This is a genomic window from Rhizobium sp. RAF36, assembly GCF_052114105.1.
In the GTDB taxonomy this organism is placed as follows: Bacteria; Pseudomonadota; Alphaproteobacteria; order Rhizobiales; family Rhizobiaceae; genus Rhizobium.
On the sequence record NZ_JBFREC010000002.1, the window covers coordinates 611,921 to 837,001 of the forward strand.

Sequence of the window (225,081 nt, forward strand, 5' to 3'; positions counted from 1 at the left end):
CCAGCGCCACCTGGCTGTTGACGCCAAGCTTGGAGAAGATGTTCTTCAGGTGCGAGCGCGCCGTCTCGTAGCTGATGTCGTTGAGCTTGGCGGTATCGCGCAGCGACAGGCCGCTGGCGATGGAGGAGGCAATGCGCAGTTCGGCGGCGGTCAGGTGCTCGTTGCCGTTCAGCCTGTCGTTCAAATGGGCGCAGGTACCGCCGGAGCGTTCGATGATCAGCGCCGATGTCGGCTCCTGCAGGAACTCGCTCATGAAATCGGATTGCAGCCGAACCAGCGTATACTTCACATTGCCGATGCGCCCGCTGCAAACCGGCTGCAGCGGCTCGCTGGAATGGCCGGTCGCGCGCAGCTGCTCGTTGATACCTGCGTCGTTGACATTGAGCCGCCCGGTTGGCGTGACACTGATGCCGCAGCCTTCGGTGAGCAGTCTTTGTGCGGCAGCATTCATCGAGCGCACCTTGCGCTCCTCGCCGAGATAGATCAGCCCGACGCCGATCGCATCGAGCAGCGGCTTGCCGCCTGCCTCGTTGCTTCGCTCGCGGCGCAGGTAGTCGAAGGCCCGCCGAAGATGCGGGGCAAGTTCGGTCAGTACCTGCGCATTGGTACGGTTATAGCCGGTGTCGGTGCTGGAGGTCAGCGTCGAGAGATTGAAGGACCGGCCCTTCTCCCGCATGATCGTCACGCCGATGCTGCTGCGGCAATCGATGCTGCGCAGGTAGTCGTGATAGAATTCGGTTTTCAGCAGCTCTTCATGCGGCAGCATCTGATCGGCGATCACGCCGAGCCCGACGGGCCGTACGGCCGCCTTCGCCATCCATGGGTTCACGGTACTGAAATGGGTGTTGTAGGCTTCGGCTGCCGAGCCATCGAGCCCCGACGAAAGCGACAGCCCGCCGGAGCCGAGAACGGCATCGTGAAAAAACAGCGTCGATTTTCCATCCGGCATGCGCGTGTTCAGCGTATCCAGAAAATCCTGCCAGCTGGTTTCCCCGAGCAGTGCCCCATAGACCAAGTCGGTCAGGGACTGCACGTCCGCGCGTATCATTGCAGGCATATGATGTCCCATAAGAGCTTGAAGACATTATGCTCGCCTTTGCCGGGACTGACAATTGCGTCAAATGACGCAGAAGGCGCCGGTTTTTCCGGCGCCTTCTCCTCCTTTAGGCGCGGTTGGCAACGACAACCGGGATCATCAGATCGCCCCAGTTGCCGTCGCCCCCGTGATGGCGGGCAGACCGGACAAGCTCTACGGAAACTCCGGACTCGACCGCCTTCATGACCGACGCGTTGAGCCGGTGCAGATCGTTGGCGAGCATGCGGATCATGCTCTGCTGGTCCGGCGTCATCGTCGATGACTGTTCTTCCGCGCGTTCGCGGACACGTGAGATGGAAGCCATTGTCTTCTCCTCCTGTTGCGCGGTCATTCCGCAGCGGGTTTGAACTGTGCGTGTTCGGTCGATTCTCTCATCGCGGTCGTCGAGGACAGGCCGCCGGTGATGGCGAGCGATACGGCATCGAAGTAACCGGTGCCGACCTCCCGCTGATGCTTCGTCGCCGTATAGCCATTGGCCTCGGCGGCGAATTCCGCCTGCTGCAGCTCGGAATAGGCCGCCATCTGCCGGTCCTTGTAGCCGCGCGCCAGCTCGTACATGCCGAAATTCAGCTGGTGGAAGCCGGCAAGGGTGATGAACTGGAACTTGTAGCCCATGGCGCCGAGCTCGCGCTGGAACCGGGCGATCGTCGCTTCGTCGAGGTTCTTGCGCCAGTTGAACGATGGCGAGCAGTTATAGGCGAGCATCTTGCCAGGATGAACCTTGTGCACGCCCTCGGCAAAGCGCCGCGCCTGATCGAGATCCGGCTTCGAGGTCTCGCACCAGATGAGATCGCAATAGGGCGCATAGGCGACGGCGCGGGCGATGCAGGGTTCCAGGCCGTTGCGCACCTGATAGAAGCCCTCGACCGTGCGTCCGGCATCGTAGTCGACGAAAGGCTGGTCGCGCTCGTCGATATCCGAGGTCAAAAGCTTCGCCGCCTCGGCGTCAGTGCGGGCGATCACCAGTGTCGGGACGCCCATGACATCGGCTGCCAGACGCGCGGCATTGAGGTTGCGGATATGGGCCGCTGTCGGGATGAGAACCTTGCCGCCCAGATGGCCGCATTTCTTTTCCGATGCCAGCTGATCCTCGAAATGGACGCCGGCCGCGCCCGCCTCGATATAGGCCTTCATGATCTCGAAGGCGTTCAGCGGCCCGCCGAAGCCGGCCTCGGCATCGGCAACGATCGGCGCGAACCAGCTCTCGACCGATAATCCCTTGTTTTCCGAGGTCTCGATCTGGTCGGCGCGCTGAAGCGTGCGGTTTATGCGCTTGGCAAGCTCGGGGCCTGCATTGGCAGGATAGAGCGACTGGTCCGGATACATCGCGGACGCCGTATTGGCGTCGGCCGCCACCTGCCAGCCGGAAAGATAGATCGCCTTCAGCCCGGCGCGCACCATCTGCATCGCCTGATTGCCCGAGAGGGCGCCGAGCGCATTGACGAAATCATCCCGGCGCAAGAGCTCCCAGAGCCTGTTGGCGCCGATCTCCGCCAGCGAATGGCTGATCGCCACGGAACCGCGCAGACGCCGGACGTCCTCTGCGGAATAGGGGCGCTCGATACCGTCGAAACGGCCAGCCGGTACGTTGCGGATCAGCTTGTCAAACTCAGTCACAGTATCCTCCTTTGGCGTCGTTTGCCTGTGTGACAGAATTTACAAATTACGCGAAAATAGCCAGAAAATACTTGATTATTAGGCATGGAAAGAGGTTATATTGCCTCGGGTTTTACAAGGTCGCTCTGTCAAATTGTAAAGATTTGTAAAAGGTTGGCATATGGAACGGAAGATCTTCGCGGGGCCGAAAGTCAGGCGTATCCGCAACGGCCTGGGCGTCACGCAAACGGCGATGGCCGAGGCGCTCGGCATCTCGCCCTCCTATCTGAACCTCATCGAGCGCAATCAGCGGCCGCTGACGGTCCAACTGCTGCTGAAGCTCGCCTCGGTCTACAAGGTCGATCTCGACGAGCTCCAAAGCGAACCCGGCAACAATCTCGCCGGATTGCGCGAGGTCTTTGCCGATGCGCTGTTATCGGGTGAGCTGCCGGGTGATCAGGAGCTCGTCGAAATCGCCGAGGCGGCACCGAACGCGGCAAGCGGCATGGTGAAGCTCTACCGCGCCTACCGCGAACAGGCGGCGCGGCTGTCGGATCTGAGCGCCCTCATGGCCGGCGACGCCCATGTCCCGGCCGCCGGCGCCAGGCTTCCGGCGGACGAAGTCCGCGATGTGCTGGAGCGGCGCCCGGCCTATTTCGCCATGATCGAGGATGCCGCCGAGCAATTCTTCATGTCGCTGCCATCTGGCGATCTCCAGCAGGTGCTGAAGGACTGGCTGCAGAAGGAGCGCGGCATCACCGTGCGCATCATGCCGGTTCATGTCATGCCGGATCTGCGCCGCCGTTTCGACCGGCATTCGATGCGCCTTTTCATCTCCGAGCGGTTGTCGACATCCGATCAGCTGCAGGAAATCGCCATCGAGGTGGCAACGCTGGCCCTGCGTGCCGCGATCGGCAAGGAACTCGATAGTCTCGGCCTTTCCACACCGGAGGCCCAGCGCATTGCCCGCTTCGAGCTGGCGCGCTCCGCGGCGCTGGCGATCATGATGCCCTATGAAGCCTTTCTCGGCGCCGCAAAGACGGTGCGCTACGATCTCGATCTGCTGCGCAGCCGCTACGGCTGTTCGTTCGGTCAGGCCGCCGCCCGGCTGATCATGCTGCAGCGTCCCGGCAATGCCGCCGTTCCGTTTTTCCTGATGGAGGTCGATGCCGCGGGAAACCGACTGCGCCGGGCAGGGGCTGCCGGTTTCCCGCATGCCCGCTTCGGCGGCGGCTGTCCGAAGCTCGGCATACACGCCGCTCTGCTTCAGCCTGGGCAGATCATCGCGGAAACGGCCGAAACGCCCGATGGCTCCGGTTTTCTCACGGTGTCGAGAACACTTGAGGGCCCGGCAGCGCCCTTCGGCGAAAGGATCAGGCGCACCGCCGTGCTCGTCGGCTGCGACGCGCAGTTCCGGGATGCGACCGTCTACAGCCAGGCCACGTCATCTTCGCCACATGCAGTTGCAATCGGCCCAGCCTGCCGCCTTTGTGAGCGAAAAGGCTGTCTTGCCCGCGCCGAGCCGCCGGTCACTCGCCCGCTTGGGCTAGACGAGATGGTGACCGGCCTCAGCGCCTTCGATTTCCAGTGACCGGTGAAATCATTGCGAGCACCCGGATTTAGCGCTTGTCGCCTCCCAAATTCCTTTCTAGTCTAGCCAAAAATCCAGAGGGAATGGGTGTCCGGGGGCGTGATACCTAATAATTATAAAGGCACAGGAGAGATTATGAGGTCAGTCATCGCAAAGCTCGCGGTATCAGCCGCCGTGGCTATTTTTGCAGCAGCGCCATCCTACGCCCAGGAGCGCGTCGTCAATGTCTACAACTGGTCCGATTATATCGACAGCTCGATCCTAGAGGACTTCACCAAGGAAACCGGCATCAAGGTCGTCTACGACACCTTCGATTCCAACGAGACGCTGGAAACCAAGCTCCTGGCCGGTGGCACCGGTTATGACGTGGTCGTTCCGACGGTTTCCTTCATGCAGCGCCAGATCGCTGCGGGCGTCTATCAGAAGCTCGACAAGTCGAAGCTCCCGAACCTGTCGAATATGTGGGACGTCGTCATGAAGGGCGTTGCCACCTTCGATCCGGGCAACGAATACAGCGTCGACTACATGTGGGGCACCACCGGCATCGGCTATAATGTCGACAAGGTGAAGGCCGCCCTCGGAACGGACGAGAAGCCGAACTGGGATTCGCTCTTCGATCCGGCAAAGGCTGCCAAGCTCAAGGATTGCGGCATCTACATGCTGGATTCGCCGACCGACGTCATTCCGTCTGTGCTTGCCTATCTCGGCCTCGATCCGAACAGCAAGAAGCAGGCCGATCTCGACAAGGCGCAGGAAGTTCTGCTCGCGGTCCGCCCGTTCGTGCGCAAGTTCCACTCGTCCGAGTATATCAGCGCGCTCGCCAACGGCGATATCTGCATCGCGCTCGGCTATTCCGGCGATATGTTCCAAGCGCGTGACCGCGCGGCGGAAGCCAAGGCTGGCGTCACCATTGACTATTCGGTTCCGAACCAGGGTGCGCAGATCTTCTTCGACGTCTTCGGTATCCCGAAGGACGCACCGCATGTCGAAGAGGCGCATGCTTTCATCAACTACATGATGAAGCCTGAAGTCGCCGCCAAGGCATCGAACTTCGTTTATTATGCCAATGGCAATAAGGCGTCGCAGCAGTTCCTCGACAAGGCGGTGATCGACGACACGGCGATCTACCCGACGCCTGAAGTCATGGCCAAGCTGTTCACGGTGCCGCCGCTCGATCCGAAGACGCAGCGCATCGTCACACGAATCTGGACAAAGGTCGTTACCGGCCAGTAATCGAGACTTCGGCCCGGACGGCAACGTCCGGGCCTTTTATTGACGTGCCGGCCGTCGGGGGAGCGCCGGTTTTCAAATCATAATTTCGGGGAAAACCATGAAGTCTCTTGGCAATATTCGCCGCTCCTTCGCGCCGTGGACCGATCCGGCAGCAAAACCCTTTATCTCCTTCAAGAACGTCACCAAGCGCTTCGGCGATTTCACCGCCGTCGATGATCTCAGTCTGAATATCTATCACCGCGAATTCTTCGCTCTCCTTGGCGCTTCCGGCTGTGGCAAGTCCACCCTGCTGCGCATGCTGGCCGGCTTCGAACAGCCGACTGCAGGTGAAATCATTCTGGATGGCACGGACATGGCCGGCACGCCGCCCTACAAGCGCCCGGTCAACATGATGTTCCAGAGCTACGCGCTCTTCCCGCACATGACGGTCGAAAAGAACATCGCCTTCGGTCTGCGCCAGGACGGCATGTCGAAGGATGCGATCGGCGAGCGCGTGTCGCAGATGCTGAAAATGGTGAAGCTCGAGCAGTTCGCTTCCCGCAAGCCCAACCAGCTTTCCGGCGGCCAGCGCCAGCGCGTCGCTCTCGCCCGCTCTCTCGCCAAGCGCCCGAAGGTGCTGCTGCTCGATGAGCCGCTTGGCGCGCTCGACAAGAAGCTGCGCGAGGAAACCCAGTTCGAGCTGATGGACCTGCAGCAGAATCTCGGCCTCACCTTCGTCGTCGTCACCCACGACCAGGAAGAGGCGATGACCATGGCAGACCGCATCGCGGTCATGAGCCATGGCAAGGTCGTTCAGGTCGCGACGCCTGCCGAAATCTACGAAGCGCCCAACTGCCGCTTCGTGGCCGACTTCATCGGCGATGTGAATATCTTCGACGGCAAGGTGGTCTCCGCCGATGGCACGAGCGTTGAGCTCGCCGTCGATGCAGGTCTGACGATCAAGGTGGCAACATCGGATATGCCCGCGAAGGGCAGCAGCGCCGGTTTCGCGATCCGTCCCGAAAAGCTCAGGGTCACCCGCCAGCCGCCCGCAAACCCCACGGTCAACGCCTCCTCGGGTGAGCTTTGGGACATTGCCTATCTCGGCGACATGACCGTCTTCCACGTCAAGCTGAAGAACGGCCAGGTGGTAAAGGCGTCGTCGCTGAACGCGCAGCGCGCCGTCGATGATCCCTTCACCTACGATCAGGACGTCTGGGTCACCTTCGCCGAAGATGCCGGCGTGCTGTTGAAGGATTGATCATGGGCAAGCTCGGTTCAGCCGTCTACAATCGCCTGGTGATGATCATCCCCTATGCGTGGCTTCTGATCTTCTTCCTGGCGCCGTTCTTCATTGTCTTCCGCATATCGCTGTCTGCAACGGCGATTGCCATGCCGCCCTACGAGCCGTCCTTCTCGTTTGCCGACGGCTGGAGTGGCATCCTCGACAAGATGTCGACCTTCTCCTTCGACAATTACAGCTACCTGATCGACGATCCGCTCTACTTCAACGCCTATATCTCGAGCCTTGTCATCGCCGGGATCTCGACCTTCCTGACGCTGCTGATCGCCTATCCGATCGCCTATGGCATGGCGCAGGCGCCGCGCAGTATCCGCCCGACGCTGTTGATGCTGGTCATCCTGCCGTTCTGGACGAGCTTCCTGATCCGCGTCTACGCCTGGATCGCCATTCTCAAGCCGGAAGGGCTGCTGAACCAGGTGCTGATCGGAACGGGGATCATCGATACGCCGCTGATCATCCTGAACACCAACGTCGCCGTCTATATCGGCATCGTCTATTCCTACCTGCCGTTTATGGTGCTGCCGCTCTATTCCTCGCTGGAAAAGATGGATGGCACGCTGATAGAGGCGGCGCAGGATCTCGGTTGCACGCCGATCCGCGCCTTCTGGCGCGTCACCTTCCCGCTGTCGCTGCCCGGCGTCGTTGCCGGCTGCATGCTGGTCTTCATCCCCGCTGTCGGCGAGTTCGTCATCCCCGATCTGCTCGGCGGATCGCAGACGCTGATGATCGGCAAGACGCTGTGGAACGAGTTCAATTCGAACCGCGACTGGCCGGTTTCCTCGGCGGTGGCGACCATCCTTCTCTTGATCCTCGTGGTGCCGATCGTGTTCTTCCAGAATGCCCAGGCCAAAGCCGACGAGCAGGGGAGATAAGAGATGCTACGCTGGACACGCTTCAACATCATCTCCGTCACGCTCGGCTTCGCCTTCCTCTATCTGCCGATCGTGCTCCTCGTCATCTTCTCCTTCAACGAGTCCAAACTCGTTACCGTCTGGGGCGGATTCTCGACCAAATGGTATGTGTCGCTGATGCACAACGACGCGCTGCTGGATGCCGCCTGGGTGACGGTCCGCGTCGGCGTCCTGTCGGCGACGGCGGCGACCATTCTCGGCACGCTGGCGGCCATCACGCTGGTGCGGCACACGCGCTTTCGCGGCCGTATGCTGTTTTCGGGCATGGTCTACGCGCCGCTGGTCATGCCTGAAGTCATCACCGGCCTGTCGCTGCTGCTGCTCTTCGTGGCAATCGGTCTCGACCGCGGCTTCTGGACGATCACGCTGGCGCACACGACGCTGACCATGTGCTTCGTGGCTGTTGTCGTTCAGTCCCGCCTGATGACCTTCGATCAGTCGATCGAGGAAGCGGCACAGGATCTCGGCGCCCCGCCGGTCCGCACCTTCTTCGAGGTCACGCTGCCGATCATCGCACCCGCCGTCTTTTCCGGCTGGATACTGGCCTTCACCCTGTCGCTCGACGATCTCGTCATCGCCAGCTTCACCTCCGGTCCGGGGGCGACGACGCTGCCGATGCGGATTTACAGCCAGGTGCGATTGGGCGTGACGCCTGAGATCAACGCGGTCTGCACCCTGCTGATCGCCGTCGTTGCCGTCGGGGTCATCGCAGCTTCGGTGATCACCAAACGTCGCGAAGTCCAGCGGGAGCGCGATGAGCGCGCTGCCGCCAATGCGCCCTGATTACTGCGCGTTCGGTGCCGGCTGAGCAACCACCGGCACCGGCGAAATCACCGGATTGGGCCAGGAGCCGCCGATGAAGAAGGGTAGCAGCGGAAGCTCCGCTGCCCGCGTATCGTCGGTCGCCTGCAGCGAGCCGGAAAGCGCGAGCCCGCTGGATTGCAGAGGAATGAGACCCGACAGGCTGAGCGTTTCGACCGTGCCCTGAACCCGCACGTTCTCAAGATCGGCGGATCCGGCGGAGAGGTTTGCCGTCAGCTCGGCCCGCGTGAATGGGAAGGAGTGGTCACCGGCAGCATTGAGCGGAAAGAACCTCTGCTGCGCCGCCTGATTGCGGATCGCCTCCACATCGAAGTTGGCGATCGACCCGGCCCCGGCCTGAAACACGACCTGTCCGTTGACATCCTCAAGCCCGGCCGTCCAGAGCGGCTTTGCGGTTTTCAGCGAAACGTCAAGCGAACCCGTGGTCAGCGGCAGCGGACCTTTCAGCTGCAGCCGCTCGACCAGCGCTCCGAAATCCGCGCCGCGGATCGACATCTGCAGCTTGCCGCCACCGTCGAAGTCGCCACGCGTTGCTTCCAGATGCGCCGACATCTCGCCGCCCTCGAACTGGCTGTCGCCGATATCGAACTTCGCCTCGTTGCTGGATACGATGATGCTGGCGCCGACATTCGACAGGGCGAAAGGCTCAAGCTGCATTTCGCGGGCCGAGAACCGCAGATCGAGATCCAGCCTCTGTAGCGGCCCGCCATCAGGCGTCGCTCCTTCTTCGCCAGCCGCAAGCCGCAGTGCGAAAGCGTCGAAGAAGGGCTTGAGGTTCATCGTGTCGAAGGCAAGCGTGCCGCCGAGCTTTGCACGGTTGTTGCGGACGTTGGAGACGTCCATCACGCCGGTTGCGGTAGAGCCGTTGAGGCCGAGCGTGACGTTGTTGAAACGAAGCCCATTGGCTGCCGAGATCACGTCGCTGCCGATCGAAAAAGATTTGAGGCTCTCGGTACCGGGGATCGACTTGCCCGACCATGCCAATAGGGCAGGGACATCGGCAATATTGGCCGTGACATTCCCTGACAGGCCGTCGAGTTTGGATATGCTTCCGAGTCCGGAGAATGCCGCCGTCATCAGGCCTGATGTCAGCGACGCTTTGATCTCGGCGGTTTTGCCATCGAACACCAGCAGTGGCGTGCGCGACGAGAAGTCGATCTTCAGGTCCTGGCCGCTGGTACGCGCGATCAGCACGGCCGACATTCCGCTCGACAGTCTTGGCCAGTTGATATCGGCAGTCACCCCATCGAAATGATAGGTCTTGGCAGTCGAGAGATCGGCGATGTTGAATGTGCCGTCCTCGACGGTAATTGCGCCGACCTCCGCATCAAGCTTCGGATCGAGAAGCTCGGCATTGCCATCCTGGTGGGCGCCATCGATCGCTTTGGCAAGCTGGCCGGCATAGGTCCAGTCGATCAGGCCCTGCTGGTCGCGGGTCAGCGACAGGTTGGGACGCAGCAGATGGAATTCGTGGAAGCTTGCCCTGCCGCGCAGGGCATCGATCAGGCTGAAATCAGCCGAAAGGCTCTCGATCGTGCCGAGCAGTTTGTTGCCCGCGTTTGGCGGCTGCCGGATGGTGATCTGGTTCAGCGTGATGCGCGGCGTCGGCCAGAATTCCAGCCCCGGGCTGCCCTTGATCTCGGCCTTGTAGCCGGTCCAGCGCGACAGCGCATCTTCGATGCCGGAGCGCACCATGCCGGTCGAGACGAGGAAAGGTGCGGCGACGCGCAGGGAGACAAAGATGACGGCGGAAACAAGCAAGAGCATCGTCGCCAGACGTGCGATACCCGGTAGCCAGCGCGAAACGGGGGCCATCTTTCTACGCCACTTCGGTTGTCTTGACGTACTCATCAGCTCCGCCAGTCTTTTCAGTCGCTTACCGGTTATGCGCTGAGTTTGCCGGATATATGAAATACGCGCCATATGCAATTCGGCTGGCCGTGCAGTTGGCGCAATGCACGCTTTATAATGCAGTGCAGCATGTTATATAGCGAATAAACGGGAGGAAAATGCGATGAACGACATTGGGCCGCTCTGGACGCCGTCACGGGAATTCATTGAAGCTAGCCCGATGTATGCCTTCATGCAGCATTGCAACGCTGGCTTCGGATTGGCGCTTGACGACTACGCCGGCCTGCACGCCTGGTCGATTGCCGAGCGCGAGAAATTCTGGGCAGCTCTCTGGGATTTCTGCGGCGTTCGCGGCGACCGGGGCGATCGTGTGCTTGCCGATGGCGATCTCATGCTGAAGGCCCGCTTCTTTCCCGATGCCAGGCTGAACTTCGCGGAAAACCTGCTGTCGACCGAGGGCGAAGGCGATGCGCTGATCTTTCGCGGCGAGGATAGGGTCGGGGATCGCTGGTCGTGGAACCGTCTCCATGAGACGGTCTCGAAGCTGCAGCAGGCTTATCGTGCACTCGGCATCGGCGAAGGCGATCGCATTGCCGCAATGATGCCCAACATGCCGGAGACCATCGCCTGCATGCTGGCGGCTGCCTCGATCGGGGCCATCTGGTCCTCTTGCTCCCCCGATTTCGGCGAACAGGGCGTGCTCGATCGCTTCGGCCAGATTGGCCCGAAGCTGTTCATTGCCTGCGACGCCTATTGGTATTCAGGCAAGCTGCAGGATGTCTCCGCCAAGATCTCTGCCGTCGCTGCCAAGCTGCAGGCGCCGTCGATGATCGTTCACTATGCCGGTGATGCTGAGGCCGTGGCGAGAGCGACACCCGGCGCCAAGACCTTCGCCGAAATCCTTTCGCCCTATCAGGCAAAGCCGGTCGAGTTCACGCCGCTGCCATTCTCCCATCCGCTCTATATCCTCTTCTCGTCGGGCACCACGGGGGTGCCGAAATGCATCGTCCATTCGGCGGGCGGCACGCTGTTGCAGCACCTGAAGGAGCACCGCCTGCATTGCGGCATCAAGCCCGGCAACCGGCTGTTTTATTTCACCACCTGCGGCTGGATGATGTGGAACTGGCTGGCAAGCGGCCTGGCCGCGGGCGCCACGCTCTGCCTCTTCGACGGCTCGCCTTTCGCGCCTGACGGCAACGTGCTCTTCGATTACGCCCAGGCAGAGAAATTCGCGGTCTTCGGCACCTCGGCGAAATATATCGACGCGGTTCGCAAGAGCGGCCTGACGCCACGCACCAGCCACGACCTTTCGAGCCTCCGGCTGATGACCTCGACCGGCTCACCGTTGTCGCCCGAAGGCTTCACCTTCGTTTACGAAGGTATCAAGGAAGACATCCAGCTCGCTTCTATCTCGGGCGGCACGGATATCGTCTCCTGCTTCGTCCTCGGCAATCCGCTGCAGCCGGTCTGGCGCGGCGAGATCCAGGGCGCAGGCCTCGGCCTCGCCGTCGATGTCTGGGACGACGAAGGCAAGCCGGTGCGCCAGGAAAAGGGCGAACTCGTTTGCTCCAAGGCCTTTCCGTCCATGCCTGCCGGCTTCTGGAACGACCCTGACGGTGCCAAGTATCGCGCTGCCTATTTCGAACGCTTCGACAATGTCTGGTGTCACGGCGACTTCGCCGAATGGACGCAGCATGGCGGTCTGGTCATCCATGGCCGCTCCGATGCGACGCTCAATCCGGGTGGCGTGCGCATCGGCACCGCCGAGATTTACAATCAGGTCGAACAGATGGAAGAAGTCGCGGAAGCGCTGTGTATCGGCCAGGATTGGGATGACGACGTCCGCGTCGTGCTGTTTGTCCGTCTCGCACCGGGCGTGTCGCTGAGCGAAGATCTGGTGAAGACGATCAAGACCCGCATCCGCACGGGTGCATCGCCGCGCCACGTGCCAGCCAAAATCATCGCCGTCACAGATATTCCCCGCACAAAGTCTGGCAAGATCGTCGAACTCGCCGTGCGTGAGGTCGTCCACGGCCGGCCGGTCAAGAACAAAGAGGCGCTTGCAAACCCGGAAGCGCTGGAGCTTTTCGCCGGATTGGCTGAACTAAACGGCTAATTTCAATAAAAGGCGCCCGAAACTACAAGCTTTCACCTTTGATAGCTTCCCAGCCGCGGCAACCCTTCGTTAAGAAAGGTTGGTCAAAGGTGAAGCAACTTGGAGCTGTGGATGATAGGCAGCTAGGAGCCCTTGGCTCCCGTGACATGACGTTGAGCGACTAAGCCCTTGTTGAACAGCACCAAACTCCAGGCAGCCTAGACCTCGGGCTGCCTTTTTTCGTTTCGAGCGGTTCAATTCGGCGGGGATACGCCTCAGCCGGCAAGCACCCGCTGGGACGGGAAGGTGATCTCCACCAGCGTGCCTTCGTTCGGCGCCGAGTTGATCGCAAAGATCGCCCGGTTGGCATCAATCATCGCCTTGGTCAGCGGCAGGCCGAGGCCGGTGCCGTCGCCACGGTGGCGCGACTGCGCCGAAACCTGACGGAACGGCTTCATCGCCTGATCGAGCTCGCTGCGGGTCATGCCGATACCGGTATCGCGAACGCGCAGGACGACGCTTCCATTGCTTTCATACGAGGTCGAAACGACGATCTGCCCGCCTGAAGGCGTGAAGCGGATGGCGTTCGAAAGGATGTTCAGGGCGATCTGCTTCACCGAGCGCAGATCGGCAACGACATTGGGCACCGAATGCGACAGCGCCGTGCGGATGATCACCCGCTGGCCGTTGGCCTGCGGCTGCACCAGCGCCACGGCCTCCGAAATCGCATCGTTGAGTCCGACGGAGGCGAAGTCGAGATCCATCTCGCCGGCTTCGATCTTCGAGATGTCGAGCAGATCGTTGACGATATCGAGCACGTGGCGGCCGGAGCGGCCGATATCGTTGGCATATTCGATATAGCGCGGGTGGCCGATCGGTCCGAAGCGCTCGCCGGCCATCATGTCGGAGAAGCCGATGATGGCGTTGAGCGGCGTGCGGATCTCGTGGCTGATGCGCGCCAGAAAGTCGGTCTTGTGGGCATTGGCCGTTTCGGCGGCGCCCTTGGCGTTTCGCAGCTCGTCTTCGGTGCGCTTCCATTGGGTAATGTCGCGGATGACGGCGCAGTAACCGCTGGAGGACGTCAGCCGTCCCATCGTCATGAACAGCGGCACGAAACCGCCGGCGGCTTCGCGGGCGATCACTTCGCGTCCATCGTTCAGCACGCTGGCAACGCCGTGGCCCGAAAGGCCGTTCAGATAGTCCAGAACAGCCTTCTGGCTCTCATGCGCAAACAGCATGACGAAGGGTTTGCCGCGCGTTTCCTCTTCGTCATAGTTGAACAGCGCGCTTGCCGAACGGTTCATCGAGCGAATGTCGCCCTCGGCACCGATGACGACCACACCGTCGGTCGCGGTTTCCAGGATCGAGCGGAGTTCTTCGACTTCGACCTGCAGCTTGGCAACCTTCTCGACCATCCGTTCGGAGCGGTTGTCGTGGCGCGCATCTTCGGCCTTTCCGGTCGGAGCTTCCTTGTTCTCGACCGGCATCAGCGCCAGCATCAGCGCACTGGCGTCTTCCCAGCGAACCGACTGCAGGCGGGCGGTGACAGGCACCACGCGGTCATCGGCGGTGACAAGCATCATCGCGCCAGGGCGGCCGGCATTCTCGTCCAGCTCGTGCCGCTGCAGCAATGCATCCAGGCCACCGACCTCGTTCAGCTCGCCGAGCGACGTGTAGCCGGTCAGGCGCATGAATTCGGGATTGGCATGGATCAGCGCGTCGCCGGCATGGATCAGCACCGCGACGGGCAGCTGATCGACGGTCGCCGAGGAAAGCCCATCGACCATCTTCACGCGGGGCGGGATGACGGTGCTCAGCATTTCCATCGGGCTGAAGGATGTTTCCGGCAGTCCTTCGGTGGCGTCGTCATCGCTGTCGGCGTCAGGTGCCGCCGCGGTAGGATGTTCGCCGTCGCTGGCAGCTTCGGCGGTCTCCGCTTCCGCAGGCTCGGCGGGTTCTTCGGCCACCACGGCGATCTCTTCGTCCGGCGGTACGGAATCATTCGCCGCAACCGGGATATCTTCGACCGGTGTCATGGCTTCGACCGCGTCAGCACCTGCGGGCTCGTCTTCGGCGGAGCCGTCTTCACGCACGCCGAAGGCCTCGAGCCGCTTGGCGATTTCGCGGAAGTTGGCCTGTTCGGACGCGCTCAGTCCCGGTCCGGCATTGTGCAGTTGCACGATCTTGTCGGTCAGGCGGCGGCTTGGTGTTTCGGCAAGGCGCAGCGCCGGAGGCTCTTCCCGCGGCGCGGGCAATTCAGTTGGGGCGGGCGCTTCTTCAACGGCCGCCGCCACCGGTGCGTCCTCGGCGGGCGAGGGCGCCTCGGCATGAACGTCTTCCAATGGCTGGTCGAGACTTGCGGCATCGCGTCCGATACCATCCGGCCCGAGCGTCAGCCCAAGGGCCAGTGGATCTTCCGCAGCATCTGAAAGCCGCACGACACCAAATCCGCGGAAACCGTCGAACTCGCGGTGGCGCGTATAGGTCGGCAGCGCGGCGAGATCGACCGGCACGACGAGGCTTGTGCCTTCGATCGGCCAGTTGATCGTTTTGCCGGACCAGGTATCGCGGCGTTCCAGCGCCTCGGCGATCTTGCCTTCCGGATCGAGATTGAAGAGCGCGGAGATATCGCTGAAGGCGACGCCGATGATATTGGCGGCGTTCGGGCCGACGGCCTCGGCAAACTCGTTCGATACCTCGCTGAAGCAACCCTGCGCATCGATCTTCCAGACGAAACGCGTTGCCCGGCTGTTCGGCTGGAACCTGAAGGCGGCGGCAGGTGTCTGTTCGCCGGCGACGGCTTCCTTTGCAGCCGGAGCATCGGCTACCCGTTCGTCTGCAATCTCTGCAGCGGCGGCGTCGATCAGCGGCGTTTCCACGGTCTCTGCCGGCGCGTCATCTGCAACGGCCTCGTCGGCCTCGTTATGAAGCACGACATTCGGCTGCGGTTCGATCGTAACGGGCTCTGCTTCGACGGACGGCTCCGGCAGCTCATCGGGCGTCTCGTCAGTCACATCCTCGGCGGCGGCCTGCTGTTCTGGCTCGTCCGCTGCTGTTTCGCTCTGCGGTTCGCTACCGACGAATTCCTCAGCGCGCGGTTCTTCGGCGGGCGCCTCTTCAGGGTCGCCAACGCTTTCCAGCGTCTCCTCGACCTCTTCGATCCCGGCGACAGCGCTCAGCGCCTCGTCGAATTTCGCGGGAGGGATATGGTTAACGGCGGCTGTGGATAAGACTTCTTCCGGGGCCGCGGGGTCGATCGGATCGAGATGCCCGAGCACGGTCTCGACGGCAAAAAGCAGATTGAGCACCGGTTCGTCGCTCAGCTTTCCGACGGCGGCCGGGAGATATCCCTTGCCGGTGGCGACCGGCCGCTTGACGAGGCGATCGGGATGGCTGGATGCGAGTGCCGTCAGGGTCTTTGCCGTCTGCTGGGTGATGCCGAGCGAGGCGTATCCGGGCGACGAGGCGATGACCTCGCCGTCGGCGCCGATGACGGCCATGTGCGTGTCCGGATCGTCGAGACCTTGTAGCATCTGCGCAGCCGAGGCGGCCGGGCTCAGCGCCTTGCCGGCGACGGGGACCGAAAACAAGATAGCGCGCTCGCCGCTCGAAAGCCCGATCAACTCGGCATTTGCCTGAACCGGAACACGCTGGAAGCCTTTGACGATGCGGATCATCAGGCTGCGGCTGTCGCCGGTCGCGCTCAGTTGACGCGCCGTCGTCTCCAGCTGCCGGAAGGTGATGTCGCCGTGGCCGACGCCCTGGTCGAGCAGGTCATAGACTGCCGAATGGCCAAAAAGCTCGGCACCCGCGCCATTTGCCCAGAGCAGGCGGCCGAGGTCGGCGGAAAAAAGCACCAGGGCTTCGCCACGCGAAAAACGCTCCCGCACCCGCTGATGCACGGCAATGTCGATGAACGGATACTGGACAGCGGGCATGGGGAACCTTGTTGCCTTAGGTCTCTTTTAATTAACGGTCTATTAATAACGATGCGCCGGAAAAGGGTCCAGCTTCAGGCCGCCTTTTCGGGCGGAAAGGTTAACGCCTTGTGCGTCGCACAATTATGTTGCAATGCACAATAAGTTGGTCTATATAAGCTCTATCCAAACTAAAGGGCGTCAAACGCCCGGACTCAAGGAGCTCGCATCCAATGGCTACCATAAAGACCGACGACGTTTTTTCAATGGCCGCATTCGACCCGTCCAAGTTCGCAGAATCGTTCCGCGATTTTGCTGAAAAGGGCGCTCAGCAGTCGCGCGAAGCCTATAGCAAGATCAAGTCCGCTGGCGAAGACGCCGGCAAGACGCTTGAAGCCACCGTTCAGACGGCACAGGCCGGCAGCGTTGAGATCGGCCTCAAGGCTATCGATGCGCTCCGCACCAATGCCGAAAACTCTCTCTCGCACATGGAAGCGCTTCTTGGCGTCAAGTCGGTTGCCGAGTTCTTCGAACTCCAGACCACCTTCTTCCGCAAGCAGGCAGAGCTGACCGTCGAGCAGGCGAAGTCGATGCAGGAAACCTCCAAGCAGGTTGCCGAAAAGCTCGCAAAGCCTTCCAAGGAAGCCGCCGAAAAGGTCATGGCGTCCTTCAAGGCTGCCTGATCGATTTCGGGCACATAGAACAAAAGGCTGGACGCTTCGTCCGGCCTTTTTGTACATTGAGGGGAGATAGGGCTTGAATTAATTTTCAAGTCCTCGTATGTGACCCCCGTCGCGCCGAGCGCGGCATTGTGCGGTTGTAGCTCAGTTGGTTAGAGCGCAGGTTTGTGGCACCTGAGGTCGGAGGTTCGAGACCCCCCAACCGTACCATTCTTCCTTCTATATATGATCCCGAAGCGGACCCTGAAGCACAGCAGGGACCATCACATTCTACCGGTCTTGCCGTCCGGGCCCGTCCGCCTATCTACCCGTACCGGCACAGGTAAACTTTCTCTTATATTGCGTTGCAAAATGTGAGCGGCAGTGCCATTTTGTGCCGGGGGTTACTTCAGAGCTGCTTATCGAAGGAGACTTCATGTCCATTTCTCTCAACAATCTGGATGAATCCAAGGCGACTGTGGTGTCTGCGATCAACGTCGCGGCCGAGGTCAAGACTGCGCGCGAAGCCGTCGGCTACAGCATCGACGATCTGGCGGTGACCTGTGGTCTCGTGCCGAGTGAAATTACGGAAATTGAAAATGGGGAAAACGCCGACCCCGCAAAGCTCAAGCGCATTGCAGCTGCCTTGCAGGTCCCGTTGTCTGCCTTCGTTCCGATGTAACTGACGCAGGAACGAACTAAAAAGCCGGTCGATCTGACCGGCTTTTTTCATTTCAGGGGCATTGTTCTATTGCCCTATGGAACTGTCCGATCCTCCCAGCCGTTCTATCAGCGGACGGGAGAACGAGAATGTCGAAGACGCTTTTATATGGCGCGACCAAGGTCGACGAGACGAACGCCGCCTATGCGGCAATCGAAAGCCTCTCGCAATTTCAGTGGAAGAATCGCGTTCTGGTGATTTTCTCAGACAGCGACAACAGCCGCGCCGCTCGCCAGGAAAACCAGCTGCTTGCCGATCGTCTGGCGCTTGAGGAGCGCGACATGATCGTCCTCAAGGTGTCGGGCAATGCGTTGAGGGCCGTCTTCGGCGCGGCGGAACCGGTCGATGCCGGCGCATTGCGCGAAGCGCTCGACGTTTCTGATGCCGGTACCTTTCATGCGGCGCTGATCGGCAAGGACGGCACGGTGAAGCTCAAGGTCAGCGAGCCTGTGAGCAATGGCGAGCTATTCGCCATTATAGACAGCATGCCGATGCGCGCTGCCGAGTCTACGAAACCGGAAAATTGAAACCAACAGAGACGGAAGGAGCAGGATATGTCCGTACCCAACGAACCTATCCCCGATCAGCCGCCGATGCCGGGACCCGGCTGGATGCCGGAGCCGCCGATCGAGGAGCCGGAACCGGACAGGCTTCCCGACGAGGTTCCGAACCCCAATCCGGATGAGAACGAAGAGCCGGCGAAGCGTCTATAGAAAGATGTGCCGCTCGGCACTGACCAGTTCCTGCAGGAAATCCGAGACGGTGCGCACGCGAACGAGTTCGCGGGCGCTTTCGTGGAATGTCGTCCAATAGGCACGGCGGATGGACGTGCCGGGCAGGATGCGGACGAGTTCAGCATGCTGCCGGGCGATATAGTCGTGCAGGATACCGATCCCCGCGCCAGAAAGCACCGCCTCCGTCTGACCCGTCGCCGAGGAGATCTCGAAGGCGGCATCCCAGTTGCGCATCACTTCGCCGGTGAAGTTCAGCGACTGCGAAAACAGCAGATCTTCGACATAGCCGATCCGCCTGTGCTGCTTCAAAGCCTCGGCATCTGCGGGCAGGCCGTTTTGCGCCGCGTAGCTTTTCGACGCGTAAAGCCCAAGTGTGTAGTCGGTGAGTTTCGCGGAAATCAGCCGGCCCTGTTCCGGCCGCTCGAGCGTGATGGCGATGTCCGCCTCGCGCTGCGACAGCGAGAAGGAGCGGGGCACCGGCACCAGCTGGATCTTCAGTTCCGGATGCCGTTCGATCAGCCGCCCCATGCGCGGCGCCAGGAACGAGACGCCGAAACCATCGGGCGCCCCGACGCGCACCGTTCCGGCGATCGCCGTATCCGTCCGGCCGAGATTGGCCTGCGCTGCCAGCATCTCGGTTTCCATCCGCTCCGCCGACGACAGGAAGATTTCGCCCTCCGCAGTCAGTTCGCAGCCATTGGTGCGGCGAATGAAGAGGCGCGTCTTCAAAGCTTCCTCCAGCGAGGTCAGCCGCCTGGACAGCGTTGCGTGGTTCAGCCCCAGCCGCTTCGACGCGGCAAGGATCTGCCCGGTGCGGGCGACGGCGAGGAAGATGCGGACGTCGTCCCAGTTCATGGCTTGCTGCACATCATGATCGGATCGGCCTCCAGCAGTGTCAGCGATGTCACCATTCCTGCCGTCCCGGTCTTGTATTCTAGGAAATGCGGCGCCCGAAGATGGGCTTCATAGGCTTCCTGGTTGGCATAGACCTCGAGTATGCGGATCTTGGTCGGGCTGCCTTTGATCGCCACGGCATTCAGCGACAAGACACCCTCTTCTACGGCAACCGATGCCGCAATCTCCTCGGCGAGCAATGCGCGGTAGGTTTCGAGATGCTCGGGATCAACCTCGATCTCCGCCATTCTGACGATACGATTTTCTCCCATCGCTCATTCGCCTCCTCTGGGATGCCGGTTGCCAACGCGGCAGCGGACCTATCTATCGTTCATAAGGCGGCTTTCCAGTCTTGTAACTTCAATTTACGCACAACGGTTGCTTATCCCAGCTCATTGATTTGTGCAAATTGAAGTGCGATTGTTTGCCATCGAGAAAATACAGGAGGAGCACTTCATGCGTCAGATCGGACATTTCATCGGCGGCAAGCAGGTCGCGGGTACCAGCGGCCGCACCAGCAACGTCTACAACCCGGCAACCGGCGAAGTGCAGGCGGCCGTCGCGCTCGCCAGCGATGCCGAACTGGACGCAGCGGTTCAGAACGCCAAGGCTGCCCAGCCGAAGTGGGCTGCCACCAACCCGCAGCGCCGCGCCCGCGTGTTCATGAAGTTCGTGCAGCTTCTCAATGAGAACATGAACGAGCTCGCCGAACTGCTCTCCAAGGAACATGGCAAGACGATCGAAGACTCCAAGGGCGATCTCATTCGCGGCCTCGAAGTCTGCGAGTTCGTTATCGGCATTCCGCACCTTGCCAAGAGCGAGTTCACCGAAGGCGCCGGCCCGAATATCGACATGTATTCGATCCGCCAGGCTGTCGGCATCGGCGCCGGCATCACCCCGTTCAACTTCCCGGCCATGATCCCGATGTGGATGTTTGCCCCGGCGATCGCCTGCGGCAACGCCTTCATCTTGAAGCCGTCGGAGCGTGATCCGTCCGTGCCGATCCGTCTTGCCGAACTGATGATCGAAGCAGGCCTGCCTGCCGGCATCCTCAACGTCGTCAACGGTGACAAGGGCGCGGTCGACGCCATCCTGACGCACCCGGATATCTCGGCCGTTTCCTTCGTCGGCTCCACGCCGATCGCCCGCTACGTCTATGGCACGGCTGCCCAGAACGGCAAGCGCGCCCAGTGCTTCGGCGGCGCCAAGAACCACATGATCATCATGCCAGATGCCGATCTCGATCAGGCTGCGAATGCACTGATGGGCGCAGGCTACGGCTCCGCCGGCGAGCGCTGCATGGCGATCTCGGTCGCTGTTCCGGTTGGCGAGGAAACCGCCAACCGTCTTATCGCCAAGCTGACCCCGATGGTCGAATCCCTGCGCATCGGCCCCTATACCGATGACAAGGCCGATCTTGGCCCGGTCGTTACCAAGGAAGCCCAGGCGCGCATCATGGGCCTGATCAACAAGGGTGTCGATGAAGGCGCAAAGCTCGTCGTGGATGGCCGTGACTTCAAGCTCCAGGGCTACGAAGACGGCTATTTCGTCGGCGGCTGCCTGTTCGACAACGTCACGCCCGACATGGATATCTACAAGACCGAAATCTTCGGACCGGTTCTGTCGGTTGTCCGCGCCAAGAACTACGAGGAAGCCCTCGACCTGCCGATGAAGCATGAATACGGCAACGGCGTTGCGATCTACACTCGTGACGGCGATGCTGCCCGCGACTTCGCTTCGCGCATCAACATCGGCATGGTCGGCGTCAACGTTCCGATCCCGGTTCCGCTCGCCTACCATTCCTTCGGTGGCTGGAAGTCGTCCTCCTTCGGCGATCTCAACCAGCATGGCACCGACTCGATCAAGTTCTGGACCCGCACCAAGACGGTCACTAGCCGCTGGCCGTCGGGCATCAAGGACGGCGCCGAGTTCGTCATGCCGACGATGAAGTAAGCGCATCATCCTGAAAGACTTGGAAAACGGGCTCCTCGGCGGGCCCGTTTTTCGTTTGAGACGATGCGGCGAGGGGCCGCATAAACGTGACTCCGATTTTCATATTTTGGAATTGTTCAAAACTATCTTACCCACTATATAGGCTTCAGCCCCATTCGAGTCAGGAGACCGGCATGCGATTGACGAAGCAGACCAACTATGCGGTTCGCATGTTGATGTATTGCGCTGCCAATGACGGACACTTGAGCCGGATTCCGGAAATCGCCAGAGCCTATGGTGTGTCCGAGCTCTTCCTTTTCAAGATTCTGCAGCCGCTCAACAAGGCTGGCCTTGTCGAAACCGTTCGTGGCCGTAATGGCGGCGTGCGTCTCGGCAAGCCGGCAGCTGACATCAGCCTGTTCGACGTGGTCCGCGTCACTGAAGACAGCTTCGCCATGGCCGAATGCTTTGAGGACGGCGCCGTCGAGTGCCCGCTGGTCGATAGCTGCGGTCTCAATTCCGCGCTTCGCAAGGCGCTGAATGCCTTCTTCGACGTGTTGACCGAATACTCGATCGACGACCTCGTCAAAGCGCGTCCGCAGATCAATTTCCTGCTCGGCATCACCGGCGAGCAGCCTTATCGCAAGGCGGCGATACCCGCTCCGGCTGCTTAATATTTGAATAGTCGAAAGTCATCATGAAGCCACGGCTACCCTCGGTAGCCGTGGCTTTTTAGTTCCGGCTCACGCAGTGTTGATATATCACAGCGCATTGAAACCGCTTCCAATGCCGTCCGCAGACGCGAATTTATACCAAATGCGACAGAATCGCGGTCGAATGTGCCTCAATCTTGCAAATTCAGGCCTATTTTTGACCTAAAATTTCTAAAGTTGGTTTTCTGGAAAAATTTTCTGCCTACGCCGTTGCTTTCAGCAAATAAATATCGTTCCATCGGCCCGCTGATCGGGATAACTAGCGCCGATCTCCAAAGATCAAAAAGAACAAACCTGGGAAACAACATCATGAAAAAGTTCTCTGTCCTGCTGGCAGCGACTGCCCTGGCTTCCGTCATGGCCACCGCCGCCTACTCCAAGACGCTTGTCTATTGCTCTGAGGGATCGCCGGAAGGCTTCGATCCGAGCCTCTACACCGCAGGCACGACCTTTGACGCTTCCTCGCGTACGGTTTACAGCCGTCTCGTCGAGTTCAAGCATGGCGGTACGGAGATCGAGCCGGGCGTCGCCGACAGCTGGACCGTCTCTGACGACGGCAAGGAATACACCTTCAAGCTGCATCCGGGCGTCAAGTTCCAGACCACCGACTTCTTCACCCCGACCCGCGACCTGAACGCCGACGACGTCGTCTTCTCGTTCGAGCGCCAGCTGCGCGCTGACAATCCGTGGAACAAGTATGTCGAAGGCGGTTCTTATGAATACGCTGCCGGCATGGGCTTCCCGGATCTCGTCAAGTCGATCGAAAAGGTTGACGACCTGACCGTCAAGTTCACCCTGAACCGTCCGGAAGCGCCGTTCCTTGCCGACCTGGCCATGGACTTCGCATCGATCGTTTCCAAGGAATATGCCGACAAGCTCGCTGCTGATGGCAAGATGGCTCAGCTGAACCAGCAGCCGCTCGGCACCGGTCCGTTCACCTTCGTTGCCTACCAGCCGGATGCCGTCATCCGCTACAAGGCCAACGAAACCTACTTCAAGGGCAAGGAAAAGATCGACGATCTCGTGTTCGCGATCACCACGGACGCTTCGGTTCGCGCTCAGAAGCTGAAGGCCGGCGAATGCCACATCCTTCCTTACCCGAACGCAGCTGACGTTTCCGAGCTTAAGAAGGACGAGAACCTGACCGTTCTCGAACAGCCGGGCCTGAACATCGGCTTCCTCGCCTACAACACGCAGATGGCCCCGTTCGACAAGCCGGAAGTTCGCCGCGCTCTGAACATGGCGATCAACAAGCAGGCCATCGTTGACGCCGTCTTCCAGGGCGCCGCAACCGTTGCCAAGAACCCGATCCCGCCGACGATGTGGTCGTACAATGATGCCGTCGTTGACGACAAGTACGATCCGGAAGGCTCGAAGAAGGCTCTCGAAGCTGCAGGCGTCAAGGATCTTTCGATGAAGATCTGGGCAATGCCGGTTTCGCGTCCTTACATGCTGAACGCACGCCGCGCAGCTGAACTGATGCAGGCCGACTTCGCCAAGGCTGGCGTCAAGGTCGAAATCGTCACCCATGAATGGGCCGAATACCTGAAGCTCTCCTCCGACGTGAAGCGCGATGGCGCCGTCATCCTCGGCTGGACCGGCGACAACGGTGACCCGGACAACTTCATGGACACGCTGCTCGGCTGCACCGCTGTTGGCGGCAACAACCGTGCTCAGTGGTGCAACAAGGACTACGACGATCTGATGAAGAAGGCCAAGCAGACGGCCGACGTCGCAGAGCGTACGAAGCTCTATGAGCAGGCTCAGCTGATCTTCAAGAAGGAAGCTCCTTGGGCAACGATCGACCACTCTGTCGTCTTCGTTCCGATGAGCAAGAAGGTCACGGGCTTCCACATGGACCCGCTCGGCATCCACCGCTTCGACGGCGTGGACATTTCCGAATAATAGAAAATCTGTAAACTGTCCGGTGAAAGCCGGGCTTGGCCGGCGGTCGGGATCATCCTGACCGCCGGAAACTATTGGACACCTGCCATGTTACGTTTCTTCATCGGCCGCCTTGCGGTGCTGATCCCAACGTTCCTCGGCGTTTCGCTCATCGCCTTTTCGTTTATCCGCCTGCTGCCGGGCGACCCCGTCATGCTGTTGTCGGGCGAACGAGTCATGGCGCCTGAACGTCACGCCCAGATCATGCATGATCTCGGCTTCGACAGGCCGATGTATGTGCAGTATTTCGATTACCTCGGTAAGGTCTTGCACGGCGATCTCGGAACCTCGATCGTCACCAAGCGCCCGGTTCTCGGCGAATTCTTCACACTGTTCCCCGCTACGCTCGAGCTATCGCTTTGCGCCATCATTCTGGCGGCCGCGCTCGGCATTCCCGCTGGTGTCTTCGCCGCGGTCAAGCGAGGGACGTGGTTCGACCAGAGCGTGATGGGCGTCGCCCTCATCGGCTATTCGATGCCGATCTTCTGGTGGGGCCTGCTGCTCGTCATCTTCTTCTCCGGCTATCTCGGCTGGACCCCCGTTTCGGGCCGCATCTCGCTGATGTATTTTTTCAAGCCGGTCACCGGCTTCATGCTGATCGACAGTCTGCTGTCCGGCCAGGCCGGCGCCTTCAAGTCCGCCGTCAGCTATCTCATCCTGCCGACCATCGTTCTCGCCACGATCCCGCTTGCGGTCATCGCGCGCCAGACGCGTTCGGCAATGCTCGAAGTGCTCGGCGAAGACTATGTGCGCACGGCACGCTCCAAGGGCCTCAAGCCTTTGCGCGTCGTCGGCGTTCATGCGCTGCGCAACGCCATGATCCCCGTCATCACCACGATCGGCCTGCAGGTCGGCGTGCTCCTGGCAGGTGCGATCCTCACCGAGACGATCTTCTCCTGGCCGGGTATTGGCAAGTGGATGGTCGATGCGGTGTTCAAGCGTGATTATGCGGTCGTCCAGGGTGGTCTCTTGCTGATCGCCGGCATCATCATGCTGGTCAATCTGCTTGTCGATGTCACCTATGGCTTTATCAACCCGCGTATTCGTCATTAGGAGCGGCTCATGAGCACGGTAAGCACAAAAACCGGCCAGCCATCCGTCCTTGCGGAGTTCTGGTACTATTTCTCGCGAAACAAGGGCGCCGTCATTGGCCTCTTCATCTTCCTCTTCATCCTGGTCATCGCCATCGGCGCGCCAATCGTCGCGCCGCATGCCCCTGATGAGCAGAACCGCCAGCTGCTGCTGTCGGTGCCGTTCTGGATGGACGGCGGCAGCTTCACCTATCCGCTCGGCACCGATGCCGTCGGCCGTGATATCCTGTCCCGTCTGATCTACGGCGCACGCTTCTCGCTGTTCATCGGCGTCGTCGTCGTCACTCTGTCGGTTGTCGCCGGCGTGCTGATCGGCCTTGTTGCTGGCTATTTCCGCGGCCGCGTCGATATCGTCATCATGCGCCTGATGGACATCATCCTGGCTTTCCCGTCGCTGCTGCTCGCCCTCGTGCTGGTCGCAGTCCTCGGCCCGGGCCTGACCAATGCGATGATCGCCATCTCGATCGTCAACCAGCCGCATTTCGTCCGCCTGACGCGCGCTGCCGTCATGAGCGAGCGCGAGAAGGAATATGTCGTGGCTTCCCGCGTTGCCGGTGCCGGCACGCTGCGCCTGATGTTCAAGACCATCCTGCCGAACTGCCTGGCTTCGCTGATCGTTCAGGCAACGCTCGCCTTCTCGGCGGCGATCCTTGACGCCGCCGCCCTCGGCTTCCTCGGCATGGGCGCTCAGCCGCCGACACCCGAATGGGGCACGATGCTTGCCGAAGCGCGCGAATTCATCCAGCGCGCCTGGTGGGTGGTCACTTTCCCGGGTCTGGCGATCCTCATCACCGTCGTTGCCATCAACCTGATGGGTGACGGCCTGCGTGATGCGCTCGATCCCAAGCTGAAGAGGTCCTGATATGGCACTTCTCGAAATCGAAAATCTCGTCGTCGAGTTTCAGACGTCGACTGGTGCTTTCCGCGCTGTGGACGGCGTCTCGCTGAAGGTCGATCCGGGCGAAGTTCTCGCCATCGTCGGCGAATCCGGTTCCGGCAAGTCGGTCTCGATGCTGGCTGCCATGGGCCTTCTGCCCTGGACCGCCAAGGTCACAGCCGACAAGATGGTCTTCGACGGCCAGAACCTGCTCGGCATGTCCGGCGCCCAGCGCCGCCAGATCATCGGCAAGGATATGTCGATGATCTTCCAGGAACCGATCGCCAGCCTCAATCCGTGCTTCACGGTCGGCTTCCAGATCGAGGAAGTTCTGAAGATCCACCTCGGCCTCGACAAGGCCGCGCGCCGCAAGCGTGCGATCGAACTGTTCGAAGCTGTCGGTATTCCGAACCCGGCGGAGCGGCTCAACCATTTCCCGCACCAGATGTCGGGTGGCCAGTGCCAGCGCGTCATGATCGCCATCGCGATCGCCTGCAATCCGAAGCTCCTGATCGCCGACGAGCCGACCACCGCGCTCGACGTGACGATCCAGAAGCAGATCCTCGATCTCTTGATGCGCCTGCAGCGTGAGCACGGCATGGGCCTGATCATGATCACCCACAATATGGGTGTGGTTGCTGAAACCGCCGATCGTGTCATCGTCCAATACAAGGGCCGCAAAATGGAAGAGGCAGACGTCCTGTCGCTCTTCGAAGCGCCGAAGAGCGATTATACCCGCGCTCTGCTCGCCGCTCTTCCAGACAACGCCACCGGTGATCGCCTGCCGACCATCGGCGAGCTTTTCAATCAGGGAGCGGCACAATGACGCCAGTCCTCGAAGCCAAGAACATCGTCCGCGACTACTATCTCCCGGGCGGCCTCTTCAAGCAGGCAAAGACCGTTCATGCCGTCAAGGGCGTGAGCTTCAAGGTCGAACAGGGCAAGACGCTGGCAATCGTCGGCGAAAGCGGCTGCGGCAAATCCACGCTTGCCCGTATCGTCACGATGATCGACCCTGCCACGGCAGGCGAACTGATGATCGACGGCAAGAAGGTCGATATCGCCGCCGGCGATCTGACGCCGGAAATCCGCCGCAAGGTGCAGATCGTCTTCCAGAACCCCTATGGTTCGCTGAACCCGCGTAAGAAGATCGGCGACATCCTGATGGAGCCGCTGATCATCAACACCAAGACGCCCGCTGCCGAACGGCAGGAACTGGCGATGGCGATGTTGAAGAAGGTCGGTCTCCAGGAGATCCACTTCAACCGCTATCCGCACATGTTCTCCGGCGGCCAGCGTCAGCGTATCGCTATTGCCCGCGCCTTGATGCTGAACCCGCGGCTTCTGGTTCTCGACGAGCCGGTCTCCGCCCTCGACCTCTCGGTGCAGGCACAGGTGCTGAACCTGCTCGCCGACCTGCAGGACGAGCTGAACCTCACCTACGTCTTCATCAGCCACGACCTCTCGGTCGTTCGCTACATGGCAGACGACGTGATGGTGATGTATTTCGGTGAAGCCGTCGAATACGGTAGCCGCGATCAGGTCTTCAGCGATCCGCAGCACAGCTACACCAAGACGCTGTTTGCGGCGACGCCGCGGGCCGATGTCGAAACCATCCGGGCGCGTCTGGCCCGCAAGGCTGCTGCTGCCTCCTGAGGCATGGAAATAGCCGGAACACAGAGGATCAGAGATGCCGGAGAATGACCGCAAGCCCCATGCTATCATCGTCATGGGCGTCAGCGGCTCCGGCAAATCCTCGATCGGCGAGAAACTGGCGGAGGCGTTGAGCCTCCGTTTCGTTGAAGGCGATGCACTTCATCCGCGCTCCAATGTCGAGAAGATGTCGAAGGGCATTCCGCTCACAGACGAGGACCGCATGCCCTGGCTGGACGTGATCGGCCAGACGATCAGGTCCGCGCTCTCCGAAGGCGAGGGTGTCATCGTCTCCTGCTCGGCGCTGAAGCGTATCTATCGCGAACGGCTGCGCGAAGCCGCCGGCGGCAATCTCTTCTTCGTTTATCTTGAAGGTTCGAAAGAACTGCTGATGGACCGCATGGGCCATCGCACCGGCCATTTCATGCCGGCATCGCTGCTGGAAAGCCAGCTTGCAACGCTTGAGGTTCCAACCGGCGAGCCCGGCGTGGTCACGGTCGATATCGACGGCACCATCGACGCGATTGCGGAAGCGGCGCGAATGAAGCTCGCGCCGCTCGGTATTTCCTAGCCGTCGATGCGGCGCAGGTTCTTCTTCTCCAGGAAGAAGAACGGACGGAACTTCACGCCGACAATATTCCCAGCAAAGGCTGACAGCGCCCAGAGATAGCCATGCAGGCTGCCCGAAGCGATGCCGGAGAAATAGGCGCCGATATTGCAGCCATAGGCGATGCGCGCGCCGTAGCCCAGCAGCAGACCGCCGACGACGGCGGCAACGACCGAGCGCAGCGGAATATCCCAGCTCGGAGAGAAACGGCCGGCGAGCGAGGAGGCCAGCATGGCGCCGGCTATGATCCCGAAATCCATGACCGAGGTGATGTCGGCAAAGACGCTGTCGGAGAGCGCCTTGGCATTGGCAGGCGTCTGCCAATAGGCCCAGGCGGTCGGATCGATGCCGAGCAGCACGGCGCCCTTGGCACCCCAGAGCGCAAAGGCTGACGTGATACCCCACGGACGGCCAGCGATGGCCAGCGTCACGAAGTTCAGAAGCGCCAGTGCCACCGCACCGAGGACGAGCGGCCAGGGACCACGCAGGAAGCGCGAAAGGCCCTGGCGCGGCGAGGGGGCCGGTTGCTCGAGCGAGCCATGCCAGCGCTTCTCGACGATAACGCTGATCCAGGCGACGGCTGCGAAGATCGCCAGCGATACGGCGATACCGCCCACAGCGCCGAAGCTCTGCACCAGCGAGGCCGGCGGCAGCGACGGCAGGCTCACCCACCAGTCGAAATTGACCGTGCCGAGCACCGAGCCGATGATGAAGAACAGCAGCGTGATCAGCATGCGCGCATTGCCGCCACCGGCGGTGAACAGCGTACCCGACGCGCATCCGCCGCCGAGCTGCATGCCCATGCCGAACATGAAGGAGCCGACGATAACGCCGAGACCGGCCGGCGAGACGGAGCCCTTCACCTCATGGCCGAACAGCGTGCCGCTTGCCAGGAACGGGAAGAACAGCACGACGGCGATCGCAAGCAGGATCATCTGCACCCGCAAGCCCCGGCCGCGCCCATCGAGGATCAGCACGCGCCAGGCGGAGGTGAAGCCGAAGGCGGCATGGTAGAGCGCGATACCGAGAGCGCCGCCAACGAGGAAGAGGGCGCCTTGCGCCGGGCCGTAGAAATAACCGAGCAGCAGGGTGCCAAGAACGAGCACGATGATCGAGCCGAGCCCCGGCGTGCCGAGCGACGGCTCCTTGATGCCGGGGATGCTGGGTGAAGCGATAGACATGGGATTCTCCTGAAATTCTAGCGCAATACTAGAACTTCAGGTGCCGGTTTTGGAGGAATCCTGTTTCCTGAAAAGCCCCTGATGCGGATTCATCTGGCGGAAAAAGGCCAGTCTGCGCAAGTGCTTAAGGATTGAAACGCTGCGGCGAGTAGGCTGAGATATCGATAAACGGCTTTTCGCCGGTCATCAGCTCCGCCAGCACTCTGCCGGTGACCGGTCCGAGTGTCAGCCCGTGATGCGCATGGCCGAACGCAAACCACAATCCATTATGCCGTGGCGCCTTGCCGATGATGGGCATCATGTCAGGCGTGCAGGGGCGCGCGCCCATCCAGGGTTCGGGGTCCAGCCGCTCGCCGAGCGGGAAGATCGTGCGCGCCACCCTCTCGGCGCGGTCGAGCTGCACCGGCGTTTTCGGGGCGTCGAGCGTTGCGAATTCCGCGCCCGTCGTCAGGCGGATGCCCTTGTTCATCGGCGCCAGGAAGTAGCCGCGCTCGGCATCCAGTGTCCAGTTGTTGAGAACGGCATTTCCCTGCGCGGCGTAATGCATGTGGTAGCCGCGTTTGACGCCGAGCGGGAAGGAATAGCCGAGCCGCTTGGTCGCGACCTCAGCCCAGGGGCCGAGCGCCAGAACCGCATCATCGGCATCGAGCGGGCCTTCCGCCGTGGAGATGCGCCAACCCGAGCCGGCCTGTCCGAGCGAGTTTGCATCGCCGCTGACGAAACGGCCGCCGATGCTTTCGAAATAGGTGCAGTAAGCCGCCGTCAGCGCATGCGGATCGAGAACCGACCACGGATCGCGCCAGCGCAGGCCGCCGGTGAAATTCTGGATCAGGCCCGGCTCGATGCGCGCGACATCGGCTGAACCCAACTTGTCGTACTCGACGCCGAATTCCCGTTCCCAGAGTGCGGCTTCGGCAATCGCCTGGTCGTATTTCTCGGCGGTGCGAAACACCCGCATCCAGCCATCCTTGCGGATCAGCGCTTCGGCATGCGACGCCTCGATCAGGTCCTTGTGTTCAAGCACCGAATTCTCGATCAGCGGCGCATAGGCGCGGGTGATGGCGTCGTGCCGGCGGGCATTGGAATTCCACCAGTAACGGGCGAGGAAGGCGACCTGCTTCGGCAGCGTCTTCAGGTGATAATGCGCGTCGATGCGGTTGTTCAGCGCGTAGCGCAGCAACAGCCCGACCTGCTGCGGAAAACCGTAGGGAACGACGCCCTCGCGCTGGATGAGGCCGGCATTGCCGAAGGACGTTTCGTTACCCGGTGCCTTGCGATCAACCAGCACCGCCTGCCAGCCGCGGCGTTGCAGGTGGATGGCTGTCGAAACGCCGATGATGCCGGCACCAAGCACGATTGCAGTCTTTGTCATTTTTCCTTGCAACCCAATGAGTTCCCAAGCCCGAAAATGCCCTTAGGCTGGCGATGGTGCAAATGAAAAATCGCGTTTCATTTCAATTTCATTGCCCTCTCAATGCTGCATTTTCAACGCGGATGCGAACGGCAAGCATCATGGCGTTCAAAACCGAGAACAGGATCGCGTAGGCGGGCATGCCGAAGGCAAGCGGCAGGGCGGCAATCTCGCCGGTCACGATCACATAGTTCGGATGGTTGAGGAGCTTGTAAGGGCCGGCTCTGACCAGCGTCTCGCCGGGCAGAATGATGATCCGCGTCGTCCAGCGTCCCTTAAGCGTGAAGAGCACCCAGATCCGCAAGGCCTGCAGCACCAGGAAGAGTGCAAGCCAACCCGCTTGAACCGGCTTGCCGGGCGCAAGCAGCCAAAGGCCGCCAAGCCATGCCGCATGCAGGGCGACCATGTAGGCATAATGATCCGCCCCGGCCTCCCGTGCGCCGCGGGCAAAGAGGGCAAGCGTGTTCCGCTTCGCAATCAGCAGTTCCGCCAGCCGCTGCAGCGTGACGAAAGCAAGAAGCAGCAAAGAAACGCCCATCAGCCGATCCTCCGCAAGGTCACGCAGCTTGCCGAAAAGCCCGGCCCCATGGCGATCATCGCCGCGCGCTCCGGCAGACCGGTGGCAATCGCGCGGTCCAGCACGAAAAGTACTGTCGGCGAGGACATGTTGCCGTATTCCGAAAGCACGGCGCGCTCATGGTCAAGAGAGCCCTGTTCGAGCCCCAGCGTCGTTTCCATCGCACCCAGAACCTTCGTGCCGCCCGGGTGGCAGATGAAGCGGCCGATATCGGCGCGTGCCAGCCCGTTGCGATCGAGAATGCCGTTGATCGCAGGCCCCAGTTCGCGCTCGGCGAATGGTGGCAGCGATTGCGCCAGGATGATGCCGAAGCCGGTGTCGTCGATCTTCCAGCCCATGATGTCGAGCGTATCGGAAAACAGGTGCTCGCCTGACGACTCCACCTCGGCAATCCCGCGCTCGCCGTTCTGCAGCACGCAGGCCGCAGCGCCATCGGCAAAAAGCGCGGTCGCTATAATGTTCGGCCGTGTCAGCTCGTCCAGCCGGAAGGCCAGTGTGCAGAGTTCGATGGCGACGAAAAGCACCGTCTTGCCGGGCCGCACCGCCGCCAGCCGCGCCGCGATACCAAGCCCGGAAACACCGGCGGCACAGCCAAGACCGAAGACCGGAACACGTTCGATATCGGCGCGAAATCCAAGCTGCCGTGCCAGCCGAGCATCGAGGCTCGGGGTGACGATCCCCGTCGAGGAGACGGTGACGACGCAATCAATGTCGCCTGCCTTCAGCCCGGCGCCGGCGAGAGCCTTTGCTGCCGCTTCTGCAAAGAGCTGACCGGCAACCTCCGCATAGGCGGCCATCCTGTCCGGCCAGCCGTGATTGTCCTCGAACCAGGAAAGCGGCCGGGCCGCATGGCGCTTATTGATCCCGGCATTCTCGAAAACCCCGGCGAGATGCCTGAAATCCTTGAACCGGTGCGCAAAAAGGCGCGCCGACGTCGCCGCCGCCTCGCTTTGCGTGATGATGGCTTCAGGCACGGCAGTCGCAACGCTAAGCAATGTCACCCGTTCGTTCACGGAGTTCTCCTTTATGCACCCGGCGCTGGAGAACACTACTTAGAGCCGCTTTATTCAGGCTCCCGCCGTCACGAAAAGGTGATGCGAAAAAATGAATGACCCCGCCGAATAAAATCCCGATGACCGGTGTTCTCGGTGTGCAACGTCATTTTCCTGGAGATGTTCCCATGACGACCACAACTGTCCGTATCGCTTCTCTCATCCTCGGTGGCTTCATTGCCGCGGCAACACTTTCCGTCCCGGTCTTCGCCGCAGGCGATGACAGCGAGACTATGCCGGTCTGCAAGAAGGGCGAGGTCTACGACAAGAAGGTCAAGAAGTGCGTGAAGCAGAGCAGCGCCAACATCACCGACGAAAACCGCACCGACTATGCCTATTCGCTGGCAAAGAGCGGCCGTTTCGATGAGGCGCTCGCCATGCTCGACACTGTCAAGGATCAGAACAACGCCGAAGTCCTGAACTACCGCGGCTATGCCACCCGCAAGCTCGGCCGCACCGATGAAGGCATTTCCTATTACCTGCAGTCGGTGAAGCTTGATCCGCAATATGCGAAGGTCCGCGAATATCTCGGCGAAGCCTACGTCATCAAGGGCCAGCTCGACATGGCCAAGGACCAGCTGGCAACGATCAAGACGATCTGCGGCACGGATTGCGAAGAGTACCAGGATCTGAACGCCGCGATCATCGACCCCTCGAAAATCTGAGGATCGGCAAATGGGCGAAGCCGGCTGCAAAGGATTGCTCTGATGGCGGTCGCACACGCCCCGTTTCTTGCCTATAGTCGCGAAAAATCGGAGTCGCCGGTCATCCCGGCGGCGCCGCCGAAAACAGCAGGCGCGGAGGCGGCCATCGCGAGCGAAGCGGATATCAGGACGGGCCTGACGGAGCACCTCTCCCGGCTCTGGCGTTACGGTCTCGTGCTGTCGCGCAAGCGGGATGTCGCCGAGGATCTGGTGCAGCAGACCTGCGTGCGGGCGCTTGAGCGCGCCGCCCAGTTCGAACCGGGCACACGCTTGGACCGCTGGCTGTTTTCCATCCTCCATTCCATCTGGCTGAACGAGATCAGGGCCAGCAAGGTTCGGCAGGGCCAAGGCTTTGCCGATGCCGAGGAAACCCTGGTTTTCGATGGGGCAGGGGCGACCGAAACGCATGTCGCCGCCGCCCAGTTGCTGCGCAAGGTCGATGCCTTGCCGGAGGCCCAGCGCAGCGCCGTCTTCCTGGCCTATGTCGAAGGGCTCGCCTATCGTGAGGTCGCGGAAATCTTGAACATACCGATCGGAACCGTGATGAGCCGCCTTGCCGCCGCCCGCGCCAAGCTCTCCGCCGAAACAGCCGAAGGAGGGCGCCCATGACCAGCAATATCCGCATGCCTTCCGACGAAGAGCTGACCGCCTTTCTTGACGGCGAACTGCCGCAGCCGGAGATGGCGCGCATCGAAGCCTTGGCCAATGAAGACGAGGAAGTGGCTGCCCGCATCGAGTTTCTGGCCAATGGCAGCATGCCGTTCAGCGAAGCTTTCGCACCGCTGCTCGACGAGGCGCCGAAGCAGAGGCTCGAGGCGATGCTTGCCGCGATCCCGGCTCCCGCCGCTGCGGCTGCGAGCGCGGAGCGCTCCACCATCACCCGCCGCGGCCTCTTCGGCGCGCTCGCCGCTTCGCTTGCCATCGGCATCATCGCCGACCGCGCCTATCTCGGCATCGGCCGCAGCATCGGCAGGGACGAGGGCAGCGAGTGGCGCAGCGTCGTTGCCGAATATATCGCCCTTTATACCCCGGATACGCTGGCCGGCCCGGTGCCGCCGGCCGATGTCCAGACCGCGCAGCTCGCCCGCGTCGATGGCAAGCTTGGGCTGAACCTCTCGCCTGAAACGGTGGCCCTGCCGGGCGTCGATTTCAAGCGCGCCCAGCTGCTCGAATACGACGATCATCCCCTGGCGCAGATCGCCTATCTCGATCCCGAGAGCGGGCCGTTGGCGCTCTGCATCATCCGTTCCGACAAAGGGGCGAAGCAGCCCGATATCGAGGGGCGCAAGGGCATGAACGTCATCTACTGGTCGACGGCGACCCATGCCTTCATGCTGATCGGCCACGCGCCGGTCGATCGGATGCGCGAAATTGCCGATGCGGTGAGGCCAAAACTGACGGCCTGAAGCTGTCTCGCCATCTTCATGCCGATTTTGCGTGGTTTTGCGTGAGCCTCTCCGAATGAAGGGGCGCATCAGCGTGAACTGGATCAATCGTTATATCGACGAGCCGTTGCTGGAAGGCGCGGCGAGCGTGCTCAGGGCATGGCATATCCGCACCGGCCAGGCGCCGGAACGGCTGGAGCCGGTCTGGAATCTCATCGTCATTTCGCTTCTGACGGCAGGCTGCTGGTATGGGCTCGCGGGCATGCCGCTGGCGCTCAGCCTCGCCGCCCTCCTGGCGCTCGCTCTACCATCGCTGCGCAAGCTTCTGCGGCTGAAGAAATCCAACCCCTATGACGCCCGCCAATACAAGTCGGCTCGCGCCCGCGCCGTTTCCAAGCGCGAGGCCGAATGGTCGCTGCGCATGACGGTGCTTTCGGTATCGGGCGGCCTGCCGTTTCTCGCCGGCAGCGACGATCCTGTTGGACACGCCTTCATGGCCGGCGCCTGCGTCTGGTTCGTGCTGACGGCGCCGGTCAAGTTCTATCTGGATGCCGCCGAGCCGCCCGCGCCCGATCAGGGCGACCGCGCCGAACGCGCGCTCTTCAATTTCGGCTGACAGCTCACGCGAAATCTCATTCTGAAATGGCCGCCCATGGAACTAAGTCCTTGGGCGGCCGTTATTATGTCAGTCCAACGCATAGGAGATCGCCATGCTGTATTACGCTCTGGTATTCCTCGTCGTGGCACTGATTGCCGGCGTGCTCGGCTTCGGCGGCATTGCAGGCGCTTCGGCGTCCATCGCGCAGGTTCTTTTCTTCATATTCCTGGTTCTCTTCGTCGTCTCGCTCGTCATGCGCTTGATGCGCCGCTGACGGCAGCGAACGAACAGGATCGCATCCCGGCCCGGCGGTGAAACGCCGGGTTTTCTGTATCTTTAACAAGTGCTTGCGTGCGAAAATGACACGCCCGCCCGGAAAATTCCGGCGTAAAGATTGGATTCAACATTTCCCGGTAAACTGCCGTTAGCCATTCTTCCGGCCCCGTTCGGGCCTGATGAAGCCAATGTCGTTTTCTGTGTTGTGTACGGGTTCCATGCGTTTTTTGGCTGTTCCTGCGATCTTTCTTGCCTGCCTGACTGTGTCGGGCTGCGCATCCAGCACGACCCCCGAGGGTCTGGTTTCCGGCGTAGTGTCGAAGGAAACGACGAGCTCGGTGTCCCCGCCACCGGCGCCCGTTTCGGCCGCGCCCGTCTATGCGCAGGCCGCGCCCTCAGCTCCCATGCCGCATCAGGAAGAGCTGGCCTGGGCAGGCCAGGTGCCGCAGCCGCAGGCCTTCGAGCCCGTCAATCGCGTCGTCGGCGCGCCGGTTCCCGCCGAGCGCCCGGAAGCGCTGATGGCGGCACCGGTGCCGATGGCCGAACCCGCCTTTGCCCCGCGCACTCGCTCGCGGATCTATGCCCATCAGTTCCGCGATGCCAAGCCGATCAATTTCGGCCGCGCCTCACCGCGCAAGCTCGCCGTCCACGGCGTCGATGTCTCGCGCTGGCAGGGCAATATCGATTGGGCGACGCTCAGAACCCAGGGCGCCAACTTCGCCTATATCAAGGCCACCGACGGCGGCGACCATCTCGACCCGATGTTCCGCACCAACTGGCAGCGCGCCAAGGCCGCAGGCATGAAGCGCGGCGCCTATCACTTCTTCTACTGGTGCCGCACCGCCGGCGAACAGGCCGACTGGTTCATGCGCAACGTGCCGCGCGATCCTGACGCCCTGCCGCCTGTTATCGACGTCGAGTGGAACGGCGAATCCAGCTGCAAGCGCCGCCCGTCACCGGAGCGCGTCGTCGAAAAGATGCAGGTCTTCATGGACAAGCTGGAGCGCTACTACGGCAAGCGCCCGATCATCTACACGGCGCCCGATTTCTACCGCGACAACCTGCGCGGCCAGTTCCCGAGCCACCCCTTCTGGCTCCGCTCCGTCGCCGCCCACCCGGCCCAAGTCTATCCCGGCCGCCGGTGGATGCTCTGGCAGTATTCGGGTTCAGGGCTCTCCCAGGGCGTTCAGGGCAAGATCGATTTGAACGTGTTCCATGGGTCGGAAGCGGAGTGGCATGAGTTCGCGGCGCCTCGGGAGGGGTGAGGGGGGACGGCCAGTTTTCTATGAGGACTGTTCCTCCCCAATCACCCAGCAAAATCGATGTCGAAGTATCGGTTGCGCCGGCCGTCGGTTTATCCTGCTGCTGCCTACGGCCGAATTCGTGAAGAGACTGACAATGCCATGGACGTCGTCGCGCTCGAGGCCGGATAAGTGGGAGCGCATCATCCTTCTCGCTATTTCAACCAGTAATAGTTTTCCATATCCTCTGATTCGACAGTTCGACGCGTGGCAACGTCGATTGAGGGCTGACTTTGAGCGATCCGGATTACGAATTTGTGGCATACATCGACGAAGCGGGAGACCCTGGCCTCAAGCGGGTACGGCCGCTCGATCAGGTTGGCAGCACCGAATGGATGACCATTTCGGCTGTGCTAGTGCGTCGGCGCTATGACGACGACCTAAAAGCCTGGGTATCTGAGGTACTGCAAACGATCGGCAGTGCTAATAGCCAGATCATTCATTTCAAAGATTTGACTGATTCTCAGAAACTAGCCGTGTGCGCGGATCTCAGTCAGCGACCGGTTCGCCTGTTTGTGGTTGCATCAAACAAGAAGAACATGCGCGGATACCGCAATGAGCGGGCAGAAAAAGCCGGATCAAGGCAATGGTTTTATAATTGGCTTGTGCGACTGCTGATCGAACGCGTTACCGATTACTGTTTTCGATATGCCGTCCGGAATGGATTGGTTCGCCGTCATGTCAAGTTTGTCTTTTCGCAGACGGGAGGACATTCTTATAGCCAGACCGCCGCTTATCATGAACTCCTGAAATACCAGTCGCGCGGTGGCAGCATGATGTTGAATAAAAGAGTGCCGCGATGGGAGGTGATGAGTTTTAAATTAGTTGAACATTTCCCGCATTACAAACGGGCAGGCCTCCAGCTCGCGGATGTAGTGGCGAGCGCGTTTTACCAAGCCGTAGATAACTTAGATACGGGCCGTGCGAGCCCAAATATGCGATTGCTCTAGAAGATCGATTGGCGTTCGACGCACACGGAGAAAGACGAGATTATAGCGTAATCTTACAGCCGACGCCCGATTGGAGCGCAGGCATTTCCGAAGATCAGAAGAAAATATTCCGTTACTACGGCTATCATTTCGTAAAAAGGTGGTAGGCCCCGATTCCCGTTTCGTTCGGCGCTTGCAGGCTACCTCAGTGCAGCCATACCCCGAATAAGATACCTAGGCATCAGGATACTTCGGCGAACCTACCGCCTATTATTCTAGGAATTTTATCCGAGTTCTCAAAATGACGTTTTGTTAACGACAAGTCAGTTTCGAATATCTAGCCTAGCAAGTTCCTCTGTCACCTCTGCGGCATCGCGCTCAGTCTATGGGTCGTCCGAACCGGATATTCCTTACATCCGTCCTACGCGCATAAACTCCCAAGACGTGTCGCTCGGGAAGCTCGAAGTTAGAATAAACTTCCAAATTGGAAATACTCTTCGAACACGAATTGCCAACGACTAGAAGAAAATTTGGCTGGGGAACCTGGACTCGAACCAAGATTAACGGAGTCAGAGTCCGTCGTTCTACCATTGAACTATTCCCCAGCAGGAGCGGCGCGTCGGCCGCTTCGCTGTCGTGCGGGGCTTATAACCAAATCGCGGCGGAATGCAAATAGCTGTTTTGAAAAAATTTCAGGGCATGTGGATGATGCGTTTCAGGGGCTTCTAAAACTGTTTTCAAAAAGAATTTGGTGATTTTGGCATGCGCTGGTATTCTTGCGGCAACGCAAAAATCTAATGAGCGCCAGCAGCATACCGTTCAGGCCTTGCGCGGCGCGTGGAAAAACAACGTGGAAGACCCCGAAGGCGGCGCCAAGCCGCAATTTGACGGGGCGCCAGCGGCACAGCGCAAGGACGGTAAAAAGTCCAGGCGCCGCAAGGGAAAACGTGGCGGCCAGAACCGCAACGCGCCCCAGGCCGCTTCGCAGACCGCCTCCGGACCCTCTGGAGACGCTGCGCGCCCAACGGAAAACACCGCAGGGAATCCGTCCCGCAAGCGCAAGCGCCGCCGCCGTGGCAATACTGTGCCGCAGACCGGCGCGGCGCCGCAGGCCTCCGTTCAGCATCAGAAGGTTGCCGATGGTGCGGCCAACCCGGCTGGCGATTCGGAGCATGCCTCGCGCCGCAACCGGCGCAAGCACCGTGGCAAGCGCGGCCTTCAGGGCCGTCCGCTGACGCCGGAGAAGACCGCTTCCCAGCCATCGTCTGCTGCAAATCAGCCCTCCGCCCGGGCGAACAGCCACGCCGATGCACGAAGCGGCGACCAGCCGCGCCCGCATCGCGCCGGCGAACGCGAGCATCACGGCTTCGAACATGCCTGGCCGGACGAGCTCTATGCAGCGCTCGACCTCGGCACCAACAATTGCCGCCTGCTGATTGCCCAGCCGACACGCCCCGGCCAGTTCCGCGTCGTCGATGCCTTCTCGCGTATCGTCCGCCTCGGCGAGGGGCTGGCGGCCAGCGGCCGTCTCTCCGACGAAGCGATGGATCGCGCCGTCGATGCGCTTCGCGTCTGCGCCGGCAAATTGAAGAACCGCGAAATCCGCCGTATGCGGCTGATCGCCACCGAAGCCTGCCGCCAGGCATCGAACGGCGAAGCGTTCCTGGAGCGCGTCGTTGCCGAAACCGGTCTGGATCTCGAAATCATCGACCGCGAAACCGAAGCCCGGCTTGCGGTCTCCGGATGCTCGTCGCTTGTCGGGCGTGAAACCCGCTCAGTCGTGCTGTTCGATATCGGCGGCGGCTCGTCCGAGATCGCCGTCATCCGCATCGGCGAAAACCGATTCAGCCGTCTCGCGAATCACATCACCCACTGGACCTCGCTGCCGGTCGGCGTCGTCACGCTGTCCGAGCGCCATGGCGGCAGGGACGTGACGCCTGATGTCTTCGAAGGCATGGTCAGCGAAGTCGCGGGCATGCTCTCCGGTTTCGATTGCCCCGATATCGAGGTTGCCCAGTCGACCGATTTCCATCTGATCGGCACATCGGGCACGGTGACGACGCTTGCCGGCGTCCATCTCGATCTGCCGCGCTATGACCGCCGCAAGGTGGATGGTATCTGGTTGTCGGATGACGAAGTTTCGGCCATGCAGGCGAAGCTCCTGTCGTGGGATTTTGCAAGCCGCGCCGCCAATCCGTGCATCGGCCCCGACCGGGCCGATCTGGTTCTGGCCGGTTGCGCCATTTTGGAAGCCATCCGCCGCCGCTGGCCGAGCCCGCGCATGCGCGTTGCCGATCGCGGCTTGAGGGAAGGCCTGTTGACCGACATGATGGCGGATGATGGCGTCTGGCGCCGTCACCGCAATCGCCGCGGCCAGCGTGGAAGGTAAGAGAACAATGACCAAGGCACCCATTGCGGGCAACCGCACCGGCCGCAAGCTCGGCCAGCGCGTCAAGAACAAGAAGATGAAGGCGTCGTCGCGCCAGTGGCTGCAGCGCCATATCAACGATCCCTATGTGCAGCGCGCGCAGCTCGAGGGCTATCGCGCCCGCGCGGCCTTCAAGCTGCTGGAGATCGACGAGAAGTACAACATCCTCAAGGGCGCCCGCCGCATCATCGATCTGGGCGCCGCTCCGGGCAGCTGGTCGCAGATCGCCGCCAAGGTCACCGGTTCGACCGACGAGGATATCCGCGTCGCGGCCATCGACTTCCTGGAAATGACGCAGCTTCCGGGCGTCAAGGTTCTGCAGCTCGACTTCCTGGATCCATCGGCGCCTGAAGCGCTGATGGAAGCCGTCGGCGGCACGCCCGATCTCGTCATCTCCGACATGGCGGCGCCGACCACCGGCCATCACCGCACCGATCACCTGCGCACCATGCATCTCTGCGAGGTCGCAGCGCATTTCGCCATCGAGGTGCTGGGTGAAGGCGGTCACTTTCTGACCAAGACCTTCCAGGGCGGCACCGAGCGCGAGCTCTTGACCATGCTGAAGCAGCATTTCAAGCAGGTCGTCCACGTCAAGCCGGCATCGTCGCGCGCCGAATCGGTCGAGATGTTCCTGCTCGCCAAGGGCTTCAAAGGCCGTCAAAAACAGGTTGACGTTACGGAAGCTTGATCTTTCAGGTGAACTGGGGCGATTATGACAGTCCCAAGACTTGGAATATCACAGACCCATGCTTCTCTATCTGACCCTCGGAACCAATGACATCGAGCGGGCACGGCATTTCTATGATGCCATCATGCCGCCGCTCGGCTATCGCTGCCAGCGCTATTCGGAAGAAGAAATCGGCTATTCGGCCGATGGCGATACCCGCTGCCGGCTCTGGGTGGTCACACCGTTCAACCGGCGCCGCGCGTCGAATGGCAATGGCACGATGGCCGCACTGTCTGCGGCGAACCGGGCCGATGTCGATGCCTTCTACGCGGCGGCGATCGCCGCTGGCGGCAAGGACGAAGGCGAACCGGGCCTTCGCCCGTTCCACGACAATTTCTACGCCGCCTATGTCAGGGATCCTGACGGCAACAAGCTCAGCGCCGTCTGCGAGTTGCCGGAATAGGCTATTTCACCGCCTGCTGCTCGGCCTCGATGGCGGCAGGCGTGATCGGCTTGCCACGATGGCCGGAGACCACGGCCCCGGCATTCCTGTCCATGCGGATGAACGGGATCATCGCGATGAGCGTCAGCGCGGCGATGACGTAGAAGGCGACGTGGAAATCGGCCACCTGCAGCGCTTCGCCGCGGAAATAGATGCAGGTTTCCAGGATCATGGCGGCAACGGAAACGCCGAGCGCCAGGCTGATCTGCTGCATCACCGAACTCATCGACGTCGCCTGACTGGCCTCCGAATCCTTGATGTCGGCAAAGGCCAGCGCATTGATGCCGGTGAAGATGAACGATCGCGAGAAGCCGCCGATCAGCAGAATGATGACGATCGCCAGATGCGGGGTCTCCGGCGTGAAGAAGCCCGTTGCGGCGGTGACAACGGTCGTCACGCACGCCGCAGTCAGCAGCGTCGAGCGGAAACCGGCGGCGGCAAAGACGCGGCGCGCCATGAACTTGGTGGTGATCGCCCCGATCGCCCCCGAGAAGGTGATGAGGCCGGATTGAAACGGCGTCAGGCCGAAGCCGAGCTGCAGCATCAGCGGTGTCAGGAATGGCATGGCGCCGACGCAGATGCGAAACAGCGTGCCGCCCGTGGTCGAGGCGCGGAAGGTGGCGTTCTTGAAGAGGTCGAGGTTCAGGATCGGCGCCGGGTGGCTTCGGGCGTGGCGGACGTAAAGCCAGCCGCAGATGAGACCGACGATTGTCGCCGTGATGCCAATGACCGGCGGCAGCGCAGGCAGGCTGACGACCGAAAGGCCGAAGACGACGCCAGCCGCGGAAACGGATGTCAGGATAAACCCGATGACATCGAGTTTCGGTGGCCGCGTTGCCTCGACATGCGGCAGGAAGATGGTCGCCAGCCACACGCCGATGACGCCGACCGGAACATTGATGAGGAAGATCCAGTGCCAGCTGAAATAGGTGGTGATGAAACCGCCGAGCGGCGGTCCGGCCAGCGGGCCCACCAGCGCCGGAATGGTGAGCAGCGCCATGGCAGAGACAAGATCGCTGCGCTGCGTCGTTCGCACCAGCACGAGGCGGCCGACCGGGGTCATCATCGAGCCGCCGATACCCTGCAGGAAGCGGGCGAAGACGAATTCGACGAGATTGGACGAACTGGCGCAGAAGATCGAGCCGACGACGAAAACGCAGATGGCCAGCCGGAAGATATTCTTGGCGCCGAACCTGTCGGCCATCCAGCCGCTGATCGGAATGAAGACGGCAAGCGATACCATGTAGGAGGTCAGCGCCAGCTTCAGGGTGATCGGGTTGACATGCAGGTCATTGGCGATCGCCGGGAGTGCGGTTGCGATAACGGTCGAATCCATCTGCTCCATGAAGAGCGCGACGGCAAGGATCAGCGGAACGATGCGGTTCATAGGCGAAAGCCTTGAATGGTCTTGGGGGCGGCTGCTGTTTAGTCCCGGGCTCGGTCTCTGCCAATCCCGGAAATGCTGAAGTCTACACATCCGCTTCACGTCTGCGTGAGACGGCTTGTTCGACAACTTCTCCTTTCAACATTGACATATGCTTACGCCGCCGCGGCCAGAAATGCCCGGCAAGCACGTGGGGATGAGTGCGAATAGAGATCGCACGTTGCCGGAGGATGGATATATGGCAGTTTCATTGGGGATGAAGCGGCGCACGCTTTTTGCCGCAGGTCTTGGCCTGCTGGCGGCGCCGGCCATTTTGAGAATACCGGCCCAGGCGGCCGAGACCGGAGATAAAGCAAAGATGACGACAGCATTGCCAGAGATCAATCAATTCAAGCTGGGTTCCTTCAAGATCACCGCCGTCCGCGACGGCAGCAACGTACTGGAGAAGCCGTTCGAAACCTTCGGCACCAATCAGGACCCGGAAGCAGTGAAGGCGCTGCTCACCGAAAACTTCCTGCCTGCCGACAAGTTCGTGAACAGCTATTCGCCCGCAATCATCGACACCGGTTCCGATGTGATCCTCGTCGATACCGGCTTCGGTGCCGGCGGCCGGGAGCGTGGCATGGGCAAGCTGCAGGATGGCCTGAAGGCTGCGGGCTACAGCGTTGATGACGTCACCGTCGTGGCGCTGACCCACATGCACGGCGACCATATCGGCGGCATGATGGAGAACGGCGCGCCAGCCTTCAAGAATGCTCGCTATGTCGCCGGTCAGGCGGAATACGATTTCTGGACCGACAAGGCCCGCGAGGGCACGCCTGCCGAAGGTGGGCACAAGGCGGTTCTCGCCAATGTCGTGCCCTTTGCCGAAAAGACCACCTTCATCAAGGAAGGCGATTCCGTCGTCAGCGGCATCACCGCGATGCTGGCGCCCGGCCATACGCCCGGCCACATGGTCTTCCATGCGCAGTCCGACAACAAGCAGCTGGTCTTCACAGGCGATACGGCAAACCATTACATCCTGTCGCTGCTGCATCCGGAATGGGAAGTGCGCTTCGACATGAACAAGGCCGAGGCCGCCGCCTCGCGCAAGAAGGTGTTCGACCTGATCGCCACCGACAAGATCGCTTTCCTCGGCTATCACATGCCGTTCCCGGCGGTCGGTTTCGTCGAGAAGCAGGGGGCTGGCTACCGCTTCGTCCCGAAGAGCTATCAGTTCGATATCTGACGAAGAGAAGAGGGGGAGCGGTGCTTGCCGCTCCCCGTTGATATCAAAGAGCGCTGCGCTGCCAGAAGGCCAGCGGATTGCGCCGGGAAATGCGGTAGACCGCTGCCGGCGGAAAATTCTGGATCGTTCGTCCCACGAACACCGCCTTCAAACCCAGCCGGTCGAGGATCGGCCTCGGCACCGGGCAGCGCGGCCCATAGGTGAACTGGTAAAAATTGCCCTGATTGCCGAGATGCCTGAAGGCACCGGCCAGGATCGCCATCACCTGGCGCGGTGGCATGGAGAGCAACGGCAACCCGCTGACGACGGCGCCCGCAGGGCCGCCAAGCTCAAGCTGGCCGATCTTCGCCGCATCGCTTTCCACGATCGCCGCCTGCGGAAATCGCTCTGCCAGCATGCCGGTAAATTCCCGGCCTTTCTCGATCAGCACCAGATCGCTCTCGGAAACGCCGCGGCCGAGCAGGGCGCGCGTGAAGACGCCGGTGCCCGGCCCGAGCTCGATGACGCGCCCGGCCGCCGGATCGATCTCCTGGGTAATCAGCTGGGCCAGTGAGTGGCCCGACGGAATGGCGGAGGCGACGCGCAGCGGATTTCGCAACCAGGCGCGCAGAAACAGGAAAGTATCGGAGGATGTGCAGGTGCAGGAGGTGTTCACGGCGTGCAGGCTCCAGGGTCCGTTGAAAGGTGGAAGTGTGACGTCTTGAAAAGAATGCGGTCCAGCCCGTGGAGACATGGGAGCCGCGAAAGCGGCAAACAAGGCCGCCAGCCCTAAGAATGCGCCACATCGTCCTATTCCCTGGACGCGCATCAGGCATTCGCGTTTTGCTATTCCCAACCTGTCATAGACGTGTTACCAGCCCTCGCCAACTTCCAAAGCAACCCTTGCACACCGCCGGTGCGGACGATTCGTTCCGGGTGGGGTCGCATTTTTCTTATTTGAAGGAAATTGGCCATGGCTCGCATCATTGAAACGCCGACCGGTTTGGACGCACTCACGTTTGACGACGTGCTGTTGCAGCCCGGTCATTCCGAAGTTCTGCCGGGCCAGACCAGCGTCGCGACACGTATCGCAACCGACTTCGAACTGAATATCCCGATCATTTCGTCTGCCATGGACACCGTCACGGAAAGCCGTCTGGCGATCGCCATGGCCCAGGCCGGCGGCCTCGGCGTCATCCACAAGAACCTGACGCCTGTCGAGCAGGCCGAGCAGGTCCGCCAGGTCAAGAAGTTCGAAAGCGGCATGGTCGTCAACCCCGTCACCATCGGCCCCGATGCGACGCTCGCCGATGCGCTGGGCCTGATGAAGATGTACTCGATCTCCGGCATCCCGGTCGTTGAGAAGTCCGGCCGCCTCGTCGGCATTCTCACAAACCGCGACGTTCGCTTCGCCTCCGATCCTTCGCAGAAGATCTACGAGCTGATGACCCGCGAAGGCCTCATCACCGTCAAGGAAAATGTCGATCAGCAGGAGGCCAAGCGCCTTCTGCACGCGCACCGCATCGAAAAGCTGCTGGTCGTCGATGGCGAAGGCCGCTGCGTCGGTCTGATCACCGTCAAGGATATCGAGAAGTCTCAGTTGAACCCGAACGCTTCGAAGGATGCGCAGGGCCGTCTTCGCGCTGCCGCTGCCGTCGGCGTCGGTGATGACGGTTTCGAGCGTGCCGAGCGCCTGATCGAAGCCGGCGTCGACCTTCTGGTCGTCGATACCGCCCACGGTCATTCGCAGGGCGTTCTCAATGCCGTGGCGCGCGTCAAGAAGCTGTCCAACTCGGTTCGCGTCATGGCCGGCAACGTCGCCACCTCTGATGGCACCAAGGCGCTGATCGATGCCGGTGCGGATGCGGTCAAGGTCGGTATCGGCCCGGGTTCGATCTGCACGACGCGTATCGTCGCCGGTGTCGGCGTTCCGCAGCTCGCAGCCATCATGTCGGCTGTCGAAGCAGCGCAGGCGCAGGACGTCCCTGTGATCGCCGATGGCGGCATCAAGTTCTCCGGCGACGTTGCCAAGGCGATCGCCTCGGGCGCATCGGCCGTCATGATCGGCTCGTTGCTCGCCGGCACCGACGAAAGCCCGGGTGAAGTCTACCTCTACCAGGGCCGTTCCTTCAAAGCCTATCGTGGCATGGGCTCCGTCGGCGCCATGGCCCGCGGCTCGGCTGACCGCTACTTCCAGGCCGAAGTCCGCGACACGCTGAAGCTCGTGCCTGAGGGTATCGAGGGCCAGGTTCCCTACAAGGGTCCGGTATCGGGTGTGCTCCACCAGCTCGCAGGCGGCCTGAAGGCTGCCATGGGTTATGTCGGCGGCAAGGACCTCAAGGAGTTCCAGGAACGCGCCACCTTCGTGCGCATTTCCGGTGCCGGTCTGCGCGAAAGCCATCCGCATGACGTGACGATCACCCGCGAAAGCCCGAACTATCCGGGCTCCGGCGTCTGATAATGACAGCGGGCAGCCGGATACCGCTCCGCATCATCGGGCTGCTCGCCGTTCTCTGCATTGCCGCTTTTGGCTGGGCGCTCTTCGGTTTCGTCCTGCCCTTTCAGCACGAAACCGGCCGCGCCATGCTCGATACCTATGTCGCAGGCTATGACGAGGCGACTGTCGCGGCCATGCAGTCCTTGCTGAAGGACAATGCTGCCGCCTATGGAATTCTCCGTTCCATGTATCTCGGCCCCGAGCTGGTGTTTCCCGCCTTGCTGGCGATGCTACTCCTGAGCCTCATCCTCAAGCTCGAGACGACAGGGCGATATTTCGGCAAGCCGGTTCACCCGGCCCTTGTAAAAGCCGTCCTGGCATTGCCGCTCATCTATGCGTTTTCCGATTATGCCGAAAACATATCCAGCCTGATTGCCTTCGGCGGCAGCCCGTCTTCGACCACCGCGGTCACCATCCTGCCCTGGCTGACCAAGCTGAAATTCGCCTCGCTCGCCGTCACCGTGATCGCCATCATCCGCTTCGCGCTGATCCGTTTCGGGCCGAAGGACGAAGCCTAGCGCGGCCAGCGCCAGGGCGGGTTAGAAAGCCGCGCAATCATGAATTCCGACAGTGCCTCGATCTTCGCCGGGCGTGCCCGCGCCGATGGCGTGACGAAATAGAGCGCCCCGCTCGGCAGCGTCCAGTCCTGCAGGATCGCCTTCAGCCGCCCGTCCGCCAGATATTCGCTGGCCAGGAATTCCGGAAGTTCGCAGATCCCGAGACCGCGCAGCGCAAGCGGCACCAGAGCTTCGGAATTGGTCGCCCTCAACGGCCCGCTAGGCGTCACATATTCCTCATCGCCCTGCCGGTTCTTCAGGCGCCAGACATCCTGCTTCGGCCGGTAGGAGTAGCCGAGCAGATGATGGGCGGCGAGATCGCGTGGATGGTCGGGGCAGCCGTATTTCTCAAGGTAGGCGGGTGCGGCCAGAATGAACGGCGCAACCGGCGCCAGCCGCCGCGCGACCAGCGATGAGTCGGGCAGCACGGCGATCCTGAGCGCCGCATCGAAGCCGTCGCCGACGAGATCGACGCTGGCATCGCTCATATGCAGGTCGATGCTGATGTCAGGATATTGCTCGAAGAAATCGGGCAGGATCGGCGCCACCCAGCGCAGGCCGAAGGACATCGGCACAGCCAGCCGGATCAGCCCGCGCGGACGGCTGGAGAGTTCGCGGGCGGCATTCTCCATCTCTTCTGCTTCGCAATAGATGCGCGTTGCCCGGTCGGCGAGCCGTGCTCCGAACTCGGTCAGCGAGAGCTGCCTGGAGGTGCGGTTGAAGAGCCGCGCGCCGAGCCGTTCTTCCAGCCTTGCGACACCGCGCGAGACGGTGGCAACCGAGACGCCGAGCGTCTTTGCCGCGCGGGCAAAAGAGCGCTCTTCCGCCACCTTGGCAAACATCGCGAGGCCTTCGAAATCGGGCAATTTCATCGTTTCAAATCTGCAAGGATGACTTTCATTTCTTTCTATTCCGAAATGATCTGGTCGTCCATATCTCATCATCAGTCGAACACAAGGAGACGACTGATATGACCCAGAGACTGAATGGAAAGATTGCCGTCATCACCGGCGCCACCTCGGGCATCGGCCTTGCCACCGCCAAACGTTTCGCCGCCGAAGGCGCACGCGTCTTTATCACCGGCCGCCGTGCCGATGTGCTGCAGAAGGCCGTCGCCGAAATCGGCGGCAATGCCACCGGTATTCAGGCCGACTCGGCAAAGCTTGCCGATCTCGACAGGCTCTACGCGCAGGTGAAGGCTGAGGCCGGCCGCATCGATGTGCTGTTCGTCAATGCCGGCGGCGGCTCTTTCGCACCGATCGGCGAAATCACCGAGGAGCAGTATGACGATACCTTCGGCCGCAATGTGAAGGGCGTGCTCTTCACCGTGCAGAAGGCGCTGCCGCTGCTCGCCAAGGGCTCTTCCGTTATCCTCACCGGCTCGACGGCAGGATCGACCGGGACGCCAGCCTTCAGCGTCTATGCCGCTTCCAAGGCTGCGATCCGCAATTTCTCGCGCAACTGGATCCTCGACCTCAAGGATCGCGGCATCCGCATCAATACGCTGAGCCCCGGCCCGACCGAGACCACCGGTCTCGTCGAACTTGCCGGTCAGGACAAGGCGCAGCAGCAGGGCTTGCTCGATCTTCTGGCCGGTCAGGTCCCGATGGGCCGCGTCGGCCATGCAGATGAGATCGCCGCTGCCGCACTCTTCCTCGCCTCCGACGACTCGAGCTTCGTCACCGGTGCCGAGCTCTTTGCTGATGGCGGTATCGCCCAAGTCTGAACCTCAGGCCCGCTGCGTCTTTTCGCGGCGGGCATTCCTCTGGCAAGCGCTTTCCTTTTCCTTTACTGCTCTGAAAAATTTGAAAGAAGCGGAAAGGAAATGCCCATATGACCGGTTTCGAGATCTTCTGGCCGATCGTCGGCCAAGTCGTCCTGGTCTTCATCCTTTACGGCCTGCTCGGCTACCGCCGCCGCCGGATGGTGAGGCAGGGCAAGATCAGGATTTCCGAATACCGCGAAAACCGGGATGAGCCGCCCGAGAGCCTTTTTGTCAAGAACAGCATCGCCAATCAGTTCGAGCTGCCGGTTCTCTTCTATGTCTGCTGCGTGCTCCTCTACATCACCGAGGCCGATAATCTTCCGTCGCTCGTGCTCGCCTGGCTCTTCGTCGTGCTGCGCTACGCACACGCCTATGTTCACGTGACCAGCAACAACATGCGCATCCGCAGCCCGCTCTTTGCGCTCGGCTGCGCCGCTCTGCTCGGCATGTGGGGTTGGCTGATCGGCTGGATGGCCTTCAGCGGGTAACGCATATTTGTACACCGCTTGTTTTGCGCTGACCTATCTTCCTGCTCGGGCATGGCCCGGGTAGGGAAGAGGAGATCGATATGGACAAGCCGGAAATCACACAGGCGATGATCAGCGCCTATGATGAATACACACATCTGACATTGGACCGCCGCGGCTTCATGGACAAGCTGACGAAGCTTGCCGGATCCGCAGGCGCCGCCGCCGTCATCGCTCCGATGCTGGCGGCAAACAAGGCCGCAGCCGAAATGGTGCCGGCCGGCGACGGGCGGCTGACGGCGAAAGACGTGACTTATCCGGGCGGCAGCGGCGAGATGAAGGGGTATCTCGTCGAGCCGAAGGCCACATCTGGCAAGATCGGCAGCGTCATCGTCATTCATGAGAACCGCGGCCTCAACCCGCATATCCGCGATGTCGCCCGCCGCATGGCTCTGGAAGGCTTCATCGCGCTGGCCCCCGATTTTCTATCGCCGCTCGGCGGCACGCCTGAAAACGAGGATCAGGCCCGCGAGCTCTTCGGCAAGCTCGATGCCGCAGCCACGGCGGCTAATGCCGAAGCGACGCTGAAATATCTGCAGACGCTGCCCAATGCGAACGGCAATGTCGGCGCCATCGGCTTCTGCTGGGGCGGCGGCACGGTCAACAACTTCGCCACCAAATCGCCGGAGCTCAAGGCGGGTGTCGCCTATTATGGCGCCCAGCCGAAGGCGGATCAGGTGCGCGGTATCAAGGCGGCGCTGATGCTGCACTATGCCGGTCTCGACGATCGCATCAATGCCGGCATCGATGCCTACAAGAAGGAGCTGGAGGCCAACGGCAAGAATTTCCAGATCTTCGTCTATGATGGCGTCAATCACGCGTTCAACAACGATACGTCGTCTGCGCGATATGACAAGAAGGCTGCTGATTTGGCCTGGAGCCGCACCGTGGATTTCCTCAAGAAGAACCTGGCCTGATCTTTCGGCTGCCAAGTCATCCACAGGGTTAGACATGAAAAATCGGGGCATTTTGCTCCGATTTTTGTCGAGTTTGACAGTTCGATAAAATGCGAAGTTTTCCCTTCACGGCGCATGAAGACCTGCATGCCATATCGCTCGGATGCGCCGGTTTGAGACAGCTGCCGCCGCTCAAGAATAAGCTGTGGGGGCGGGTCGGCATGAGCATAGACAATGTGGATCGCATCGGCCTGCGCCGGAAACCGAAGCAGGAGCGCAGCATTCAGCGTTTCGACCTCATCCTCTCGGCCGCCGCCGAGCTCATTGCCGAAAAGGGTGTCAGCGCCATGCGCATGACCGAGCTCGCCGTCGCCGCCAAGGTGCCGATCGGCTCAGTCTATCAGTACTTTCCCGAAAAGGCGGCGATTGTCAAAGCGCTGTTCGATCGTCATGCCAGCGAGGTACAGGCCAAGACCGCGCAGGTCTTCGCCAATGTCCACTCACTGGAAGACGCCCTTCATCTCATCGAGGGGATGATCGACTGGTACTACGATGCCTATCGCAACGACCCGACCTATCTCGGCGTCTGGATGGGCACCGAAACCGATCAGGATCTGTTGCGGTTGAACATCGATCACAGCAATCGGGTTGCCGATATCTTCTACGAAGCCGTCAAGCGAGTAGCGCCGGAACTCGAAGCGATCGACATGCAGGCACGCACCTATCTCTTCAGCCACTTGATTGGCGCCTCGATCCGTCTTGCGGTCAAGAGCGAGGAAGAATTGGCGCTGCGCATGCTCGGCGAGTGGAAGCGCGTGATCCGCGCTTCGCTCTTCTCCAAGGCAAGCTGAAACTTACCAGCTCGGCACCATGTTGGCAGCCTTCAGCCGCGGGTAGTTCCGCGCATAGGCGGTCTTCAGATCGGCTTCCAGATTGTCGTCGACGACAGCAGGCGTGATGTTGTCGAGGCAGGCCGTGATGTGGGCCGTGATCGCATTCATCAGCGAGATCGAAACGCCAGGACGCTTCATGATGCCGATCTGAACCGGGGGCAGGGCGGGGAAGCCGTCTGCCTGGCTGAGCACCTTCATGCCGGTTCTCAGCGCCGATTCCGGCATCACCGAGACGGCCATGCCCGCCAGCACGGCAGCGGCAACGACCGTGCAGGACCAGCTGGTGAACAGGATCTGATGCTCGCGTCCGACGGCATCGAGCGCCGAGCAGGCAAGCTGGCGCCACTGGCAGTCGCGGCGGCCGACGGCAAGCGGCACCGGCGCGTCGTCACGGATCGGATGGTTGGCCGAGCCGACCCAGCAGAGCGGTTCGGTTCTGACCACATCCGACATGCGTTCGCGCGGGTTATGGGTGACGAGCGCGATATCGAGCTCGCCCTTGTGCATGCGCTCGGCAAGATCCACCGATGGCTCGCAGACGATATAGAGCTCGACATTCGGATGCGTCTTGGCGAAACGGCCGATGATCTCAGGCATGTAGCGGTCGGCATAGTCATCAGGCGTGCCGATGCGCAGCATGCCTTCGAGACGGTTGTCGTCGAAGGCCGCCATCGCCTCGTTATTCAGGCGGATGATCCGCCGCGCGTAGTTGAGCAGCTTCTCGCCCTCGGCCGTCAGCCGGTTGCCGCGGCCGTCCTTGATGAAAAGCTGCTTGCCGATCCGCTCTTCCAGACGCCGCATCTGCATCGAGACCGCCGACTGCGTCTTGTAGACGCGATCTGCCGCCTTGGTGAAGCTGCCGGAATCGACGATGGCGATGAAGGTCTGCAACTGGTCAATATCAAGAGGCGCTGACATGGGCTCACCTATAACGATCTCTGATAATAACCATTAGAAACATTCGTTGGACTGATCAATAGGCCTTTGGCATCTTCAGCGTGCAAATCAAGCAAAGTGAAGGACAGAGACCCTTCTGTCCGCCTTGAGTTCCAGCCCGCATGCCTTCCCGCTCGACCTCGCGGGAGGGGTGGGTTGTTGCGCCCGAAAGAAAGGAGAGTTCGATGCGCGTGATTGACCAGACTTTAGAACTCGACTGTGCCAAGCAGCCTGTGAGCGTGTCCGCACGCCTTGCCGGCATCCTTGCGCCGCTCGCTGCTCTCTTTCGCGGCTACCGCAATCGCAGAGCAATCAACGGCCTTACGGAACTCGATGACTATCAGTTGCGGGATATCGGCCTGACCCGCGCCGATATCGCCTCCGCCTTGCTGACATCGACCTTCTTCGAGGACCCGTCACCGCAGCTGACCGACTCCGCCCGCCGCCGCTGGCGCCTGTCGATCTTCCGCTCCTATATCGATTAGGAGCGGACCCTTTTTCCCCGCAGGGTGATAGCCAATAGCCCTGCCTCTTAACCCGGTGACCGCTTTCCCAAGCCGTCTCCGGGTTTTTTTATGGTTTGGAGGAGGGGGAGGGTGCTTTCGGGCGGTAGGCGTCGAAGATCGATTCCAGGTTCTTCTGATAGTTCTTCTGCACTTCCAGCCCGCTGTCAAACATGGTGTTCAGCATATCCATGTAACCCGCCGTCTGCTCCTTCGCCTGGTCTTTCGGAGGCTCCGGCGCCTTGGTCGGTTGCTGCGGCTGGTTCATCCCCGCCATCATGTCCTGGAATGCCTTGGCGAAGGGATTGTCGAGAAATGGATTGGCTGCGGCCTTCTCCGGTTCAGGCTTCGGCACGCTGAACATCAGCTGCATCGCCTGCGTGAAGGGATTGTCGAAGATGCTGGGTTCGGGTGCTGCCTTCTGCTTCGGCGCAAAACCGGTGCTCTCCAGCCATGTCTGTATCGTCTCGCCCATCGCCGTGTTGACGAAGGGATTGACCGGCGATGACATCTGACCCATCGACTGCTTGAACAGCCCGCCCATCAGCGTGCTGGCGATCACGGGCAGCATCTGCTTGTAGATCTCCTGGCCGATGCCGGTCATCTGTGCCGCCTGAGCCGCGACGGCACGGGAGACCTCTTGAGAGCCGAACAGTTGTGCGAGGACATTGTTGCCATCGGTCACGCCCTGCGGCGTGAAGGCCTTGCTCATGTCCTCGAAATACTTGCCGTAATTTCCCGAGGAAACCGATTGCATCAGCCCCATGAAATCATAGGGATTGCTTGTGCTGCGTTTCAGTCCGGCGGAGAAGGCCGGCATCAGCGCAGCCATCGCCTTGGTCGCCTGTTCCTGCGCAAGGTTGAACTGCTTGGCGATGGCATCCATCGCCGCGCCATTCTGCGCCTGCATCATCATGTCGAAGAGTGGCAGCATGGGCAGTCCTTCCGCTGTTTAGTGCGTTGAATCGCTACTATAAACGGAAATAGGAATGCGCAAACGGCTTTTTGCCGGAGACCTTAGTACTGATATTCCTCGAAGACAGGTTCGACCGAGCCGTTCCAACGGCCGTTGAAGCGGGCGAGCAGGTCTTCCGCGAGCGTCGCCTTCTTGGCCATCACCTCATCGAGCGGCGACAGGAAGATCGTTTCGTCCTGGCCTTCCTTGTTGAGGCGATTGCGCGACTTCAGGCCGGCCTTGGAAATGGCGAGCACATCCTTCGCTGCGTCGAACAAGGCATGGCCACGGAACGAAGCCTTCAGGCCCTCGGCCGGCACGGCATTGCGCAGGGCCACGACCTCTTCGAACGTCCAGTCCTTGGTAAACTGGTCGGCAGCTTCGAGCGCCGCTTCATCATAGAGCAGGCCGACCCAGAAGGCGGGCAGCGCACAGATCCGGCGCCACGGGCCGCCATCGGCGCCGCGCATTTCCAGGAAACGCTTCAGGCGCACGTCGGGGAACAGCGTCGAGAGATGGTTGGTCCAGTCGCCCATCGTCGGCTCCCAGTCCTTGATCTCGCTCTTCAGAGCGCCGTTCATGAACTGGCGGAAGGTGACGTGGGTACAGTCCTTGTAGCGGCCGTCGCGGACGATGAAATACATCGGCACGTCGAGCGCCCATTCGGCATAGTCCTTGAAGCCGAAATCGTCGCGGAAGGTGAAATCGAGCGGGCCCGAGCGGCGGTTGTCGGTATCCGTCCAGATGTCGCCGCGCCAGGAGAGCAGGCCGTTCGGCTTGTTTTCGGTAAACGGCGAGGAGGCAAAGAGCGCAGTCGCGAACGACTGCAGCTTCATCGAAACGCGCATCTTCTTGCGCATGTCGGCCTCGGAAGAGAAGTCGAGGTTCACCTGGATCGTGCAGGTCCGGTACATCATGTCGAGACCCTTGCTGCCGACCTTCGGCATGTAGCGGGTCATGATGTCGTAACGGGATTTCGGCATGCGCGGCGTTTCCGCCAGTGTCCATTTCGGGCTGCCGCCGATGCCGAGGAAGCGGATGCCCATCGGCTCGGCGATCTCGCGCAGGACGGCGAGATGCTGGTTGGATTCTCTGCAGGTCTCGTGAATGGTTTCGAGCGGAGCACCCGACAGTTCGAACTGGCCGCCGGGCTCGATCGAGATCGCGCCCATTCCGTGCTGTTCGCCAAGGCCGATGATATTCTCACCGTCCATGATCGGCTCCCAGCCGGAACGTTCCTGCAGGCCCTTCAACAGCGCGGAAATGCTGGCATCGCCGGCATAGGGAACGGGGCTGTTGTCAGCGCGGAAGAAGGCGAACTTCTCATGCTCGGTGCCGATGCGGAATTTTTCCGTCGGCTTGTTCCCCGCAGCAAGATAATCGGTCAGCTCCTGAACCGAAGAGAGCGGTGTCTGGTCGGTGGTGTCGCGAGCCATGCAAATCTAACCTGTATTCTGGGGGAACGCCTTTTGGGCGCGGCAATGGAAGGGTGATTAGGACCGCTCTCAGGTATGTTGCAAGTGAAATTCTTTCAACGCCGGTTCAAAAAAATAGCATCCTGTATCTTGAGTGAATAGGCGCAAGGTTAATTCCAGTCGCCGATCGCTGCCTGGATGACGGCCATTGCCGCCACCGCAGCGGTATCCGCACGCAGGATTCTCGGGCCGAGTGGGATGGCGGTGACGAAATCGAGGCTGCGCAGCCGGGTGCGCTCCTCTTCCGAAAATCCGCCTTCCGGGCCGACCAGAAGCGCGAGCTTCCTTTCGGTGATCGCCGAGAGCAGCGGCAGCGGATTCTGCCCGGCATCGCCCTCGTCGCAATAGATGATCCGCCGATCGGCCTTCCAGCCGTCCAGAAGATCGAAAAGTCTCACGGGTTCGGCGACATCGGGAATGCCGAGAATGCCGCATTGCTCGGCCGCCTCGATGACGTTGGCCCTGAGCTTGTCGAGATTGGTGATCTTGCCCTGCACATGCTGGGTCATGACCGGCTGCAGAACGCCGGCTCCCATCTCCACCGCCTTCTGCACCAGATAGTCCAGCCGCCCCACTTTCAGCGGCGCGAAGAGATAGTGAAGATCGGATGGCGCCGGCTGAGGCCGCGTCTGTTCGACCGGTTTCAGCAGGATGCGCTTGCGGGTCGGGAAGGCGAGGGTGGCTTTCCATTCCCCATCCCGGCCGTTGAAAACGAGAATCTCCGCGCCGTCGGTCAGGCGCAGCACATTCGCCAGGTAATTATACTGGTCGGAGCTGGCTTCGACGGCGGCGTTAGTGGCAAGCGGTGCGTCGATGAACAGCCGCTGCATGCGGAAATTGGCGCGCATTCTAGATTTCCCGGTCAAACGAAGAGGGCGAACATAACCCAATAGAGCAGCGCCGCAAGCGCGCCCGAGGCCGGAACGGTGATCACCCAGGCGGCGATGATCGTCATGAAATGCGACCGGCGCACCAGATAGCGGCGGCGGGTTTCATGGACGTTCGGATCGGCCGGTTCGTCGATCGCCCAGCTCTCCGCCTTATGGCGCATATAGGCGATGCGGCGCTTCGAGTTGCGGGTGTACCATTCGCGGAAGAAGCCGACGCCGAAGACCGAGCCGACTGCGATATGCGTCGTGCTGACCGGAAGGCCGAACCAGGAGGCAAGAATGACCGTAAAGGCGGTCGACAGCGCCACGCAATAGGCGCGCATCGGATTGAGCTTGGTGATCTGCTCGCCGACGAGACGGATCAGGCGCGGGCCGAACAGCAGCAGACCGACTGAGATGCCAAGAGCGCCGATCAGCATCACCCAGAGCGGCGGGGCGATCTCCCCGTGAACAGGCAGAAGCGTCGTCGAGCGCACGATTGCCGAAAGCGGGCCGACCGCGTTCGAAACGTCGTTGGCGCCATGGGCGAAGGAGAGCAGGGCAGCAGAGCCGATCAGCGGATATTTGAAGAGGATGCGCAACGAGCTGTTGCGGTTCTCGAGCCCCTCGGATTGGCGGCGTACGATCGGCCGGGCGATGAGCCAGCAGACAACGGTTGTCGCCAGCCCATAGGCCAGCACCGTCGTTGCCGGAAAACGGTCCGGTGTCGTGAGTTGCAGGATCATATAGGCCGTAAATGCGCCGGCCATTGCCGCGATCAGCACAGGCACCCAGCGCTGGGCCGCCGCGATCTTGTCGTCGCGGTAGATGACAAAGGTCTTGACGAGGAACAGCAGGCCGGCGGCGATCACCCCGCCGATGATCGGCGACGTCACCCAGCTCGACGAGATTTCCGCCATCACCCGCCAGTTGACCGGCTCCGGGCCCACGGCAGCGATGCCGGCGCCGATGACCGCGCCGACGATCGCATGGGTGGTGGAAACAGGTGCGTTGAGCCAGGTCGCGAGGTTGATCCACAACGCGGCCGCCATGAGCGCCGCCATCATGATCCAGGCAAGTAATCCTTCCGGAACCTGCACGGCATCGACGATGCTGGACGAAATGGTCTTCACCACTTCGCCGCCCGCGATCGTAGCGCCCAGGATCTCGAAGATCGCGGCAATCACCAGCGCCTGCGCCATCGTCATTGCGCGTGCACCGACGGCGGCGCCGACATTGTTCGTCACGTCGTTCGCGCCGATATTCATCGCCATGTAGGCGGCAAGCGCGGCAGCGGCGATGATCAGCACCGCACTCGGCCGGTCGAAGACGTAGACCCCGGCAAACAGCATCGCGAGACCGAGGAACACCAGGCCGATGCCCGGCGCGATCAGCTTGCGTGCAACGAACTTCGAGGCATCCTCGACATGGCTATATTTGTCGAGGTCCTTGTCGAGCGTGCGTTTTGTAAGGACAGGTGTCTTCTCGGCCATGCTCTTTCCTGGAAGGAATCCTGCTTTAACGCTGTCATTCCTAACAGCGCAAGATGGCAGGAATCATTCCGCCGGAATCTGCTTGGCGCGGCTTGCCTGAAGATGTTCGTCGATGCGACGCTTGAACTGCAAGAACAGGTCGCGAAGCTCCGGCTCACGGACCCGCTTGCAGGCCTCGTCGCAGGAAACCCACTCGATCGTGCGTTCGCCCTTTTCCTTGAAGTTCTTGGCGAGCTCGGAAACCTCGAGCGCATAGACCTGCACCTTGCAGCTCACCTTCAGTCCATCCTTCAGGACCTTCGGATAGCTGTAGGCGCCGAGCGTCTCGTGCTCGACGCTGCCGCGCACGCCTGCTTCTTCATAGGCTTCGCGGGCGGCGACCTCATAGGAGCACTTGCCGTTCATCGGCCAGCCCTTGGGGATGACCCAGCGGCCGGTATCACGGCTGGTCATCAGCAGGACCTCGACCTCGGTGCCCTTCTTCTTCATCCGGTAGCACAGCGCAGCATACTGCTGTCTCGGCGGACGCCGGAACATCAGCTGCATGTCGGAGGCTAGGCGGGAGAGAAGAGTCAACTGTCGGGTCACCTTTCGAGTCGTTTCAAAGAATCATTAATATTAGCATGTGCTGGAAAGCTTGCGCGATCCATGCGCCATTTAACGGTGCATAACGCGGCTATGGTTTTTAATAGGCAAATCTCACGCCGCAGCGGGTCGAAATTCCGGCAAAACCTGTTCTGTTTCCGCCTTTGCACAGGTGTTCAATATGGGGCCTTCTTGCCTTTCGTTCAATGCCCATATCAATCTGGGGATATCGTTTCCTGTTGATGACCGCCATGCGCCTTCCGCCACTCAATTCAATCAGAGCTTTCGAAGCCGTCTGCCGTCGGGGCAGCGTGCTCAGGGCTGCCGAAGAGCTCGGTGTCGTGCGCGGCGCGGTGCGTCTGCAGATCGCGGCGCTCGAGAATTATTTCGGCGAGAAGCTCTTCACCCGTGAAGGCCGCCGCCTGGTGCCGACAGACCGGGCCAGGGCTTTTGCCGAAGCGGCAACGGCGGCCTTCTCCCTGTTGCAGCATGCCGCCGGTGACCTGCAGAAAGACGATAGCCGCAGGCTCCGTCTCGGCGTTCCCTCCGCCTTCGGCATCTGGTGGCTGATGCCGCGCATCGGCAGCCTGCAACGGGCGCTTGGCGATGCCGAGATCGATATCGTGCCGATGGCGGTCGCCGAGCCGCTGTTGCAGCATCCGGAGCTCGATGCCGTCATCATGGGTGGCGAATACCGCCCCTCGGCCGGTGTCGCCGCCATCCGCTTCATGGAGGACGAGTTCGGCCCGGTGGCAGCGCCCCAACTCGCCGCCACCTTCGGCAGCGATCCCGCGGACATGTCCCCGGCTGCCATGCTCGTCAGCCGCAGCGTGCCGAAGCTTTGGGACGAATGGTTTGCCGAAAGCGGCACGCCGGCAGTCAGCTTCGCCCGCCGTCAGGAGTTTGAGGATTTGCTGCTGGCGCTCGGTGCTGCCCGATCCGGGCTCGGTGTGGCGCTCGCCCCGCGCGCGTCGATCGAGGATGATCTGGCGCGCAATATTCTGACGGCTCCCTTCGGCTTCATCCGCCGTCCGGCAGGCTATAGCCTCTGTTGCCGCGCGACCGATCTTAGAAAGCCGCATTTCACCGCATTGCGCGACTGGCTGGTCAAGGCAGGCGAAGGAACCGAATAGGGCAGATTTACTGCCGTATCGGCAGTGGATTATCCATGCCGCGCGGTCGCGGTGGGCGTTATGACGGTCGCCAGCGACAGGAGAACATCATGGAAAATACCGCCACCCGCATCGACTGGATCGGAAACAGCTGCCGTTTGCTGAAGGCAACGGCCGCCGAGTTCGAAAGCACGCGCCCCTTCGAAGGCCTGACGATCGGCACCGGTATCCATCTGGAGCCGAAGACGGTGGCGCTCCTGACGACGCTGCGTGCCGGCGGCGCCAAGCTCGTCTGCACCGGAAATCTGAACAGCACCCAGCCATCGACGGTCGACTATCTCCGCTCCCAGGGCATCACCGTTTTCGCAACGCAGACGACCGATCCCGCCGAGCATCACCGCAGCCTCGAAGCCGTTGTCGATGCCAAGCCCGACCTGCTGCTCGATAACGGCGGCGATCTTTTCGCCATCGCCGCGGAACGCCCCTATGCCAATCTGCTCGGCGGCACCGAAGAGACGACCTCCGGCCGCACGCGCCTGCTGCCGATGCGTGAAAAGCTGAACATGCCGATCCTTGTCATCAACGACAGCCCGATCAAGCAATTCGCCGAAAACAAGCATGCCGTCGGTCAGAGCCTGTTCGAAAGCTACATGCGCTTCACCAACCGCTCCACCAACGGCAAGCGCGTGACCGTCTTCGGCTACGGCGCCTGCGGCAAGGGCACGGCCGCCAGTTTCCGCAACGCCTTCTCGACCGTCAGCGTCGTCGATATCGATCCGGTGACGGCGCTGGAAGCGCATCTCGATGGTTTCGTCACGCCACTGCGCGAAGATGCGATCCGCTCGGCCGATATCCTGATCACCGTCACCGGCTTCCCCGGCATCGTCACGGTCGCCGACCTGCCGCTGATCAAGGACGGCGCAATCCTGATGAACGGCGGCCATTTCCCGCTGGAGATCGACGTATCGGGCTTCCGCGCTCATTCCGATGTCATCGCCATCGATCGCTACGAGACCGATGTCATGGAGACGCTGCATCTGAATGACGGCCGCTCGATCCACATCCTCGGTGGCGGCCATATGGCCAACCTCGCAGGACCACGCCCCCTCGGCAATTCCGTCGAATCCATGGACCTCGGCTTCACCCTGCAGGCCCGCTGCCTGGAACGCGTCGCCAAGCGCGGTGCCGGCCCGGAATCCTGTATCGTTCCGGTGCCCGGAGATATCGATGCAATGGTCGCGAGCGCCTATCTCGATCTCGCGCGCTAGCCTCAATCCTGGCGGACGATCGTGCCGATCACGTTCACCAGCAGGCGAGCCGCTGTCAGAGCCGAAATGCCACCGATATCGGCAGGCGGATAGAGCTCGACGAGGTCGAAGCCAACGATCCGGCCACGGCGTCCGACGCCCGCGACAAGGTCGATAACCTGCGTGTAGGTCAGCCCGCCCGGCGTGCGGGCGGCGACGCCCGGCATGATGCTGGGGTCAAGCCCGTCGCAGTCGAGCGTGATGACGACCTGCGCACCATCAGGGATATGCCGCAGCGCCGCTTCGACGCCCAGCGCATGAATTTCGCGGGCGGTAACGAGATGGCTGCCATAGCGCTTGGCCGCTTCGACTTCCTGGCGGCGGGCACTGCCGACGCCGCGGATGCCGATCTGCACCATCCCTGCGACATGTGCCATCTCGCTCGCGCGTCGCATCGGGTTGGAATAGCCGAGGCGCTCGCCGTGAAGCTCGTCGCGCCAGTCGATATGGGCGTCGATCTGCACGATCCAGATCGGTCCGTGGCCGGCAAAACCCGCAAAAAAGGGAATGGGCACCGAATCGTCGCCGCCAAGCAGGATAGGCACGGCTGACATTGCCAGCACCTCGCGCGTCTTCGCCTCGATCATCGCTCGGTTTCCGGCATTGTCTCGCGGGTTCGTCGGCAGGTCCCCGGCATCGATGCAGCACACCCGTTTCCCATTGAAGAGCGGCCCGCCGAGATCGAAATCCCAATGCTCGATGAGCGCAGCATCCTCGTGGCTTGCGGCGCGGATGGCGTTTGCCGCACCGGCATAGCCGCTGCTGTCCTTGCCGGGATAGGTGGTGCCGTGACCGGCACCGAAGATCACCATGCGTGGCGCGCCGCCATCATCGAGACGGTCGGGCAGGCCGAGGAAGGGAGGCGAAGCGGTCATGTCGGGCTCCAGAAGATGATATGCGGGGGAGGCGTCAGAGCTCCCAGTAGGGCACCGGCCCATAAAGTTCCGCCAGATAATCGATGAACAGCCGCACCTTGGCGGGCAGGAACTGCCGGCTTGGATAGACAGCAGAGAGCGCGACGTTGCGCGATCCCTCATATTCGGGCAGCACCTGCACCAGCCTGCCGCTCTTCAGCTCTTCACCGATATCCCAGGTCGAGCGCAGCGCGATGCCGAGACCGGATATCACGGTCTCGCGGATCACCTCGCTGGAATTGGTGATCAGCATGCCCTCGGGCCTTAAGGTCATGGCGCCGTCCGGGCCTTCCAGCCGCCAGATATCGTTGTTATGGGCGGGCAGGCAGCGATGGCTCTTGAGGTCGTCGAGGCTCGCTGGCATGCCATTGCTCTTGAGATAGGACGGTGCGGCGCAGAGCAGGCGGCGCACCGGCGCCAGACGCTTGGCGACTAGGCTGGAATCGGTGAGCTCGGCAATGCGGATCGCCAGATCGAAGCCGCCGCCGACAATGTCGCTAAACTCGTCTGTCAGCACCAGATTGATGGCCAGCTCCGGATGCTCCTCCATGAAGCGCTTCAGATGCGGGGCGATATGCATGCGGCCGAAAGAAGTCGGTGCCGAGATCTTCAGCGTGCCGTGCATCTGCGCCGAGCGGCCGGAAATATAATATTCGGCTTCCTCAAGCCCGGCCAGAATGCCGAGCACCCGGTCGTAGAAACCCTGGCCCGCCTCGGTCAGCGAAATCTGCCGCGTCGTGCGCTGCAGGAGACGTGTGCCGAGCCGGTCTTCCAGCCGCTTGATGCGCTTCGAGATAACGGCAGGGGAAAAGCCGAGCGCCCGCCCGGCAAGCGACATGCTGCCGGTCGAAACGACCTTGGCAAATATCTCGAGATCACCCAGATTGGTCATGATGCGGCACTGTTTCCCCTTTAGGCATAAGTGCTTAGCATTTGCGCCGGTTTCGGGAAAGTGTTAAGCCGAACATGCCGGTATCCGTGGAGGACGAGCCGGTCCTGCCGCCATCTTCGAAGGAAGCGCGCCATGTCCGACACCATTTCCTTTCTTGCTCCGCGCGCCGATGTGCTTGCCCGCCGCAGCCAGATCGTCGGCGATCTGATCGATCTGCTGCCGCCTGAATGTCTGGTGCATGAGCCGCGCGAACTGGTGCCTTTCGAGACCGATGCCTTCGTCTCCTATCGCCGCCTGCCGCTCGCAGTCGCCCTGCCGCGCTCGACCGCAGAGGTCGCGGCCGTGATGAAATACTGCCATCGCTATGGCATTCCCGTCGTGCCGCGCGGTGCCGGTACATCGCTTTCGGGCGGCGCCATTCCGCAGGAAGATGCCGTCGTCATCGGCCTGTCGAAGATGAACAGCATCCTGGAAATCGACCTCACCAACCGCGTTGCCGTCGTCCAGGCGGGCGTCACCAACCTCAATATTTCTGAATCCATCTCCGTGGACGGTTTTTTCTATGCGCCCGATCCGAGCTCGCAGCTCGCCTGCACCATTGGCGGCAATATCGGCATGAATTCCGGCGGCGCCCACTGTTTAAAATATGGCGTCACCACCAACAACCTGCTTGGCGTCAAGATGGTGCTGACCGATGGCACGGTGATCGAGCTCGGCGGCAAGGCGCTGGATGCCGGCGGCTATGACCTGCTCGGCCTCGTCTGCGGCCACGAGGGCCAGCTCGGCATCGTCACCGAGGCGACGGTCCGCCTGATCGCCAAGCCGGAAGGCGCCCGCCCGGTGCTCTTCGGTTTCGATAGCTCCGAAGATGCCGGTTCCTGCGTTGCTGATGTCATCGCCTCAGGCATCATCCCCGTCGCCATCGAGTTCATGGACAAGCCGGCGATCGAGATCTGCGAGGCCTTCGCCCATGCCGGCTACCCGCTCGATGTCGGTGCTCTTCTGATTGTCGAGGTCGAGGGGTCGGAAGCCGAAATGGACGACATGCTGAAGAGCGTCGTCGAGATCGCCCGCAGGCATCGGGTGAAAACCGTGCGCGAATGCCAGTCGGCGACCGAGGCCGCGCTGATCTGGAAGGGCCGCAAATCCGCTTTCGGCGCCACCGGCCGCATCGCCGATTATATCTGCATGGATGGCACCGTGCCGCTCAGCCAGCTTTCCTACGTGTTGAAGAAGACCGCCGAGATCGTCGATCACTACGGCCTGCGCGTTGCCAATGTCTTCCACGCCGGAGACGGAAACATGCATCCGCTGATCCTCTTCAATGCCAACGACCCCGAGGATGCGGCGCGCGCCGAAGCGGCGGGTAACGACATCCTCAAGCTCTGCGTCGATGCTGGCGGTTGCCTGACCGGTGAACACGGCGTCGGCATCGAGAAGCGCGACCTGATGCGTCATCAATATTCCGAGGTGGACCTAGCGCAGCAGATGTCAGCACGCGCTGCTTTCGATCCCGGCTGGATCCTCAATCCGTCAAAAGTCTTCCCGCTCGATGGACGGCCGGCCGCATGAGCGAATTCTTTCCTGAGAGCGAAGATGAGGCCGCATCGCTGATCCGCGACCGTGCCGCCGCAGGCAGACCACTCGCCATATCGGGCGGCGGCACCCGCGCCGGTTTCGGCAACCGGGTCGAAGCCGAAGACACGCTCCGCTCCACCCGTCTCTCCGGCATTGTCGCCTATAATCCCGGCGAGATGGTCATGACCGCGCGCGCTGGAACACCTGTCGCCGAGATCGAAGCCGCCCTTGCCGAGAACGGCCAGATGATGGCTTTCGAGCCGATGGATCACCGCGGGGTCATGGGCACCTCGGGCGAGCCGACGATCGGCGGCGTCTTCGCCGCCAATGTCTCCGGTCCCCGCCGTTTCGTCTCGGGTGCTGCGCGCGACAGCCTGCTCGGCATCCGCTTCGTCAATGGCCGTGGCGAGATCGTCAGGAATGGCGGCCGGGTGATGAAGAATGTCACCGGTCTCGATCTAGTGAAGCTGGTGGCCGGATCGCACGGCACGCTCGGCCTCCTCACCGAAGTCACCTTCCGCGTTCCCCCGCGCCCGAAGGCCGAGCAGACCGTCGTCGTCTCAGGCCTCAACGATGCCGAAGCGGCCAATGCGATGGCTGCCGCCATGGCGCTATCTGTCGAGGTCTCGGGTGCGGCGCATTTGCCGATGACGGTCACCTGGCGCTTTGCAGGCGGCACGCTGCCGGAAGGCGAAGCGACGGTGATGCGCCTCGAGGGCCTGCCGGGCTCTGTTGAGGCACGCGCCGGAAAGCTCGCCAGCGCCATGTCCGCTTTCGGCTCCGTTTCCCGCATTGATGAGCAGATGAGCCGCGGCCTCTGGCGCGAAATCCGCGATGTCTATCCCTATGCCGACGGCACGATGCGCCCCGTCTGGCGCGTCTCCGTCGCGCCGTCCGCGGGTCACCAGCTGGTTGCCGCCCTCAGGCTCGAAGCCGGGGTCGATGCTTACTATGACTGGCAGGGCGGCCTCGTCTGGATGCGCATGGAGGCCGATCCCGAAGCCGGTCTCCTGCGCCGCTTCATCACGGCGCTCGGCGGTGGGCATGCAACGCTGATGCGCGCCTCGGAAGCGGCCCGCGCCGGCATCCCCGCTTTCCAGCCGCAGCCGGAAGCGGTGGCGATGCTCTCGGCGCGGGTGAAGGAAAAGTTCGATCCGGCCGGGATTTTCAATCCGGGGAAGATGGGGTGGTGATGGCTAGCTTTGAGTGTGTGTCACACCCCCCTCTGTCCTGCCGGACATCTCCCCCTCAAAGGGGGAGATCGGCTAGGCGCACCCTCACAACGATCATAGCCTTGGCGAGCGGGCGCCACTTGCAAATCTCCCCCTTTGAGGGGGAGATGTCCGGCAGGACAGAGGGGGGTGCCCCCACCCACACCCCCTCGACGGGACACCACTGATGCAAACCAATTTCACCGCCGAGCAACTGACTGACCCGCACGTCGCCGAATCCGAAAAGATCCTGCGCAAATGCGTGCATTGCGGCTTCTGCACCGCCACCTGTCCGACCTATGTGACGCTCGGAAACGAGCTCGATAGTCCGCGCGGCCGCATATACCTGATCAAGGACATGCTGGAAAACGATCGCCCGGCCGATGCCGAGGTGGTCACCCATATCGACCGCTGTCTCTCCTGCCTGGCCTGCGTCACCACCTGTCCGTCGGGCGTCGACTACATGCATCTTGTCGATCACGCCCGCGCCCATATCGAAAAGACCTACAAGCGGCCGTTCATGAACCGGCTGACGCGCGGCATCCTTGCCGCCGTCCTGCCCTATCCCGGCCGCTTCCGCCTGGCGTTGCGGCTTGCCCGTCTCGGCCGTCCGTTCCGCAGCCTGATGCGCGCCCCGGCGCTGAAACCCTTCGCCGCGATGCTGGGGCTTGCGCCGCGCACCGTGCCGGCACCGTCGGTCTATTCACGTCCCGGCAGCCATCCGGCCGAGGGGGCGAGGAAGGCGCGAGTGGCGATCCTCACCGGCTGCGCCCAGCCAGTGCTTGATCCCGGCATCAACGAGGCGGCGATCCGGCTTCTGACCCGCCTCGGCATCGAGGTCGTGGCGCCATCAGGCGAAGTCTGCTGCGGTTCGCTGGTCCACCATATGGGCCGCGAGCAACAGGCGCTGGCCAGCGCCCGCGCCAATGTCGATGTCTGGATGCGCGAGATCGAAAACGGTGGCCTCGATGCGATCATCATCACCGCGTCGGGCTGCGGCACGACGATCAAGGATTACGGCCACATGCTGCGCCTCGATCCGGCTTATGCCGAAAAGGCCGCCATCGTCTCCGGCCTGGCGAAGGACATTACCGAATATCTGGCAACGCTCGATCTGCCCTCGCATATGCCGAAGGGTGTTACCGTCGCCTATCATTCGGCCTGTTCCATGCAGCACGGCCAGAAGATCACCATGGCGCCGAAGCAGCTCCTGAAGGCTGCCGGCTTCACCGTGCGCGATCCGGCCGAAGGCCATCTCTGCTGCGGCTCGGCCGGCACCTACAATATCATGCAGCCGGATATTTCAGCTGCGCTGAAGGCCCGCAAGGTCAAGAATATCGAGGCAACGAAGGCGGATGTGATCGCCACCGGCAATATCGGATGCGTCACCCAGATTGCCTCAGGCACCGGTATCCCGATCGTCCATACCGTAGAATTGATCGATTGGGCCTATGGTGGTCCTGTTCCTCAAAAATTAATGGATTTGCATATAGCCTGACTTTGGCCGGTTGTCGGCCGGTCATGGGATTCAGCGCTATGCGGCGTACACTTCTTTTGCTCTCTGTCTTTTTCGGTGCCGCAGGCACCGCGCATGCCGATAGCCGTTACTTCTGTTCCGCCGACGATGCAGCCACCCGCTTCACCGTAGAGATCGGCTTCAAAGCGGACGGCGGCCATGTGCTGAACCACTTCCGCGGCGGTCTGATGATCAAGGACGGCTCTGTGCCCGACCAGTTCAAGAAGCGCGTCTTCAATTCCAGCCATCTGACGAACCGCTGGTCGAACGGTGGCGAGCTGCGCATGGAAATCTATGATGACGGCGGTGACGATACATCCGGCCAGGCGCTGAACATGGTGGTCATGGCCGAAGGTGACGGCAAGGCCTTCAGCGGCACCTATGGGATGACTGTAACAGGCGGTTCCAAGCCGTTCACCGCAAGCGGCAAGGTCAGCTGCGGCTCGAAGTAAGCCTCTTGCTTACCAGTGGAACGAAACGCCGAGATTGACGGCGTTGGTGAATATATCGGTCTTCAACCGGTCGCCGCTGTCGATCGGCACATCTACCTTGGAATAGGTCCCCTTATATTCCACGAAGGTCGACCAGTGGTCGCTGACGCGGAAATCGACACCGGCCTGCGCCTGCAGCGTCACGCCGCCGAATTCGTAGTCGAAGGTCGTGCCGGATGGGCGCGTCACCTCGACATGCGGAATGTTCACCCCGACGCCGGCGCCGAGATAGGGCGTCCATCGCCCGCCGTCCTGCGGGAAGCGGTAGAGCGCGTTCGCCGTCAGAAGGTTCAGCCCGTCGGTGAATTCGAAATGCGACCAGCCCGAAGCCGCCAGCGTCTTGTCGTCGGCATAGACCTTGTCATGCGTATAGTCGATCGACAGGCCGAGATTGGGATGGCCCAAATCCTCCAGCCACCACGTCACCCGCGCGCCGTAATAAGGTGGCGAACCGAAGGACTTGCCCTCCCACCCCGCCGTGAAATGCGTCCCGTCCGACAGATCGACGCCGCTATGGGGCGCCGTCTGGTAGCCGCCATAGACGGAGAGTTGCAGATCCTCGGCAAGGACAGGCGAGGCGAGACAGGCAAGGGCGGCAAGCCCAAACACGGACAGGCGAACGGCGCGGCGCATGGATTATCCCCGGATGGCAGTACCGCCCATCTATCCCGCGTTTTGTAACAGGCTTATTGCAAGGGCGGTGGGGTGTGAGATTTATGGTGGGTGGAGAGCCCTTCCCATTCTCTACCCTCATTCCTGTGCTTGTCACAGGAATCCAGGCCACCGCGCGTCTGCGCGGTGAATGACTCACTATGAGGCGAGGGATTCTCCTGCGCCCAAAGACTTGGGCGCGCTGGATCCCTGTGACAAGCACAGGGATGAGGAAGATGGTAGGCGCTGAAACAAAAAAGGGCGCCATAAAGCGCCCTCTTCAATTCCATCAACCTGACAGTTTTCACCCGCCAAACAGCGTCCTGAGAACATCGATGCCGCGGTCCTGGAAGGCGACGTTGCCCTGTTTGTTGCCGGGGCCGACGACGATGACCTTGGTGCCGACGGGGACGCGCTCGTAGAGATCCTGCACGTCGTTGTTGACCATGCGGATGCAGCCCGAAGACAGGTTGAGGCCGATCGTCCAGGGCTGGTTGGTGCCGTGGATACGGAAGGCCGTGTCGTGGCCGCCCTGGTAGAGATACATGGCGCGCGCGCCGAGTGGATTGTCCGGGCCGCCGGGCTGGAAGGCAGGCAGCTTGTGGCCGGCCTTGGCTTCGCGGGCGCGCATTTCCGGCGGCGGCGTCCAGCCGGGCCATTCCGCCTTGCGGCCGACCTTGACCACACCGGACCAGCCGAAGCCTTCGCGGCCGACGCCGATGCCATAGCGGGTTGCGCGGTTGTTGCCTTCGACGAGGTAAAGAAACTTGTTGGTCGTATCGACGATCACGGTGCCCGGGGCTTCGTCAGTGACGAGGCGGACGACGCGCTTCTTGAACTGCGGCTTGACCGTCTTCACCTGCTTGACGCCACGAACGGCATCGGTTGCCGTCAACTGAGGCTCGGCATGCGCGAGGCTCATTGAGCAGGCCAGCGCAATCGCAGAGGCGGCCGCGAGCCGTATGATATGCTTCATTCTCAATTCCCCTCTATCCAGGATGACCGCCAAGCTAGCCAATTTGCCCTGGATTTCAAGCTTTAGAGGGGTTTGCGCGTGTTTTTGTGCCGCGGCGCGCCGTTCTTGCAACGGCCCGCCGCAGCCTTGCGACCTTTAGATCACGATCACGCGGGTGCCGACATTGACGCGCTCGTAAAGGTCAGTCACGTCCTCGTTGCGCATGCGGATGCAGCCCGACGACACAGCATTGCCGATCGTCCAGGGTGCGTTGGTGCCGTGGATGCGATAGAGCGTCGAGCCGAGATACATGGCGCGGGCGCCGAGCGGATTTTCCGGGCCGCCATCCATGCGGGCGGGCAGATAATGGCCCTTGGCAGCTTCGCGGCTGATCATTTCGGAAGGCGGGGTCCAGTCCGGCCATTCGGCCTTGCGGGTAATCCGGTGCTCGCCGGCCCATTCGAAGCCCGGCTTGCCGACGCCGACGCCGTAGCGGCGGGCCTTGCCATTCGCCATCACCAGGTAGAGGAAGCGGTTGTTGGTATCGATGACGATCGTGCCTGGCCTTTCCTTGGTGTCGTAATCGACCATCTGCGGCAGGAACTGCGGATCGAACTGCTCGCGGACAACAGGAATTGCGCCGGGGCGCACGACCGCAACCTGCTGAATACCGGCAGGGGCTGCGCGGCGTACGATGCGCGGCTGATACTGGAACAGCCCGCGGCGCTGCGGCTGAATGACCGGGCGCTGATAGACGACAGGGCGCACGTTGCTGCCGCCCAGCTGGTTGAGCCAGGGCGCGGTCAGATCGGGGCTGAGGACGACGGGCGGGCGGGTCGCATAGCGATCGTCACCAAGGGCAGGCGAGGCAAGCAGGCCAATCAGGCTTGCGGCAATCAAAACGGATTTCATCATCGGACGGAACTCTCTACATATGACCGAAAATGCTGGGGCGGGCATTTCCGCCTGGCCGGATGCTGCCACCGCTCCGGCCAGCGAATGGTAAAGATCGATTCATTAAACTGCGAAGCACCGGATAAACTTTTCGTCAGGGTTACTGTTCGGTTTGGAAACGGGGTTTCTAAATGGTAAAGCCGCAATTGAAGCGTAAAATCAGCGGGGAAGCATGAGCGATACGGGCATCACGACCGGTGACGACGGAAAGAGCCGCTGCCACTGGCACGCCAATCTTCCTGACTATATGCACTATCACGACGAGGAGTGGGGCAGGCCTGTCACCGATGACATCCGCCTGTTCGAAAAGATCTGCCTCGAAGGCTTCCAGTCGGGCCTTTCGTGGCTGACGATCCTGCGAAAGCGCGAGAATTTCCGCGCCGCTTTTGCCGGTTTCGATTTCGAGAAGGTCGCGCTCTTCGACGGCCCGGATATCGAGCGTTGCGTCGCCGATGCTGGCATCATCCGCCATCGCGGCAAGATCGTTTCGACGATCAACAATGCCAGACGCGCCATTGAGCTGAAACAGGAATTCGGCTCGCTTGCCCGTTATTTCTGGAGCTATGAGCCGGGCACTGGCGATCGTCCCGGTATGGTTGATCGCGCCTACATCGCCGCCAACCCGACGACGCCGGTTTCCGTCCGCATTTCCAAGGATTTGAAGAAGCGCGGCTGGACGTTTGTCGGCCCGACCACAGTTTATGCTTTCATGCAGGCGATGGGGCTCGTCAACGATCACGTCGAGGGCTGCTTCTGCCGCTCAGAGGTGGAAGCGATACGGAAGGCACTGGTGCGTCCATGAGGAAACTGCTTGCGACAGGCGCTCTGATGGTTCTTTCAGCGCTTCCCGCCTTCGCCCAGGCGCCGCAGCTCGATCCCGGCGAGAAGCTGGAGAAGCTTCAGTTTCCGGCGGTGACCATGCAGATCAAGGGCTGGACGAAGTTCGGCAACAGCCATGTCTTTACGCTGCCTGTCAAAGCCGGTCAGCATGTAAAGATCAGCTTCACGACACGCAGCCAGTTTGCGTTTCTGGCGATCTTCGATCTGTCGAAGGGCGATGACGAGGCATTCTTCGGCACGGATGAGGACGGTTCTGTCCTCGATACCATCGCCAAGGAAGACACGACCTGGATGCTGCGGCCCTATTATTCGAAGGTCTCTCCCCGGCGCGGCCTCGGTGCTCCCTATACGCTGATGATCGAGCCTCAGGCGCCCGGCACCGCGCCGCCTGCAGCCAAGCCTGAAGAGCCGCAGCGGCCGTCGCTGTTTCCGCCGAAATCAGGCGCGGACGAAGAGGAATAGGTCAGTCCAACTGATCGAGAAGCCCGCGCAACTCCCCGAGATGCGGGATCTTGCGGAAACGCGGTGCGTCGGACGGCTCGTCAATATGCTCAAGCACCCAGGTCAGCTCATGCGGCACGAACACGCCGTAGCTCCCGGCGGCAATGGCAGGCACGATGTCCGATTTCAGCGAGTTGCCGACCATCATCGCCCGTTCCGGCCCGTCGCCCACCTTCGAGAAAATCCGCCGGTAGGTGACCGCCGTCTTGTCCGAGACGATCTCGACGGCATCGAAGAAATCGCCGAGGCCGGATTGCGCCAGCTTGCGCTCCTGGTCGAACAGGTCGCCCTTGGTGATCAGCACCAGCAGGTAGTTTCCGGCCAACGCCTCCAGCGTGTCCTGCACATGCGGCATGGTTTCGACCGGATGGGAAAGCAGATCGCGTCCGATATCGAGGATCTGTGCGATGACACCAGCCGGGACGCTGCCGTCCGTCATCTCGATCGCCGTCTCGATCATCGACAGCGTGAAGCCTTTGATGCCGAAGCCGTAATGGGCGAGGTTGCGCTTCTCGGCTTCCAGCAGCCGTTCCGAAATCTTCGGTCCCTCGGCAAAATCAGCCAGCAGCTCGCTGAAGTGTGCTTCCGTCAGCCGGTAATATTGCTCGTTCTGCCAGAGCGTATCATCAGCATCGAAGCCGATCGTCGTCAGCGCGTGCTTGCCCATCGGGTGCTCCTGCAATTCCCTCGCCCTGAATCTATCGGCGTGGCCGTTCGAGACAAGGGCTTTGTTTTTTGACGGACGGGATGCCGCATGCTGTTGAAATGCTGCCGGGCGCGCTTACGTAAAAAGTGCCTCAGCAGCAGCCAGCCCCGGCTGTGCCTGCCATGCAGGCCAATAATCAAAAGATTGCGTTCAGCAGTCCATGGGCACCCCCGCCTGTGGCAGTCACAAGGAAATTTCCTCATGAAATACAATCAGCTTGGAAATACCGGCCTTTTCGTTTCCGAAATCTGCCTGGGAACGATGACCTTCGGTGAAGCCAATGAAGGCAGCCCCTGGGGCGCCATCGCCGATGTGGATCAGGCCGCCGCCGACAAGATCGTCGAGCGCTCGCTGGCCGCAGGCGTCAATTTCATCGACACCGCCGACGTCTATTCCTTCGGCGAAGCCGAACGGCTCCTCGGCCAGGCGTTGAAGAACCTCAATGTCCCCCGCAAGGACGTCGTCATCGCCACCAAGGTCTACGGCGTGATGGGCAGCAAGCCCAACGACCGCGGCGCCTCGCGCGGCCACATCATGGATTCGGTCGAAGCCAGTCTGAAGCGGCTGCAGACCGATCACATCGATCTCTACCAAATCCACGCGACGGATACCGTCACCCCGATCGACGAAACCCTGCGCGCCTTCGACGATCTCGTCGCCCAGGGCAAGGTGCGCTATGTCGGTGTCTCCAACTGGCAGGCATGGCGGATCGCCAAGGCGCTGGGCATTTCCGAACGCCGCGGTTTCGCCCGCTTCGAGACGATCCAGGCTTACTACTCGATCGCCGGTCGCGACCTCGAGCGCGAGATCGTGCCGCTGATGAACGAGGAGAAGCTCGGCCTGATGGTCTGGTCGCCGCTCGCGGGCGGTCTGCTCTCCGGCAAGTACGGTCCGGGCGCCCCCGGCAACGGTGAGGGCCGCCGCGCCACCTTCGACTTCCCGCCTGTCGACAAGGACCGCGCCTGGGCCTGCGTCGCCGTGATGCGCGAAGTCGCAGAGAAGCACGGCGTCAGCGTCGCCACTGTGGCGCTCGCCTATGTGCTCGCCAAGCCCTTCGTTACGACGGTCATCATCGGTGCCAAGCGGATCGAGCAGCTCGATCAAAACCTTGCGGCCACCGGCCTCAAGCTCGATGCCGACGACTTGAAGAAGCTCGACGACGTCAGCGCGCTGGCGCCTGAATATCCCGGCTGGATGGTTGCCCGTCAGGGCGCCGGCCGCCGCCCGGAACCGTTCGAGCCGAAGGCTTGATTTTAAGTTAGTTGAATGCGACCGCGCTGATGAAGCGCGGTCGCGTGAATGCCCGCTCTGCGAAAGTCATCTGCCCGAAGCCGAGAATGTTGGAGAGCATCGTGTAGGTCGTGGCTCCCTCGACATAGATGATCGAGTCGCCGTCGGTGATTTGCGGCAGCGTCGAGCTGTCGAGCACCTGCGCCTTCAACAGGCTGACGGTGCCGCTCTCCTTCTTCCAGTCCAGCTTGTAGACACCAGCCGTCTTCTTGATGCTGGAAATCCTGAGCGCGCTAGGCGCCGTGCTGTTCTGCTGCAGGTTGGTGAAAACACCGTAGATATTGGAAACGAACGTGGCATCGATCGAGGTCTGGCGCGAGATCACGTCCGCGACAACGCCATTGGCCTCGACGATGTTCTGATAGGTCCGGAACATGTCGAAGACGGCGACGCTGCTGATGAAGAAGAAGATCATCACCGGCGCGACGAAGGAAAATTCGATCGCCGAGGCGCCGGAGCGGCTTTTCAGCAAGTCTTTGAGAAGCGTGATCATCAGCCAGGCTCGTTCACGAAGGCGAAGCGGGATGTCAGGCGAACGCCGCCAGTATTGTCCTTCGGCATCGCTAGGCCGTAGCCAAGCCCCGGCACGATCGGATCGACCACATAGCAGGCACGCGCGAAAACGATTTGCGAGCGCTGCCCGCCGGTATAGGTGGTGACAGGGTCGATATTGACGCTGCGGTCGACGCAGGATGTCTCCGATGTCGGAAAGTCGGTCGATTTGCTGATCGGCGTGAATTCGATGCGGATCGACTTGAGGCAATTGGTCAGAATTATCGCCTCGTCGCAGACCTTTTTCTTGAAATCATCATAGGTGAAGTTCGAACCCGCCACCTGCAGCGCGCGCGAACCGCGGCTGACGGCGCGATCGAGCATGATCGACTGCGTCATGATCCAGCCCGCTTCGAAGGTCGAGAAAACAAGCGAGAAGACGATCGGCGCCAGGATGGCGAATTCGATGCCCGCTGCGCCGCCGCGGTCACGCCTGAGACGATTGAGAATGCGGGTCACTGTGTCAGCCTCAGCTTCTTGATCGAGGTCGAGATCGACTTGAAGGCATCGCCGATGCCGGAGCCCGACGCCGGATAGTAATGGCCGGGGCTGGTGGCACAGTTGGTCATCTGTGTCGTCGCATTGCCGCTCACTTCGAAACCGATGGTGAAGACGGTGATGCCGTTGGTCTTGGCTGCGGTACAGACCGAGGACAGCATCTTCGCCGTATCTGTGGAGTTGATGATCTGCTTGTTGTCAGGCGCCTGCGAGACCGGGCGGCTGTAATCCTTCGGGCGGTACTGCTCGGTGATCGCACCATCCGTCATCAGCACAATGACCTTCATCGTATCCGGATCGCCGAAGGCCGCCGGCCGGTTGGCGAATTTCGCATCCATCATCTTGGCGTCGATCGCTGCATTGACGATGGTCTTGGCGCCGGGGTTGAGCAGCATGTAGCCCCACTGCATGGCATTCTGCGTACCCGTGCCATCATGCAGTTCAAGCTGCGTGATGCGGTTCTTTAGATAGGTCGCATCGTTGGAGAAATAGGTGATCGCCGTCGATTCCACCGGGCACCACCAAGGTTTCAGATCAGTGCGTCCGTAGTTCCACTGGGTGAAATGCGGAACCTGGCCCGCATCCTTGAAGCTCGGCACGCCGCCGCCGAAACCGGTGGTGCTGAGCTCCACGCAGGAAGAGTTCGAGTGGTCGCGCTTGGCGCCGAGCTTGTCGAAGACAGCCGCGCCGATATTCACGTGCCCGGCATAGGGCACGATGGTGATCGTCGTATAATCTTTGGTCTCGTCGGTCAGCACCTGATCGATGAACTGCTGGGCCGCCTTCTTCAGGTTCTTGATGCGGTTGCCGTTCATCGAGCCGGACATATCCAGCATCAGCGACATCTCGATATTTTGCTTGGCTTCCTCGGCGGTGGAGACAGCCGCGACGCTCAGCTGACGGACGCCGACAAGGTGGATGAAGGTGGTGTTCATCACATAGGCGGCGCTGGCATTGATCTTACGCGAATTCAGCCCCTTCGTCTCGGTGAAGCTGAGGGCGATGTCCTGTGCGTAGTCGAGGTTCTTCATGAAACTGCGCAGCGTATCCTCGGGCTTTTCCTTCTGGGAAAGCGAAGCGGCAGCCAGCACGCCGCGATCGAGGCCATCCTGCATTTCGACGCGGATCGCTTCATAGCGCGCCAGATCGATGCCGGCGCCGCCCATGGCAATCAGCGGAACGAGCAGCAGGGCGAAGACCATGGCGACATTGCCGTTGGTCTCGCGGGCGAGCCTGCGCGCTTGTGAAAGAACATGTCTCATCGATTTCCCTAACTTGATGAGACGATTTGTATTTTAGATAAATTAGAATTTCGTAATCAAAACATTACCAAGTCGTTCTAAATAAAACGCAATAATAGCATTGTGATTTCAGAAGTATCGCTAAGCGCGAAATCTATACGGCTAAGGCGCCAGTTTTAGAACTGGCGCCTCGCTTCATGATTGATTACTTGGTATTTTCACTCAACCATGCGTTCATCTCGGCAATTTCAGCTTCCTGAGCCTTGATGACGGCTTCGGCCAGTTTGCGGATCTCCGGATCCTTGCCGTATTGCAGCTCGATCTTCGCCATGTCGATCGCGCCCTGATGATGTGGGATCATGCCGCGGACGAAATCGACATCGGCATTGCCGGTCATCTCGACCATCATGTCCTTGTGCATCTTGGCATTGGCCTCGGCAAAGGCATGGCTGGAGGCGCCGTGGTCGCCCATCGGCTTGCTCATGTCCATCTGCAGATCCTCGGCGCAGGCCGGAGCGGCAAAGGCGAGAGTGGAGATCAGAGCGATGATTTTCATAGACATGCGAGGTCCTTCCTCTGTCTGACAAAAGGGATTGCACGATCATGTTCGTGCGGCCGTATCGCGCGATTGTCAGATGAAACGGGGAGGGGGCGCCCGCGGGGCGGAACGCAGATCGGCAAGCGCCTTTGCGGCAGCCGGTGCGGGATAGGCAAAGATATGCTTACCGCCATCGCCAATCATCACGGCGGCGGGCGTTACCAGGCAGTAGGAGCAAGTCGCCATATGGCTTGGGTTGCCCGGCGAGCAGGGGTCCTTCGACATCTCGTGACCACTGTGCTCCGCCACCAAGTCAGGCATGTCGGCCATACCATGCATGCCATGCTGCATCTCTGATGCCGACGGTTGGCTCATCGCTGCGCACATTGGACAGACCGCCCAGGCGGACGCGCTGAAGGTCAGCCAGCCGAGAAGCATCGCAATGATCGCAACAAACCGCATGACAGAGACATAGGTTATGGCAGGCCTTCAGCCAAGGGCTCCCGCCTAAAGCTTTGCGGCCTTGCGCAACACATCGTTGATCCGCCCCTGCCAGCCCTTGCCGGTGGCCTTGAAGGCATCGATGACATCAGGATCGAGCCGCAGCGAAATCTGCCGCTTCGGCGTCTCCACCACCGGCCGGCCGCGCGCCCGTCGAATGCTCTCTGCAAGCTCGGGAAACACCTCCGCGAAAGGCCGTGCATTCTTGAAGTCTTCCTCGGTCCATTCGGGATTGTCAGGGTCCTCGGCAATGCCGCGCTGGATCCGGGCTTCCTCCTCGTCAGTGAGGGCGGGAACTGTCCGTTTGGAGCTTTTCATAGAGCCTTCTCTCTTTCCTGCTCGCGGGCCGCATCGAGATGATTGAAATGCCTTCGCTGCCCAATGCTGCAAAGACCACTGCAAGAATGTCGCCGATAGCGAAGCCGATCGCTTTCAGTCGCCGGTCTCGGGCTTCAAGGATCACGGCGTCGGCAAAGAATTCGAGATCGAGCTCGCGAAAATCCAGACCATGTTTGGTGAGATTTCGAAACCGCTTCGGCTCATCCCAAACGATCTTCACCGCAATGATATCCGATATTAAAAGTGATACAATAAATCCTGGATTGCAACCAGAATAATCTGCATCTCAATAGACGGCAATCACCTGATGAACGATCTGGTAGTCGCTACTCTCCTCGCCAAGCGGCGCCACCGGCCAGACCCAGGATGCCTTGGTCGCCGCTGGCGGCTGAACGCCCTGCAGCAGATCGGCCGTCTCATGGGTTTTTCCGGTCCGGTCATTCACAGCATAGGAAATATCGGTCACCAGACAGGTGGCGCAGGGCAGGGCCTGCAAGCCATCGATATGCGCCGCGATCAGCCGCTGGACGGTGTCCTCTGGCATGGCGTTGTTTTGCTCCGCCTCGAAGCGCCGCTTCACGCCGCGGCCGATTTGCGACAGCAGGTTCGCTGAAATCACCAAGTCCAGGTAGGGCACGCCACGCAGAAAGCCGAGCGGCTCGGCAGTGCCCGCCGCCCGCAACGCGTCATAGCCCGAAAGATCGCGCTCGATCAGGCGGACATTCCGGTACCCTTTCGCCTTCAGCCAGAAACGGACGGAGGCGAGGTGAACCAGATCGACAAGCACCACGGTATCGAAGGTCTTCGCTAGTGCCTCGATCGGCACGTCGCGCAGCAGGCCGGAGCCGAGCACCACTGCCGTGCGCTTCTGGCGGAGGCCGGATGCTGCGGCCAGCATCGCCGCCCGGCTCTTTTCCTCGTGCTCCGCCCATTGGCCGCTGCAGCGCCTCGCGCGGGACCAGAGGTTGACGGAATAGCGGATGAACTTGCGGTGCGGCTTTGCTGTCACCGGCAGCGTTGCGAGATAGAAAAGGGCTTCGAGTATCATGAAGGTCTAACGATAGATTTCACGGCGATGACCGATCTCGATCACCAGGATGACGAGCCGGTTGTCCTGGATATCGCAGATAATGCGAAAGTCGCCGACGCGATAGCGCCAATATTGCCGGAGCTTGTCGCCCTGAAGGGCCGCGCCCAGCTGGCGCGGGTCGTCGAGTGCAGCAAGCCTCACGTCAAGAAACGCGCGGATACGGTCCCGGTCTTGTTTGCTGAATTTTTTGAGGCTCTTCTGCGTGGCGCGCAGATATTCAATCGTCCATGCCACGCCAGAACTCCTCAGCGCTGACGATTTCCTCTTCACCGCGTTCGATACGATCCATCGCCGCATCCGCTGCGGCAATGTCGTGAAGGTCTTCGAGATGCTGCTCGATCACTTCGAGAACATAGGCATCCGTCGCCGCGCCGGCCTTGGCGGCGTGCTCGGCGATCAGCCGATGAATTTCATCCGGCATTTCAATGGTGACGCGCTTGTTCATCGAACGATCCTCAATCGGCCAATATATAACAGTTCGCCATAGGCTTCGCCACCCTTCGCCCTTGCCGCTCCCCGCCCAATCCGCTAGGAAACCGCCACTGTCACACTGTGGAAATCCCCTGAAATGAACGACACCAAGAAGAAACCGCAAAAGCTCAAGGCCCGCCTGCCGCGCGGCTTCGTTGACCGCTCGGCTGCCGATATCCGCGCCGTCAATGAAATGACCGCGAAGATCCGCGAAGTCTATGAGCATTATGGTTTCGATCCTGTCGAAACGCCGCTGTTCGAATACACCGATGCCCTCGGCAAGTTCCTGCCGGATGCCGACCGTCCGAACGAAGGGGTCTTCTCGCTTCAGGACGACGACGAGCAGTGGATGAGCCTGCGCTACGACCTGACGGCGCCGCTCGCCCGCCATGTTGCCGAAAATTTCAACGATATCCAGCTGCCCTACCGCACCTACCGCGCCGGCTACGTCTTCCGCAACGAGAAGCCGGGCCCGGGCCGCTTCCGCCAGTTCATGCAGTTCGATGCCGATACGGTCGGCGCGCCCGGCGTCCAGGCCGATGCCGAAATGTGCATGATGATGGCCGATACGCTCGAAGCCCTTGGCATCAAGCGCGGCGACTACGTCATCCGCGTCAACAACCGCAAGGTTCTCGACGGTGTTCTCGAAGCCATCGGGCTCGGCGGTGACGACAAGGCCGCCCAGCGCCTCAACGTGCTGCGTGCCATCGACAAGCTCGACAAGTTCGGTCCGGATGGAGTTCGCGAGCTGCTGGGAACGGGCCGGAAAGATGATTCAGGAGATTTTACCAAAGGTGCAGGGCTCTCTGAGGACCAAATCGACCGTCTCGAGAAGCTGTATGTGATTCGAGAAGAAGGCCGTCGCGATTATTTTATGTTCATGTCTGATAGCGAAGTGCTTGAGGACGATACGCTTATTGACACTTCGCAAGATCGCCCGCAGCAAGTCCTTCCGGGAAAGATGGTACTTGGAAATCCAAGGGTTCTCGAACTATTCTTGGAGCTCTTCCCCGAGAGCGAGAAGCTCAAAGAGGGTGTGGCTGAGCTACAATTTATCAGCGACATCGTTCGTTCAGCGGGCTACGGAACGAAAAGAGTTCGAATCGACGTCTCAGTAGTCCGCGGCCTCGAATATTACACCGGCCCGGTCTACGAAGCCGAGCTACTCTTCGACGTGACCAACGAGAAGGGCGAAAAGGTCGTCTTCGGCTCTGTCGGCGGCGGTGGCCGGTATGATGGCCTCGTCTCGCGCTTCATGGGCCAGCCGGTTCCGGCAACCGGCTTCTCGATCGGCGTGTCGCGCCTGATGACGGCGTTGAAGAACCTCAGAAAGCTTGGCCAGTCCGAGGTCATCGAACCGGTTCTCGTCACTGTCATGGATGGCGATGTCGATGCCATGGGCCGCTACCAGCGGATTACCCAAGAGCTGCGCGCCGCCGGTATCCGCGCCGAGATGTATCAGGGCAACTGGAAGAAGTTCGGCAACCAGCTGAAATATGCCGATCGCCGCGGCTGCCCCGTCGCCATCATCCAGGGCGGCGACGAGCGCGCCACCGGCGTGGTGCAGATCAAGGACCTGATCGAGGGCAAGCGCCTGTCCGGTGAGATCGAAGACAATGCCAGCTGGCGCGAAGCGCGCGTGGCGCAGGAAACCGTGCCGGAAGCCGATCTCGTCGCCAAGGTGAAGGAAATCCTGGCGGCGCAGGCGGAAGATCGGAAGCGGGCGTCGGATGTTTGAGCGGGGCGCACCCCCCTCTGGCCTGCCGGCCATCTCCCCCTCAAGGGGGGAGATCGACGCGTGGTTGCGTCTGTGCCAAACAGTGAATGTGGAGCGGGCGTGTGAGCCCAGCCGATCTCTCCCCTTGAGGGGGAGATGTCCGGCAGGACAGAGGGGGGTATCCCCGGAGACTTCGACGCCATGCCCCTGACAAACCTTCCGGCCTTCTCAACCGATCTCCTCGCCGAATTCGCCGCCCGCAAGACCGAGCGCATCGACACGCCCGTCATCCAGCCGGCCGAACCCTTCCTCGATATCGCCGGCGAAGACCTCCGCCGCCGTATCTTCATGACGGAAAGCGAGACAGGCGCCAGCCTTTGCCTGCGCCCGGAATTCACCATTCCCGTCTGCCTCCGCCACATCGAAACGGCGACCGGCACGCCGAAGCGTTATTCCTATCTCGGTGAGGTCTTCCGCCAGCGGCGGGATGGCAGCAACGAGTTCTATCAGGCGGGGATCGAAGATCTCGGCGAGACCGATACGGCGAGTGCCGATGCGCGCGCCATCGGCGATGCCATCGCCATCCTGCAGCGGCTGATCCCCGGAAAAACGGTCTCGACCGTTCTGGGCGATCAGGCCGTCTTCGAGGCGGTGGTGCAGGCGCTCGGCCTGCCGCTTGGCTGGCAGAAGCGGCTGATCCACGCCTTCGGCAACATGACGCAGATCGAGGCACTGCTGGCCAGCCTCGTCAGCCCGCAATTCGTCACCGGCCTCGATGACGAGATCGCCGGTCTCGTGGCAGCAGGCGACGACCGGGCGCTCATCGCCCATATCGATCAGACGATGGAAGCGACCGGCTATTCGACCAATGCCAGCCGCTCGCCTGCCGATATCGCCCGCCGCCTCAGGGAAAAGTTGGTGCTATCGGAAACAAGGCTCGATGACGATGCCTTCCGGGTGCTGGAAGAATTCCTGTCGCTAAACGTGCCGCTGGCCGATGCATCTTCGGCGCTCGCAGGCTTTGCCGATGCCGCAGGGCTGAAGATCGGCACGGCACTCTCGCATTTCGACAGCCGGCTGGCCGCACTCGCCAATGCTGGTCTCGATCTCTCGTCGATGGATTACCGCGCCGCCTTCGGCCGCCCGCTGGATTATTACACCGGTCTCGTCTTCGAGGTCAGCGTCGAGGGCTCTTCCGCCGTGCTTGCCGGTGGCGGGCGCTTTGACAGGCTGTTGAACTTCCTCGGCGCCCGGGAGCGCATCCCCGCCGTTGGCTTCTCGCTCTGGCTCGATCGCATCGAAACGGAAAGGGCAGCGGCATGACAATCACTATTGCACTGCCCTCCAAGGGCCGCATGAAGGACGATGCCTCCGCCATTTTCGAGCGCGCCGGCATGAAAATCACCGCCGTCGGCAACGACCGCTCCTATCGCGGCCGCGTCGAAGGCTGGGATGATGTCGAGGTCGCCTTCCTGTCGGCGTCGGAAATCTCCCGCGAGCTCGGCAACGGCTCGATCGATTTCGGCGTTACCGGGGAAGATCTGGTGCGCGAGGGTCTGGCCGAAACCGATAAGCGCGTCGAATTCTGCGCCCGGCTCGGCTTCGGTCATGCCGATGTCGTCGTCGCCGTTCCGGAGATCTGGCTCGACGTCGATACCATGGCCGATCTCGGCGACGTCGCGGCTGAGTTCCGCGCCCGCCATGGCCGCCGTCTGACGATCGCCACCAAGTACTGGCGGCTGACGCAGCAGTTCTTCTCCAGCCAGCACGGCATCCAGCTCTATCGCATCGTCGAGAGCCTGGGGGCCACGGAAGGCGCACCCGCCTCCGGTTCGGCGGATGTCATCGTCGATATCACCTCGACCGGATCAACGCTGCGGGCAAACCACCTGCGCGTCCTCAATGACGGCGTCATCCTGCGCTCCGAGGCCTGCCTCGTTCGCGCCCGCAAGGAAAGCCATGCGGCCGAGCCGTCGGTGGCGAAGATCGTCGCGGCGGTGCGCGGCGCGCTCTGATTTCTTCCGGATTTCGGAAACGAAAAAACCCGCCGTCTCGCGACGGCGGGTTTCTTTATGCTTGGGAGGCCGATTTCGCTTAGGCAGCGACCGGATATGCGCCGCGGCGTGCATCGATCGAATAAGCGCCAGCGCCGACGGTGGCGAGCAGGATGTAGGCGCCGGCCAGCGTGAAGTTCTTCATGACCATGATCTGGTTCAGAGCGTTGATCCAGCCGTTTGCGCCAGCCGGGAAATCAGGAACGTTGACGGCAGGCAGGTGGAAGACGACGGCCGTGAAGATACAAAAGGCAGCCAGCAGCCAGCCGACGATACGAACCTGGAAGCCGACGAGAACGGCAAGGCCGGTCACGAGTTCGAAGAGGCCTGCGAGGTAGGTGAGGGCGGTGGAGGCCGGAAGGCCAGCACCTGCGATCATGCCGGCGGTGCCAGCCGGGTCGGTGAGCTTGCCGAAGCCGGCAAGGATGAACATGAAGGACAGAAGAATGCGGGCGACGAGAACGATGATGTTGGTCGTATTCGACATGGAAGTAATCTCCGTTTGAATCACTGTGAGATCGGCTGATCTCGTTGACCCACTTGTCGCGCATTTTGTCGCAGCTGGAAAGATAAACGAAAGGGGACGGTTCGTTCAGTATTTTGAAACGACGATCCGTCTCCCGCCGCTTGTCTTGGCGCCGCCCGCCTGTCTATGGTCAGGGTCCAAACCCCATGGAGATTTCAATGGCAGACCTTTCAAGCTTCCCGATCACCAAGCGCTGGCCAGCAAAAAATCCCGATGTCATCCAGCTTTATTCGCTGCAGACGCCGAACGGCGTGAAGATTTCGGTGGCACTGGAAGAACTCGGCCTGCCCTACGAGCCGCACTATGTCGGCTTCGCTAACAACGACCAGAAGTCGCCGGAATTCGTTTCCCTCAATCCGAACGGCCGTATCCCTGCGATCATCGATCCGAACGGTCCTGACGGGAAGCCGATCGGTATCTTCGAATCCGGCGCCATCCTGCTTTATCTCGCCGAGAAGACCGGCAAGCTGATCCCCGCCGATGCGGCTGGCCGCTACGAAACCATTCAGTGGGTGTTCTTCCAGATGTCGGGCCTTGGCCCGATGCTTGGCCAGTTCGGCCACTTCTACAAGTTTGCGGCCGATAAGGTCGCCAACAATTCCTATCCGATGGAGCGCTATCGCGACGAGGCCAAGCGTCTGCTGGGCATCCTGGAAGGCCGTCTGCAGGGCCGCCAGTGGATCATGGGCGATGAATACACGATCGCCGATATCACGACGTTCCCATGGATCCGTGGCGCCGATCTGTTCTATGGCGGTGGCGAGGTTCTGGAATATGAGAAGTTCCCGGCCGTTCGGGCCTGGCTGGAGCGCTGCATTGCCCGCCCGGCCAGCGCCAAGGGGCTCAACGTTCCGGTGAAACCGGAGTAGTAGCGCAAACAAAAAGGCCGGTCGCGAGACCGGCCTTTTTCATAGGGCTTTGCCGCTTTACTGGCGGCTGGCGGCCTGACTGGTGTTTTCAAGCTTGAAGCGCGGGAAGATGAAGACGCCGACCATGCTGCCGGCGTATTTCTCCTCAAGTCCGGCGGACTCGCCCATGCAGAACAGCGGCTGGCGGAAGCCGTTCGGCATGACGATGGTCGTCGAGAAACAGAAGGAGGAGGAGAGCGTTGCTGCTTGTTCGAACAGCGCCAGGATATGGGCACGGTCCTTGACGTCATAACAGCGCATAAGGCTCAGCAGCCCGCATTCCTGGCCGGCCAGACCGTGAAGCATCGAGCTCCATTCGCCGAGCCGGATGATGCCGCTCGAAAAGTCACCGTTCCAGGCCTCGGAGACGGAAAACTGCGCCAGCATTTCCTGATTGTGATGGGTCAGATCAAAGGAGCCAGGCGTGAGCGGGGCGGCAACATTGGCTTTGGCGATCTTGAACAAATGGGGTTCCCCGTGTCGGGCGCAGTTCAATGCAGCGCACTCGTGCGGTGTGACGAAAACATCTTCATGCGCACCGGTCATCATGTCCGGCCGTGAGCAGAATTACGGCGCCGCCGGTGCGGAACCCCTTTCATGCTCTTCTCAAAAATTCTGGCGCGGAATGCTCTGCAGCCGGTGTCATTTGCAAAATACGGTCTTCCGCTGGCGGGCGGAAAAATATCGTCATGCACTGCAATTCGCAGCGCGGATTTATAGGCAGTTTTTGAGAGGCGGCAAATGCTTTTTCGGGGGTAATCCGCAACGCGAAGGATGCGATATATTGAATGCTTCTATAAAAGGTAGAAGAAATCAAAGTAAAAAGTTGCCCGTTTCGCGAGATGTAAACGGTTACGCTTTGCAAAATTTTCACATTATCGCAGTGAAACCAATTTCAATAAGAAATATCAGCTGCTGATAAAAAACACAGCTTGGTAAGGCTCGCGAAAGCTTCGGAGTCTGATTTTGGTGCAGAATAGACGCTTAAACGTTTTATCAGTTCCGTCGCTCAGACTCTAAAAATTGGTAAGGCCGAATCGCTATCCGCCAAATGAAAAGGGCGGCCCGAAGACCGCCCTTCCGTAACTGAACCGGTTGGCTCAGATGTCAGACCCGAAGGTCTTACATCATGTCCATACCGCCCATGCCGCCCATGCCGCCAGGCATGCCACCAGGAGCGTCCTTCTTCGGCAGCTCGGCAATCATGGCTTCCGTGGTGATCAGCAGCGAAGCAACCGAAGCTGCGTTCTGCAGAGCCGTACGGACAACCTTGACCGGGTCGACGATGCCCATGGCGATCATGTCGCCATATTCAGACGTCTGGGCGTTGTAGCCGTAGTTGTCCTCGTTCTTGTCGAGGACCTTGCCGACAACGATCGAAGCTTCATCACCAGCGTTCTCAGCGATCTGGCGAACCAGCGACTGAAGAGCCTTGCGGACGATGTTGACGCCAGCTTCCTGGTCGTCGTTCACGCCCTTGGCAGTGATCTTCGTCGAGGAACGGAGCAGAGCGATACCGCCGCCGGGGACGATACCTTCCTGAACAGCAGCGCGCGTCGCGTTCAGAGCGTCGTCGATGCGGTCCTTCTTTTCCTTGACTTCGATTTCCGTGGAGCCGCCAACGCGGATGACGGCAACGCCGCCAGCGAGCTTGGCAAGGCGCTCCTGCAGCTTTTCGCGGTCATAATCGGAAGAGGTTTCTTCGATCTGAGCCTTGATCTGTGCAACGCGGCCTTCGATGTCGGACTTGGCGCCTGCGCCATCGACGATCGTGGTGTTTTCCTTGGAGATCGAAACCTTCTTCGAACGGCCGAGCATGTCGAGCGTTACGGATTCGAGCTTGATGCCGAGGTCTTCGGAGATGACAGTGCCGCCCGTGAGGATAGCGATGTCTTCCAGCATGGCCTTGCGGCGGTCGCCGAAGCCAGGAGCCTTGACGGCAGCGATCTTCAGGCCGCCACGCAGCTTGTTGACGACGAGCGTAGCAAGAGCTTCGCCTTCGACGTCTTCAGCGATGATGAGGAGCGGCTTGCCGGTCTGAACGACGGCTTCGAGAACCGGGAGCATCGCCTGCAGGTTCGAGAGCTTCTTCTCGTGGAGGAGAATGTAAGCGTCGTCGAGGTCGGCGATCATCTTTTCCGGGTTGGTCACGAAGTACGGGCTGAGGTAGCCGCGGTCGAACTGCATGCCTTCGACGACTTCGAGTTCGGTTTCAGCGGTCTTGGCTTCTTCGACGGTGATAACACCTTCGTTGCCGACCTTCTGCATGGCTTCAGCGATGTCTTCGCCAACCTGCTTGTCGCCGTTTGCGGAGATCGTGCCGACCTGGGCAACTTCAGCCGAGGTGGAGATCTTCTTGGCCTTCGCCTGCAGGTCCTTGACGACTTCTGCAACAGCGAGGTCGATACCGCGCTTCAGGTCCATCGGGTTCATGCCGGCTGCAACAGCCTTTGCGCCTTCACGAACGATAGCGCGGGCCAGAACGGTTGCCGTCGTGGTGCCGTCGCCGGCGATGTCGTTGGTCTTCGAAGCAACTTCGCGGACCATCTGGGCGCCCATGTTTTCGAACTTGTCTTCGAGTTCGATTTCCTTGGCGACCGAAACACCGTCCTTGGTGATGCGCGGAGCGCCGAAGGACTTGTCGATAACGACGTTACGGCCCTTCGGACCGAGGGTGACCTGCACTGCGTCAGCGAGGATGTCGACGCCGCGCAGCATCTTTTCGCGCGCAGAGCGGCCGAACTTTACTTCTTTAGCTGCCATTTTGAGAACTCCTGAAAAGGGGTGTCAGCGATAATCTGAACGGGATAACCGGCTGATCAGCCGATGATGCCCATGATGTCGGCTTCCTTCATGATCAGAAGGTCTTCGCCGTTGATCTTGACTTCGGTGCCCGACCACTTGCCGAACAGAACGCGGTCGCCAGCCTTGACGTCGAGAGCGACGACCTTGCCGGACTCGTCACGAGCGCCCGAACCGACGGCGACGATTTCGCCTTCCTGCGGCTTTTCCTTGGCGGTGTCCGGGATGATGATGCCACCCTTGGTCTTTTCTTCGGACTCAACGCGGCGAACAACGACGCGATCGTGAAGGGGGCGGAAGTTGGTGCTTGCCATTGTCTAATCCCTCGATCAAATGACATTCGCGGACCGGGGTCCACATGGATGAATGTTAGCACTCTCCGTTGAGGAGTGCTAGCGACGTGCATTTAGGGATGGCTCCAGAAAGAGTCAAGGAAACCATTCACGGATTTTTGCGCCGGAATTGTGGAGAGGTGAGGGGATTTGTCTGACGTGGTTGCCGAGCCCCTGCCACGGCCTGCTTTTTCCGAGGCATTTGCCGTCTGGGCGCGTATCGGCTGTCTGAGCTTCGGCGGTCCTGCCGGGCAGATCGCCCTGATGCACAAGACCGTGGTCGAGGAAAAGCGCTGGATTTCCGAAGACCGTTTTCTGCATGCCTTGAATTATTGCATGCTGTTGCCAGGCCCCGAGGCCCAGCAGCTTGCCACCTATATCGGCTGGCTGATGCATGGCGTGCGCGGCGGCATCGTCGCCGGCCTTCTCTTCATCTTGCCGGGCTTTCTGGTCATCCTGGTCCTCTCCGGTCTCTATGCCTATTTCCAGAATGCCGAGTGGCTGCTCGCTCTGTTCTTCGGCCTCAAGGCGGCCGTGCTCGCCGTCGTCATCGAAGCGCTGATGCGGGTGGCCGGCCGGGCGCTGAAATCGCGCTTTCACTATTATGTGGCTGCTGCCTCTTTCGTGGCGCTCTTCCTGCTCAATCTGCCGTTCCCGCTCGTCGTCCTTGCTGCAGGCATTGCCGGCTTCCTCGTCGAGCGCCGCAGGAGAAAGGTGGAGGGCGTGGCGCCAGCCGAAGCCTCGAAGCCCGCCAGGGAAATGCTGTCAGGGCTGACCAGCCGAAATATCGCCAGGCCGTTCCTGATCCTCGCTTTCTGGGTGATCGTCTGGCAGTTTCCGCTGCTGATCGTCCGCGAGATTCATGGTCCGCAGGATCTGATTGCCGAGGCGCTGAGTGGCGAGACCAATGTCTTCGCCGCCGTCTTCGTCTTCTTCTCCAAGATGGCGGTCGTCACCTTCGGCGGCGCCTATGCCGTGCTCTCCTATGTCGCGCAGGTAGCGGTGGAGCATTATGCCTGGCTGCGCCCCGGCGAGATGCTGGATGGTCTTGCGCTGGCCGAGACGACGCCGGGTCCGCTGGTGCTTGTCCTCTGTTTCGTCGGCTTCATGGCCGGTTTCCGCAATGCGCTCGGCATCGATCCGCTGTTCGGCGGCGTGATCGGCGCCAGCCTCGCCGCCTGGGCAACCTTCGTGCCGAGCTTCATCTGGATCTTCGCCGGTGCGCCCTATGTGGAGAAGCTCCGCCAGAACAAGATATTGTCGGCGGCCCTGTCGGCGATCACTGCCGCCGTCGTCGGCGTCATCCTCAATCTGGCCCTCTGGTTTGGCCTGCATGTTCTCTTTGCCGATGTCGGCAATATCGCGCTTCTCTCCCGCGCCACCGGCCTGCCGCTCGTCAGCCTCGCCTGGCCGGTCTGGAGCAGTTTGAACATTGCCGCGGCGCTGATCTTCGTGGCTGCCTGCATCATGCTTTTCCGCTTCAAGCTCGGCATCGTCAGCATTCTCGGCTTCGCGGCTACAGCCGGGCTGGCTGTGCGCGGCGTCGAGCTGCTTCTCTAGCGCATCCGGCTGTTTTTGCGCTGCCGGGGCGAAAAAACCTTGCCATCCCGCCGGGCCTTTGCAATGTCACGCCTGACTGAACGCAAATGGGATATCGGAATGGCCAAGCGCATCGGAAGTTTTGCAGAAATCACCAGCCAGTATGACGCGGTGTTCTGCGATGTCTGGGGCGTCCTGCACAATGGCGTCGATCCCTTCCCGAAGGCGGCTGCCGCCCTCGAAGCCGCCCGCGGCGAAGGCCTGACCGTCGTTCTGATCACCAATTCGCCGCGCATCGCGCCTCTGGTCGTCGATCAGCTCCGCCATATCGGCATCCAGGACGGCGCCTATGACCGGATCATTACGTCCGGCGACGTCACCCGCGGCCTGATCGCCGAAGGCCCGAAGAAGGTCTTCCTGCTCGGCCCCGAGCGCGACATCGCCATCATCGAAGGCCTCGGCGTCGAGCGCGTCGATGCGGCGGAAGCAGAGTCCGTCGTCTGCACCGGCTTCTTCGATGACGAGAAGGAAGTACCGGAAGATTACACGGAAATGCTGAAGGAACTTCAGTCGCGAAACGTGCCGATGATCTGCGCCAACCCGGATCTGGTCGTCGAGCGCGGTCACAAGATGATCCCCTGCGCCGGCGCCATGGCCGCCTATTACAACCAGCTCGGCGGCGCCACCCGCATTGCCGGCAAGCCGCATACGCCGATCTATGAAGCCGTGCTGGAAACGGCGAAGGAACTGCGCGGCGACTTCCCGAAAAGCCGCATCCTCGCCATCGGCGATGGCATGCCGACCGATGTGCGCGGCGCTCTCGATTACGGCCTCGACCTTCTCTATATCAGCGGCGGCATCCACGCCAAGGAATACACGCTGAACGGCGAGACGGACGAGGCGATCCTGCACGCCTATCTCGAGCGTGAAAAGGCAGCGCCCAAGTGGTGGATGCCGCGTCTCGCATAAGAAGAAGCCCACCGATGACCGTCTTTCACCGCAACGAAACCCGTGAACCGCTGCCAGCCCACCTGAAGGGCGGGGTGATCGCCATCGGCAACTTCGATGGCCTGCATCGCGGCCATCAGTCGGTGCTGATGCGAGCATTGGAGATTGCCCGGTCGCGCGGCGTTCCGGCCCTGGTGCTGACCTTCGAGCCGCACCCGCGCACCGTCTTCCGGCCGGAGAGCCCGGTCTTCCGCATCACGCCGGCGCCGTTGAAAGCCCGCATCCTCGAAGCTCTCGGCTTCAGCGCCGTCATCGAATACCCCTTCGACCGCGAATTCTCGCAGCGTTCGCCCGACGATTTCATCCACGGCGTCCTCAAGGATTGGCTGGGGGCCTCGGAAGTCGTCACCGGCGTCGATTTCCATTTCGGCAAGGGCCGCGAGGGCGGTCCGGCCTTCCTCATGGATGCCGGCCAGAAGTATGGCTTCGGTGTCACGCTGATCGACGCCTACCGAGATGAGAATGCCGACGTCGTCTCCTCGAGCCGCATTCGGGCGCAGCTGAAGAATGGCGAAGTCAGCGAGGCGGCGGCTCAGCTCGGCTATCACTACACTGTCGAGGCGGAGATTATCGGTGGTGAAAAGCTTGGACGCCAGCTGGGCTTCCCGACCGCCAACATGCAGCTGCCGCCCGAAGTCGAACTTGCTTCCGGCATCTATGCCGTCCGCTTCCGCCTGCAGAACGGCACGCTCCACGACGCCGTCGCCAGCTACGGCCGCCGCCCGACGGTCACGGACAATGGTGCGCCACTGCTCGAAACCTATGTCTTCGATTTCAGCGGCGATCTCTACGGCCAGGTCTGTTCAGTCTCGTTTTTCGGCTATCTCCGGCCGGAACTGAAATTCGACGGGCTCGATCCGCTCGTCGCGCAGATCAAGCGCGACGAGGAAGAGGCGAGGGCGCTGCTTTCAGGGGTACAGCCGCTCGGCGAACTCGACCGGCTGCTCTGCTTCAGCTGACCTAATTGCCCGTAGCCCCCTCATCCGCCCTTCGGGCACCTTCTCCCCAGCGGGGAGAAGATGCCGGCAGGCAGATGAGGGGGCCAAGTCCTCGACGCCAGCAAGGCAGCACCCAATGCAGGCGCCTGCTTCCCCCGCGGCAGCGGCGGAAAGGCGAGCGCGATCGCTGCCGCACCGAGCCCCACCAGCGCCGAGCCGATGAACAGCCACGAATAGTTCTGGTAGGTATCGAAGATCCAACCGCCGATCAGCGGCCCGAAGGCCATGCCGATGCTCGACAGCATCGTCGCCGCGCCGAACACCGTGCCGATCACCTTCGGCCCAAAATATTCGCGCGCCAGCACCGCATAGAGCGGCATGACCCCGCCATAGGCGCTGCCGAAGATCACTGCGAGCGCATAGAACTGCCCGAGCTCGCTGACGGCAAGATAGGTGGCCAGCGCCGCCGCCTGCACCAAGAGCCCGGCGACCAGAACCGGCTTGACGCCGAACCTGTCGGCAAGGCTGCCATAGAGCAGCCGCCCGCCGAGACCGGCCAGTCCCTCGACGCTGTAGATGCTGACCGCCGCCATCGGCGCCACGCCGCAGATCGTCGCGTAGCTCACCATATGGAAGATCGGGCCGGAATGGGCCGCACAGCAGGCAAAGAAGGTGCCGCCGAGGACCAGGAACTGCGGTGACCGGAAGATCTTGCCGAGCGAGGGCCGCTCGCCGCTTGTGACTTCCACAGTGCCTGGATCGCTTGCCGGAGCTGGCGCGCGGCGGATGAGGAGGGCTGCGGGGATCAGAAGGATCCAGGCGCCGATGCCGATCATCAGCATCGCGGTGCGCCAGTCGTAGGCAGAGATCAGCGCCCGGGCGAGCGGCGAAATCGTCATCGGCGCAACGCCCATCCCGGCTGAAACCAGCGACACGGCCAATCCGCGGTTCTCGTCGAACCATTCGGTGGTCGCCGCAATCATCGGCGCGAAGAAAGCGCTGGCCGAAATGCCGACGATGACGCCATAGGTGAGCTGGAACTGCATCAACGATCCGGCGCGGCTCGCCAGAACCAGTGCCAGTCCCAGAAGCACGGCACCGATCATCACCACCGGCCGGGGTCCGAAACGGTCGCTCAACGCACCCCACATGAAGCCGCCGATGCCCATGACGATGAAATTCAGCGTCATGGCGCTGGCAATGCCGGTATGCGACCAGCCGGTCTCGGTGGCGATCGGTGTCTGGAAGATGGCGAGAGAAAACATCGCGCCGAGCGCAACGCATGTCATCAGGGCGCCGGCGGCGACGATGACCCAACGATAGGAACTGCTCATATCCACTTCACTCCCTGTGGACCCGAGAAACGCGGGCGCCCGAGCGGCGGCTCGCATTCCAAGGACGGCCGAGACGCCGCCATTTCGACATTGCCACGAGATTTTTTCTTTGTCTGCAGGATCAGGCTGTTACGCAGGTGCGCGCGACGCATGCCCGGCCGCCATGCCGTCAGCCCAAATCCCTCTTCCTTTTCCCGCCAAAAGCGCCTATGAACCGGCCCGATGACAAAATTCCGGCTGGCGATTGCGATACGAATTATCGGCCCGGCCTTCCGCGCGCGCTGAGCGGCCGGAAGGTCCGGGTTTTCAGCGCTTGCCGAGCAAGCGCTTCCGTCACCAACAATTCCACATCCGTTGCGCCTTCTGAGGCCGCCAGAAACGATTGCCAGACATGACCGACACAGCCGAAAAGATCGACTATTCGAAGACCCTCAATCTGCCCGAAACCGAATTCCCGATGCGCGCCGGCCTGCCGCAGAAGGAGCCGGAGATCGTTGCCCGCTGGCAGCAGATGGGTCTGTACAAGAAGCTGCGCGCCTCGGCCGCCGGGCGCGAAAAGTTCGTACTGCATGACGGCCCGCCCTATGCCAATGGCAATATCCATATCGGTCACGCGCTGAACAAGATTCTCAAGGACGTCATCAACCGCTCGTTCCAGATGCGCGGCTTCGACGCCAACTACGTTCCCGGCTGGGACTGCCACGGCCTTCCGATCGAATGGAAGATCGAGGAAAAGTACCGCGAGAAGGGCAAGAACAAGGACGAGGTCCCGGTCAACGAATTCCGTAGGGAATGCCGTGAATTCGCTTCCGGCTGGATCAAGACCCAGGCCGACGAGTTCAAGCGCCTCGGCATCGAGGGCGACTTCGACAATCCCTACACGACGATGGCCTTCCACGCCGAAAGCCGTATCGCCGGCGAACTGCTGAAGATCGCCAAGTCTGGCCAGCTCTACCGCGGCTCCAAGCCGATCATGTGGTCGGTCGTCGAACGCACGGCGCTTGCCGAAGCCGAAGTCGAATATCACGACATCGAAAGCGACATGATCTGGGTGAAATTCCCGGCCGTTGAAGGCCCGGTGCATGCTGCTGGTGCCGCTGTCGTCATCTGGACCACTACGCCCTGGACCATCCCCGGCAACCGGGCGATCGCCTATTCGTCGCGCGTGTCCTACGGGCTTTACGAAGTGACCGAAGCGGCCAACGATTTTGGCCCGCGCCCCGGTGAAAAGCTGATCCTGGCCGACAAGCTGGCCGAAGACGCCTTCGCCAAGGCAAAGTTGCAGTACAAGCGTCTCGGCGACGTCTCCGCCGCGGATCTCGCCGCCATCACCTGCGCCCACCCGCTGAAAGACCTCGGCGGCGGTTACGAATTCGCAGTCCCGCTGCTCGATGGCGATCACGTCACCGACGATGCCGGTACCGGTTTCGTGCACACGGCACCCAGCCACGGCCGCGAAGACTTTGACGCCTGGATGTCGGCTGCCCGCCAGCTGGAAGCCCGCGGCATCTCGACGAAGATCCCGTTCACCGTCGATGACGGCGGCTTCTACACCGCCGATGCCCCCGGTTTCGAAGGCGCCCGCGTCATCGACGACAACGGCAAGAAGGGCGATGCCAACGATCGCGTCATCAAGGAGCTGATCGCCCGCAACGCGCTCTTCGCCCGCGGCCGCCTGAAGCATTCCTATCCGCATTCCTGGCGCTCCAAGAAGCCTGTCATCTTCCGCAACACGCCGCAGTGGTTCGTCTACATGGACAAGGAACTGGCCGACGGGACGACGCTGCGTTCGCGCGCACTGGGCGCGATCGACGATACACGCTTCGTGCCCGCCGCCGGTCAGAACCGCCTGCGCGCCATGATCGAAGGACGCCCGGACTGGGTGCTTTCGCGCCAGCGCGCCTGGGGCGTACCGATCGCCGTTTTCGCCGATGAACAGGGCGAAGTCCTGGTCGACGAAGCCGTCAACCAGCGTATCCTCGACGCCTTCGAACGCGAAGGCGCCGACGCCTGGTTCGCCGAAGGTGCCAAGGAGCGCTTCCTCGGCAATGACCACGACCATGCCAAGTGGAAGCAGGTCATGGATATCCTCGACGTCTGGTTCGACTCGGGCTCGACCCACACCTTCACGCTGGAAGACCGACCGGACCTGAAGTGGCCGGCCGATCTCTATCTCGAAGGCTCCGACCAGCATCGCGGCTGGTTCCACTCGTCGCTCTTGGAATCGGCTGCCACCCGCGGCCGCGCGCCTTACAACGCCGTTCTCACCCATGGTTTCACCATGGACGAGAAGGGCGAGAAGATGTCGAAGTCCAAGGGCAACGTCACGTCTCCGCAGGAAATCATGAAGGATGCCGGCGCCGACATCCTGCGCCTCTGGGTCATGACCTCGGACTATGCTGATGACCTGCGTGTCGGCAAGACGATCATCCAGACCAATGTCGATGCCTACAGAAAGCTGCGCAACACCATCCGTTGGATGCTCGGCACGCTGGCGCATGACAAGGGCGAGGTCATCGCGCTTGCCGAACTGCCGGAACTGGAACAGCTGATGCTGCACCGCCTGGCCGAGCTCAACGAGCTGGTGCGCGAAAATTACGACGCCTTCGACTTCAAGAAGATCGCCCGCGCGCTGATCGATTTCGCCAATGTCGAGCTGTCGGCCTTCTATTTCGACATCCGCAAGGACGCGCTTTATTGCGACGCCCCGTCGAGCTTGCGCCGCCGTTCGGCACTCCATGTCATCCGCAATATCTTCGATTGCATGGTGACCTGGCTTGCGCCGATGCTGCCCTTCACCACCGAAGAGGCTTGGTTGTCGCGCAATCCTGAAGCCGTCTCGGTCCATCTCGAGCAGTTCCCTGCAATTCCCGCCGACTGGAAGAACGAGGCGCTGGCCGAGAAGTGGAAAGCCGTTCGCGCCATCCGCTCTGTCGTCACGGGCGCCCTCGAAGTCGAGCGCAAGGACAAGCGGATCGGTTCGTCGCTCGAAGCCGCCCCCACCGTGCACATCGCTGATGCGGCTCTGAAGGCAGCGCTCGATGGTCTCGACTTCTCCGAGATCTGCATTACCTCGGATATCGCAATCGACGCGGGCGAGGGCTCTGCTGAGGCGTTCCGTCTTCCCGAGGTTCCCGGTGTCTCCGTAGAGCCGACGCTTGCCGAAGGTACCAAGTGCGCCCGTTCCTGGCGGATCACCAAGGATGTCGGGTCCGACCCTGAATATCCCGATGTTTCGGCGCGCGATGCTGTCGCTTTGCGTGAACTCGGACTGTAAATCCTCAAGAAAGTTACCGGGTGAATTGCTCTTTAGTGGTTCATCCGGTAAAAGCTGCCTGAAAATGGCCGGATTTTTACGTCAGGGGGACGGACGTCCGGTTGGGCGATAATTGCACCGGCATGGCTGGAAGGGTTTTCATGTTAGCGACGCGTTGGTTCCGTGTAGGCGCTTGCCTGACGGTTGTTATGGCGGCAGGCTCGATGGCCACCAGCTGCACGAGCCCGACCTACGGTACCGGCACGAGCGCAATGGCCCAGCTTGGCGACGATATCGGCCAGTCCGTGTCGCTCGCGCCGCAGGAGCCCAAGAACAAGGGCGTCAGGTACCAGCCGCGTCCGACGCTTGTTCTCCCGGCTGACGCCTCCAAGGAAACGCTGGTCGAGCCGCAGCAGACGGTTGCCAGCAAGGACAATCCGGAATGGGTCGAGTCTCCCGAAGAGACCCGCGCCCGTCTCGTCCAGGAAGCTGACGACAACGAAGACAAGTCCCGGTATGTTTCGCCGCTCGCCAAGAATGGCATCGAAGGCGGCCGCAAGACGGCAGCCGAACAGGCTCAGGCGTTCAGGGAAGCCCGCGCCGCGCAGAAGGGCGCCGGCGCTGTGACCGAACGCCGCTCAATCTCCGATCCGCCGACGGAGTACCGCCAGGCAGACGACCCGTCCAAGCTTGATGATCTCGGCGAGCCGGAGCTCAAGAAGCAGAAGCAGCGCAAGAAGGATGCCGCGGTTGCCGGTACCGGCAAGCAGTGGTGGAACCTGCTGCAGTAAGCGCTTGCTTACATCTGCTGCACCGCTGCCCAGCGGCGCACGAGCAGAATATGGATGATCTGGCAGATCAGAAGAACTGAGCCGGTGATCGCGAAAACCGCGGTCATGCCGCTGGCGGCGAAGATCGCGCAGATCGCGATCGCGAGACCCGGCACGACGCTGAAAGCGGCCGCGCGTGGCGCCGACCAGTTGACCTCTCCCCGCAAGGACCATTGCATCGGTATGGTGGAAACGCCGGCGCCACGCGCAGATAGGCAAATGCGCCGATGGCGATCATCGCTGCGACAATGGCGAGGTTCATGGCATCTCCCTCTTTCCGGCAAAGAACGTCCTGAGGATATCCGCAGCCTCCGTCTCGTTCAAACCGGAATAGACCTCGGGCGCATGGTGGCAGGTCGGCTGCGCATAGAAACGCACGCCGCTCTCGACCGCGCCGCCCTTCGGATCCTCGGCGCCGTAATAGAGCCGCCGGATGCGGGCAAACGAGATCGCCGCCGCGCACATCGTACAGGGTTCTAGCGAAACATAGAGATCAGCGCCCGTTAGCCGCTCCTGTCCCAGCGCTTCGCAGGCCATGCGGATGGCGGCGACTTCGGCATGGGCGGTCACGTCGTTGAGCTCGCGGGTGCGGTTTCCGGAACGCCCGACCACCGCGCCATCGAGCACCACGACGGCGCCGATCGGCACTTCGCCGCGCTCACCGGCCGCCCGCGCCTCTTCGAGCGCCATCTCCATAAACCGATTTGTCTTCACGATCCGGCAAATTCCCACTTAACCGCAGGGGCGCGACCTGATAGAGAAGCCCCAAAAGGCAGGCAAACAACAAATGACATTCAAAGACAAGCCAAAACGGCCGGGCGGCAAGCCCGCAGGGCGCGACACGCGACCGAAAACCGGTGACAAGCCGGCACGCAGCGCTGCGCCGAAGGCTGCAGCGGCCGAAACCGCAGGCGACGGCAAGGCGGAACGCATCTCCAAGGTCATGGCACGCGCAGGTGTTGCTTCGCGCCGCGATATCGAGCGCATGATCATGGACGGCCGCGTGACGCTGAACGGCAAGCCGCTCGAGACGCCGGTCGTCAACGTCACGCTGACGGACAAGATCGAAGTCGATGGTATCCCGATCCGCGGCATCGAGCGCACGCGTCTCTGGCTCTATCACAAGCCGGCTGGCCTGGTGACCACCAATGCCGATCCCGAGGGTCGCCCGACGGTCTTCGACAATCTGCCGGACGAACTGCCGCGCGTCATGTCGATCGGCCGCCTCGACATCAACACCGAAGGCCTGCTGCTCTTGACCAATGACGGTGGTCTCGCCCGCTCGCTGGAGCTGCCGACGACCGGCTGGCTGCGCCGCTACCGCGTGCGCGCCCATGGCGAGATCGATCAGGACGCGCTCGACAAGCTGAAGGAAGGCATCGCTGTCGATGGCGTGCTCTACGGCTCGATCGACGCGACGCTCGACCGCACCCAGGGATCCAACGTCTGGATCACCATGGGCCTGCGCGAAGGCAAGAACCGCGAAATCAAGAACGTGATGGGTGCGCTTGGCCTCGACGTCAACCGCCTGATCCGTATCTCCTACGGTCCGTTCCAGCTGGGCGACCTGCCGGAAGGCCACGTCATCGAAGTGCGCGGCCGCACGTTGCGCGATCAGCTCGGCCCGCGTCTCATCGAGGACTCCAACGCCAATTTCGATGCGCCGCTCTACAACGCTCCGGCCGTTGCCGCAGCCGAGGAAGAAGAGCAGGCCAAGCCGGAACGGCGCGAACAGCGCGCATGGAAGCCGGAAGAAAAGCGCGAGCGCCCGCGCGGCAGCCTCGACACCAAGCGCGATGACCGTCGCAACGATCGCCGCGATGACCGCAAGGATGATCGCCGGGACGGTGGCCGCGATGGCGGACGCAAGGATGACGACCGTCCGAAGCGCCCGGCGCTGGGCAGCCGCCGCAACGCCAATGTCTGGATGGCGCCCGGCGCCCGTCCGCTAGGCGAAAAGGCAGCCGCAAAGGCCGAGAAGAATGCCCAGACCGCGCTGAAGCGCGGCGAGAAGCCTGGCCGCTCCAAGCCGCAGCCGGTGAGCTACGACGAAGGCCCGCGCGTCCAGATCAACCGTGCCCGCGATGAAGAGGGCGAATGGATCCGTTCCAGCGAAGTCAGCAATGACGACGGCGGCCGCAAGCGCTCCGGCGATCGTCCGGGTGGCGATCGCGGCGGCCGCGGCGACCGGCCTTTCGGTGACCGCCCCCGCGGCGAGGGCCGTGGTGAACGCTCCGGTGGTGATCGCACCGCCCGTGGTGACAGACCCTATGGCGACCGTCCCCCGCGTGGAGACCGCCCGGCAGGGGATCGTCCCGCCCGCGGTGACCGCCCGTTTGGCGACAAGCCGCGCGGCGAGCGCAAGCCCCGCGAAGATGGCGATCGTCCGCGTTCCTACGGCGACCGTCCGGCTCGCAGTGACAGACCCTATGGTGACCGCCCCGCCCGCAGCGAACGCCCGTCCGGCGATCGTCCGGCCCGCGGTGACCGTCCGTTCGGAGACAAGCCGCGCCGTCCGCGCGAAGAGGGTGACGAGCGTCCCCGTTCCTATGGCGATCGCCCGCGTGCCGCCCGCAGCGCTCCCGGCGAAGGCCGCTCCGAGCGTCCGCGTGGCGAACGCTCCTTTGGCGACAAGCCGCAGGGCGATCGTCCGCAGGGTGACAAGCCGCGCGGCAAGAGCTTCGGCGCCAAGCCCGGCGGTGCCAAGAATTTCTCCGGCAAGCCGAGAGGCGACCGGCCCGATGGCGGAGGCAAGCCTTCGGGCGGGCCGTCGCGTGGTGGACCAAAAGGAAAGGGAATGACGCGCGGTGCGGATCGTCGGCGGTGAGTTTCGCGGACGGTCGCTCGCCGTACCTAAATCCAACGACATCCGGCCGACTGCCGACCGGACGCGTGAGAGCCTTTTCAATATTCTGAGCCATGCCTATCCGGAATGCGTCGATGGCACCCGGATACTCGATCTCTTTGCCGGGACCGGCGCGGTCGGCCTCGAAGCCGTCTCGCGCGGCTGCCGTCATGCGCTGTTCGTCGAAAACAGCGTCGAGGGCAGGGGCCTGCTCTGGGAAAACATCGATGCGCTCGGCCTGCATGGCCGCACGCGCATCCTGCGGCGTGACGCTACGGATCTCGGTTCGGTCGGCAATCTCGAGCCCTTCAACATGCTCTTCGCCGATCCGCCCTACGGCAAGGGTCTGGGCGAGAAGGCCATGGCTGCGGCTGCCAAGGGTGGCTGGCTGGTGCCGGGCGCGATCGCCGTGCTCGAAGAGCGCTCGGATGTTGCCGTTTCGGTCGATCCTTCCTATCTGTTCCTCGAAGACAGGATCTTTGGCGACACCAAGGTCCATTTCTTCCGCTATCAGCCGGTCTAGGGCGGGGCGAAGCCACCGGGAGCGTTCAGTGCAGCAGGCAGGTATTGTGAATAGCGTCATACCTGCCACCGGCGGCACTATGCCCACCGTTGCGGTCGCCTTCGGCGGCGGCGGCGCCCGCGGCCTGGCGCATATCCATGTCATCGAAGCCTTGGACGAACTCGGCATCCGCCCGGTGGCGATATCGGGCTCGTCGATCGGCGCCATCATGGGCGCCGGTATGGCCGCCGGCATGAGCGGCGAGGCAATCCGCGAACACGCGCTGATGACCGTCGGCAACAAGACCGCCGTCGTCAGCCGCATCTGGGGCATGCGTCCCCAAACGGTGCGCGATGCCGTCGCCAAGGGTATCCGCATCGGCCAGTTCAATCTGGAACGTATCCTCAAGGCCTTTCTGCCCGCGGACCTGCCGGATCGCTTCGCCGATCTTCTCGTGCCGATGCAGGTCATCACCACCGATTATTACGGCCAGAACGAAGTGATCATCACGGAAGGGCAGCTCTTCCCGGCGCTTGCCGCGTCCTCGTCTATTCCCGCCGTCTTCATGCCGGTGCGCATGAACGACCGCGTCATGATCGATGGCGGCATCAGCAATCCCGTGCCCTACGAATGCTTGATGGATATCGCGGATATCGTCATCGGCATCGATGTCGTCGGCGCGCCTGAAGGCGACGGCACCCATATCCCGAACCGCATGGAAAGCATCTTCGGCTCCGGTCAGCTGATGATGCAGACGGCGATCACCCTGAAGCTGAAGATCCAGCCGCCGCATATCTTCCTGCGCCCGGCGGTCGGCCGCACCGGCGTCATGGACTTTCTGAAGGCCCGCGAAGTGCTCGCCATGTCCGCAGGCGTCAAGGACGACCTGAAGCGCGAGCTGGACCGCCAGTTCGAAGCGCGCATTAAGGCTTAAGCGTCGGCCGTCACATCCGCCGGACCCGCCAGCGGATCGGCATCCATCTCCATCGAGCGCTTCGGCTTGACCAGCGGCTCCGGCCGGACAGGATGCGAAAACAGCATGTCGCGCCCCGCCTGCAAGCCTTCCGAAACCTGCAGCACCAGCCGCTCCTCGTCGCGGCGGCGGATATCCTCGCCGATCTCATAGGCCTCGGCCTCCCCGACACCCAGCGCCTGCAGCGTCCGGCGGCCGAAGAGCAGACCTGATTCCAGCGTCTCGCGCAGTTCGTAATCGACGTTCAGATTGCGCAACGCGATCGAGTGGATACGGTCGTAGGAACGCACGAAGAGCTTGGCATGTGGATAGTCGGCCTGCACCAACTCCACCACCTTGTCGGTGATCTCGCGCTTCTGCGTACAGACGACGACGATCTTCGCCTTGTCGATACCAGCCGAGCGCAGCACGTCCTTGCGGGTGCCGTCGCCAAAGTAGATGCGGAAGCCGAAGGACGAGGCCTGGCGGATGCGGTCGGCGGAAAAGTCGATGACGGTGACGTCGCGGCCACCGGCAAGCAGGATCTGCGCGGCGATCTGCCCGAAACGCGAGAAGCCGACCATCAGCACGTCGGCATTTGCGCCTGCAAAATCCTCGTCCAGCTCCTCATGCTCATCGCCTGTGAGCAGTCGTCTCGACAGCGCCGAACCAATCGGGGTCAGCGCCATCGTCAGCGTCACGATGGCGACCAGCAGGGATGCGGTGCTCGACGGCATCAGGCCCGCGGTCGCCGCAGCGGTAAAGAGCACGAAGCCGAACTCGCCGCCCTGCGGCAGCAGGAAGGCGATGCGGATCGCGTCGTTATGCGGAGAGCCGGTCGCGCGGCAAAGCGCATAGATCACAGCAGCCTTCACCGCCATGATGATCGGGACCGCAGCGACGATGAACAGCGCATTGTCGACCAGCACCTGCAGCTGCAGCGACAGGCCGACGGCGATGAAGAAGATAGCGAGCAGCACGCCGCGGAACGGCTCGATATCCGCTTCAAGCTCGTGCCTGTAGGAGGATTCCGCCAGCATGATGCCGGAGAGAAACGCGCCCATCGCCATCGACAGACCGGCAAACTGCATCAATGTTGCAGATCCCATGACCACGAACAGCGCGGCCGCAATCATTGCCTCGCGGGCGCCGGTGCGGGCAATCACCTGGAAAAGCGGCGTCAGCAGATAGCGCCCCATGACGATCATCGCCACGACGGCGCCGATCGCAATCGCGAAGTCGAGAAACGGTTGATCGCCACCCTCGCTGCCGCCGCCGCCAAGGACGGTGATCAGCGCCAGCAGTGGCACGATGGCCAGATCCTGCAGCAGCAGTACCGAGAACGAGCGCTGGCCGTATCTCGTGTTCACTTCACCAGTGCCTTCAAGGATCTGCATGGCAAAGGCGGTGGAAGAGAGCGCAAGGCCGAAGCCTGCGACGATGCTGCCGCGCCATTCAAGCACGCCGGAGAGATAGGCAAGCGCCGTAAGCGCCAGACCGGTGACCACCACCTGCGCGGTGCCGAGCCCGAATATATCGCGGCGCATCTGCCAAAGGCGCGACGGTTTCAGCTCCAGGCCGATGATGAACAGCAGGAAGACGACGCCGAGTTCGGCAACGCCGAGGATCTGCTCGCCATCGGTAATCCCATGGAAGACAGGCCCGATGACGACGCCCGCGGCCAGATAGCCAAGCACGGTGCCAAGCCCCAGCTTCTTGAAAATCGGCGCAGCAACGACCGCGCCGCCAAGCAGCAGGATCGTCTCGGAAAAGAAGGCATTGGGGGCGGACATGCGTCGGAGTTTCTTTCAATGGCAGGAGGCGCGCAAGCGGCGGGAAAAAGAATCGCAGGCCGCGGCCTTGATGCTTTCCGAACTGCACAATAAATGGAAGCCGAAGGAAAGGCCAAATCATGTCCTCAGAAATTGATTCCTCGACACTTCTTTCCCGTGCCAGCCAGCTGATCGATCTTGCCAGGAAAGCCGGTGCCGATGCCGCCGATGCGGTGGTCGTCCGTTCCCGCTCGCAATCCGTCAGCGTTCGCCTCGGCAAGGTCGAAGGCACGGAGTCGTCGGAAAGCGACGATTTCTCGCTCCGCGTCTTCGTCGGCAAGAAGGTTGCCAGCGTTTCAGCCAATCCGGGTTTCGACCTCACGGCACTTGCCGAGCGGGCCGTCGCCATGGCCAAGGTCTCGCCTGAAGATCCGTTCGCCTGCCTGGCCGACGAAGCCAATCTCGCCAAATCCTATCCCGATCTCGAGCTTCTCGACCGCACGGAAGTGACGTCCGAGATGCTGCGCGAGGCCGCGCTCGCAACCGAAGCGGCGGCCCTTGAGGTCAAGGGCGTCACGAATTCCTCCGGCGGCGGCGCCTCCGGTGGCATGGGCGGTCTCGTCCTCGTCACCTCGCATGGCTTCGAAGGCAGCTATATGGGCTCGCGCTTCGGCCGCTCGGTCAGCGTCATCGCCGGTGAAGGCACCGGCATGGAGCGCGACTACGATTACGACAGCCGGATTTACTACAGCGAGCTCGACGATCCCGCCGATATCGGCCGGCGCGCCGGCGAGCGCACCGTCAAGCGTCTCAATCCGCGCCAGGTGCCGACAGGCAAAGATGTCACCGTCGTCTTCGACCCGCGCATCGCCCGCGGCTTCATCGGCCACATTGCCGGTGCCATCAACGGTGCCTCGGTTGCGCGGAAGACCAGCTTCCTGCGCGACAAGATGGGCCAGCAGGTTCTGAAATCCGGTCTGTCGATCACCGACGATCCGCTGATCGTCCGCGGTCCGTCCTCGCGTCCCTTCGATGGCGAAGGCGTTTCCGGCGAAAAGCTTGTGATGATCGAGGACGGCGTGCTGAAGCACTGGTTCCTCTCCACATCGACCGGCCGCGAAATCGGCATGGAAACCAACGGCCGCGGCGTGCGCGGCGGCAATTCGGTGACACCGGCTTCCACCAACCTGGCGCTAAACCCCGGTGACGTCTCGCCCGAAGAGCTGATCCGAAGCGTCGGCAACGGCTTCTACGTGACCGAGCTGATCGGTCAGGGCGTCAACATGATCACCGGCGAATATAGCCGCGGCGCCACCGGTTTCTGGATCGAGAACGGCGAACTCACCTTCGCGGTCTCCGAGGTCACCATCGCATCGAACCTCAAGGAGATGTTCATGCGGGTGACCCCTGCAAACGACATTGACTACAAATACGGCGTCGCCGCCCCGACGCTCGCCATCGAGGGTATGACGCTCGCCGGGCGCTGAAGATTGGATTGACGAATGAGTGACGACAGAAGCGCCCGCTGGCAGAGCGATCTCGCATTGATCGCCGATGCCGCCCAGCAGGCGGGCCGCGTCGCGCTCAGCTATTTCAACCAGTCGCCCGAGGTCTGGTGGAAGAACGAAGGCCGCTCGCCCGTCAGCGCCGCCGATTTCGCCGCCAACGAAACGCTCGAGAAGATCCTGCGCGCCGCCCGCCCAACCTATGGCTGGATGTCGGAAGAGACCGAGGACAGTGCGGCTCGCCTTGCCAGCGACACCGTCTTCATCATCGATCCGATCGATGGCACAAGGGCGTTTCTTGGCGGCCAGAACCTCTGGTGCGTCAGCGCCGCCGTCGTCCACCGCGGCCGCCCCGTGGCGGGTGTGCTCTATGCGCCAGCGCTTGAGGAGCTGTTCGAAGCTGTCGAAGGCGGCACGGCGCTGAAGAACGGCGAACCGATCGCGGTTTCGGCAAGCGGCCCGGGAACGGTCAGCAGGTTTGCCATCGCCGAGGACGTGCTGAAATCCTTCCCGGCTCCGTTCCGCGAAGGCATCGAGCGGGTCAAGCATGTTCCCTCGCTCGCCTATCGCATCGCCATGGTGGCCGATGGCCGCCTAGAAGGAACGTTCGTCAAGCCGAACTCCCATGACTGGGATCTCGCCGCCGCCGATCTGATCCTCGAGCGGGCAGGCGGGCAGCTGACCGGACTCGATGGCAAGCCTGTCATTTATAACCGCGCTGCCGTCAGCCACGGTGCGCTCTGCGGCGCTGCGGCGCCCCGCCTGGCCGAGTTTCTGGAGGGGCTGGCTTCGATACGAAGCAGTTGACGTTTCCGTCAAAATCCCGCAGATGAAGGCGCGGAGGAGACCAGAAAAGAAAGAGAAGAAAATGACGGAATCCGGTGGCAAGAAGCAGCTGCTGCACCTCGTATTTGGCGGCGAACTGGAAAGTCTCGATGACGTTCAGTTCCGCGATCTGAAGGATCTCGACATCGTCGGTATTTTTCCCGATTACGCATCCGCACTGACGGCGTGGAAGGGCAAGGCACAGTCGACTGTGGACAACGCACATATGCGTTACTTCATCGTCCACATGCACCGCCTGCTCGATCCGCAAGACAAGACCGGCAGCAACTGATTTTATAGGCTTTTCAGCAGGGTAGCCGCCTTCGTGGCGGCGCCGTCTCCTGCCGGGGCGTTACGCCCCACCCCGTCGAATGACGCATTCTGAACAAATTAATCGGCCATTGCCGCCGCAACAATAATTGGGGAATGGGTTTGATGTCGATCATTGTCGATCGGAGACGTTTTAGATGAGTTCGCCAGGAGCGCGGTTCGCGCTGGGCGTCTACAGGACCGCAGGCATCGTGGCGACGCCACTGGTCGGCGCCTATCTCGCCTATCGCACCGCCAAGGGCAAGGAAGAGCGCGCCCGCCGGACGGAACGTTTCGGCTATGCGAGCGCCAACCGGCCGCAGGGTCCGCTGGTCTGGTTTCATGCCGCCAGCGTCGGCGAAACCAATGCCGTCATCCCGCTGATCCGCGAAATCCGCCGCCGCGATATCCACGTCATCCTGACCACAGGCACCATCACCTCGGCCAAGGTCGCCGCCGACCGGCTCGGCAGCGAGGCGATCCATCAATATGTGCCGCTCGACCTGAAGCCGGCCGTCAGCCGCTTCCTCGAATATTGGCAGCCCGATTGCGCCATCATCGCCGAGTCCGAAATCTGGCCGGCGACGATGATGGAGCTCGGCCGCCGCCGCATTCCGCAGATCCTCGTCAATGCCCGCATGTCGGACCGCTCCTTCGCCCGCTGGCAGCGCCGCCCGTCGATCGCCGAGGCGCTGTTCGAGAACCTGGCGTTGGTGATCGCCCAGTCCGATCTGGATTCCGAGCGCTTCCGCGATCTCGGCGCCCGCCATGTCATGACCTCCGGCAACCTGAAGGTCGATACCGACGCGCCGCCCTATGACGCCGCCATCTTCGCCCGCTACAAGCAACAGATCGGCGACCGCAAGACCTGGGCCGCGATCTCGACCTTCGATGGCGAGGAGAATGCCGCCGCCGTCGTCCACCGGACGCTGAAGGAGCGCAACAACCAGCTGACGATTATCGTGCCGCGCCATCCGGAGCGATCCGACGAGATCGAGCAGATGCTGGTTGCTCAGGGCCTCAAGGTCGCGCGGCGCACCCGCGAGGATATCATCTCGCCGGATGTCGACGTCTTCCTCGGCGATACGATCGGCGAGATGGGCCTCTATCTGCGCTTGACCGAAGTGGTCTTCGTTGGCCGCTCGCTCTATGCCGAAGGTGGCCAGAACCCGCTGGAGCCGGCCATGCTCGGCTGCGCGGTTCTCTCCGGCAGCAATGTCCAGAATTTCCGCGAGGCCTATCAGAAGCTCGCCCGCCGCGGCAGTGCCCGCATGGTGCGCGACACCGAGATGCTGGCCAAGGGCGTGCATTATCTGCTCATCAACGACGACGCACGCCGCAATATGATCGAGGCCGGCATCGCCGCCGTGCAAGAAATGCGCGGAGCATTGACGGCGACGGTGAAGGCGCTGGAGCCCTACATCAATCCGCTGACGGTCAAGGCGCGGCTGCTGCCGAAGACAGCGCAAGGCTGAGGGTTACAATGGCACTCGAGGGTATCAGGGGCATTCTTTTCGACAAGGACGGCACGCTCCTCGATTACGACGAGAGCTGGCTCCCTGTTAACCGCGAGCTCGCCCGCATCGCATCAGAAGACGATGCCGCACTTGCCGATCATCTGCTACGCGAAACCGGCATGGACCCGATCAGCGGCCACATCGTGCCCGACAGCCTGCTCGCAGCCGGTAACACCCGCCAGATCGCCGAAGGCCTCGTCGCAGCAGGTTCCAAGGTCGAGGTCAGCGAGCTCACCATCAAGCTCGACACGCTCTTCTCCAACGCCGCCGAATTTTCGGTGCCGGTCACCGATCTCGCCGGCTTCTTCGCCCGCCTGCATGCCCGCGGCTTCAAGCTCGGCATCGCCTCCAGCGACAACGAACGCTCGATCCGCCAGACCGCCCAGCGCTTCGGCTTTGCCCAATATGTCGATTATATCGCCGGCTACGACAGCGGCTTCGGCAGCAAGCCGGAAGCCGGCATGGTGCTCGGCTTCTGCAAGGCGACCGGTCTCGAACCGTCGCAGGTCGCCGTCGTCGGCGACAACAACCACGACCTGCATATGGGCCACAACGCCAATGCCGGCCTCAAGGTCGCGGTCCTCACAGGCACCGGCTCGCGTGAATCACTCTCCGCCGCATCCGACTACTGCCTCAATGACATCACCGAGCTCGAGCCGCTGCTGCCGGGACTTCAGCCGGCGTAGTCTGGGCAAAGGCTTGCTTTTTCTTCGGTTTTGCCCTTTCTTTGCCGCCAGTCGAAGGGGATAGCCGGTTGCCGTGGGTGCCGGAAGCACAGGGCAGGCACATCATGGTATCCGAAGCGCCGCCATTCTGGTGGACGAAAGCCGACTGGCGGGCCTGGACGCTGTCGCCCATTTCGCTGATTTACGGCGGTGTCGCCGGTTATCGCATGAAGCATGCGCGCCGCGCCTCCGTGCCTATCCCCGTCATCTGCATCGGCAACTTCACGGTCGGCGGCGCCGGCAAGACCCCGACCGCGCTCGCCATTGCCCGCGCCGCCAAGGCCAAGGGCCTGAAACCCGGTTTTCTCAGCCGCGGCTATGGCGGATCACTCGATGTCACGACGGTCGTCGATGCTGCCCATCACCGGGCGATGGCCGTCGGTGACGAGCCGCTGCTGCTCGCCCGCGAGGCGCTCACCGTCATTTCCCGGCGCCGCGTCGAAGGGGCTCAACGCCTCGTCAAGGAAGGCGCCGACCTGATCATCATGGACGACGGTTTCCAGAGCGCCCGGCTGGCGCTGGATTATGCGCTGCTGGTCATCGACGCAACGCGCGGTCTCGGCAACGGCCACACCGTTCCCGGCGGCCCGGTCCGCGCGCCGATCCCGGTGCAGATGCGCCATGCCACCGCGCTCCTCAAGGTCGGCAACGGCAATGCCGCCGACGCGATCGTCCGCATGGCGGCCCGCGCCGGTAAGCCCTATTTCACCGCCGCTCTGAAAACCGTCGGCACAAACGAGCTTTCAGGCCGCCGCGTGCTAGCCTTCGCCGGTATCGCCGATCCCGGAAAATTCTTCCGCACCGTCGAGACGCTCGGCGCCGAGATCGCTGTCGCCAAATCCTTCGGCGACCACGAACATCTGAGCGACGACGAGATCGGCAACCTGATCGAAATTGCCGCCCGCGAAGATCTGCAGATCGTCACGACGTCGAAGGATTTTGTCCGCCTGGCCGGTCATCACGGCAGGGCGCAGGAGCTGGCGGAGAAATCGAGGGTGATCGAGGTGGAAATGGCCTTCGAGGACCCGCAGGCACCGGGTCTCATCATCGACAGAGCCATCGAGGCCTGCCGCGCCCGCCGTTTGCGGGAAGCAAAGCAGAGCTAGCGTTCAGCGCCTCTGGTTGGGCAGCACGCCAGCGCGCTTGTCGGCTTCGAAGGAGGAGATCACGTCGGCATAGGGCTCCTGGCGGGCGACGCTCCAGTAGCGCAGCTCGTCGAGCGGGATGTGCTTGCCGGTCATGGCGCAGACGACATAGGAGCCCGGCGACAGGATCTGGAAATCGGCGTCGAGATAGCGGATTTTCGCCTCGCGGTTTCCGTGACCTTCAAACAAGTTCATCCTGCTCCATTCCTGCGGCTTTATCCTCCTGCCATATAGCGGCGCGGAAGACATTGCCAGTATTTTCAGCTTCGGCCGAACAGTCGCTCAATGTCCGAGAGTTTCAGCTCGATATAGGTCGGCCGGCCGTGATTGCACTGGCCGGAGCCCGGCGTCACTTCCATCTGCCTCAGCAGCGCATTCATCTCCTCCGGCCGCATGCGCCGGCCGGAGCGCACCGAGCCGTGGCAGGCCATGGTGGCGGCGACATATTCGAGCTTCTGCGACAGGCCCGAGGCCGTGTCCCATTCGGCAATCTCGTCGGCCAGCTGGCGAACCAGCCCCTGTGCGTCGACCTCGCCGAGCAGTGCCGGGGTCTCGCGAACCGCGATCGCCCCCGGCCCGAAACGCTCGATCGCCAGGCCAAGTTCGCCGAGCCCTTCGGCATGCACCATCAGCCGGTCGCAATCCTCTTCCGGCAGGTCGATGATTTCAGGGATCAAGAGCACCTGCGACGCCAGCCGTTTCGAATGCAGCGCCTTGCGCATCGCCTCGAAGACCAGCCGCTCGTGCGCGGCATGCTGATCGACGATGACGAGACCATCTTCGGTCTGGGCGACGATATAGTTCTCGTGGATCTGGGCCCGGGCAGCACCCAGCGGGAAGCGCTGCGGCGCTTCCTCGCGCGGCGCAGCCACCGGCTGCTGCCAGCTCTGCGGCTGCGGCTCGGAACGCGCCGTCGGCGTCACCAGCCCGTCGAAGGAGGCCTGGGGCCGTTCGGCAAAGCCTGTATTGGCAGCCTGATAGGGGCGGGAAGGAGAGGTGTCCGCCGACCAGGGCGCCTGCGCCTGCGGCCGCTGATAGGCATTCGGCTGGAAGCCCGGGCGGAACGAGCGCAGCATGCCGTCGGCCCCTGTCGTCGCCGCCCGGCTGCCGTCGCGGGCGAGCGCCTCGCGCACTGCGCCGATGATCAGGCCGCGGATCAGTCCGGGATCGCGGAAGCGCACATCGGATTTTGCGGGATGCACGTTGACATCGACAAGTGCCGGATCGAGCCTGAAGGAGAGCACGGCCACTGGATAACGGCCGGACGGGATGGTCTCGGCATAGGCGCCGCGGATCGCCGACAGGATCAGCTTGTCCTGCACCGGCCGCCCGTTGACGAAGGCATATTGGTGGCCGGAATTGCCGCGGTTGAAGGTGGGCACACCGGCAAAGCCCGTCAGGCTCACATCCTCGCGCTCGGCGTCAATCTCGATGGCGTTGTCGCGGAAATCCTTGCCGAGGATCTGCGCCATGCGCGCCAGATGGTCATCGCCTGTGGCGGGCAGTTCCAGCGTGCTGCGGTCGGTGCCCGAGAGAACGAAGCGCACGCCCGGAAAGGCGATCGCCATGCGCTTGACGACTTCGGTGATCGCCGCTGCTTCGGCCTTTTCGGTCTTCAGGAATTTCAGCCGCGCCGGTGTGGCGAAGAACAGGTCGCGGACCTCGACGATCGTCCCGGGGTTCGAGGCGGAAGGCCTCAGATGCAGGAACTTGCCGCCGGAAACCGCGATCTCGCTGCCGCCGGCGCTGTCCTTGCGGCGGCTGGAGATGCTGAGCTTGGCGACCGAACCGATCGAAGGCAGGGCTTCGCCGCGGAAGCCGAGCGTGCGGATATCGTCGAGCGTATCCGAAATCTTCGACGTGCAGTGCCGTTTGACCGCAAGTTCGAGATCGGCGGCATCCATGCCGGAGCCATTGTCGCTGACGCGAAGCAGGCCCTTGCCGCCGCCTGAGGTTGCGATTTCGATGCGGGTCGCGCCGGCGTCGAGCGCGTTCTCGATCAATTCCTTGGCCGCACTCGCCGGGCGTTCGATGACTTCGCCGGCGGCGATCTGGTTGATGAGCGTTTCGGAGAGCTGTCTGATGGCCATGCGCCATTTTCGTGGATTCGGCCGCCCGATGGAAGGGCAAAAAGCGCTCGTCCGGAGCCGCGCTTCCGACCCCCATATTTGGGGTGGCTTAATGTTAAGCCGCCGTTAGGAGAAAGCTGGCATTTTAATCGCATACCACCAAATAGCGCTATTAAATCGGATAGATGTGGGATTTTAGGGCATGAGTGCCGGCTTCGAAAAGACGGACGCATCATCCGTGAGCGACGAATTGCCGGTCGAACCCGATCTCCAGGCATCACTTTTCGATGCCGTCTCCGATGGCCTCTCTGCCGCACTCATCGTCTATGACAAGAACGATCAGATGATTTTCGCCAGCCGCCAGGTTCTCGACTTCTTCCCGATCGCGCCTTCGATGCTGAAAGCCGGTACCCGGCTGCGCGATTTTCTCGGCGCCGTCTTCGACACAGGCGTGCGCCAGCAATATTCCGCCAAACAACCGGGCGGTGTGCTCGGGCGCGAAGACTGGCTGTCGCAGAAGATTGCCTCGCATTGGCGCGAACGTTTCGAAATCATCGAGCGCCATGGTCCCGATCGCTGGATCCGTTTGATCAAGCGCCGGCTGCCGAGCGGTTACTGCGTCTCGATGATCTCCAACATTTCCGAGGAGCGCAAGCGTGAGGAACAGTGGCGGGCCGATCTGGAGCGTGTGCAGCTGACCGAGGATATCCTCGACAATCTGCCGTTCCCGCTGTTCGTCAAGGACCGCAATCTCAATTACGTCGCCGTCAACGTCGCCTTCTGCGAGAAATTCCAGACCACACCCGACGAGGTGCTTGGGCGCAAGAGCGGCGACCTGTTCTCCGCCGAGATCGCCAGCCGCTTCGAGGAGAGCGATCGCCATGTGCTGGAGACCGGCGAGATGTCGATCTCCCGCCAGCGCCAGGTTTCGCGCGACGGTTCGGAACGCGATATCGTTAGCCGCAAGCACCGCATCGGCAAGCCGGGCCGCTACTTCCTGGTTTCGACCATGCAGGATCTGCCGCGCGATGGCGCCGATCTCGACGAGTTCGACCGCGCCACTTCGGTCACCACCTCCAGCCACCAGTCCTATCGCCGGGCCTATGTGCCGCTGAACGGCGAGGCGACGCGGCGCGAGCCGGCCGCCATGGAAGCAATCGTTCCGGAGAATTTTTCCGGCCGCAAGATTCTCGTCGTCACCGGCGATCTCGCCGCCGAGACCGCAGCATTGCGCACCCTTGCCAAATACGGCTTCGAAGCCTGCGCCATCCGCGGCGAGGATGAGGAGGAGCATTTCCTGGAGATCGCTGCGTCTGCCGGAATCGATCTCGATCTGATCATCATCGACAACCAGATGGGCATGCGCTGCCTGGAGCTCGCAAACCAGCACGGCATTCCGGCGCTGATCATGGACGGCTTCCAGCTTGCCAACGAGCTTACCTTCCAGGTTGCCCGTCATTTCAACCGCAACAATCGCGCGGTCAGCGAGCCCGAAGCCGACTGGGAAATCTCCACTTCCGCAGATGGCGACGGCCTGCAGGTTCTGGTCGCGGAAGACAACGACATCAACCAGATCGTCTTCTCGCAAATCCTCGAAGGCCTAGGCTACCGCTACATGATCGCCTCTAGCGGCGACGAGGCTGTCCGGCTGTGGACAGAGCATAAGCCGCAGATCGTACTGATGGATATCTCACTACCAGGTCTCAACGGTTTCGAGGCCGCGCGCATGATCCGCGGCATCGAAGAGGGCGGCATGGACAAGACCCCGATCATCGGCGTCCTGACCCAGGCATTCGAGCGCGACCGCGCCGAATGCGCCAAGGCCGGCATGGACGATGTCATCATGAAGCCGGTCAGCCCGGATATACTGGAGACGATCTTCCAGAAACACTTGCAGCCCGAGCAGGTACGGGCTCTCGGCTGAACGAAAAGCTTGGTCAACTCCCTAGATTTTGGGGCGTCTGCAACCCGAAACATCGCCTTTCCACTATCGGTTTATTAAGACTTGGCCGCCATTCTCCCCGGAGGGAGTGAATTTCTCAGGTCAAATGATGAAGCCGGCGGACTTACCCTTTTTGCCCGTGAGCCAGAACGAGCTCCAGGCCATGGCTTACACCGATCCGTTGACCGGACTTGGTAATCGCCACCGCATGCGCGATCGGGTGACGCAGATCTCCGCCGAGCGCGCCAGTGATCCTGCGCCCTTTACCATCGGCATCGCCAATCTCGATTCCTTCAAGCCGATCAACGATCTGTTCGGTTCGGCCGCGGGCGACGAAATTCTGTGCCAGGTGGCTCACCGCCTGAAAGCCTGCATTCCTGACGGCGCACTTGTGACTCGTCACGACGGCGACGAGTTCGCCTTCGTGCTGCCGCTGATTTTCGAACGCGCCAGTGCCGAAAAATTCGGCCAGATGATCCGCGAAGTGCTGTCGGCACCCTACGATCTCGGCGACCGTAACGTACGCTTGTCCGCGTCCTTCGGCTTTGCCATCTATCCGTTTGCCGGCGAGGAATTTGACGAGCTGCTGAAGAGCGCCGAAACCGCGCTCTACCGCTCCAAGCGCCGCGGCCGCAGCCAGATCACCGTCTATTCGCGCGAGATCGCGCAGGAAATGAAGCGTGCCACGCAGCTGGAGCAGGCGCTTCGAAACGCCATCATCTCCGATGCGATCGACGTGCATTTCCAGCCGATCGTATCGCTTGCCAACAATCAGGTCGTCGGCTTCGAAGCGCTTGCCCGCTGGAACGATCCGGATCTCGGTTTCGTCTCGCCGGGTGTCTTCGTGCCGCTCGCCGAAGAGCGCGGCTTTATCGACGCGCTCTCTGAAACGTTGCTGCGCAAGGCTGCAGAGGCAGCGCTCTCCTGGCCGCGCGAGCTTTTCCTCTCGTTCAATCTTTCGTCGGCGCAGCTGATGGATCCGGGCACCAGCGCCAATGTGCTATCGATCCTTGGCCGCGTCGGTTTCGATCCCCATCGCCTGGAGCTCGAGATTACCGAAACGGCGGTCATGAGTTCGGCCGACACTGCCCACCGCATCATCTCCGATCTGCGTCAGGCAGGCGTTCGCGTCTCGCTCGACGATTTCGGTACCGGCCAGTCCAGCCTCGGGCGCCTGCGCGACTTCATCTTCGACAAGGTCAAGATCGACCGCGCCTTCGTCTCGCGCATCAACAACGACCGCGCCTCCGAGCATATCATCAAGGCGATCCTGACCATGTGCGAAGGCCTGGACCTCGAGGTTGTCGCCGAAGGCATCGAAGACTATTCGGAAGCCGTCAAGCTCCGTGCCCTCGGCTGCGGGATGGGGCAGGGCTATCATTTCGGCAAACCGGCCGACAGCATCGCGACGCTGCGCTACCTGCACGAAAACTACGATTCCGCCGGCGCCGAACGCGTCTCCGCCTGATCCTCATAAAAATAGCGGCGCCCCTGAGGACGCCGCCATCTACGCTATACTCACCGCGCGGTGTTACTTGGCCGTGGTCGAGCCGGTTGCCGTGCTATCCGTCGGCATTGTACCCGTTGCGGCCGGAGCCTTCTCGGCTGCCTGCATCTGCAGGGTCTTGAATTCCGGCGCGGCCTTCAGGCTATCGGCCGTTTCCGTGGTCGTCAGCTTGACGCTGCCGTCCTGGGTGTTCTGTGCCACGGTGATCTTATCCATCGGCACGGCGACGTTCTTCTGACCGATACCAAGGAAGCCGCCGACCCCGACGACAGCAGCAACGAGGCCTCCATCCTTCTTCATGATCAGGTCGGTGACGTTACCGATGCTCTCGTTCTGACCGGTATAAACCGACTGGCCGATATAGGTGTTGGCGCTGATCTGGTCTGCACCCTGTTCGGTCAGATAGGTGCCGCCAGCGGCCTGTGCCGTGTCAGTCGATGCAGCCGGAGCGGGCGCCTGTGCAGCATCACCAGCCGGTGCCGTCACTTCGGGCATCTTCGGTGCGGTGGCATCCGCCGGGGCGGACTGGGTCGCATCGGGGGCCGCAGGCTGCGGAGCCGTCTGCGAGAAAGCTGCCGGTGCGAAAGCCGTGGCAAACAGGGCGCCAGCAGCAACGGTCGTCAGGAGTTTGCGTGTCATTTCGTACCTACCTTTTTTATTCCCTAGTGTGATCTCTAGCGCGGCGGACGCCTCGTTTTCTGGTGTCCATGCCGTGCCGGTTCGAAGGGGAAAATGGGTGGGCAGGTTATTGGTTCCGCTGAAAAACTTGGAAAAACTCGCGATTTTTCGGGAACTTTTATCGCAAAGGCTGCAGATTTCCTGTCGCGCAACGAGAAAAGGGGCACTCCGCAAAGAATGCCCCTGTCATCAATTTTGACCCGTTTCAGACCACGAAGGCCGGGTCGAAGACGCCCCTGACGGTGACGCCGAGTTCGAGAAGCGCACCGGCCTGCGGCTGCGAGGAGCGGGCCGTCTCGTCGAGACCTTCCCATGCGGTCGTTACCGCCAGGCGGTCGGCATCCTTGCCGATGAAGGCCGGGCAGGAGGGCTGGGCGGCGGGCACCTTGTAGCGGGCGATCCGCAATCCGTCCGGGCTGTAGCGGTCAACGACACCGGCACCCCAGCGCGCATTCCAGATATAGCCGTCGGCATCGCAGACCGAACCGTCGATACCGCCCGGATCCTCCATGCTGTCGACCATGACGATCGGCTCGCCTGCGGGCAGGCCGGTCTGCGGATCGACCATCACCCGCATCAGCCGGCTGATCCGCGTGTCGGTATAATAGCCGATCGTGCCATCGGGCGAGAAGCAGATGGAGTTCGGAATGCTGATGCCGCTGAAGATCTTGGTGACGACGCCGCCCTTGGCGACGTGGTAGATCGAGCCCGCCTGGTTTTCCGCCCGCTTGCTCATCGTGCCGATCCACAGCGCGCCGGATTGATGCGTGCGGCCGTCGTTGGAACGGTTTTCCGGCTGGTCGTTTTCGAGCGCCGCGTAGAAGGTCAGCTTGCCGTCGGCGACATCGCGGACGAACAGGCCCTCTTCGGTCGCCAGGAGCTGCCGCTTGTCGTCGATACGGGCAAGCACGCTTGCCATGAACGGCAGCTCGTGAACCTTCTTCTTGCCGCTTGCAAGCGTCAGCTCATGCAGTTCCTTGCCGAGAATGTTGAACCACCACACGGTATCGGTGGACGGATCATAGGTCGGGCCTTCACCGAGTACGGAATTGGTGTCGCAAAGTGTTTTGCCTTCAAATTCATGAATAGCGGTCATAATGCCTATGCTCCTACGGCTGCGTCATAGGCTAAAATGGTCGCCTTGGCGCGCTCGGCAACCTCTGCAACGGTCATTCCCGGCTTGTAGATGCTGGTGCCGAGACCGAAGGCCTTGATCCCGGCATTGGTGTATTCGGCAAAATTCTTGTCTGAGACGCCGCCGACAGCCGCTATGACGAGTTCCGGCGGCAGGATGGCGCGGATCGCCGTGATGCCGGACGGCCCGAGCACGCTTGCCGGGAAGAACTTGAGACCGGTGGCGCCGGCGCGCGCTGCCGAAAGCGCTTCCGTCGGCGTGAAGACGCCGGGCATGGAAACCATGCCGTAGCCGTGCGCGCGGATGATCACGTCAGGCTCGACATTCGGCGTCACCAGCAGCTTCCCGCCGGCATTGTGCAGGCTATCGACGGCCTCGGTCGTCAGCACAGTGCCGGCGCCGATCAGCACCTCCGATGGTGCCATCTTGGCGGCGATCTCGATCGACTTGAAGGGTTCCGGCGAGTTCAGCGGGATCTCGATGGCCGTCAGGCCGTTTTCGATCAGCGCGCCGACGACGCCTGCCGTCTCCTCGGGCTTGATGCCGCGCAGGATGGCGATCAGTGGGCGCTTCATGGAGGGGAAAGGAACACGGTTCATGGCTTTAGCTTTCTTATTTTGACCAGATGGCGGCAGCAGCTGCGGAGAGGCCGCGAAGCACTGCCGTATCGGCATCTATCGTCGTGAATTTAAGAGACAGGGATTTGAAGGCGGTTTCGTAAAGCGTCTGCAGGCGGCCTGAAGCGACGAGCGCGATCGGCGTATCGTTGGCGGCATCCGACAGCGCTCCGGCAATCTCGAGACCGATCAGCGTGCCTGAGATCTTCGCCTGCGCGCCGCCAGCCGTCAGTCCATGTAGCAGCTGGCCGGAGCGGGCGGTGAACAGCAGGTTGGTCGCCATCGCCGGCTGGTGGAACGCAGCCGTCACCGATGCCTTGAAGGCCGAGTTGTCTGATGGAGACTGGTCGGCGCCGGCAACGGCATGCGAGAGGATCGTGTGCTTGGTGATCGCGTCGAAGAGTTCGCCGGTCATGAAGGTCGAGAAGCCGATGACTTCGCCGTCCTGCACATGCACCCATTTGGAATGCGTGCCGGGCATGCAGACCGCCTGCGCGCCGGTGCTTTCTGCGCCGAGCGCTCCCAGCAGCTGGGTTTCCTCACCGCGGATCACGTCAGGCGAGGCCTTGTCGCGCTGCGCGAGGCCCGGAAGGATGCGGATATCACGGCTCTGGCCGGGAACGGAGACCGCACCCGTCAGGATCGAGGAAAGCGTTGCCGGAACGTCGGTATAACCGGCCTCGACCCAGCCCTGCTTGGCCCCGACCATGCCGCAGGCGATGACAGGGAGATCGGCCGGTGCCGAGACCTTGTCGAGATGCGCGGCCAGCACTTCGGCAAAGCCGGTCTTTGCCGCCACCGTCATGCCCTCGCTGCCACGGCTTTCGCCGAGCACGCTGCCATCGTCGGCGATCAGCCAGAGCCGGAAACTGCTCGTACCCCAGTCAACCGCGACGTAAGCGGGATTTGCCATCAGAAAATGCCTCCATCGACAATCATGGACTGCGCGGTCACTGCGGCCGCGCAATCGGATGCTAAGAATAATGTGGGGCCGACGATCGCGTCGGCGTTCAGCACCCTTTTCAGGCACTGCCGCTCGACGGTCTTGGCGATCCCCTCTTCGGTGAGCCAGAGCTTCATCTGCCGCTCGGTGACGATCATGCCGGGCAGGATGCAGTTGACGCGGATATTGTCAGGCCCGAGCTTTCCCGCCAGGCTCTTGGTCAACCCGATGACGGCGGCCTTGGCCGTGGAATAGGCCGGAAAGTCCGGCATGTTCAAAAGGAAGGCGATCGACGACATGTTGATGATCGCCCCGCCGCCGGCTTCCCGCATCGACGGCGCCACGGCCTGCGCGGTGAAGAACACATGGCGCAGGTTGGTCGCCTGGTTGTTGTCCCAGTATTCCGGCGTCACCGCATCGAAATCATGCCGGTCGTCGCGGGCGGCGTTGTTGACAAGAACCGTGATCGGACCGGACTGAGCGACAACTGCATCGACTGTCTGCCTGACAGCCTCGATATCGCGCAGATCCGCCTTGAAGAAATGAACCGGGTGCTCGCTGTCCCGTGACAGCCGCATCGAAAGCGCGGGGCTCTCGTCCTCGGCGATGTCGATGAAGGAGACCTTGGCGCCCTGACGCGCGAAACCCTCGACGATGGCCGCGCCGATGCCCGATCCGCCGCCGGTCACCAGAACCGTCCGATCCCTGAATTCCGGAAACCGTGCCGATACACCCGTCACCGCATTCCTCCCATAGTTCCATTATTTGGAACTCAATTTGACTATGTGGAATTATCGTTTTACGTTGGCCTCTCTGTCAAGACCGCAGGCGGTCACAACGGTAGGCGATCGATGGTTCCGCGAAAAGGCACAGAAGGCGAAAACGACACCGGAACGCTCGGCAAACTCATGGTTCTGCTCGATCTGGTGACCCATGCCGAAAGGCCACTGCGCTTCACGGACATATTGGCGCAGGCCGGCCAGCCGCGCGGCACATTGCATCGCCAACTCGGGCATCTGGTGGAGGAGGGACTGCTGGAGCTCGATGGCGAGGGCCGCTACTCGCCGGGACTACGCCTGCTCGATCTTGCCGCCCGCAGCTGGGCGAAGAACGAATTCCGCCTGATCGCCGAGCCGCATCTGCGCGCCTTGCAGGCGATGAGCGGCGAGACCGTCCATCTCGGCGTTCTCCGCGGCACCTCGATCATCTATCTCGACAAGGTCGAGGGCCAGCAATCCGTCCGCATGTATTCGCAGATCGGCAACGCCTCGCCGGTCTATTGCACCGGCGTCGGCAAGGCGGCTCTGTCCGTCCTGCCGGAAGCATCAGTCGCCGCGCTCGCCGCCGTGATCCCGTTTCAGCGCTTCACCGAGAACACCCTGGCTTCCACAGAAAGCCTGCTTGCCGAACTCGCCGACATCCGCAAGGTGGGTTGCGCTTTCGACCGGGAAGAACACGAGCAGGGTATCCGCTGCGTCGCCGCGCCGATCTGGACGCCCGATCGCAGTCTGGTCGGCGGCGTCTCGATCACCGGCCCCGCCTACCGGCTGACGATGGAGCGGCTGACGGAATGGGCAGAGCCCGTGCGCGAGGCAGCCGGAAGCATCATGGAAGGCATGCGCGTCAGGCTTGGTCCACGCCGGTAACGCGGGCGTGATGGTTTCATCGGGTGGACGCAAAAGAAGAGCATGCTTATGATGAGGACCATATTGAGATTTGCCGGCGAATCACACCAACTGCGATAGTTCGTCAAATAGTTACAAGTTTCGACCGGCCGCGCATTTTAAGGCCGGGAACCATATTTTTCTTTTTAGGTTTAGCAATTTAGCAGCGCAGTTGATCTGAACCGCAAGCTCGGGAAGATGAAGAAGTAGATGGCTTTGTCACAAGCGTCCGATCAGACGGACGGGTATGTCCAGGAGATAGCGGGTCTGAAGACCCAGTTCGATATCTTCCGCTTCATGAAGCGGGTAACGGACGCCTTCGGCAGCCGTGCCTTCATGGTTCTCAACCTGCCGCCGATCACGTCCTTCGAACTGCAGAGCACCACCGTCATCACCAGCTGGCCGGCAGAACTCCTGTCGCTCTACGATCAGGAAGGGCTGATGATGAACAGCCCTGTGCTGCGCCGGTTACGCACCTCGTCCATACCGTTCTTCCACGACACGTCAAAAGGCTGGGTGCGCGACGACGGCAAGTCGGCGATGGTCGCCGGGCTGTTCGAGCGCTTCCGGATGGTGCGTTGCGCCTATTTCCCGACGCATGAGCCTTCGGGCCTGCGCGGCGCGGTTTCCTTCGCTGGCGATCGCGAGCCCTATACGCCGGAGGAGATGCGCAATCTCTCCTATATCGCCATCCATGTCTTCGACCGGCTGGCCGAGATCCGCAATCTCGACAACCGCCTGACCGATACGCTGACGGACCGCGAGGTCGATTGCCTCAATTGGACCGCTGCCGGCAAGACCAGCGCCGAAATCGCCGATATCCTCGGTCTCTCCGAGCATACGGTGAACCACTATCTGAACCGGGCGACGAAGAAGCTGGATACCGTCAACCGCACGCAGGCGGTCGCCAAGGCGCTGCGCATCGGCCTGATCAAATAGCCTGCCGAAAAAAACGTCACGGCGCTTCAAAGATGGGCAGCGCGATCAGCCGCTGTCCTTTTCGCGGGCATCGCCCCAATCGGCCCGCCGCGCCCATTTGAAAGCGGCCCCATCTCTTTTCGATAATGTCTGTTCCGCTGCACGTCCGTCGTCCTGACAGAGTTTCAGTCTGATGACGCTGCCGGAGCCCTGTGGCGGGGCAATCACCCGCGCGTCGGGCAGCGCGACGGGGAAGCGGCTGGCGGCGATGAAGATGTATTTCTCATCCTCCCACGGCACCTCCGCATCCTTCACCAGCCGGTGGATCTTCGAGCGCGAAACGCGCCGGGAGAAGTGGCACCAGTCCGGTGCTGCGATCGGACAGTCGAGGGCGTGGGTGCAGGGCGCAACGATATGGGCGCCCTTCGAAAGCAGAACGTCGCGGGCCGCCAGGATCCTGTCCCAACCGGCCGGCGTGCCGGGCTCGATGATAACCAGCGTGTCGCCGGTCAAGGCCCAGAGTTTGCCGATCGATGGAGCGATCTGGTGCGGCTCGATCTCGTCGAGAACATAGGCAAGCGTGACGAGATCGGCAGGCAGCAGTGAGGGCAACTCCTTGAGAAGATTGCCATCCACCCAGTTCGACGGGAAATCGAGCCCCTCCGAAAGGCTCTGTCCCGTTTGCCGGATCGCGGCGCTGGCTTCCACCATCGTCGCCTGATCGAGGCTTGGCCAGCAATCGGTCGCCGCCCACAATGCCGAGCCCGGACCGGCGCCGACGTCGATGAACTGGCGGGGTTCGAAGTCGGGGCGGACTTCGGCGATCATCTCCATGGCGGCGCGTATCGCCGCGTAGGTGGCGGGCAGCCGTGCCGCGAGGTAGGCATGGGCCGCCAGCTGGTCGCTGATATGAAAGCTGCCATCACGCAGCTCCTGCCGATAGCGGCTGGAAAGGCGTGCCGAGGCACGCTTCAGCGCATCTAGCGGCTGACCCTCCAGCATCGCTTCCACCCGTTCACGCAAGATCTTCGGCAGTTCCATCGTCGTCGCCCATTCTGGTCACCCACGTCATACAGCCGGGCTCGCGCAATGCCAAGCGCAGCACTTGGCATGCACCTTGCTTCTTATCTGGCAGAGGTCCAGAGGGGACTTTGAAAAGAGCGCCAAGAATGGCGCCGTTTCGGCCAGCCGCCGCCCACGATTGTAGATGCGTTTCTCTTGCATCCGGTCGCTGGCGGCGGTTGTTGCTTTTATGTGACGGCGCCTTCGCCATCGTGCCCACCCCCCAATTATTAGTGTGATTTTGTCTCTGGTCATTTTTGGCCATTGCGCTAGGTCGGTCTGATCGCGCCGGTTCTCGGGGAGACCGTTGCGGCCATCGAGGCGAAAGCCTGGCGGACCAGATGGCCGCAACGGAATTCGATCGCGCGTTTTCCGTTCCTCATTGCCGATTTCGTTTGGCGAAGGCGCAGCCCTCCACTATCTACGTGTCTGCAAAGATACGCGTGAGGAATGCATGACTGAGGTCACCAAGGAACAGGTTCTTGAAACGCTGAAGACCGTGCGCGGTCCCGATCTCGAACACAATATTGTCGAGCTCGGCATGGTGTCCGACGTCTTCATTTCCGATGCCAAGGTCTATTTCTCCATCACCGTGCCTGCCGAACGGGCAAGGGAACTCGAGCCGCTGCGCCAGGCCGCCGAGCGCGTCATCAAGGAAATGCCGGGCGTCAAGGGCGCGCTGGTCACGCTGACCGCCGACAAGAAGGCCGCCTCGCAAACCGCGCCCGCCGCCCGTCCGGCCGCATCCCATGCCGGCCACGATCACCATGGCCATTCTCATTCACACGCCCCGCAGCCGCAGCAGCGCAACGGCAAAATCGGCGTGCCCGGCATCGGCGCGATCATCGCCGTCGCCTCCGGCAAGGGCGGCGTCGGCAAGTCGACCACCGCAGTCAATCTGGCGCTCGGTCTTCTGGCCAACGGCCTCAAGGTCGGCATCCTCGATGCCGATATCTACGGCCCGTCGATGCCGCGCCTCCTGAAGATCTCCGGCCGTCCGACGCAGATCGACGGCCGCATCATCAACCCGATGGAAAATTACGGCCTCAAGGTCATGTCGATGGGCTTTCTTGTCGATGAGGAAACCGCGATGATCTGGCGCGGCCCGATGGTGCAGTCGGCGCTGATGCAGATGCTGCGTGAAGTCGCATGGGGCGAACTCGACGTTCTCGTCGTCGATATGCCGCCCGGCACCGGCGACGCGCAGCTGACCATGGCCCAGCAGGTGCCGCTCGCCGGCGCCGTCATCGTCTCGACGCCGCAGGATCTGGCGCTGATCGATGCCCGCAAGGGTCTCAACATGTTCAAGAAGGTCGAAGTCCCGGTTCTCGGCATCGTCGAGAACATGAGCTATTTCATCGCTCCCGATACCGGCACCCGCTACGATATCTTCGGCCATGGCGGCGCTCGCAAGGAAGCCGAACGCATCGGCGTGCCGTTCCTCGGCGAAGTGCCGCTGACGATCAACATCCGCGAAACGTCGGATGCCGGAACGCCGCTGGTGGCTTCCGAGCCGAACGGCATCGTCGCCGGGATCTATAAGGACATCGCTGCCAAGGTCTGGGCGGAGGTCGGCGGACAGCCGCAGCGTCCGGCGCCTGCAATTGTCTTCGAATAGCACAGACGGCGGATTCGGGCGGCCGCCGCATACCCCAAATTGCGGGGGAAATGTGATGAAAACGCGCAGTTCACGTAACACGTCTTGATTATTTCGCCGCTTTCCGTCATATGCCCCGCCGTCGCCATGAGGGCGGTTTCTGCAGATGCTCGATGACGGCCGCCTTTGCCCCAGGGTTCCCGGCCAGCCTGCATGTTCGGAGTTGACTTGTCGGTTGAAGGATTGGTGACTGCGATGCGGTTGAGCACAATGCGCACCCGGCAAACGGCCGGACGCAGCCGGAGTTGTATGAACTTTTATCCGTTTCCGTTAGTCTCCAGGGCTTGCAGCCTCAGCGCTGCCTTCTTGGCAGCCGCGTGATGGAAGGGCGTTCGATGATGGCGATGATGGCATGGCGCGAGCGCGGCTGGAGACAGGCCCGTTGATCACCGCCTATTGCTCCAATTGCAAGTCCGTCGAGATTCGTGATCTGTCGAAGATGGACGAGTTTCCGGATGACGTCGTGTGGATCGATCTGATCGAGCCGACGCGCGAGGAGGAGCTCTATGTCGAGAAAGTGATCGGCATCGAAGTGCCGACCCGCGACGACCTCAAGGACATCGAACCCTCGGCACGCCTCTACACCGAAGGCGACGCCGTATTCATGACCGCGTCGCTGGTCTGGCAGGCCGAAACCGCATCTCCGACGCTGACGGATGTTGCCTTCATTCTGTCGGGCAACCGGCTGATCACCATCCGCTACGCCCATCCGAAATCCTTCAAGCTGTTCATCGCGGCGCTTCATCGCGTGCCGGAACAGTGGCGCAATGGCGCAGCCCTGCTCGCCAAGCTGCTCGAAACGATCGTTGACCGCACCGCCGAGATCCTCGAACTGTCCGTTGCCCGCATCGACATTCTTTCGACCCATGTCTTCGGCGAACGCGCCAAGAAGGTGCGCAAGCCGTCGAACTATCTGGAAGAAAAGCTGCGCGACATCGCTGCCCACCACCGGCTGGTCTCCAAGGTGCGCGATAGCCTCGCATCGCTCTCCCGGCTTTCAAGCTTCTTTTATACGGTGCCTGCCGTTCAGCACGATCAGAACACCAAGGAACTCTGCCGCACGGTGTCGCGCGATATCCAGTCGCTCAACGAACATGCCTCGTTCATCGCCGGCAACATCACCTTCCTGCTCGATGCTTCGCTCGGCCTGATCAACATCGAGCAGAACTCGATCATCAAGATCTTCTCGATCGCATCCGTGGTCTTCTTGCCGCCGACCCTCGTCGCATCCATTTATGGTATGAACTTCGAATTCATGCCGGAACTGCACTTGGCCGCGGGTTATCCCTATTCGCTGGGCCTGATGGTCGTATCCGCCATCATTCCGTTTTTCTTTTTCCGATGGAAAGGCTGGCTCTGAGGAGCCTGTTGTAACTTCATGTCCGACGAAAGCCATTCGCACGATCGCCACATGACGCCGCGCAAACTCTTTTATCTTGCGCTCGGCTCAGTTGGCGTCGTCTATGGAGACATCGGTACCAGCCCGCTTTACGCATTCCGCGAAGCGCTGAAGCCGGTTGCCCAGGACGGTCTCACCCGTTTCGAAGTCATCAGCCTGATTTCGCTGATGATCTGGGCGCTGACCATTATCGTCACCCTCAAATACGTGCTGCTTTTGCTGCGTGCCGACAACGAAGGCGAAGGCGGCACGCTGTCGCTGCTCGCCTTGCTGATGAAAACGGCGAATGGCCATACGGCGATCCTCGTCGCGCTCGGACTCACTGGCGCCGCGCTTTTTCTCGGCGACGCGATGATCACCCCGGCGCTGTCGGTTCTGTCGGCGGTCGAAGGTATCAAGCTCGTGGCGCCGAATGCCTCGCCCTATATCGTACCGATCTCGGTGGCGATCCTTGTCGGGCTGTTCGCATTCCAATCGCGCGGCACCGGCACGATGGCCCGCTTCTTCGGGCCGATCACCGCGATCTGGTTCATCGTCATGGCGCTGGTCGGCATCTCGCACATCTCGGATGACTACGGCATCCTTGCCGCCTTCAACCCATACTATGCCGTCAGTTTCCTGCTGAATGAAGGCTTCTACGGCATCGTCGTGCTGGGCGCCGTGTTCCTGACGATCACCGGTGCGGAAGCGCTTTACGCCGACCTCGGCCATTTCGGCCGCCGTCCGATCCAATGGGCCTGGTTCGCACTGGTCTTCCCGTCGCTGACGCTGAACTATCTCGGGCAGGGCGCTCTCGTTCTCGGCAATCCGCTGGCGATGTCGGATCCCTTCTACCTGATGTTCCCGAAATGGGCGCTGCCGTTCGGCGTCGTTCTGGCCACCTGCGCCACCATCATCGCCAGCCAGGCCGTCATCACCGGTGCCTTCTCGCTGGTCCGTCAGGCGATCAACCTCGGCTTCCTGCCGCGAATGGAAATCCTCTTCACCTCGGAAACCAATACCGGGCAGATCTTCCTGCCGTCGGTCAACGCCGTCCTCTTCCTCGGCGTCATGTTCCTGGTCATCACCTTCAAGACCTCGGATGCGCTGGCAACGGCCTATGGTATCTCGGTCACCGGCGCGATGGTCGTGACCTCGATCATGGCTTTCGAATTCGTTCGCACCCGCTGGAACTGGTCGATCCCGGTGGCGGCGATGGTTCTGCTGCCGCTGCTTGCGCTCGAGCTGATCTTCCTCGGCGCCAATCTGCTGAAGATCCACGACGGTGGCTATATCCCGATCCTGATCGCCACCGCCTTCATCGTCATCATGTGGACCTGGCGCCGTGGCACCGCGATCCTCACCGAAAAGACCCGCCACACGGATATTCCGCTGGCCTCCTTCGTCAGCTCGATCGAGCGCAAGAGCGATCACTCGCCGGCCCATGTTCCGGGCACCGCGATCTTCCTGACCAGCGATCCGGAATCGGCGCCCGCGGCATTGCTCCACAATCTGAAGCACAATCACGTTCTGCACGACAAGAACGTCATCCTGACGATCCGTACCGTCAACAAGCCGCGCGTTCCGAGCATCGACCGCTACAAGGTCGAGCCGATTTCCGAGCGCTTCTCGCGCGTCGAGCTGCAGTTCGGCTTCATGGAAACCCAGAACGTCTCGCAGGCGCTGGCGACGCTGCGAAAGACCGGGCTGAAGTTCGACATCATGTCGACCTCCTTCTATCTCGGCCGCCGCAAGCTGGTGCCGGATGCGAAGTCGGGCATGCCTTACTGGCAGGACCGCCTCTACATTGCGCTCGCCAATGCTGCGGCCAATCCATCCGACTATTTCCGCCTGCCGGCCAACCGCGTGGTCGAGCTCGGATCGCACGTCATCATCTGACCTCGCGCCAGATCGCAATTCAGGGAACCCGGCCTTCGCGCCGGGTTCTTGCGTTTCGCTATATGAAAAAATGCTCACGGATAGATTCCGGGACGGCGAATTAACCAAGCATCAAGGTTAATGAGAGATTTTCAATGCAGTGTTCATGCGTCCCGTGTTCCGGAGTCTGGCGTTGCGTCGACAGAGCGTTTTCAGCAGCAAGCTGCGTTATCTGCCCAAAAACTGGATCTCACCCGCGATCTTCGGTATCTGCGGGTGGCTCGCGTTCCCCAGCATCGTTTCGCATGCGGATCTAGCCGCGATGCTCGCCGGTCTCGATGAGAGCCGCGAGAACTGGCGCATGGTGATGACCAATTCGCCGGCCGGCTCCATCCATCAGGCGGAGTTGACCTTCGCCGATCCGATCGTCACCGGCACGGTCGCAGCCGGCGCCGGCATGGTTCTGCCCGATGGCCGCAAGGTCGCCTTCGTCGCCGAAGGGAAGGGGCATGAGGACACCACCGATGAAGAACGCGTCAACCGCAGCCTGAAGAAGGGCCGCGTCGTCGCTGTGGAGAAGATGCAGCCGCCGAAGGACTTCACCGCCGGCTCCATCCTCCAGCGCACCAAGCTGCTGTTCGAACCCAGCTTCAATCTCAAGGACAAGTCGGCTTTCGTGAAGCCGAAGATCAAGGGCAAGGAAATCGAGATAGCCACCGCCTTCTATAAGAAGGAGCCGGTCAAGCCGGAAACCGTGGTGCCGACCTTCCTCGCCGACCTCGTCAACAACAACAAGCCGGATGTGCTGGCAACCGCCTATGCGCCGGCCGCCCCGGACTATTCGCGTCAGTCGCCCTTCGATTCGATCCTCACCGACAAGAGCGCCAATGACGGCCGCTTCGTTCCGCAGATCGGTGCCAAAGATCATGCCTGGGCCGCCAGCATTCTTCCGCCGACAGTGTTTTCGGCCGCCGAGCAGCAGTGCCTGGCTTCCGGCATCTATTTCGAAGCGCGCGGCGAATCGGTGAAGGGGCAGGCGGCCGTAGCCCAGGTCATCCTCAACCGCGTCCGCAATCCGGCCTATCCGAAAACCATATGCGGCGTCGTCTATCAGAACGAAGACTGGCGCAACCGCTGCCAGTTCTCCTTTGCCTGCGACAACATCAGGGACCGCGTGAACTCGCAATATCACTGGCGCATGGCCCGCGAAGTGGCGATGGCGGTGACAGCGGGCAAGATCTGGCTGCCGCAGGTTGGCTCCGCCACCCACTACCACGCCGTCTATGTCCGTCCGAAATGGGCAAAGACCATGGAGAAGGTCGGCCGTATCGGTCTGCACGTCTTCTACCGCACCTATGGCGGCGGCTGGAGCTGACCGGAAGCTGCCTAAGCTGTGGATTCTCTGCAGCTTGCAGCGCCTATAAAGCGGATTCTCCCGCTCGAATTTTGCCAGGCCGCCTAAATTGAGATCAAGTATTTGATCTCACTCGATTATTTTATGTCTGAGCGCAGGCGCCCTATGCCTTGACTATACCAATCCCTAAAACTATGTTGCGCGCGACTTCAGAACGGGCCGAAAGGTTCTATATTCCATGTCTCTGACGTCCACAGGACCGGGGTAGCGGGATTGGGGATAGAGGCATAGGAGGAGGAACCATGTCGGATGACCGGGAAGAAAGTCTGGACAGGCGCCGCGCGCAGCTGGGAGCAGAGCTCAAGGCAAAGCGCGTAGAGGCGAGAGACGAACAGGCGAGCGAGGCCCGCGCCGAGGAAAGCCGTAAAGGCTATGCCCAGGCGATGAAGCTTTCGAGCGAATTCATCTCCGCCATCATCGTTGGCGCCCTGCTTGGCTATCTCCTCGACCGTTTTGTCGGCACGGCGCCTTGGGGGTTGATTATTCTTCTGCTTCTCGGATTCTGTGCTGGTGTTCTGAACGTTCTCCGTGCCGCGGGCAAGGTTGCAAAACCCGAGCCTGGAAACGGAAACGGCAGCAAATAGGGCAGGGCGCGCCAGCGCTTCGCTTATTGTGATGATCCCGCGCCCGCGGGCCAAAGAAGAGAGAACAAGCGGTGTCTAACGATCCGACTCATCAGTTCCTGATCCAGAAGATTGTGCCGATCGATGTCGGCGGGATTGATTTCTCGTTCACCAATGCCTCGCTCTTTATGGTGGCTTCGGCAGCCGTTGCCGCCGGCTTCCTGTATTTCTCGACGTCGAACCGCGCCATCGTTCCCGGCCGCTCGCAGTCCGTCGCGGAAATGTCCTATGAATTCATCGCTTCGATGCTGAAGGAAGGCGCCGGAACCAAGGGGATGAAGTTCTTCCCGCTGGTCTTCTCGCTCTTCATGTTCGTGCTGACGGCAAACCTGCTCGGCATGTTCCCTTACTTCTTTACCATCACCAGCCAGATCATCGTCACCTTCGCGCTGGCGCTTCTCGTCATCGGCACGGTCCTGGTCTACGGCTTCTATAAGCACGGCTTTGGCTTCCTGAATGTCTTCGTGCCTCAAGGCGTCCCCGGCATTCTTCTGCCGCTGGTCGTGACGATCGAAATCATCTCGTTCCTGTCGCGTCCGATTTCGCTCTCGGTTCGTCTCTTCGCCAACATGCTCGCTGGTCATATCACGCTCAAGGTGTTCGCAGGCTTCGTCGCCTCGCTCGGAGCCCTTGGTGCACTCGGTATCGGCGGTGCCATTCTTCCTCTCATCATGACCGTCGCCCTGACCGGTCTCGAGTTCCTCGTCGCCTTCCTCCAGGCTTACGTCTTCGCGGTACTGACTTGCATGTACCTCAACGACGCGATCCATCCCGGCGGGCACTAAGGATAACGACATCGACGTCAAAGGGCGTCAGTCATTCGCCGCAACAACCATCTCAAGGAGTTCAACATGGAAGCGGAAGCAGCAAAGTTCATCGGTGCAGGCCTGGCTTGCTTTGGTATGGCCGGCACAGCTCTCGGCCTCGGCAACATCTTCGGCAGCTACCTGTCCGGCGCTCTGCGCAACCCGTCTGCCGCTGACAGCCAGTTCGGCCGTCTGGTTTTCGGCTTCGCCGTTACGGAAGCTCTGGGCATCTTCTCGCTGCTCGTCGCTCTCCTCCTGCTCTTCGCCGTTTAATTTCGGTGGATTGAAGGATCACGGCCTGCAGACCGCAAGCCGTGATCCTTTGCATTTGCAGTACACCTGGAGGTGAGCATGTTTTTTGTGACCCCGGCCTATGCTGAAGAAGCTCCGGCGGGAACGGCAGAAACGGGTGCAGCCACCGGTACGGATCCGCACGCCGCTCCGGCTGCTGGCGAGGTCCATACCGAAACCGGCGTTGCCGGTGGCGAGCATCATGGCGGCGTTTTCCCGCCGTTCGATACGTCGACCTACGCATCCCAGCTGCTTTGGCTGGTGATTACGTTCGCTATTTTCTTCGTGCTCATGCAAAAGGTCATCGCACCGCGCATCGGCGGCATCCTCGAGCAGCGCCATAACCGGCTTGCGCAGGATCTGGACGAGGCAGCACGCCTCAAGTCCGAAGCCGACGCAGCGGTCGCAACCTATGAAGGCGAACTCGCCGCAGCCCGCTCCAAGGCCAATCAGATCGGCACCGCCGCTCGCGATGCCGCCAAGCTCAAGGCTGAAGCCGACCGCCGCGCTGTCGAAGCAAGCCTTGCCGAAAAGCTGAAGGCTGCCGAAGGCCGCATCGCCGATATCAAGGCGAAGGCGTTCGCAGACGTCGGCACGATCGCTGAGGAAACGGCTGTCGCCGTCGTTCAGCAGCTGATCGGTGGCACCGCTGCCAAGGCTGACGTTGCAGCGGCTGTCGCAGCCGCCAAGAAGGAGGGTTGATCGATGGAATTTGCTCTTGATGCAACTTTCTTCGCCTTTGTCGGCCTCGTTCTCTTCATCCTGCTGGTCGTCTACCTGAAGGTTCCGGGCATGATGGCAAAGTCGCTCGACGACCGCGCCGATCAGATCCGCAACGAACTGGCGGAAGCCAAGCGTCTGCGCGAAGAGGCCCAGCACTTGCTGGCCGAATACCAGCGCAAGCGCAAGGAAGCCGAAGCCGAAGCTGCGAACATCGTCGCGGCCGCCGAACGCGAAGCAGAGATGCTGACCGCTGAAGCCAAGAAGAAGACCGAAGAGTTCGTTGCCAACCGCACCGCGCTTTCCGAGCAGAAGATCAAGCAGGCAGAAGTCGAAGCGATGAAGGCTGTCCGTTCAGCCGCCGTCGATCTCGCCATCTCCGCTGCCGAGACCGTGCTGGCCCAGAAGGCCGAAGGCAAGGTCCAGGCCGATCTCTTCAAGACCGCCGTCGGCGAAGTGAAGACTCGCCTGAACTAAGGTTTGGTGTGTTTACGGATTGAAAAGCCCCGCCTCGTGCGGGGCTTTTTGTTTTTTGGGCGTTGGTGGGGCGGTGATTGCCGCGAAATGGTGGACAACTGTGCCCGTAGCCCCCTCATCCGGCCCTTCGGGCCACCTTCTCCCCGAGGGGCGAAGGGACGGGAGCCGAAGCGTCAACTTCCCCTCTCCCCTCGGGGAGAGGGTAGGGTGAGGGGGCGGGCCAGTTCGCTGATGGAATCGAACCTTGGTAGCTACGCCGAGCGTTGAACTTGGGTTGATCTGCGGAAGCGAAGTTCAACGGGTGACATAAAGTCAGCCCGCACCGCACCCTCAATCCCCAAGCATCTCCTGCGTCACCGCAAGCTCCGCCCCATCCTTCCTGAGCGGCCTAAACGTCATCCGGTGCAGCGAACACGGGCCGTGCTGCTCTATCCCCGCCCGGTGCTGGGCCGTGCCGTAGCCGGCATGGGCGGCAAAGCCGTAGTCGGGGAAGACGAGGTGGGCGCGGGTCATCATCCGGTCGCGGGTGACCTTGGCGACGATCGAGGCTGCAGCGATCGAGACGGAGCGCGCGTCACCCTTGACCACCGCCTGTCCGGGACAGTCGAGCCCCTGGGGCACGTCGAGGCCATCGGTCAGCACATAGGCGGCCGGAAGGGAAAGGCCGCAGATTGCCCGGCGCATCGCGTCGAGACTCGCCTTGCGGATATCGGTACCGTCGATGCGGGTGGCGCTGGATGAGGCGATCGAGACCGTTGCCGTCGCCAGGATTTGCACGAACAGCTCTTCGCGCTTGGCCGCCGAGAGCTGCTTGGAATCGTTCAGCCCCTCGGGAATGCGTTTGGGATCGAGAATGACGGCGGCAGCCACCACCGGACCAGCCAGCGGCCCGCGCCCGGCTTCGTCGGCACCGGCAACCGGCCAGTGACCGGCCTTGCGGGCCTTCAGTTCCAGCTTGAAATCCGGAGTGAGCGGCGCGTCTTCAAAAAGCAGAGGAGAATCGGGTGGCGTGCGACGTTTCATGCGGCTGAACCTCGCACGCCAACCCGATTTCCTGCAAGCCCCCGGAACAGGGCGGCGGGCCGGGGGCTAGGACCGCGAAGGGGCAGGGGACCCATTCGCGGCGTGCAACAGACCAGGGCGGCGGTCTCCTGCGGGTAATTCCTCAGCAGGCATCGTCTGCCTGCCGTTCGAAACGGACGCGCCGTTTCTCCTCGCGCCCGTGCCAGCGGGCGGGAAGTCTCAGAGCAGCGACAGCTGCACGCCGCTGCCATCGGGCGGCACGAAGAGATCGTCGCGCAGCGGCATGCTGCGCCTGACCATGCCGAGCCGCTTGGTGGCCATCTCGAAGCGCCGGGCGATCTGCCAGGCATAGGGGCCGGCACCCTTCATCCGCTTGCCGAAATCGGCGTCGTAATCCTTGCCGCCGCGCATTGAGCGCACCAGCGACATGACGTGCCGGTAGCGATCCGGATAATGCTGCAGCAGCCAGTCGCGAAACAGCGGCGAGACCTCCAGCGGCAGCCGCAGGATGACATAGCCCGCCTCGCGCGCACCGGCAGCATGCGCTGCATCGAGAATGCGTTCGATCTCGTGGTCGTTCAGCGCCGGGATCACAGGCGCCGCCATGACAGACGTCGGGATACCGGCTTCGCTCAGAGCATGGATCGCTTCCAGCCGCCGCGGCGGTGTCGAGGCGCGGGGCTCCATGGTCCGCGCCAGCTTGCGGTCGAGCGTCGTCACCGACAGCGAGGCGCGCACCAGACCGCGTTCCGCCATGCTCTTCAAGATATCGATATCGCGCATGATCATCGCCGACTTGGTGACGATCGAGACGGGATGATTAGCCTTGTCGAGCACTTCGAGGATCTGCCGCATGATGCGCCATTCCTTTTCGATCGGCTGATAGGGATCGGTATTGGTGCCGATCGCGATCACCCGCGGCTTGTAACCGGGCTTTGCAAGTTCGCGCTCCAGAAGCTTGGCGGCATCCGGCTTGGCAAAGAGCTTGGCTTCGAAGTCAAGCCCCGCCGAAAGCCCCATATAGGCGTGGCTCGGCCGGGCGAAGCAATAGATGCAGCCATGCTCGCAGCCGCGATAGGGGTTGATCGACCGGTCGAAGGGAATGTCGGGCGACTCGTTGCGGGTGATCGCCGTGCGTGGCTTTTCGATCTGCACTTCGGTTTTGAAGGGCGGCAGTTCTTCCAGCGTCTGCCAGCCGTCGTCGAAGGCCTCGCGGCTCTGCGGCTCGAACCGTCCGCCGGGATTGAGCCCGGCGCCGCGTCCGCGGCGGCGTTCGGCATCCACGCGCAGGCCAGACTGGGCGATCAGCGCTTCGGCAATATCTGCCGTGTTGGCAGGCGCGAATGCGGCCTGCCCTGCAAGGGACTGTTCGTTCATCGGATTCTCCCGCAGCGGAGGCGTTGCCTTCGCCCGTTCTTGATGATTAAATTCCTAATCAGAAAATGAGAACAATGCAAGAACAAAATGAGGAAAGTCGCGCTGGCAAAGTTTTGTGCGGCGCATTATAAATGGGCAATGTTGACAGTTGTTCTCGAGTGCCAGGATCAGGAACCGGAGCTGGCGCAGACGTTATCGGTCCTGGTCGCAGGCGCGGTCGAAGGCCTCGTTAGCGATGTCGTGGTGCTCGACCATGGCTCGCGCGACGGTACCTCGCGGGTGGCGGACGCGGCCGGTTGCCGCTTTCATTCTGAGTGGGATATCAATGACATATTGCGCTCGGCGCGTGGCGAATGGCTGCTCTTCGTCGAGCCCGGCGCACGCCCGCAGGTGGGCTGGATCGACGAGATCGCCGAATATGTGGCGCTGAACAGATTGCCCGCCCGCTTCACCGCCTCGCGTGCCTATCGCCGTCCGCTGCTGCAGCGTCTCGGCCGCTCGGTGCCGCCGCTGGAGCTTGCCTATCTTGTCCCCAAGAACCAGGCGATCGCCTCGGCAAAGAGCGGCATGCGGCTGTCGGAATTCCCCAAGGGCCAGAAGCTCAGGCAGCTTTCCAGTGAATTGATTCCTTCCTGGGTGGCGCGCGCCGCTCGCTAGAATCAGCCGCGGCGCTTCAGATGCTCGTCAAGCCGCGGCATGATCTCCACGAAATTGCAGGGCATGTGCCGGTAGTCGAGCTGCGCCTTCAATATCCCGTCCCAGGCATCCTTGCAGGCGCCGGGAGAGCCCGGCAGCACGAAGATGAAGGTGGCATTGGCAACGCCCGCGGTCGCCCTCGACTGGATCGTCGAGGTGCCGATCTTGTCGTAGGAGATGCGGTGGAAGACTTCCGAGAAACCGTCCATGCGCTTCTCGAACAGCGGCTCCAGCGCCTCGGGCGTCACGTCGCGGCCGGTAAAGCCGGTACCGCCGGTGGTGATGACCACGTCGATCCCATCCGTCTTCGTCCACGCCTTCACGCGCGCGGCGATCGCCTGTTTGTCATCCTGCACGATGGCGCGGTCGATGAGCTTGTGGCCAGCCTCGGCGATGCGGGCGGCGAGCGTATCGCCCGACTTGTCGTTCTCTAGGCTGCGGGTATCCGAGACGGTCAGCACGGCGATGCCGACGGGGATGAACGGGCGGTTTTCGTCTATGCCAGGCATGTCACTCTCCCGCGGCTGTTTCCGTTGCCTGGAAATACCAGTCCGGCCGCAGCCTGTTAAGCTGCTGGGCCGCCGTCTCTGCCGCCTGAAAGGACGGGAAGATGCCAAAGCAGGTGGCACCCGACCCCGACATCCGCACGAGCCCTGCGCCGCTCTCCGCAAGCAGCGCGGAGATCTCGGCGATTTCAGGCGTCAGGCTGCGTGCCGGCGGCTCCAGATCGTTGCGGTTGGCGGCAATCGCCGCCATCCAGTCTCCGGCCGCAAGATCGAGCGGCCGATTGTTCTTCTCGGTCAGCAGCCGGAAGATCTGAGGCGTCGAGACGGCCTTCAGCGGATTGGCCAATACCAGGAACAGCCTGGGGAGGGCGACGCGCTCGATCTCCTCGCCGATGCCACGGGCAATCAGCGGTCGGCTTTCCAGGCACATCGGCACATCGGCACCAAGCTGAAGGGCGAGCGCCGAAAGGATATCGGGTGGCACGCGCACATTCCAGAAGCGCTGCAAGCCGCGCAGTGCCGCAGCCGCATCCGCAGAGCCGCCGCCGATCCCCGAGGCGATAGGCAGGTTCTTCTCGAGATGGATGGAAACCGCAGGCGCGTGGCCACCCTGGGCGAAAGCCGCCTGGCGCAGGAGGTCGCGCGCCCTCAGTACCAAATTGCTGCCCGGCTCGCCGCCGATGTCAGCGGCAAAGCGGCCGCCCAAGGTAAAGCCGTCTCTATCGGCAGAAGTAAAGCTCAGCCGGTCGCCATGCGCCGTGAAGGTCACCAGCATGTCGAGCAGATGGTAACCATCGTCTCTCTGGCCCGTCACATGCAGGGCCAGATTGATTTTCGCAGGCGCGTCTTCAGTCACCGTGAAACGGCGGCTCTCCGCATCCGGCATGCGCTATCAGGACTTCTTGTCGACGGGCGGGGGAGCGACCGGCGCCGGGTCCGGCTGCTTCTTGTCGGCAGACTTGGCGTCGTCGTTCTCGGGCTTCAGGCCGTTGGCGATCTTGTCCTTGATCTTGGGGATCTCGGCTTCCTCGGGCTGCGAGTTCAGCGCCCGGTTCCACTGGTAGACGGCCTCGAGCTTGCGGCCGACATGCCAGTAGGCATCACCAAGGTGATCGTTGATCGTCGCGTCGCCAGCCTTGATTTCAGCGGCCTTCTCCAGCTCACCAACGGCGTCGTCGAAACGGTTGAGGCGGTAGTAGGCCCAGCCCAGCGAGTCGATGATGTAGCCGTCGTCAGGTCTGAGATCGACGGCCTTCTTGATCATCGTCAGGCCTTCGTCGAGGTTCTTGTTCATGTCGATCCAGGAATAGCCCAGATAGTTCAGAACCTGCGGCTGGTCCGGATTGAGTTCCAGCGCCTTGCGGAAATTCGGCTCGGCCTGATCCCACTTCTTCAGGCGCTCATAGGCGATGCCGCGCTGGAAGAACACGGTCCAGTCAGAGCGACCCGGCAGCGCGCCGATGGCCTCGACGGCCTTGTCGTAATTGGCTGCCATCGCCGGATAGTCCTTGGCGTCGGAGAGGACGCTGCCATAGGCGAGGTAGCTGCGGATATCGCTCGGGTCGGAGGTGATCAGCTGCTGCAGATGCTTGCGGGCCTCGTCAACCTTGCCGCCTTGGGCGAGCGCCAGGCCGAGCTGCAGTTCGGAGATGCGGCGCATCGGCGAATCCGCCGGAACCTTCTGATAGAACTCGATGGCGCGATCCATCTGTTCCTGCTTCTCGGCAATGCCGCCGAGCAGAACAAGCGTATCGGGGCTGTCGGGATCGAGCGCATTGGCGGTCTGCAGGTAGAGCGAAACGATGTCTTCGGCACCATCGCGGTTCAGCGCGGCGCCGACGGAGAAGAGCACGGCGGCCGCACCCTGTGCCGCGTTCTCGACCTGCTGTTTCGGCTTCTCGCCGCTTTCGATGCTCTGGCGCAGCGCCTTCAGCGGCGCGTAGTTCGGCAGCAGGTTATCGCCGACGGAGATGGCGTCCAGCGCTTTCTGCTTGTTGCCCTGCGATGCCTCGAGGCGGGCCAGCGCCATGATCGAGCGCATGAACGTGTCGGGGGCGGTAGCGCCGCCATCCTTGTCGAGCACCGCGTCGTTCAGATGCTTGCGAGCGGAGGCGATATTGCCGTTGACGATGGCGATCGCGCCGGCATGGTAGTTCTGGAAGATGCGGAACCAGTCCGGTCCCTTCATCTTCTCGACCATCGCCAGCGCTTCCTTGCCGCGTCCGGCGCCAAGGCGCGACCAGGCCGACAGCAGGTCGTTCATCATCCGGTCGAGATCGTTCGGACCATCATATTTCAGGATCGCTTCGGCGCCCTTGTAGTCGCCGCGGCTGACGGCATCCATGCTGCGCACGACGGTGGTCACGCGCTCGATGCTCGGGTCGAGCTTCAGTTCGTTGGCGTATTTGACGCCTTCCTTGAAATCGCCGCTGAGCAGCAGCGAGATCATCAGGCGCTGGCGGATTTCCGGATTGCCCGGCTCGATCTGCAGCGCCTTCTTGTAGAGCTCGATTGCCGTCTTGTAGTCGTGATCGACATCGGCGGTGCGGGCAGCAAGGAAGGCACCGGAGAAGGTGGAAACCGTATCCGGATCGAACATCACGGTCGGGTTGGCTTCTTCCGTCTTCGCCGCGTCTTCGGCATGCGCGCCGGTCAATGCGCCGAGCGAAAGGACGGCTGCAAGGGCTGCGCTCGAAAGAAGACGGATGGCAAATCTCTGCCGCATTAGAAAACCTCTCTTCAATGCGGCCGGCAAAGCTCCGGCCGCGAAATCAGTGGCAATGACTGATTCACAACAGGATGGCTTTTTTGAAGCGGCCCTGCAACAAAATCAGCCCGCGATCAAAGACCTTTGATTAGTTGACGCGCTCGATGCAGAAGTCGATGACTTCCATCATGGCCGATTTCCAGGGCGTATCGGGAAGCGGCGCCAGGGCGTCGCGCGCGATCGTGCCATAGTGGACCGCCCGGGCGATCGTATCGTTCAGCGTGCCGTATTTGGTGATCAGGCCGAGCGCCTTTTCGAGGTTCGCATCGGTGCTGTTGCCGCCCTCGATCGCATCGCGCCAGAAGGCCCGCTCTTCCTGCGTGCCGCGGCGGTAGGCCAGGATAACAGGAAGGGTTATCTTGCCCTCGCGGAAATCGTCACCGACATTCTTGCCGAGATCGGCAGCCTTGCCGCCGTAATCGAGCGCATCGTCGACCAGCTGGAAGGCGAGGCCGAGATTCATGCCGTAGGACTTCATCGCGTTGCGGCCGGACTTGCCGGCCTCGGCAACGATCGGGCCGACTTCGGCCGCCGCGGCAAAGAGAGCCGCCGTCTTGGCGCGGATAACCGAGAGATAGTCGTCCTCGGTGGTTTCCATGTTCTTGGCGACAGAAAGCTGCAGCACTTCGCCTTCGGCGATGACGCAGGCAGCCGAGGAGAGAACGTCGAGCGCATCGAGTGAGCCGACATCGACCATCATGCGGAAAGCCTGGCCGAGCAGGAAGTCGCCAACGAGAACGCTGGCTTGGTTACCCCAGATGGTGCGGGCCGTGGACTTGCCGCGGCGCAGATCGCTTTCGTCCACCACGTCGTCATGCAAGAGCGTTGCCGTGTGCATGAATTCGACCGAGGTCGCGAGCTTGATGTGGTTTTCGCCCTTGTAGCCGAACAGACAGGACGATGCGAGCGTCAGCATCGGGCGCAGACGCTTGCCGCCGGAGGAGATCAGGTGGTTGGCAACCTCCGGGATCATCTGTACGTCGGAACCGGCCTTGGAAAGGATAAGCTGGTTCACCCGATCCATATCCGCCTTTGTCAAATCGACCAGCGGCTTGACGGATGCCAGTTTGTTTTTGCTTTCTTCAAGCGGTATGACCACGCCCAACGACCCGGACTCCTGTTCACTCATTGAGTTCGACAATAGAAAGGGGCGGGAGAAGCGGCAAGGGGTGAATTGTCGCGTAGCGCAAATTTGAAACGGAATTGACCGCAAATGCATGAACTTATCCGCGCCAACGATCCCGTCCTGCTCTCTTTTGCGGAGAGCCTGTTAAAGGACGCCGGAATTCACTGCTTCGTGGCCGATCAGGGCATGAGCATTCTGGAAGGTTCGCTCGGCATGCTGCCGCGCCGCCTGCTGGTTGACGACGAGCGCGCCGCCCAGGCCCGCCGCATCCTCACCGATGCCGGTCTGGCCGACGAGCTGCGCGCGGAAAAGTGAGCCGATGACGCCAGCGGTTTCCGAAACGATCGATGCCTTCCACCGCGGCGGCTTCCATATCGTTCAGCCGAAGGGCCGGGGGCACCGCTCGGGCATGGATGCGATGCTGCTCGCCGCTTTGGTTGCCGACGACAGGTTTATCAAGGTCGCCGACCTCGGTGCAGGGGCGGGTGCGGCCGGTCTGGCGGTTGCGTCACGGCTGCCGAAGGCGGAAGCCGTGCTTTTCGAGCGTTCGTCCGAAATGACGGATTATGCACGGCGCAGCATAGCGCTGCCGGAGAATGCCCATATGACGGGCCGCGTCTCCGTGGTCGAAGCCGATGTGACGCTGACTGCCAAGGCCCGCAACGACGCGGGTCTCCTCGACGAAGTCTTCCACCACGTCATCATGAACCCGCCCTTCAACGATGCTGGAGACCGCAAGACGCCGGATGCCTTGAAGGCCGAGGCGCATGCGATGACCGAGGGATTGTTCGAGAGCTGGATCCGCACCGCCGGCGCCATCATGGTCCCCGGCGGCCAGCTGTCGCTGATCGCCCGCCCGGAATCGATCGCCGAAATCATCGCCGCCTGCGGCCGCCGCTTCGGCGGCATCGAGATCACCGCCATTCATCCGCGCCAGGGTGAGATCGCGGTCCGTATCCTGCTGACCGCGATCAAGGGTTCGCGGGCGCGGCTTTCGCTGCGGGCGCCGCTGATCATGCACGAAGAGGGGAGCCACAAGTTCTCCCCTCTTGTCGATGATTTCAACAATGGCCGCGCGGCCTATGAGCGGCTTTAGCCGATCATGAAATCCAGCAGCAGCTTGATATTCAGCCCGGCGATGACGATGGCGATCAGATAGGCGATTGCCGAGAGCCAGCGGGGCGCCACGAGCTCGCCCATCTTCGCCTTGCTGGCGGTGAACATTACCAGCGGGAAGACAGCGAAGGAGAGCTGCAGGCTGAGCACCACCTGCGTCAGGATCAGCAGTTCCGCCGTCCCCGCATCGCCATACCAGATGGTGACGAAGGCGGCGGGGATGATGGCGATCGCCCGGGTGATGAGACGGCGCACCCATGGCTGCACCTTCATCTTGATGAAGCCTTCCATGACGATCTGGCCGGCAAGCGTTGCCGTCACCGTTGAATTTAGGCCGCAGCAGAGCAGGGCGATACCGAACAGCGTCGGGGCAATCGCAAGACCGAGCAGCGGCGCCAGCAGCGAATGCGCTTCGCCGAGTTCGACGATGTTCGTCTGGCCGTTGGCATTGAAGGCGGCGGCAGCCAGGATCAGGATCGAGGCGTTGATCAGCAACGCGAAACACAGCGCAACCGTCGAGTCGATCGTCGCGAAAGTCAGCGCCTCGCGCTTTTCCGGCAGCGTGTGGCCGAAGTCGCGGGTCTGCACGATGCCCGAATGCAGGTAGAGATTATGCGGCATCACCGTGGCGCCGAGAATGCCGAGCGCTAGATAGAGCATCTCCGGATTGGTGACGATCTCGGTCGTCGGGAAGAAGCCGGTCAGCACGGCGCCCCACTGCGGATCGGCGAGCAGGATCTGTACGCCGAAGCAGACGGCGATGACGCCGAGCAGGGTGATGATGAAGGCCTCGACCCAGCGGAAGCCCATCTTCTGCAGGTAGAGAATGAGGAAGACGTCGAGCGCGGTGATGAGCACGCCGAGTTCCAGCGGAACGCCGAAGATCAGGTTGAGGCCGATCGCCGTGCCGATGACCTCGGCGATATCGGTGGCGATAATGGCGATTTCGGCAAAGGCCCAGAGCGGAATGGATACCCACTTCGGAAACGCATCGCGGCAGGCCTGCGCCAGATCGCGGCCGGAAGCGATGGCAAGACGCGCGCAGAGCGATTGCAGCACGATCGCCATCAGGTTCGACAGCAGCGCCACCGTCAGCAGCGCATAGCCGAACTTCGAGCCGCCGGCGAGGGACGTCGCCCAGTTACCGGGGTCCATATAGCCGACCGCGACCATGTAGCCCGGACCGGCGAAGGCGGCGATCCTGCGGAGTTTCGATCCGTCGCGTCTCGTGTTGACGCTGCGATAGACGTCGGAGAGCGAAGCCTCCTCGCGGTCGAACCGCCAGCCGCCTTTTCTCTGCGGATTCAAAACATCCATGTCATTTCCACCTGTTTCCTATTCTCGCACTATGACCGATTAGAATGATAATGCAAGTCATTCGCAACAAGAAATCGCAACAACGGTCATTCGCCTGCATTCCGGGTCTTTTCGGAACGCACCCATTGCGTTTGCCGTTCCGCTGCATACATGGATTGCGACGCCGAAACGCGAAGAAGGATTTGAAATGGCCGGATTTTTGAGAAAGCTGATGCCGAAGCGCTTCCGAAAGGAAGGGGTGGTTATTCCCGTCGTCAGGCTCCAGGGCGCCATCATGAGCGGCGGTAACCAGTTCCGCCCGGCGCTCAATCTGGCCTCGGTCGCGCCGATGCTGGAAAAGGCTTTCTCCGTGAAGGATGCACCGGCTGTCGCGATCTCGATCAATTCGCCGGGCGGCTCGCCGGTGCAGTCGCGCCTCATCTTCACCCGCATCCGCGAGCTCGCCCGCGAGAAGCAGAAGAAGGTGCTTGTTTTCGTCGAGGACGTCGCGGCCTCCGGCGGCTACATGATCGCGCTGGCCGGTGACGAGATCATCGCCGACCCGACCTCGATCGTCGGCTCGATCGGCGTCGTCTCCGGCGGCTTCGGCTTTCCGGAGCTCCTGAAGAAGATCGGCGTCGAGCGCCGCGTCTATACCGCCGGCGAAAACAAGGTGATCCTCGATCCCTTCCAGCCGGAGAAGGAAAAGGACATCGAGTACCTGAAGACCCTGCAGCTCGAGATCCATCAGGTCTTCATCGCGATGGTGCGCGAGCGCCGCGCCGGCAAATTGAAGGATGACGAGACGGTATTCTCCGGCCTGTTCTGGACCGGCACGCGCGGCCTCGAACTCGGTCTGATCGATGGCCTCGGCGACATGCGCCAGGAGCTGAAGAAGCGCTACGGCCACAAGACCAAACTGGAACTCGTCACCGCTGCCCGCGGTCTCTTCGGCCGCCGCGTTCCCGGCATCTCCAGCATGTCGCTCGACGGTGCGGCATCCGGTCTCGCGACGGGACTTGTCGAAGCAGCCGAAGAAAAGGCATTGTGGAGCCGGTTCGGACTATAAGAAGGGGCGGAACGAGGGGCAATGGCGCAGCTTTTTACTGTTATCATCCTGATATGCGCCGGCTGGTGGCTCTACCGCCGCTTCATCTCCGACGCCCAGCGCCTGCAGGAAAAATCCCGCCGCGCCGAAAAAGAGCGCCAGACGGGCGCTGTTGGCACGCTGGTGAAGGACCCGGTGACGGGGGAGTACCGGGTGAAGCGGGAGGAGGAGTAGGCGCGCTAGCGTCTCTCTTTGACGCGTGCGGCCCAATCCGAGCCGGCATAGCCGACTGCCAGGATCAAGACGGACTTGTCCGCATCGTCAACCGTAAAGCAGATGACCGCCTTTTCGGCAGCGGGCAAAACGCGAAGGCCGGGCTGCACTTCGTCTCGCGGCGAGGCCTTGTGCGGGAAGTCGGTCAGTCCCTTGGTCACCCGCTCGATTTCAGAAAGCTTGCGGTTCGCAATCTGCGTTCCAGCATAGTCCTCGATCAGTGTGAAAATATTGAAGAGGTCGTCGCTCGCGCCTGGATGATACCGCAGGCGGTAACGCTCGCTCATCGCGCAGGCCTGGAGTTGAGACGCTTGCGGACGCGCTCGAAAAGATCGTCGTCCTCCATGTTGATAAACTGATCCCGCGGCAATTCCATCCGCCGCCGGATCTCATCCGCCATCCCGGCAACCGGATCGCTCTCGCTCTCCTCCAGCCGCAGCCGGGACAGCCCTTCGCCGATCACATCGGACACGCTCGGAAAGCGGCCCGCTTCCACGAGTTCTTCTGCAAAGCGGAGGTCTTCATCCGATAGCGTCACGGTCGTCTTGACGTTCATAGGCTGCATCCGTTCGAAACCATTGCGATCATACGTTATCTATTGACCCTTGTCCCCCGCCGTGGCACCTGTCCCGGCAAAATAAGCAACCGGTGACTTCCAATGTCTGCATCGATCCCCGACCATATGAACCCGAAGCGCTCCTTCCAGGCGCTGATCCTCACCCTGCATAATTACTGGGCGGACAAGGGTTGTGCGGTCTTGCAGCCTTACGACATGGAAGTCGGCGCCGGTACGTTCCATCCGGCAACGACGCTGCGCGCGCTCGGCCCAAAGCCATGGAAGGCTGCCTATGTCCAGCCGTCGCGCCGCCCGTCCGATGGCCGCTACGGTGAAAACCCGAACCGCCTGCAGCACTACTATCAGTATCAGGTCATCTTGAAGCCGAACCCGCCGAACCTGCAGGAGCTTTATCTCGGCTCGCTGGCGGCGATCGGCCTCGATCCGCTGCTGCACGATATCCGTTTCGTCGAGGACGACTGGGAAAGCCCGACGCTGGGCGCCTGGGGTCTCGGCTGGGAATGCTGGTGCGACGGCATGGAAGTCTCGCAGTTCACTTATTTCCAGCAGGTCTGCGGTCTCGAATGCTCGCCGGTCGCGGGTGAGCTGACCTACGGCCTCGAGCGCCTCGCCATGTATGTCCAAGGCGTCGACAACGTCTACGACCTGAACTTCAACGGCCGCGATGGCGATGAGAAGATCAGCTATGGCGACGTCTTCCTGCAGGCCGAGCAGGAATATTCCCGCCATAATTTCGAATTCGCCAATACCGAGATGCTGCATCGCCACTTCATTGATGCCGAGAAGGAATGCCAGGCGCTTCTCGCCGCCGGCGCTCCCGGCGACAGCGACAATCACCGCCTCCACAAATGCGTCTTCCCGGCCTACGACCAGTGCATCAAGGCCTCCCACGTCTTCAACCTGCTCGACGCCCGCGGCGTCATCTCGGTCACCGAACGCCAGGGCTACATCCTGCGCGTCCGCACGCTGGCCAAAGCCTGCGGTGAGGCCTTCCTGCTGACGGATGCCGGTGGGGTGAACCTGGCGAAAGACGCCGCGTAAATAACCGCTTTGGGGAGCTCACGATCGCGTGAGTTCCCGGATGACAATTCTTCGCAACATGCATAGTCTCGCCGCAACTCTATTTCCGTTGCGGGGGATTCTTGATGTACATCATACTTTGCCTGATCGTCCTGATCGCCCTCTATGCCATTTTCATCTATAACGGCCTCGTCCGCGCCCGGCAGATGGCTGAGGAGGCATGGTCCGGCATCGATGTTCAGCTGAAGCGCCGTGCCGATCTGATCCCGAACCTGATCGAGACGGTCAAGGGCTACGCCACCCACGAAAAGAGCACGCTGGAAGAGGTGGTTGCACTGCGCAACAAGGCGCAGGCGGTTCCCGCTGGCGATGTCGCGGGCAGGGCGCAGGCGGAAGGCCTGCTTGGCGCGGCCCTTGGCCGGGTCATCGCGCTTGCCGAAGCCTATCCGGATTTGAAGGCGAACACGAACTTCGCCGAGCTGCAGACCTCGCTGGAAACCATGGAAAGCGAAATCCAGATGGCCCGCCGTTATTACAACGGTGCCGCGCGTGATCTGAACGTCAAGGTCGAGAGCTTCCCTTCCAATCTGGTTGCCGGTCAGTTCGGTTTCCAGAAGAAGGAATATTTCGAGATCACCAACGAGGCCGATCGCGCCGTTCCCACAGTCAAATTCTGACGTTTGTCTTTGCGCAAAAGCTGCTATGAGCAGGCCGGTCACGGCTTAAGCGTAATGGACGGAATACAATCGTCATGGGTACAGACAAGAAACTCACCATCATCCCGGTCAAGGCGCCGCTCGAAGGCCGCGCGGTGCCTCCCGGTTCCAAGTCGATCACAAACCGGGCGCTGCTGCTGGCCGGTCTCGCCGAGGGCACCAGCCGGCTGACCGGCGCGCTGAAAAGCGACGATACCCGCTATATGGCCGAAGCCCTGCGGGCCATGGGCGTTCAGATCGACGAGCCCGATGACACCAGCTTCGTCGTCACCGGCAACGGCAAGCTGCAGGCGCCGAAGGAACCGCTGTTCCTCGGCAACGCCGGCACCGCCACCCGCTTTCTCACAGCTGCCGCCGCACTCGTCGATGGCACCGTTGTCGTCGATGGCGACCAGCACATGCGCAAGCGCCCGATCGGCCCGCTGGTCGATGCGCTGCGCACGCTCGGCATCGATGCCAGCACGGCAACAGGCTGCCCGCCGGTGACCGTCAACGGCACCGGCACGTTCGATGCCACCCGCATCGAGATCGATGGCGGTCTGTCCAGCCAGTATGTCTCGGCCCTCTTGATGATGGCGGCGGGCGGCGACAAGCCCGTCACGATCGAGCTACTCGGCGAGGATATCGGCGCTCTCGGCTATATCGACCTGACGACCTCGGCGATGCGCGCCTTCGGCGCCAAGGTCGAGAAGACCAGCGACGTCACCTGGCGCGTGGAGCCGACCGGCTATACGGCTGCCGACTACGTCATCGAGCCGGATGCGTCGGCTGCGACCTATTTCTGGGCCGCCGAAGTGCTGACCTCGGGCAAGATCGATCTCGGCGTTCCCAATGCCGCCTTCACCCAACCGGATGCCAAGGCCTATGACGTCATCGCCAAGTTCCCGAACCTGCCGGCCGAAATCGACGGCTCGCAGATGCAGGATGCGGTGCCGACGCTCGCCGTTCTCGCAGCCTTCAACAACACGCCGGTCCGTTTCGTCGGCATCGCCAATCTGCGCGTCAAGGAATGCGATCGTATCCGCGCGCTATCGACCGGTCTGACGCAGATCCGCGCCGGTCTGGCACGCGAGGAAGGCGACGACCTGATCGTCAATGCCGATCCGAAGCTTGCCGGTCGGCATCTGCCGGCGTCGATCGATACCTTTGCCGATCATCGCATCGCCATGAGCTTTGCGCTGGCCGGTCTGAAGATCGACGGCATCACCATTCTGGATCCGGATTGCGTCGGCAAGACGGTTCCGGCCTATTGGCGCATGCTGGCGGCACTCGGCGTCACCTACGCCAACGAAAGTTGAGATAACAAAGCGGCATCTGCCGCGATCGGGGAGGGGTGGAATGATCCTGCGGTCTTTGGGCGTGTGCCTGGCGTTGTTGATGGCGCTGACGGTGCGCACGGCACTTGGCGCGGAGATCATCTCCTCCTTCAATTCCGATATCCGGCTCGAGAAGAGCGGGGCGATGACGGTGGCCGAAACCATCACCGTCAATGCCGAGGGCAATCGTATCCGCCGCGGCATCTTCCGCGATTTCCCGCTGACCTTCACCGATGAGAACGGCCGCCTCCGCAGCGTCGATTTCGACGTCGTCTCGGTGACCCGTGACGGCAATGACGAGCCCTGGAAAACGGAATCGATCTCCGGCGGCATCCGCATCTATGCGGGTTCGGAAGACGTGATGCTTTCGCCCGGCCGCCATCAATATGTCTTCACCTACCGGACGAACCGGCAAATCCGTTATTTTGCCGATCATGACGAACTCTATTGGAACGTCACCGGCAACGGCTGGATCTTCCCGATCATGGCCGCCACCGCGACGGTCAATCTGCCTGATGGCGTCAGCGCTACAGATACCAATTTCTTCACCGGCCCCTTCGGCGCGAAGGACAAGAACGCCCGCGTCTCCGGCAACAACACGCGCCCGGTCTTTTCCACGACGCAGCCGCTGAACGCCGAGGAGGGACTGACGATCGCCGTCAAGTTCCCGAAGGGCGCCATCGATCCGCCGAGTGAATCCGATCAGAACATCTGGTGGCTGAAGGATAACCGCGATTACTTCATCGGCTTCGGCGGCCTGATCCTGGTCTTCCTCTATTACACCCGCTCCTGGCTGAGGGTCGGGCGCGATCCGGCCCGCGGTGTCGTCGTGCCGCGCTGGGATGCGCCCGACAATATCTCGCCGGCGCTGGTGAACTACATCGACAACAAGGGCTTCTCCGGCCAGGGCTGGACGGCGCTGTCCGCGAGCGCGCTGAACCTTGCGGTGCGCGGCTTCGTCGTGCTTGAGGATCTCAAGCAGTCGATCGTCATCCGCCGCACCGACAAGCCCAATGTCGGCCAAAAATTCGAGGCGGGCGAGGCGAGCCTGCTGAACGCCGTCGGCAGCCGCGGATCGCTCACCATCGACAAGGCCAATGGCGAGCGGGTGAAATCCGTCGGCCAGAATTTCCGCTCAGCGATCGAGCGCGAACATCGCGGCAAATATTATAACGCCAATACCGGCTATGTGACGGGCGGCGTCGTGCTCAGCGTCGCGGTACTGATCATTCTCTTCGTGTTCGGTTCGCTGCAGCCGGATACGATCGCGCTGATGATCATCCCGATCGCCGTCGTCGCCTTCCTCTCGCTGTTCGTTGCCGGTTTCGCAAAATCTTTCCGGCGCGGCCATTCGCTCGGCTCGAAGATCATGTCGGTCGTGGCGATCGGCATCGGCGGCTTCATCGGTTTCTCCATCGTCTCCTCATTGGCGCTTGCTCTCTTTTCGTCGCTGATGGAGCTTCACGAAACGCCGATGCTCTTCGCGGTCGGCGGCATCGTCTTCCTCAACATGCTCTACGTCTTCATCATGGGCGCCCCGACCATGCTCGGCGCCAAGATGATGGATGGCATCGATGGTCTCCGGCAATATCTGACGCTTGCCGAGAAAGACCGGATGAACATGGCGGGCGCGCCGGAAATGTCGCCCCAGCATTTCGAAAAGCTCTTGCCCTATGCGGTGGCGCTCGGTGTCGAAAAGCCCTGGAGCCGGACCTTCGAGACCTGGCTGGCCGCCGCCGCAGCCGGCGCTGCCGCGGCCTATGCGCCCACCTGGTATTCCGGCAATTTCAACAGCGGCAGTTTTTCGGATCGCATCGGCGGCTTCTCGTCCTCGATGGCATCCACCATCGCCTCGACGATCCCGAGCCCACCGCCTTCCAGCTCGTCGTCGGGTTTCTCCGGCGGTGGCGGCTCGTCCGGTGGCGGCGGAGGTGGCGGTGGTGGTGGGGGCTGGTAGAGTCGTTTAGGTTCGACAGTGTAGCCCCCTCATCCGCCCTTCGGGCACCTTCTCCCCGGGAGAAGGGGAGTTGCCGCACCGTCTCCGATCCCTTCTCCCCAGCGGGGAGAAGGTGGCCCGGTAGGGCCGGATGAGGGGGCCGCGCGGCACAGAGGAGCCTATTAATCACCCCAACACTTGACCTTTCGCCCCGCTCCGCTTAACCGCCAAGCGGAAAACGGAAAGGGATCGCGCATGAAGGTTCTGTTGATCGGTTCGGGCGGCCGCGAGCATGCTCTCGCCTGGAAGCTGGCGCAGTCGCCACTGCTGACGGAACTCCATGCAGCGCCCGGCAATCCCGGCATTGCCGAGCATGCGGTCCTCGCCCCCATCAATACCGAAGACCAGGACGCGGTCATCGCCTTCTGCCGCGACAAGGCGATCGATTTCGTCGTCGTCGGCCCCGAAGCGCCCCTGGTCGCCGGATTAGCCGATACGCTCCGCGCTGCCGGTTTCAAGGTCTTTGGCCCGTCCGCGGCCGCTGCCCAGCTCGAGGGATCCAAGGGTTTCACCAAGGATATCTGTGCCCGCTACGATATCCCGACCGGCGCCTATCAGCGTTTCAACAACGCGCCGAAGGCCAAGGCCTATATCCGCGAGCAGGGCGCCCCGATCGTCGTCAAGGCCGATGGCCTGGCAGCCGGCAAGGGTGTGACCGTGGCAATGACCGTCGATGAGGCGCTGGCCGCCGTCGACGACTGTTTCGAAGGCGCCTTCGGCGCTGCCGGTGCGGAAGTCGTGGTCGAGGCCTATCTCGATGGCGAGGAAGCGAGCTTCTTCTGCCTGTCCGATGGCAAGCATGCGCTGGCGCTGGCGACGGCCCAGGATCACAAGCGCGTCAGCGAGGGCGATACCGGCATCAATACCGGCGGCATGGGTGCCTATTCTCCGGCACCTGTGATGACCGAAGAGATGGTCGAGCGCACGATGAAGGAAATCATCGAGCCGACCATGCGCGGCATGGCCGAAAGCGGCTATCCGTTCCAGGGCGTCTTCTTTGCCGGTCTGATGATCACCACCAAGGGCCCGGAACTGATCGAATACAACGTCCGCTTCGGCGATCCGGAATGCCAGGTGCTGATGATGCGCCTGAAGAGCGATCTGCTGCCGTTGCTGCTGGCCTGCGCCGACGGCACGCTGGATCAGGCAAGTGCCGAATGGAGCGACGATCCGGCGCTCACGGTTGTGATGGCCTCGAAGGGCTATCCGGGTTCCTATGACAAGAACACGCCGATCGCCTCAATCCCGGAAGCGGGCGAGGGGGCCAAGGTCTTCCATGCCGGCACGGCGCTGAAGGACGGCCAGCTGGTTGCCACCGGTGGCCGCGTACTCAACGTCACGGCAACGGGCACCAGCGTCAGCGATGCCAAGCGCCATGCCTATGCGCTGCTCGATCAGGTCGAGTGGGACAATGGTTTTTGCCGCCGTGATATCGGCTGGCGCGCAGTCGAGCGCGAAAATACTTAAGAGCTGGCCCGAAATCGGGTCAGTTCGCTAAATTTTTACCCTTTCCCCTGACCGGATGGAAATAAAGACGCGCTATTCTCCTGTTCATAGTCAGACGGAGTAGCGTTCATGCGTCAGTTCATCCTCGGTGCGGCAATCGCCCTTATCGCCGGTTCGGCAATGGCATCGTCCATCGATGTCATCAAGCCAACCGCGCCTGAAGGCAATGGCAGCATTCTCAAGGAAACCTGCACCAGCTGCCCGCCGCTTGCCGTCACCGAACGCAAGAAGGATTACACCGTTCCGACCCTGGCGTCCGGTTCGCTGCAGGCCAGTGAACTGCGCGATGTCGGCGGCGAAAAGAAGCTCTACCGCACCGAAGGCTGGATGGGCGGATCGCCTGTCGTCTTCGTCACCAAGGCAACGCCCGAAGTCCTGCAGGCTTTCGACAAGAACGCCGCGCCCGCAGAAGGCATCGATCCGACCGCCACGACCTCGGTCATCGGCCTCGACGCCAAGCCGGCCACGGCAGGTATGACGGCAGAGACGGAACAAACCGCGCCGTTGGACATTTCCTCCTTCAAGCTGCGCATGTAGCAGCAAAAAGTTCCCTGCCCCTGACCCGGTCAAGGTTTGATCGCTGGGGTCCGCTTAGCGCGGATTGAATGCGCTCCTGAGAGAAGCAGGGGCGCATTCTTTATTTTGATTGAATGATAAATTACGCATACAACGCATGCGCTTATGCGAAAAAACGGGACTCATAATTGACCGTTCCGCGCGCCGATATCGTTAATTCATCGTTTAACCATTCACCATAATTCTAGCCACCGGAGGCCGGAGCGAGCATGATTGCGCTTGCTGAAAGTGCGTGGTGACACGCGCAAAGGACGGGAGTTTCCCGATCCGGTGTTTTATAAATTTCACCACTTTCGCGAGACAATTATGAAAAAGCTTAAAATTGCCCATCAGCTTTTTGCTCTTGTCGGTGTCCTCATGGCGGCCTTCGCGGTTGCCACCTACTTCCAGATCCGCACAACGTCGCAATCCATCTACGAAGACCGCTTCGATCTGCTGCGTACGCAGGTCGAGTCCGGCATCTCCATCCTGAACACCTATTATGAGCGTGAGAAGGCTGGCGAGATGACGCATGAGGCCGCCCAGGCCGAGGCGTTCAAGGTTCTCTCCAAGGTCAAGTTTGACCCGAACGGCTATCTCTTCGGCTTCGACTACAACGTCTTCCAGCGCTTCCATCCAAGCCCGGTCAATATCGGCAAGGACATGAGCGGCCAGGTCGACAAGCGCGGCACCCATTTCAGCAAGGAAATGGTCGAAAAGGGCAAGGCCGGCGGCGGCGAAACGATCTATTTCTGGAGCAAGCCCGGTCAGCCGGAGACGGAAGTATTCCTGAAGGGCGCCTATTCCAAGGCCTTCGATCCCTGGCAGCTGGTCGTCGGCTGCGGCGTCTATTTCGATGACCTGCAGGCGCAGATCGACGCGACGCTGTGGAAGGCCTTCATCGCTTGCGGCATCGTCTTCCTCGCCGGCATCGGCGCCGCGTTCTACTTCATTCGCGGCATTTCCAGGCCGCTCAAGGATGTCCACGAAGCACTCGAGGCCGTTGCCAACGAGCGCGTCGATGCAAAGATCCCGCATACCGAGCTTAATAACGAAGTCGGCATGATGGCCCGCGCCACGCGGTCGCTGCAGGAAAAGGTTCGCGAACGTCACGCCATGACCGAGCGTGAAGCGGTTCAGCAGCTCGAGCTCGAGAGCGAGCGCGAAAGCAACCAGCGCAGCCAGCGCGATGAAGCTCTCGCACAGACCCGTGTCGTCACCACCATCGGCCAGGCGCTGGAACAGATCGCTCAGGGTGACCTGACCGTCCGTTGCGGCGACATCGGCCAGAAATACGCAGCCCTCCGCGACAACTTCAACGAGGCTCTCTCGCACCTCGAGGCGGCCATGGCCAAGGTCAGTGCCAAGGGCGGCGATATCGGCATGGCGAAGGAAGAGATCCGCCGCGCATCCGGTGAACTCTCGCAGCGCACCGAGCGTCAGGCTGCCAGCCTGGAAGAAACCTCGGCTGCTCTCGACGAGCTCACGGTCGCCGTCCGCCAGACGGCCGAGGGCGCCCATGAAGCCAGCAAACGGGTTCATGCCGTCAGCACCGAAGCCAGCCGCAGCGACGCGGTTGTTACAGAAGCGATCAGCGCGATGAGCGGTATCGAGAAGTCTTCCGACGAGATCGGCAAGATCATCGGCGTCATCGACGAGATCGCCTTCCAGACCAACCTGCTGGCTCTGAACGCCGGTGTCGAGGCAGCGCGTGCCGGGGAATCCGGTAAGGGCTTTGCCGTCGTCGCTCAGGAAGTTCGCGAACTGGCTCAGCGCTCTGCCGCTGCCGCCAAGGAGATCAAGGATCAGATCGCCCGCTCTTCCAGCCAGGTCGACCAGGGTGTCCGTCTGGTCGGCGAGGCTGGTGAAGCCCTGAAGCGCATCTCCGATCAGATCAAGTCGGCCAACGAAATCGTCGCCAAGATCGCTCACAGCGCGTCCGAACAGGACTCCACGCTGCGCTCGATCTCGTCCTCGATGAACCAGCTGGATGCGGCAACGCAGCAGAACGCAGCGATGGCCGAAGAGACCACCGCTTCGGCAGAAACGCTCGCTGCCGATACCGACGAACTGCTCGGCCTGATCCGCGGCTTCCGCATCGGAAACAGCCAGCAGGACATGGTCCGCACACGCCGCGCGGCCTGATTTCCCGCGCTCCAAAACACGCGATAACAGATGATCTAAAATCACCGGGCATTTGCCCGGTGATTTTGCATAACTATATGATTTAAAATGATTTTATTGTTCGTAAGACTTACTTTTTAAGGCTTTTTTAGTCGTTTTTATGCCATTGTCCTCTTGCCGGCCGCAGCATGTTCTTAAGCAGCGGTATAAGCGGTCTTCACGGACTCGCTCGCACAAGCGGTATCAGACCGCGCCGGAACCCTTTCGTCCTTTCCGCTGTGGGGCACCATGAAAAAGCTGAAGATTTCAAAACAACTGATTTTGCTGGTTACCGGATTGATGGTCGCCTTTGCGATCGCAACCACTCTGCAGGTCCGGTCCTCGGTCAATGCGATTTACAAGGAGCGTTATGATATGCTCCGGTCGGAGGTCCAGTCGGGCGTTTCCGTCCTCAAACAATACCAGGCGAAGGTCGATGCCGGCGAGATGAAGCTGGAAGACGCCCAGAAGCAGGCTTACGCCACGCTCAACGCCATGAAATACGATCCGGATGGCTATTTCTTCGGCTATAGCTACGACATCCAGATGATGTTCCACTACGACGCCTCGAAGGTCGGGCAGATCAACAAGGGTCAGCCGGACAGCAAGGGCAAGCTCTATCGCGAAGAGCTGGTCAAGCTCGGCCAGCAGGGCGGCGGCCTTGTCGAATACTATTCGACCGCCAAGCCCGGTCAGCCGGCAGGCGATTTCCGCAAGACGGCCTATGCACTGGCTTTCGATCCCTGGAAGGTCGTGGTCGTCACCGGCGTCTATATGGATGATCTCGACGCCCAGGTGAATGACAAGATCCTCAGCGCTCTCTCCGGCAGCCTTATCCTTTCGCTTCTCGCCATCGTTGCGGCCTATCTGGTCATCCGCGGCATCTCGCTGCCGCTGAAGGATGTCCACCAGGCTCTTGAGGCCGTTGCCAACGAGAATGTGTCGATTGCCATTCCGCACACCGGCATGAACAACGAGATCGGCATGATGGCCAAGGCGACGCAGTCGCTGCAGGAAAAGGTGCGAGAACGTCATGCCATGGCCGAACGCGAAGCGGTTCAGGCACTGGCGCTCGAAACGGAGCGCGAGACCAACCTGCGCGGTCAGCAGGACGAAGCGTCGGTTCAGGCCCGCGTCGTCACCACCATTGGCCAGGCACTGGAACAGATCGCCCGCGGCGACCTGACCGTCCGCTGCGCCGATATCGGCCAGAAATACGCAGCCCTTCGCGACAACTTCAACGACGCCCTGTCGCACCTCGAAGCCGCCATGGCCAAGGTCAGCACCAAGGGCAGCGACATCGGTGTCAGCAAGGAAGAAATCCGCCGCGCATCGAACGAACTGTCGCAGCGCACCGAGCGTCAGGCCGCCAGCCTCGAAGAAACCTCGGCGGCTCTCGACGAGCTCACGGTCGCTGTGCGCCAGACGGCGGAAGGCGCCCACGAAGCCAGCCAGCGCGTCCGTGAAGTCAGCACCGAAGCCTCGCGCAGCGATGCTGTAGTCACCGAAGCGATCACCGCAATGAGCGGCATCGAGAAGTCCTCGGACGAGATCGGCAAGATCATCGGCGTCATCGACGAGATCGCCTTCCAGACCAACCTGCTGGCTCTGAATGCAGGCGTCGAAGCGGCACGTGCCGGTGAATCCGGTAAGGGCTTTGCGGTCGTCGCTCAGGAAGTCCGCGAACTGGCCCAGCGTTCCGCCGCTGCCGCCAAGGAGATCAAGGATCAGATCGCCCGCTCCTCCAGCCAGGTCGACCAGGGTGTCCGCCTCGTCGGTGAAGCAGGCGAAGCCCTGAAGCGCATCTCCGATCAGATCAAGGCCGCAAACGAAATCGTCGCCAAGATCGCCCACAGCGCCTCCGAACAGGACACCACGCTGCGCTCGATCTCGTCCTCGATGAACCAGCTGGATGCGGCAACGCAGCAGAACGCGGCGATGGCCGAAGAGACCACCGCTTCGGCAGAAACGCTGGCTGCCGATACCGACGAGTTGCTCGATCTGATCCGGGGCTTCCGCGTCGGCAATGTCGCGCACGCCGCAACGGCAGTTCACCACCGCCGCGCAGCCTGAGTTTTTATTACAGACCTTTTCATCAAGACCAGCATTAGCGGCCGCCGGAGCAATCCGGCGGTCTTGCTCGTTCTGGCGCTCCTCTAAGCCTCGCCGTGATCAGCTGCCAGCCGCAACGGGCAGGGCGGCGATGACCGCGCGAAACCAGCGCTGCGCCGGATGCGCGTCATTCCGCCGGTGCCAGGACATGACGAAAGGCACGGGCGCCAGATCGATAGGCGGCGCCCAGGCGATCAGATTATCCGCCTGGCCGGAGGCATCGACGACACCTTCCATCAATGTCGCGATCATGTCCGACCGGGCGACCAGCAGCGGCGCCGCATACATATGCGGCAGGGTCAGTGCCAAGCGCCGCTTCAGACCCCACTTGGCGAGAGCCATATCGACATGACCGAAACGGTCGTTCTCAGGCGACACCAGCAGGTGCCTTAGGCTCAGGAAGGTCTCGAGATCGAGCGGCGCCTTCGCCAGCGGATGATCCTTGCGCAATATGCAGACGAACCGCTCTTCGAAAAGCGGCTGCGTCAGGATCCGCCCTGCCGCTGCCGAGGGAACGCCGATCGTCACATCCGCTTCGCCGGAATCCAGCATGTCAATGGCGTCGTCGCGGGCGCTGAAATTCCTGACCTGCAGCGTGATGCTGGGCGCGCGTGCCGCAAGCTGCTGTATCAACTGCGGCAGTAGGACGAAGGCCGGGTGATCCGATAGTCCGAGTGTGAAGGTGAGGGTGGAGGCCTGCGGCTCGAAGCGCTGCGTAAACGCCAGCGTCTTCTGGATTTCCGCCAGCGCCTGCTGCAGTGGCCCCGCCAGATCGGCCGCCCGCGGGGTCGGCTGCAGCCCGTCCGGCCCGCGCACGAACAGCTCATCCTGAAACAGTGCTCTCAGACGCGAGAGCGCCGCGCTCATCGCCGGCTGGGTCCGCCCGATACGGATGCCTGCCTTGGTGACGCTGCGCTCCTGCATCAGTGCGTCGAAGGCGACAAGGACATTGAGATCGATGCCGTGTAAATCCATGCCGTGGATGAATGCACATATCAACTATCGATTTCAAGTATGACGGCACCCGGCGTAGCCTCTGGTCATTCCAACCACCCAGCCAGGGAGACGACCATGCCATTCGCCAATTTCAAGGTTCCGCAGGGCACGATGAGCGCCGAACAGAAGGAAGACCTCATCCACAAGACGACAGCCATCTTCGTCGGCTATTTCGGCGAGGGCGTGCGGCCCTACACGATGGTTCTCGTCGATGAGGTGGTCGATGGCGGCTATGGCCGTGCGGACGAAACCTTCACCATCGCCAAGATGCAGAAGGAGCGGCAATAGCCGCAGACCAAGGCAGGCTGGCGGCGTTGTCCGCCAGCCGCTTTCGTCAGATCCAGAGGTCGCTCTTCGCCGTCCGCTCGCCGCCTTCCTCGCCGGTGTTCAGCGTACCGCGCGGCTCGATCAGCAGCATCTTCACCTCGGAAGCGGCATAGGGCTTATGCTTGATGCCCTTCGGCACGACATACATCTCGCCGGGGCCGATCGACACCGCGCCATCGGGAAAATCGATCCGGAGAACGCCCTCAAGCACGATGAACGCCTCGTCGGTCGTCGGATGATCGTGCCAGATGAAATCGCCCTCGATGCGGACGATCTTGAACTGGTAGTCGTTGAGTTCCGCAATCACCCGCGGCTGCCACTGGTCGCTGAATTTTGCGAGCTTCTCGGCGAAATTGATAGCGTTATATGTCTTGGTCGGCTGGTCCATGCTGATCTCCATCTTGCCGGGGCAGTGTAGATCAGGGCTCACAGACGGTCTTGTACATTTGTGCCGGCGTTTACTGCGCCCAGTCGAACGTCAGCGTCTGCAGGTCGAGCCAGGCATTGCCGCCGCCGAAGTTGAAGCCGCCGAGATATTCCTCGAACTCGATGTAGTACGGGCTGATATCGGGGATGTTCTGCGCCGGGCGCATCGAGCCGCCGATATGATCGGGCAGGTGATCCGCCGCCCAGGCATGCTCGCGGTAATTCTCTTCCTCGACCTCGTCGCCTTCCCAGTAATAGAAGGCCTGGTATCCCGTTTCGGCCGCTGCCCACTCGTCACGCGGCGCGATGCCGGCATTTGGGTCTTCGGCGCGCGGTGTGATGTCGAGGGCGCGGTTATAGGCGAGGTCGGCATGATCGGTGTCGCCGAGCATCTGCAGCAGCCCGTAATTCTCCGTCTGATCGTCGAGATAGACCGCAGCAGTGCCGCGCGCCAGCCATTCGGGCCGCCGGATGCGGTCGCGGTATGCGTTGGGCCGGAGACGCGGCGGCTGGCAGAAGGGCGCGTTGAATTCCTCCTCGGTCAGCAGGATCACCGCATGCGAGCGCCCGAGGAAATCCGCCATCCGGTGAAGGCGGGGATGGCGAAGCCGCTCGCTCATCCAGAAGGGATAGAGATCGCCATCACTAGGCTCGCTGGCGTCAGGATCGGCAATCAGCGCCGCAATCTCGTCGACACGTCCTTCGTCGTCGTCATGAGCGCTGCCGAAGAAGGAGAGGGCAACGATATCGGCCCCGAAGCCGCGATATTCAGGCGGCAGCAGCAGCGTGAAGCCGTGCTGCAGCGGATAGCCGGTATTGGCATCCAGCGGCCACTGTTCCTCGACGATTCCAGGCGGCAGGCCGAAACACCAGCCACCGCCGCGCGGCCCTTCCTCGGAAACCGGTTGCGGGAGGACTTCGATATTGTAGGCCTTCACCCGTCTCTCCCAACGTCATCCTCGGGCTTGTCCCGAGGATCTGCAGTTTCACGATCCGGTTCGCTCGGTAGATCCTCGGGACAGGCCCGAGGATGACGGCTCGATACCTGGCTATCCTGATATCTTCGAGAAATCGGCCACGGTGCCGGTCGCCTCGCGGATCAGGCGCAGTAGCGCCAGACGGTTGGCGCGGACCGCCGCGTCCTCGTCGTTAACAAGCACGTCTTCGAAGAACCGGTCGACAGGGGCGCGCAGCTTCGACAGCGCGGCCATCGCCGAGCGGAAGTCCTCGTTGACGATCGCAGCCGAAGCCTCGGCGGAGGCATGGGCGACGGCCGCATGGAGTTCCTTCTCAGCATCGAGCTTCAAGAGCGCTTCCGAGACACCGTCGGCAACGACGGTGCCCTTCTTCTCTTCGGCGGCGAGCAGCTGGGTGGCGCGCTTGGTGCCGGCCAAGAGGTTCCTGCCGTCCTCGGAGGTGATGAAGGCGGTCAGCGCCTCGACGCGGCGGGCAACCATCAACATGTCGTCCGTCTCCGGCGTCAGCACGGCATCGATCAGATCGTAGCGGGCGCCCTGATCGCGCAGATAGACCTTGAGGCGATCGTGGAAGAACGACAGCAGGTCGAGCTGACGCGACAGGTCCACGCCTTGCTCAGCCCTCGGTACGCCGGCCTTGTCGGCGATGTCGTCATCGATCCGGCCCATATGGCTGACGATGCGCGGCAGCAGCGTCAGGCGGACGTTCCGCTCCAGAATGATGCGGATGACGCCGAGTGCGGCGCGGCGCAGCGCGAACGGGTCCTTGGAGCCGGTCGGCTTCTCATCGACCGCCCAGAAGCCGATCAGCGTGTCGAGCTTGTCGGCCAGCGCCACGCTGATGGCGATCTTGTCTTCAGGCACACGGTCGGACGGGCCCTGCGGCTTGTAGTGGTCCTCGATAGCGGTCGAAACAGCGCTGTCTTCGCCCTGCAGCACCGCATATTTGCGGCCCATGACGCCCTGCAGTTCCGGGAACTCGCCGACGGCTTCGGTGCGCAGATCCGCCTTGGCGAGCACGACTGCCCGGTCGATGAGCTTGTGGTCGGCGCTGAGCGGAAAGGCGATCTTCGCAGCCATCGCCCGCATGCGCTGCACCCGCTCGCCCTGCGTCCCAAGCTTTGCCTGGAAGGTGACGTTGAGTGCATCGAGCTTCGCCATGCGCTGGTCGAGCGGCTTTTTCAGGTCGAGATCGAATGCCTTGGCGGAGGCTTCCAGCGTTTCCAGATCGGGCAGGTTGCCCTGGTCGCGCTTCCAGAAATGCAGCGCGTCGGAGAGGCGGGCGCGCACGACCTTGCCGTTGCCGTGGATGATTTCCTTGCCGCCGTCGGTCGCCTCGATGTTGGAAATCAGGATGAACTTGTTCGAAAGCGTCTCCTCACCCTGTTTGCGGGTGACGAAGCACTTCTGGTTCGTCTTGATCGTCAGGCGGATGATCTCGGAGGGGATCGACAGATAGTCTTCCTCGAAGGCGCCCATCAGCACCTGCGGCCATTCGACGAGGCCGGAAACTTCTTCCAGCAGGCTTTCGTCCTCGACCAGCTCAAGACCGCTGGCAAAGGCCAGATTGGCGGCGTCGGAGGCGATGATCTCCTTGCGGCGCTCGGCATCGAGAATGACCTTGGCCTTCTCCAGATTTGCGACGTAATCGTCGAACCGCCGCACGGTGATGGCCTCGGGCGCATGGAAGCGGTGGCCGTAGGTGATGTTCGAGGCGACGATGCCTTCGATCTCGAACGGAATGACCGTGGTTTCTTCGTGCTCGGTGCCGAAGGTGCAGACGATCGATTGCAGCGGACGCACCCAGCGCAGCGAGCCGGGCTTGGCCGACGCCTTGCCCCAGCGCATGGGCTTCGGCCACGGGAAGTCGCGGATGATGCCGGGCATCACGCCGGCGATGATCTCTTCAGCGTCACGGCCCGGGCGCGAGATGACGGCGACGTAGAAATCGCCCTTCTTCGGGTCGCTCTGCACCTGCGCCTCGGAGATCGAAGCCAGCCCGGCGCTGCGCAAAAAACCTTCGATCGCCTTTTCGTTGGCGTCGGTGCGCGGGCCCTTCTTTTCCTCGCGCACATCGGCGGAGCGCGCCGTCAGGCCGCGGATATCGAGCGTCAGGCGGCGCGGCGTCCAGTATTCGCGCGCACCCTCATAGGAAAGACCGGCTTCGACAAGCGCATCGGTAACGAGCTTCTTCAGGTCGCCGGCAGCCTTGCGCTGCAGACGGGCCGGAATTTCCTCGGAGCGGAGTTCTAGAAGCAGATCAGGCATGTCACTTTTCCTTGCGTCACCGGGTCCGGGACGGTCCAAAACGGTCGCCTCTGCTACCAAAGAATGCCGCGTCTGCACAACCGCAAAAACGCCGCGCGGTGGGGGAGGGTGGGGCATTTCGTCGAGGGTGCGTCGATTGCGGGCTTGGTGGGCGTGACACCCCCCTCTGCCCTGCCGGGCATCTCCCCCACAAGGAGGGAGATCGACTCGTTGCGCGCATCTCCCCAAACAACCAAGGCTGGAGCGAGTGGGTGCGCCCAGCCAATCTCCCCACCTGTGGGGGAGATGCCCGGCAGGGCAGAGGGGGCTGCCACCCGCCCAAAGCCAGCTTTGACAATCCCTTTCCACTGTGGAAACCGCCCTCGGGCATTGCCTTGCCGTTTTTCGCCGCTATGGTCCGCCAACTTTCGTCAACGATCAGGGAATCCCATGGCCGCAGACCTTCGCTCGCTCTCCGCCGTCATCGCCTCGGAAATCAACGCCCGGCCGGATCAGGCCAAGGCGGCGATCGAGTTGCTGGACGAGGGCGCGACGGTTCCGTTCATCGCCCGCTACCGCAAGGAAGTGACCGGCGGCCTCGACGATACCCAGCTCAGAAACCTCGCCGAGCGGCTGGTTTATCTGCGCGAACTGGAAGCGCGGCGCGACACCATCGTCGAGTCGATCAATTCTCAGGGCAAGATGACCGACGAGCTGATGGGCAAGCTTTCCGGCGCCGCCACCAAGGCCGAGCTCGAAGACCTCTATCTGCCCTACAAGCCGAAGCGCCGCACCCGCGCCGAGATTGCTCGCGAGCGTGGCCTCGGGCCGCTCGCCGAAGCCATCCTCGCTGATCGCACCAGGGAGCCGGCAACGCTGGCCGAAGGTTACATCACCGCTGACGTCCCCGACGTGAAGACCGCGCTCGAGGGCGCCCGCGATATCGTTGCCGAAGGCATTGCCGAAAATGCCGATCTGCTTGGCAAGCTGCGCGCCCATATGCGCAGCGCAGCCCTGCTGAAAGCCAAAGTCGTCGATGGCAAGCAGGCCGCTGGCGAGAAATTCTCCGACTATTTCGACCATTCCGAACGCTGGGCAACCGCCCCCGGCCACCGCGCGCTCGCCATGCTGCGCGGCTGGAACGAGGAAGTGCTGACGTTGACCATCGAGGTCGATGCCGAGACCGCATCGCCGAACAAGCCGGTCGAGCGGATGATCGCCATCGCCTACGAGATCGGCAACTCCCGCCCCGGCGACCGCTGGCTCATGGATGTCGCTACCTGGACCTGGCGCGTCAAACTCTCCATGTCGCTATCGCTCGATCTGATGCGTGAGCTGCGCGAGCGCGCCGAGGAAGAGGCGATCCACGTCTTCGCCCGCAATCTCAAGGACCTGCTTCTGGCGGCGCCTGCCGGCTCCCGCGCCACGATGGGCCTCGACCCGGGCATCCGCACCGGCGTCAAGGTTGCCGTCGTCGATGGCACCGGCAAGGTGGTTGCCACCTCCACCGTCTATCCGTTCCAGCCGAGAAACGATGTGCGCGGCGCCCAGGTCGAGCTTGCCTCGCTGATCCGCAAGCACAATGTCGAGCTGATCTCGATCGGCAACGGCACCGGCAGCCGCGAGACCGAGAAGCTGGTGGCCGACATGCTGGCCGAGCTTCCGGGCACGAAACCCACCAAGGTCATCGTCTCCGAAGCCGGCGCATCCGTCTATTCGGCATCGGCAACCGCCGCCGCCGAATTCCCGGATCTCGATGTTTCCTTGCGCGGTGCCGTCTCCATCGCCCGCCGCCTGCAGGATCCGCTCGCCGAGCTCGTCAAGATCGAGCCGAAGTCGATCGGCGTCGGGCAATACCAGCACGATGTCGATCAGGGCAAACTCTCCCGCTCGCTCGATGCCGTCGTCGAAGATGCCGTCAATGCCGTCGGCGTCGATCTGAACACCGCCTCAGCACCGCTGCTGTCACGCGTTTCCGGCCTCAGCCGCTCGATCGCCGATTCCATCGTCGTCCACCGCGATCAGAACGGTCCCTTCGAAAGCCGCAAGGACCTGCTGAAGGTCGCCCGCCTCGGCAACCGCACCTTCGAACAGGCCGCCGGCTTCCTGCGCATTCCTGACGGCAAGGAGCCGCTGGATGCCTCGTCGGTGCACCCGGAAGCCTATGGCGTCGCCAAGAAGATCGTCGCCGCCTGCGGCCGCGATCTGCGCTCGCTGATGGGCGACAGCGTCCTCTTGAAGGGACTCGATCCGCGCAAGTTCATTGACGAACAGTTCGGCCTGCCGACCGTCAAGGACATCATCTCGGAGCTGGAAAAGCCCGGCCGCGACCCGCGCCCGAGCTTCAAGACCGCGACCTTCGCCGAAGGCGTCAACGAAATCTCCGACCTGAAGCCCGGCATGATGCTCGAGGGCACGGTCACCAATGTCGCGGCCTTCGGCGCTTTCGTCGATATCGGCGTGCATCAGGATGGCCTTGTCCACGTTTCCCTGCTCGCCGACCGTTTCGTGAAGGATCCGCATGAGGTCGTCAAAGCCGGCGATGTCGTGAAGGTCCGCGTCGTCGAGGTCGATGCCAAGCGCAAACGTATCGCTCTTTCGATGCGCAAGGACGATGGTACAGCACCCCCGCCACGAGGCGAGCAGCGCACGAACAACGCGCCCCGGTCGCAGAATTCTTCGCGCCCTGCGCCGTCAAAACCCGAGAGCCAAGGCGCTTTTGGCGCCGCGCTGGCCGAAGCGATGAAACGAAAATAAGCACTTAGGGCTGATAATTGCAAAAATGTCACACTTTGGCAGCGTTGTTGCCAAAGTGCTAAACTGTGCGCTTGTCAGACACGAGAGAGCTATTAAGTTGATGTGACCGTCCTGTCACATTGCGAGGCCTCATCATGGCGTCGGGATTCCTGTCGATTGTCCAGAAAATCATCCGCAAGGGTAATCTGAAGCTTACACTCGCCAACGGCGAGACACATATTGTCGGTGATGGTAGCGGCGATCTGGTCACCGTTCGCATCGCCGATGAAGAGGCGGAAAAGCTGATCCGCCGCGACCCCACCCTCAAGCTTGGCGAAATGTATATGGATGGCCGGTTCATTCTTGAACACGGCAACATCTACGACTTCCTCGCCATGGTGAAGCAGAACACCACCAACGAGATCTTCGATATTCCGATGGCGGCGCTTCTCATCGGCCGCATCGCCCTGCAGCAGCTGAAAAGCCGTCTGCCCGTCAATCACAACAAGCGCAACGTCGCCCATCACTACGATCTGTCGGAGCGGCTGTTCGAGCTGTTCCTCGATGAAGACTGGCAATATTCCTGCGCCTATTTCGATCCGCCGGGCATCAGCCTGGAGGAGGCGCAGGTCGCCAAGAAGCGTCATATCGCCGCCAAGATGCTGCTGCAGCCGAACCAGCGCGTGCTGGAGATCGGCTCCGGCTGGGGCGGCATGGGGCTTTATATCGCCGAGGCGACGCCGGGTCTCGACCATACCGGCATCACGCTCAGCGAAGAGCAGCTGAAGATCTCGCGCGACCGCGCCGAAAAGCGCGGCCTTGCCGATCGCGTCCGCTTCGAGCTGCAGGACTACCGGACGATGCGGGCGCAACCCTTCGACCGCATCGTCTCCGTCGGCATGTTCGAGCATGTCGGCATCGGCAATTTCGCCAATTATTTCCGTAAGGTGCACGAACTTCTGGCCGATGACGGCGTCATGGTCCTGCATTCGATCGCCCGCCCGAAGCCGAGTTTCGCCACCAACGCCTTCATCGAGAAATACATCTTCCCGCAGGGCTATATCCCCTCGATCGGCGAAACCATTCCGGCGATCGAGAAAGCAGGGCTGCTGGTCCGCGATGTCGAAGTCCTGCCGCTGCATTACGCCTACACGCTGCGCCACTGGCGCGACCGCTTCGTTGCCCGCAAGGCCGAGGCAGTGGCGCTCTATGACGAACGCTTCTTCCGCATGTGGGAGTTCTATCTCGCCGGCTCCGAGATCGGCTTCCGCTGGGACGAGCTGTTCATCATGCAGATCCAGATCACCAAGAACCAGTATTCGACGCCCGATAACCGCAATTACATTCCGGCGGCCGAAACGAAGCTGAAGGAATTCGAGGCGGTGCGTCCGCCTTTGGAAAAGATTAGCTTCTGACAATCGAGCGCGGCCATCGAGCCGCGCTTTTCGCTTCAAGGATCATTGTTGTCATGGCTAGCGCCCATCCCGAAATAACCCTCGTCCGCCACGGCGAAACCGAATGGAGCCTGTCCGGCCAGCATACCGGCCGCAGCGATATCCCGCTGACCGCCAAAGGTGAAGAAGCCGCTCGCGGCCTCGCCGCCCGTCTCCAGGGCGTTCCGGCATCCGCCGTCTGGTCAAGCCCGTCGCAACGCGCCCGCAACACCTGCAGCCTCGCAGGCTTCGGAGCCAACGCCGTCATCAAGGATGATCTCGCCGAATGGGACTACGGCGCCTATGAAGGCATCACCACCAAGGAAATCCTGAAAACCCGCCCCGGCTGGCAGCTCTTCCGCGACGGCTGCCCGGACGGCGAAACCGCCGCCGACACCGGCGCCCGCGCCGACCGCATCATTGCCGGACTGCGCGCGCTGAACGCTCCCGTCCTGATCTTCTCGAGCTCCCATTTCCTCCGCGTGCTGGCCGCCCGCTGGCTCGGCCTGCCGCCGGAAGACGGATCGAAATTCGTGCTGGATACGGCGAGCGTCAGTGTGCTGGGTTATGAGCACGACCTGACCGAGCCGGTGATTCGGCGATGGAATGGGAGGTAATCTACGCCCTCCGTCATTCCTGTGCTTGTCATAGGAATCCAGCCGACGCGCGTCTGCGCGGCGAAAAACTACTTTGGATCAATGGCTGTGCCCGCAGCCCCCTCATCCGCCCTTCGGGCACCTTCTCCCCCCAAGGGAGAAGGGACGATGAGGCTGACGCTTGCGCCGACTTCCCCTCTCCCCTCGGGGAGAGGGTAGGGTGAGGGGGCTCCGGCACGAGGGAGTTTCATTTACGCTTTCGGATGGCATCATGGTAGACCCTCACTCCCAAACCGCAAACCCGCGTCCCCATGCCCGCTTGACCCGCCGCGCTCACCGTCGCTAGATGCCCCCATGCAAAAGATCGACGGACTGAACGGGCGAGTCGCCGACGCGCCTTCGGATAATTGGGTTTACCGGATCCTGCCACCCTGGCTCTGGCCCTATGCGCAGCTGGCGCGCTGGGACCGGCCGATTGGCTGGCAGTTGCTGATGTGGCCGTGCTTCTGGTCGGTGGCGCTTGCTGCCAATGCGGCGGCGATGCAAGGCAGCTTTTCCGGCGGGCGCACCGTCTATCATCTGATCCTCTATTTCATCGGCGCCGTCGCCATGCGCGGCGCGGGCTGCGCTTACAATGATCTCGTCGACCACAAGATCGACATGGAAGTGGCGCGCACCCGCTCGCGGCCGCTGCCATCAGGCCGCGTCACGCGCACGCAGACAAAGATCTTCATCGTCCTGCAGGCCCTCGTCGGCCTGATCGTGCTGCTGCAGTTCAACTGGTTTGCCGTCATCCTCGGCATCCTGTCGCTCGGCATCGTGGCGCTCTACCCCTTCGCCAAGCGCTTCACCGACTGGCCGCAATTCTTCCTCGGCCTTGCCTTCTCCTGGGGCGCTCTGATGGGCTGGGCAGGCATTTTCGGCAGCCTGTCGCTCGCCGCCGTCCTGCTCTACATCGCCTCCGTCGTCTGGACGATCGGCTATGACACGATCTATGCGCATCAGGACAAGGAGGATGACGAGCTGATCGGCGTCCGCTCCACGGCGCGGCTGTTCGGCGACCGAACCCGCCAGTGGCTGATCGGTCTCTACGGCTTGACGCTGGCGCTGATGCTGCTTGCCTTCGTTCTGGCGGGCGTCGGGCCTGTTGCCTATCTCGGCCTGGCGATCGCCGCCGGCATGTTTGCCTGGCAGATCGTCAAGCTCGACATCAACGATGGCGACCAATGCCTCTATCTCTTCAAGTCGAACAACCGCGTCGGCCTGATCATCTTTGCCGGTCTATTCGTCTCGCTGCTTTTGACGCTGCCCTGATCAAAACAGAAAACCCGGCGCAAGGCCGGGTTTTCTGCTTGAGCTCTCGCCGCGATTAGTTGCGGGCGATGATTTCCTTGCCTTCGATCTTCATCGAAACGCCAAGCTTGCCGGTGGTGCGGCGCACCAGGAAGCGGGGGCGGCGGTTGGCGAAATAGGAGTGGCGGCGGCGCGGCTTCATGTGGCTGGTGCGCAGATCACCGAGATGTTCTTCCAGCGGGCGGGCAACGCCATCGGCCTCGACCATCAGCATCGGAATGCGGAAGGCTTCCGACCAGCCGCGCCAGTCGGCGGCGATGTCGCCGAGGTCATGGGCGACCAGCAGGGGAACACAGAGATCGGGATCTTCGTGGTGGAGTTCCAGGGTCACGGTCACTTCGCCGTCACCATGGTCGATCGCCCGGGCTGCAACACCCTTGAAGGCGCGCTTCGGCAGGGCGATGGAGAGCGGCAGGCCGCTGGAGGGGAGAACCTTGCGCAGGATCGCGCCACGTTCGTCGATCGTTATGTTGACGTCACCGGAGGCGTCATGGATGGCGTAGCTGACCTGCTGGGGAAAGCGCGACGGATCGAGGCGCAGTGTCGTACCAGCCCATGCGGGCTTCATAACGGTGTTGTTCATGTTCATTTCTACCCTTGTCTTACCTGAGAGCCGGTTTCCGGTCTTCTCCTCGGGGCTTTTTCGCCCTCTATGGCTCGACAATAGGCGCGGCCTCTTCCGGACCGCTTAAAATTTGCGGTTAAGAAAACGCTGCCTTTCCTGATGGTTATCAAAATCGAATGTGGCAGGGTTTCTGGAATGTGAACGTTGTCTCATAAGAGCATGTGCCATAACGGCACCCGCGTCGGTAAGCCTCAAGTAAGCTTTAAGTGGCAAAATCGAGACAGCATATCCCGTTATTCTTTTAGGTATTTTCCCGAAAAGGGCGCTCTCGATGATTTCATCTTCCGTTGCTTACGCGATATTGTCGAAAGATATGAAGACGAGCCTCGATCGTGTCGCATCCCAGTCGACCGTCAAGAGCAATGCCGATTACTATGCGGCGAACATCAACAAGGTCAAAGACGTAGACGATTTTCTCGGCAACTATAAGCTCTACAGTTATGCCATGGACGCCTACGGTCTCAGCGACATGACCTATGCCAAGGCCTTCATGAAGAAGGTTTTGGAAAGCGATCTGACCGACGCCAACAGCTTCGCCAACAAGCTGGCCGATTCCCGTTACAAGACATTCGCCGCCGCCTTTAATTTTCACACGGCAGCGCCACAGGCCCAGACCTCCTCTCAGGAGGACGATATGATCGGCCTCTACACGCAGTCGTATCAGGATAGCGGCAAGGACGCCGCGACCGAGTCTGCCTATTTCAAATCGGCGATGCGCGATGTGACGAGTGTCGATGATCTGGTCGGCGATCCGCGTCTCAAGGACTTCGTGTTCAAGACCTTCGGCATCGACGGCACTTATGTGTCGAACAGCTTCCTGAAGAATGTTCTGACGAGCGACGTCAGCGATCCGAACAGCTTCGTCAATATGCAGGCCAACGCCAAGTATCAGGATATGGCCAGCTATTTCAATTTCGCTGCCGACGGCACGACCGGTGCGACGCCGCAGCCGCCGCAGACGGCCACGCAGCAGACCGATCTGGTCAGCCGCGCCAATGCCAACGGCAAGGACTATTTCCAGTCGGCGATCGGCAGCATTGCCAATGTTGATCAGTTGCTGTCGGACCAGAAGCTCAACAATTTCGTCCGCGCGGTCTACAATGTCGGCAGCACCGTTTCGGATGCCGACCTGAAGACTTATCTGACCGATCCGACGGAAGCCGCGGCCAAGGGCTACACGACCCTCAACTCGGCCTTCAGCTTCAATGCCGATGGCAGTGTCAACGGCAGCGCGCAGACCGCCGCGCAGACGGTGACCGCCGCTACCCGCTTCGATCAGTCCACGGCTTACTACAAGCGGATCATGGAAACCGTGACCGGTGCCGACGATATCGTCGCCGATCCCGGCTTGTCCTCCTATGTGAAGGTCGCCTTCGGCGTGCCGATGTCGATGACCGACGAGAATGTCACGAAGCTGCTGACCGACCCTGCTTACGCGGCTTCGGTCGGCGCGCCCGATGCGCCCTCGGCTTTCAATTTCAATGCCGATGGTTCGACGGTCGGCGCGGCGCAGACGACCGATCAGAAGAACGGCATCCTCGAGAAGTACACACTGAACTCTCTGCAGAAGGTCGTGGACTACGACGACGCACCAGGCGAACCTGACGACGTCTATTACGTCACGCCGGCGGCGGCGGCCTTCAACAAGTCCTATTTCGAAAAGACGATCAAGACGATCACCAACGTCGATCAGTTGATGGGCGACGACCGCATGACGTCGTACATCAAGGCCGCCTACAGCCTTGGCAGGCATGGCTATGGTAGCGGTCTTGTCGACGGGCTTGATAATACCGGCCTGCGCCAGGTGTTGGTCAATTCGGGCCTCGCCGGCCAGCTTGGCCTCACGGAGCTTCACGACGCCTTTAACTTCAATACGGATGGGACGGTCACGTCGCCCGATGGTGCCCAGAGCGCCGCGGCTACCACGCAGACCTCGACGCAGTACATGAAGCGCTACGACGATGAAGCCAACGACTTCATGGATGACATCACCACAAACTACAAGAACCTCATCACCTCGAGCGTCGGCACAGGGACGTTCTCGGACGTCAAGAATATCAACGACTTCCTGCGCGACAACAAGCAGATCGACTTCAGCAAGAGAAACGACGACCTTCCCGACATGTATCATGTCGCGCTGCAGGCCTTCGGCTTGACGGAAGCGGACCTCCCGAAGTCGATGGCCCGCAAGGTGCTGACGAGCGATGCCTACGATCCGAAGGGCTATGTCGCTTCCTTGAAGGATGAGCGCATCACCAATTTCGCCCGCGCCTTCAACTTCGGCAGCGATGGCAAAATCGGTCAGCATCTGGCGCCGCTCTCCGACGCGTCGATGGCGAAATACGCGACCAACTACAAGTCGCACCTGCTGATGTTCATGGCTGACGGTCCGGCCAAGGACAAGGCATCGAAGGATGCGGCGAAGGACGTCGATGCGTTCGCCAAGGGCATGGACGATGTGAAGTCGCTCGACGACTTGCTGGGCAACAGCAAGCTCACCGACTTCATACTCAAGTCCGTCGGTCTCGACCCGAAGGACTACAAGAAGGATACGCTGAAGAAGATCTTCACCTCTGATCCCGCCGATCCGAAGAGCTATCTGAACACCAAGGCCGATACCAAGTTCAAGGATATCGTCGCCGACTTCAACTTCGACAAGGACGGCAATCTGACGCGCTCCAAGCTCGGCGCGGTCCAGGACCAGGGTGCGCTCGACCGCACGCAACAGGGCTACCTCGCGCAGACGCTGGAAACGCAGCAGGGGCAGAACAACGACGGCACCCGTCTTGCGCTCTACTTCACCCGCCAGGCGCCGAACATTACCTCGCTCTACACCATCCTTGGCGACAAGGCGCTGTTCCAGGTCGTCCAGACGGCCTTCAACTTGCCGAGCCAGGTTTCCAGCATGGATGTCGACAAGCAGGTGGCGATGCTGCAGAAGTTCATGGATCTGAAGGATCTCGGGGATCCCAAGAAGGTCGACAAGCTGGTGAAGCGCTTCACGGCAATGTACGACATCCAGAACAGCACGACCCAGGCGCCCGCCCTGCAGATCCTGACGAATGGCGGAACGACCAAGGCGGCCGGCGTCCTCGGTTAATCGAGGCTGACGACCTTGCCGGGGTTCATGATGCCGGCGGGGTCGAAGGCGCGCTTGATGCGGCGCATCAGATCCATCTCGATTTCGGAGCGGATCGCGGCGAGCTCGTCGCGCTTCAGCTGACCAATACCATGCTCGGCCGAGATCGAGCCGCCATGGGCGCGCACGATTCCATGCACGATCCCGTTCATTTCATGCCATCGGGCAATGAAGGCGTTCTTGTCGGCGCCGATGGGCTGCGAGATGTTGTAGTGGATGTTGCCGTCGCCCATATGGCCGAAGGCGCAGATGCGCGCGCCAGGCATCGCCGCCATTACGGCCTCAGCCGCTTCCGCCATGAAATGCGGCATCCGCGAAACCGGCACCGAGACATCGTGCTTGATCGAACCGCCCTCGGGCTTCTGCGCCTCCGACATGCTTTCGCGCATGTGCCAAAGCGCCTGCTGCTGGGCAACCGATGAGGCGATCGCCGCATCCTGTACCAGGCCTTCCTCAAAACCTTTTTCCAGAAGCGCGTTCATCATCCGCTCGGCGGTTTCGGCCGAATCCGAGGTCGAGATGTCGATCAGCACATACCAGGGGTGCGGGCTTTCCAACGGATCGCGTACACCGTCGATATGCTTTCTGGTGATCTCGACACCGAAGCGCGGCATCAGCTCGAAGCCGGTCAGCGAGGTGCCGCAAAGGCTGCCTGCCAGATTGAAGAGCGCCAGCGCGTCCTCGACGCTGCCGATCCCGGCAAAGGCCACCTGCTTGCCGAGCGGCTGCGGGAAGAGCTTCAGTACCGCGCCGGTAATGATCCCGAGGGTTCCTTCGGCGCCGATGAAGAGGTCGCGCAGGTCGTATCCGGTATTGTCCTTCTTCAGCCGCCGCAGTCCGTCCCATATCTCGCCGGTCGGCAGCACCACCTCGAGGCCAAGGCAGAGCTGCCGCATATTGCCATAGGCCAGCACCGCCGTACCGCCGGCATTGGTCGACAGGTTGCCGCCGATACGGCAGGAGCCCTCGGAGCCGAGCGACAGCGGAAACAGCCGTCCATGCGCCTCGGCCGCCTTCTGCACTTCGGCGAGGATCGCGCCACCATCGGCCACTAGAACGTTGGCGACCGGATCGACGTCGCGAATCTTGTTCATCCGCTCCAGCGAGATGATGATGTCGGACTTGCCTTCGCGTGGCGTCTGCCCGCCGACCAGCCCGGTATTGCCCGTCTGCGGCACGACTGCGGTGCCGGTCTCGGTGGCAAGCTTCAGGATCGCTGAGACTTCACCGGCATTGGCAGGCTTCAGGAGGAGAGGGGAGGAGCCGTGATAGAGGCCGCGGTTCTCGACCAGGTGCGGTGCAAGTTCGGCCTCGCTGCGCAGTGCATATTTTTCGCCGACGATGGCGGTGAAGCGGTCGAGAAGTTCCGGGGATACGCTCATCGGGGCTCGGTCCTTGTTATTCGCGCGGTGCGGCAGCGCGCCTCAAGCGGTCGTTGATCGCCTCGCCAAGTCCCTCATCGGGGATTGGTGAAAACGCGATCGTTGCCGCGCCGCTGGCATCGGCTTTCTTCATATAGTCGAACAGGTTGGCGGCTGCCTCGGCCAGGTCGCCTGCCGGGCTGAGGTTCAGCTGGATCGCGGCATCTGCAATGCCGCGGATTTCAGCTCGCCCGAACAGGATTACTGCCTCGCCAGGCAGGACGGCATCGGCATCGAGCCGCACGGCGGCACCCGGCGCATAATGCGAGGCGAGCATGCCCGGCGCTTCGATCGCGGCTGAGGCCTTCTTCCTGCGGCGCAGGCGCTTGCCCGCAACGCGCTCGATGTCCGCGGCTGCCAGCCCGCCGGGCCTCAGCAGTGTCATCTCGCCGTTCTCGACCTTGACGATCGTCGACTCGACGCCGACGTCGCTTGCCCCCGCGTCGAGGATCAAACGGATCTTGCCGCCGAGATCATCGGCGACGTGGTCTGCGCTGGTGGCGCTGATCTTGCCGGATGTGTTTGCGCTGGGGGCGGCAAGCGGCTTTCCGAAGGTGCGGATCAGCTCGCCGGCAAAACCCTTCGGAACCCGGATCCCGACGGTGTCGAGCCCAGCGGTTGCCAGGGCATGAATGCCGCTCTGCTCTTTCAGCGGCAGCACCAGGGACAGCGGCCCGGGCCAGAAGGCCTCCGCCAGAAGCCGCGAGAGCGGATCGAAGACCGCATATTCCTCCGCCATCGCAAGGTCGGCCATATGGCAGATCAGCGGATTGAACTGCGGGCGGCCCTTGGTCTCATAGATCCGGGCAATGGCGGCGGGGTTGGTGGCATCGGCCGCAAGCCCGTAAACGGTCTCGGTCGGGATCGCCACCGGATAGCCTTCGCCAAGCACGGCAAAGGCTGCGCTGAGCGCGTCTTCCCGGCTTGCGGTAATGTCGATGATACGTGCCATGAACTGCCTATAATCTCAGGCAGTCCCTTATGCTCTTGAGCGCCTGCGATCAATATCAGAGCTGGCGAATGATTTCCCGGAGCTGTTCGTTGCGCGCGCCAAGCAGCAGCACGTTGCGGATCGCCGCCTGCGGATCGTCGGTGCGGAATAGCACGCCGTTGCCGCGCACCGACCGGTCGATCGTCATCTTCTCTGCCGTATGCTCGCCGGGCTTGATCGCCACGGCGAAATACATGCGCGAATACTGCATGTTGATCTTGTGGAAGAAGTTGTCGTTGTCGCCGATATCGGCATAGAAATTGGCGATATAGAAAGCCCAGCTGACTTCCTCGTAGCGCGCAAACTTGGTGCGCGAGGCCGTCACATGACAGTAGCCGAGATGCGGGCTGTCGCTGAGCGTCCGGTGAAACACCATCTTCGGGAACTGGATGGCCCGATGAAAGCCGTTTATCTGCTGATGTGCCTGGTTTCCTGCCGATTGCAGCTTGCGGCCGGTCTTCTCGGCAACTTCGTCATGCGTCAGGTAGCGGCGCTCTTCTGCCAGCCAGTGAGCGCGGTCACGGGTAATCTTTCCCGTCCGCAGAAACTCGGAATGGGGCGCCGCAGGAGCCTCCTCCGGTCTGGTTTCGTCCTTGGCGTCGAAATAGCGAAGTTTCGCCATGATCCGCATTCCCGCGTTTGTCTCTGCCACAAGAATAGGAGTTCATGCTTAATGCGCCCTTAAGGCCGCCAATGGCATCGACCCCCGAAAACTTGCAGTGCCATCGTGTCGTATCTGGGATAATATTGCCTTTGTGAAAGCGGAAAGCGGGCGGCGGCAGTTCTTCTTGTGATGTCGCAATCGAATGAAAAGAGTGGAAAATCCATCGGGGCTCCGATTTTCGCAGCCGCTCGTCATCCTGTCGTCAATTTCGAAGCCGATGTCGCTTTACAACCAAGAACCGGGGATGCCCGGTGCTTAAATGCCCCCATGACCAATGCTCCCGGAAGGGAGGGAAGCGATCGCTTCCGAAGCCATGCCTTTGATGGCTGAGCCGATTGCACGAGGATATGCAAATGGACATTCGAAGCAACGTTTTGCGGCAGCTCAAAAACCGGCGCGAAGGCTTCAGCCTTGAGCAGCCTTTCTATATCGACGAGGATTACTTCAAGCTCGATATGGAAATGATCTATTACCGCGACTGGCTCTTCATGGGCCATGATTGCGAACTGCCGAAGCCCGGCGCCTATTTCACCGTGCAGATCGGCCTGTATCCCGTCGTCATCGTCCGCGGCCGCGACAATGTCATCCGCGCCTTCCACAATTCCTGCCGCCACCGCGGCTCGCGCGTCTGCACCAAGGAGCACGGCTCCTCTGTCCGGCTCGTCTGTCCCTATCATCAATGGGCCTACGATCTTGACGGCAAGCTCGCCTTCGCCCGCCACATGGGCGACGATTTCGACAAGAGCGGTTTCAGCCTGAAGCCGATCCATTGCGAAAGCTTCGGCGGCTATATCTTCATCTGCCTCGCCGACAAGGCACCGGATTTCCAGCCGGTTCGCGACATGGTGACGCCTTACATGCTGCCGCATCGCCTCGCTGAAGGGAAGATCGCCTTCCAGAGCACCATCATCGAGAAGGGCAACTGGAAGCTCGTCTGGGAAAACAACCGCGAGTGCTATCACTGCGCCGCAAACCACCCGGAACTCTGCCGCACCTATCCGGAAGCGCCGAGCGTCACCGGTACCGATGGCGGCGCCGATGATCCTGAAATCGCCGGCCACTGGGCACGCTGCGAGGCTGCCGGCCTGCCGAGCAAGTTCCAGATCTCGCCTGACGGCCAGTTCCGTACCGCGCGCATGCCACTGATCGAGGACGCCGAAAGCTACACCATGTCGGGCCGCCCGGCGGTCAAGCGCAAGCTGTCCGAGGACGTCACCATCGACCGCATCGGCACGATGCTGCTGTTCCACTATCCGACCACCTGGAACCACCTGCTCGGCGACCACGCGATCTCCTTCCGCGTGATCCCGCTCAGCGCCAACGAGACCGCGGTGACGACCAAGTGGATCGTTCACAAGGATGCCGTCGAAGGCGTCGATTACGATCTCGAAGAACTGACGCATGTCTGGACCGAGACCAACGACCAGGACCGCCGCATCGTCGAAGAGAACGCTTTCGGCATTCACTCGCCGGCCTATGAGCCCGGTCCCTATTCGATGCTGCACGAGGGCGGCGTCATGCAGTTCCTCGAATGGTACTCGAACTTCATGGTCAATCGCCTGCAGGGCGATCAGGCGAAGCTCTCAGTCGTCGCCTGACATTTGCGTGATCTTGCCAGCGCCGATGAGCCGGTTAATCTCCGGTTCATCGGCGCTTTCGTAACTTCAACCCGTGCTTGAAGAAAACGGTGCCGGGAACCTTTTCCCTCCCTGCGCGTTTGCTGACAGGCAAATTCCGCTCTTGGGATGGAGAACGACAATGATTGGTCTCAGTAAGAAGATTTCGGCCGCTGTGCTGTCCGCCGCTGTTGTCCTGACGAGCTTCCTGCCGTCTGAGGCCATGCCGCTGGCAGCAGCGCCGAAGGTCATTCAGCAGCAGGAACAGGCTTCCAGCATTCAGGACGTCCAGTATCGCCGCTACTACCCGCGCCGGGGCCCCGGCTGGTATGGCGGCTATCGTGGCTATCCGTATTATCGCAACGGCTACCGCCACTATAACGGCTACTGGTATCCGTTGGCTGCCTTCGGTGCCGGTGCGATCATCGGTGGTGCCATCGCTTCGCAGCCGCGCTACTATGCGCCGCCGCCCCGATATGCCGCACCGCGCCTGACAGCTGCCCATGTGTCGTGGTGCGAGAACCGCTACCGCTCGTATCGTGTCTACGACAACACCTTCCAGCCGTATAACGGCCCGCGCCAGCAGTGCTACTCGCCCTACTGATACAAGGCGCATCGAGATGATAAAGGCCCGGCAGAGATGCCGGGCTTTTTGCTGTCAGAGGATGTTGACGCGTTTCAGCAGCCACCAGGCAGATACGATCGAGGCGAGGATCAGCGCCACCGCATATTCCGTCCCGCCCGACCCCTGGGCGAAGGGCAGATTAGCGGTGTTCATGCCGAAGAAGCCGGTGACCAGCGTCGGCGGCAGCAGGAAGGCGGTCATGATCGACAGGATGTAGAGGTGCCGGTTGGTTTCCGACGACAGCTTTGAATCGATTTCTTCGTGCAGCAGCCGCGCGCGTTCCTGCAGCGCGTAGATGTCGTGATCGACCGTCTCCAGCCGGCTGGTCAGCCGCCCGGCGATGTCGTCGAAACCGAAGGGCATCTCGTCCTCGTCGGATGCCGAAGCCCGGCGCATCAGCGCCAGCACGTTTCTGAGGTGGCGGTGGAGGCGCACGACCGTGCGGCGCACCGGCGCCAGCCGCCGCCGCTCGTCGCGCGGCGTGTTGTCGTAGACGAAGTCCTCGATCAGGTTCAGCTCTTCCGTGAGTTCCATGACGACGGAGATCAGCGTGCGCTGGAATTCGATCACCAGCAGCTCAAAGATATCGACCGGCCGTTCGAACTTTGCCGGGTTCTTTTCGATCATGATCCGCGCCCGGTCGGCGCTGCGCAGCGGCTGCAGCCGGGTGGTGACGATGAAGCGGCCGGAGATCGCAAAATGCAGCCAGCCGAGATCGGCGGTATCCTGGTCGAATTCGCGCTGGCAGTCGATGAGCGTGCCGTAGAGCATCTGCTCGTCGACGGTGAGCGCCGCATGGGTATCGCGCGTCGTCAGCGCCGACTTGGCATCCTCGGTCAGGCCTTCAAGCGTGTCCAGCAGCGCCGGGACGCGCGCATCGGCCAGGTTCAGATGCAGCCAGTAGAAGCCGTCTCCGGCCGTCAGCTCGGCCGCCATCGCGCTGTTGTCAAGCCGGATCGCGGTCTTCGAACCTGCCGGGAAACGGTATGCCCAGATGAGGCCGGGGATATTGGCAGGCAGTGTATCCATCAGTCACCGGTCCTTCGCAAAGCCGTCATTCTCTTTTCGGCATTCCGCTCTAGAGATTCTCCATGACGTTTGTTTGCACAACGCTGCGAATAAGCAAGAGGCGAGACAACGTGGCGCAGCCCTGACACGCTTCAAAATCGAAATTGACGTTTACGTAAAAATCAATTAGCCCTGAGGCTGGAGGATGGCCGGTACCGATCACTGGCCGGATATGCGAGGAGACACCATGTACAAGGCGCCCGTCGAAGAGATCGCTTTCACGCTGAAGCATGTCGCCGGCCTGAAGGACGCGTTGGACAAGGGCCTGTTCGGCGATCTCGGCGAAGATCTCGTCGATGCGATCCTGACGGAAGCCGGTCGCTTCGCCACTGATGAGGTCGCGCCGCTCGGAGAGATCGGCGATACGCAAGGGTCGCGGCTGATCGATGGCGCGGTCAAGACGCCGGATGGCTGGGCGAAGCTCTATCAGGACTGGATCGCCGGCGGCTGGAACGGCCTGACCGGCCCGGAAGAATTCGGCGGGCAGGGGCTCCCGGTTCTCCTCAATGTCGCTGCCCTCGAAATGTGGAATTCCGGCGCCACCGCCTTCGCACTCTGCCCGACGCTGACCATGGGCGCCGTCGAGGCGTTGGTCGCGCATGGCTCCGAAAACATGAAGCAGACCTACCTGCCAAAACTCGTCTCCGGCGAGTGGACCGGCACGATGAACCTCACCGAGCCGCAGGCTGGCTCCGATGTCGGCGCGCTGAAGAGCCGCGCCGAGCGCCGTGACGATGGCACCTACCGCATCTTCGGCCAGAAGATATTCATCACATGGGGCGAACACGACGCCACCGACAATATCATCCACCTCGTCCTCGCCCGCCTGCCGGATGCGCCGGCCGGAACCCGCGGCATCTCGCTGTTCCTGGTGCCGAAATTCCTCGTCAACGACGACGGCTCGCTCGGCACCCGCAACGACGTCTTCGTCCATTCTCTCGAGCACAAGATGGGCATCCACGGCTCGCCGACCTGCACGATGATCTATGGCGACGGCAAGTTCGGGGGTGAGAAGGGCGCGATCGGCTGGCTGATCGGCGAGGAGAACAAGGGCCTCAACTGCATGTTCACGATGATGAACAATGCCCGCCTGACGGTCGGCATGCAGGGCGTGGCGATTGCCGAAGCCGCCACCCAGAAGGCCGTTGCCTTCGCCAAGGAACGCACACAAGGCAAGGCGCCCGGCTGGACCGGCGTAGGCATGAGCCCGATCATCGAGCACCCTGACGTCATAAGGATGCTGCTGACCATGAAGGCGCTGACCCAGGGCTCGCGGGCCATCTCCTATGCCTGCGCCCACGCCATCGACATGTCGCATCACGCCGGCAGCGATACGAAACACTGGCAGGAGCGCGCCGCTCTCCTGACCCCGATCGCCAAGTCCTTCTCGACCGATGCAGGTGTCGATGTCGCCTCGCTCGGTATCCAGGTGCATGGCGGCATGGGCTTTATCGAGGAAACCGGTGCTGCCCGCTTCCTGCGCGATGCCCGCATCGCCCCGATCTATGAAGGCACCAACGGCATCCAGGCAATCGATCTTGTCACCCGCAAGCTGCCGCTCTCGAATGGCGAGCACGTGAAGGGCTTCATCGCCGAGCTTAGCGCAATCGCCGAAGTGGTACGCGGCTCGAACCTTGCCTCTTTCGGCGACACTGCTGCCCGGCTCGATGCGGCAATCGCCGATCTGACCGAAGCAACGGAGTGGCTGATGAAAGCCCAGGCCGAAGGCAAGATCGCAGAAGCCCTTTCGGGCGCCACGCCCTATCAGCGCCTGTTTGGCCTGGTGCTGACCAGCGCCTATCTCGCCAAGGGCGGCCTCGCCAAGACCGGCGACGGTGCTGAAGAGGGCCGCATCGCGCTCTGCCGCTTTGCCGCCGAAAACCTGCTGTCCGAAACCACTGCCCTGAAGGACCGCACCGTCAATGGTGCCGCGAGCCTTGCCGCAGCCCGCGCCATCCTGGCCTGAGGATCACCATGACCGACCATATCATCGTCGAGCAGTCCGCCGAACACCGGGGCGTCCAGATCATCCGCTTCAACCGGCCGGACAAGAAGAACGCCATCACCCGCGCCATGTATGTGAAGATGACCGAAGCGCTGAAGGCCGCCGATGCCGATGATGCCATCCGCGCCACCGCATTCCTCGGCACCGAGGGGGCGTTTTCTGCCGGTAACGACATCGCCGATTTCCTCGCCGTCGCCATGGGCGGCAGCCTCGGCCACGAGCTTCTCGATTTCCTCTATGCTCTGGTCAATGCGCAGAAGCCGCTGATCTCGGGCGTCGACGGCCTGGCGATCGGCATCGGCACCACCATGCACATGCATTGCGACCTGACGATCGCCTCCCTCCGCAGCCAGTTCCGCACCCCCTTCGTCGATCTGGCGCTGGTCCCGGAAGCCGCCTCCAGCCTGCTCGCCCCACGCATCATGGGCCACCAGCGTGCCTTCGCGCTGCTGGCCGCAGGCGAAGCTTTCACGGCTGCCGAGGCACGCGATGCCGGATTGATCTGGAAGGTCTGCGCTCCAGGCGAGGTGGAGCATCTGACGCTGTCAACGGCCGCCAAGCTTGCCGCCAAGCCCGCCAAGGCGCTGAAGATCGCCCGCGATCTTGTCCGCGGTCCGCGCGAAGAGGTTACTGCACGTATAGATGAAGAAGCGCGCCACTTCACCGCACAGTTGAAAAGCGACGAGGCAAGAAAAGCCTTCGAAGCCTTCATGCGGCGTTAGAGCGTTTCCTGGTTATATTGAAGCATTCTGCCGGAGCAGGTTTTTGACAGGGCAAAGGCGATCGGCGAAGAGCATACCCAAAGGTACGGTCGAGCCGATCGCCTTTGATCCTGGCGGAAAGATGCCCGGCCCTAGCTGGCTTGCAAGCAAGCCACCGGGGGTTGGCTGAAACGGGCCGCCTGATCGACCGGCTGGCTTGGCCGTAGATCTGGGCTACGACGCGCGCCAGCCGGTCGACCATCCGACGCCGTTTGAGCCAACAGAATGCTTCAATATAACCAGGAAACGCTCTAATATAAAAACATAGGGTTTTAGCTAAATTTTAAGTGTGTTTTAATGCGACCCTACTAATCAGGAAGTGACGAATTGCCCGTTCGTCCGGGCGCATGATGCGCCATGTGCAGCTTTGCCCCCAAGCCTCATCCGCCCGACCCGCGTTGCCGCGCAGTCCATCCGCGCAAAACGACAAGGCGGAAGACTTCGAAAGAACGCCCGTGAAGAAGACGAACTTGATGACGCGCATTCTCGTCGCCGCGTCCGCCGTTGTCCTGGCGGCCTTTGCCGCCTTTTCCTTTTACATCAATTCCGTCCAGCGCGACGTCACGACTGCTTCGATCGAAGCCAATATCCAGTCTTCCGGAGAGCAGGCCGCACACAGCCTCGAGAACTGGATGAACGGCCGCGTGACGCTGACCGCCATGGTCGCGAACGCCATCGGGCGCGCCGCCGATCAGGCCGGTACGCTCAATGTCCTGCAGAACGACGTCCTCACCAGCCAGTTCGTCAGCACCTATTTCGGCGATGAGCAGGGCGTCTTCAACATGTGGCCGAAGCTGCCGATGCCCGATGGCTACGACCCGCGCAAGCGCCCCTGGTATCAGGATGCCGTCAAGGCCAATGCCAGCGTCATGACCGAGCCTTATGTCGATGCGTCCAGCGGCGACCTGATCATCAGCGCTGCCGTTCCGGTTCAGCGCGATGGCAAGCTCGCCGGTGTCGTCGGCTCCGACTTCTCGCTCGAAACCATGGTCAAGATGATCAAGGAGATCGATCTCGGCGGCCAGGGCACGGCTTTCCTCGTTAACAAGAGCGGCCAGATCCTCATCCATCCCGATGCCAAGCTGGTCACCAAGACGCTGGCCGATGCCTTCCCGAAGCAGACCCCGAAGATCGGCACCGGCCTCGTCGCCACCGAATTTGCCGGCAAGCCCGTTCTCGTCAGCTTCATGCCGGTCGCCGGCCTGCCGACGGTCGAGTGGTCACTCGGCTTCGTCGTCGATAGCGACAAGGCCTTTGCCGCACTCAACGAATTCCGCATCGCCGCAACCATTGCCACGCTGCTCGCCGTCGGCCTGATGATTGCTGCCATGGCCTGGCTGCTGCACGGCCTCGTCGTCCAGCCGGTCACGGCGATGACCGCCGCGATGCAGAAGCTTGCCGCAGGTGATCTCTCGGCCGCCATTCCCGGCCAGGAGCGCCGCGACCAGATCGGCTCGATGGCCGAGGCCGTCGCGGTCTTCAAGTCGAACGCCATCGATCGTCAGCGTCTCGAAGGCGAGGCCGAGGAAGGCCGCTCGCTGACTGAGCGGGAGCGTCGGGAGCGCGAGGCACAGAAGGCCCGCGAAGCGGCCGAAATCCGCACCGCCGTCGACGCCCTTGGCGGGGCACTCGGCGCGCTCTCGGACGGCAACCTCGCGCATCGCATCGAGACGCCCTTTGCCGCCCATCTCGACCGCCTGCGCAATGACTACAACAGCGCTGTCGGCAAGCTGCATGGCGCTCTCCAGACCGTCGGCAGCAATGCCAATGCGATCGACGCCGGTGCAACCGAAATCCGCACCGCCGCCGATGGCCTTGCCCGCCGCACCGAGCAGCAGGCCGCTTCCGTTGAGGAAACCGCAGCGGCGCTGGAAGAGATCACCACGACGGTCAAGGATACCGCCCGCCGCGCCGAGGAAGCCGGCAACCTGGTTTCTAACACCCGCAGCGGCGCCGAAAAATCCGGCCAGATCGTCCGAAAGGCTGTCGATGCCATGACCGGCATCGAGCAATCCTCGGAGCAGATCTCCAGCATCATCAGCGTCATCGACGACATAGCCTTCCAGACCAACCTTCTGGCGCTGAATGCCGGCGTCGAAGCAGCGCGTGCCGGTGAAGCCGGCAAGGGCTTTGCTGTTGTCGCCCAGGAAGTCCGCGAACTCGCCCAGCGTTCCGCCAAGGCCGCGAAGGAAATCGAGGCGTTGATCACCACCTCGAACGCCCAGGTCCGCTCCGGCGTGACGCTGGTCGGCGAAACCGGCAAGGCGCTGGAAGCGATCGTCACGCAGGTCCAGGAGATCAGCCGTCACGTCGGCGCGATCGTCACCGCCACCCGCGAACAGTCGACCGGTCTCCACGAGATCAACACCGCCGTCAACACCATGGACCAGGGCACGCAGCAGAACGCCGCCATGGTCGAGGAACAGACGGCCGCCAGCCACGGCCTCGCCGCCGAGGCAGCCAAGCTGATGCAGCTGCTGTCGCAGTTCAATCTCGGCAGCGGCCAGTCCGGCGCTTCGTCGGGTCACCGCCGCGTCGCTTGATAAGGCCTGCTGTGAACTGAAAATGCCCGCGGAGACGCGGGCATTTTTGTTTTGGGACTCTCCCTCATTCCTGTGCTTGTCACAGGAATCCAGCCGGCCCAAGTCTTTGGGCCGAAAGGACTCTTCCCACCACGCAGACGCGTGGTGACTGGATTCCTGTGACAAGCACAGGAATGAGGGACGGAGAGCGCGCGATTCACAGAAAGATACGCGGCCCGACCAGCTGCGGCCTACTTCTCCAGCGTCGCCACCACTTCCACATGCGCCGTCCAGAGGAACTGGTCGATCGGCGTGACGCTGGTGAGGCGATAGCCACCGGCAATGAGAATGGCGAGATCGCGCGCCAGTGTCAGCGGGTTGCAGCTGACGGCGACGACCTTCTTGACCGCGGAGCGCGCCAGCTCCTGGCTCTGGAATTCGGCGCCAGCGCGCGGCGGATCGAAGACCACAGCGTCGTAATGCTTGAATTCTGCCGTCATCAGCGGGCGGCGGAAGAGGTCGCGCTTTTCGATGCTGACGGGCTTCAGCCCCTGCGCCTTGCGTGCCGCCTGGTCGAGCGCGGCGAGAGCCTTGTCTTCGCCTTCCACGGCATGCACCCGGCCGATGCGGGCAAGCCTAAGCGAGAAGGTGCCGGATCCGGCAAAAAGATCGGCGATGCGCTTGGCTTTGCCCACATGGGCGACGACCAGCTCGGCCATCGCGTCTTCCGCCGGCTTGGTCGCCTGCGTGAAGCCGCCGGCCGGTGGGGAAACCTGGACGCCGCCGAAATCGACGACCGGCTTGGCAGGTTCGACCAGGATTTCACCATTCAGCGAAACGCGGGCGATGCCGCGCATGCCGAGCACGGTTTCCACCGCCTTGCGGCGCTGCTGGTCGGAAAGCTTCTTGATGCCGTCGACGGCAAGGTCGAGCCCGGACGCCGTCTCCAGCACGGAAATGCGGAAGGCTTCGGCATTGGCCGCCATGGAGGCGCCGATGGCCTTGATCGCCGGCAGCCGGGCCATGATACCCGCCGCCGAGATGGGACATTCCTCGATGTCGACGATGTGGTGGCTTTCGGCCTGATTGAAGCCGATGAGCATGTCCTTCTCGGTCTTGCGCGCCGCAAAGACCACGCGGCGGCGCTCGCCGGGATGGGCCGCGACCAGCTCGCCGACCTCGGCCTCGATGCCCTGCGATTTCAGCGCATTGACCACCAGCTGCCGTTTGAAGGCGCGGTAGGGCGCTTCCGCAAGATGCTGCAGCGTGCAGCCGCCGCAGGTGCCGTTGACGCCGTCGGGGCCAAAGTGGCGGCAGGCAGGCTCCCGCCGGTCCGCCGAAGCCTTGGCGATCGACATGATCGTGCCCTGGTTCTTGACGCGGGCGATCGCCACCTCTTCGCCGGGCAGCGCAAACGGCACGTAGATCGGGCCGTCCTTGCCACTGGCAATGCCGTCGCCCTGTCCGCCGAGTTTCTGGATGGTGACTGTTTCGGTGCTCACGGCTTTGTTCCTGCGAGTAGATATTCCTGGTTGCCATCGCCGCCGGCGATAGGGGAGGCGATGAGCCCAAGGCTCTTCCAGCCCATCTCCTCGACGAACCAGCGTTCCAGCGCGGCAGCCACATCGGGCGCCGAGGCGGGATCCTTGAGCATCCCGCCCTTGCCGATCGCCTCGCGCCCGGCCTCGAATTGCGGCTTGACGAGCAGAACCGCGGTCGCACCGCTTTCGGCGATCTCGAGGGACGGCGCCAGCGCCAGCCGCAGCGAAATGAACGACACGTCGGAGACGATGAAGGTCACGTCATGGCCGACATCGTCGGCCGTCAGGTTGCGGGCGTTGAAGCCTTCGATATTGGCGACACGCGGATCGGCGGCAATGCGCGGATGCATCTGCCCATGCCCGACGTCGATCGCCGTGACATGCGTCGCGCCGCGCTCCAGCAGCACCTCGGTGAAGCCGCCGGTCGAGGCGCCGATATCAAGACAGTGGTGTCCCGCGGGATCGAGAGAGAAATGGTCGAGTGCCGCCGTCAGCTTCAGGGCTGCGCGCGAGACATAATCCTGCGCCGGATCGTCGATTTCGATCGCGGCGTCTTCGCCAAAGAGCGCTCCGGCCTTGGTGACGACCTTGCCGCCTACCTTCACCGTCCCGCGGTTGACGGCATCGCGCGCCCGCGAGCGGCTGGCGAAAAGGCCGAGGCTGACGAGAAGCTGGTCGAGGCGCTGTGTATTGTTCTGTTCGGACATGGGCTGTCCATGACTGGCAAAGCCCGCGCTTGCAAGCCTTTTGTTTGCGCCGCTGCCGTTGACGCCTCTTCGCGTTCGGCGATAATTCTGCCCTGGGTCATGGGGTAGGGGAGCGAAGTGGCATGGCAATTTCGAGAAGCTTGGCCATTCTTGCCGCCGCAGCCTTTGCCGCCCCGGCGCTCGCCAACGATACGATGGCCGAGTTGAAGACCGGCGGCCTCACCTTTATCGAATCCCCCGACGTCAGCATGGAAAGCGAGGCGCTGTTCATTTCGGAGAAGGAAGTCCGCGTCGACTATGTCTTCGAAAACAGCGCGGACAAGGATGTCGAGACGCTCGTCGCCTTCCCCATGCCGGATCTTCCCGGCCATGTCGAAAGCGATATCGCCATTGCAAATTCCGGCAGCGACAACTTCCTCGATTTCACCGTGACGCAGGATGGCAAGCCGATCGCCCCGGCGCTGCAGCAGCGGGCGATTGCTGCCAGCATCGACGTGACGGACGACCTGAAAGCCCGCAACATCCCGCCGCTTCCCTTTGCCGATGGCACCTATGCCGCGCTGGACAAGCTGCCCGACGATGTCAAGCGGGACTGGCTGTCCCGCGGTGTGCTCTACGACGATGTCTATGACAACGACGGCAACGGCATGAAGCACCACATGACGCCACTCTGGACGCTGCGCTCGACCTATTGGTGGAAAACCGTCTTTCCGGCCAAGGCGAAGGTAACGGTCTCGCACCGCTATACGCCGAGCGTCGGTGGCACGGTGGCGATCAGCTTCCTGGAAGAAGGCGAGGCCAAGGGCGATCGCTATGCTGACTATGTCAGGCGCTACTGCATGGACCAAGGCTTCGTTAAGGTCGCGCAGAAGCTCGCCAAGGGGCAGGAAAATAGCGGCCCGAACTACACCGAAAGCTGGATTTCCTACATCCTCAAGACCGGCGCCAACTGGAACGGCCCGATCAAGAACTTCAAGCTGACACTGGACAAGGGCAAGGCTAAAAACCTCATCAGCTTCTGCGGCACCGGTGTGAAGAAGACCGGCCCCACCACTTTCGAGATGACGGCGACCGATTTCTGGCCGGAACAGGACCTCGATATCCTGATCCTGAACGCGCCGGACGAATAGCATCCCCCATATTTGTGCGGTGCAAACTTAAACAATTTTAAAGCCCCGCCCCATAGGTTCGGGACGATTGCAGCGGTTCGCTTGAATCGCTTTCGCCATGATGGCACGCATTTCCCTGCCCGCAGTTCATGTTCCTTCCGATTTTCCGTCTGCCGCCGCTGCCCATCGGCGGCCCGTCCTTTGCCGCGCCGATTATTTGCCAGGAGAATTACCGGTGTTCGCCAATATCTCACTCAAGGGGAAGCTCGCGGCGACGTTCGCAGCCCTCATCGTCATTTTCGTTGCCGTCTCGTCCTATGTTTATGTCAAGGCCGGCGCTTCATCTGCCGCCGCCGCCCAGCAGGAAAAATCCGAGCTCCTCGTCAATCAGATCGACGACGCGCTGCAGGCCATGCTTGAGCAGGCCGTCAATCTGCGCGGCTTCATTCTCTTCCGCTCCGACAGCACCTATGGCGATATTTTCGCCAATCGTGAGCGCATGCTGAAGGCGATCGCCTCGGCCAAGGAAAGTGCGGCAGACGAACCCGCCGTGCTCGATATGATCGACGGCATGCAGAAGGCTGCTGACCTCTATTTCCACGAGCTCGCCGAGCCGCAGGCCAAGGCCCGCAAGGAAACCGAAACCCCGATCGCCGACGTCGTCAAGATTGGCGTCAACGCCACCAAGGGCCAGCTCGACGGCTTCCGTCAGGCCTCCGCCAAGATCAAGGCCGCCGCCCGCGACAAGTCTGCTTCGCTCGCCGCCATCCAGGCCGATGCCGATAGCGATCTGAACAACACGCTGCTCTTCGGCGGCATCGGTGCCTCGCTGGCCGCCGCCGTTCTCGCATGGCTGCTGTCGCGCGCCATCGTTCAGCCGATCATCGGCATGACGGCTGCCATGGACCGCCTCGCAAACGGCAACCACGACGTCGACGTTCCGGCCCTCGACCGCCGCGATGAAGTCGGCCGCATGGCCCAGTCGGTTCTGGTCTTCAAGGAAGCTGCCGCTGAAAAGCTTCGTCTTTCCGGCGAAACCGACCGTATGCGCAGCGAAGCCGAACGTCAGCGCCTGCTCTCCGATGAGGACAAGGCCCGCGAAGCCGCCGAAATCCGTTCGGCGATCGAAGGTCTCGCAACAGGCCTCTCGAACCTCGCCAATGGCGATGTCGCGAGCCGCATCACCACGCCGTTTTCTCAACAGTTCGACGGCCTGCGCACCGACTTCAACAATGCCGCGGGCAAGCTGCAGGCAACGCTGCAGTCGGTCGGCCGCAACGCCTCGGCGATCAACGCAGGCGCCGGTGAAATCCGCTCGGCAGCCGACGATCTCGCCCGCCGCACAGAGCAGCAGGCCGCAGCCGTCGAGGAGACCGCCGCAGCCCTCGAAGAGGTCACGACCACTGTTCGCGACAGCGCCAAGCGCGCCGAAGATGTCGGCCATCTGGTCGAGCGTGCCCGTGTGGGCGCCGAGCGCTCCGGCGACGTCGTCCGCAAGGCCGTCACCGCCATGGAGCAGATCGAAAAGTCCTCGGGCGAGATCAGCAACATCATCGGCGTCATCGACGATATCGCCTTCCAGACCAACCTTCTGGCGCTGAATGCCGGTGTCGAAGCGGCGCGTGCCGGTGAAGCCGGCAAGGGCTTTGCCGTCGTCGCCCAGGAAGTCCGCGAACTTGCCCAGCGCTCGGCCCAGGCCGCCAAGGAAATCAAGGCGCTGATCAACACCTCGGGCGAACAGGTCAATACCGGCGTTTCGCTGGTTGACCAGACTGGCAAAGCGCTGGCCGAAATCGTCAACGAGGTCCAGGAGATCAACCGCCACGTCGGCGCGATCGTCACCGCCACCCGCGAACAATCGATCGGCCTGCAGGAGATCAACACGGCCGTCAACAACATGGACCAGGGCACCCAGCAGAACGCCGCCATGGTCGAGGAACAGACCGCCGCCAGCCATTCACTGGCGCAGGAAGCCGCATCCCTCGACGCTCTCCTGCACCAGTTCAAGCTCGGTGCTGCCGCAGCCGTTGCCGTCGCCCCGCGCGCGGCAATCGCCCAGCCGGCCTCCCGCCCGGTCGCCTCTCCGGCCCGCGCGCTGAACAACCGCGTTGCTTCTGCCTTCGGCGGCAGGACTGCAACGGCCGCTGCTGCCGTGCAGGAAGATTGGGAAGAGTTTTGAGATCAGCCTGATCGTCTGAGACAGGGCCCCCGAGGGAAACTTCGGGGGCTTTTTTGTTTTTGAGTGCTTGCGGGTGTGGCCCCTAATCCCAGGTGCAACGAGTTGCACCTGAAACCTTGGGGCACCTTTTCCCCGAGGGGACAAGCGAGTGAGAACGAAAGGCCCGCTCCAAACTCGAGCTTCCTCTCTCCCCTCGGGGAGAGTGAGGGGGCTCCGGGTCAGGCGTTTTGCGATTTACCCCGCAACCCCAACCGCAGCACTGCGGCCGAGCGCCCGGAATACCGTAGAGACGATACCCGCGCGATCAAGCCCTGCATGGGCATTCATCGCCTCGGGCTTCGCCTGCTCCATCCAGATGTCAGGCATCACCAGCGAGCGCACCTTGAGCCCGTTGTCGAGCAGGCCTTCCATGGCCAGGAACTGCATCACGTGGCTGCCGAAGCCGCCGACGGAGCCTTCCTCGATGGTGATCAGGATTTCGTGGTGGGCGGCGAGCTGGCGGATCAGGTCGTGGTCGAGCGGCTTGGCAAAGCGCGCATCGGCAACGGTGGTCGAAAGACCGGCCGCGTCGAGGTCTTCGGCGGCCAGCAGGCTGTCGGCGAGGCGGGTGCCGAACGAGAGCAGTGCCACCTTGGTGCCTTCCTTGACGATCCGGCCCTTGCCGATCTGCAGGATTTCGCCGCGCACCGGCATCTCGATGCCGACACCTTCGCCGCGCGGATAACGGAACGAGATCGGACCGGCATCATAGGCAGCAGCGGTGCGCACCATATGCTTCAGTTCCGCCTCGTCGGCGGCAGCCATCACCACGAAGCCGGGAAGGGCTGCGAGGAAGGTCGTGTCGAAGGAACCGGCATGCGTCGGCCCGTCGGCGCCCACGAAACCGGCGCGGTCGATCGGGAAACGCACCGGCAGGCCCTGAATGGCGACGTCATGGACGACCTGGTCGTAGGCGCGCTGCAGGAAAGTCGAATAGAGCGCGGCAAAAGGCTTGTAGCCTTCGGCGGCAAGACCGGCGGCAAAGGTCACCGCATGCTGCTCGGCAATACCGACGTCGAAACAGCGGGCCGGATAGAGGCTCGCCAGCTTGTCGAGACCCGTACCGTTGGGCATCGCCGCGGTGATGCCGACAATCTTGTCGTCGAGCTCGGCTTCCTGCACCAGCGCTTCGGCGAAGACGCTCGTATAGCTCGGCGCATTCGGCTTCACCTTCGCCTGCGCGCCAGTGATGACATCGAACTTGTTGACGCCGTGATACTTGTCGGCAGCAGCTTCCGCCGGCGGATAGCCCTTGCCCTTCTGTGTCACGACATGGATCAGAACAGGCCCTTCCGCATGATCACGCACATTGCGCAGAACCGGCAGCAGGTGCTCGAACGAGTGACCGTCGATCGGGCCGATATGGTAGAAGCCCATCTCCTCGAACATCGTCCCGCCGGTCACGTAGCCGCGGGCATGCTCGACGGCGCGGGTAATGGCGCGGTCGACCTTCTTGCCGAGATAGGCCGTCAGTTTCTTGCCGAAATCGCGGAAGCCCATATAGGTGCGGCCGGAAGCGAGACGCGCCAGATAGGCGCTCATCGCACCCGTCGGCGGGGCGATCGACATGTCGTTGTCGTTGAGGATGACGATCAGCCGCGCGTCCAGTGCACCGGCATTGTTCAGCGCCTCATAGGCCATGCCGGCCGACATCGCGCCGTCGCCGATCACGGCGATCACCCGCTTGTCGGTCTTGTCGAGTTCGGCGGCGACAGCCATGCCGAGACCGGCAGAGATCGAGGTCGAGGAGTGGGCGGCGCCAAAGGGATCGTATTCGCTTTCGGCGCGGCGCGTGAAGCCGGACAGGCCGTTTTCCTGGCGCAGCGTGCGGATGCGGTCGCGGCGGCCGGTCAGGATCTTGTGCGGATAACACTGGTGGCCGACGTCGAAGATCAGCCGGTCGTCAGGCGTGTTGAAAACGCTGTGGATGGCGATCGTCAGCTCGACGACGCCGAGGCCGGCACCCAGATGTCCGCCCGTTCGCGAGACAGCGTCGATCATCTCGTCGCGGACCTCGCGCGCAAGCTGCGGCAGCTCGCGATCATCGAGCTTGCGCAGGTCGGCGGGATAGGTGACCTGATCAAGCAGCGGTGTCTTCAGCGGGTTTGTCACGGGCGGGCGCTCTTTCTTGTCATTCTAGGCTTATGCTTATTCCGATTAAATTGCGGCAAAACAAGTGCGTTTCAAGAACCGCAACCCCTCCATTCTAGAGAAGTTCAGCCCTCAGGCAAAGGCACGAATTCCTCTTCATCCCCCGGAACGATGTCGAAACGGCCGGTGCGCCATTCTTCCTTGGCCTTCTCGATGCGCTCTTTCGAGGAGGAGACGAAGTTCCACCATATGTAGCGCTTGGAATTCAGGGCCGCGCCCCCGAAGAGCATCAGGTGACAGCCTTCGCTTCCTGCCTCCAACGTGATCGGATCGCCCGGCCGGAAAACCAGCAGCTGATCGGCCGCAAACCGGTCTCCCGCGATAACGACCTCGCCCGAGAGCACATAGACTGCGCGCTCTTCATGGGCCGCAGCAAACGGAAATTTGGCGCCGGGCTGGATGTTGATGTCGGCATAGAGCGTGTCGGAAAATACCTTGACCGGCGATTTTAGCCCCTCGAACGAACCGATAACGACGCGGCCGCGAATGCCGGTATCCTCAATGAGCGGCATCTCGCTCTTTTCGGTATGCGCAAAGGCCGGATCGATCTCTTCCTTGTCGTCAGGCAGCGCCAGCCAGGTCTGCAACCCCGACATCAGCAGCGGATGACCGCGCAGATTGTCGGGTGTGCGTTCCGAATGTACGATGCCGCGCCCGGCTGTCATCAGGTTGATATCACCAGGACGGATCACCTTCTCGGTGCCGAGGCTGTCGAGATGGCGGATTTCACCGTCGAAGAGATAGGTGACGGTGGAAAGCCCGATATGCGGATGCGGCTTCACATCCAGCGCCTCATCCGGCTTCAGGATCGCCGGTCCCATGCGATCGAAGAAGATGAACGGCCCGACCAGCCGCCGCTGCCTTGTCGGAAGCGCACGCCGCACCTGAAAACCGCCGATATCGCTGGTCCGCGGAATGATCAGATTCTCGATCGCATCACAGGCGAAGGCATCGCCGGGCAGGGGGTCTTTACCGGGGAAGAAGGACATGAATTATTTCTCCGCTTCGTCGTGTGCTGCAAGCAACGCTTTCACGTCTGCGAGCAGACGCTCAAAATGCCCGTTGACAGTGTCGTAGATCATCTTTCTGCTGATGCGGTCATAGTCATGACGCAGCACGTTGCCGATCCGGCGCACGGCAACCCAATCATGCTGCGGCAGCATCTCCTCGGCAAAACCATCAAGCTTGACGGCTGCTTCGGAAATGCGAAGGAGGCAACGCTCAGTCGCGTCGATAGTCTTCTGATCGGCAAGGAACTGTTCGAGCGTCATGCCGTGCATGTAGCTGAGCACGTTTTCGACATTTTCCGCGATATCGGCAAATCGCAGCCAGGGTTTTCTAGAAGGCAACTTTGCGGTCCCGTTCGATCTCCTGAGCGAGACGGGGCCTCCCGATCGGCTCAGTAACGACATCGACAGGGCGCCCTGTAATCTCCTCTAGCCGCTCCTTCAGTTCGCCGACGACGCGGAAGTAGGTCAAGCCCGATTCGAGGATGTGGTCCTCCAACAAAACAGCCACATCGATATCGGATGTTTCCGTCGCTTCGTCACGGGCTACCGAGCCAAACAACGATAGGCCGGTGACGCCTGCGGCACGCAGCTCATCCTCGTGATCCCTGATAGTCGAAATGACGGTTTCTCTATCCATACACCCAATATAGGTGTGTTTGGTCAGGCGGTCGAGAGCGCCAATCAAGCCCCGTCAAGCGGCTCCACGCCCTGCGGCTTGCCGGCGCGGTCGAGGCGGATCTTCTCGATGCGGTTTTCGGCTGCGGAAAGCAGGGTCTCGCAATGCTTCTTCAGCGCTTCGCCGCGCTCGTAGATTTCGATCGATTCATCCAGCGCCACGTCGCCGCGTTCCAGGCGGGCAACGATGTTTTCGAGTTCGGCCACGGCCTTTTCGAAGGAAAGACCTGAAACTTCAGGCTTGGCGCTGTCAGTCATACTCAACCCTTCATCAATCTAAGCACATGCAGGCCTGCCGACTCGGCGAGGCCTTCGAGATCATATCCGCCTTCCAGCAGGCTGACGACCCGGTTGGAGGCGCTTTTGTCGGCTATCTCCAGCAATCTTCCGGTCGCCCAGTCGAAATCCTCGCCGACCAGATTGATCTGTGCCAGCGGATCGCGGTGATGCGCGTCGAAGCCGGCGGAGATGATGATCAGGTCCGGCCGGAAGTCGTTGAGCGCCGGCAGCACGCGGGACTTGAAGGCCTCACGAAAATGATCGCTGCCGACATTCGGCGACAGCGGCGCGTTGACGATCGTGCCGTGCTTGCCGGTTTCGTCCTTGGCGCCGGACCCCGGATAGAGCGGCATCTGATGCGTCGAGCAGAACAGCACCGAAGGATCGTCCCAGAAGATGTCCTGCGTGCCATTGCCGTGATGCACGTCCCAGTCGACGATCGCCACACGTTCGGCGCCATAACGCTTCTGCGCATGGCGGGCAGCGATCGCGGCATTGTTGAAGAAGCAGAAGCCCATCGCCTTGCTCTTCTCGGCATGGTGGCCGGGCGGCCGCGCGGCCACGAAGACGTTGTCGGCCTTGCCGGTGAACACGTCGTCGATGGCAGCCATGGCGCCGCCGACGCCCGTCAGCACCGCCTGCAGGCTCTTCGAGCTCGCATAGGTGTCGGCTTCCAGCTGGTTGATCTCGCCTTCTTCCTCGGGGATCTGCCGCATCACAGCGATCAGATGCTCTTCCGGATGGGCAAGCAGAACCGCGTCCTCGTTGGCCTGGGGCGCCTCCTTGCGGTCCAGCCGCTCGAAGTTCGGATGGCCGAGCGCGACGTTGATCGCGCGCATCCTGTCCGGCCGTTCTGGGTGGCCTTCAGGCGTGACATGCTCAAGAAAGATCGGGTGTTCGTAAAGGCGGGTGCTCATGGCGACACTCTTATCCTTTGGCCCTGTCATGATCCACAGCAGATGGTGCCGGGCATGGCTATTTCAACAGGCGCGCACCGTCGCGTGCCTATCATCGCAAGCGTTTACTTCATCTCTGGTGGCGCCTAGTGTCCGCGCGGGGCAGGGGGAAGACAATTCGATGGCAAAGCCGAAACGCAGCAATGTGGCGCAGATACGAATACCGTTCCGGGATGTGGACATGAACGGTCAGATGTTCCTCGCGTCCTATATTTCCCACGCCGAAGCGGTGCTTGCGGGCTTCTGGTCGATGCGGCCGGAGCTTGATGACGAGCCGCTCTATGTGGCCGCCAAAGTATCCTGCACGCTGCACCGCCCGCTTGCCTATGACGAGGAGGCCACCTTTACCGCGACCGTCGACAAGATCGGCCTTCGCTCCGTCGGCTTCATCATTTCTGTCGATGCCAAATCAGATCGGGCCGCCGAAGTGGAGCTGACCTGGCAGGCGCGCGGGCGCGAAAGTGGCGAGCCGGTCGCGCTGCCGGAAGAGACGCGCGACTGGCTCTACAGTTTTCTCGATTAGGCGCGTACCGGCAGCAGCGGATAGCCGACCATCACGGCGCGGCCGACCAGCGCTGCGACAAAGGCCTTGGCGACGTCACCGGGCACGAAGGCCATGGAGCCGACAAAGGCCTGCTCAAGGTTGACGCCGCTGACCAGCGCCAGATAGCCGATGCCGAAAGCATAGAGCACGACGATCCCGCCGATCATCGCCGACAGGAAGAAGCCGACTGTCTGCACGAGGCCGGATTGCTCGGCCTTGACCAGACGCTCGCTTAGATAGCCGGTCGTAAAGGCGGCAAACAGCCAGCCGATCAGGAAGCCCGTCGTCGGTGCAGCAAAGGCGGCAAGTCCGCCGCGGCCGCCGGAGAGAACCGGCAGGCCGATAGCGACAAGCACCCAGACGATCAGTACGGCAACCACGCCGCGGCGTGCGCCAAGCACGACTCCAGCCATCATCACGCCCATCGATTGCGCGGTGATCGGCACCGGAATGAAGCCGAGCGTGATCGGCGGCAGAATGCCGAGCGCCACGATGATGGCGGCAAAAAGGGCAGAAAGGACAAGGTCGCGGGTGCTCATCATGGGCTCCGTGTTTACGATCGGTTAACTGACATGCCGCCGAATGCCGCGCGCGTCAATTGCCGCGGCAATGTTATCCGCATCTCTGAGCGTCAGGATGATGAGCGGCGCCAGCATCGTCACCGGACGCACCTTGATGCCGCGCGCCGCATGCGCTTCCCTGATCGCCTGATAGCGGCCGAGAATCTCGGGCACGAAACGCACGACGAGGCCGACCGCCAGCCCGACATCGTTGGCCTGCACCAGCCTTCGCCGCTCGAGCGGGCGGGCAAGCAGGGTGATCTCGTCGATGAATTCGGCGATCGCCGTCGTTGCCGTCACCGCAGCGGCAAAGAACATCAGCGACGTCAGCCTGAGAAGCGCGACGATGGCGCCGTGCCAGGGATTGAAGGCAAGACTGAACAGCGCGACGATGCCGATCGTCAGCAGCACCGGTTTCAGCCGCTGCAGTGCCTGGGCAAAGGGAATGCCGAGCCGGAAGTAAACCCCGGCGGCTGCCAGTACGGCGATCGACAGCAGCGGAATATCTCGCGTCGTGAACAGGATGATGCCGAGGATCGCCAGCACCAGCAGCTTCGCGCGCGCCGGCAGGCGGTGCATGAAGCTCTCTCCCTCGACATAAAGCGATTGCATCAGCCAGCGATCTCCCGGTAGCGGGCGATCGCCTCTGCCGCCGGCGCGTCGGCGGCAAGCTGGCCCTCATGGAAGACCAGCACGCGGCCGAAACCGGCAATCAGCTCTAGGTCATGGGTGATGACGATGGCATTCTCCGGCAGGCCCTCAATCAGCCGCTGCACCAGCGCCCGGTTCTTGAGATCCAGCTGGTTGGTCGGCTCGTCGAGGATCAGGATATCGGGCCCGGTGACCAGCACCGAGGCGAGCGCTGCGATCTGCAGCTCACCGCCGGAAAGCTCGTGCGCCCGGCGGCTGCCGAGATGGGCGGCGCCGAAACGCGCCAGAACAGCCTCGACCTTTGCCTCGATCTCGGATTTCGGCACGCCGCGGCTCTTCAGGCCGAAGGCAATATCGTCCTTCACGATCGGCAGGATGATCTGGTTCTGCGGCTGCTGGAAGATGAAACCGACATCGCCAAGCGCGCCGCGCTCATCGGCCGTATCGCGGCCGTTGACCAGCACGCGTCCGGCCGTCGGCTTGGCAAGTCCGTTGATCAGCCGGGCGAAGGTCGTCTTGCCGGAGCCGTTCAGCCCGATCACGCCGATGCGGTTTTCGGCAAGCTGCAACGTCAGCGGCTGCAGTGCCTGCCGTGCGCCGTAGCTGACCGCAGCGCCTTCGAAACGGATGTCCAAATTCAGTCCCTCATAGATCAGGCGCAAGCTTCTACAGCGGCGGCGCGGAAAGTGCAAAAGCGGGTGGCTAGGAAGATTTTCCGGCATATGATGAGGTCATGACGAATCTGCTCTCGAATGCCGATGCCCGCCGCGTCTTCATTGCCAAGCAGGGGCTGAGCGCACCGCCGAACCGCGCCTTGACCAAGGACGGGCTCTTGCAGCTCATCCACGATCTCGGATTCGTGCAGGTCGATAGCATCCAGACGGTCGAGCGCGCCCATCACCAGATCCTGTTCTCCCGCAACCAGACCTACCGGCGCGAACACCTGACCTCGCTTCTGGAAAAGGACGGCGCGCTGTTCGAACACTGGACGCATGACGCCTCGATCCTGCCGAGCGCCTTCTTCAAATACTGGAAGCACAAGTTCGTCCATCAGGAGGAAGTGCTGGTCGAGCGCTGGCGCAAATGGCGTGGCGAGGGTTTTGAGGATGCCTTCGAGGAAACCTACGATCGCGTCGTCGCAAACGGGGCCATCCTCGCCCGCGATATCAAGGCGGATGGCCATGTCTCCGGCGGCTGGTGGAACTGGCATCCGAACAAGACGGCGCTCGAATATTTCTGGCACACCGGCAAGTTCGCCATCGCCGGGCGCTCGAACTTCCAGAAGATCTACGACCTCGTGGAAAGGGTCATCCCGGACGAGTTCCGCGAGCCCGAAGTCGATCGCGAAGAGTTCATCGACTGGGCCTGCCGCAGCGCGCTCTCCCGCCTCGGCTTTGCCACATCAGGCGAGATCGCCGCCTTCTGGAACCTGATTTCCCCCGAAGCCGCCAAAGCCTGGGTGATCGCCCATCGCGAGGAGCTCACCGAAGTGGTTATCGAACCGGCGCTCGGCGGCAAACCGCGCCCGTCCTGGGCGCTTGCCGAGTTTCCGGCGATGATAGACGGCTACCCGGATGCGCCGCCGCGCATCCGGGTGCTCAGCCCCTTCGACCCGATGATCCGCGACCGCAACCGCACCGAACGCCTCTTCGGCTTCTTCTACCGCATCGAGATCTTCGTTCCGGAGCCGAAGCGCGAATACGGCTACTACGTCTTCCCGCTGCTGGAGGGCGACAGGCTCATTGGCCGCATCGACATGAAGGCTGACAGGAAGAAGGGCACGCTGGACGTGAAGCGTCTGTGGCTGGAGCCGGGTGTGCGGGCCTCGGCCGGACGTCTCGACAGGCTCGCTGCCGAGCTCGACCGCGTCGCCCGCTTCGCCGGCGTGGAGCGCGTGATCCTTGCCGATGGCTGGCTCGGATAGATGATGCCAATCGTTTGAATTTTAAGCAGTTTTTTCGAAATTACTCGACGTTAATCTTGACGCCGGTTTACCATGCCCGTGCCAAACTTGTTAAGCACCGTTCCCCTACGGTTGGCGCATGAAAACGCACCTCATCAGATATGCCGCATGGTTGGCTTGGAACGACCTGGGCCGCAGGGTCAGGGCTCTGATCCGCAACCGCCGCGACGCCCGTGCCGCGGCGGCCTCAACGCTCTCGCCGGGCGAACAGCGAGAGCCGATGAAGCCGGTCGCGGTAAAGTCGGCGCTGATCGACGCGGTTTATTTCAGTCAGGAGGATGGCCGTCTTCGCGTCTGCCTCAGCAATGGCGAGGACCGGACCTTCGAGGGCGTCAACGAGGCGCATGTGATTGCCATGGTCACCTCGCAGTCGCCGGGCAAGTATTACATGCGCAACGTCCGCCCCGCTTCAAGCGTATCGCCGCCTGAGCGCGGGCGAATAGGCGCATTTTCTGTGATCAGCCGAGTTCAGTCTTGGTGATCTTGATCCCAAAACCCTCAAGCCCGACATAGTGCCGCTCGCGGCTGGTCAGAAGCTTGATCGAGGTCACGCCGAGATCCTTCAGGATCTGTGCGCCGAGACCGATTTCCAGCCATTCGCTCTCGCGCGTTGCTGCTTCGGCATGCGCCTCGCGGCCCTGGCTGCGAGCCTTGCGGCCGTTGTCGATATGGCCGACACCGACGGAGCCTTCGCGTAGATAGACGATGATGCCGCGGCCTTCCTCGGCGATCTTCTGCATGTAGTGGTCGACAGGGCTCTTCTTGCCGAACAGATCTTCGGCAACGTTCTCCGGATGCAGGCGCACCGGAATGTCGATGCCGTCGCGGATGTCGCCGAAGACGACTGCGAGGTGCTGCATCGGATCCCAGGGAAGCGAATAGGTATGGGCCTTGGCCTTGCCGAACGGGGTTTGGATCTCGAAGCTCGCGCCGAGCTCGATCAGCGTTTCCTTGCGCTGGCGGTAGGCGATCAGGTCGGCAACCGACACCTGCTTGAGGCCGTGTTCCTCCGCAAAGCTGCTTACCTGCGGACCGCGCATGACGGTGCCGTTGTCGTTGACGAGCTCGCTGATCACGCCGATCAGCGGCAGGCCGGCAAGCCTGCAGAGATCGACGGCTGCTTCAGTATGGCCGGAACGCATCAGCACGCCGCCCTCGCGGGCAACCAGCGGGAAAATGTGGCCCGGCCGGACGAAATCGGCGGCACCGACATTCGGGTTGGCGAGGTTGCGCACCGTCAGCGTCCGGTCGTCAGCAGAGATTCCCGTCGTCGTGCCGTGCTTGAAGTCCACCGAGACCGTGAAGGCGGTCGTATGCGCCGAGTCGTTTTCGGCGACCATGGCATTGAGGTTCAGGCGCTTGGCCTCTTCCTTCGGCATCGGCGTGCAGACGATGCCCGAGGTGTGGCGCACGATGAAGGCCATCTTCTCCGGGGTACAGTGGACGGCGGCGACGATCAGGTCGCCTTCGTTCTCGCGGTCGTCGTCATCCATGACAACGACGATTTCGCCGGCTTCGAAGGCCCGGATGGCATCGACGACGCGCTTCTGGTCATAAGGCATGGAGCAATTCCTATTTCAGCCGGCCGGTCTGGCCACGGTCGCGGAGGTAATGATCTGCAATGGCGCAGGCAACCATCGCCTCGCCGATCGGCACGGCGCGGATGCCGACGCAGGGGTCGTGACGGCCCTTGGTGCGGATATCGACATTCTTTCCGTCGGCATCGATCGACTGGCGCTCGGTCAGGATCGAGGAGGTCGGCTTGATGGCGAAGCGGGCGATGACGGGTTGGCCGGTGGAAATGCCGCCCAGGATGCCGCCTGCGTGGTTGGAGAGGAACAGCGGATTGCCGTCATTGCCCATCCGCATCTCGTCGGCATTCTCCTCGCCGGTGATTTCGGCCGCACCAAAGCCGTTGCCGATCTCGACGCCCTTGACGGCATTGATCGACATCAGCAGCGAGGCGATGTCCTGGTCGAGCTTGGCATAGATCGGTGCGCCAAGACCGGCCGGAACGCCTTCGGCAATGACCTCGACCACCGCACCGACGGATGAGCCGCTCTTGCGGATGCCATCGAGATACTCTTCCCAGACGGGCACGATTGCGGCATCAGGTGCGAAGAACGGGTTCTGATCGACCTCAGCCCAATCCCAGTTCTGCCGGTTGATCTTGTGCTTGCCGATCTGGATCAGCGCGGCGCGCACCTTCATCTCGGGAACGACGAGGCGGGCAATGCCGCCGGCGGCGACACGCGCCGCAGTCTCGCGCGCCGAGGAGCGCCCGCCGCCGCGATAGTCGCGGATGCCGTATTTCACATCATAGGTATAGTCGGCATGGCCGGGACGATACTGACGGGCAATCTCGCCGTAGTCTTTCGAGCGCTGGTCGGTGTTCTCGATCAGCATCGAGATCGGCGTGCCCGTGGTGATCATCGTCTCGCCATCGGCATCCAGCATCACGCCGGAGAGAACCTTGACCAGATCGTCCTCGCGGCGCTGCGTCACGAAACGCGACTGGCCGGGTTTGCGCTTGTCGAGCCAGACCTGAATGTCCTCGAGCTTGAAGCGCAGGCCGGGCGGCGTGCCATCGACGACGCAGCCGAGTGCCGGACCGTGGCTTTCGCCCCAGGTCGTGACGCGGAAAAGATGACCGAATGTGTTGTGCGACATGTGTTACCGACCAATGGGCGCCGCCTAGGCCGTCGCCGGCAGCGCCAGACTTCCAGAAATTCGCGGTCACTCATAGGCCAAAAAGCAAAGCGGGCAAACGCCTTTCTTTGCCGAAAAGCGGCGCAATCTGAGAATGATGTTTCTGCAATTTGGAAACGATGGGCTTACGAGGCGAGGCGCCAGGCAGTGCCGAGTGCAGCCTGCGTGAAGTCTTCGAAGGCGAGCGGCCGCGAGAAGGCATAACCCTGCAGGATATCGCAGCCGAGATCGCGCAGCATGTCGGCATGGTCGATGCTCTCGACGCCTTCTGCCACAGTCTCGACGCCGAGTGAGCGGGCGATGTCGATGATCGAGCGCACCAGCGTGCGTTCCTGCGAGGAGTGAAGGATCGGCTGGACTAGCTGGCGGTCGATCTTCAGCCGCTTCGGCTTCAGCTTCAGCAGCGAGACGATCGAGGTGTGGCCGGTGCCGAAATCGTCGATCTCGATGTCGATGCCGAGCGCCTTGATCCGGTCGAGGTTCTGGGCGGCGACGTCTTCGCTCTCGTCGAGGAAGATCGATTCCACCAGCTCGAAGGAGAGTTCGCCCGGGCGGATATGCAGGTGGCTGAGCGATTCGAAGAGGCTGCCGTCATGCAGGCGCCGCGCCGAGACGTTGACCGAAACCTGCGGCACGAGGAGACCATGGGCCGCCCAGCGCATCTTGTCCTTCAGCGCGGTTTCCAGAACGATGCTGTCAAGCGTCTGCACCACGTTGATCTCGTCGGCAATCCGCAGGAACTTGTCCGGCGTCAGCACGCCGCGGGTCGGATGGTGCCAGCGCACCAGCGCCTCGACGCCGGTCAGCTTCATCGTGCGGGCGCAGAACTGCGGCTGATACCAGGCGGTGAATTCGTTGTTGTCGATACCGGCGAGGATCTCGTCGGCGGTGCGCTTGTTGTTGATGATGTCGGCCTGGAGGTTCTGGTTGAAGAACTCGTAGCGGTTCCGGCCCATGCTCTTGGCGCGGTAGAGCGCGATATCGGCATTGATCAGCATCTTGCGCGCATCGACATGGATGCCGTTGGCCAGCGCGATACCGATCGATACGCCGCAGCGGCAGGAGAAGCCCTGGAAGTCGATCGGCTGGCGCATTTCCTCGATGACGCGGCCCGCAAGTTCAGCCATGTCGACGTCGCTGACGTCATGCGCCAGGATCACGAACTCGTCGCCGCCGATGCGCGCCACGAGATCGCTGCCGCGCACATTCTTCGACAGCACCTTGGAAGCATGCACCAGCATCGCATCGCCTGCGGCGTGGCCGAGCGTGTCGTTGATTTCTTTGAAGCGGTCGAGGTCGATATGCAGGATCGCGAATTTCTGGCGCTGCGAGCGCGCGTCGATCGTCAGGCTTTCCAGCGCGATATCGATCTTGCGGCGGTTGGCGAGGCTGGTCAGCGGGTCATGCAGCGAATTGTGCTCGATGCGGTTCTTGGCAAGTTCAAGCTCGATATTCTTGGCAACCGCCTCGTCCTTGGCGGCCTTGAGTTCCGCCGTCAGCAGCGCGTCCTCGGTGACGTCGAAGGCAACGCCGATGACCTTGGTGGCGCCCGAGGGCGTCTGATGCACCTTGCCGGTGGACCGGACGTAGCGAACGCCGCCGTCGGGGCAGGGGACGCGGCAAATCAGCGTATGCGTATCGCCCGGCTGGTTGAAGAAGCGTGAGGCCTCGACCGCGGCCGCGCGATCGTCCGGATGGATGCAGGAGAGCCAGAGATCTTCGGTGACGAAGCCGTTGCGCGGAGCCAGGCCGTAGAGCTCGTGCATACGCTCGTCCCAGAGCGAACCCTGGTTACCGACCGTGGCATCCCAGATGCCGCACTGATAGGCGTCGAGCGCCAGATCCAGCTTGCCGGACACTTCGGTCAGCTCGGCTTCGCGCCGCGAGATCTCGTCGAGCGCCAGTTCCAGCTCGGCATTCTTGATGTCGCTGGTGTTCTTTGCCCGGCGCAGCGTATCGGCCGCTTCCGCATCGGCGGTTACGTCGGCGACGATGCCGATCGTCCGGCCAACACCGCCGGCGTCGGTATAGAACGAGCCGACTGAGCGCAGATGGCGGACCGTGCCGTCTGCGAGGAAGATGCGGTACTGCGCGGTGCAGGAGGTGCCCGCCACGCTGCAATTGAAGAAATGCGCCTCGGCGATCGGCCGGTCTTCGGCCGCGATCTTCGAAAGCCAGCTTTCCAGCGGGTGGCTTCCTTCGCCGGTCCCTTCGCCGTGCAGCGCCGAAGCGCGGCCGTCCCAATAGAGACTGTGACCGCCGTCCTCGAGTTCCCAGATGCCGATATTGGAGGAATCGAGCGCCAGATTGAGGCGCTGCGACAGCTCGAGCAGCTTCACCTCGCGGCGTTCCAGCTGCGAGATGTTGCGGTTGCGCTCGCCGAGCAGCAGGGTTGCGAAGAAGATCGGGATGATGATCACGCAGCCGGCGGTGATGATGATGACCCTGAGCTGCGACTGGTTCGGCGGCGCTTCCTCCCAGCCGGTCATCGGCACGGCCGACAGCTCCCAGCGTCCGCCGGCAAAGGCGATCTTGCGGCGCAGCGGCTGTTTGTCGAAAACATCGGTGTCGCCGAAGAAGGGCGCTGCCGAATCGGCCGCTGCCGTCCCAAGATCGCGCACCGCGATCGCCAGGTGATCGAGATGCGGATAGCGCTCCTGGTTCTCGCTATTGCGCGCCGGCTTTAGGCCGGTGTTCTCATAGAACATGTCGCGGTCGATGGTGACCTCGACGGCGCCCCAGATCTTCCGCTGCCCATCTTCCTTGACGAAGATCGGGAAGAAGATCGCAAACGCATCCTTGCCTTCGGATGTCTTGATCGGGCCGTAGAAGCGTGCCTGCTGGTCGCCGGTATTGCGGGCGACCGATTGCATGCCCGAAAGCACTTCGCGCACATCCTTGCCGATCCGCGACTTGTTGGACTGCGGCGGGTAGACGTTGCTGACGATAAAGCCGGGGGCGACGGCGACGTTGATGAAATGCGGGTTCTGGATCAGCAGCCAGTTGATCTGCCGCTCCATCTCCTCGGCATTCGTGCGGGCGCTCAGCGAAATCATGTTCGAGAGGTCACGGACGATGGTGATGTCCATGTTGATCTGTGCAGCCATGCGGGCGCGAATCAGATTAGTCTCGTTTTCCGTGCGGATCTGCAACTCGCGCAGATGCGCGGCAGTATTGGCGCGATCAAGGGTGATGCCGACAGCAACGATCATGAACGCTACAAAGCCGGAGACCAGCAGCGAAAGCCATGTATTCTTGAAAATTCGCCGCAGTTGCCTGTTGCCGCCCAGCCGGAAAAGCAAAATCAGTCTCCCTTGTTTAACGGCAACTGTAAGAGGAACTTGTTAATTTACGATTTCCTGCAATTTTATATTTCGGACGCCAAAAGAACCGGGGATAATGGTTAATCACTGCTGCTGATTATTGTTAAAATGCTATTCATCAATTGGGCGGCGAAAGCCATTGTTCCGGGCAATTTTTGCCATATTCAGAGGGTTATCTGTGTTCCATAAGATTTTTGAGTCGAGTGTGAAGAGGGTCGCCGCGATGCGTTTTTTTGTTGCCACGCTGTTGGCCACCGCCAGTTTCCTGTCGCCGATCAGCGGTTTTGCTGAAAGCGCCGACGTCGAGGCGACGATCAAGAAGGTCGATACGGCCAATCTCAGCCTGACGCTCGACGACGGCAAAACCTATCAGGCGCCGGAAGAATTCAATTTCGATGGTTTGAAGGCCGGCGTGAAAGTGGTGATCTTCTATACTGAGGTCGATGGCAAGCGCGTCATCAACGACCTCGATATCGTCCAGTAACCGGGATCAGATCCAGCCGATCAGCCGTTCCGCCCTGTTGATCTTCAAGATCCGGTCCTGCGGAATGTCGCCTTCGGCGGCTTCGTGCTTCGGCACATCGGCAATCATCTTGAAAAGACTGCGAATGACGCCGCCATGCGTCACGCAAACCGTTGGTTTATCAACAGAATTTAGCCAGGACGCAATTCGCCACGACATGATCTCGTAGCTCTCGGCGTCGTCGCCGGGCGGAATGAAATCCCATTTGTTGAGGTTGCGCTCGGTGACGCGATCACGCTGCGTCGCCTTCAATTCCTTGATCGTCGAGCCTTCCCAATCGCCGAAGGAAACCTCGACTAGCCGTTCGTCGGTGCGGTAGGCCTTGGGATCGACGCCCATGGCCTCGCGGATGATTTCCATCGTCTGGCGGGTGCGGGTCAGCGGGCTGGCAACGAAGTCGAAGGGGATACCTTCGACCTTCAAAATCTCTCCGAGATCGATGCCGTTCAGCCGCGCTTGTTCGCGGCCGATGGGGTTCAGCGGAATGTCCTTCTGTCCCTGGAGACGGCGTTCGGCATTCCAATCGGTCTGGCCGTGTCGGACCACATAGATAAGCACGGCATGTCCCGTTTCTTGGAGTTCGGTCAGTCCTTGATAACCGAAATATCGGGCGCGTCCACAGCCTTCATGCCGATGACATGGTAGCCGCTGTCGGCGTGGTGAACTTCACCGGTGACCGAACGCGACAGGTCGGACAGCATATAGAGGCCGACGTCGCCGACTTCTTCGATGGTAACCGTGCGGCGCAGCGGAGCGTTGTATTCGTTCCACTTCAGGATGTAGCGGAAGTCGCCGATGCCGGATGCTGCGAGCGTCTTGATCGGGCCTGCGGAGATCGCGTTGACGCGGATGTTCTTCGGTCCGAGGTCGACGGCCAGATACTTGACGCTGGCTTCGAGAGCGGCCTTAGCAACGCCCATGACGTTATAGTTCGGCATCACCTTCTCGGCACCGTAGTAGGTGAGGGTGAGCAGCGAACCGCCATCCGTCATCAGCTTCTCTGCGCGGCGTGCGACCGAGGTGAAGGAGAAGACGGAGATCTGCATCGTCTTGTTGAAATTGTCGGCAGAGGTATCGACATAGCGGCCGGTCAGTTCGTCCTTGTCGGAGAAGCCGATGGCGTGAACGACGAAATCGATCTTGCCCCACATCTTTTCGACATTGGCGAAGACTTCATCGATAGTGGATTCGTCGGAGACATCACAGTGGCCGGCCAGAACGCCGCCGAGTTCGGCAGCCAGCGGCTCTACGCGCTTCTTCAGCGCCTCGCCCTGATAGGTGAAGGCGATTTCGCCGCCCTGTGCATGAATAGCCTTCGCAATGCCCCACGCGATCGAGCGATTGTTCGCAACGCCCATGATGACGCCGCGCTTGCCTGACATGAGGCCTGTTGCTTGAGCCATATTTTGCCCCCTAATGAACCAATTCAAACGTGCCTATGGCATAGGCAGCTAATCGGTTCAAGATTGCGAGCAATCATCAACTGTTAGGGATCGTAACAAAGGGTGCTCTTGTCACGAAAATTTCACAGGAAAAGCCCTTCGCGCATGCTTCTCATCAGGTCGGTGACTTTATCGTCAGGTTTTTCCCACAGAATAATGCGCAACTCGACGACGAGATCGCCTTTCGCGCCGTTGCCGTCAGGCAGGCCCTGGCTCTGGACGCGGATCGATTTGTCCGATCCGGACCATGCCGGAACGCTGACCCGGACCTTGCCGTCAGGCCCGTCGATCTCGGCTTCCGTGCCAAGCACGGCGTTTTCGATCGTCAGCGGCAGAACCGTGTGCAGATCGTAGCCGTGCACCGTAAATTTCGGGTCGGATGCGATGCGCACGCTGATTACAGCGTCGCCGCGTTGCATGTTCGGCAGTTTCAGGCCTTGACCCTTGAGGCGGATCTGCTGGCCATCGGTCGTCCCTGAGGACAGCGTGAAGCTTGCCTCCTGGGCTTCGCCCAGCTGAACGGTGATACGGTTGCCTTTCAGGATGTCTTCGATCGTCACGGTCGCCTGGGCAAACTGGTCCGGCGCCTTTTCGGGTGCCGGGGCGGCCCCGGTGAACCGGCGCACCAGCGATGTCAGAATGCTGAAGGGCTGCAATATGTTGGCCGCTGCTGCAGCGGCAGTCGCGTCAACGCTTTCGACATCCGGTTTGGCTGTGTCCGGTTCGCTCCTGGGGGCGGCCTCAGGTTCGGCAGGCTTTGGCCTTGCCTGGGATTGAGCCTGCTGTTGCTGAGCCTGACCGGTCGCGCCGGCGCCTGCAGTCTTGGCCTGCGCGTTCGCCCCGAAGATGCGCTCGACGACGTCTTCGGCACTTTCGGCGCCTGCGGCCTTCTGTTTCTGCGCTTCCTCGGCTGCGGCCTTGGCCGCCTTTTGGGCGTTGGCGCGCGCCAGCTCTTCCATCACGCGTTCGGCATTTTCCTGCGCCTGTTTGGCGCGGATAGCCGCTTCGCGCGCCGCCTGGCGCTGCTGCATGATGGTTTCGCCGCTGACCTTCGCCGCTGCCATGCGCGCCGCGGTGTCGAAGAGGCTTCGCTTCTTCGGATCCTTCAGCGTTTCATAGGCACGGCCGACCTCGGCGAAACGCGCCGTGGCGTTCGGGTCGCTCTGATTATGGTCAGGATGAACCGCCTTGGCCATATTGCGCCAGGCAGCCTTGATTTCGTCAGTTCCTGCGTCCCTCTGGACGCCCAAGACCTTATATGGATCGCGCATAGTAATCCGCCGGTGTCCGATCCGGCTGCCACCTCTTGGCAACCGGAAGCCCAATAACAACTCTTTGCGCGCCATCCGGTTCAACCGGACCTCGCGCTTATGGGCTGGATCGTGCGGCAGAGTTGCTAATCACTTATTATTTTCGCCGCCGGTGCCGGTGGCTTTCGCGGCAAATGGTTATCGTTCTGCTAAGCATTGTCATGCCGCAGTCACACGCATTAAGCATTCCTGTGGAAAAAGGTTCAGCCTTCCGGCTGGAAGCTCAAAAGCTGCCAGTTGCCGCCGCCGACCAGGCAGGTCTTGCCCATGAACTTGGCAATGCCGTCATAGGAGTGGCGGGTGGTGCGGAACTGCCGGCAGACCTGGCCGGAATCGTTGTTCTCGACGATCGTGTCGATCACGCCGGCGCTGCCGGTCGAGGCGTTGGCCCAGGCCAGCGGCTGCGCGCCGACCTTGCCGACATCAGCGGAGGTCACGGCGTTGCGCACGGTCATTTCGTCTGAAAGCGTATCGGTGCTCGGCGGATTCTGCGGCACGGTGCCGGTTGAGACGGAACGGTCGACCTTGGAATCGCTGAGGAAGTCAAAACCACCGGTCATGCAGCCTGACAGCGAAAGTGTCGCCATGCCGATGAGAAAGAGCGAACCGCTGCGGCGCAGGAAGCCCTTTGTATGGTGAGTTGACTTTGCTATGACTTCCACCCTGTGTCCTGTCCAGTCGTGAATAGCTGGGCATTTAACCTGATAACCCGGGGCATTTGAGCTAATATGTCGGCAAATGAGTTAACAAGCAGTGACTTTACCGAACGCGGCGAACCATTCAAGCTTTTCGCGGAATGGCTGAAGGAAGCCGAGGCTTCGGAGGTCAACGATCCCAATGCTGTCGCGCTGGCAACCGTCGATGAGGCTGGTCTTCCCAATGTCCGCATGGTCCTCCTGAAGGGATTCGATACCGCAGGCTTCGTCTTCTACACCAATTTCGAGAGCCAGAAAGGTCGCGAAATCTTGGGACAGCAAAAGGCGGCCATGTGCTTCCATTGGAAGACGCTGCGCCGCCAGGTGCGTTTGCGTGGTCCGGTGGAAGTCGTAACCGACGAAGAGGCCGACGTCTATTTTAAATCGCGCGCCCGTGGCAGCCGCATCGGTGCCTGGGCATCGAAACAGTCCCGTCCGCTCGAAGGCCGCTTCGCACTTGAGAAGTCGGTTGCCGAATATACCGCCCGTTATGCGATTGGTGAAATTCCGCGCCCTGCCTATTGGTCCGGTTTCCGTATCAAGCCCGTTACGATCGAGTTCTGGAAAGACCAGAATTTCCGTCTCCACGACCGCATCGAGTTCCGCCGTGCGGAGCCCGAGGGGGATTGGGAAAAGGTCCGGATGTATCCGTAACCTCTTATTTTCCCATCAGTTTCAGGGGAATGCCTGAGGCCAGCGCCGAGACGTAGCGCGGCTTCTGGTAGAGGCCGTTCAACGACAGACGCGGCAGGTAATGGGTGCCGCCGGATAGCCCGGTCCTGATAACGCCGGGTTGCGTCGTCACAGACACCGTGAAGCCGAGCCCGGCGGCAATTGCCGCCTCGCGTTGCGTCGCCGCCTCCCGGGTGCCGTAAGGAAAAGCGACCGTCACGGGCCGATGGCCGGTAACCACTTCTACGTGATCGGCCGAAATCCGCATCTCATCGCGAGCGTCAGCTTCCGGCAGCCGGGCAAGTGCGCGGTGACTGATCGTGTGCGCGCCAAGCGAGGCGAGGGGGCTCGCCTCCAGCAGGTTGAGTTCGGCCTCGCCCATCACCAGATCATCGACGATGCCGAGCGGATCGATCTCGTGCTGCCGCGCCAGCGCGTCGAGCCGCGCGATCGCCGCCGTCTCGTCGGTGCTATGGAGAAAGGCCGCAAATCTCGCGAATGCCGCGTATTGATCGGCCGGATTTTCGAGCGTGAGCACCTCGTCGCCGCTCCCGAAATCGAAATGCAGCAGATCGGCGCGGCGCAACAGCAGTGTCAGCGTTTCCCACCAGATACTGTGCGTGCGCTCGGTCAGGCCCTTGGCCACGAAGATCGTGAACGGAGCCTCGTGCTTCTCGAAGATCGGATAGGCGTGGACGAGATTGTTGCGATAACCGTCGTCGAGCGTGAAGGCCGCAAAGGGCGCATCGCCTGCCGGTGCAGAGAGCAGGGCAGAGACGTCCGACAGCGCCACAAAGCGATAGCCATCCTTCGTCAGCCGCGACAGCGCAGCATCGAGGAATTCCGGCGTGATTTCCAGATGCGCATTGGGTTCGAAGTCATGCGCCTCGTGAGGGCGGACATGGTGCAGGGTGAAGATGGCGCCACGGCCGCGCGCGCCACGCATCAGTCGCGTAGCGCTGATCAGATGCGCCGCTTCAAGGCCCGCGGTGATGGCGGCCTTTTTCACCCTTTTTTTCCACAATCCCTGCATGTCAGCTCCGTGAAAGGTCCGGACCCTACCAATTCTGGTGTTAAACCTTGCTGAAGATTGCTTTTCGGACTGAAATCTTTACGTTTCCTTCACCACGGGTGGAAAAAACTCAGAGAACCAGTGTTCGTTGCCTCAAAGTCGCGCCAAAGTGCGGGCTTCTGTCACAGAACGGGACACATTTTGGCAATGCTGCGCGCGCGTGGCACCTAGAGGGGAAATCCATGAACAGGCTGTTGGCCACACTCTTGACTGCGACGCTTGCCTTTTCGGCACCCGTTGCGGCGATCGCCGGCAACGCCTCTTTCATCCTCGATGCCCGCACAGGCAAGGTCCTCGCTTCCGAAAATGCCGACGTGCTGAACCACCCGGCATCGCTGACCAAGATGATGACCCTCTATCTCGCCTTCGAAGCGATCAATCGCGGAAAGCTGAGCTGGGATAGCCAGATCGTCATGTCGAAATATGCAGCCAGCCGCCCGCCGACGAAACTCGGTGTCCGCCCCGGCGGCACGATCACCGTGCGCGAAGCGGTCTATGGCATGATCGTCAAGTCGGCCAACGACGCTGCCGCTGCCATGGGCGAAAAGCTTGGCGGTTCGGAAAGCAACTTTGCCCGGATGATGACGCAGAAGGCGCGTCAGCTCGGCATGAGCCGCACTACCTTCTACAACGCCTCGGGCCTGCCCGACGCTCGCCAGGTGACGACGGCCCGCGACATGTCGACCCTCGGCGTGGCGCTGATCCGCAATTTCCCGAAGGAATACCAGCTGTTCTCGGTGGCTTCATTCAATTTTCGCGGCAAGATGATCCGCGGGCACAACAATCTCATGTACCGCTACGAGGGGATGGACGGCATCAAGACCGGCTATACCAATGCCTCCGGCTTCAACCTCGTCAGCGCCGTGCGCGATGGAAACCGCCGCGTCGTCGGCGTCGTTCTCGGCGGCCGCACGGCCCGCAGCCGCGATGCCCAGATGGCAGCGTTGCTCGACAAATATCTCGACCGCGCATCGGGTGGCGCCAAGCTGGTTGCCAGCGCCGGCAGCAAGCCGCAGCCGGCCGCTCCCGTTGAAGTCGCTTCCGCTGCCGATGATGGCGATCTGCCGGTTCCGGTGAACGCACCGCGCGCCCAGGGCGATGCCGAGGCGATCCCCTTCGCACTCGGTTATAGCGGCACCACCGTTCCACTCGACCGTCCGGCTGCTCTCGACAAGATGGGCAAGGGCGGCAAGCTGCAGGCATCGTCCAGCGGCTGGCAGATCCAGATCTCCGCAGCGCCAAGCGCCGAGGCCGCACAGGCCCTTCTGGCGCAGGCCAAGACCGAAGGCGGCGCGGCACTGAAATCCGCCTCGCCGTTGACGGAAGCCGTCGGCTCCGGCGCGAGCGCCGTCTACCGCGCCCGCTTCACCGGCTTCGGCAGCCGCGATGCCGCCGCCGCTGCCTGCGACGCCCTGAAGAAGCGCTCCTATGACTGCGTGATGGTCGGCGGCAACAGCTGATCGAGACTGGACAACAGCCGGGAATCACGGTTCTCCTTCATGAGTACGGAAGGAGAACGAAATGCTGTCAGAGCTTGCCGAAAAATTCGAGGCGGCGTCGAAGGCCTATGCCGAGGCGAACGGCGTGGAGCGCGATCGCGACTGGTTTCTGCTCAAGCTTCAGGAGGAGATGGGTGAGCTCACCCAGGCCTGGAACCGCCTGACGGGGAGGGGACGCGCCAAGGGCCGGACATCCGCCGAGATGAAGCAGGACCTCGCCGACGAGACCGCCGATCTCCTCGGCCACATCCTCCTCTTCGCCCGCCACAACGGCATCGACCTCGCACCCTCGGTCGAGCGGAAATGGCTGTTTAGGCCGTGAATACGCGGAGTTACTTGCCGAGTGCCCGCCGGTAGAACTTGCTATCGACGCCCATGACAGGGAAGGCGCGGGGGAGGTCGTTCCGGCTGATCTCGCTGAACCCGTTCTTTTCGTAGAACCGGTGGGCGGCGAGGAACCGGTCCGTGGTGCCGAGGAAGATATCGGTGATCTCATGCTCCCCGGCATGCGCAAGGAGCGCGTCGAGCAGGCGGGCGGCGACATTGTGCTCGCGGCCGCGCACATGGGCCGCCACGAACATCTTGCGCAACGCCGTCTGGTTATTGCCGATATCCTTGAGCCCGAGCGTCCCGACGATCGTTCCGTCGAGTTCGGCGACCCAGAACTGCCCCTTGCGGGCCTGATAGAAGTCGGGGATCACTGCGAGATCGGGCTGGTCGTCGGCGGTGATGGCGATGCCGAACTCATCCCGCTGGATCGGCAGGATCACCGAGAAGACGCCGTCAATGTCGGCGATGGCAAAGGGCCGTATCAGGATCTCGCGCATCGCCGTCTCCTGAGGTTGTTAGGTTTGCGTACCGCCAACAGTAACCTGGTCCATGCGCAAATGCGGCTGGCCGACACCGACGGGCACCCATTGTCCGGCCTTGCCGCAATTGCCGATGCCGGTATCCAGCTTCATGTCGTTGCCGACCATGGAGATGCGCTTCATCGCGTCAGGGCCATTGCCGATCAGCATCGCGCCCTTGATCGGCGCGCCGATCTTGCCGTTTTCGATCAGGTAGGCCTCGGTGCAGCCGAAAACGAACTTGCCCGAAGTGATATCCACCTGGCCGCCGCCGAAGGAGACGGCATAGATACCCTTCTTGACCGAGGAAATGATCTCCTCGGGCGTCTTGTCGCCGCCGAGCATATAGGTGTTGGTCATGCGCGGCATCGGCACATGGGCATAGCCCTGGCGGCGCCCGTTGCCGGTCGCCTTCATGCCCATCAGCCGGGCATTCTGCCGGTCCTGCATGTAGCCGACAAGCTTGCCGTTCTCGATCAGCACGTTATAGGCCGAAGGCGTACCCTCGTCATCGATAGTGATCGAGCCGCGGCGGTTGTCGATCGTGCCGTCGTCGACGACAGTGACACCGGGAGCGGCGACCATCTGGCCGAGCAGGCCGGCAAAGGCCGAGGTCTTCTTCCTGTTGAAATCGCCTTCCAGCCCGTGGCCGACGGCCTCGTGCAGCATGACGCCGGGCCAGCCGGAGCCGAGCACCACATCCATCGTGCCTGCAGGCGCCTCGATGGCTTCGAGATTGACCAGCGCCTGGCGCAGCGCCTCGTCGGCGCCCGTCTGCCAGCTGCCCTCGGTGATGAAATCGCCGAAGCCGATGCGCCCGCCGGATCCGTAGGAGCCGCTCTCCTGCCGGTCGCCTTCGCCCACCATGACCGAGATGTTGATGCGGGTCATCGGCCGGATGTCGCGGACGCGGTGGCCGTCGGCACGCAGGATATCGACGACCTGCCAGCTGGCGGCGACCGAAGCCGTCACCTGCCGCACCTTGTCGTCCTTGCCGCGCAGATAGGCGTCGATATCGGTCAGCACCTTCACCTTCTCTTCGAAAGAGGGCGAGCCGATCGGGTTCTCGTCGTTGTAGAATTTCTTGTTGGTGCCTTGGGGGGCGGCGGCATAGCTGCCGGAATAGCCGCGGGTAACAGCGCCGACGGCATCGGCGGCGCGCTTCAGCGCTGAAACAGAGAGGTCGCCGGCATGAGCATAACCGACCGCTTCGCCAGCCACGGCGCGCAGGCCAAAGCCCTGCTCGGTATTGAAGCTGCCGCCCTTGAGGCGGCCGTTGTCGAACATCAGCGATTCCGCCTGCGCATGCTCGATATAGAGCTCGCCGTCATCGGAGCCGGAGAGCGCTTCGGCCACGAGCTTGCGCATCGTCGCTTCGTCGGCATCGAAGAGCGTCAGGAGGTCGGTATTCATGATGGTATGCTCCGCTTCAAAGCTGCAATGCTTCAAGCCGATGTAGGTCCGGACGGGTGTTCGAGCAAGCCCCAATCAGGCCCTTATCAGGGTAGTGCGTCGTAGCCTTCGGCAAAGCCCTTCAGATCGACCGGAATGCCGATACCTTCTTCCGGTGTCTGGAAGACGATGAAGGTGGCGCTGGTGCCGCTGCGGAAGGTCTTGAGCAGCTCATCCTCGAGCACGACTTCTGCATAGCAGCCATCGGCAAAGCAACGGACGAAATAGGCGCGGCCGATATCCTTGCCATCGACATTGAGGCCGAGGCCGTTCGGCAGCAGCACGCCGAGGGGCGCCAGCACGCGCAGGATCTTGGACTTGCGGTCGGCGGTCTTCAGCACGACGACCGAGAGGCCGACTTCAGGACGGTCTTCGGCAATCACGTTCTGCATCAGCGCGCACTGCTCGGCCGAAGCGCCGGCCGGCTTGTCGCAGACGACGGACCAGGCGCCGTGGTTGGATTTTACCGTGCCCGGTGCCTGCGGCTGGCTCTGGCCGGGAACGGCCTGCTGCTGTCCGGGTGCCGGGGGCGCGGGTTCAGCCTGTGCAGGCGGCTTGGCGGCCGGCTGCTGCTGCGCGAAGACGGGGGTGGCCGCTGCTGCTGCAAGTATGGTGGTCACGGCAAGCGACCGCGCGAGGGAACGGAAACCCATAAAAACCTCTGGATTCGAATCGGTGACGGTATTGTTGAAGGCCGTCGCCGAAAATGAAAAGACCTGCCCCGTGAAAACCGGGGGACTACGGCAGAAATAGGACCTTTCGGCAAGAATGTTCGGGCTTTGGATTGGCCCGCGTAAGGCTTTTCCGTATGATGGTGCAAATCGGCGGTAATGTTTTGTGCCTGCTTGCGAATTTGTCGTTACGCAAAAATGCCGCATAGACAATTGCTTTGGCCAGTTGCGGTCCATGGCAAACTGTGGTTTGAAGCGCAGAAGATGGCAAGGATTCTGCGTTCGATTTATGGCAGGTCAAGCGCTCGAGGGAGATACTAAGGTGATTAAGAAGGCTTATGCAGCTCTGACCGCGCTGGTCTGTCTGCTTTTTGCTTCCGGCACATATGCCGATCAGCCGATGCCGTGGCAGGCAACGCTGCAGCCGGCGGCGACGCCGATTATGCGGGAAATCCGCTGGTTCGAACAATATACGCTGTGGTTCATCGTACCGATCACGCTCTTCGTTCTGATCCTGCTCATCGTCGTCTGTTGGAAGTTCCGTGCGAGCGCCAATCCGGTGCCGTCGAAGACCAGCCACAACACGGTTATCGAAGTCATCTGGACCGTGGGGCCGGTTCTGATCCTTCTCTTCCTCGCTGTTCCGTCGTTCAACCTTCTGACCGCCCAGCTGACGCTGCCGGAAAATCCGGATGTGACGCTGAAGGCAACCGCGACCCAGTGGCAGTGGAATTACGAATATGAGGGCACCGGCGACAATCCGCTGGCCTTCGATTCCTACCTGTTGAAGGATCCGGATCGTGCCGCTGCCGGCAAGACCGACCTCTCCACCTATCCGCGCCTGCTCGCCGTCGACAACGAAGTCGTGCTGCCTGTCGGCAAGACCGTCCGCGTTCTGGTGACCGCCGCTCCGACCGACGTCATCCACGCTTTCGCGATGCCGTCCTTCGGCGTCAAGATCGATGCTGTTCCGGGCCGCCTCAACGAAACCTGGTTCAAGACCGAGCGCGAAGGCCTGTTCTACGGCCAGTGTTCCGAGCTCTGCGGCAAGGATCATGCGTTCATGCCGATCGCGATCCGTGTCGTTTCCGAAGACAAGTACAAGCAGTGGCTGACGGCCGCCGCTTCCGATCTTCCCGGGGCCTACAAAAGCCTCATGGCAGAAACCGATGGTCCGAAGACCGTCGATGTCGCCGAAAACGCTCAGTAATCTAGAAGGGACTCGGGACAATGGCTGGACCTTCCGCTCACGATCATTCTCATGATCAGCATGGCCATGACGCGCATGCGCATGACGACCATCACAATCACTCGCATACGCCGAGCTTCGTCAATCGCTGGTTCTTCTCGACGAACCACAAAGACATCGGCACGCTCTACCTGATCTTCGCGATCTTCGCCGGCATCATCGGCGGCGCGCTCTCCGTCGCCATGCGCATGGAGCTTCAGGAGCCTGGCATCCAGATCTTCCACGGTCTGGCCTCGATGGTTTACGGCTTCGAAGGCGACGCCGCGATCGACGGCGCCAAGCATATGTTCAACGTCTTCACCACCGCTCACGCCCTGATCATGATCTTCTTCATGGTCATGCCGGCGATGATCGGCGGTTTCGCCAACTGGATGGTGCCGATCATGATCGGTGCGCCTGACATGGCGTTCCCGCGTCTGAACAACATCTCATTCTGGCTGATCGTTCCGGCCTTCCTGCTGCTCGTGCTGTCGATGTTCGTCGAGGGCCCGGCCGGTGCTTACGGCGCTGGTGGTGGATGGACGATGTATCCGCCGCTCGCAACCGCAGGCCAGCCTGGCCCGGCCGTCGATCTGGCGATCTTCTCGCTGCATATCGCCGGTGCGTCGTCGATCCTCGGCGCGATCAACTTCATCACCACGATCCTGAACATGCGCGCTCCAGGCATGACGCTGCACAAGATGCCGCTTTTCGCCTGGGCCGTTCTGATCACTGCCTTCCTGCTGCTGCTCTCGCTGCCGGTTCTGGCAGGCGGCATCACCATGCTGCTCACCGACCGCAACTTCGGCACGTCCTTCTTTGCGCCTGAAGGCGGCGGCGACCCGATCCTCTACCAGCACCTGTTCTGGTTCTTCGGTCACCCGGAAGTGTACATCCTGATTCTGCCGGGCTTCGGCATCGTCAGCCACATCATCTCGACCTTCTCGAAGAAGCCGGTTTTCGGTTACCTCGGCATGGCCTACGCCATGGTCGCGATTGGTGCCGTCGGCTTCGTCGTCTGGGCGCACCACATGTACACGGTCGGTCTGTCGCTCGATGCGCAGCGCTACTTCGTGTTCGCAACGATGGTCATCGCCGTTCCGACGGGCGTGAAGATCTTCTCCTGGATCGCAACGATGTGGGGCGGCTCGATCAGCTTCCGTACGCCGATGATCTGGGCGATCGGCTTCATCTTCCTGTTCACGGTGGGTGGCGTCACCGGCGTTCAGCTGGCAAATGCTGGTCTCGACCGCTCGCTGCATGACACCTATTACGTCGTGGCTCACTTCCACTACGTTCTGTCGCTCGGCGCCGTGTTCGCCATCTTCGCTGCCTGGTACTACTGGTTCCCGAAGATGTCGGGCTACATGTACAGCGAGTGGATCGGCAACCTGCACTTCTGGGTCATGTTCATCGGCGTAAACCTGGTGTTCTTCCCGCAGCATTTCCTCGGCCTCGCCGGCATGCCGCGCCGCTACATTGACTATCCGGATGCATTCGCCGGCTGGAACTATGTTTCCTCCATCGGCTCCTACATCTCGGCCTTCGCGGTTCTGATCTTCCTCTTCGGTGTCTTCGAAGCTTTCGCCAAGAAGCGCCTGGCTGGCGACAATCCGTGGGGTGAGGGTGCAACGACGCTCGAATGGCAGCTGCCTTCGCCGCCGCCGTACCACCAGTGGGAACAGCTTCCGCGCATCAAGTAAGATGCTGGAATACCGGACGCCGCACCAAGATGCGGCGTCCGGCCTTAATGTAAGCAGGACGGAATAATGACGGTCATCGACAATCACGAGGCACTTGCGAACGAAGGCGACTTCCGCCTGTCGGAAGCAGGCGCACGCGATTATTTCGAGCTTCTGAAGCCCCGCGTCATGTCGCTGGTGGTTTTCACGGCCTTTGCCGGCCTCGTGCTGGCGCCCGGACATATCAATCCGATCCTCGGCCTCATCTCGATCCTTTGCATTGCTGTCGGTGCTGGTGCGTCGGGTGCGCTGAACATGTGGTATGACGCCGATATCGACGCTGTCATGACCCGTACCGCGCAGCGCCCGATCCCGGCCGGCCGCATCCAGCCGCGCGAAGCACTGGCTTTCGGCCTCGTGCTCTCGGGCTTCTCGGTCACCATCCTCGGTCTCGCCGTCAACTGGCTCTCGGCCGGGATCCTGGCCTTCACCATTTTCTTCTATGCCGTCGTTTATACGATGTGGCTGAAGCGCTCGACGCCGCAGAACATCGTCATCGGCGGCGCGGCAGGCGCTTTCCCGCCGATGATCGGCTGGGCCTGCGTGACCAATTCGGTCACCATCGAAAGCACGGTTCTCTTCCTGATCATCTTCCTGTGGACGCCTGCGCATTTCTGGGCTCTCGCGCTCTTCAAGATGCACGATTACGAATCCGTCGGCGTGCCGATGTTGCCGAATGTCTCAGGCGAGCGCACCACCAAGCATCAGATCGTTGCCTATGCGGTGCTGACGGCCATCTGCGGCGTCGTCCCGTCCTTGCTCGGCTTTGCCAGCTTCGGCTACGGCCTCGTCGCGACGCTGCTCGGCGCAATCTTCATAAGCTGTTCCATCGCCGTCTGGCGGATGCCGGATGGCGATCTGAAGATGATCCCGGCAAAGAAGCTGTTCGCTTTCTCGATCTTCTATCTGTTTGCCATCTTCTCTGCTCTCATGTTCGATCGCGTGGCCTCTATCCTGGTGTTCCACGCAGGAGGTTTGATTTGATCGAAACCGTCAAATTGACCGAAGCGCAGCGCAAGTCGCGCCGCAATCGCAACGTCGCGCTTGGCCTCGTGCTGGCAGGCCTTTGCGTGCTGTTCTATGCGATCACCATCGTCAAGTTCACCGGACACGGAGGCTGAGCGAATGAGCGAGACCGTGGACGCGCCGAAGAAGAAGGGCCGCAATAACGGCGCCGTCGTCATGATGTGCCTGAGCTTCGTCGTTGGCATGGGCGCGATGAGCTATGCCGCCGTTCCGCTCTACCGCATGTTCTGCCAGATCACCGGCTATAACGGCACGACGCAGCGCGTCGAGCAGGCATCGACCGTGATCCTCGACCGCAAGATGCGCGTCACCTTCGACGCCAATGTCGCTCCCGGCCTGTTCTGGGAATTCAAGCCGGTCCAGCGCGAAGTCAATCCGCGCATCGGCGAGACGATCCAGGTCAATTTCGTTGCCGAGAACCGCTCGAATGAGACCCAGCGCGGCCAGGCGGTGTTCAACGTCACGCCGGGCGAAGCCGGGGCCTATTTCAACAAGGTCCAGTGCTTCTGCTTCACCGAGACGGATCTGAAGCCGGGCGAAAAGCTTGAAATGCCGGTGGTGTTCTACATCGATCCGGAAATTACCAAGGCCGTGGAATCGAAAGACATTCACACGGTCACGCTATCCTATACGTTCTACCCGAAAGAGGGACCGAAGCCGGTGGCTTCGAATGAGGGTGGAGCGGAGAAGGTTGAAAAGAAACTTTGATTGAGGTCCGTTTCCGGCTATGCCGGGAACGAGCGAGGAAGAGATCCGGGGATACAAGATGGCCGACGCGCATCAGAAAAACCACGACTACCATATCATTGATCCGAGCCCGTGGCCGCTGCTCGCCTCGATCGGCGCCTTCATCATCACCTTCGGTGGCGTCGGATTCATGCGCTACATCAACGGCGGATCGCTGCACCTGTTCGGCATCGAATGGGCGCATCCGTGGCTGTTCTTCATCGGTCTCGCGCTGATCCTCTACGTCATGTACGGCTGGTGGGCCGATACGGTGAAGGAAGCCCACGAGGGCGCGCATACCCGCGTCGTCTCGCTGCACCTTCGCTACGGCATGATCATGTTCATCGCTTCCGAAGTGATGTTCTTCGTTGCCTGGTTCTGGGCCTACTTCGACGCCAGCCTCTATCCGCATGAAGCCATTCAGGCCTCGCGCCTCGCCTTCACCGGTGGCGTATGGCCGCCGAAGGGCATCGAGGTTCTCGATCCCTGGCACCTGCCGATCTACAACACCGTCATCCTGCTTCTCTCGGGCACGACGGTCACCTGGGCACACCACGCGCTGCTGCACAACGACCGCAAGGGCCTCATCCAGGGCCTGACGCTCACCGTTCTGCTCGGCATCCTGTTCTCCTGCGTCCAGGCCTACGAGTACGCCCACGCTCCGTTCGCCTTCAAGGCATCGATCTACGGCGCGACCTTCTTCATGGCGACCGGCTTCCACGGCTTCCACGTTCTGGTCGGCACGATCTTCCTGGTCGTCTGCCTGATCCGCGCCATCCGCGGCGACTTCACGCCGAAGCAGCATTTCGGCTTCGAGGCTGCGGCCTGGTACTGGCACTTCGTCGACGTCGTCTGGCTGTTCCTGTTCTTCTCCATCTACATCTGGGGTGGATGGGGCGCACCGGTCGCCCACGGCTGATCCGGTCGAAAGGCTGATATTGAAAAGGCGGGTGCCAATGGCGCCCGCCTTTTTCTTTGCTCTATCGCAACCCGGCGATCCGCTCGAAGGCGGATGGCTCGGGAATGCCGATATCAAGCTGATGGCGGATCGCCTCGGCGCACTCATAGGGCGTCAGCACAGAGGTATCGAGCTCGAGATCGTAGATGCCGGGCTTGTGGACCTCGTCCTGCCAGCGGCGCACCGCTTCCGGAACCGCTGTTTCGGCCGTCGCCTTGGCATAGAGTTCTTCGCGGCCGGGCTCGTCGATCTCCCGCCGCTTCATGATGACGTCGAGCGGACAGCGCACGCCGACAAACAGCACCGGAAAGCCTTCGAGGCGCCGGGCGCAATCGGCCAGAATGCCGAGCGGCTGCGAGTACGCGTCATGATGGCCGAGATCGGCAACGACATTGAGCCCGAGCCCGGCATGGATGGCGATCGATTCGTAGAGCGCCGCGTAGAAGAACGGCACCAGTTCCTCGAGATCGGGACGCTCGCCGCCGGGCCTGAGGCCGATGCCCGGCAGATACTCGGCCGGCGTCATCGCATTGTAGCCGTCGACCCCCAGATTCATCCAGGGGCCGTCGAATTGCTGCTGGATCGCCCTCGCGATCGTAGTTTTGCCGCTGCGCGGCGCGCCGTTCAAAATGACGATCTGCGCGGCGGTGTTGTCGTTGTCCATGCGTCTTCTTCTTCTGTTTGGCGCGAATCGCTGAGGCGAAATCGCGCAGGTATTTCCCTTCGTCCTGCGGATACTCTATGGGAGAGTTAAGGCGGCTTTAGGTGAGATCGCCGTTATCGGGAATGGGTATGAAAGAAGACACAGCTCTTTTTCCACCGGTCGATCCGGTGAAGAGCGGCATCAAGGGCTGCTGCCCGCGCTGCGGCAACGGCAAGCTGTTCGATGGCATGCTGTCGCTGAAGCCGCGATGCGCCGCCTGCGGGCTGGATTATGCCTTCGCTGATTCGGGCGATGGCCCGGCTGTCTTCGTCATCCTCATTGTCGGCTTCATCGTCATCGGCTCGGTGCTCTGGCTGGAGGTCAACTATTCGCCGCCGATCTGGCTGCATATCCTGCTCTTCGGCCCGCTGACGATCATCCTGTCGCTGCTGACCCTGCGCTGGTGCAAGGGCATCCTGATCGCCATGCAATACCGCCACAATGCCCGCGAAGGACGCCTGAGTGACTGACATGAACAATCCGGCCACGCGCCGCAAGCCGCCTGTTTTCACAGGCATAGTGGTGCTGATTGCGCTCACCATCCTGATTTCGCTCGGCACCTGGCAGGTCGAGCGGCTGCACTGGAAGGAAGGCCTTCTCGCCGACATCGCGACGCGCCGAACCTCGGCCCCCGTCGAGCTCTCCGCCATCGAAGCGATGCACGCCGGTGGCACCGATATCGAATACCGCCCGGTCACAGTCACCGGCCGCTACGTCAACAACAAGGAACGGCACTTCTTCGCCACCTGGCGCGGCCAGACCGGCTTCTACGTCTACACGCCGCTGGAAATGGCGGACGGGCGCTATCTCTTCGTCAATCGCGGCTTCGTTCCCTATGAGAACAAGGAGCCGGAGATGCGTATGCAGGGCCAGCTGACCGGCCAGCAGACTGTCACCGGCCTTGCCCGCAATCGCCTGCCCGGCAAGCCGTCTTGGGTCGTGCCCGAGAATGATCTCGTCAAGAATGTCTTCTACTGGAAGGACATCGACGCGATGACGTCGAGCGACGGTTTCGATCCGGCGAAAGTCGTGCCTTTCTTCGTTGATGCGGACTCGACGCCGAACCCGAAGGGCATGCCGATCGGCGGTGTCACCGAAATCGACTTGCCGAACAACCACCTCGAATATGCCTTCACCTGGTATGGCCTGGCGGCAGTGCTGGTCGGCATCGTCGGCGTTTCCTGGTTCCGCAAGCGCAGCGGCAACGCACCGGCGCAATAGTATCGCTTCAATTCCTTCCTATATTGGGCTAGACACCCGAGACGATGGATACCGGACGTAAGATGAACATAGCAGCGAAACCTCCTCTGACGATCAGGCTTTGCGGGCCGCGTGGCTTCTGTGCCGGCGTCGATCGTGCCATCCAGATCGTCGTTCTGGCGCTGAAATCCTACGGCGCGCCCGTCTATGTCCGCCACGAGATCGTTCATAACCGCTATGTCGTCGAGGGCTTGGAAGCCAAGGGCGCCGTCTTCGTCGAGGAGCTGAACGAGATCCCTGAAGAGCATCGCGCCCAGCCGGTGGTGTTCTCCGCGCATGGCGTTCCGAAGTCGGTCCCTGAAGATGCCAACAGCCGCAACCTCTTCTATCTCGATGCCACATGTCCGCTGGTCTCCAAGGTCCACAAGCAGGCGATGCGCCACAACCGCCTAGGCCGCCATGTCGTCCTGATCGGCCATGCCGGACACCCTGAGGTCATCGGCACCATGGGCCAGCTGCCCGAGGGCTCGGTCTCGCTGATCGAGACCGTCGAGGACGCCGATACTTACGAGCCCGCCGATCCCGATAATCTCGGCTATGTGACGCAGACGACGCTGTCGGTCGACGATACCGCCGGCGTCATCGCCAGGCTCCAGCAGCGCTTCCCGAACCTGACTGCACCTGCTGCAGATTCGATCTGCTATGCCACGACCAACCGCCAGGAAGTGGTGAAGCAGGCGGCACCCGGCTGCGACCTCTTCATCATCGTCGGCGCCCCGAATTCCTCCAACTCCAAGCGGCTTGTCGAAGTGGCGCTGAGGGCAGGGGCGAAGAAATCGATCCTCGTGCAGCGCGCCTCCGAGCTCAACTGGGACGACATCGGCCACATCTCGACACTCGGCCTTTCCGCCGGCGCCTCGGCCCCCGAAGTCATCGTCAACGAAATCATCGAGGCCTTCCGCGCCCGTTTCGATGCGCAGGTGGAGCTGGCCGAGACGGTACAGGAAAACGAGCATTTCCTCGTCAATCGCGAGCTGCGCAATATCGAGCTGACATCGGCGGATATGGCGTTTGTGAATGGGTAGTGTTCTGTCGGAGGGGGTGATACCCCCCTCTGTCCTGCCGGACATCTCCCCCTCAAGGGGGGAGATCAGCTGGGAGAAATCGCTCGCTCGACATCAATTGTTTGGGGAAACCCTCACCATCTGCCGATCTCCCCCTTGAGGGGGAGATGCCCGGCAGGGCAGAGGGGGTTATCATCTCCGAGCGACCACCCAACCCGAAACGAGACCCCACCTTGGCCGTTTACACCGATATCTCCGAAGACGATCTGAAGTGGTTCCTGACGGAATATGATGCTGGCGAGCTGCTCTCCTACAAGGGGATCGCCGAGGGCGTCGAGAATTCGAATTTCCTGCTGCACACAACGAAGGATCCGTTGATTCTGACGCTCTATGAGAAGCGCGTAGAAAAGAACGATCTGCCGTTCTTCCTCGGGCTGATGCAGCATTTCTCCGCTGGCGGCCTGTCCTGCCCGCTGCCATTGCCGCGCAAGGATGGCGCGCTGCTTGGCCATCTGTCGGAGCGCCCCGCGGCGCTGATCTCCTTCCTCGAAGGCATGTGGCTGCGCAAGCCGGAAGCCAGGCACTGCCGCGAGGTCGGCAAGGCCCTGGCGCAGATGCACATTGCCGGCGAAGGCTTCGAGTTGAAGCGCCCGAATGCGTTGTCGATCGATGGCTGGAAGGTTCTCTGGGACAAGTCGGAGGCCCGCGCTGACGAGGTGGAAAAGGGGCTGTCGGCTGAGGTGCGCGGCGAGATGGATTTCCTCTCCGCCCACTGGCCGCGGGAGCTGCCGTCAGGCGTCATCCACGCTGATCTCTTCCCCGACAACGTCTTCTTCCTCGGCGACCAGCTTTCGGGCCTGATCGACTTCTATTTCGCCTGCAACGACCTGCTGGCCTATGACGTCTCGATCATCCTCAATGCTTGGTGCTTCGAAAAGGACGGCGCCTACAACATTACCAAGGGTACGGCGATGCTGGAGGGCTACCAGAGTGTCCGCCCGCTCAGCGAAGCCGAACGTGCGGCTCTGCCGATCCTGTCGCGCGGCTCGGCGCTGCGCTTCTTCCTGACCCGCCTCTACGACTGGCTGACGACGCCCGAGGGCGCCATGGTCACCAAGAAGGATCCGCTCGAATATCTGCGCAAGCTGCGCTTCCACCGCCAGATCAAGTCTGCCGCCGAATACGGGCTTTCCGAATGAAACATGTCGATATCTTCACCGATGGTGCCTGCTCGGGCAATCCCGGTCCCGGCGGCTGGGGTGCGATCCTGCGTTATGGCGAGGTCGAGAAGGAACTGTCTGGCGGCGAAGCCGAGACCACCAACAACCGTATGGAATTGCTGGCGGCGATCTCGGCGCTTTCGGCCCTCAACAGCGCCTGCGAAGTCGATCTCCACACCGACAGCAAATACGTCATGGACGGCATCTCCAAGTGGATCTTCGGCTGGAAGAAGAACGGCTGGAAGACCGCCGACAAGAAGCCGGTGAAGAACGGCGAGCTGTGGCAGGCACTCGATGCCGCCAACCAGCGCCACAAGGTCAAGTGGCACTGGGTCAAGGGCCATGCCGGCCACCCGGAAAACGAACGCGCCGACGAATTGGCGCGCATGGGCATGGCTCCCTACAAGAAGAAATAGGCCGGGCAGGGCGGGGGAGGCATCGTGCGGATCATCTCGTTGAATGCCTGGGGCGGCAAGATTTACCAGCCGCTGATCGAGTATCTCGCCACCGCGGGTGCGGATGTGCTCTGCCTGCAGGAAATCACCCGCTCGTCAGGTGTCGTGGCGGATTGGCTGGAATATCGCGACGGCAGCCATATCCTGCCGCAGCGTCCCAATCTCTTCGATGATTTGAAGGCCGCGCTTCCTGAGCATGACGGCTTTTTCGCCCCATCAACGCGCGGCGAGCTGTTCGATGGCGATCGCGCCGTCACCTCGGAATTCGGCCTTGCCACTTTCATCCACCGCTCCCTGGCGATCACCGGCCAGGCGGCGGATTTCGTCCATGGCCGTTTCTCGCCGGATGGATACGGCACCCATCCACGGGCGCGCAACGCCCATGTCGTCAGGCTGTTCGACTATGCCACGGGCCGCACCGTGACCATCGCGCAGCTGCACGGCCTGCGCGACATGGCGGGCAAAGGCGACACGCCTGAAAGGATCGCACAGGCCGAAGCCCTGGTGGCGCTGATCGGCCGCATCCACCGGCAGGGCGATCCGCTCGTTGTCTGCGGCGACTTCAATGTCCTGCCTGATAGCGCCACGTTCGGGATCCTCGGCAGGCTGGGCCTGACCGATTTCGTGACGTCCCGCGGCTTTGAGGGCACGCGAACGTCTCTCTATCCGAAAGAGGGGAAGTTTGCTGACTACATGCTGGTCTCGGCAGATGTCGAGGTCACCCGCTTCGAGGTCGTCCGCACGCCCGAAGTGTCCGATCACTGCGCCTTGATGCTGGATATCGGCTAGCCGTTTACGGCACGCGTGCTGCTCGCCGGCTCCCAGATCGATACCCGATCACGCCCACCGCGCTTGGCATCGTAAAGCGCCTCGTCGGCATGCTGCATGAATTCGGAGGGTGTCGTCGCCCGGCCGCGGCTCTGCTTGACGGCAACGCCGACGCTCGCCGTCACCCGGGTGAATTCGCTGCCGGTATGCGGCAGGTTCAGCGCGTGCAGCGCATCGCGGAACTGTCCGGCGACGCGGCAGGCATCGGCCTCGTCGGCCTCCGGCATCAGCACCACGAACTCCTCGCCGCCGAAACGGGCAACAATATCGGTGTCGCGTCTTGCCGCTTTGCGCAGGCAGTCGGTCACAGCCTTCAGGCATTCGTCGCCGGCCAGATGGCCATAGGTGTCGTTATAGGCTTTGAAGCGGTCGACATCGATCATCAGCAGGCTGAGCGGCGTGCGCTCGCGAACACTGCGGGCGAGCGCGAGCGCCAGGGCTTCGTCGAAGGCGCGGCGGTTGACGATGCCCGTCAGGCCGTCGGTTTCGGCGAGGCTCTTCATCCGGTCGGCAACGGCACGCAGCGAATGCTCGGCCTGCTTCATCGCTGTTACGTCGGAAACAACCACAAGCGCCATGCCATCGGCCGTCATGCGCGTGCGCAGGCTCAGCCATCGGCCGTCATAGAGGTCGATTTCCTCGTCCTTGTCGCGGTGCAGGTCGCGCGCGGCGGTCTCGATCCATTGCTCATCGACGGCAACGGGAAAGTTGCGGCGCTCCTGCGTCTCGATGGCCTTCCGCAGGATATCGCGGATATTGTAACCGGCGACGCGCACGACGCCTGAGAGCGGGAAGAGGTTGGAATATTGCGGGTTGGCATAAACAAGCTTGCCCTGCGGATCATACATCGCAAACCCATCCGACATGCCGGACATCGCATGCGACAACATGTTGCGGTTGTCGCGCAGCTCCCGCTCGATGCGGCGCTCCTCTGTAATGTCGCGGGTGACGCCGGCAAGCCCGATGATGACGCCGTCGCGGTCGCGCAGCGGCACTTTCGAGGTGCGGAACCAGTGTTCCCGCTCGCCTTGCATTAGGGATTCGATCTTGTTGATCTGCGCTTCGCCCCGGCGCATCAGGTCCTGTTCTTCGGCAAACAGCACTTCGGCGCGGCGTTGTGTGGCGATGTGGAAATCCGTGGTGCCGATCATCGCTTCCGGCGAGCTGAAATGGTGGTGCTCGGCGACATTGCGATTGACCACGACGAAGACGCTATCGCGGTTCTTGACGTATTGGAAATCCGGCGTCTGCGTCAGCGCCGCGGTCAGAAGATCACGGTCCTGCGCCATGTTCTCGAATTGCAGGAGCAGCGAACCGGCAACGGCGATGGCGCCGAAATTCAGCACGATGGCGGGAATGCCGACGAGCTGCAGCGTCATGGCGCTGACCTGATTGGGCAGGATCAGCATCGTCGCCAGCAGCGTCAGCGAGACGGTGGCACCAAGGATGAAGATATCGCTGAGCTTCGCCTTGCGCCGCTTCTGCAATATGCGCAGCGTCAGCGAGACCGCACCGGCGCAGGCAATGCTGATCACTCCGTCAACCGCACCCGCCCCACCCATGTAGAGCCGGAAGGCGACGGCCATGGGGATCGTCAGAATGGCCGAAGGTGCGCCGCCGAACAGCGCCGATATCGCCACTAGCGAATAGCGCAGGTCGATGAACACGCCGTTGGTCAGCGGCACCGACATCATCATCGAGGCCATCGTCCCGGCCCCCATGACGGCGCCGAAGGCGAGCTTGGTATGCAGATCGCTGAGCTGACGGAATCGGAAATAGATGTGAGCCCAGACCGAGATCACCAATGCAACGATGGCAAGATTGCCCGTTAGTATTTGCCAGGTTGTATTCATACAGTACAAGTGAACCCAGACGCGCCAATCCCCGCATTTCTAAGGCTTTTTCCTTTCAACGGGTTTAACTTAGCGATGTCTACACAAGAAAATCATGCGTCAAACTTAAACGCCTGAAACGACCGTGTTCCAAACGGACACATCCAGAAGCCGCCGGCCTTCGTATCGAGCTTTATTGAGCGACGATCCGAGGATGAGATGGCTGTGCATGCAGGAACCTGGCTTGAGCCATCCCTGGAACCGAGATTCTGGTGGCGTGTCGTGCTGTCGGCGATCTATCTGATCGCCGGTATCCTGCACATGCTGCTGCCGGGGCCATTTCTGCGGATCATGCCAGCCCTGGTGCCGTTTCCAGCCTCTGTGATTTTCGTGACGGGCGCATGCGAGGTCGCGGGCGCCGCCGGCCTGCTGTCGTCGCCCTATCGCGCTGCCGCGGGCATTGCGCTCGCCGCCTACGCGGTCTGCGTCTACCCCGCCAATATCAAGCATGCGATCGATGGATTGTCGGCGGTGGACGCAAGCATCTACGCCTGGCTCTACCATGTGCCGAGGCTTGCCTTTCAGCCTGTGCTCGTCTGGTGGGCACTTTATGCCGGAGGCGTGATCGACTGGCCGTTTGCGCTACCCAAAGCTTAAGCGGCTGGCGGTTCGCGGTCGCCAGCCGTGTGTTTCGGGCGCACCTGCCGCCAGCGCGCCTCAGCTGGCCGCCCGCATCTCCGCCAGAGGTTTCACATTCTGGTTCATCCGGAAGAGATTCTGCGGATCATAGCGTCTCTTGATTTCCGCAAGACGCCGGTAGTTCATGCCATAAGCCGCTTCCACGCGATCGGCCTCGTCTTCTGGCATGAAATTGATATAGGCCGTGCCGATCGCATGCGGCCTTGTTGCCTCGAACAGACCCTTTGCCCATCCGATACAGGCTTGGTCCATCGTCTTTTCCCGCCAGCGCGCATGGACGTTCATCACGAAATGCGAGCTGCGCTGCGGGAAGGCCGTGGCCTCGTGGCCGATCCGTCCTGCCGCGCCACCGACATGGCCGATGAAGATCTCGCATTCCGGCCCTGGCAGCTTGCGCACCGCATCGAGCAGCACGGAGATGGCAGGATCGGAAAGCCGCGCAAAATCCTGGCTCTTCCAGTAATTGCGCGCTCCGGGCGTCAGAAGCGGATCGAAGGCCTGCTGCCAGGCGGCGAAAGGCGCCGGTCCGACGACATCGGCAATCGGCTTGCCGATCGACCGCAACCCAGCGGTCGCCGTCTCACCGGCCTGCAGATTGCCGCAATAGCACATGGCAAGCACCAGCACCTCCTTGCCATGCCACTCGGCAGGCAGGAACGGCAGCGGCGGCGCCTTGCGCATCACGGCCCAGCAGGTAAGCTCGTCAGGCGCTGTTTCCAACTGTTGGCGGTATTGCTTGAGCACCATCTCCGCATCGGCGAAAGGATGGACGACGAGCCCCGCCAGCACCTCTCCCGGCAGATCGTGCAGCCGGAATTCGAACGAGGTGACCACGCCGAAATTGCCGCCGCCGCCGCGCAGCGCCCAGAACAGCTCCGGCTCTTCCTTTTCGCTGACGCGCTTCAGTTCGCCTGCCGCGGTCACGACGTCCACCGAGATCAGATTGTCGAGCGTCAGCCCGAATTTCCGGGTCGTCCAGCCGAAACCGCCGCCGAGCGTCAGCCCGGCAATGCCTGTCGTGGAGTTGATGCCGGTCGGCAGAACAAGCCCGAAGGCCTGCGTCTCCGCATCGACATCGGCCAGTGTCGCACCGGGCTCCACCCGCATGCGCCGCGTCGCTGGATCGACCCAGACGGATCGCATCGACGACAGGTCGATGACGACGCCGCCATCGCAGATCGCGTTGCCGGCAATGTTGTGGCCGCCGCCGCGGATCGCCAGAAGCAGGCCGTTGTCACGCGCAAAGCGCACCGCCTTGACGGCATCACCAGCACCGGCGCAGCGCACGATCATTGCCGGATGCCGGTCGATCATGCTGTTCCAGATCGTCCGCGCCTCGTCGTAGTCGGCATCGTCCTTGGTAATCAGCCGCCCGCGCAATGCGGCGGCGAACGCCTCTATGGTACTGCCCTTCACCCTGGTTTGGCCCCGTTGCAGGGTCGTGAGGTTCAAGTCGTCCATGATGTCCTCCCTGCGGCAGGAAGCCCCGTCCCCGCCGGGGCCGCATTTTGCGCCCCCCGGCCATGGTTAACAAGCTATCGCTAATAAATGTATCCAGCGATGGAGCGGGCCGGTTTGGCGCCCGCCTGGCGTGTTTTTATGCCGTTCATCTGCAAGCGGGGGACTATGGCTGGCCTTTGTGCGGCACGGGGTTGCCCTCGGTGGCTTTCCCACTATTCTGGCCGCAACGAAAACAGGGAGGCCACCATATGATCCTGCATTGCGTATTCTTGCGGCTGAAGGCCGCGATGACGGCCGAGGAGAAGCAGACGCTGTTCGAATCGGTCGTGGCGCTGAAGCAGGTCATTCCCGGGATCATCGACATCCAGCATGGGCCGAACGTCTCGCCCGAAGGGCTGCATGGCGGCTTTGTCGATGGCTTTGCCGTGACATTCGAGAGCCCGGAGGCGCGCGATGCCTATCTCGTCCATCCGGAGCATGTGACGGTCGGCCAGCGCATCGTCGAATCCGTCGACGGCGGCCTTGGCGGCCTGCTGGTCTTCGATCTGAATATCTGAAAGGAAAGGCCGCGGATTGCTCCGCGGCCCAAGCTCCTCAGCTCG

Annotated in this window: 219 protein-coding genes, 2 tRNA genes and 1 pseudogene (2 of these 222 only partly in view); 124 read left to right on the forward strand and 98 right to left on the reverse strand. The window is 61.8% G+C overall.

Annotation, left to right across the window (positions count from 1 at the left end):
• The 3 genes from AB4Z25_RS08935 to aceA form a co-directional block, all read right to left on the reverse strand.
• On the reverse strand, positions 1-1,057 hold the 5' portion of the coding sequence (locus AB4Z25_RS08935; protein ID WP_112538209.1) for a helix-turn-helix transcriptional regulator. It extends 20 nt beyond the left edge of the window; 1,057 of the gene's 1,077 nt are visible here — the first part of the coding sequence; it begins with the start codon at positions 1,055-1,057; its stop codon lies beyond the left edge, outside the window.
• A gap of 106 nt (positions 1,058-1,163) precedes the next feature.
• Positions 1,164-1,400 carry an SMc00767 family acetate metabolism repressor gene (locus AB4Z25_RS08940; RefSeq protein WP_112538182.1) on the reverse strand — a complete coding sequence of 79 codons (237 nt, stop codon included), beginning with the start codon at positions 1,398-1,400 and terminating at the stop codon, positions 1,164-1,166.
• A gap of 23 nt (positions 1,401-1,423) precedes the next feature.
• Positions 1,424-2,713 carry an isocitrate lyase gene (gene aceA, locus AB4Z25_RS08945; RefSeq protein ID WP_112538181.1) on the reverse strand — a complete coding sequence of 430 codons (1,290 nt, stop codon included), beginning with the start codon at positions 2,711-2,713 and terminating at the stop codon, positions 1,424-1,426.
• Between the two features lie 160 nt (positions 2,714-2,873).
• Here aceA and AB4Z25_RS08950 point away from each other — a divergent pair, with 160 nt between their 5' ends.
• From AB4Z25_RS08950 to AB4Z25_RS08970, 5 genes are all read left to right on the forward strand, one after another.
• On the forward strand, positions 2,874-4,283 hold the full coding sequence (locus tag AB4Z25_RS08950) for a short-chain fatty acyl-CoA regulator family protein (RefSeq protein WP_112538180.1): 1,410 nt from the start codon (positions 2,874-2,876) through the stop codon (positions 4,281-4,283).
• A 135-nt stretch (positions 4,284-4,418) separates the two neighbouring features.
• Positions 4,419-5,516 (forward strand): polyamine ABC transporter substrate-binding protein, encoded by a 1,098-nt coding sequence (locus AB4Z25_RS08955; protein WP_112538179.1) that lies wholly within the window; start codon positions 4,419-4,421, stop codon positions 5,514-5,516.
• 97 nt (positions 5,517-5,613) lie between these two features.
• Positions 5,614-6,756 (forward strand): ABC transporter ATP-binding protein, encoded by a 1,143-nt coding sequence (locus tag AB4Z25_RS08960; RefSeq protein WP_112538178.1) that lies wholly within the window; start codon positions 5,614-5,616, stop codon positions 6,754-6,756.
• 2 nt (positions 6,757-6,758) lie between these two features.
• Entirely contained in the window at positions 6,759-7,670 is a 912-nt protein-coding gene (locus tag AB4Z25_RS08965; protein WP_112538177.1) for an ABC transporter permease subunit, read from the forward strand.
• Between the two features lie 3 nt (positions 7,671-7,673).
• Positions 7,674-8,492 (forward strand): ABC transporter permease, encoded by an 819-nt coding sequence (locus AB4Z25_RS08970; protein WP_112387655.1) that lies wholly within the window; start codon positions 7,674-7,676, stop codon positions 8,490-8,492.
• Here AB4Z25_RS08970 and AB4Z25_RS08975 read toward each other — a convergent pair whose 3' ends face one another.
• Complete coding sequence (locus AB4Z25_RS08975) at positions 8,493-10,382, reverse strand: AsmA family protein (protein WP_112538176.1); 1,890 nt, start codon at positions 10,380-10,382, stop codon at positions 8,493-8,495.
• Positions 10,383-10,545: 163 nt separating this feature from the next.
• Between AB4Z25_RS08975 and AB4Z25_RS08980 the strand changes: the two genes are divergently transcribed.
• Entirely contained in the window at positions 10,546-12,498 is a 1,953-nt protein-coding gene (locus AB4Z25_RS08980) for an acetoacetate--CoA ligase (protein ID WP_112538175.1), read from the forward strand.
• Between the two features lie 254 nt (positions 12,499-12,752).
• Here the strand turns inward: AB4Z25_RS08980 and AB4Z25_RS08985 are convergent, their stop codons facing one another.
• Positions 12,753-16,415, reverse strand: a complete 3,663-nt coding sequence (locus tag AB4Z25_RS08985) for an ATP-binding protein (protein WP_112538174.1) — start codon at positions 16,413-16,415, stop codon at positions 12,753-12,755.
• 212 nt (positions 16,416-16,627) lie between these two features.
• Between AB4Z25_RS08985 and AB4Z25_RS08990 the strand changes: the two genes are divergently transcribed.
• From AB4Z25_RS08990 to AB4Z25_RS09010, 5 genes are all read left to right on the forward strand, one after another.
• A complete protein-coding gene (locus AB4Z25_RS08990; protein ID WP_112387659.1) occupies positions 16,628-17,077 on the forward strand; it encodes a phasin in 450 nt (149 codons plus the stop codon).
• Between the two features lie 130 nt (positions 17,078-17,207).
• Positions 17,208-17,284, forward strand: a tRNA-His gene (locus AB4Z25_RS08995).
• A 205-nt stretch (positions 17,285-17,489) separates the two neighbouring features.
• Positions 17,490-17,735 carry a helix-turn-helix domain-containing protein gene (locus tag AB4Z25_RS09000; protein ID WP_112444522.1) on the forward strand — a complete coding sequence of 82 codons (246 nt, stop codon included), beginning with the start codon at positions 17,490-17,492 and terminating at the stop codon, positions 17,733-17,735.
• A gap of 128 nt (positions 17,736-17,863) precedes the next feature.
• On the forward strand, positions 17,864-18,301 hold the full coding sequence (locus AB4Z25_RS09005; RefSeq protein ID WP_442207938.1) for a DUF4174 domain-containing protein: 438 nt from the start codon (positions 17,864-17,866) through the stop codon (positions 18,299-18,301).
• 27 nt (positions 18,302-18,328) lie between these two features.
• Positions 18,329-18,487, forward strand: a complete 159-nt coding sequence (locus AB4Z25_RS09010; RefSeq protein ID WP_442207939.1) for a hypothetical protein — start codon at positions 18,329-18,331, stop codon at positions 18,485-18,487.
• On the opposite strand, the gene AB4Z25_RS09015 is transcribed toward AB4Z25_RS09010, so the two are convergent.
• Both AB4Z25_RS09015 and AB4Z25_RS09020 read right to left on the reverse strand, forming a co-directional pair.
• Positions 18,482-19,363, reverse strand: a complete 882-nt coding sequence (locus AB4Z25_RS09015) for a LysR family transcriptional regulator (RefSeq protein ID WP_112387662.1) — start codon at positions 19,361-19,363, stop codon at positions 18,482-18,484. The genes AB4Z25_RS09010 and AB4Z25_RS09015 overlap by 6 nt on opposite strands.
• Positions 19,360-19,674 (reverse strand): putative quinol monooxygenase, encoded by a 315-nt coding sequence (locus tag AB4Z25_RS09020; RefSeq protein WP_112538172.1) that lies wholly within the window; start codon positions 19,672-19,674, stop codon positions 19,360-19,362. Before AB4Z25_RS09020 ends, AB4Z25_RS09015 begins: the two co-directional genes overlap by 4 nt.
• Before the next feature lie 184 nt (positions 19,675-19,858).
• On the opposite strand from AB4Z25_RS09020, the gene AB4Z25_RS09025 reads away from it, so the two are divergent.
• From AB4Z25_RS09025 to AB4Z25_RS09060, 8 genes are all read left to right on the forward strand, one after another.
• Positions 19,859-21,355 carry a CoA-acylating methylmalonate-semialdehyde dehydrogenase gene (locus tag AB4Z25_RS09025; protein WP_112538208.1) on the forward strand — a complete coding sequence of 499 codons (1,497 nt, stop codon included), beginning with the start codon at positions 19,859-19,861 and terminating at the stop codon, positions 21,353-21,355.
• A gap of 173 nt (positions 21,356-21,528) precedes the next feature.
• On the forward strand, positions 21,529-22,008 hold the full coding sequence (rirA, locus tag AB4Z25_RS09030; RefSeq protein ID WP_112387664.1) for an iron-responsive transcriptional regulator RirA: 480 nt from the start codon (positions 21,529-21,531) through the stop codon (positions 22,006-22,008).
• 348 nt (positions 22,009-22,356) lie between these two features.
• The gene (locus AB4Z25_RS09035; protein ID WP_112387665.1) at positions 22,357-23,952 is read left to right on the forward strand and encodes an ABC transporter substrate-binding protein; all 1,596 of its coding nucleotides are present in this window, start codon (positions 22,357-22,359) and stop codon (positions 23,950-23,952) included.
• Between the two features lie 87 nt (positions 23,953-24,039).
• The gene (locus tag AB4Z25_RS09040; protein ID WP_112387666.1) at positions 24,040-25,044 is read left to right on the forward strand and encodes an ABC transporter permease subunit; all 1,005 of its coding nucleotides are present in this window, start codon (positions 24,040-24,042) and stop codon (positions 25,042-25,044) included.
• A 9-nt stretch (positions 25,045-25,053) separates the two neighbouring features.
• Complete coding sequence (locus tag AB4Z25_RS09045) at positions 25,054-25,944, forward strand: ABC transporter permease subunit (RefSeq protein ID WP_112387667.1); 891 nt, start codon at positions 25,054-25,056, stop codon at positions 25,942-25,944.
• A 1-nt stretch (position 25,945) separates the two neighbouring features.
• Positions 25,946-26,785, forward strand: a complete 840-nt coding sequence (locus tag AB4Z25_RS09050; protein ID WP_112387668.1) for an ABC transporter ATP-binding protein — start codon at positions 25,946-25,948, stop codon at positions 26,783-26,785.
• Entirely contained in the window at positions 26,782-27,615 is an 834-nt protein-coding gene (locus AB4Z25_RS09055) for a dipeptide ABC transporter ATP-binding protein (protein WP_112387669.1), read from the forward strand. Before AB4Z25_RS09050 ends, AB4Z25_RS09055 begins: the two co-directional genes overlap by 4 nt.
• A gap of 34 nt (positions 27,616-27,649) precedes the next feature.
• On the forward strand, positions 27,650-28,183 hold the full coding sequence (locus AB4Z25_RS09060; RefSeq protein WP_112538171.1) for a gluconokinase: 534 nt from the start codon (positions 27,650-27,652) through the stop codon (positions 28,181-28,183).
• On the opposite strand, the gene AB4Z25_RS09065 is transcribed toward AB4Z25_RS09060, so the two are convergent.
• The 4 genes from AB4Z25_RS09065 to AB4Z25_RS09080 all read right to left on the reverse strand — a co-directional run bounded on the left by AB4Z25_RS09065 (position 28,180) and on the right by AB4Z25_RS09080 (position 32,401).
• Positions 28,180-29,400 (reverse strand): YeeE/YedE family protein, encoded by a 1,221-nt coding sequence (locus AB4Z25_RS09065; RefSeq protein WP_112538170.1) that lies wholly within the window; start codon positions 29,398-29,400, stop codon positions 28,180-28,182. The two genes, AB4Z25_RS09060 and AB4Z25_RS09065, sit on opposite strands and share 4 nt — an antisense overlap.
• Positions 29,401-29,524: 124 nt before the next feature.
• Entirely contained in the window at positions 29,525-30,772 is a 1,248-nt protein-coding gene (locus tag AB4Z25_RS09070; RefSeq protein ID WP_112538169.1) for an NAD(P)/FAD-dependent oxidoreductase, read from the reverse strand.
• 88 nt (positions 30,773-30,860) lie between these two features.
• Positions 30,861-31,349, reverse strand: a complete 489-nt coding sequence (locus AB4Z25_RS09075) for an isoprenylcysteine carboxylmethyltransferase family protein (protein ID WP_112538168.1) — start codon at positions 31,347-31,349, stop codon at positions 30,861-30,863.
• The gene (locus AB4Z25_RS09080) at positions 31,349-32,401 is read right to left on the reverse strand and encodes a type III polyketide synthase (protein ID WP_112538167.1); all 1,053 of its coding nucleotides are present in this window, start codon (positions 32,399-32,401) and stop codon (positions 31,349-31,351) included. Before AB4Z25_RS09080 ends, AB4Z25_RS09075 begins: the two co-directional genes overlap by 1 nt.
• A gap of 167 nt (positions 32,402-32,568) precedes the next feature.
• Between AB4Z25_RS09080 and AB4Z25_RS09085 the strand changes: the two genes are divergently transcribed.
• The 7 genes from AB4Z25_RS09085 (at position 32,569) to AB4Z25_RS09115 (ending at position 37,654) form a co-directional block, all read left to right on the forward strand.
• The gene (locus AB4Z25_RS09085; RefSeq protein WP_112538166.1) at positions 32,569-33,105 is read left to right on the forward strand and encodes a tetratricopeptide repeat protein; all 537 of its coding nucleotides are present in this window, start codon (positions 32,569-32,571) and stop codon (positions 33,103-33,105) included.
• Positions 33,106-33,147: 42 nt separating this feature from the next.
• The gene (locus tag AB4Z25_RS09090) at positions 33,148-33,753 is read left to right on the forward strand and encodes an RNA polymerase sigma factor (protein ID WP_112538165.1); all 606 of its coding nucleotides are present in this window, start codon (positions 33,148-33,150) and stop codon (positions 33,751-33,753) included.
• Entirely contained in the window at positions 33,750-34,550 is an 801-nt protein-coding gene (locus AB4Z25_RS09095; RefSeq protein WP_112538164.1) for an anti-sigma factor, read from the forward strand. Before AB4Z25_RS09090 ends, AB4Z25_RS09095 begins: the two co-directional genes overlap by 4 nt.
• Positions 34,551-34,605: 55 nt before the next feature.
• A complete protein-coding gene (locus tag AB4Z25_RS09100) occupies positions 34,606-35,145 on the forward strand; it encodes a hypothetical protein (protein WP_112538163.1) in 540 nt (179 codons plus the stop codon).
• A 94-nt stretch (positions 35,146-35,239) separates the two neighbouring features.
• Positions 35,240-35,401 carry a DUF1328 domain-containing protein gene (locus AB4Z25_RS09105; protein ID WP_112387679.1) on the forward strand — a complete coding sequence of 54 codons (162 nt, stop codon included), beginning with the start codon at positions 35,240-35,242 and terminating at the stop codon, positions 35,399-35,401.
• A gap of 220 nt (positions 35,402-35,621) precedes the next feature.
• A complete protein-coding gene (locus AB4Z25_RS09110; protein WP_112538162.1) occupies positions 35,622-36,668 on the forward strand; it encodes a GH25 family lysozyme in 1,047 nt (348 codons plus the stop codon).
• Positions 36,669-36,937: 269 nt separating this feature from the next.
• A complete protein-coding gene (locus AB4Z25_RS09115; RefSeq protein WP_442207940.1) occupies positions 36,938-37,654 on the forward strand; it encodes a DUF3800 domain-containing protein in 717 nt (238 codons plus the stop codon).
• A gap of 510 nt (positions 37,655-38,164) precedes the next feature.
• On the opposite strand, the gene AB4Z25_RS09120 is transcribed toward AB4Z25_RS09115, so the two are convergent.
• Positions 38,165-38,238: transfer RNA gene (locus AB4Z25_RS09120), tRNA-Gln, on the reverse strand.
• A gap of 245 nt (positions 38,239-38,483) precedes the next feature.
• Between AB4Z25_RS09120 and AB4Z25_RS09125 the strand changes: the two genes are divergently transcribed.
• The 3 genes from AB4Z25_RS09125 to AB4Z25_RS09135 are packed head-to-tail and all read left to right on the forward strand — an operon-like array spanning position 38,484 to position 41,191.
• Positions 38,484-40,022 carry a Ppx/GppA phosphatase family protein gene (locus AB4Z25_RS09125; RefSeq protein WP_112538161.1) on the forward strand — a complete coding sequence of 513 codons (1,539 nt, stop codon included), beginning with the start codon at positions 38,484-38,486 and terminating at the stop codon, positions 40,020-40,022.
• A gap of 7 nt (positions 40,023-40,029) precedes the next feature.
• Positions 40,030-40,749 (forward strand): RlmE family RNA methyltransferase, encoded by a 720-nt coding sequence (locus tag AB4Z25_RS09130; protein ID WP_112538160.1) that lies wholly within the window; start codon positions 40,030-40,032, stop codon positions 40,747-40,749.
• A gap of 58 nt (positions 40,750-40,807) precedes the next feature.
• Complete coding sequence (locus tag AB4Z25_RS09135) at positions 40,808-41,191, forward strand: VOC family protein (protein WP_112538159.1); 384 nt, start codon at positions 40,808-40,810, stop codon at positions 41,189-41,191.
• A gap of 1 nt (position 41,192) precedes the next feature.
• Here AB4Z25_RS09135 and AB4Z25_RS09140 read toward each other — a convergent pair whose 3' ends face one another.
• Positions 41,193-42,617, reverse strand: a complete 1,425-nt coding sequence (locus tag AB4Z25_RS09140; RefSeq protein ID WP_112513908.1) for a DHA2 family efflux MFS transporter permease subunit — start codon at positions 42,615-42,617, stop codon at positions 41,193-41,195.
• Between the two features lie 235 nt (positions 42,618-42,852).
• Here AB4Z25_RS09140 and AB4Z25_RS09145 point away from each other — a divergent pair, with 235 nt between their 5' ends.
• On the forward strand, positions 42,853-43,842 hold the full coding sequence (locus tag AB4Z25_RS09145) for an MBL fold metallo-hydrolase (protein ID WP_112538158.1): 990 nt from the start codon (positions 42,853-42,855) through the stop codon (positions 43,840-43,842).
• 43 nt (positions 43,843-43,885) lie between these two features.
• Here the strand turns inward: AB4Z25_RS09145 and AB4Z25_RS09150 are convergent, their stop codons facing one another.
• Positions 43,886-44,497 carry a hypothetical protein gene (locus AB4Z25_RS09150; RefSeq protein WP_112513906.1) on the reverse strand — a complete coding sequence of 204 codons (612 nt, stop codon included), beginning with the start codon at positions 44,495-44,497 and terminating at the stop codon, positions 43,886-43,888.
• A 297-nt stretch (positions 44,498-44,794) separates the two neighbouring features.
• On the opposite strand from AB4Z25_RS09150, the gene guaB reads away from it, so the two are divergent.
• Both guaB and AB4Z25_RS09160 read left to right on the forward strand, forming a co-directional pair.
• Complete coding sequence (gene guaB, locus AB4Z25_RS09155; RefSeq protein ID WP_112513905.1) at positions 44,795-46,279, forward strand: IMP dehydrogenase; 1,485 nt, start codon at positions 44,795-44,797, stop codon at positions 46,277-46,279.
• Positions 46,280-46,281: 2 nt separating this feature from the next.
• Positions 46,282-46,836, forward strand: coding sequence for a hypothetical protein (locus AB4Z25_RS09160; RefSeq protein WP_112538157.1), 555 nt, complete (start codon positions 46,282-46,284; stop codon positions 46,834-46,836).
• Here AB4Z25_RS09160 and AB4Z25_RS09165 read toward each other — a convergent pair.
• Positions 46,833-47,747 carry a LysR family transcriptional regulator gene (locus tag AB4Z25_RS09165; RefSeq protein ID WP_112538156.1) on the reverse strand — a complete coding sequence of 305 codons (915 nt, stop codon included), beginning with the start codon at positions 47,745-47,747 and terminating at the stop codon, positions 46,833-46,835. The two genes, AB4Z25_RS09160 and AB4Z25_RS09165, sit on opposite strands and share 4 nt — an antisense overlap.
• 98 nt (positions 47,748-47,845) lie before the next feature.
• Between AB4Z25_RS09165 and AB4Z25_RS09170 the strand changes: the two genes are divergently transcribed.
• From AB4Z25_RS09170 to AB4Z25_RS09185, 4 genes are all read left to right on the forward strand, one after another.
• Positions 47,846-48,601 (forward strand): SDR family oxidoreductase, encoded by a 756-nt coding sequence (locus AB4Z25_RS09170; protein WP_112538155.1) that lies wholly within the window; start codon positions 47,846-47,848, stop codon positions 48,599-48,601.
• 107 nt (positions 48,602-48,708) lie between these two features.
• Positions 48,709-49,128, forward strand: a complete 420-nt coding sequence (locus tag AB4Z25_RS09175) for an MAPEG family protein (protein WP_112513902.1) — start codon at positions 48,709-48,711, stop codon at positions 49,126-49,128.
• Between the two features lie 80 nt (positions 49,129-49,208).
• The gene (locus AB4Z25_RS09180; RefSeq protein ID WP_112538154.1) at positions 49,209-50,084 is read left to right on the forward strand and encodes a dienelactone hydrolase family protein; all 876 of its coding nucleotides are present in this window, start codon (positions 49,209-49,211) and stop codon (positions 50,082-50,084) included.
• A 200-nt stretch (positions 50,085-50,284) separates the two neighbouring features.
• The gene (locus tag AB4Z25_RS09185) at positions 50,285-50,914 is read left to right on the forward strand and encodes a TetR/AcrR family transcriptional regulator (RefSeq protein ID WP_112538207.1); all 630 of its coding nucleotides are present in this window, start codon (positions 50,285-50,287) and stop codon (positions 50,912-50,914) included.
• Positions 50,915-50,917: 3 nt separating this feature from the next.
• Here AB4Z25_RS09185 and AB4Z25_RS09190 read toward each other — a convergent pair whose 3' ends face one another.
• Positions 50,918-51,874 (reverse strand): LysR substrate-binding domain-containing protein, encoded by a 957-nt coding sequence (locus AB4Z25_RS09190; RefSeq protein WP_112387692.1) that lies wholly within the window; start codon positions 51,872-51,874, stop codon positions 50,918-50,920.
• A 203-nt stretch (positions 51,875-52,077) separates the two neighbouring features.
• Between AB4Z25_RS09190 and AB4Z25_RS09195 the strand changes: the two genes are divergently transcribed.
• Positions 52,078-52,377 (forward strand): DUF1127 domain-containing protein, encoded by a 300-nt coding sequence (locus tag AB4Z25_RS09195; RefSeq protein ID WP_112538153.1) that lies wholly within the window; start codon positions 52,078-52,080, stop codon positions 52,375-52,377.
• Positions 52,378-52,465: 88 nt separating this feature from the next.
• On the opposite strand, the gene AB4Z25_RS09200 is transcribed toward AB4Z25_RS09195, so the two are convergent.
• From AB4Z25_RS09200 to AB4Z25_RS09220, 5 genes are all read right to left on the reverse strand, one after another.
• Positions 52,466-53,329 carry a DUF937 domain-containing protein gene (locus AB4Z25_RS09200; RefSeq protein ID WP_112538152.1) on the reverse strand — a complete coding sequence of 288 codons (864 nt, stop codon included), beginning with the start codon at positions 53,327-53,329 and terminating at the stop codon, positions 52,466-52,468.
• An 83-nt stretch (positions 53,330-53,412) separates the two neighbouring features.
• Positions 53,413-54,786 carry a glutamate--cysteine ligase gene (locus AB4Z25_RS09205; RefSeq protein WP_442207941.1) on the reverse strand — a complete coding sequence of 458 codons (1,374 nt, stop codon included), beginning with the start codon at positions 54,784-54,786 and terminating at the stop codon, positions 53,413-53,415.
• A 149-nt stretch (positions 54,787-54,935) separates the two neighbouring features.
• Positions 54,936-55,673, reverse strand: coding sequence for a 16S rRNA (uracil(1498)-N(3))-methyltransferase (locus AB4Z25_RS09210; RefSeq protein WP_442207942.1), 738 nt, complete (start codon positions 55,671-55,673; stop codon positions 54,936-54,938).
• 14 nt (positions 55,674-55,687) lie between these two features.
• Entirely contained in the window at positions 55,688-57,187 is a 1,500-nt protein-coding gene (locus AB4Z25_RS09215) for an inorganic phosphate transporter (RefSeq protein WP_112538149.1), read from the reverse strand.
• 63 nt (positions 57,188-57,250) lie between these two features.
• Entirely contained in the window at positions 57,251-57,763 is a 513-nt protein-coding gene (locus AB4Z25_RS09220) for an NUDIX hydrolase (protein WP_112538148.1), read from the reverse strand.
• Between the two features lie 260 nt (positions 57,764-58,023).
• Here AB4Z25_RS09220 and AB4Z25_RS09225 point away from each other — a divergent pair, with 260 nt between their 5' ends.
• The gene (locus tag AB4Z25_RS09225) at positions 58,024-58,905 is read left to right on the forward strand and encodes a LysR substrate-binding domain-containing protein (protein ID WP_112538206.1); all 882 of its coding nucleotides are present in this window, start codon (positions 58,024-58,026) and stop codon (positions 58,903-58,905) included.
• Between the two features lie 35 nt (positions 58,906-58,940).
• On the forward strand, positions 58,941-60,152 hold the full coding sequence (locus tag AB4Z25_RS09230) for an adenosylhomocysteinase (RefSeq protein WP_442207943.1): 1,212 nt from the start codon (positions 58,941-58,943) through the stop codon (positions 60,150-60,152).
• A 2-nt stretch (positions 60,153-60,154) separates the two neighbouring features.
• On the opposite strand, the gene AB4Z25_RS09235 is transcribed toward AB4Z25_RS09230, so the two are convergent.
• Together AB4Z25_RS09235 and AB4Z25_RS09240 are read right to left on the reverse strand one after the other, a co-directional pair.
• Complete coding sequence (locus AB4Z25_RS09235) at positions 60,155-61,066, reverse strand: agmatinase (RefSeq protein ID WP_112538146.1); 912 nt, start codon at positions 61,064-61,066, stop codon at positions 60,155-60,157.
• A gap of 34 nt (positions 61,067-61,100) precedes the next feature.
• Positions 61,101-61,997 carry a LysR family transcriptional regulator gene (locus AB4Z25_RS09240; protein ID WP_112538145.1) on the reverse strand — a complete coding sequence of 299 codons (897 nt, stop codon included), beginning with the start codon at positions 61,995-61,997 and terminating at the stop codon, positions 61,101-61,103.
• Between the two features lie 132 nt (positions 61,998-62,129).
• On the opposite strand from AB4Z25_RS09240, the gene AB4Z25_RS09245 reads away from it, so the two are divergent.
• From AB4Z25_RS09245 to AB4Z25_RS09260, 4 genes are all read left to right on the forward strand, one after another.
• Positions 62,130-63,569, forward strand: coding sequence for an FAD-linked oxidase C-terminal domain-containing protein (locus AB4Z25_RS09245; protein ID WP_112538144.1), 1,440 nt, complete (start codon positions 62,130-62,132; stop codon positions 63,567-63,569).
• Positions 63,566-64,768, forward strand: a complete 1,203-nt coding sequence (locus tag AB4Z25_RS09250; RefSeq protein ID WP_112538143.1) for an FAD-binding protein — start codon at positions 63,566-63,568, stop codon at positions 64,766-64,768. Before AB4Z25_RS09245 ends, AB4Z25_RS09250 begins: the two co-directional genes overlap by 4 nt.
• Before the next feature lie 205 nt (positions 64,769-64,973).
• The gene (gene glcF / locus AB4Z25_RS09255; RefSeq protein ID WP_112538142.1) at positions 64,974-66,284 is read left to right on the forward strand and encodes a glycolate oxidase subunit GlcF; all 1,311 of its coding nucleotides are present in this window, start codon (positions 64,974-64,976) and stop codon (positions 66,282-66,284) included.
• A gap of 38 nt (positions 66,285-66,322) precedes the next feature.
• Positions 66,323-66,754, forward strand: a complete 432-nt coding sequence (locus AB4Z25_RS09260; RefSeq protein ID WP_112390614.1) for a hypothetical protein — start codon at positions 66,323-66,325, stop codon at positions 66,752-66,754.
• Positions 66,755-66,763: 9 nt separating this feature from the next.
• Here AB4Z25_RS09260 and AB4Z25_RS09265 read toward each other — a convergent pair whose 3' ends face one another.
• From AB4Z25_RS09265 to AB4Z25_RS09275, 3 genes are all read right to left on the reverse strand, one after another.
• Positions 66,764-67,426: a porin family protein gene (locus AB4Z25_RS09265; RefSeq protein WP_112538141.1), complete on the reverse strand. Its 663-nt coding sequence runs from the start codon at positions 67,424-67,426 to the stop codon at positions 66,764-66,766.
• A gap of 322 nt (positions 67,427-67,748) precedes the next feature.
• Positions 67,749-68,411, reverse strand: coding sequence for a L,D-transpeptidase (locus tag AB4Z25_RS09270; protein WP_442208000.1), 663 nt, complete (start codon positions 68,409-68,411; stop codon positions 67,749-67,751).
• Between the two features lie 144 nt (positions 68,412-68,555).
• Positions 68,556-69,314 (reverse strand): L,D-transpeptidase, encoded by a 759-nt coding sequence (locus AB4Z25_RS09275; RefSeq protein WP_112518402.1) that lies wholly within the window; start codon positions 69,312-69,314, stop codon positions 68,556-68,558.
• A 211-nt stretch (positions 69,315-69,525) separates the two neighbouring features.
• Between AB4Z25_RS09275 and AB4Z25_RS09280 the strand changes: the two genes are divergently transcribed.
• Both AB4Z25_RS09280 and AB4Z25_RS09285 read left to right on the forward strand, forming a co-directional pair.
• Positions 69,526-70,155, forward strand: coding sequence for a DNA-3-methyladenine glycosylase I (locus tag AB4Z25_RS09280; protein WP_112538139.1), 630 nt, complete (start codon positions 69,526-69,528; stop codon positions 70,153-70,155).
• Positions 70,152-70,655 carry a hypothetical protein gene (locus tag AB4Z25_RS09285; protein ID WP_112390600.1) on the forward strand — a complete coding sequence of 168 codons (504 nt, stop codon included), beginning with the start codon at positions 70,152-70,154 and terminating at the stop codon, positions 70,653-70,655. The genes AB4Z25_RS09280 and AB4Z25_RS09285 overlap by 4 nt, the downstream gene beginning before the upstream one ends.
• A gap of 1 nt (position 70,656) precedes the next feature.
• Here the strand turns inward: AB4Z25_RS09285 and AB4Z25_RS09290 are convergent, their stop codons facing one another.
• A complete protein-coding gene (locus AB4Z25_RS09290) occupies positions 70,657-71,361 on the reverse strand; it encodes an HAD family hydrolase (RefSeq protein WP_112538138.1) in 705 nt (234 codons plus the stop codon).
• 240 nt (positions 71,362-71,601) lie between these two features.
• Here AB4Z25_RS09290 and AB4Z25_RS09295 point away from each other — a divergent pair, with 240 nt between their 5' ends.
• Positions 71,602-72,651 (forward strand): aldo/keto reductase, encoded by a 1,050-nt coding sequence (locus tag AB4Z25_RS09295; protein ID WP_112538137.1) that lies wholly within the window; start codon positions 71,602-71,604, stop codon positions 72,649-72,651.
• Positions 72,652-72,658: 7 nt separating this feature from the next.
• Here AB4Z25_RS09295 and AB4Z25_RS09300 read toward each other — a convergent pair whose 3' ends face one another.
• From AB4Z25_RS09300 to relB, 10 genes are all read right to left on the reverse strand, one after another.
• Positions 72,659-73,183: a hypothetical protein gene (locus AB4Z25_RS09300; RefSeq protein WP_112538136.1), complete on the reverse strand. Its 525-nt coding sequence runs from the start codon at positions 73,181-73,183 to the stop codon at positions 72,659-72,661.
• A complete protein-coding gene (locus AB4Z25_RS09305; RefSeq protein ID WP_162698692.1) occupies positions 73,183-73,701 on the reverse strand; it encodes a TadE/TadG family type IV pilus assembly protein in 519 nt (172 codons plus the stop codon). Before AB4Z25_RS09305 ends, AB4Z25_RS09300 begins: the two co-directional genes overlap by 1 nt.
• Positions 73,698-75,002 carry a TadE/TadG family type IV pilus assembly protein gene (locus AB4Z25_RS09310; RefSeq protein WP_112538134.1) on the reverse strand — a complete coding sequence of 435 codons (1,305 nt, stop codon included), beginning with the start codon at positions 75,000-75,002 and terminating at the stop codon, positions 73,698-73,700. The genes AB4Z25_RS09305 and AB4Z25_RS09310 overlap by 4 nt, the downstream gene beginning before the upstream one ends.
• A 184-nt stretch (positions 75,003-75,186) precedes the next feature.
• Positions 75,187-75,543 (reverse strand): CopM family metallochaperone, encoded by a 357-nt coding sequence (gene copM, locus AB4Z25_RS09315; protein ID WP_112538133.1) that lies wholly within the window; start codon positions 75,541-75,543, stop codon positions 75,187-75,189.
• Positions 75,544-75,612: 69 nt separating this feature from the next.
• Complete coding sequence (locus AB4Z25_RS09320; protein ID WP_112538132.1) at positions 75,613-75,981, reverse strand: DUF2946 family protein; 369 nt, start codon at positions 75,979-75,981, stop codon at positions 75,613-75,615.
• 45 nt (positions 75,982-76,026) lie between these two features.
• The gene (locus AB4Z25_RS09325; protein ID WP_112538131.1) at positions 76,027-76,338 is read right to left on the reverse strand and encodes a BrnA antitoxin family protein; all 312 of its coding nucleotides are present in this window, start codon (positions 76,336-76,338) and stop codon (positions 76,027-76,029) included.
• On the reverse strand, positions 76,301-76,579 hold the full coding sequence (locus AB4Z25_RS09330; RefSeq protein WP_112538130.1) for a BrnT family toxin: 279 nt from the start codon (positions 76,577-76,579) through the stop codon (positions 76,301-76,303). The genes AB4Z25_RS09325 and AB4Z25_RS09330 overlap by 38 nt, the downstream gene beginning before the upstream one ends.
• Before the next feature lie 66 nt (positions 76,580-76,645).
• Entirely contained in the window at positions 76,646-77,407 is a 762-nt protein-coding gene (locus AB4Z25_RS09335; RefSeq protein ID WP_112538129.1) for a hypothetical protein, read from the reverse strand.
• Positions 77,408-77,413: 6 nt separating this feature from the next.
• Complete coding sequence (locus AB4Z25_RS09340; RefSeq protein WP_112538128.1) at positions 77,414-77,683, reverse strand: type II toxin-antitoxin system RelE family toxin; 270 nt, start codon at positions 77,681-77,683, stop codon at positions 77,414-77,416.
• Entirely contained in the window at positions 77,667-77,894 is a 228-nt protein-coding gene (relB, locus tag AB4Z25_RS09345; protein ID WP_310292650.1) for a type II toxin-antitoxin system RelB family antitoxin, read from the reverse strand. Before relB ends, AB4Z25_RS09340 begins: the two co-directional genes overlap by 17 nt.
• A gap of 123 nt (positions 77,895-78,017) precedes the next feature.
• Here relB and hisS point away from each other — a divergent pair, with 123 nt between their 5' ends.
• From hisS to hisG, 3 genes are all read left to right on the forward strand, one after another.
• Positions 78,018-79,658: a histidine--tRNA ligase gene (gene hisS / locus AB4Z25_RS09350; RefSeq protein ID WP_112538127.1), complete on the forward strand. Its 1,641-nt coding sequence runs from the start codon at positions 78,018-78,020 to the stop codon at positions 79,656-79,658.
• Between the two features lie 180 nt (positions 79,659-79,838).
• On the forward strand, positions 79,839-80,960 hold the full coding sequence (locus AB4Z25_RS09355) for an ATP phosphoribosyltransferase regulatory subunit (protein WP_112538126.1): 1,122 nt from the start codon (positions 79,839-79,841) through the stop codon (positions 80,958-80,960).
• Positions 80,957-81,652 carry an ATP phosphoribosyltransferase gene (gene hisG / locus AB4Z25_RS09360; protein WP_112538125.1) on the forward strand — a complete coding sequence of 232 codons (696 nt, stop codon included), beginning with the start codon at positions 80,957-80,959 and terminating at the stop codon, positions 81,650-81,652. The genes AB4Z25_RS09355 and hisG overlap by 4 nt, the downstream gene beginning before the upstream one ends.
• A gap of 79 nt (positions 81,653-81,731) precedes the next feature.
• Here the strand turns inward: hisG and AB4Z25_RS09365 are convergent, their stop codons facing one another.
• A complete protein-coding gene (locus tag AB4Z25_RS09365; protein ID WP_112390586.1) occupies positions 81,732-82,178 on the reverse strand; it encodes a DoxX family protein in 447 nt (148 codons plus the stop codon).
• Between the two features lie 197 nt (positions 82,179-82,375).
• On the opposite strand from AB4Z25_RS09365, the gene AB4Z25_RS09370 reads away from it, so the two are divergent.
• Entirely contained in the window at positions 82,376-83,086 is a 711-nt protein-coding gene (locus tag AB4Z25_RS09370) for a glutathione S-transferase C-terminal domain-containing protein (RefSeq protein ID WP_442207944.1), read from the forward strand.
• Between the two features lie 57 nt (positions 83,087-83,143).
• On the opposite strand, the gene AB4Z25_RS09375 is transcribed toward AB4Z25_RS09370, so the two are convergent.
• The 4 genes from AB4Z25_RS09375 to groES form a co-directional block, all read right to left on the reverse strand.
• Positions 83,144-83,590: a hypothetical protein gene (locus AB4Z25_RS09375; protein WP_112390584.1), complete on the reverse strand. Its 447-nt coding sequence runs from the start codon at positions 83,588-83,590 to the stop codon at positions 83,144-83,146.
• Between the two features lie 130 nt (positions 83,591-83,720).
• The gene (locus tag AB4Z25_RS09380; RefSeq protein ID WP_162698691.1) at positions 83,721-83,999 is read right to left on the reverse strand and encodes a hypothetical protein; all 279 of its coding nucleotides are present in this window, start codon (positions 83,997-83,999) and stop codon (positions 83,721-83,723) included.
• 248 nt (positions 84,000-84,247) lie between these two features.
• Complete coding sequence (gene groL / locus AB4Z25_RS09385; RefSeq protein WP_112390583.1) at positions 84,248-85,888, reverse strand: chaperonin GroEL; 1,641 nt, start codon at positions 85,886-85,888, stop codon at positions 84,248-84,250.
• A gap of 56 nt (positions 85,889-85,944) precedes the next feature.
• The gene (gene groES / locus AB4Z25_RS09390; RefSeq protein WP_004675403.1) at positions 85,945-86,241 is read right to left on the reverse strand and encodes a co-chaperone GroES; all 297 of its coding nucleotides are present in this window, start codon (positions 86,239-86,241) and stop codon (positions 85,945-85,947) included.
• A 168-nt stretch (positions 86,242-86,409) separates the two neighbouring features.
• Between groES and chrA the strand changes: the two genes are divergently transcribed.
• The 3 genes from chrA to AB4Z25_RS09405 all read left to right on the forward strand — a co-directional run bounded on the left by chrA (position 86,410) and on the right by AB4Z25_RS09405 (position 89,765).
• Positions 86,410-87,819, forward strand: a complete 1,410-nt coding sequence (chrA, locus tag AB4Z25_RS09395; RefSeq protein WP_112538123.1) for a chromate efflux transporter — start codon at positions 86,410-86,412, stop codon at positions 87,817-87,819.
• Between the two features lie 99 nt (positions 87,820-87,918).
• Positions 87,919-88,767 (forward strand): TIGR01459 family HAD-type hydrolase, encoded by an 849-nt coding sequence (locus AB4Z25_RS09400; RefSeq protein ID WP_112538204.1) that lies wholly within the window; start codon positions 87,919-87,921, stop codon positions 88,765-88,767.
• Between the two features lie 14 nt (positions 88,768-88,781).
• Positions 88,782-89,765, forward strand: coding sequence for a bifunctional riboflavin kinase/FAD synthetase (locus AB4Z25_RS09405; RefSeq protein ID WP_112538122.1), 984 nt, complete (start codon positions 88,782-88,784; stop codon positions 89,763-89,765).
• A gap of 104 nt (positions 89,766-89,869) precedes the next feature.
• Here AB4Z25_RS09405 and AB4Z25_RS09410 read toward each other — a convergent pair.
• Positions 89,870-91,078, reverse strand: a pseudogene (locus AB4Z25_RS09410) (MFS transporter); the annotation flags it as partial.
• Between the two features lie 391 nt (positions 91,079-91,469).
• Here AB4Z25_RS09410 and ileS point away from each other — a divergent pair.
• Together ileS and AB4Z25_RS09420 are read left to right on the forward strand one after the other, a co-directional pair.
• Positions 91,470-94,355: an isoleucine--tRNA ligase gene (ileS, locus tag AB4Z25_RS09415; protein ID WP_112538120.1), complete on the forward strand. Its 2,886-nt coding sequence runs from the start codon at positions 91,470-91,472 to the stop codon at positions 94,353-94,355.
• A gap of 140 nt (positions 94,356-94,495) precedes the next feature.
• Entirely contained in the window at positions 94,496-95,125 is a 630-nt protein-coding gene (locus AB4Z25_RS09420; protein ID WP_112390577.1) for a hypothetical protein, read from the forward strand.
• A gap of 8 nt (positions 95,126-95,133) precedes the next feature.
• On the opposite strand, the gene AB4Z25_RS09425 is transcribed toward AB4Z25_RS09420, so the two are convergent.
• Together AB4Z25_RS09425 and AB4Z25_RS09430 are read right to left on the reverse strand one after the other, a co-directional pair.
• The gene (locus AB4Z25_RS09425) at positions 95,134-95,331 is read right to left on the reverse strand and encodes a hypothetical protein (protein ID WP_112538119.1); all 198 of its coding nucleotides are present in this window, start codon (positions 95,329-95,331) and stop codon (positions 95,134-95,136) included.
• Positions 95,332-95,422: 91 nt separating this feature from the next.
• Positions 95,423-95,860, reverse strand: coding sequence for a nucleoside deaminase (locus AB4Z25_RS09430; protein WP_112538118.1), 438 nt, complete (start codon positions 95,858-95,860; stop codon positions 95,423-95,425).
• A gap of 91 nt (positions 95,861-95,951) precedes the next feature.
• On the opposite strand from AB4Z25_RS09430, the gene AB4Z25_RS09435 reads away from it, so the two are divergent.
• From AB4Z25_RS09435 to AB4Z25_RS09445, 3 genes are all read left to right on the forward strand, one after another.
• Positions 95,952-97,991 (forward strand): pseudouridine synthase, encoded by a 2,040-nt coding sequence (locus AB4Z25_RS09435; protein ID WP_112538117.1) that lies wholly within the window; start codon positions 95,952-95,954, stop codon positions 97,989-97,991.
• Positions 97,972-98,532 carry a 16S rRNA (guanine(966)-N(2))-methyltransferase RsmD gene (gene rsmD, locus AB4Z25_RS09440; protein ID WP_112390573.1) on the forward strand — a complete coding sequence of 187 codons (561 nt, stop codon included), beginning with the start codon at positions 97,972-97,974 and terminating at the stop codon, positions 98,530-98,532. The genes AB4Z25_RS09435 and rsmD overlap by 20 nt, the downstream gene beginning before the upstream one ends.
• 79 nt (positions 98,533-98,611) lie before the next feature.
• Positions 98,612-99,445 carry a patatin-like phospholipase family protein gene (locus AB4Z25_RS09445; protein ID WP_442207945.1) on the forward strand — a complete coding sequence of 278 codons (834 nt, stop codon included), beginning with the start codon at positions 98,612-98,614 and terminating at the stop codon, positions 99,443-99,445.
• Here the strand turns inward: AB4Z25_RS09445 and AB4Z25_RS09450 are convergent.
• Positions 99,442-101,256, reverse strand: coding sequence for a monovalent cation:proton antiporter-2 (CPA2) family protein (locus AB4Z25_RS09450; RefSeq protein ID WP_112538115.1), 1,815 nt, complete (start codon positions 101,254-101,256; stop codon positions 99,442-99,444). The genes AB4Z25_RS09445 and AB4Z25_RS09450 overlap by 4 nt on opposite strands.
• 119 nt (positions 101,257-101,375) lie before the next feature.
• Between AB4Z25_RS09450 and AB4Z25_RS09455 the strand changes: the two genes are divergently transcribed.
• The 6 genes from AB4Z25_RS09455 to lpxK all read left to right on the forward strand — a co-directional run bounded on the left by AB4Z25_RS09455 (position 101,376) and on the right by lpxK (position 107,222).
• A complete protein-coding gene (locus AB4Z25_RS09455) occupies positions 101,376-102,722 on the forward strand; it encodes a TldD/PmbA family protein (protein WP_112390570.1) in 1,347 nt (448 codons plus the stop codon).
• A 15-nt stretch (positions 102,723-102,737) separates the two neighbouring features.
• Positions 102,738-103,547, forward strand: a complete 810-nt coding sequence (locus tag AB4Z25_RS09460; RefSeq protein ID WP_112538114.1) for a 3'(2'),5'-bisphosphate nucleotidase CysQ — start codon at positions 102,738-102,740, stop codon at positions 103,545-103,547.
• Between the two features lie 61 nt (positions 103,548-103,608).
• The gene (locus tag AB4Z25_RS09465) at positions 103,609-103,857 is read left to right on the forward strand and encodes a DUF4170 domain-containing protein (protein WP_112390568.1); all 249 of its coding nucleotides are present in this window, start codon (positions 103,609-103,611) and stop codon (positions 103,855-103,857) included.
• Between the two features lie 175 nt (positions 103,858-104,032).
• Positions 104,033-105,349, forward strand: a complete 1,317-nt coding sequence (waaA, locus tag AB4Z25_RS09470) for a lipid IV(A) 3-deoxy-D-manno-octulosonic acid transferase (protein ID WP_112538113.1) — start codon at positions 104,033-104,035, stop codon at positions 105,347-105,349.
• A gap of 8 nt (positions 105,350-105,357) precedes the next feature.
• Positions 105,358-106,077: an HAD family hydrolase gene (locus AB4Z25_RS09475; protein ID WP_112538112.1), complete on the forward strand. Its 720-nt coding sequence runs from the start codon at positions 105,358-105,360 to the stop codon at positions 106,075-106,077.
• A 104-nt stretch (positions 106,078-106,181) separates the two neighbouring features.
• Complete coding sequence (gene lpxK / locus AB4Z25_RS09480) at positions 106,182-107,222, forward strand: tetraacyldisaccharide 4'-kinase (RefSeq protein ID WP_112538111.1); 1,041 nt, start codon at positions 106,182-106,184, stop codon at positions 107,220-107,222.
• A 3-nt stretch (positions 107,223-107,225) separates the two neighbouring features.
• Here lpxK and AB4Z25_RS09485 read toward each other — a convergent pair whose 3' ends face one another.
• Together AB4Z25_RS09485 and mutL are read right to left on the reverse strand one after the other, a co-directional pair.
• The gene (locus tag AB4Z25_RS09485) at positions 107,226-107,456 is read right to left on the reverse strand and encodes a DUF2093 domain-containing protein (RefSeq protein WP_112390564.1); all 231 of its coding nucleotides are present in this window, start codon (positions 107,454-107,456) and stop codon (positions 107,226-107,228) included.
• 65 nt (positions 107,457-107,521) lie between these two features.
• Positions 107,522-109,351, reverse strand: a complete 1,830-nt coding sequence (gene mutL / locus AB4Z25_RS09490) for a DNA mismatch repair endonuclease MutL (RefSeq protein ID WP_112538110.1) — start codon at positions 109,349-109,351, stop codon at positions 107,522-107,524.
• 181 nt (positions 109,352-109,532) lie between these two features.
• Between mutL and AB4Z25_RS09495 the strand changes: the two genes are divergently transcribed.
• Together AB4Z25_RS09495 and AB4Z25_RS09500 are read left to right on the forward strand one after the other, a co-directional pair.
• The gene (locus AB4Z25_RS09495) at positions 109,533-111,254 is read left to right on the forward strand and encodes a response regulator (protein WP_112390562.1); all 1,722 of its coding nucleotides are present in this window, start codon (positions 109,533-109,535) and stop codon (positions 111,252-111,254) included.
• A 124-nt stretch (positions 111,255-111,378) separates the two neighbouring features.
• Positions 111,379-112,740 carry a putative bifunctional diguanylate cyclase/phosphodiesterase gene (locus AB4Z25_RS09500; protein WP_112390561.1) on the forward strand — a complete coding sequence of 454 codons (1,362 nt, stop codon included), beginning with the start codon at positions 111,379-111,381 and terminating at the stop codon, positions 112,738-112,740.
• A gap of 63 nt (positions 112,741-112,803) precedes the next feature.
• Here the strand turns inward: AB4Z25_RS09500 and AB4Z25_RS09505 are convergent, their stop codons facing one another.
• The 5 genes from AB4Z25_RS09505 to AB4Z25_RS09525 all read right to left on the reverse strand — a co-directional run bounded on the left by AB4Z25_RS09505 (position 112,804) and on the right by AB4Z25_RS09525 (position 116,892).
• On the reverse strand, positions 112,804-113,418 hold the full coding sequence (locus AB4Z25_RS09505; protein WP_112390560.1) for a PRC-barrel domain-containing protein: 615 nt from the start codon (positions 113,416-113,418) through the stop codon (positions 112,804-112,806).
• 244 nt (positions 113,419-113,662) lie between these two features.
• On the reverse strand, positions 113,663-114,553 hold the full coding sequence (locus AB4Z25_RS09510; protein WP_112538109.1) for an SMP-30/gluconolactonase/LRE family protein: 891 nt from the start codon (positions 114,551-114,553) through the stop codon (positions 113,663-113,665).
• A gap of 5 nt (positions 114,554-114,558) precedes the next feature.
• Complete coding sequence (locus tag AB4Z25_RS09515; RefSeq protein ID WP_112538108.1) at positions 114,559-115,191, reverse strand: 2-dehydro-3-deoxy-6-phosphogalactonate aldolase; 633 nt, start codon at positions 115,189-115,191, stop codon at positions 114,559-114,561.
• 13 nt (positions 115,192-115,204) lie between these two features.
• Complete coding sequence (locus tag AB4Z25_RS09520; protein ID WP_112538107.1) at positions 115,205-116,122, reverse strand: 2-dehydro-3-deoxygalactonokinase; 918 nt, start codon at positions 116,120-116,122, stop codon at positions 115,205-115,207.
• On the reverse strand, positions 116,122-116,892 hold the full coding sequence (locus tag AB4Z25_RS09525; RefSeq protein WP_112538106.1) for an SDR family oxidoreductase: 771 nt from the start codon (positions 116,890-116,892) through the stop codon (positions 116,122-116,124). The genes AB4Z25_RS09520 and AB4Z25_RS09525 overlap by 1 nt, the downstream gene beginning before the upstream one ends.
• Positions 116,893-117,003: 111 nt before the next feature.
• Between AB4Z25_RS09525 and AB4Z25_RS09530 the strand changes: the two genes are divergently transcribed.
• Both AB4Z25_RS09530 and AB4Z25_RS09535 read left to right on the forward strand, forming a co-directional pair.
• Positions 117,004-117,798: an IclR family transcriptional regulator gene (locus tag AB4Z25_RS09530; RefSeq protein WP_112538105.1), complete on the forward strand. Its 795-nt coding sequence runs from the start codon at positions 117,004-117,006 to the stop codon at positions 117,796-117,798.
• Positions 117,799-118,026: 228 nt separating this feature from the next.
• Positions 118,027-118,755: a helix-turn-helix transcriptional regulator gene (locus AB4Z25_RS09535; RefSeq protein WP_112390554.1), complete on the forward strand. Its 729-nt coding sequence runs from the start codon at positions 118,027-118,029 to the stop codon at positions 118,753-118,755.
• A 45-nt stretch (positions 118,756-118,800) separates the two neighbouring features.
• Here AB4Z25_RS09535 and AB4Z25_RS09540 read toward each other — a convergent pair whose 3' ends face one another.
• Positions 118,801-119,775 carry a small ribosomal subunit Rsm22 family protein gene (locus AB4Z25_RS09540; RefSeq protein ID WP_112538104.1) on the reverse strand — a complete coding sequence of 325 codons (975 nt, stop codon included), beginning with the start codon at positions 119,773-119,775 and terminating at the stop codon, positions 118,801-118,803.
• A 475-nt stretch (positions 119,776-120,250) separates the two neighbouring features.
• On the opposite strand from AB4Z25_RS09540, the gene apbC reads away from it, so the two are divergent.
• The 9 genes from apbC to AB4Z25_RS09585 all read left to right on the forward strand — a co-directional run bounded on the left by apbC (position 120,251) and on the right by AB4Z25_RS09585 (position 129,040).
• Entirely contained in the window at positions 120,251-121,414 is a 1,164-nt protein-coding gene (apbC, locus tag AB4Z25_RS09545; RefSeq protein WP_112538103.1) for an iron-sulfur cluster carrier protein ApbC, read from the forward strand.
• Positions 121,415-121,835: 421 nt separating this feature from the next.
• Positions 121,836-122,813, forward strand: coding sequence for a magnesium transporter CorA family protein (locus tag AB4Z25_RS09550; RefSeq protein ID WP_112538102.1), 978 nt, complete (start codon positions 121,836-121,838; stop codon positions 122,811-122,813).
• 18 nt (positions 122,814-122,831) lie between these two features.
• Positions 122,832-124,730 carry a potassium transporter Kup gene (locus AB4Z25_RS09555; RefSeq protein WP_112538101.1) on the forward strand — a complete coding sequence of 633 codons (1,899 nt, stop codon included), beginning with the start codon at positions 122,832-122,834 and terminating at the stop codon, positions 124,728-124,730.
• A gap of 172 nt (positions 124,731-124,902) precedes the next feature.
• Complete coding sequence (locus AB4Z25_RS09560) at positions 124,903-126,084, forward strand: cell wall hydrolase (RefSeq protein ID WP_442207946.1); 1,182 nt, start codon at positions 124,903-124,905, stop codon at positions 126,082-126,084.
• 281 nt (positions 126,085-126,365) lie between these two features.
• Positions 126,366-126,707, forward strand: coding sequence for an AtpZ/AtpI family protein (locus AB4Z25_RS09565; RefSeq protein WP_112538099.1), 342 nt, complete (start codon positions 126,366-126,368; stop codon positions 126,705-126,707).
• 71 nt (positions 126,708-126,778) lie between these two features.
• The gene (locus AB4Z25_RS09570; RefSeq protein WP_112538098.1) at positions 126,779-127,531 is read left to right on the forward strand and encodes a F0F1 ATP synthase subunit A; all 753 of its coding nucleotides are present in this window, start codon (positions 126,779-126,781) and stop codon (positions 127,529-127,531) included.
• Positions 127,532-127,597: 66 nt separating this feature from the next.
• Positions 127,598-127,825, forward strand: a complete 228-nt coding sequence (locus tag AB4Z25_RS09575; protein WP_003588243.1) for a F0F1 ATP synthase subunit C — start codon at positions 127,598-127,600, stop codon at positions 127,823-127,825.
• A gap of 78 nt (positions 127,826-127,903) precedes the next feature.
• Positions 127,904-128,545 (forward strand): F0F1 ATP synthase subunit B, encoded by a 642-nt coding sequence (locus tag AB4Z25_RS09580; protein WP_112538097.1) that lies wholly within the window; start codon positions 127,904-127,906, stop codon positions 128,543-128,545.
• Positions 128,546-128,548: 3 nt separating this feature from the next.
• Complete coding sequence (locus AB4Z25_RS09585; RefSeq protein WP_112390545.1) at positions 128,549-129,040, forward strand: F0F1 ATP synthase subunit B; 492 nt, start codon at positions 128,549-128,551, stop codon at positions 129,038-129,040.
• A 330-nt stretch (positions 129,041-129,370) separates the two neighbouring features.
• Here the strand turns inward: AB4Z25_RS09585 and AB4Z25_RS09590 are convergent, their stop codons facing one another.
• On the reverse strand, positions 129,371-130,063 hold the full coding sequence (locus AB4Z25_RS09590) for a ribonuclease HII (RefSeq protein WP_112538096.1): 693 nt from the start codon (positions 130,061-130,063) through the stop codon (positions 129,371-129,373).
• A 219-nt stretch (positions 130,064-130,282) separates the two neighbouring features.
• Positions 130,283-131,440 (reverse strand): PA0069 family radical SAM protein, encoded by a 1,158-nt coding sequence (locus AB4Z25_RS09595; protein ID WP_112538095.1) that lies wholly within the window; start codon positions 131,438-131,440, stop codon positions 130,283-130,285.
• Positions 131,441-131,578: 138 nt separating this feature from the next.
• Between AB4Z25_RS09595 and AB4Z25_RS09600 the strand changes: the two genes are divergently transcribed.
• On the forward strand, positions 131,579-132,097 hold the full coding sequence (locus AB4Z25_RS09600; RefSeq protein WP_112538094.1) for a glycosyl transferase: 519 nt from the start codon (positions 131,579-131,581) through the stop codon (positions 132,095-132,097).
• Positions 132,098-132,099: 2 nt separating this feature from the next.
• On the opposite strand, the gene moaB is transcribed toward AB4Z25_RS09600, so the two are convergent.
• From moaB to AB4Z25_RS09620, 4 genes are all read right to left on the reverse strand, one after another.
• Complete coding sequence (gene moaB, locus AB4Z25_RS09605) at positions 132,100-132,645, reverse strand: molybdenum cofactor biosynthesis protein B (RefSeq protein WP_112538093.1); 546 nt, start codon at positions 132,643-132,645, stop codon at positions 132,100-132,102.
• A gap of 1 nt (position 132,646) precedes the next feature.
• Positions 132,647-133,528, reverse strand: a complete 882-nt coding sequence (locus AB4Z25_RS09610; protein WP_112538092.1) for a 4-(cytidine 5'-diphospho)-2-C-methyl-D-erythritol kinase — start codon at positions 133,526-133,528, stop codon at positions 132,647-132,649.
• A gap of 6 nt (positions 133,529-133,534) precedes the next feature.
• Positions 133,535-135,367: a tetratricopeptide repeat protein gene (locus AB4Z25_RS09615; protein ID WP_112538091.1), complete on the reverse strand. Its 1,833-nt coding sequence runs from the start codon at positions 135,365-135,367 to the stop codon at positions 133,535-133,537.
• Positions 135,368-135,497: 130 nt separating this feature from the next.
• On the reverse strand, positions 135,498-136,514 hold the full coding sequence (locus tag AB4Z25_RS09620) for a polyprenyl synthetase family protein (RefSeq protein WP_112390538.1): 1,017 nt from the start codon (positions 136,512-136,514) through the stop codon (positions 135,498-135,500).
• Between the two features lie 108 nt (positions 136,515-136,622).
• Between AB4Z25_RS09620 and AB4Z25_RS09625 the strand changes: the two genes are divergently transcribed.
• Together AB4Z25_RS09625 and AB4Z25_RS09630 are read left to right on the forward strand one after the other, a co-directional pair.
• Positions 136,623-136,850 carry a putative signal transducing protein gene (locus AB4Z25_RS09625; protein WP_112390537.1) on the forward strand — a complete coding sequence of 76 codons (228 nt, stop codon included), beginning with the start codon at positions 136,623-136,625 and terminating at the stop codon, positions 136,848-136,850.
• Positions 136,851-136,854: 4 nt separating this feature from the next.
• Positions 136,855-137,631: a methyltransferase gene (locus tag AB4Z25_RS09630; RefSeq protein ID WP_112538090.1), complete on the forward strand. Its 777-nt coding sequence runs from the start codon at positions 136,855-136,857 to the stop codon at positions 137,629-137,631.
• Here AB4Z25_RS09630 and AB4Z25_RS09635 read toward each other — a convergent pair.
• Positions 137,628-138,968, reverse strand: coding sequence for an Nramp family divalent metal transporter (locus tag AB4Z25_RS09635; RefSeq protein ID WP_112538089.1), 1,341 nt, complete (start codon positions 138,966-138,968; stop codon positions 137,628-137,630). The two genes, AB4Z25_RS09630 and AB4Z25_RS09635, sit on opposite strands and share 4 nt — an antisense overlap.
• 187 nt (positions 138,969-139,155) lie before the next feature.
• Between AB4Z25_RS09635 and AB4Z25_RS09640 the strand changes: the two genes are divergently transcribed.
• Both AB4Z25_RS09640 and AB4Z25_RS09645 read left to right on the forward strand, forming a co-directional pair.
• Positions 139,156-140,016 (forward strand): S49 family peptidase, encoded by an 861-nt coding sequence (locus tag AB4Z25_RS09640; protein WP_112538088.1) that lies wholly within the window; start codon positions 139,156-139,158, stop codon positions 140,014-140,016.
• Positions 140,017-140,037: 21 nt separating this feature from the next.
• A complete protein-coding gene (locus AB4Z25_RS09645; RefSeq protein WP_112538087.1) occupies positions 140,038-140,229 on the forward strand; it encodes a hypothetical protein in 192 nt (63 codons plus the stop codon).
• A 5-nt stretch (positions 140,230-140,234) separates the two neighbouring features.
• On the opposite strand, the gene AB4Z25_RS09650 is transcribed toward AB4Z25_RS09645, so the two are convergent.
• Together AB4Z25_RS09650 and AB4Z25_RS09655 are read right to left on the reverse strand one after the other, a co-directional pair.
• Positions 140,235-140,555: a type II toxin-antitoxin system RelE/ParE family toxin gene (locus AB4Z25_RS09650; protein WP_112538086.1), complete on the reverse strand. Its 321-nt coding sequence runs from the start codon at positions 140,553-140,555 to the stop codon at positions 140,235-140,237.
• Positions 140,552-140,824 carry a hypothetical protein gene (locus tag AB4Z25_RS09655; protein WP_112538085.1) on the reverse strand — a complete coding sequence of 91 codons (273 nt, stop codon included), beginning with the start codon at positions 140,822-140,824 and terminating at the stop codon, positions 140,552-140,554. The genes AB4Z25_RS09650 and AB4Z25_RS09655 overlap by 4 nt, the downstream gene beginning before the upstream one ends.
• Before the next feature lie 102 nt (positions 140,825-140,926).
• On the opposite strand from AB4Z25_RS09655, the gene AB4Z25_RS09660 reads away from it, so the two are divergent.
• The 8 genes from AB4Z25_RS09660 to AB4Z25_RS09695 all read left to right on the forward strand — a co-directional run bounded on the left by AB4Z25_RS09660 (position 140,927) and on the right by AB4Z25_RS09695 (position 152,190).
• Positions 140,927-141,886: a glycine--tRNA ligase subunit alpha gene (locus AB4Z25_RS09660; RefSeq protein WP_112390529.1), complete on the forward strand. Its 960-nt coding sequence runs from the start codon at positions 140,927-140,929 to the stop codon at positions 141,884-141,886.
• Positions 141,887-141,990: 104 nt separating this feature from the next.
• Complete coding sequence (locus AB4Z25_RS09665; RefSeq protein WP_112538084.1) at positions 141,991-142,542, forward strand: LemA family protein; 552 nt, start codon at positions 141,991-141,993, stop codon at positions 142,540-142,542.
• A 74-nt stretch (positions 142,543-142,616) separates the two neighbouring features.
• Positions 142,617-143,879, forward strand: a complete 1,263-nt coding sequence (aroA, locus tag AB4Z25_RS09670; protein WP_112538083.1) for a 3-phosphoshikimate 1-carboxyvinyltransferase — start codon at positions 142,617-142,619, stop codon at positions 143,877-143,879.
• Between the two features lie 40 nt (positions 143,880-143,919).
• Positions 143,920-145,854, forward strand: a complete 1,935-nt coding sequence (locus AB4Z25_RS09675; RefSeq protein ID WP_442207947.1) for a DUF2207 domain-containing protein — start codon at positions 143,920-143,922, stop codon at positions 145,852-145,854.
• 234 nt (positions 145,855-146,088) lie between these two features.
• Positions 146,089-147,360: a phosphoribosylamine--glycine ligase gene (purD, locus tag AB4Z25_RS09680; protein ID WP_112537123.1), complete on the forward strand. Its 1,272-nt coding sequence runs from the start codon at positions 146,089-146,091 to the stop codon at positions 147,358-147,360.
• Positions 147,361-147,468: 108 nt separating this feature from the next.
• The gene (locus AB4Z25_RS09685) at positions 147,469-147,936 is read left to right on the forward strand and encodes a plant virulence effector HPE1-like domain-containing protein (RefSeq protein WP_112537124.1); all 468 of its coding nucleotides are present in this window, start codon (positions 147,469-147,471) and stop codon (positions 147,934-147,936) included.
• Positions 147,937-148,281: 345 nt separating this feature from the next.
• A complete protein-coding gene (locus tag AB4Z25_RS09690) occupies positions 148,282-150,099 on the forward strand; it encodes a methyl-accepting chemotaxis protein (RefSeq protein ID WP_112537125.1) in 1,818 nt (605 codons plus the stop codon).
• A 267-nt stretch (positions 150,100-150,366) separates the two neighbouring features.
• Positions 150,367-152,190, forward strand: a complete 1,824-nt coding sequence (locus AB4Z25_RS09695) for a methyl-accepting chemotaxis protein (protein WP_112537126.1) — start codon at positions 150,367-150,369, stop codon at positions 152,188-152,190.
• A 99-nt stretch (positions 152,191-152,289) separates the two neighbouring features.
• On the opposite strand, the gene AB4Z25_RS09700 is transcribed toward AB4Z25_RS09695, so the two are convergent.
• Complete coding sequence (locus AB4Z25_RS09700; RefSeq protein WP_112537127.1) at positions 152,290-153,204, reverse strand: LysR family transcriptional regulator; 915 nt, start codon at positions 153,202-153,204, stop codon at positions 152,290-152,292.
• Positions 153,205-153,300: 96 nt separating this feature from the next.
• Here AB4Z25_RS09700 and AB4Z25_RS09705 point away from each other — a divergent pair, with 96 nt between their 5' ends.
• Positions 153,301-153,513, forward strand: a complete 213-nt coding sequence (locus tag AB4Z25_RS09705; RefSeq protein WP_112386501.1) for a tautomerase family protein — start codon at positions 153,301-153,303, stop codon at positions 153,511-153,513.
• A gap of 46 nt (positions 153,514-153,559) precedes the next feature.
• On the opposite strand, the gene AB4Z25_RS09710 is transcribed toward AB4Z25_RS09705, so the two are convergent.
• The 3 genes from AB4Z25_RS09710 to glyS form a co-directional block, all read right to left on the reverse strand.
• Positions 153,560-153,940: a cupin domain-containing protein gene (locus tag AB4Z25_RS09710; protein ID WP_112537128.1), complete on the reverse strand. Its 381-nt coding sequence runs from the start codon at positions 153,938-153,940 to the stop codon at positions 153,560-153,562.
• Positions 153,941-154,010: 70 nt separating this feature from the next.
• Complete coding sequence (locus AB4Z25_RS09715; protein ID WP_442207948.1) at positions 154,011-154,916, reverse strand: hypothetical protein; 906 nt, start codon at positions 154,914-154,916, stop codon at positions 154,011-154,013.
• A 111-nt stretch (positions 154,917-155,027) separates the two neighbouring features.
• Positions 155,028-157,223 (reverse strand): glycine--tRNA ligase subunit beta, encoded by a 2,196-nt coding sequence (gene glyS / locus AB4Z25_RS09720; RefSeq protein WP_442207949.1) that lies wholly within the window; start codon positions 157,221-157,223, stop codon positions 155,028-155,030.
• A gap of 429 nt (positions 157,224-157,652) precedes the next feature.
• Between glyS and AB4Z25_RS09725 the strand changes: the two genes are divergently transcribed.
• From AB4Z25_RS09725 to ubiA, 4 genes are all read left to right on the forward strand, one after another.
• Positions 157,653-159,959, forward strand: coding sequence for a Tex family protein (locus AB4Z25_RS09725; protein ID WP_112537131.1), 2,307 nt, complete (start codon positions 157,653-157,655; stop codon positions 159,957-159,959).
• A gap of 134 nt (positions 159,960-160,093) precedes the next feature.
• A complete protein-coding gene (locus tag AB4Z25_RS09730; RefSeq protein ID WP_112537132.1) occupies positions 160,094-161,353 on the forward strand; it encodes an SAM-dependent methyltransferase in 1,260 nt (419 codons plus the stop codon).
• 53 nt (positions 161,354-161,406) lie between these two features.
• Positions 161,407-161,988 (forward strand): histidine phosphatase family protein, encoded by a 582-nt coding sequence (locus tag AB4Z25_RS09735; protein WP_112537133.1) that lies wholly within the window; start codon positions 161,407-161,409, stop codon positions 161,986-161,988.
• Positions 161,989-162,321: 333 nt separating this feature from the next.
• A complete protein-coding gene (ubiA, locus tag AB4Z25_RS09740; protein WP_112537134.1) occupies positions 162,322-163,281 on the forward strand; it encodes a 4-hydroxybenzoate octaprenyltransferase in 960 nt (319 codons plus the stop codon).
• 55 nt (positions 163,282-163,336) lie between these two features.
• Here ubiA and AB4Z25_RS09745 read toward each other — a convergent pair whose 3' ends face one another.
• A complete protein-coding gene (locus AB4Z25_RS09745; RefSeq protein WP_112386520.1) occupies positions 163,337-163,903 on the reverse strand; it encodes a DUF6101 family protein in 567 nt (188 codons plus the stop codon).
• Positions 163,904-164,216: 313 nt separating this feature from the next.
• Here AB4Z25_RS09745 and AB4Z25_RS09750 point away from each other — a divergent pair, with 313 nt between their 5' ends.
• Positions 164,217-167,045 (forward strand): DUF1217 domain-containing protein, encoded by a 2,829-nt coding sequence (locus AB4Z25_RS09750; protein WP_112537135.1) that lies wholly within the window; start codon positions 164,217-164,219, stop codon positions 167,043-167,045.
• Here the strand turns inward: AB4Z25_RS09750 and AB4Z25_RS09755 are convergent.
• The 3 genes from AB4Z25_RS09755 to AB4Z25_RS09765 are packed head-to-tail and all read right to left on the reverse strand — an operon-like array spanning position 167,042 to position 170,118.
• The gene (locus AB4Z25_RS09755) at positions 167,042-168,466 is read right to left on the reverse strand and encodes an FAD-binding oxidoreductase (protein WP_112537136.1); all 1,425 of its coding nucleotides are present in this window, start codon (positions 168,464-168,466) and stop codon (positions 167,042-167,044) included. The two genes, AB4Z25_RS09750 and AB4Z25_RS09755, sit on opposite strands and share 4 nt — an antisense overlap.
• Before the next feature lie 16 nt (positions 168,467-168,482).
• Positions 168,483-169,457, reverse strand: coding sequence for an L-threonylcarbamoyladenylate synthase (locus AB4Z25_RS09760; protein WP_112537137.1), 975 nt, complete (start codon positions 169,455-169,457; stop codon positions 168,483-168,485).
• Positions 169,458-169,512: 55 nt separating this feature from the next.
• Entirely contained in the window at positions 169,513-170,118 is a 606-nt protein-coding gene (locus AB4Z25_RS09765) for a DUF6656 family protein (RefSeq protein ID WP_112386519.1), read from the reverse strand.
• 395 nt (positions 170,119-170,513) lie between these two features.
• Between AB4Z25_RS09765 and AB4Z25_RS09770 the strand changes: the two genes are divergently transcribed.
• Both AB4Z25_RS09770 and AB4Z25_RS09775 read left to right on the forward strand, forming a co-directional pair.
• On the forward strand, positions 170,514-171,758 hold the full coding sequence (locus AB4Z25_RS09770) for an aromatic ring-hydroxylating oxygenase subunit alpha (RefSeq protein ID WP_112537138.1): 1,245 nt from the start codon (positions 170,514-170,516) through the stop codon (positions 171,756-171,758).
• A 160-nt stretch (positions 171,759-171,918) separates the two neighbouring features.
• On the forward strand, positions 171,919-172,380 hold the full coding sequence (locus AB4Z25_RS09775) for a BA14K family protein (protein ID WP_112386488.1): 462 nt from the start codon (positions 171,919-171,921) through the stop codon (positions 172,378-172,380).
• A gap of 54 nt (positions 172,381-172,434) precedes the next feature.
• On the opposite strand, the gene AB4Z25_RS09780 is transcribed toward AB4Z25_RS09775, so the two are convergent.
• The gene (locus AB4Z25_RS09780) at positions 172,435-173,430 is read right to left on the reverse strand and encodes a transporter (RefSeq protein ID WP_112537139.1); all 996 of its coding nucleotides are present in this window, start codon (positions 173,428-173,430) and stop codon (positions 172,435-172,437) included.
• Positions 173,431-173,656: 226 nt separating this feature from the next.
• Here AB4Z25_RS09780 and AB4Z25_RS09785 point away from each other — a divergent pair, with 226 nt between their 5' ends.
• The 3 genes from AB4Z25_RS09785 (at position 173,657) to mcpU (ending at position 178,778) form a co-directional block, all read left to right on the forward strand.
• On the forward strand, positions 173,657-175,435 hold the full coding sequence (locus AB4Z25_RS09785) for an acyl-CoA dehydrogenase (RefSeq protein ID WP_442207950.1): 1,779 nt from the start codon (positions 173,657-173,659) through the stop codon (positions 175,433-175,435).
• Between the two features lie 8 nt (positions 175,436-175,443).
• Entirely contained in the window at positions 175,444-176,196 is a 753-nt protein-coding gene (locus tag AB4Z25_RS09790) for a crotonase/enoyl-CoA hydratase family protein (protein WP_112537141.1), read from the forward strand.
• A 512-nt stretch (positions 176,197-176,708) separates the two neighbouring features.
• Complete coding sequence (gene mcpU, locus AB4Z25_RS09795) at positions 176,709-178,778, forward strand: methyl-accepting chemotaxis protein McpU (protein WP_112537349.1); 2,070 nt, start codon at positions 176,709-176,711, stop codon at positions 178,776-178,778.
• Positions 178,779-179,008: 230 nt separating this feature from the next.
• Here the strand turns inward: mcpU and AB4Z25_RS09800 are convergent, their stop codons facing one another.
• A complete protein-coding gene (locus AB4Z25_RS09800) occupies positions 179,009-180,259 on the reverse strand; it encodes a class I SAM-dependent RNA methyltransferase (protein WP_112537142.1) in 1,251 nt (416 codons plus the stop codon).
• On the reverse strand, positions 180,256-181,005 hold the full coding sequence (locus AB4Z25_RS09805) for a TlyA family RNA methyltransferase (RefSeq protein ID WP_112537143.1): 750 nt from the start codon (positions 181,003-181,005) through the stop codon (positions 180,256-180,258). The genes AB4Z25_RS09800 and AB4Z25_RS09805 overlap by 4 nt, the downstream gene beginning before the upstream one ends.
• Positions 181,006-181,133: 128 nt before the next feature.
• On the opposite strand from AB4Z25_RS09805, the gene AB4Z25_RS09810 reads away from it, so the two are divergent.
• Both AB4Z25_RS09810 and AB4Z25_RS09815 read left to right on the forward strand, forming a co-directional pair.
• The gene (locus AB4Z25_RS09810; protein ID WP_442208001.1) at positions 181,134-182,135 is read left to right on the forward strand and encodes a DUF4424 domain-containing protein; all 1,002 of its coding nucleotides are present in this window, start codon (positions 181,134-181,136) and stop codon (positions 182,133-182,135) included.
• 214 nt (positions 182,136-182,349) lie between these two features.
• Positions 182,350-184,293, forward strand: a complete 1,944-nt coding sequence (locus tag AB4Z25_RS09815) for a methyl-accepting chemotaxis protein (protein ID WP_442207951.1) — start codon at positions 182,350-182,352, stop codon at positions 184,291-184,293.
• Between the two features lie 234 nt (positions 184,294-184,527).
• Here AB4Z25_RS09815 and dxs read toward each other — a convergent pair whose 3' ends face one another.
• The 6 genes from dxs to AB4Z25_RS09845 form a co-directional block, all read right to left on the reverse strand.
• A complete protein-coding gene (gene dxs / locus AB4Z25_RS09820) occupies positions 184,528-186,444 on the reverse strand; it encodes a 1-deoxy-D-xylulose-5-phosphate synthase (protein WP_112537145.1) in 1,917 nt (638 codons plus the stop codon).
• 104 nt (positions 186,445-186,548) lie between these two features.
• The gene (locus AB4Z25_RS09825; RefSeq protein WP_112537146.1) at positions 186,549-187,472 is read right to left on the reverse strand and encodes a pirin family protein; all 924 of its coding nucleotides are present in this window, start codon (positions 187,470-187,472) and stop codon (positions 186,549-186,551) included.
• Between the two features lie 3 nt (positions 187,473-187,475).
• Positions 187,476-187,895 carry a HepT-like ribonuclease domain-containing protein gene (locus AB4Z25_RS09830; protein ID WP_112537147.1) on the reverse strand — a complete coding sequence of 140 codons (420 nt, stop codon included), beginning with the start codon at positions 187,893-187,895 and terminating at the stop codon, positions 187,476-187,478.
• Complete coding sequence (locus tag AB4Z25_RS09835) at positions 187,822-188,178, reverse strand: nucleotidyltransferase domain-containing protein (protein WP_112537148.1); 357 nt, start codon at positions 188,176-188,178, stop codon at positions 187,822-187,824. The genes AB4Z25_RS09830 and AB4Z25_RS09835 overlap by 74 nt, the downstream gene beginning before the upstream one ends.
• The gene (locus tag AB4Z25_RS09840; RefSeq protein WP_112537149.1) at positions 188,175-188,426 is read right to left on the reverse strand and encodes an exodeoxyribonuclease VII small subunit; all 252 of its coding nucleotides are present in this window, start codon (positions 188,424-188,426) and stop codon (positions 188,175-188,177) included. The genes AB4Z25_RS09835 and AB4Z25_RS09840 overlap by 4 nt, the downstream gene beginning before the upstream one ends.
• A gap of 2 nt (positions 188,427-188,428) precedes the next feature.
• Positions 188,429-189,364 carry a histone deacetylase family protein gene (locus AB4Z25_RS09845; RefSeq protein WP_112537150.1) on the reverse strand — a complete coding sequence of 312 codons (936 nt, stop codon included), beginning with the start codon at positions 189,362-189,364 and terminating at the stop codon, positions 188,429-188,431.
• Positions 189,365-189,524: 160 nt separating this feature from the next.
• Here AB4Z25_RS09845 and AB4Z25_RS09850 point away from each other — a divergent pair, with 160 nt between their 5' ends.
• Entirely contained in the window at positions 189,525-189,926 is a 402-nt protein-coding gene (locus tag AB4Z25_RS09850; RefSeq protein ID WP_112518192.1) for an acyl-CoA thioesterase, read from the forward strand.
• Here the strand turns inward: AB4Z25_RS09850 and AB4Z25_RS09855 are convergent.
• From AB4Z25_RS09855 to AB4Z25_RS09865, 3 genes are read right to left on the reverse strand one after another with little or no spacing between them, the layout of a single operon-like run.
• Entirely contained in the window at positions 189,923-190,486 is a 564-nt protein-coding gene (locus AB4Z25_RS09855) for a biotin transporter BioY (protein WP_112445804.1), read from the reverse strand. The genes AB4Z25_RS09850 and AB4Z25_RS09855 overlap by 4 nt on opposite strands.
• A gap of 24 nt (positions 190,487-190,510) precedes the next feature.
• On the reverse strand, positions 190,511-191,119 hold the full coding sequence (locus AB4Z25_RS09860) for an energy-coupling factor transporter transmembrane component T family protein (protein ID WP_112537151.1): 609 nt from the start codon (positions 191,117-191,119) through the stop codon (positions 190,511-190,513).
• A complete protein-coding gene (locus AB4Z25_RS09865) occupies positions 191,119-191,793 on the reverse strand; it encodes an ABC transporter ATP-binding protein (protein WP_112537351.1) in 675 nt (224 codons plus the stop codon). Before AB4Z25_RS09865 ends, AB4Z25_RS09860 begins: the two co-directional genes overlap by 1 nt.
• 98 nt (positions 191,794-191,891) lie before the next feature.
• On the opposite strand from AB4Z25_RS09865, the gene AB4Z25_RS09870 reads away from it, so the two are divergent.
• Together AB4Z25_RS09870 and AB4Z25_RS09875 are read left to right on the forward strand one after the other, a co-directional pair.
• Positions 191,892-193,082 carry a winged helix-turn-helix domain-containing protein gene (locus AB4Z25_RS09870; protein ID WP_112537152.1) on the forward strand — a complete coding sequence of 397 codons (1,191 nt, stop codon included), beginning with the start codon at positions 191,892-191,894 and terminating at the stop codon, positions 193,080-193,082.
• Positions 193,083-193,200: 118 nt separating this feature from the next.
• On the forward strand, positions 193,201-193,602 hold the full coding sequence (locus tag AB4Z25_RS09875; protein WP_442207952.1) for a KTSC domain-containing protein: 402 nt from the start codon (positions 193,201-193,203) through the stop codon (positions 193,600-193,602).
• On the opposite strand, the gene ribB is transcribed toward AB4Z25_RS09875, so the two are convergent.
• From ribB to AB4Z25_RS09890, 3 genes are all read right to left on the reverse strand, one after another.
• The gene (gene ribB, locus AB4Z25_RS09880) at positions 193,580-194,683 is read right to left on the reverse strand and encodes a 3,4-dihydroxy-2-butanone-4-phosphate synthase (RefSeq protein ID WP_112537154.1); all 1,104 of its coding nucleotides are present in this window, start codon (positions 194,681-194,683) and stop codon (positions 193,580-193,582) included. The genes AB4Z25_RS09875 and ribB overlap by 23 nt on opposite strands.
• Positions 194,684-194,693: 10 nt before the next feature.
• Positions 194,694-195,791: a chorismate synthase gene (gene aroC, locus AB4Z25_RS09885; RefSeq protein ID WP_112537155.1), complete on the reverse strand. Its 1,098-nt coding sequence runs from the start codon at positions 195,789-195,791 to the stop codon at positions 194,694-194,696.
• Between the two features lie 164 nt (positions 195,792-195,955).
• Positions 195,956-199,132 carry an EAL domain-containing protein gene (locus AB4Z25_RS09890; RefSeq protein ID WP_112537156.1) on the reverse strand — a complete coding sequence of 1,059 codons (3,177 nt, stop codon included), beginning with the start codon at positions 199,130-199,132 and terminating at the stop codon, positions 195,956-195,958.
• A 244-nt stretch (positions 199,133-199,376) separates the two neighbouring features.
• Here AB4Z25_RS09890 and AB4Z25_RS09895 point away from each other — a divergent pair, with 244 nt between their 5' ends.
• The gene (locus AB4Z25_RS09895) at positions 199,377-199,637 is read left to right on the forward strand and encodes a DUF1344 domain-containing protein (protein ID WP_112386465.1); all 261 of its coding nucleotides are present in this window, start codon (positions 199,377-199,379) and stop codon (positions 199,635-199,637) included.
• Positions 199,638-199,643: 6 nt separating this feature from the next.
• On the opposite strand, the gene AB4Z25_RS09900 is transcribed toward AB4Z25_RS09895, so the two are convergent.
• From AB4Z25_RS09900 to AB4Z25_RS09915, 4 genes are all read right to left on the reverse strand, one after another.
• On the reverse strand, positions 199,644-200,234 hold the full coding sequence (locus AB4Z25_RS09900; RefSeq protein WP_112537157.1) for a histidine phosphatase family protein: 591 nt from the start codon (positions 200,232-200,234) through the stop codon (positions 199,644-199,646).
• Positions 200,235-200,260: 26 nt separating this feature from the next.
• Entirely contained in the window at positions 200,261-201,079 is an 819-nt protein-coding gene (fabI, locus tag AB4Z25_RS09905) for an enoyl-ACP reductase FabI (protein ID WP_112386463.1), read from the reverse strand.
• Between the two features lie 122 nt (positions 201,080-201,201).
• Positions 201,202-202,389, reverse strand: a complete 1,188-nt coding sequence (locus tag AB4Z25_RS09910; RefSeq protein ID WP_112537158.1) for a J domain-containing protein — start codon at positions 202,387-202,389, stop codon at positions 201,202-201,204.
• 242 nt (positions 202,390-202,631) lie between these two features.
• A complete protein-coding gene (locus AB4Z25_RS09915) occupies positions 202,632-203,090 on the reverse strand; it encodes an RT0821/Lpp0805 family surface protein (protein WP_112537159.1) in 459 nt (152 codons plus the stop codon).
• Positions 203,091-203,156: 66 nt separating this feature from the next.
• On the opposite strand from AB4Z25_RS09915, the gene pdxH reads away from it, so the two are divergent.
• Complete coding sequence (gene pdxH, locus AB4Z25_RS09920; protein WP_442207953.1) at positions 203,157-203,777, forward strand: pyridoxamine 5'-phosphate oxidase; 621 nt, start codon at positions 203,157-203,159, stop codon at positions 203,775-203,777.
• Between the two features lie 4 nt (positions 203,778-203,781).
• Here pdxH and AB4Z25_RS09925 read toward each other — a convergent pair whose 3' ends face one another.
• The gene (locus AB4Z25_RS09925; protein ID WP_442207954.1) at positions 203,782-204,828 is read right to left on the reverse strand and encodes a polysaccharide deacetylase family protein; all 1,047 of its coding nucleotides are present in this window, start codon (positions 204,826-204,828) and stop codon (positions 203,782-203,784) included.
• Positions 204,829-205,049: 221 nt separating this feature from the next.
• On the opposite strand from AB4Z25_RS09925, the gene AB4Z25_RS09930 reads away from it, so the two are divergent.
• Together AB4Z25_RS09930 and AB4Z25_RS09935 are read left to right on the forward strand one after the other, a co-directional pair.
• Entirely contained in the window at positions 205,050-206,327 is a 1,278-nt protein-coding gene (locus AB4Z25_RS09930) for a D-alanyl-D-alanine carboxypeptidase family protein (protein WP_442207955.1), read from the forward strand.
• A 61-nt stretch (positions 206,328-206,388) separates the two neighbouring features.
• A complete protein-coding gene (locus tag AB4Z25_RS09935; protein ID WP_442207956.1) occupies positions 206,389-206,688 on the forward strand; it encodes a pyrophosphatase in 300 nt (99 codons plus the stop codon).
• A gap of 10 nt (positions 206,689-206,698) precedes the next feature.
• Here AB4Z25_RS09935 and AB4Z25_RS09940 read toward each other — a convergent pair whose 3' ends face one another.
• The 3 genes from AB4Z25_RS09940 to AB4Z25_RS09950 all read right to left on the reverse strand — a co-directional run bounded on the left by AB4Z25_RS09940 (position 206,699) and on the right by AB4Z25_RS09950 (position 209,319).
• Positions 206,699-207,193 carry a GNAT family N-acetyltransferase gene (locus AB4Z25_RS09940; RefSeq protein ID WP_442207957.1) on the reverse strand — a complete coding sequence of 165 codons (495 nt, stop codon included), beginning with the start codon at positions 207,191-207,193 and terminating at the stop codon, positions 206,699-206,701.
• Positions 207,194-207,211: 18 nt separating this feature from the next.
• Positions 207,212-208,627 carry a metalloprotease TldD gene (gene tldD, locus AB4Z25_RS09945; RefSeq protein ID WP_112537164.1) on the reverse strand — a complete coding sequence of 472 codons (1,416 nt, stop codon included), beginning with the start codon at positions 208,625-208,627 and terminating at the stop codon, positions 207,212-207,214.
• Between the two features lie 86 nt (positions 208,628-208,713).
• Complete coding sequence (locus AB4Z25_RS09950) at positions 208,714-209,319, reverse strand: invasion associated locus B family protein (protein ID WP_112386454.1); 606 nt, start codon at positions 209,317-209,319, stop codon at positions 208,714-208,716.
• Positions 209,320-209,659: 340 nt separating this feature from the next.
• On the opposite strand from AB4Z25_RS09950, the gene coxB reads away from it, so the two are divergent.
• The 6 genes from coxB to AB4Z25_RS09980 all read left to right on the forward strand — a co-directional run bounded on the left by coxB (position 209,660) and on the right by AB4Z25_RS09980 (position 214,978).
• Positions 209,660-210,547, forward strand: a complete 888-nt coding sequence (gene coxB / locus AB4Z25_RS09955; protein WP_442207958.1) for a cytochrome c oxidase subunit II — start codon at positions 209,660-209,662, stop codon at positions 210,545-210,547.
• A gap of 20 nt (positions 210,548-210,567) precedes the next feature.
• A complete protein-coding gene (gene ctaD / locus AB4Z25_RS09960) occupies positions 210,568-212,268 on the forward strand; it encodes a cytochrome c oxidase subunit I (protein ID WP_112386452.1) in 1,701 nt (566 codons plus the stop codon).
• A 66-nt stretch (positions 212,269-212,334) separates the two neighbouring features.
• On the forward strand, positions 212,335-213,291 hold the full coding sequence (locus AB4Z25_RS09965; RefSeq protein WP_112537165.1) for a heme o synthase: 957 nt from the start codon (positions 212,335-212,337) through the stop codon (positions 213,289-213,291).
• The gene (locus tag AB4Z25_RS09970; RefSeq protein ID WP_162698648.1) at positions 213,288-213,428 is read left to right on the forward strand and encodes a hypothetical protein; all 141 of its coding nucleotides are present in this window, start codon (positions 213,288-213,290) and stop codon (positions 213,426-213,428) included. The genes AB4Z25_RS09965 and AB4Z25_RS09970 overlap by 4 nt, the downstream gene beginning before the upstream one ends.
• Before the next feature lie 4 nt (positions 213,429-213,432).
• A complete protein-coding gene (locus AB4Z25_RS09975; protein WP_112537166.1) occupies positions 213,433-214,041 on the forward strand; it encodes a cytochrome c oxidase assembly protein in 609 nt (202 codons plus the stop codon).
• A 58-nt stretch (positions 214,042-214,099) separates the two neighbouring features.
• The gene (locus AB4Z25_RS09980) at positions 214,100-214,978 is read left to right on the forward strand and encodes a cytochrome c oxidase subunit 3 (protein WP_112537352.1); all 879 of its coding nucleotides are present in this window, start codon (positions 214,100-214,102) and stop codon (positions 214,976-214,978) included.
• Positions 214,979-215,039: 61 nt separating this feature from the next.
• On the opposite strand, the gene AB4Z25_RS09985 is transcribed toward AB4Z25_RS09980, so the two are convergent.
• Positions 215,040-215,681, reverse strand: a complete 642-nt coding sequence (locus tag AB4Z25_RS09985; protein ID WP_112386449.1) for a phosphotransferase-like protein — start codon at positions 215,679-215,681, stop codon at positions 215,040-215,042.
• Between the two features lie 128 nt (positions 215,682-215,809).
• On the opposite strand from AB4Z25_RS09985, the gene AB4Z25_RS09990 reads away from it, so the two are divergent.
• The 6 genes from AB4Z25_RS09990 (at position 215,810) to AB4Z25_RS10015 (ending at position 220,448) form a co-directional block, all read left to right on the forward strand.
• Positions 215,810-216,190: a DUF983 domain-containing protein gene (locus AB4Z25_RS09990; RefSeq protein WP_112537353.1), complete on the forward strand. Its 381-nt coding sequence runs from the start codon at positions 215,810-215,812 to the stop codon at positions 216,188-216,190.
• Between the two features lies 1 nt (position 216,191).
• A complete protein-coding gene (locus AB4Z25_RS09995; protein ID WP_442208002.1) occupies positions 216,192-216,941 on the forward strand; it encodes an SURF1 family protein in 750 nt (249 codons plus the stop codon).
• A 62-nt stretch (positions 216,942-217,003) separates the two neighbouring features.
• Positions 217,004-218,005: a 4-hydroxy-3-methylbut-2-enyl diphosphate reductase gene (ispH, locus tag AB4Z25_RS10000; RefSeq protein ID WP_112386516.1), complete on the forward strand. Its 1,002-nt coding sequence runs from the start codon at positions 217,004-217,006 to the stop codon at positions 218,003-218,005.
• A 212-nt stretch (positions 218,006-218,217) separates the two neighbouring features.
• On the forward strand, positions 218,218-219,183 hold the full coding sequence (locus AB4Z25_RS10005) for a homoserine kinase (protein WP_112537354.1): 966 nt from the start codon (positions 218,218-218,220) through the stop codon (positions 219,181-219,183).
• Positions 219,180-219,620 carry a ribonuclease HI gene (gene rnhA / locus AB4Z25_RS10010; RefSeq protein WP_112386446.1) on the forward strand — a complete coding sequence of 147 codons (441 nt, stop codon included), beginning with the start codon at positions 219,180-219,182 and terminating at the stop codon, positions 219,618-219,620. Before AB4Z25_RS10005 ends, rnhA begins: the two co-directional genes overlap by 4 nt.
• Positions 219,621-219,644: 24 nt before the next feature.
• On the forward strand, positions 219,645-220,448 hold the full coding sequence (locus tag AB4Z25_RS10015) for an endonuclease/exonuclease/phosphatase family protein (RefSeq protein WP_112537168.1): 804 nt from the start codon (positions 219,645-219,647) through the stop codon (positions 220,446-220,448).
• Here the strand turns inward: AB4Z25_RS10015 and AB4Z25_RS10020 are convergent.
• Positions 220,445-222,340, reverse strand: coding sequence for a diguanylate cyclase (locus AB4Z25_RS10020; protein ID WP_112537169.1), 1,896 nt, complete (start codon positions 222,338-222,340; stop codon positions 220,445-220,447). The genes AB4Z25_RS10015 and AB4Z25_RS10020 overlap by 4 nt on opposite strands.
• A 198-nt stretch (positions 222,341-222,538) precedes the next feature.
• On the opposite strand from AB4Z25_RS10020, the gene AB4Z25_RS10025 reads away from it, so the two are divergent.
• Positions 222,539-222,976 (forward strand): DoxX family protein, encoded by a 438-nt coding sequence (locus AB4Z25_RS10025; protein ID WP_112537170.1) that lies wholly within the window; start codon positions 222,539-222,541, stop codon positions 222,974-222,976.
• A 60-nt stretch (positions 222,977-223,036) separates the two neighbouring features.
• Here the strand turns inward: AB4Z25_RS10025 and AB4Z25_RS10030 are convergent, their stop codons facing one another.
• The gene (locus AB4Z25_RS10030; protein WP_442207959.1) at positions 223,037-224,479 is read right to left on the reverse strand and encodes an FAD-binding oxidoreductase; all 1,443 of its coding nucleotides are present in this window, start codon (positions 224,477-224,479) and stop codon (positions 223,037-223,039) included.
• A gap of 248 nt (positions 224,480-224,727) precedes the next feature.
• On the opposite strand from AB4Z25_RS10030, the gene AB4Z25_RS10035 reads away from it, so the two are divergent.
• On the forward strand, positions 224,728-225,036 hold the full coding sequence (locus AB4Z25_RS10035) for a Dabb family protein (protein ID WP_112537172.1): 309 nt from the start codon (positions 224,728-224,730) through the stop codon (positions 225,034-225,036).
• Positions 225,037-225,073: 37 nt separating this feature from the next.
• Here AB4Z25_RS10035 and AB4Z25_RS10040 read toward each other — a convergent pair whose 3' ends face one another.
• A protein-coding gene (locus AB4Z25_RS10040) for a metal ABC transporter solute-binding protein, Zn/Mn family (protein WP_112386440.1) crosses the window boundary here: on the reverse strand, positions 225,074-225,081 show its end. It continues 892 nt past the right edge of the window; the window shows 8 of its 900 coding nt (coding positions 893-900); its start codon lies beyond the right edge, outside the window; the stop codon is at positions 225,074-225,076.

Coding starts and splice junctions, on each gene's coding strand:
- AB4Z25_RS08940 (WP_112538182.1), bottom strand. CDS start 1,400: ATGGCTTCCATCTCACGTGTCCGCGAACGCGCGGAAGAACAGTCATCG.
- AB4Z25_RS08950 (WP_112538180.1), top strand. CDS start 2,874: ATGGAACGGAAGATCTTCGCGGGGCCGAAAGTCAGGCGTATCCGCAAC.
- AB4Z25_RS08955 (WP_112538179.1), top strand. CDS start 4,419: ATGAGGTCAGTCATCGCAAAGCTCGCGGTATCAGCCGCCGTGGCTATT.
- AB4Z25_RS08960 (WP_112538178.1), top strand. CDS start 5,614: ATGAAGTCTCTTGGCAATATTCGCCGCTCCTTCGCGCCGTGGACCGAT.
- AB4Z25_RS08965 (WP_112538177.1), top strand. CDS start 6,759: ATGGGCAAGCTCGGTTCAGCCGTCTACAATCGCCTGGTGATGATCATC.
- AB4Z25_RS08970 (WP_112387655.1), top strand. CDS start 7,674: ATGCTACGCTGGACACGCTTCAACATCATCTCCGTCACGCTCGGCTTC.
- AB4Z25_RS08975 (WP_112538176.1), bottom strand. CDS start 10,382: ATGAGTACGTCAAGACAACCGAAGTGGCGTAGAAAGATGGCCCCCGTT.
- AB4Z25_RS08980 (WP_112538175.1), top strand. CDS start 10,546: ATGAACGACATTGGGCCGCTCTGGACGCCGTCACGGGAATTCATTGAA.
- AB4Z25_RS08985 (WP_112538174.1), bottom strand. CDS start 16,415: ATGCCCGCTGTCCAGTATCCGTTCATCGACATTGCCGTGCATCAGCGG.
- AB4Z25_RS08990 (WP_112387659.1), top strand. CDS start 16,628: ATGGCTACCATAAAGACCGACGACGTTTTTTCAATGGCCGCATTCGAC.
- AB4Z25_RS09000 (WP_112444522.1), top strand. CDS start 17,490: ATGTCCATTTCTCTCAACAATCTGGATGAATCCAAGGCGACTGTGGTG.
- AB4Z25_RS09005 (WP_442207938.1), top strand. CDS start 17,864: ATGTCGAAGACGCTTTTATATGGCGCGACCAAGGTCGACGAGACGAAC.
- AB4Z25_RS09010 (WP_442207939.1), top strand. CDS start 18,329: ATGTCCGTACCCAACGAACCTATCCCCGATCAGCCGCCGATGCCGGGA.
- AB4Z25_RS09015 (WP_112387662.1), bottom strand. CDS start 19,363: ATGAACTGGGACGACGTCCGCATCTTCCTCGCCGTCGCCCGCACCGGG.
- AB4Z25_RS09020 (WP_112538172.1), bottom strand. CDS start 19,674: ATGGGAGAAAATCGTATCGTCAGAATGGCGGAGATCGAGGTTGATCCC.
- AB4Z25_RS09025 (WP_112538208.1), top strand. CDS start 19,859: ATGCGTCAGATCGGACATTTCATCGGCGGCAAGCAGGTCGCGGGTACC.
- rirA (WP_112387664.1), top strand. CDS start 21,529: ATGCGATTGACGAAGCAGACCAACTATGCGGTTCGCATGTTGATGTAT.
- AB4Z25_RS09035 (WP_112387665.1), top strand. CDS start 22,357: ATGAAAAAGTTCTCTGTCCTGCTGGCAGCGACTGCCCTGGCTTCCGTC.
- AB4Z25_RS09040 (WP_112387666.1), top strand. CDS start 24,040: ATGTTACGTTTCTTCATCGGCCGCCTTGCGGTGCTGATCCCAACGTTC.
- AB4Z25_RS09045 (WP_112387667.1), top strand. CDS start 25,054: ATGAGCACGGTAAGCACAAAAACCGGCCAGCCATCCGTCCTTGCGGAG.
- AB4Z25_RS09050 (WP_112387668.1), top strand. CDS start 25,946: ATGGCACTTCTCGAAATCGAAAATCTCGTCGTCGAGTTTCAGACGTCG.
- AB4Z25_RS09055 (WP_112387669.1), top strand. CDS start 26,782: ATGACGCCAGTCCTCGAAGCCAAGAACATCGTCCGCGACTACTATCTC.
- AB4Z25_RS09060 (WP_112538171.1), top strand. CDS start 27,650: ATGCCGGAGAATGACCGCAAGCCCCATGCTATCATCGTCATGGGCGTC.
- AB4Z25_RS09065 (WP_112538170.1), bottom strand. CDS start 29,400: ATGTCTATCGCTTCACCCAGCATCCCCGGCATCAAGGAGCCGTCGCTC.
- AB4Z25_RS09070 (WP_112538169.1), bottom strand. CDS start 30,772: ATGACAAAGACTGCAATCGTGCTTGGTGCCGGCATCATCGGCGTTTCG.
- AB4Z25_RS09075 (WP_112538168.1), bottom strand. CDS start 31,349: ATGGGCGTTTCTTTGCTGCTTCTTGCTTTCGTCACGCTGCAGCGGCTG.
- AB4Z25_RS09085 (WP_112538166.1), top strand. CDS start 32,569: ATGACGACCACAACTGTCCGTATCGCTTCTCTCATCCTCGGTGGCTTC.
- AB4Z25_RS09090 (WP_112538165.1), top strand. CDS start 33,148: ATGGCGGTCGCACACGCCCCGTTTCTTGCCTATAGTCGCGAAAAATCG.
- AB4Z25_RS09095 (WP_112538164.1), top strand. CDS start 33,750: ATGACCAGCAATATCCGCATGCCTTCCGACGAAGAGCTGACCGCCTTT.
- AB4Z25_RS09100 (WP_112538163.1), top strand. CDS start 34,606: ATGAAGGGGCGCATCAGCGTGAACTGGATCAATCGTTATATCGACGAG.
- AB4Z25_RS09105 (WP_112387679.1), top strand. CDS start 35,240: ATGCTGTATTACGCTCTGGTATTCCTCGTCGTGGCACTGATTGCCGGC.
- AB4Z25_RS09110 (WP_112538162.1), top strand. CDS start 35,622: ATGCGTTTTTTGGCTGTTCCTGCGATCTTTCTTGCCTGCCTGACTGTG.
- AB4Z25_RS09130 (WP_112538160.1), top strand. CDS start 40,030: ATGACCAAGGCACCCATTGCGGGCAACCGCACCGGCCGCAAGCTCGGC.
- AB4Z25_RS09135 (WP_112538159.1), top strand. CDS start 40,808: ATGCTTCTCTATCTGACCCTCGGAACCAATGACATCGAGCGGGCACGG.
- AB4Z25_RS09140 (WP_112513908.1), bottom strand. CDS start 42,617: ATGAACCGCATCGTTCCGCTGATCCTTGCCGTCGCGCTCTTCATGGAG.
- AB4Z25_RS09145 (WP_112538158.1), top strand. CDS start 42,853: ATGGCAGTTTCATTGGGGATGAAGCGGCGCACGCTTTTTGCCGCAGGT.
- guaB (WP_112513905.1), top strand. CDS start 44,795: ATGGCTCGCATCATTGAAACGCCGACCGGTTTGGACGCACTCACGTTT.
- AB4Z25_RS09160 (WP_112538157.1), top strand. CDS start 46,282: ATGACAGCGGGCAGCCGGATACCGCTCCGCATCATCGGGCTGCTCGCC.
- AB4Z25_RS09165 (WP_112538156.1), bottom strand. CDS start 47,747: ATGAAATTGCCCGATTTCGAAGGCCTCGCGATGTTTGCCAAGGTGGCG.
- AB4Z25_RS09170 (WP_112538155.1), top strand. CDS start 47,846: ATGACCCAGAGACTGAATGGAAAGATTGCCGTCATCACCGGCGCCACC.
- AB4Z25_RS09175 (WP_112513902.1), top strand. CDS start 48,709: ATGACCGGTTTCGAGATCTTCTGGCCGATCGTCGGCCAAGTCGTCCTG.
- AB4Z25_RS09180 (WP_112538154.1), top strand. CDS start 49,209: ATGGACAAGCCGGAAATCACACAGGCGATGATCAGCGCCTATGATGAA.
- AB4Z25_RS09185 (WP_112538207.1), top strand. CDS start 50,285: ATGAGCATAGACAATGTGGATCGCATCGGCCTGCGCCGGAAACCGAAG.
- AB4Z25_RS09190 (WP_112387692.1), bottom strand. CDS start 51,874: ATGTCAGCGCCTCTTGATATTGACCAGTTGCAGACCTTCATCGCCATC.
- AB4Z25_RS09195 (WP_112538153.1), top strand. CDS start 52,078: ATGCGCGTGATTGACCAGACTTTAGAACTCGACTGTGCCAAGCAGCCT.
- AB4Z25_RS09200 (WP_112538152.1), bottom strand. CDS start 53,329: ATGCTGCCACTCTTCGACATGATGATGCAGGCGCAGAATGGCGCGGCG.
- AB4Z25_RS09205 (WP_442207941.1), bottom strand. CDS start 54,786: ATGGCTCGCGACACCACCGACCAGACACCGCTCTCTTCGGTTCAGGAG.
- AB4Z25_RS09210 (WP_442207942.1), bottom strand. CDS start 55,673: ATGCGCGCCAATTTCCGCATGCAGCGGCTGTTCATCGACGCACCGCTT.
- AB4Z25_RS09215 (WP_112538149.1), bottom strand. CDS start 57,187: ATGGCCGAGAAGACACCTGTCCTTACAAAACGCACGCTCGACAAGGAC.
- AB4Z25_RS09225 (WP_112538206.1), top strand. CDS start 58,024: ATGCGCCTTCCGCCACTCAATTCAATCAGAGCTTTCGAAGCCGTCTGC.
- AB4Z25_RS09230 (WP_442207943.1), top strand. CDS start 58,941: ATGCCGCGCGGTCGCGGTGGGCGTTATGACGGTCGCCAGCGACAGGAG.
- AB4Z25_RS09235 (WP_112538146.1), bottom strand. CDS start 61,066: ATGACCGCTTCGCCTCCCTTCCTCGGCCTGCCCGACCGTCTCGATGAT.
- AB4Z25_RS09240 (WP_112538145.1), bottom strand. CDS start 61,997: ATGACCAATCTGGGTGATCTCGAGATATTTGCCAAGGTCGTTTCGACC.
- AB4Z25_RS09245 (WP_112538144.1), top strand. CDS start 62,130: ATGTCCGACACCATTTCCTTTCTTGCTCCGCGCGCCGATGTGCTTGCC.
- AB4Z25_RS09250 (WP_112538143.1), top strand. CDS start 63,566: ATGAGCGAATTCTTTCCTGAGAGCGAAGATGAGGCCGCATCGCTGATC.
- glcF (WP_112538142.1), top strand. CDS start 64,974: ATGCAAACCAATTTCACCGCCGAGCAACTGACTGACCCGCACGTCGCC.
- AB4Z25_RS09260 (WP_112390614.1), top strand. CDS start 66,323: ATGCGGCGTACACTTCTTTTGCTCTCTGTCTTTTTCGGTGCCGCAGGC.
- AB4Z25_RS09265 (WP_112538141.1), bottom strand. CDS start 67,426: ATGCGCCGCGCCGTTCGCCTGTCCGTGTTTGGGCTTGCCGCCCTTGCC.
- AB4Z25_RS09275 (WP_112518402.1), bottom strand. CDS start 69,314: ATGATGAAATCCGTTTTGATTGCCGCAAGCCTGATTGGCCTGCTTGCC.
- AB4Z25_RS09280 (WP_112538139.1), top strand. CDS start 69,526: ATGAGCGATACGGGCATCACGACCGGTGACGACGGAAAGAGCCGCTGC.
- AB4Z25_RS09285 (WP_112390600.1), top strand. CDS start 70,152: ATGAGGAAACTGCTTGCGACAGGCGCTCTGATGGTTCTTTCAGCGCTT.
- AB4Z25_RS09290 (WP_112538138.1), bottom strand. CDS start 71,361: ATGGGCAAGCACGCGCTGACGACGATCGGCTTCGATGCTGATGATACG.
- AB4Z25_RS09295 (WP_112538137.1), top strand. CDS start 71,602: ATGAAATACAATCAGCTTGGAAATACCGGCCTTTTCGTTTCCGAAATC.
- AB4Z25_RS09300 (WP_112538136.1), bottom strand. CDS start 73,183: ATGATCACGCTTCTCAAAGACTTGCTGAAAAGCCGCTCCGGCGCCTCG.
- AB4Z25_RS09310 (WP_112538134.1), bottom strand. CDS start 75,002: ATGAGACATGTTCTTTCACAAGCGCGCAGGCTCGCCCGCGAGACCAAC.
- copM (WP_112538133.1), bottom strand. CDS start 75,543: ATGTCTATGAAAATCATCGCTCTGATCTCCACTCTCGCCTTTGCCGCT.
- AB4Z25_RS09320 (WP_112538132.1), bottom strand. CDS start 75,981: ATGCGGTTTGTTGCGATCATTGCGATGCTTCTCGGCTGGCTGACCTTC.
- AB4Z25_RS09325 (WP_112538131.1), bottom strand. CDS start 76,338: ATGAAAAGCTCCAAACGGACAGTTCCCGCCCTCACTGACGAGGAGGAA.
- AB4Z25_RS09335 (WP_112538129.1), bottom strand. CDS start 77,407: ATGATACTCGAAGCCCTTTTCTATCTCGCAACGCTGCCGGTGACAGCA.
- relB (WP_310292650.1), bottom strand. CDS start 77,894: ATGAACAAGCGCGTCACCATTGAAATGCCGGATGAAATTCATCGGCTG.
- hisS (WP_112538127.1), top strand. CDS start 78,018: ATGAACGACACCAAGAAGAAACCGCAAAAGCTCAAGGCCCGCCTGCCG.
- AB4Z25_RS09355 (WP_112538126.1), top strand. CDS start 79,839: ATGCCCCTGACAAACCTTCCGGCCTTCTCAACCGATCTCCTCGCCGAA.
- hisG (WP_112538125.1), top strand. CDS start 80,957: ATGACAATCACTATTGCACTGCCCTCCAAGGGCCGCATGAAGGACGAT.
- AB4Z25_RS09365 (WP_112390586.1), bottom strand. CDS start 82,178: ATGTCGAATACGACCAACATCATCGTTCTCGTCGCCCGCATTCTTCTG.
- AB4Z25_RS09370 (WP_442207944.1), top strand. CDS start 82,376: ATGGCAGACCTTTCAAGCTTCCCGATCACCAAGCGCTGGCCAGCAAAA.
- groL (WP_112390583.1), bottom strand. CDS start 85,888: ATGGCAGCTAAAGAAGTAAAGTTCGGCCGCTCTGCGCGCGAAAAGATG.
- groES (WP_004675403.1), bottom strand. CDS start 86,241: ATGGCAAGCACCAACTTCCGCCCCCTTCACGATCGCGTCGTTGTTCGC.
- AB4Z25_RS09400 (WP_112538204.1), top strand. CDS start 87,919: ATGGCCAAGCGCATCGGAAGTTTTGCAGAAATCACCAGCCAGTATGAC.
- AB4Z25_RS09405 (WP_112538122.1), top strand. CDS start 88,782: ATGACCGTCTTTCACCGCAACGAAACCCGTGAACCGCTGCCAGCCCAC.
- ileS (WP_112538120.1), top strand. CDS start 91,470: ATGACCGACACAGCCGAAAAGATCGACTATTCGAAGACCCTCAATCTG.
- AB4Z25_RS09420 (WP_112390577.1), top strand. CDS start 94,496: ATGTTAGCGACGCGTTGGTTCCGTGTAGGCGCTTGCCTGACGGTTGTT.
- AB4Z25_RS09430 (WP_112538118.1), bottom strand. CDS start 95,860: ATGGAGATGGCGCTCGAAGAGGCGCGGGCGGCCGGTGAGCGCGGCGAA.
- AB4Z25_RS09435 (WP_112538117.1), top strand. CDS start 95,952: ATGACATTCAAAGACAAGCCAAAACGGCCGGGCGGCAAGCCCGCAGGG.
- AB4Z25_RS09445 (WP_442207945.1), top strand. CDS start 98,612: ATGCCCACCGTTGCGGTCGCCTTCGGCGGCGGCGGCGCCCGCGGCCTG.
- AB4Z25_RS09450 (WP_112538115.1), bottom strand. CDS start 101,256: ATGTCCGCCCCCAATGCCTTCTTTTCCGAGACGATCCTGCTGCTTGGC.
- AB4Z25_RS09455 (WP_112390570.1), top strand. CDS start 101,376: ATGTCCTCAGAAATTGATTCCTCGACACTTCTTTCCCGTGCCAGCCAG.
- AB4Z25_RS09460 (WP_112538114.1), top strand. CDS start 102,738: ATGAGTGACGACAGAAGCGCCCGCTGGCAGAGCGATCTCGCATTGATC.
- AB4Z25_RS09465 (WP_112390568.1), top strand. CDS start 103,609: ATGACGGAATCCGGTGGCAAGAAGCAGCTGCTGCACCTCGTATTTGGC.
- waaA (WP_112538113.1), top strand. CDS start 104,033: ATGAGTTCGCCAGGAGCGCGGTTCGCGCTGGGCGTCTACAGGACCGCA.
- AB4Z25_RS09475 (WP_112538112.1), top strand. CDS start 105,358: ATGGCACTCGAGGGTATCAGGGGCATTCTTTTCGACAAGGACGGCACG.
- lpxK (WP_112538111.1), top strand. CDS start 106,182: ATGGTATCCGAAGCGCCGCCATTCTGGTGGACGAAAGCCGACTGGCGG.
- AB4Z25_RS09485 (WP_112390564.1), bottom strand. CDS start 107,456: ATGAACTTGTTTGAAGGTCACGGAAACCGCGAGGCGAAAATCCGCTAT.
- mutL (WP_112538110.1), bottom strand. CDS start 109,351: ATGGCCATCAGACAGCTCTCCGAAACGCTCATCAACCAGATCGCCGCC.
- AB4Z25_RS09495 (WP_112390562.1), top strand. CDS start 109,533: ATGAGTGCCGGCTTCGAAAAGACGGACGCATCATCCGTGAGCGACGAA.
- AB4Z25_RS09500 (WP_112390561.1), top strand. CDS start 111,379: ATGATGAAGCCGGCGGACTTACCCTTTTTGCCCGTGAGCCAGAACGAG.
- AB4Z25_RS09505 (WP_112390560.1), bottom strand. CDS start 113,418: ATGACACGCAAACTCCTGACGACCGTTGCTGCTGGCGCCCTGTTTGCC.
- AB4Z25_RS09510 (WP_112538109.1), bottom strand. CDS start 114,553: ATGACCGCTATTCATGAATTTGAAGGCAAAACACTTTGCGACACCAAT.
- AB4Z25_RS09515 (WP_112538108.1), bottom strand. CDS start 115,191: ATGAACCGTGTTCCTTTCCCCTCCATGAAGCGCCCACTGATCGCCATC.
- AB4Z25_RS09520 (WP_112538107.1), bottom strand. CDS start 116,122: ATGGCAAATCCCGCTTACGTCGCGGTTGACTGGGGTACGAGCAGTTTC.
- AB4Z25_RS09530 (WP_112538105.1), top strand. CDS start 117,004: ATGGTTCCGCGAAAAGGCACAGAAGGCGAAAACGACACCGGAACGCTC.
- AB4Z25_RS09535 (WP_112390554.1), top strand. CDS start 118,027: ATGGCTTTGTCACAAGCGTCCGATCAGACGGACGGGTATGTCCAGGAG.
- AB4Z25_RS09540 (WP_112538104.1), bottom strand. CDS start 119,775: ATGGAACTGCCGAAGATCTTGCGTGAACGGGTGGAAGCGATGCTGGAG.
- apbC (WP_112538103.1), top strand. CDS start 120,251: ATGACTGAGGTCACCAAGGAACAGGTTCTTGAAACGCTGAAGACCGTG.
- AB4Z25_RS09555 (WP_112538101.1), top strand. CDS start 122,832: ATGTCCGACGAAAGCCATTCGCACGATCGCCACATGACGCCGCGCAAA.
- AB4Z25_RS09565 (WP_112538099.1), top strand. CDS start 126,366: ATGTCGGATGACCGGGAAGAAAGTCTGGACAGGCGCCGCGCGCAGCTG.
- AB4Z25_RS09575 (WP_003588243.1), top strand. CDS start 127,598: ATGGAAGCGGAAGCAGCAAAGTTCATCGGTGCAGGCCTGGCTTGCTTT.
- AB4Z25_RS09580 (WP_112538097.1), top strand. CDS start 127,904: ATGTTTTTTGTGACCCCGGCCTATGCTGAAGAAGCTCCGGCGGGAACG.
- AB4Z25_RS09585 (WP_112390545.1), top strand. CDS start 128,549: ATGGAATTTGCTCTTGATGCAACTTTCTTCGCCTTTGTCGGCCTCGTT.
- AB4Z25_RS09590 (WP_112538096.1), bottom strand. CDS start 130,063: ATGAAACGTCGCACGCCACCCGATTCTCCTCTGCTTTTTGAAGACGCG.
- AB4Z25_RS09595 (WP_112538095.1), bottom strand. CDS start 131,440: ATGAACGAACAGTCCCTTGCAGGGCAGGCCGCATTCGCGCCTGCCAAC.
- AB4Z25_RS09600 (WP_112538094.1), top strand. CDS start 131,579: ATGTTGACAGTTGTTCTCGAGTGCCAGGATCAGGAACCGGAGCTGGCG.
- moaB (WP_112538093.1), bottom strand. CDS start 132,645: ATGCCTGGCATAGACGAAAACCGCCCGTTCATCCCCGTCGGCATCGCC.
- AB4Z25_RS09610 (WP_112538092.1), bottom strand. CDS start 133,528: ATGCCGGATGCGGAGAGCCGCCGTTTCACGGTGACTGAAGACGCGCCT.
- AB4Z25_RS09615 (WP_112538091.1), bottom strand. CDS start 135,367: ATGCGGCAGAGATTTGCCATCCGTCTTCTTTCGAGCGCAGCCCTTGCA.
- AB4Z25_RS09625 (WP_112390537.1), top strand. CDS start 136,623: ATGCATGAACTTATCCGCGCCAACGATCCCGTCCTGCTCTCTTTTGCG.
- AB4Z25_RS09630 (WP_112538090.1), top strand. CDS start 136,855: ATGACGCCAGCGGTTTCCGAAACGATCGATGCCTTCCACCGCGGCGGC.
- AB4Z25_RS09635 (WP_112538089.1), bottom strand. CDS start 138,968: ATGGATGTTTTGAATCCGCAGAGAAAAGGCGGCTGGCGGTTCGACCGC.
- AB4Z25_RS09640 (WP_112538088.1), top strand. CDS start 139,156: ATGGCCGGATTTTTGAGAAAGCTGATGCCGAAGCGCTTCCGAAAGGAA.
- AB4Z25_RS09645 (WP_112538087.1), top strand. CDS start 140,038: ATGGCGCAGCTTTTTACTGTTATCATCCTGATATGCGCCGGCTGGTGG.
- AB4Z25_RS09650 (WP_112538086.1), bottom strand. CDS start 140,555: ATGAGCGAGCGTTACCGCCTGCGGTATCATCCAGGCGCGAGCGACGAC.
- AB4Z25_RS09655 (WP_112538085.1), bottom strand. CDS start 140,824: ATGAACGTCAAGACGACCGTGACGCTATCGGATGAAGACCTCCGCTTT.
- AB4Z25_RS09660 (WP_112390529.1), top strand. CDS start 140,927: ATGTCTGCATCGATCCCCGACCATATGAACCCGAAGCGCTCCTTCCAG.
- AB4Z25_RS09665 (WP_112538084.1), top strand. CDS start 141,991: ATGTACATCATACTTTGCCTGATCGTCCTGATCGCCCTCTATGCCATT.
- aroA (WP_112538083.1), top strand. CDS start 142,617: ATGGGTACAGACAAGAAACTCACCATCATCCCGGTCAAGGCGCCGCTC.
- AB4Z25_RS09675 (WP_442207947.1), top strand. CDS start 143,920: ATGATCCTGCGGTCTTTGGGCGTGTGCCTGGCGTTGTTGATGGCGCTG.
- purD (WP_112537123.1), top strand. CDS start 146,089: ATGAAGGTTCTGTTGATCGGTTCGGGCGGCCGCGAGCATGCTCTCGCC.
- AB4Z25_RS09685 (WP_112537124.1), top strand. CDS start 147,469: ATGCGTCAGTTCATCCTCGGTGCGGCAATCGCCCTTATCGCCGGTTCG.
- AB4Z25_RS09690 (WP_112537125.1), top strand. CDS start 148,282: ATGAAAAAGCTTAAAATTGCCCATCAGCTTTTTGCTCTTGTCGGTGTC.
- AB4Z25_RS09695 (WP_112537126.1), top strand. CDS start 150,367: ATGAAAAAGCTGAAGATTTCAAAACAACTGATTTTGCTGGTTACCGGA.
- AB4Z25_RS09700 (WP_112537127.1), bottom strand. CDS start 153,204: ATGGATTTACACGGCATCGATCTCAATGTCCTTGTCGCCTTCGACGCA.
- AB4Z25_RS09705 (WP_112386501.1), top strand. CDS start 153,301: ATGCCATTCGCCAATTTCAAGGTTCCGCAGGGCACGATGAGCGCCGAA.
- AB4Z25_RS09710 (WP_112537128.1), bottom strand. CDS start 153,940: ATGGACCAGCCGACCAAGACATATAACGCTATCAATTTCGCCGAGAAG.
- glyS (WP_442207949.1), bottom strand. CDS start 157,223: ATGCCTGATCTGCTTCTAGAACTCCGCTCCGAGGAAATTCCGGCCCGT.
- AB4Z25_RS09725 (WP_112537131.1), top strand. CDS start 157,653: ATGGCCGCAGACCTTCGCTCGCTCTCCGCCGTCATCGCCTCGGAAATC.
- AB4Z25_RS09730 (WP_112537132.1), top strand. CDS start 160,094: ATGGCGTCGGGATTCCTGTCGATTGTCCAGAAAATCATCCGCAAGGGT.
- AB4Z25_RS09735 (WP_112537133.1), top strand. CDS start 161,407: ATGGCTAGCGCCCATCCCGAAATAACCCTCGTCCGCCACGGCGAAACC.
- ubiA (WP_112537134.1), top strand. CDS start 162,322: ATGCAAAAGATCGACGGACTGAACGGGCGAGTCGCCGACGCGCCTTCG.
- AB4Z25_RS09745 (WP_112386520.1), bottom strand. CDS start 163,903: ATGAACAACACCGTTATGAAGCCCGCATGGGCTGGTACGACACTGCGC.
- AB4Z25_RS09750 (WP_112537135.1), top strand. CDS start 164,217: ATGATTTCATCTTCCGTTGCTTACGCGATATTGTCGAAAGATATGAAG.
- AB4Z25_RS09755 (WP_112537136.1), bottom strand. CDS start 168,466: ATGAGCGTATCCCCGGAACTTCTCGACCGCTTCACCGCCATCGTCGGC.
- AB4Z25_RS09760 (WP_112537137.1), bottom strand. CDS start 169,457: ATGGCACGTATCATCGACATTACCGCAAGCCGGGAAGACGCGCTCAGC.
- AB4Z25_RS09765 (WP_112386519.1), bottom strand. CDS start 170,118: ATGGCGAAACTTCGCTATTTCGACGCCAAGGACGAAACCAGACCGGAG.
- AB4Z25_RS09770 (WP_112537138.1), top strand. CDS start 170,514: ATGGACATTCGAAGCAACGTTTTGCGGCAGCTCAAAAACCGGCGCGAA.
- AB4Z25_RS09775 (WP_112386488.1), top strand. CDS start 171,919: ATGATTGGTCTCAGTAAGAAGATTTCGGCCGCTGTGCTGTCCGCCGCT.
- AB4Z25_RS09780 (WP_112537139.1), bottom strand. CDS start 173,430: ATGGATACACTGCCTGCCAATATCCCCGGCCTCATCTGGGCATACCGT.
- AB4Z25_RS09785 (WP_442207950.1), top strand. CDS start 173,657: ATGTACAAGGCGCCCGTCGAAGAGATCGCTTTCACGCTGAAGCATGTC.
- AB4Z25_RS09790 (WP_112537141.1), top strand. CDS start 175,444: ATGACCGACCATATCATCGTCGAGCAGTCCGCCGAACACCGGGGCGTC.
- mcpU (WP_112537349.1), top strand. CDS start 176,709: ATGACGCGCATTCTCGTCGCCGCGTCCGCCGTTGTCCTGGCGGCCTTT.
- AB4Z25_RS09805 (WP_112537143.1), bottom strand. CDS start 181,005: ATGTCCGAACAGAACAATACACAGCGCCTCGACCAGCTTCTCGTCAGC.
- AB4Z25_RS09825 (WP_112537146.1), bottom strand. CDS start 187,472: ATGTCCTTCTTCCCCGGTAAAGACCCCCTGCCCGGCGATGCCTTCGCC.
- AB4Z25_RS09830 (WP_112537147.1), bottom strand. CDS start 187,895: ATGTCGTTACTGAGCCGATCGGGAGGCCCCGTCTCGCTCAGGAGATCG.
- AB4Z25_RS09840 (WP_112537149.1), bottom strand. CDS start 188,426: ATGACTGACAGCGCCAAGCCTGAAGTTTCAGGTCTTTCCTTCGAAAAG.
- AB4Z25_RS09845 (WP_112537150.1), bottom strand. CDS start 189,364: ATGAGCACCCGCCTTTACGAACACCCGATCTTTCTTGAGCATGTCACG.
- AB4Z25_RS09850 (WP_112518192.1), top strand. CDS start 189,525: ATGGCAAAGCCGAAACGCAGCAATGTGGCGCAGATACGAATACCGTTC.
- AB4Z25_RS09855 (WP_112445804.1), bottom strand. CDS start 190,486: ATGAGCACCCGCGACCTTGTCCTTTCTGCCCTTTTTGCCGCCATCATC.
- AB4Z25_RS09860 (WP_112537151.1), bottom strand. CDS start 191,119: ATGCAATCGCTTTATGTCGAGGGAGAGAGCTTCATGCACCGCCTGCCG.
- AB4Z25_RS09870 (WP_112537152.1), top strand. CDS start 191,892: ATGACGAATCTGCTCTCGAATGCCGATGCCCGCCGCGTCTTCATTGCC.
- AB4Z25_RS09875 (WP_442207952.1), top strand. CDS start 193,201: ATGAAAACGCACCTCATCAGATATGCCGCATGGTTGGCTTGGAACGAC.
- ribB (WP_112537154.1), bottom strand. CDS start 194,683: ATGCCTTATGACCAGAAGCGCGTCGTCGATGCCATCCGGGCCTTCGAA.
- aroC (WP_112537155.1), bottom strand. CDS start 195,791: ATGTCGCACAACACATTCGGTCATCTTTTCCGCGTCACGACCTGGGGC.
- AB4Z25_RS09895 (WP_112386465.1), top strand. CDS start 199,377: ATGCGTTTTTTTGTTGCCACGCTGTTGGCCACCGCCAGTTTCCTGTCG.
- fabI (WP_112386463.1), bottom strand. CDS start 201,079: ATGGCTCAAGCAACAGGCCTCATGTCAGGCAAGCGCGGCGTCATCATG.
- AB4Z25_RS09910 (WP_112537158.1), bottom strand. CDS start 202,389: ATGCGCGATCCATATAAGGTCTTGGGCGTCCAGAGGGACGCAGGAACT.
- pdxH (WP_442207953.1), top strand. CDS start 203,157: ATGTCGGCAAATGAGTTAACAAGCAGTGACTTTACCGAACGCGGCGAA.
- AB4Z25_RS09925 (WP_442207954.1), bottom strand. CDS start 204,828: ATGCAGGGATTGTGGAAAAAAAGGGTGAAAAAGGCCGCCATCACCGCG.
- AB4Z25_RS09930 (WP_442207955.1), top strand. CDS start 205,050: ATGAACAGGCTGTTGGCCACACTCTTGACTGCGACGCTTGCCTTTTCG.
- AB4Z25_RS09935 (WP_442207956.1), top strand. CDS start 206,389: ATGCTGTCAGAGCTTGCCGAAAAATTCGAGGCGGCGTCGAAGGCCTAT.
- AB4Z25_RS09940 (WP_442207957.1), bottom strand. CDS start 207,193: ATGCGCGAGATCCTGATACGGCCCTTTGCCATCGCCGACATTGACGGC.
- tldD (WP_112537164.1), bottom strand. CDS start 208,627: ATGAATACCGACCTCCTGACGCTCTTCGATGCCGACGAAGCGACGATG.
- AB4Z25_RS09950 (WP_112386454.1), bottom strand. CDS start 209,319: ATGGGTTTCCGTTCCCTCGCGCGGTCGCTTGCCGTGACCACCATACTT.
- ctaD (WP_112386452.1), top strand. CDS start 210,568: ATGGCTGGACCTTCCGCTCACGATCATTCTCATGATCAGCATGGCCAT.
- AB4Z25_RS09965 (WP_112537165.1), top strand. CDS start 212,335: ATGACGGTCATCGACAATCACGAGGCACTTGCGAACGAAGGCGACTTC.
- AB4Z25_RS09975 (WP_112537166.1), top strand. CDS start 213,433: ATGAGCGAGACCGTGGACGCGCCGAAGAAGAAGGGCCGCAATAACGGC.
- AB4Z25_RS09980 (WP_112537352.1), top strand. CDS start 214,100: ATGGCCGACGCGCATCAGAAAAACCACGACTACCATATCATTGATCCG.
- AB4Z25_RS09985 (WP_112386449.1), bottom strand. CDS start 215,681: ATGGACAACGACAACACCGCCGCGCAGATCGTCATTTTGAACGGCGCG.
- AB4Z25_RS09990 (WP_112537353.1), top strand. CDS start 215,810: ATGAAAGAAGACACAGCTCTTTTTCCACCGGTCGATCCGGTGAAGAGC.
- AB4Z25_RS09995 (WP_442208002.1), top strand. CDS start 216,192: ATGAACAATCCGGCCACGCGCCGCAAGCCGCCTGTTTTCACAGGCATA.
- ispH (WP_112386516.1), top strand. CDS start 217,004: ATGAACATAGCAGCGAAACCTCCTCTGACGATCAGGCTTTGCGGGCCG.
- rnhA (WP_112386446.1), top strand. CDS start 219,180: ATGAAACATGTCGATATCTTCACCGATGGTGCCTGCTCGGGCAATCCC.
- AB4Z25_RS10020 (WP_112537169.1), bottom strand. CDS start 222,340: ATGAATACAACCTGGCAAATACTAACGGGCAATCTTGCCATCGTTGCA.
- AB4Z25_RS10025 (WP_112537170.1), top strand. CDS start 222,539: ATGGCTGTGCATGCAGGAACCTGGCTTGAGCCATCCCTGGAACCGAGA.
- AB4Z25_RS10030 (WP_442207959.1), bottom strand. CDS start 224,479: ATGGACGACTTGAACCTCACGACCCTGCAACGGGGCCAAACCAGGGTG.
- AB4Z25_RS10035 (WP_112537172.1), top strand. CDS start 224,728: ATGATCCTGCATTGCGTATTCTTGCGGCTGAAGGCCGCGATGACGGCC.